Origin of the sequence: Rothia mucilaginosa, assembly GCF_049990865.1 — a bacterium.
In the GTDB taxonomy this organism is placed as follows: domain Bacteria; phylum Actinomycetota; class Actinomycetes; order Actinomycetales; family Micrococcaceae; genus Rothia; species Rothia mucilaginosa_I.
Window position 1 is genome coordinate 1383764 of record NZ_CP188231.1, and the last position, 230686, is coordinate 1614449.

The following is a 230686-nucleotide window of genomic DNA, read 5'->3' on the forward strand; positions in this document are numbered from 1 at the left end:
AGCTCCCGCGCAATCCTGTTCAACAAGGCAGGCGAGAACGTAGCGCACGGTCAGCTCGAGCACGAGCAGATCTTCCCCAAGGCAGGCTGGGTTGAGCACAACGCAACCGAGATTTGGCAGAACGTCCGCAAGGTCGTAGCAACCGCAATGGCAAACGGCGAAGTCAACCACCACGAAATCGCTGCAGTCGGCATCACCAACCAGCGTGAAACCACTGTCGTGTGGGACAAGAACACCGGCGAGCCCGTCTACAACGCAATCGTCTGGCAGGACACCCGCACCCAGGACATCGTTGAAGAGCTCGCAGGCGAAGAGGGCGTTGGCAAGTACCACGACATCGTCGGACTAAACCTCTCCACCTACTTCTCCGGCCCCAAGATCAAGTGGATCCTGGACAACGTTGAAGGCGCACGCGAGCGCGCAGAGCGCGGCGACCTGCTCTTCGGCAACACCGACACCTGGCTGGTCTGGAACCTGACCGGTGGTGTTGACGGCGGCGTTCACGTCACCGACGTCACCAACGCATCCCGTACCCTGCTGATGAACATCCGCACCCTCGAATGGGATCCGCAGATCGCTGCTGATATGGGTATTCCCATGAGCATGCTGCCCGAAATCAAGTCCTCCTCCGAGGTGTACGGCTTCGGCCGCCCAACCGGTCTGCTCGCAGGCACCCCCATCGCGGGTATCCTGGGTGACCAGCAGGCTGCAACCTTCGGCCAGGCTTGCTTCGAGAAGGGCATGGCGAAGAACACCTACGGTACCGGTAACTTCATGCTCATGAACACCGGTAACGAGCCTGTTTTCTCGGATAACGGTCTGCTGACCACCGTTGCCTACAAGATTGGCGATGCGGCACCCGTGTACGCTCTGGAAGGCTCGGTCGCGATGAGTGGCTCCCTGATCCAGTGGCTGCGCGACAACCTGCGCATGATTGAACACGCTGCAGAGTCTGAGGAACTGGCTACCTCCGTTGAGGATTCCGGTGGCTGCTACGTTGTTCCCGCTTTCTCCGGCCTGTTCGCACCTCACTGGCGTTCCGACGCTCGCGGCGTCATCGTTGGTCTGACCCGCTACGTGAACCGTGCACACATCGTGCGTGCGGCATTGGAAGCAACCGCATTCCAGACCCGTGAGGTTCTGGACGCAATGAACGCAGATTCCGGTGTTGAGCTCTCCGAGCTGCGCGTGGACGGCGGCATGACCGCTAACGAGTTCCTCATGCAGTTCCAGGCTGACATCCTCGGCGTTCCCGTGATCCGCCCGAAGGTTGTTGAGACCACCGCACTGGGCGCAGCATACGCTGCAGGTATCGCTGTTGGTTTCTGGACCGGCGAGCAGGACGTTGTGGACAACTGGGCTGAGGACAAGCGCTGGCTGCCCTCCATGGAGCCCGCAGAGGTCGACCGCCAGTACCGCCTGTGGAAGAAGGCTGTCTCCCGCACCCTCGAGTGGGTTGATGAGGACGTTCCGACCGCCTAATCGCCGCATCCGCTGCCTAAGGGTACGGCCCGCGTACTAGCGAAGCCCCGGCTGCTTCTCCCCCACTGTAGGGTTGAGACTGCCGGGGCTTTTCGCCGTTTTATGACGCTTGGTTCAGCGTTTATTGCGGCGTAATTTCTACAAAAATTAGTGCTGGGGGTACCGTTGGTTTTTGTAAATTCGGTATCTTCCGCCGATCACCCGACGCGGTGTTGTTCGTGAGGTGTCAGTACCGCACAGGACGCGTACGCGACATATTCATGCGCTGTCCTGACAGGAGTCGACGGTTCGCGCTGATACTTTATTTACGCTCCCGTCCGCCACGATGCTTCACGTACCGCGGCGGACGGGCTTTTATCTCTTGTTACAGGGTTCTCTGTGTTAGCGACGAGCGTGAGTTCGCTTTTCGTGTTGCAGTTCTCGCTGTAAAAATCATTCGTTTTATGTCTCTTGTTGAGATACCCGTTCACATGTTGTGTGGGGTTGGTCTAACAGCGTTTGTGTACCTTTGATGTCTACTTCACGCGCCGTATCATAGATATATAGGCTTATTGATCCTGTTCAGGCCGCCGAAGATGGCGGTTGGTTACGCATCCGGCACCTTCCGGTGCTCGTGAGAACGGAGAGAGGCTCCGTTGGAAGGAGGGAGCGGGTTTTCCCCGCACCGATTATGGTTGATGTCCGTCGCCGCAAGCTTGCAATTATTGCCATGAACGTTTCGGTTCTTGCAGCTGCTCTCTCCTGGCTGTTGGTGCTCTTCTCCGTCATGTATTCTGCCGCCGCTGTGCCGTGGGCTCTGGGCGTTGCTATCGTGCTGACTGTGATTGGCGCCTACGCACTGTACCGCTACTACTCCAAGTACTCGCATGTGCTCCCGAACGAGGACCCGGATGCGCACGATGTGCTCGGCCACAATCTGCACTCAACCCACCTGCCGCACCTGCACCACACGGAGGGCAACGCTGACCGCGCGTAATTCTGACGGAGCGTAATTCTGGCAGGGCAGCCGCTAAGTAGCGAGCTTCTCTAGTCTTAGACAGCATAAATGTGCCGCCTCACTGATACCGGTGAGGCGGCACATTTACATTAAAATCGTGGTTCAGAGTCCAAACCAACGATTATTTCTCAACGGTTGATTCAGCACTTCGACGCGCTGCTGCTTCGGCCTTGGCTAGTTCTGCCTTTTCGTTCTCTTGAACGATCAGAGCGTTATATTTCCAGCCGGGGATCCGTTCAACAAGCCATCCTATCCAGAGGAGCGCCGCGGTAATGAGAGCGACAGGAATCAGATAGATGAGGATGCTCGGGTTGCGGTTGTGGTCTGAGGTGCTAAGTGCGCTTAACTCCCACAGCAGAAGAACCGGTGCCGCCATGGAAGGCATCACGATAAAAAGGATCAAGGCATAGTAATTGCCCATCTTGCTACCGGGCCTACCTCTATTCATACGAGCTTGGGTGACGGCTCTCTTCAGGCGTTTGTATTCTTCTAAGGTTTCGCCGTCTAGAAGCGAAGCCTCAGGGATCTTGGCCATGACGTACTGTACGGCTTCCAAATCTGAGGGCGAGCAAATATAGATATGCCCCTGGGAAGTAACGGTATATTCTTTCGCGATGTCGAGGCACGCCTGCGCGTAACGGTTATTGAGCTCTCGGCTCTCCGGGTTTTCCTGGAGTTGCCGGCGGATATCTTTCAGGTCTTCCATGTTTCTCCTTGCAATTTCAGTCATCGTTGAACCCATCGGTAAGGCACGAGAAACACAGGTCACCCCACCCGGTGCGAGGTGAAGAAGCCGGAGTATTGAATTGCAGTGTATCGGTGTGTACTTCACAGAATGCCAGCTCTTCGGGCTCAATCAAAATTGCCGGGCATCCTGAGATATTTCAACGGCGGTACAAACGGTGGTGCATACATCTCATATATAGCGGTCAGTTATAGACAAAATCCGGTGCGGGTACGGTACGGAGGCACCCCTCCCCTATGATGGTTGAAAGGGGTATTTGCCCCTCATACCATTTGCAGTACACGCCCACGAGCCAACAAGGAAGAGCATGACCAAAGCGACCAATTCGCCGCAGCCGCCGGAAGCGCTCGCGCGCTGGTACACTCGCTACTCGAGCCCCGTCGGAGTGCTCTACATTGCCGCCCGCGCGGATGCGATTGTCGGCATCTGGTACGAGGATCAGGCGCATTTTCCGCTCCCCCACGAGCTCGGTGAGCTGATCGAAAATCCCGAAACCTATCTGCGGGAGCACGGCACGGCGGAGGAAGAAGAGTCTACCGGCGAGCATGCTGCGGCGCAGTTGCTGTCTCGCGCTGAGGTAGAGCTCTCTGAGTATTTTGAGCGCAAGCGCACTTCTTTTACGTTGCCGTTAGATCCTGAGGGCACCGATTTTCAGCTGATCGTGTGGGAGCATCTGAAGACTGTTCCCGCCGGGTACACCACCACTTACGGCGAGATTTCGCGGGCGGTTGGCCCGGGTGCCCCGGCGCAAGCTGTGGGCCAGGCGGTCGGCCGTAATAAGGTTTCTATCATGATTCCGTGCCACCGCGTTATCGGTGCTGACGGCAGCTTGACCGGCTACGCTGGCGGGGTTGAGCGCAAGCAGTTCCTCCTCGACCTGGAGGAGCCGGAAGAGGTGCGGGAGGCGCGGCTCTTCTAGCGCCTGCCGGCTAGTCTTCAAGGCTTATGACGGGGTGGGGTATGCAGGGGTGGGGTATACACTGGGTGCGTACCCCACCTTTTTTCGTACCTGTTTTCGGGTTCATTGACCCGCAACGCGACATGTAATCGAATATAGTTGCGATTCGCTCTTGCTAGAGCTAATGTTTAAGTAGAACATGCTTCCGAAATACTCGGATCAGCTCAGCAATCTCAGAGAGGAGAGACCGTGACCTCGCAACCCAATATTCCCGCCAAATCCCTCGAAAACACCCCGAGCTACCCCACGTGGGTAACCGACGAACTTCTGCGCGACTACTACGACGCCGAATGGGGCATGCCCATCACCGATGAGCGGGGACTCTTCGAAGCACTGAGCCTGGAGGCTTTTCAGGTAGGGCTCTCCTGGCGCACGATTCTTGCCCGCCGCGAAGCATTTCGCCGCGCCTTCGAGGGTTTCGACCCCGAACGCGTGGCTGCGTTCACCGACCAGGATATTGCGCGACTTCTCCAGGACGAAGACATTATCCGTAACGAGCGGAAGATTCGCGCGGTCATCTCCAATGCGCGGCTGACCATTCGGATGCGTGAGCTTGCCGCCGTGCCGCATGAGACTTACGCGGAGGATATTCGCCTTCCCCTCATCATTCCCACTTCTACCCCAACCACTACGGATAGCCTTGAGGCGGCAAACACCCGCCGTCGTCGAGTTCGTACCCTCAGCAATGAAGACCTGAACCGGATGCGCGAGCGCACCCTACCTGACGGCACGCGGGTACCGGGCGGGCTGCCGGCATGGCTGTGGTCCTTCGCACCGAGCGAGACTATTGCGCCGCATACCCTGGAGGATATCCCTACCGATACGCCCGAGTCCGCGCTTCTTGCCAAGTCTTTTAAGGCACTGGGTGGAGTATTTTTGGGTCCGGTGACCGCTTATGCGCTCATGTGCGCGGTCGGCATGGTGGATGCGCATCTGGTGGGCTCGCATCGGCGAGGCTGTTCGGGTCTTTTCGCCTAAACCCTCGAGCCTCTGCCGCGAAGGCGCGCGCGGGCAGAGAAAAGCCGCGTGTTACTTCGGTGAAGTAAGCACGCGGCTTCTATGCGTTGAGAGCTTCCGCCCTGAGCTAGATTGTCGCAGAATCAAATCGTCGCAGGATTAGAGCATCACGAAGAGGAAGATCAGGGACAGCAGCGGCGGGGTCAGCTGAATCAGTGCTGGCTTGCGCTTATCCGGGGAGGTGAGGAACAGGTAGGCACCGGCAACCGCCATGGAGCCCAGACCTGCGAACATGAGTGCCACGCCCACCTGCGGGGAGCCGAACCAGAAGGCGAGCAGACCGGTTGCTGCAATCCAGGCGAGCATCAGGTTGTACAGGCCCTGGTTTGCCGCCATCTCCTTGGTGGACTCGGCAAATTCTTCGGTCATGCCGAAGGTTTCGCGACCCTTAGGCTTAGTCCAGAGGAATGATTCGATAATCCAGATGTACACGTGAATAGCGATTGCTACGAAGGCAAAGACGGTAGTAATCGTTGCGAGCGTCTGCATTGTTTCTCCTTGAGCAGTAGGTGTTCTATTAGGCACCTGCCCGTTCTTTCTTCTGGAGCACAATCTGTGGTGATGTGCAGAATCATGCAGGAGCAAGCACAAGAAGTAATTCTACGCCTCTTCCCGGCCTGTTGAAACTTCCCTGAATATGCGTGAAACCCCTCGATTCGTCTTCTGCAGAGAAAACTGCAGGGTTCTTATCAAGGGGTTTCTTATGCTGGGTTACGCCGAATCCGGTATCGGCCTTTAGCCCATCATGAGCGACAGGGCGAAGGACCAGACGCAGACCAGGCCCAGCAGAATAGCGCTGTACTTGATAGACATGGAGGTAATCTTCGATTCCTCGCCGGCGCTGTTTACTGCCGCCGCCGCGATCGCGATGGACTGCGGGGAGACGATCTTACCCATCACGCCACCGGCGGTGTTTGCGGCCACGAGCAGGGTCGGGTCAACAGCAATCTGAGCTGCGGTGGTGGACTGCAGGCCCGCGAAGAGCACGTTAGCGTTCGTCACGGAGCCGGTCACGAACACACCAATCCAACCGATAATCGGGGACAGCAGCGGGAAGACCGGGCCTGCTGCCGCGAGCGCCAGAGCGATGGAGGTGGTCATACCGGCGTAGTTCATCACGTTTGCGACGGACATGACCAGGCAGATCATGAGAATCGGCATCTTCAGCTGGTTCCAGGTGCCGCCGAGCTCTTCGAAGGCTTCACCCCAGCTAATCTTCGAGGTCAGGATAGTAATGAGTGCCGCCACCAGAATTGCGGTGCCGGATGCGCCCAGGATGTTCCAGGAGAACATTGCGGTCACGGTCTTGCCGGCGCCGGTGGTGATGGCCTCGTGAATACCGGGGATGGGGAACGCCAGGGTTGCGGCACCGAGCGGACCGGTGGTTGCGAACACGGGCTTGAGCGCGGTGGACCAGAGCAGGATGGTTGCGGAGAGGAAGATGAAGGGGCTCCACGCCTTAACAATCTCAGCGCCGGTGTGCTTGACGCTCTGCTGAGCCTGAGCTTCTTCGAGGCTGGGGGCGGTGGGTTCACGGTAGATGTGCTTGGGCTGCCACTTCTGCATAACCAGTGCCAGGGCAACGAGGGACAGCAGCGGCGGGATGATGTCGACCAGTTCGGGGGAACCGAGCAGCACCAGGATAGCTGCCTGACCGCCGGAGTAGATCACGCCGGTCATGAGCGCTACGAGACCGACTTCACGGATGCCGCGCAGGCCGTCCTGGATGGCGACCATCAGTACCGGCACGATTGCCACGAAAATCTGCAGTACCGGGACCATGCCTGCGGACAGGTGTGCGGTGTCCAGGCCGCCGACCTTAGCTGCGGTGGTGACGGGAATACCAATAGCACCGTAGGCGCCGGATGCGGCGTTGGCTACCAGCGCCAGCATGGACGCCTTGAGGGGGTTGAAGCCCAGGGATACCAGCAGCGCCGCGGAGATAGCAATGGGGATACCGAAACCTGCCGCACCTTCGATGAAACCACCGAAGCAGAAGGCAATCAGCAGCACCTGGATGCGCTGGTCGTTCGAGATGGAGGAGACGGACGAGCGCACGATGTCGAAGTTACCAGCGCGCACGGCGATGCGGTAAAGCCACACCGCCATGAGCACGATCCAGCCGATGGGCCATGCGCCCGAGAGGAAGCCGGAGAGGATGGAGCCGGCACCTGCGGTGATGGGCAGGCCGAAGACGGCGCAACCGATGATGAGGGTGGTGCCGAGGGTCAGCAGTGCTGACTTGAGGCCGCTGAGTTTCAGGACGGTCAGGCCCAGCAGGAAGAGGATGATGGGTACTGCTGCGACCAGCGCAGAGAGCACCGGTAAGTTCAGCGGGTCGTAGGTTTGCTGCCACATGGGGGCGGGTGTTCCTTTCGGTCTGTGCATTGTTGCGGTTGCTTCTTCCGATACGGCTCCTGTGCTGCATGGAAGCGCTAGGCCGCATAAAAACCGATGGGCCCGTCCTGTACGTCGTAGACGGGTCCATCGGTGAAGCATTCTGGTCATCAGCTCCCAGGGACTGAAGTTGTTCCCTGGTTTTAACTGAAAGAAAGCGGGATTGTTCCCGCTAACTAGGTGCTTGTGACTTTATCTGTCTAAGCTATCAGGTCTCCCTCATGAGTTCAGGATAGGATAACCTTAAGTATGCACAAATGATATTTATGTGCACATTTGCACTCCCGGTTATCTGCCCCCTCGCCGCTCCCCATCGAGCCATCAGCCACGCATCCCACCGCACGCCCCTAACAAGCCTAGATAACGTAAAAGCCCCCTCCTACCGAAGTAGAAGGGGGCTTTCACTAAACCGTGTCGCGGTACCTCACCTTTCAGGGAAGGCAGGTTACACGCATCGGAGCTTCACGCTGTTTAGGAAACAACCAGGGACAGAACGTAACCCCAAACACAGGTGATAGCCAGCAGGATTGCGCTGTACTTGATTGCCATGGAGGTAATCTTGGATTCCTCGCCGGCGCTGTTTACTGCAGCAGCTGCAATTGCGATGGACTGCGGGGAAACAATCTTCGCCATCACACCACCGGCGGTGTTAGATGCAATCAGCAGGGTCTGGCTGACGCCGATCTGATGTGCGGTGGTAGCCTGCAGGCCAGCGAAGAGGATGTTGCTGTTCACCACGGAGCCGGTCACGAACACGCCAATCCAACCGATGATCGGGGATAGCAGCGGGAAGATAGCGCCCACAGCGGCAACAGCCAGTGCGATGGAGGTAATCATACCCGCGTAGTTCATGACGTTAGCAACGGACATAACCAGGCAGATCATGATGATCGGGGTCTGCAGCTGCTTCCAGGTTGCACCGAGTTCCTCGATAGCCTCGCCCCAGCTGATGGAGGAGGTCAGGATGGTGATGATGGCAGCCACCAGAATTGCGGTACCGGATGCACCCACAATGTTCCAGGTGTAGGTCACGTCAAATGCCTTGGGGGATGCAACAATCGGTGCTGCCTGCTGGATGCTCTGGTGTAGCCACGGAACAGGGAAGGTAATGTTAGTGAAGCCGAGGGCGCCCTTAGCAGCGAAGAGGGGCTTCAGAGCGGTGGACCAGAGCAGAATCACGACGGACAGGTAGACGAAGGGGCTCCATGCCTTGAGGATTTCGCCACCGGTGTGCTTGGTGCTCTGCTGAGCCTGAACTTCTTCCAGGGAGGGAGCGGTGGGCTCGCGGAAGATGTGCTTGGGCTGCCACTTCTGCATGATGAGTGCCAGAGCAATTAGAGCCAGCAGCGGCGGGATGATGTCGACGAGCTCGGGGTTACCGAGGGCTGCGAGCAGGACGGACTGGCCGCCAGAGTAAATCAGACCAACGATCAGTGCTACCAGACCGACTTCGCGGATACCGCGCAGACCGTCCTGAATAGCAACGAGCAGTACGGGGATGAGAGCCGCCATAATCTGGAGAACCAGGACCATTTCGATGGACAGTGCGTGCAGGTCCACGCCACCGCGGGTTGCTGCGGTGGTCACGGGGATACCGATAGCGCCGTATGCACCGGAGCTCACGTTAGCAATCAGTGCGAACATTGCAGCCTTGAGCGGGTTGAAGCCCAGGGACACGAGCAGTGCAGCACAGATAGCAATCGGGATACCGAAGCCTGCAGCGCCTTCGAGGAAGCCACCGAAGCAGAATGCGATCAGTAGCATCTGGATGCGCTGGTCGGTAGAGATGGAGGAGATGGAGGAGCGGACGATTTCAAAGCCGCCAGAACGCACGGAAATGCGGTAGAGCCACACTGCCATAAGCACGATCCAGCCGATGGGCCACATGCCCGAGAGGAAGCCGTAGAGGATGGAGCCTGCACCTGCGGTGACGGGCATGCCGAAGATGGCGCAACCGATAACCAGTGCAATGACGAGGGAGATAACGGCAGATTTAATACCGCTGAGCTTCAGGACGGTGAGGCCCAGAAGGAAGAAAATAATCGGGACTGCTGCCACGAGTGCGGAGAGTGCGCTCGAGTTCAGCGGGTCGTAGACTTGCTGCCACATGATGTACTGTGTTCCTTTCCAGCCCACGGGGGCGGGATCGAGTTGTGCCGTAAAACCTTCCCAGTGACGCTTGTGGCGGCGTGTGTGCCGTGTGTTGTAGGTGCGTGCACCTAGCTGTTTGATGCGTTAAGGACGCTATCCCTTGGGGATATATGCCTTCACTTGGGTTCGTGTTGGTTTTGCGGCTATGAAATTTAGCGTGTTGAAACGGCGTTTTTGTCACAAAAACCTAAATATTCCTTGATTTGTCAAGGGAATTTCAGGGTCAGGACAATGAATCCTTAATCCCAAAAACGCAATTCCTTGTGTACCCAATGTACCACTTAACACCCACAAAATCGGGCATATTCCAACATTTAAATTCAAGCTCATAATTGCAACCTAACCTAAAGCCCACCCCGGATCCTAACCTAAAGCCCACCCCGGATTAAGAGCCTACCCAGCCCCCTCCCCCGCTATTTCAAGGAAGAAACAGCACCCCGGTACTTTCGGCAGTACACACAGAGCATATCCTGATTACAAACCGCTCAAACTATCAAACCCCGCGAACCCCTAAACGGCATACAAAAAAGCTCCGGAAGGAAAAACCTTCCGGAGCTTTATCTGTCGGGTTGACAGGATTTGAACCTGCGACCCCTTGACCCCCAGTCAAGTGCGCTACCAAGCTGCGCCACAACCCGATTCGTTATTCACGATATTGTTTTCAAGGTTTCCCCTGAACACTCGAATAACTATACCGGGCTTTCAACCCCCACGCAAGCCAGAATCCCCATTTTTAGAAAAAATCTTAAAAATCTTTTTCGCGCAGATTTTCCGTGCAGATTTTCTGCGCAGGATTCAGCGCGTGGGGGCCCGCCCAGAACCACAGCCTAGCAAGGGGCTAAGCCTAGCAAGGGATCAGCCCAGCACCACGACATCGGGCAGACCCCCGCTACTAGCGGCGGCCGCCCTTGCCCTTCTTAGCCTTCGCGCTCTGACGCTCACCCAGGGAGCGGCGCTCACGCACACGCATCGAAATCTCAATCGGAGTACCCGTGAAATCAAAAGTCTCACGCAGACGACGCGTAATGAAGCGGCGGTAGCCCGGATCCAAGAAACCGGTCGTAAACAGCACGAACTTCGGCGGACGCGAAGACACCTGAGTACCGAAGAGAATACGCGGCTGCTTACCGCCACGCAGCGGGTGCGGATGCGCGGCCACAATCTCGCCCAGGAACGCGTTCAGGCGACCGGTCGGAATACGCGAATCCCACGACTCCAGCGAGCGCTCCAGGGCGGGCACCAGCTTGTCCTTGTGCCAGCCGGTCTTCGCCGAAATGTTCACGCGAGGTGCCCACTGCACGTGCGCCAGGTCGCGCTCAATCTCGCGCTCGAGCATGTAGCGGCGATCCTCATCGAGGGTATCCCACTTATTGAATGCCAGAACCATCGCACGGCCCGAATCAATCACAGTCTGCACGATACGCACATCCTGCTCAGAAATCGGCTCGGAAACATCCAGCAGCACCACGGCAACCTCAGAACGCTCCAGAGCAGTCTGAGTACGCAGCGAAGAGTAGAACTCCGCGCCCTTAGCCATGTGCTGGCGACGGCGAATACCCGCAGTGTCCACGAAACGCCAGGGGTAGCCACCCAGCTCAATAATCTCGTCAATCGGGTCACGAGTCGTACCAGCCAGGTCATTCACCACGGCACGCTCAGAACCAGCCAGCTTGTTCAGCAGCGAGGACTTACCCACGTTCGGGCGACCCACCAGAGCCACACGACGCGGGCCGCCCAGCGCCTCCGGCTGAGCGAACTGCGAGTGCTCCGGCATGACCTCAAGGATCTCGTCCAGAGCATCCGCCAGGCCGCGGCCGTGCAGACCCGACACCGGGAACGGCTGACCCATACCCAGCGACCAGAGGTTATAAATCTCCGGCTCCAGGTGGGCGTCGTCAATCTTGTTAGCAATCAGAATGATCGGCTTCTTCACGCGGCGCAGCATACGCACAATCTGCTCGTCCGAAGCGGTCACACCCACGCGGGCGTCCACCACCAGGACCACAACGTCGGCCTGCTCCACAGCGATCTCAGCCTGCTCAGCAACCTGAGCATCAATGCCGCGGGCGTCAGACTCCCAACCACCGGTATCAACCAGGGTGAAGCTCTTACCCAGCCACTCAGCCTTATAAGACACGCGGTCACGAGTCACACCCGGCTTATCCTCAACCACCGCTTCACGGCGGCCCAGAATACGGTTAATGATGGTCGACTTACCCACATTCGGGCGGCCAACAATCGCCACTACCGGATCAGCGAGCTGCTCTTCCTCTTCCTCAATGTCGAAGCCCCAGGCACCCAGCAGGGCGCGGTCCTCTTCATCCAGGTCGTAGTCCTCAAGACCCTCAAGCAGAGCCTGAGCACGCTGGTCAGCGGTCTCATCATCAATCTCAGCGAGGCGCTCGGTAACGTCGTCCTCGCCACCGCCCAGGTACTTCTCTTCGTAATCGTCGCGGATAGCGTCCTCAGCCATGCGCATTCCTTTCTCTACCCGCCCCGCGCCCAACCCGTAGGTCAGCACGCGAGCGCGGCTCAACGTCTTATCGGGAGCGGATGCACCACTCCCCCAGCGTTTCGGCGGGGCCTAACCCGCGCGCTTCGCCTTCAACTGGTCATTCACAGCGTTAATCACTGCAGAGACCGTCGCATTAAAATCAAGATCCGAGCTGTCCACCAGAGCCACGCCCTCGGCAGCTTCCATAAAGTTGTTGACCTTCGAATCCTTCGCATCACGCTCAGCGATCTGCTTGCTCAAGTCACCCGAAGCGCCGGACTTCTCCGCGTTCTCCAGGCCGCGGCGCGCCATGCGCACCTCTTCAGAAGCAGTCAGCAGGATGCGCGCATCAGCGTCAGGAGCAACCACGGTGGTGATGTCGCGGCCCTCAGCGACCATGCCGTTAATAGCGTGGTCAATCATCCAACGCTGCAGGCCAATCAGGTGCTCACGAACCGCCGGAACCGAAGCCACAGCAGACACCGCCGAAGAAATGCGCTCGCTACGAATCTCCTCACGGATATCGGTCGAACCCATCAGAATCTCTTCTTCCTTAATGTTCGTACCGAACACCAGGGGCATCTCCTCGACAGCCTTCGCGATCGCCTCAGCGTCGTTCAGGTCAATGCCAAGTTCCAGCACACGGTAGGTTGCGGCACGGTACATTGCACCGGTGTCCAGGTACGCCAGACCAAAGTGGCGTGCAACTTCCTTAGACACAGACGACTTACCGGAACCGGAGGGACCGTCAATAGCAATCGTCAGTTTAGGGTTCTCGTGCATCAGCACTCCTTAAAATTCGTCTCAAACTTTATGCCGGAAAATACAGCTTTAACTCTACTTCACAACACGCCAACCGCGAGCCGACAAATCGCGGACCAGCGCCTCATGAATAGACGGATTGACCGAGATTTCAGCCATACCCACCGGGGCACCCGTCGAGTGCTCCAGACGCAAATCCTCAAGGTTCGCGCCCAACTCACCAATCTCGGCAAGCAAACGAGCCAGCGTGCCGGGGGTGTCGTCCACCAGCACCGTCATCTTTGCGAACGCGGCGGGTGCCGTGCCGTGTTTACCCGGAATGCGGCTAACGCCCGCGTTGCCTTCGCTCATCAGCTGCGCCAAATCCAGGCGAGCGCCGGATGCCGTCGGGTTCTCCAGCGTTGCGATGAGGCGGTTCAGGTCATCACGCACCCCGTAGAGGGTCTTCACAATCGGGTCAGCGTTCGCCGCAAAAATCTGCACCCACAGCGTCGGGTCCGAAGCCGCAATACGCACCGTATCGCGCAAACCCTGACCCGCCAGGGACAGCGCATACAGCGGAGTGTCCTGCAGACGCGAAGCCAGAAGCGAGCTCATCGCCTGCGGCACATGAGAAATCAGGGCAACCGTCTGATCGTGCTCCTCAACGCTCAAAGAAGTCACGATCGCGCCCAGCTCCACCGCCACAGAACGCACCAGACGCACACACTCGGGGCGAACCGAATCGTGCTCGCAGATAATCCACGGACGCGCCTGGAACAGCTCACCGCGAGCAGCCACCGGGCCCGACTTCTCACGCCCAGCCATCGGATGCGAACCCACGTAACGGGACGCATCCGCGCCCGAGGCAAGCACATCCGCCAGCGGCTGCACCTTCACCGAGGCAACATCCGTCACCACGGCGCCGGGGTAGCCCGCCTCCGGTCGAGGCGCATAGGTGTTCAACGCGCGAGCGCACACGGCACCGGCGCTATCCGGAGGCGCTGCCACCACCACCAGCTGCGGTGCGAGGGTGGCGCGTTCCTCCTCTGACAGGGTGGAGAAGCTTGTACCGGCACCGATATCCTGCGCCACAGCCTCGGCGGTGGGTGAAATATCTTGGACGTACACGTCCTCGCATCCTGCCGCACGCAACCCCAAACCAATGGAGGCGCCCAGCAGACCCGAGCCGATAATGAGTACCGGCCCGGTCAGCGTTGAGTCCATGGGCAGCTCAGATGCGGAAAGCTCAGCGGGCGAGCTCATGACAACTCCTTAGCGTTATTACATGTCCACCGAAGCGAGCAGGTGACCGATCTCGACCTTGGAGAGGTTACGGACGGTACCCTGCTTCTGCGAACCAATACGGATCGGGCCCATCTCGACGCGGACCAGGCGCTCAACCGGGTAGCCGACAGCGTCGAAGAGACGGCGCACGATGCGGTTCTTACCGGAGTGGATGGTCACCTCAACGAGCACGTGGCCGGGGGTGGAGTCCACCAGCTTGAACTCGTCCACGCGGGTCACGCCGTCTTCCAGGCGAATGCCCTTCTTCATGGCTGCGCCGACGCCGGGCTCCATCGGGCCGGGAACCTGCACCAGGTAGGTCTTGGGCACCTCGTAGGAGGGATGGGTGAGGCGGTTCGCCAGTTCACCATCGTTGGTCAGCAGCAGCAGACCCTCGGTTTCGACGTCCAGGCGGCCCACGTGGAACACGCGCTCGCTCATGGAGGAACGCAGGAAGTCAGAGATGCAGGGGCGGCCTTCGGGGTCTTCCATGGTGGAGACCACGCCAGCGGGCTTGTTAAATGCCATGTAGACGAGCTTGTCGTTGGTCTGAACGGTCATACCGTCCACCTGCACGGTCACCTTGGAGGGGTCCACGCGCACGCCCAGCTCGGTCACGACTTCACCGTTGACGGTGACGCGGCCTTCGGTAATCATTTCTTCGCAGACGCGGCGGGATGCCACACCGGCCTGGGCCAGCAGCTTCTGCAGGCGCACGCCGTCGTGGTCGTAGAACTCGTAGTGGTCTACCGGGGCGTTGCGGGGGCGGCGGGGGCGGTGCGGGCCAGCGTAGTTGCTGACACGGTATTCGCCGCGCTCGTTTGCGAAGGCTTCGCCGGAGCGGTAGGGGCGGCCCGGTGCGCGGCGTTCGCGCTTGGGCAGTTCGGTGCCGCGGCCTCGACCGGAGCCTGCGCGGCCTGCGCCGAACTTCTTCTCGCCAAACTTCTTGTCACCGAACTTCTTCTCGCCGAAGCCCTTTGCGCCGCCCTTGCCTGCGCCGGGACGGCCGCCGCGTGCGGATGCGCCCTTAGCGCCGGGCTTGCCGCCCTGACCGGGACGACCGGCGCCGGGACGGCCACCGCGGGAGTTCTGGGGGCGACCGGATGCAGAGCGGCCGCCGCGGGAGGAGTTTCCATATGCCATGGTGTTCTTCTCTTTTCTGTCGTTGTAGTTCTTGTTAGTCTTTGTGTCCCGGCACCGGCTCCGAAGGCGCGGTGTGTGTCAGCGCCAGGAGCGCTTATCCGGGTGGTTCTGCCGCTGGTTTTCAGCAGAACCGTTGAACGTTTCGTTATTGCCGTAACGGCTGGAGCCGGTGGGCTAGTCGTTACCTTCGGCGAGGACCGCCGCCTCCGTGTCATCGGGCAGGAAGGGCGCGAGCGCCGGCAGCTCCTCCAGGGAGTTCAACCCGAGCTTCGCCAGCAGCAGCTCCGTGGTTTCGTAGAGGGTCGCGCCGCTTCCGGCTTCACGACCAGCCTCACGAATCAGCTGCCGTTGGAGCAGCTGACGGATTGCCGCGTCCGCGTTCACGCCTCGAATGGAGGCCACCCTCGCCCTGGTCACCGGCTGCTGGTAGGCAATCACGGCGAGCGTCTCGTAGGCGGGCTTGCTGAGGGTCGCGCTCTTGGAGCGGGTCACGAAGCGTGCCACCCAGGGGGCGAAGTCGTCGCGGGCATAGAGCTTCCAGCCTCCTGCGATGTTCCGCAGCTGGAATCCGCGCGGTTCGGGCGCCACCCGGTTTTCGTCTTCTCCGTAGCCGCTTTCTTCGCCGTTGTACTCGCGGTACAGCTGGTCGAGCGCGTGCTCAATAGCTCGTTCGTTGACGATGAGCGCAGCGGAGAGTTCTTTGACGCTCACGGGCGCTTCGGCAACGGCGAGGATTGCCTCGATGGCGCTTTTAATGCCGCCGGGGATTGCCTCGACCTTGGAGAATTCGGCTTCGGCATCGACCGCCACGCTGGGTGCGGTGGAGGGGCCTCCCGCCGGAATCGTTACCGATTTCGTTGCCGATTTCGCTGCTGGTTCCTTCGACTCGCGGGGTGCAGTTTCCTGCGATTCCTCGGAGCTGTCGGAACTATCGGAGTCCTCTACCGTTTCAGCGTCCTCAGCTTTTTCGGCAACCTCAGTGCCCAGAGGGGCTGCTGCTACCTCGTAATCAGCAGGCTCAGCGTCCGCCTCAGCAGGCTTTGAGCTCTCAGTCTCTACCGTCTCTGCTACCTCTACCGGCGCCGAGTCAGCCTGTTCCGAATCCTCATCCGCGTTCGGATCCCAGTAGCCCATGTTCACGATGGCAAGGTCATCAGGGGTGAATTCACGGTCAAAGCGTGAGCCGTGAATACTCATAATCCTCCTCTACCGGTTCCGTGTTAGCTTCAGATTCGTTCACTTCGGGTGATTCAGACGCTTCACCGATTTCATGCGCATCCTGAGTGTCTGTTGCTTCGCGAATCACGAACTGTGCAGCGCTCGCGCTCGCACGTACCCGAATGGCTCCGAGCGGTGTGTCCTGTTCCACGTGCAGGGCGCCTTCTTTGTAGAGCTCGAGCAGGGCGAGAAAACGAACCACCGCGATTTCTAGTTCGCCGGATCCTTGAACCAGTTCGGCGAAGCTCAGCTCCCGCGCCGCGGTATCGAGCAGGCTGTGCAGAATGTAGTGTTCTTCAGCCGCGATGGTGGTTAGCGGAACGTGCAGGTGCTCGTTGAGTTCTTCAACGATTTCTTCGGGTTCCGGTTCGGGCTCTTTGGGGGTTCGACTCAGCGCTGTTGCGGCGATGCGGGCGAACTCTTCGGCGCCTCCGGTGAAAACCAGCTCGGGTAGCGCCTGGGCGAATCGTTCTTCGAGGGCTACCGCACGGGGAAAACGCTGTGATTCTTGCGCCCAGCGTTCAGCAAAAATATCGGCGACTTCGCGGTAGGCACGGTATTGCAACAGACGGGCGAAGAGCAGATCGCGCGCCTCCAGCAGTGCAACGTCCTCTTCGAGGGGTTCACGATGCTGCGGGAGCAGGCGTGCGGTTTTGAGTTCCAGCAGGGTTGCGGCGGTGACCAGAAATTCACTGGCTTCGTCGAGTGCGCGTTCGGTGCCTTCAGCGTAGAGGGCGTGCAGGTATGCGAGGAACTCGTCGGTAACCTCTGCGAGCGCCACCTCGGTAATGTCGAGTTTGCGGCGCGAAATCAGGGTCAGTAGAAGGTCAAAGGGACCCTCAAAATTACTGAGGGTGAGGGTGAAACCCGGGTTCTGCAGGCCGCGGCCCTCAGTCCGGGCGTTTGCGGCGGTGTCTGCGTTCGGTGTCGGTACCCTCACGGCAGCGACGTTCGTGGTCATAAACGACCTATTCTCCTTAGGTTTATTCTCCCCGGCTGTGCTGGTCCGGCTTTGTTGGTGCCGTCTCAGAAGCGGCTTCTACTTCGCCATCTTTTCGGCGTAAGCAGTGCGCGGGGTCTTTAGAATCCACACAATTATACGCCCTCTGCCGGTGTGACTCAAGGGTGAGAGTCACCTCAGCAGAGGGCGTATAGGTGTGGGGGCTTTAGCGTGCGCCGCCCTTGTAGATCAGTTCGCGTGCCACCTGGCGGTATGCTTCCGCACCGGGGTGACTGGAGGCGTAGCTGAGAATCGGCTCAGCGGACACCGATGCGTCCGGGAACTTCACGGTGCGCTTGATGACGGTATCGAAGACCTTGTCGCCGAATGCGTCCACGATGCGTGCCAGAACTTCCTTGGAGTGGATGGTGCGGGCATCGAACATGGTGGCAAGTACGCCGGAGATTTCGAGGTCGGGGTTCAGTCGGTCCTGAACCTTCTCGATGGAGTCGACCAGCAGCGCGACGGCGCGCAGTGCGAAGAACTCACAAATCAGCGGAATGATGACGCCTTCGGAGGCGGTCAGTGCGTTGACGGTCAGCAGGCCCAGGGAGGGCTGGCAGTCGATGAGGATGACGTCGTATTCGTCGCGGACCTTGCGCAGTGCCGAGGCGAGAACCTGCTCGCGCGCCACTTCGTTGACCAGCTGAACTTCAGCTGCGGAGAGGTCAATGTTGGCGGGCAGCAGGTCGATGTTCTCCACGCCGGTGGGCAGGATGACGTCCTTGATATCAACCTTGCGGTCCATCATGACATTGTAGACGGTCAGGTCCAGTTCGTGCGGGTTCGCGCCGAAACCGGCGGAGAGAGCACCCTGCGGGTCGAAGTCGACCAGCAGTACCTTACGGCCGCATTCTGCCAGTGCCGCGCCCAGGTTAATGGTGGAGGTGGTCTTACCCACGCCGCCCTTCTGATTCACCATAGAGATAATGCGGGCGGGACCGTGGCTGCTCAGCGGAGCCGGGTCGGGGTATACGCGCAGGGGTCGACCGGTGGGGCCGAGTTCTTGAGCCTGAGCTTCAGTCAATGGTTCACCTTCATCAATGAATTCGAAGTTTTAAAGTTTAAGCGTTGTCTATAAGGTTACCTCAAGAGCGGCTGTTCCGCGGTTTGACGGGGTTTATCCCCGTTCGTGGGCACGCGGATGCGCCATGCGGTACACCTCCATGAGCCCCTCGGGCGTGACCTTGGTGTACACCTGCGTGGTGGCGATGGAGGCGTGCCCGAGCAGTTCTTGCACCACGCGAATATCGGCTCCGCCCTGCAGCAGGTGCGTTGCGAAGCTGTGGCGCATGGAGTGCGGCGAGAAGTCGGAGCTGAGCCCGGCGGCTTCGGCGGCTTCCTTGAGGATGAGCCAGGCGCCTTGGCGTCCGAGTCTGCCGCCTCGTCCGTTGACGAAGAGCGCGGCGGTGCCTTTACCGTGCGCTACAAGGGAGGGGCGGGCACGCACCAGGTAGTCTTGGATTGCTTTTTGGGCGTAGCTTCCGATGGGTACGAGCCGTTCTTTGTTTCCTTTGCCGAAGAGTCGAACGTAGCCGGGCAGGGTGATCTGGTTGCCGTCTTCATCGGTGAGGGTTCCCTCGAAGTGCACGTCGTCGATATCGGCGTTGAGCATTTCGCTCACGCGCGCGCCGGTGGCGTAGAGGAATTCGAGTATGGCTCGGTTTCGCAGGCCGATGGGAGTGTCTCGATCCGGCACGGCGAGGAGGCGCTGCATCTGCTCCACGGTAATAGCTTTGGGCAGACGCTTAACGTTCTTGGGCGGGGTAACCGGTGCCGCCGGGTCGGTGGGCACGATGAGCGCAGAGACCCAGAAGGCGTGCGCTCCGCGGACTGCCGCCATAGTGCGGGCGATGGAGTTCGGCCCCAAGGGTAGGGGCAGGCTCGGTGCGCCTTCAGCAGTTGGCGTTTCTTTTTCCAACTCCCCGGCTTTCGACTGCCCGGCACGCCCGTTTCCAACACGCCCTTTTCCAGCGCGCCCGGTTCCAGCACCTCGCCCCGATTCGGAGGCAATCATCAGCGCCAGCGATTCTGCGGCTTCTTCCTGTACTTCCTGGGCTTCCTGCGCGTTCTGGTTGTTCTTCTCCCCCGCGTCAAATCCGGCGACGAATCCAGCTAGGGGCACGGTGGGGGCAGCGAGTTCCCGCATGAAGGAGCGCACCTGCGCGGTGGTGATGCGTTCGGGGTCGATGACGCCGAGGGTCGCCATGTAGGCGCTGTATCGTCGCAGGTCACGTGCGTAGGAGGCGATGGTGTGTTCGCTGCTTCCTCGCTCCACGCGCAGGTGGATGAGGTACTGGTCAATGGCTTTCTGTAGCGGGGTCTGCGCCTCCTGATGGGAAGAGCCCAGCACAGAGGAACCGGCAGAAGAGGGCACACCGAGCAGACCCGCGCCGCGGGGTGTCTTACTCTCCGTGCTTTTTTCCTGCTTCACGCTATCTCCTCTGTCGGTTCTCTTGATATTCGAGCTTGCCGTAGGCAGGGCTACTCCCCCGCCCCTGTGTTCCGTTCTCAGTGGTTGCGGAAGTTCTCCGGCTTTTCGCGGCGCTGGCCCATGTAGGGGTGGAACTCCCAGCCGCCCTCGGCAGGGCGCAGGCCTTCAAAGTTGTTCTGTGCCGCCGCGTAGGTAGCGAGTACCGCCTGGATAGCGAGCGCGTTGTGAACCTTTCCCCCCAGTACCAGCTGTACCGCATCGGCGAGGGGCACCCAGCGGTAGGTCATTTCTGCTTCTTCGTCGGTTCGTTCGCTACGTTCTTCGGCGGGCAGTTCTGAGAGGTTGCGTGCCAGGTAGACGCGGCCTGCTTCGCTGGTTGCGCCGGGGCTGCTGAAGTAGTCGGTCAGAGCGTTCCAGGTGCCTGCCTGCAGGTCTGCTTCTTCGGCGAGTTCGCGCTGCGCGGCGACCAGGGGGTCTTCACCGTCAATATCGAGTAGTCCGGCGGGTACTTCCCAGAGGTTCATGCGCACCGGGTGGCGGTACTGGTTGAGCATCAGCAGTTCGTTGTTGTCGTTGAGGACCGCTACGGCGACGGCGCCGGGCATTTCCACGACGTCGCGGGTCAGCACGGTGTTTTCGTTGAGTTCGTACTCTTCGACGGTCGTTTCGATCACGTAGCCGCTGTACTTCACGGTGCGGGTGCGGATGGTGCGTTCGGAGGGTGCATCAATAATCTGCTGGTTGTTGCTCATTCTTTCATTGTAGGCGGCTTCTTAGCCCCGCCACGTTTGGCGCGTCAGGTACGGGCACGGTTTAAAGCACGTTCGGGTTTAAACGAAAGCATCCCGCTGACCCCTGTGCGGGGTGAGCGGGATGCTGAACGTTGTGCCTAGATGTTAGGCGCCGCGGCGCTCCAGAGCAGCCTTAATCAGGCCGGAGAAGAGCGGGTGCGGGCGGGTCGGACGCGAGCGGTACTCGGGGTGTGCCTGAGTTGCCACGTAGTAGGGGTGTACCTCTGCGGGCAGCTCCACGTACTCGACCAGCGAGGAGTCCGGAGAAGTACCGGAGATGAGCAGGCCTGCTTCTTCAAGCTGCTCGCGGTACTCGTTGTTCACCTCGTAGCGGTGGCGGTGACGCTCTGCAACCTCGGTTGCACCGTATGCCTTAGCAACCTGAGAGCCGGGAACGAGGTTTGCCTTGTACAGGCCCAGGCGCATGGTGCCGCCCAGGTCGCCTGCACCTTCGACGAACTGCTTCTGCTCTTCGATGGTTGCGATGACCGGCACGGAGGTTTCCGGGTCGAACTCGGTGGAGGATGCTTCGCGCAGGCCAAGTACGTTGCGTGCGTACTCGATGACCATGGACTGCAGGCCGAGGCAGATGCCCAGGGTCGGGATCTTGTGCTCGCGTGCGTACTTGAGGGCACCGATCTTGCCGTCTAGACCGCGGATGCCGAAGCCGCCGGGCACGAGGATTGCGTCCATGTTGCGCAGCTGGTGGTCTGCATCTTCGTCGGTTGCGCACAGGTCGGCTGCAACCCACTTGATGTTGACCTTCACGTTGTTTGCGAAGCCGCCGGCACGCAGAGCCTCGGAGACGGACAGGTAGGCGTCGGGCAGGTCGATGTACTTACCAACCAGGCCAACGTTGACCTCTGCTGCGGGGCGGTGCACTGCGTCGAGCAGGCGGTCCCACTGGGTGAAGTCCGGTGCGGGAGCTTCAATGCCGAAGTAGTCGAGGATGTAGTCATCGAGCTTCTGGCTGTGCAGGGTCTTGGGGATGTCGTAGATGCTGGGTGCATCGGCGCAGGAGATGACTGCGTCGCTGTCCACGTCGCATGCGTTACCGATCTTGGTACGGTGCGATACGGGGACCTCACGCTCACAGCGCAGGATCAGACCGTCAGGCTGGATGCCCAGGCCGCGCAGTGCTGCGACGGAGTGCTGGGTCGGCTTGGTCTTGAGCTCGCCGGAGGGGCCGATGAAGGGCACCAGGGAGACGTGCAGGAAGAAGACGTTCTTGCGGCCAACATCGCGGCGTACCTGGCGTGCTGCTTCCATGAAGGGCAGGGACTCGATATCGCCGACGGTACCACCGATTTCGGTGATGATGATGTCGGGTGCGTTGTCAATTTCCGCTGCGTGACGCATGCGGGCCTTGATTTCGTCGGTAATGTGAGGGATGACCTGGACGGTGTCGCCGAGGTATTCGCCGCGGCGTTCCTTTGCGATGACGGAGGAGTAGACCTGACCGGTGGTCACGTTAGCGGACTGGTCGAGGTTTTCGTCCAGGAAGCGCTCGTAGTGTCCGATGTCGAGGTCGGTTTCAGCACCGTCGTCGGTGACAAAGACTTCACCGTGCTGGAAGGGGTTCATCGTACCGGGGTCGACGTTCAGGTAGGGGTCGAACTTCTGCATGGTCACAGAGAGGCCACGTGCGCGAAGAAGCTGACCGAGGGAAGAGGCCGACAGGCCCTTACCGAGAGAAGATGCAACGCCGCCGGTCACGAAAATCTGGCGGGTTACCTTGTCGTTAGAGGACGCGTTCAGAGCGTTATTTTTTTCATTCACCACGGAATTCAAGCCTACCATTTTCTTGTCTGCTATCCAAGCAGAGGGTTTTGCCGCGAGAGGATTCTCGCAGGCAACTCTCCCTCCCCTATTTGTCCTTATCACCACTGTAAACGGAGCAGAGGATTTATTATTCCCGCCGCGCCGTGTAGAAGCAGGTGTAGGAGCATTCTCAGAGTATCTCACATCCTCTGGACTCCATGCGCCGCTATTGGTCACCTGCACGGGCTGTACCGACAGCTTTCTGAGGCACGCTCACGCGCTTCAGACCCCTTATTGGTCTTTGGCGCGAAAGACACTACCTTTCGGAGCTTTTGCCAGCACTTTCCTCATGCTTTTCCCGGCAGAGTTGCCGTCAGCTTCAGCGCCCCTGCGGCACTTCTCGACCGGCAGCCAGCAGCTCGCGGGCATGCTCTCGTGCCGATTCTGATTGATCGTGTCCGGAGAGCATTCGCGCCAGCTCCACCACGCGTTCCTCTTCGGAAAGTACCTTGACCTTTGAGAGGGACGCGTCATCATTTTTCAGCACGAGGATGTGCTGGTCCGCGAAGGCGGCAACCTGCGGCAGGTGGGTGACCACCAAAACCTGCACATGTCGGGCGAGCATGGCGAGGCGGCGACCGATTTCGATAGCGGCCTTACCGCCCACGCCGGAGTCCACCTCATCGAAGATGAAGGTGGGTACGGGGTCCACTTCGGCGAGCACTACCTCCAGGGCGAGCATCACGCGGGAGAGCTCACCGCCGGAGGCGCCCTTACCGAGCGGGCGCGGCACGGCGGTTCGGTGCGGGGCCAGCATGAAGGTCACGGTGTCTCGACCGTGCACCGAGAACTTTTCAGCTTCGGCGACCTCCACAACCAGGGAGGCGTTCGGCATGGCAAGGGCGGTGAGCTCCTCGCTGACGGCATCCGCCAGCTTCTGCGCGGCGGCACGGCGCAGGGCGGTCAGCTCTTCCGCTTGGGCGCCGAGTACCTTGCGTAGCTGTACCAGCTCGGTTTCCAGAGTTTCCTGTCGCTGCGGGTCGTCCACCAGGGTCTCAAGGCGTGCACGGGATTCTTCGGCCCATTCGAGAACCTCGGCAATATCGGCACCGTACTTGCGGGTGAGGGTCGCCAGCTGGGCGCGGCGAGTCTGCACCTGCGCCAGGCGTTCGGGGCCTTCAACGTCCAGAGAGGCCATGTAGGAGGACAGATCCGAGGAGATATCGGTGGCAAGAATCAGCAGTTCGTTGACGCGCGCCGCGAGGGAGGCAAGCTCTTCATCAGCGTCTGCCTGCGCCTGTAGCGCGGAGCGGCTTGCATCGAGCAGGCTCATGACGCTCTGCTCGTCGCCGGTAGAGTATTCGCTACCGCTGAGCGCCGCGGAGGCGGTTGCCGAGGCAATGCGTAGCGCTTCAACATTCATGAGCTTCACCATTTCGGCTTTGAGCTCTTCTTCTTCCCCGGCCTGCGGGTTGACGGCGCTGATTTCTTCGAGGGCGCCCTGCAGGGTCTGCGCTTCAAGGGCGCGTGCGCGAGAGTTTTCGCGTACTTCCTTCAGCTCTGCGGCGGCGGCGCGGTATCGCTCGTAGTTTTCGCGGTACTTCTCAAGCAGGTTGGCAAGTTCTTCACCGGCGTACAGGTCGAGGGAGTGGCGCTGCTCTGCCGCTGATTTGAGGCGCAGCTGATCGGACTGGCCGTGGACTGCAACAAGAGTCTGACCAATCTGAGACAGGGTTCCAATGGGTGCGGAGCAACCGCCAACATGGGCGCGGGAGCGTCCCGAGGCGTTGACGGTGCGCGCCAGAAGCAGCTCGGAGGTCTGTTCGTCGATGTCTTCGGCGGTGCCGCCGGCTTCTTCGGCAAGCTCGAGGGCGCGGTGCCCGTGGGGCAGACGAATCACTGCTTCGGCAAGGGCGCTCTTGGCTCCGTTGCGCACGCTGGATGCGTCGGATCGGGCGCCCAGGAGCATGCCGAGGGCAGTGACGACCATGGTTTTACCTGCGCCGGTTTCGCCGGTCAGCACGGAGAATCCGGGTTCGAGGGGGAGCCTCGCATCGGTGATGATGCCGAGGTCTCGAATATGGATTTCCTCAATCACGAACGTTCATTCCTTTTCTTTAGTGCTTCTCGGTATCCTGCGGGCCGCGCCAGCCACGGATCGGAAGCTCAAATTTACGCACCAGTCGCTCGGAGAAGGGAGCCGGGTGGATACGGGCGAGCAGCACCGACTTTTCGGAGCGTCGCACCTCAATACGGGAGCCGGGGTCCAGCTCTACGGTTCGGCGGCCATCGCACCAGAGCACGCCGGAGGCGCCGTTTCCGGGCATCATTTCTACCGCCAGGGTGGAGGTCGGCGCTGCTACCAGCGGGCGCGCAAAGAGCGCGTGAGCCGAGAGCGGCACCATGAGAATTGCTTCAACTTCGGGCCATACGACCGGGCCACCACCGGAGAAAGCGTAGGCGGTCGAGCCGGTGGGGGTTCCCATAACCACGCCGTCGCAACCGAAGCTACTGAGCGGGCGGCAGTCTACCTCGATAATGACTTCAATCATTTTTTCGCGGTTGCCTTTTTCGACGCTGGCTTCATTCAGTGCCCAGTCGCTGTGCACTCGCTTGCCGTCGTTCCAGACGTCCACGTCGATTGCCATGCGTTCTTCAACGGTGTACTCGTTGTTGACAATGCAGCGAACGGTTTCGGTCAGGTCGCTCTCTTCGGATTCGGCGAGGAAGCCGACGTGTCCCAGGTTCACACCGATGAGCGGAACGCTGGTTCGGCGCACCATTTCGGCGGCGCGAAGAATCGAACCGTCACCACCGAGCACCACGCCGAGCTCAATGTCGATAAGCGCCACGGATTCGTGGACGACCTGCACGGGGACGGGCTCGTCCCAGTTTTCACTCAGGGTTTCCAGATCGGAGCGAGTCATGACGGGCGCAAGTCCTGCTTCGTAGAGCTGGGTGCACGCCTGTCGGGCGGCATCTCGTGCTTCTTTGCGCCCCACGTGGGCGAAGACGAGAATCTTACGGTGACGTTGTTCCACCGAGTCTTCGGAACCATAACGATCAGACTCATGGCGTTCGGAACCATGACGCGCACCTGCGGCAGCTACCTGTGCGGTTGCTCCCTGCGGTGCGTGGCTTTCGTGTTCTGCCATAATGACTCTCTCCCGTCGGGTGTTGAGATGGTGTATCTACACCTATCATACCGAATATGTTCTCGAAGATTTTCTAAATCACCATATTTTTAGAAAATTATTTCGAATAACGTACAGTTGGGGTCTTTCTAAAATACCTGTGGAAAAATACTCCCGACTAAAATACCCCCCAACTAAAATGCCCCTGAATAGCGCGGCAGCCTGAGAAAGCCCCGCCCTCAACGCGTCCTGCGTTACCGAGCGGTTTTTCTCAGACTGCCTTCGCACTATTTATTTTCTGCACAATATTTATTTTTTGCACCAGAGGAAGTACTCTACGTTGCCGTCCTGTCCGGGGAGCGGGCTGGGTTCCATACCCATCACGCGCAATCCGTGGCTTACCGCAGATGCCTGGACTTTTTCCACGGCCTCACGGCGGGCGGATTCTTCGTGCACCACTCCCCCGCGTCCGATGCGGTGCTTGCCGACCTCGAACTGCGGCTTGACCATGAGCACCAGGTCGCCGCCGGTTTCGGTTGCGTTCGCTAGCGCCTCCATAACCAGGGTCAGCGAGATGAACGAGAGGTCAGAAACCGTCAGTTCGACCTGTCCACCAATATCTTCGGGCTTCATGTAGCGAACGTTGAGTCCTTCGTACACGCCGACTCGCGGTTCTTCGCGTAGCGCGTCCACGAGCTGCCCGTGTCCTACGTCAACGGCGGCTACATGGGCGGCTCCTCGACGAAGCAGCACGTCGGTAAAGCCTCCGGTGGATGCTCCCGCATCCAGGCAGCGCTTGCCCTCCACCTCAATATCGGGGAACGCGTCGAGGGCACCGGCGAGTTTGTGGCCTGCGCGGCTGACGTATTCGGTCAGCTCGCTCTGGCGCACGTAGAGGGTGTCCTCGGGACCTACGAGCATGGACGCTTTGCGTGCAACTTTGCCGTTGACTTGCACGTCTCTTGCCGCAATGAGTTTTGCGGCGAGGGTTCGGGAGCTCACGAATCCGGCTTCGACCAGGTATTTATCGAGGCGCACAGTGTCCTTGTCTTCTTTCTGTCCTCTGGTTACGGGTTATCTAGTGCCGGTGAACCCTCAGAGCATTACTGTTCTGAGGGTTCACCGCCGCGAACTAGGAGAGGTTTTCGAGGTCCTTCTCCAGTTGCTCACTCATCGTTTCGAGGCGCTTGACGCGCTCTACGGGGTCCATGGCGAGGGTCGCCGCCAGCTGACGCTCGAATTCTGCGTCAAGCTCAGCGTTTTCCTCTGCCGTGCTGTTAGTGTCCGGTTCTTTAGGCACCGGGAATCCCCTGGATGTTGGGTCGTGCGCCCTGTTCGGGGTTTGCTGCCCACCATGCCGCGCAGGCTACGCGCCATGCTTCGGCTTCGCTCTCGCTACCCGCAAATGCTTCGGCATCTTCAATCTTGGGGCCGGTCAGGCTCAGGTTTTCACCGCGAACTCGTGCCTGCCAGGTGGGGCCGGTTGCGATGACTTCGTACCCTTCGTAGAGCACCTCAATGTCGGGGTAGGGTGCGAAGAAGTCCTCGAGGGTGCGCAGAATATAGGTCGGACGCTGGTTCGGCACGGCTTCGATGACGTCCCGGTAGGTCTGTACGCCGGTGAGGACGAGGGCGCCGTCCATCTTTGCGTTGTTGGCGCCGAGAATATCGGTGTCCAGGCGGTCGCCCACGATGACGGGACGGCTGGAGTTTACAGCCTGCGCTGCGGTGTGGAAGATGGGCGCTTCGGGCTTGCCCGCGACGAGCGGGGTGCGGCGGGTTGCGCTTGCCACGGCTGCTACGAGGGTGCCGTTACCGGGTGCCTGGCCTCGTTCCTTAGGGATGCTCTGATCGGTGTTGGTTGCAATCCACAGTACATCGGGGTTTGCGAGGGTGTAGGCAGCTTCCGCGAGGTCTTCCCAGCCGATCTTAGGGTCGAATCCCTGGATGACGGCTACGGGGCCTTCTTCTTCCTTGCGGACGGTTTCGAGGCCTACTGCACGAACACAGTCGGCAAGTGCTTCGGTGCCGGTGATGAGTACTTTGGAGCCTGCGGGTACATACTGTGCGAGTAGCGCGGCGCCTGCCTGTGCGGAGCTGACGACTCGTTCTGCTCGGGTGTGTACACCCAGTTCACGCAGGTGCTCTGCTACGGATTCTACGGAGCGCGATGCGTTGTTGGTGACGAAGATGACCGGTACGTTGAGTTCTTCTTCGGCGCGGTTGAGCGCTTCGGGTGCACCTTCGATGGCGAAGGGGCCTGCATAGACTACGCCGTCCAGGTCGGAGAGGAGGGCATCGTAGCGGGATAGGAGTGCGTTCGTGGTCATAGAGTGTTCCTCTCGGGGTCTCTGGCGGTTGTCGCTATTAATCGTACCTGTTAGACACTCTAGCGTTGGTGCCTTCGGACGATTATATGGAAAACCGCTGGACGCTCTCCCCTGCTTGGGTGTGGCGTCCAGCGGTTTCACGCTGACACATAGGTCAAGTATTCAGAATTCTTAGATTCTCTGCAGTCTTATTCTGCGGAGGTTTCTTCTGCTTCTTCAGGCTTGGGTGCTTCGGTCTTAGGCGCTTCGGTCTTCTCGTCCTCAGCTGCCTCTTCTTCAGCTTCGTTTGCTTCCTCTTCTGCGGAAGCTTCAGCGGTCTCTTCAGCTTCTTCTGCGGTCTCAGTGAGTTCTACGGACTTCTCTTCCTGTTCGAAGAGGCCTGCTTCACCGAAGATGTCGAAGATTTCGGGTTCTGCGAAGTTGCCCTGGCCCAGTGCTGCTTCTGCCATGAATGCGAGGCGTGCCCAGCGTTCTGCTTCCTGGTTGCGGCCAGCGTTAGCCAGCGCGTCGGAGTATGCGCTGAACAGGCGGGGGCTGTACTCGAAGGCGCGCTTGGGGTTCAGCTGGGGAATCTGCAGTGCTACGACAGCCTCAGACTTCTTGCCCTGATCGCTGAGGATGCCGGATTCAACGATGGCGAGCTCTACGCGCACATTGGCGGGTAGTTCTTCTTTCTTGAATTCTGCAATCATTTCCATTGCCTTGGGCAGGCGGCCGAGCGCACGTTCGCAGTCCACCAGCAGTGCCAGGTGGTCTACGGAGCCGCTGATACGGCGGTGGGTGCGCAGTTCGCGCAGTGCCAGTTCAAAGTCTTCTGCCACATATGCGGCGACGCCAACAGCTTCGCGTACTGCGGCAATACGGCCCGCGCTGCGGGACGCGGCAACGGCGTGTTCCAGCGCGAATTCGGGGTCGATGTCGAGGTAGCGACCTGCCATGGCGAGGTGCTTTGCGACGGTTTCTGCGTTGCGCGGCTCCAGGGCGCGCAGCTGACGGAAGGTTGCACCGTCCAGCTCGCGGCCGGTGATGTCGTCGTCAATTTCCGGTGCCTTGGGCTTTGCGGGGCGGTAGCCTGCACGGCCACCAATGCTGCGTACTTCTTCGCGAGGTGCTTCAGCCTCGGGACCGTTGGAGCGAGGTGCCTTGGAACGGGAGTCGGAGCGACGACCGTCAAACTTCTTGCCTCCGCGGTCGTTACGCTTGAAACCGCCCTTGCCGCCAAAGTTCTTGCCGCCCTTCTTGGAGCGGAAGTCCTTTCCTCCGCTGTTCTTGCGGTGCTGGCGGGGGCCGGAGCCGTTAGACTCGTGACGGGGGGTCTCAGACATGAATCTCCTTGGGAGGTATCCGCCAGTGTGGGCGGGTAGGGTATGCAGTCGATTCGGGCGAACCGCTGCCTGAGGCATCAACTCTATGAGGGGTGCTTTAGATACACCCACTAATGCCTAAACATAAGCCATACTATTCTAGTATAGAGAGCACCTTCCGTGCACCCGTACTGATGGGATGTTAAAGACAAACGGGGAGGCCTAAGGGCCTCCCCAAACAAAAATAGCCCCGGCGAAGCCGGGGCTATTGAATAATAAAGCGGCGATGACCTACTCTCCCACACCCACAAAAGTGCAGTACCATCGGCGCAAAGAGTCTTAGCTTCTGGGTTCGGAATGGAACCAGGCGTTTCCCTCTTGCTATAATCACCGCAAACCTACGGGATTGTTATCCAAAAACCATACAGTGAACGCAAACAACAATTCTCGAAAAAGTAAGCCTTCGGCCTATTAGTACCAGTCAACTCCACGAGTCTTCAGTCCCCGCTTCCATACCCGGCCTATCAACCTCATCATCTATAAGGAGCCTCACACACCAAAGTGCCAGGAAATCTCATCTCGAAACAGGCTTCCCGCTTAGATGCTTTCAGCGGTTATCCCTCCCGAACGTAGCCAATCAGCCATGCACCTGGCGGTACAACTGACATACCAGAGGTTCGTCCGTCCCGGTCCTCTCGTACTAAGGACAGCCTTTCTCAAATTTCCAACGCGCGCAGCGGATAGGGACCGAACTGTCTCACGACGTTCTGAACCCAGCTCGCGTACCGCTTTAATGGGCGAACAGCCCAACCCTTGGGACCGACTCCAGCCCCAGGATGCGACGAGCCGACATCGAGGTGCCAAACCATGCCGTCGATATGGACTCTTGGGCAAGATCAGCCTGTTATCCCCGAGGTACCTTTTATCCGTTGAGCGACGGCCGTTCCACAACGTACCGCCGGATCACTAGTCCCGACTTTCGTCCCTGCTCGACCTGCCAGTCTCACAGTCAAGCTCCCTTGTGCACTTACACTCAACACCTGATTGCCAACCAGGCTGAGGGAACCTTTGGGCGCCTCCGTTACACTTTAGGAGGCAACCGCCCCAGTTAAACTACCCATCAGGCACTGTCCCTGAACCAGATCATGGCCCGAAGTTAGACATCCAGATTGACCAGAGTGGTATTTCAACAACGACTCCACACAAACTAGCGTCCATGCTTCACAGTCTCCCACCTATCCTACACAAGCCAAACCAAACACCAATACCAAACTATAGTAAAGGTCACGGGGTCTTTCCGTCCTGCTGCGCGAAACGAGCATCTTTACTCGTACTGCAATTTCGCCGAGTTCATGGTTGAGACAGTAGGGAAGTCGTTACTCCATTCGTGCAGGTCGGAACTTACCCGACAAGGAATTTCGCTACCTTAGGATGGTTATAGTTACCACCGCCGTTTACTGGGGCTTAAATTCTCAGCTTCGCCCAAAAAGGGCTAACCAATCCTCTTAACCTTCCAGCACCGGGCAGGAGTCAGTCCGTATACATCGTCTTACGACTTCGCACGGACCTGTGTTTTTGATAAACAGTCGCTTCCCCCTGGTCTCTGCGACCCATACACGCTCCAGGCAGCAAGTGCCCATCACGCTCAAGGTCCCCCTTCTCCCGAAGTTACGGGGGCATTTTGCCGAGTTCCTTAACCATGATTCTCTCGATCGCCTTAGTATTCTCTACCTGATCACCTGTGTCGGTTTAGGGTACGGGCGGCTAAAACCTCACGCCGATGCTTTTCTCGGCAGCATAGGATCACCAAATCCCCCAAAAACGGGGTCCCATCACGTCTCAGGCACACAGCCGGCGCATTTAACAACCGACAACCCTACACGCTTAGACCACGACAACCATCGCGTGGCTTGGCTACCTTCCTGCGTCACACCTGTTAACACGTTTACCTCCAAAGATCGGGTCCCACAACCCACACAACACACAAACAAAAGCCTGCACATCATGCTTCGCATGGTTAGCATCACAATATCAGTATGGGCGGTTTTTCACCGGTACGGGAATATCAACCCGTTATCCATCGACTACGCCTGTCGGCCTCGCCTTAGGCCCCGACTAACCCAGGGCAGATTAACTTGACCCTGGAACCCTTGATCATCCGGCGGATGAGTTTCTCACTCATCTTTCGCTACTCATGCCTGCATTCTCACTCGCATAGCCTCCACCACTGGTTTACACCGCAGCTTCACCGGCCACACGACGCTCCCCTACCCAACAATCCAAAAAGATCATTGCCACAACTTCGGCGGTGTACTTGAGCCCCGCTACATTATCGGCGCAGAATCACTTGACCAGTGAGCTGTTACGCACTCTTTCAAGGATGGCTGCTTCTAAGCCAACCTCCTGGTTGTCTAAGCAACTCCACATCCTTTCCCACTTAGCACACGCTTAGGGGCCTTAGTTGGTGGTCTGGGCTGTTTCCCTCTCGACAATGAAGCTTATCCCCCACTGTCTCACTGCTACGCTCTCACTTACCGGCATTCGGAGTTTAGCTGACGTCAGTAACCCGTGAAGGCCCATCGGCCATCCAGTAGCTCTACCTCCGGCAAGAAACACGTAACGCTGCACCTAAATGCATTTCGGGGAGAACCAGCTATCACAGAGTTTGATTGGCCTTTCACCCCTATCCACAGCTCATCCCCTCCATTTTCAACTGAAGTGGGTTCGGTCCTCCACGACGTCTTACCGTCGCTTCAACCTGGCCATGGATAGATCACTCCGCTTCGGGTCTAGGTCATGCCACTCAAACGCCCTATTCAGACTCGCTTTCGCTACGGATACCCCACACGGGTTAACCTCGCGACATAACACTAACTCGCAGGCTCATTCTTCAAAAGGCACGCTGTCACCCCAAAAGGCTCCAACGGCTTGTAAGCACACGGTTTCAGGTACTATTTCACTCCCCTCCCGGGGTACTTTTCACCATTCCCTCACGGTACTGATTCACTATCGGTCATTAAGAAGTATTTAGACTTACCAGGTGGTCCTGGCAGATTCACACGAGATTCCACGAGCCCCGTGCTACTCGGGTGGCCACACCACGGACAGAACAATTTCGATTACGGGACTCTCACCCTCTACGGCCGACCATTCCAAGTCGTTCACCTACCATCCTGAACATCATGCCGGCAGCCAGTTAGAACTGCCACTGTGACTCCCACAACCCCCATGATGCAACGCCTAACCGCTATCACACACCACAGGTTTAGTCTCTTCCGCTTTCGCTCGCCACTACTCACAGAATCATTACTTTATTTTCTCTTCCTGCGGGTACTGAGATGTTTCACTTCCCCGCGTTCCCCCCAACCAGCCTATACATTCAGCTGGCGGTAACTCACCATGAAGATGAGCCAGGTTTCCCCATTCGGAAATCCTCGGATCACAGCCCAGTTATCGGCTCCCCGAGGCTTATCGCAGATTCACACGTCCTTCATCGGCTCTTAATGCCAAGGCATCCACCGTGTGCCCTTAATAACTTACACACAATCAAGAAAAATAAGAATCTAAAATCAACAATCAAACCAACACAAAGTCAGTTCAACGCAAATTCCAGAAGATGCTCGCGTCCACTATATAGTTCTCAAACAACAACCCACAACACAACAACAACACAAAAGAACACTTTTGCATCATCACCATGCCAGGCAAACAAAGGAACAACACATGCGTGTTACCCCAAAACCCAACAATGCGCCTCATCCAACCCAAAACCAACATTCCACCCATGAGCAAAACCACCCACCCGACACTCGCGGGTAGCATGGCCAACTAAATGTGCTCCTTAGAAAGGAGGTGATCCAGCCGCACCTTCCGGTACGGCTACCTTGTTACGACTTAGTCCCAATCGCCAATCCCACCTTAGACGGCTCCCTCCCAAAAGGGTTAGGCCACCGGCTTTGGGTGTTACCAACTTTCGTGACTTGACGGGCGGTGTGTACAAGGCCCGGGAACGTATTCACCGCAGCGTTGCTGATCTGCGATTACTAGCGACTCCGACTTCATGGGGTCGAGTTGCAGACCCCAATCCGAACTGAGACCGGCTTTTAGGGATTAGCTCCACCTCACAGTATCGCAACCCTCTGTACCGGCCATTGTAGCATGCGTGAAGCCCAAGACATAAGGGGCATGATGATTTGACGTCATCCCCACCTTCCTCCGAGTTGACCCCGGCAGTCTCCTATGAGTCCCCACCATAACGTGCTGGCAACATAGAACGAGGGTTGCGCTCGTTGCGGGACTTAACCCAACATCTCACGACACGAGCTGACGACAACCATGCACCACCTGTATACCAGCCCCGAAGGGAAACACCATCTCTGATGCGGTCCAGTATATGTCAAGCCTTGGTAAGGTTCTTCGCGTTGCATCGAATTAATCCGCATGCTCCGCCGCTTGTGCGGGCCCCCGTCAATTTCTTTGAGTTTTAGCCTTGCGGCCGTACTCCCCAGGCGGGGCACTTAATGCGTTAGCTACGGCGCGGAAAACGTGGAATGTCCCCCACACCTAGTGCCCAACGTTTACGGCATGGACTACCAGGGTATCTAATCCTGTTCGCTCCCCATGCTTTCGCTTCTCAGCGTCAGTTACAGCCCAGAGACCTGCCTTCGCCATCGGTGTTCCTCCTGATATCTGCGCATTCCACCGCTACACCAGGAATTCCAGTCTCCCCTACTGCACTCTAGTCTGCCCGTACCCACTGCAATACACGGGGTTAAGCCCCGGCCTTTCACAGCAGACGCGACAAACCGCCTACAAGCTCTTTACGCCCAATAATTCCGGACAACGCTCGCGCCCTACGTATTACCGCGGCTGCTGGCACGTAGTTAGCCGGCGCTTTCTCTGCAGGTACCGTCAATCTCTCTTCTTCCCTGCTAACAGAGGTTTACAACCCGAAGGCCGTCATCCCTCACGCGGCGTCGCTGCATCAGGCTTGCGCCCATTGTGCAATATTCCCCACTGCTGCCTCCCGTAGGAGTCTGGGCCGTGTCTCAGTCCCAGTGTGGCCGGTCACCCTCTCAGGCCGGCTACCCGTCGTCGCCTTGGTGAGCCGTTACCTCACCAACAAGCTGATAGGCCGTGAGCCCATCTATAACCACTACATAACGCTTTCCACCAACACCCCATGCGGAGATTGGTCGTATCCGGTATTAGACCCAGTTTCCCAGGCTTATCCCAGAGTTAAAGGTAGGTTACTCACGTATTACTCACCCGTTCGCCACTAATCCACCTAGCAAGCTAGGCTTCATCGTTCGACTTGCATGTGTTAAGCACGCCGCCAGCGTTCGTCCTGAGCCAGAATCAAACTCTCCGTTGAAAAAATAGAAAAGCTTGATAATCTGATCTCAAACAGCGAATCACACACGGGGGTGCGTGACTCAAGCTGACTAAATTTGAAACCATTTGATGATTATCAAATATCAATAAATATTTGGTATTAGTTTCAGTTTCCATCACCATTCGGTGATTTTATTGAACAAAGCACACTATTGAGTTCTCAAGCAACACACCGATTCAACACCTCAACCCCTTCATTCGAAGAAAGTCTTACCGTTGAACGGTCATTCATGTTATTTCGTTTATTACCGCATTCCCGCGGCAACTCAATCAACTATACCAGCGTTTTGTTTGCCATGCAAATCCGTTTTCCGTGATTCGCACCACAAAGTTTCTTTCCTAAACTCCTCCAACATCACCAACCGGCAACTCGGATTTCCTTCAAGTAAGAAACCAAAACACTATACAATTGAAAGTCATTCAACCGCTTCTGACTAGGAGAAACACCGAAGAATCTCTTCGTTTTTTCCTCCTCGCCGCGGCGACTCATACAACTATACAGATGCCGAAATGGGTCTGCAACCCGAAAATGGGTGAAGTAGACCACAAGCAAGGGGCTGAAAGGGTCTCAAACACCCTCACAGGCACCAAAAAGCCTAGTCAGAGCGTTTTACGGGTGCTAGAAAATCTTCAAAAAACTTCCAAAAAACCTCAAAAATCTGCGAATTTCCCTCCCTGAAGGCCGCTGGAGCCCGAAAACAGAGACGCAAGGTGCCCCAAAGCCCTCGTAAACAAAGGCCCTCGCGAACAAAGACAGGCACAGAACCAGGTGGCAGATGGCAGATGGCAGATGGCAGATGGCAGATGGCAGTAGAACGATACAAGAAGGGCCCCTCCTAACGGAGGGGCCCTGTGTATGTAGGGAATGTATATAGGGAACAGAAAGGAGGGGCACTCCCCCACCAAACATTCAGTACCGAACACTCAGTACTAAACACTCAGCAGAGAAGAACCCCTCCCCATCTATATGTATCGAGAAGACTAGATTAGTGCTGTATTAGATCAGCTCTACAGCACCCTGGTTCTTCTTGCCACGGCGAACCATCGCAAAACGACCGTGCAGCAGATCATCCTTAGAAATAGCTGCGTCCTCGCCCTGAACCTTCACGCCGTTCACCGAAGCGCCGCCCTCCTTCAGAATGCGACGAGCCTCAGAGTTCGACTTCGCAAAGCCCAGCTCAGTCAGAACAGAAATCATGTCCAGACGATCCGCAGGCAGCTTAGCCGAAGGAAGCTCAGCAACCACAGACTCCAAGGTAGCCTCATCCAGAGCAGCGAAATCGCCCTTACCGAACAAAGCCTCCGAAGCAGCCACAGCCTGATCAGTAGCCTCAGTACCGTGAACCAGCGAAGTCACCAGGTACGCCAGAGTCTTCTGAGCCTCACGCTTAAACGGCTCCTTCTCAACCTTCTCCGCAAACTCAGCAATCTCAGCACGAGTCAAGAACGTAAAGACCTTCAGACGATCCACTACATCCGCATCCGCAGTGTTCAACCAGAACTGGTAGAAAGCGTACGGCGAGCACATCTGCGGGTTCAGCCAAATAGCGTTACCCTCGCTCTTACCGAACTTAGTGCCATCAGAGTTAGTAATCAGCGGAGTACCAATAGCGTGAACGCTCTTACCCTCCACCTTACGAATCAGCTCAGTACCGCTCGTCAGGTTACCCCACTGATCAGAACCACCGGTCTGCAGAGTACAACCGAAACGACGGTTCAGCTCCAAGAAGTCCAGGCCCTGCAGAATCTGGTACGAGAACTCGGTGTACGAAATACCCTCATCAGAGTTCAGGCGCTTCGCAACAATCTCCTTCTTCACCATGGTGCCCACGCGGAAATGCTTACCGACATCGCGCAGCAGCTGCAGAGCAGACATCTGACCGCTCCAGTCCAGGTTATTCACCATACGAGCAGCGTTCTCACCCTCGAACGACAGGAAACGCTCAATCTGAGCACGCAGAGACTTAACCCACTCAGCAACAACCTCAGGAGAGTTCAGCACACGCTCAGACGTCTGACGCGGATCACCAATCAAACCGGTGAAACCACCCACCAGACCCAGCGGCTTGTGACCAGCCAGCTGCAGACGACGCATCACCAGCAGCTGAACCAGGTGACCCAGGTGCAAAGAAGCCGCAGTCGGATCATAACCCGTATAGAAAGTCAGGCTCTCCTCGCTCAGCGCCTTCTCCAGAGCAGCCTCATCAGTGCTCACGTGCACCAGGCCACGCCACTTCAGCTCCTGCCAAATATTCTCGAAGGTATCGTCATTATGCTGCGCGTTGAGGATCTCGGCAGACATGCTTCTCCCATTCACAAGGTAACAACGCCCGAAGGCGCTCGAACAAAATATGTAACAAGCCTAGCACCGCACCAGCCCAAACGCTCAGAAAAACCCAAGCGAGCGTCCAAACCGGTGCGGCAACGGCTCACAGAAATAACAGATAGAGGCTACACGAGCCGCAAGGCTACAGACCCGCGGGCATCCGCGAACCCACCATGTGCAGGCGCTGAGTCGGACGAGTCATCGACACGTACAAATCACCCACAGCGCCATCAGCATCATCAATCAGCTGTTGCGGCTCAACAATCACCACAACGTCAAACTCCAGGCCCTTCGCCTCCCACGGAGTCAGAACCAGCACCTGATTCTCCAACGCAGTCTGCGCGGTACCCGTACAATCAGCATGAGCACGAGCCACAGCCTGAGCCGTCTGAACATACAGGCTCGGCGGGCACACCACACCAATCAGAGCGCCACCCGAATGAGCGACCTCCTCGCTGACCACAGACACGGTCTGTTCCACGACAGACTCGGAGGCAACCTCATGAACCAGCGGAGGCCACTGGCCCTCACGCACCGCACGAGGTGCAGACACCTCATAGCCAGCAGCCTGAGCAACCGACACCGCCGCCTCCGCAATCTGAGCCGGAGTACGGTAATTAATCGTCAGCTCCTCCAGCGTGAAACGATCACCCACAAACGGCTCCAACGCCTGCGACCACGACGAAGCTGCCGCAGCAGAAGAAGCCTGAGCAATATCGCCCACAATCGTAAACGACTTCATCGGGCAACGACGCATCAGCAAACGCCACTGCATGGGCGAGAGCTCCTGAGCCTCATCCACCACAATATGGCCATACGCCCACGTACGATCAGCCGACGCCGCAGCCGCAGCAGTCATACGCTCGCCACGAACCTCATTCATCATCGCAATCTGCTCAGGAGTAATCACGCCATCAGCGCCAATATCCTCCAGCGACTGGTGAACATTCTCCAGAGCCTTCGCCGCATTCTCAAGGTTCGCACGATGCTCCGCCGCAGCACGAGCCGCAGCAGCCGCACCGGTCACCTTCGAAAAATCACCCAAAAGCTCAGCAGCCTCATCCAGCAGAGGAACATCAGCCTCCGTAAAGGGGGCATCCGCCGGGCGAGCCAGCAGAGCACGCTCAGCCTTCGACAACTCACGAGTCGCAGACTCCAAATAGTGCGGCTTCGAGAACAGCGAGCGCAACAGGGTCTCAGGCGACAGCGGCATCCACGCCAGGTTCAAGGCACGGCGCACATCCATCGAGGCACGCACATCATCCTGCAGATACGGACGCTCCACCACACGACCCGCCGCACGGTTCAGCTGATCATCCAGCTTCGCGGTCAGCTCCTTCAACAGAATCTTCACGAACGTCTCACGAGCCTCATTATGCGGCTTGCCCGTCGAACGAGCACGAGAACGAGCCGAACGAACCATCTCCGGAGTCAGCTCAACATCAGTACCCTCAACATTCAGACGCTGAACCTGAGCCGGCACCTTCTGACGATCCGCCACCGCACGCTTAATAACCTTCACCATGCGCAAATCGCCCTTCAACGCGGCAACCGCGCGGTCCTTCTCAGGCACAGCACGCAGACCCGGGTACAGGGTCGCCAACGAAGACATCACCACGCCGGTCTCACCCAGCGAAGGAAGCACACGCTCGATATACCACATGAACGAATTCGACGGACCAACCACCAGCACGCCAGCCTTCGACAGGCGCTCACGGTTCGTATACAGCAGGTACGCCGCACGATGCAGCGCCACAGCAGTCTTACCGGTACCCGGGCCACCCTGCACAACACGCACACCCGGCAGCTCCGAGCGGATAATCGCATCCTGCTCAGCCTGAATCGTCGCCACAATATCGCCCATGCGGCCGGTACGCTTCTTATTCAACGCCGCCAACAGAGCGCCCTCACCGTGGAGGGCGTCCTCATCCTGCAGCATCTCCGAATCGAAGACCTCATCCTCAATATTTACGACAGTGCGGCCCTCAAGCATCAGGTGACGGCGGCGGCGTACACCCATCGGGTGGAAAGCAGTCGCCTGATAGAACGTACCCGCCTCCGGGGCACGCCAGTCCATCAGCAGACGCTGCTGATTGCTATCCGTAATACCAATACGACCGATATAACGCACCGCATCGGCGCCATCACGGTCCATATCCAGTCGGCCAAACGTCAGACGAGAATCCACAGCATTCAGCTGCGCCAAACGGTCCTCATAGTGAGTAGCAAAAGAGTCACGCTCCGAACGGTTCTGGTGACCGCCCACCGCCTGATTCTTACGCACAGCAGCCAGCTTCTCAGCCGTCTCCTCACGGAGCTCATCCAGGCGAGCATACACGCGAGCAACATACTCACGCTCCGCAGCCATCTGCTCAGCAAACAGCTTCTCAGCCGCCGAAGAATCAGCAGACTGCTGGGGTAGAGATTCAGATGACACGTAAGCTCCTTAAACCTATGGTGCCTCAAAGACAGGGTGCGACAGACACCCAAAAATACGGGTCACTATTTTACAGGACAGGCTCCGAAGGGCAGAAATATTACCCCGTAGAAAACCCACACAGGCATACACAGCAAAGTGCCCCACCGGTTCAACCGGCGGGGCACCCCTCATCAATATCAGCTGCGCACACCCAAAGGGCGGTCAGCCTCAAACTCTATAAAACTAGTTGGACGGCAGCGGGTACTCAGACACCAAGCTCAGCGTCTCAAGACGGTAACCGTCCAGCGCCTCACGGCCGCCCAGGCCCTCCAGCTCCAGAAGAGCGCCAACGCCGGCAACCTTCAGGTTCGCGCGCTCCACCAGCTTTGCGGCAGCCACCAGAGTACCGCCAGTCGCCAGCAAATCATCCAGCAGAAGAACACGAGTGCCCGGCGCAAAATCATTACAGTGAATCTCAATCGCCGCGCTACCGTACTCCAGCGCATACTCCTCACGGTACGTCTCACGCGGAAGCTTACCCGCCTTACGGACCGTCATAACGCCAGTACCGGTAGCGTACGCGAGCGCAGAAGCCAGCAAGAAACCGCGAGCCTCAACACCAGCCACCACGTCAAACTGACCCTCAAAACGAGCAGCCAGCTCATCAATGCACGCCTTGAACACCTCAGCATTAGCGAAGAGAGTGGTCACATCGTAAAAGAGGATACCCTCGTGCGGGTAATTCGGAATCGTAGCGCAAGCAGCCGGAATCAACTGCTCAATAGGGGTTCGCGAAGCCTCAGAAGCGGGAACGCTCATGCTCTCTCTTTCGTGGATGGTTCAGCCCAGGCATAACAACCGGGAACAATAACGCGGTAGAAGCCGCCTACAAGATTCTACCCTCTTCGCCCGCAGTTGTCCTCAGAACAGCGCCACAAACCACCTGGCGGGTTCAGCCCTGCTGAATCGAAACCCGCAAGTCACGCTTGAGGATCTTACCGGTCGGACCCAGCGGCATACTCTCCACCATCACATAACGGCGAGGGTACTTATACGCCGCCAAACGAGTACGAGCCAAAGCATTCAACTCCGCCTGCAGCACCCCCTCATCCGCACCAGGACGCGGCATCACCACGGCGACAACCTCCTCACCCACGCGCTCATCCGGCACACCCAGCACCGCTACCGACTGCACCTGCTCATGGGTGTAGAGAACATCCTCAATCTCACGCGGATACACCGAATAGCCGTTACGCAGAACCATGTCCTTAATACGGTCCACGATGAAAATATTGCCCTGCTCATCAACACGAGCAACATCACCGGTCGCAAACCACTCGCCGTCAAAAACCTCAGCAGTAGCCGCCGGATTATTCCAGTACCCAGCCATCACGTTCTCGCCGCGAACCCACAGCTGACCGCTCACGCCCGGCGTACACTCGGAACCTTCCGGGCAACGCACCTGCACCTGCACGCTCGGCAGCACACGACCCACCGAGCCGAGCACCATGCCGAACTCCGCCTGATTAAAGGAGACCACCGGCGAGGTCTCACTCAGGCCGTAGCCCTCGTACACCGGGCACTCAATCAGCGTCTTCAACGCAGCATGCACCGGTGCGGGCAGCGGCGAGCCACCCGAAATACCGAAACGGATGCGACCACGCAACGAGCGCGCACGCTCAGGCTCAGCCTCCAGCGCCGCCGCTAACGACACGTACATGCTCGGGACCGCAGCCAGCGCCGACACCCCCGCACGCTCCATCAGATTCAGCGCACCATCAGGGGTAAAACGCGGCAACAAAGCAACCGTAGCCGACGCCGCAAACGCCGCGTTCATCGACACCGTCTGACCAAACGCATGGAACAGCGGAAGACCACCAAAAATGACGTCCTCAGCGGTGAAACCAAAAACGCTCACGCAGCTACGAGCATTCGAGAGGATATTCGCGTGGGTCAGCGTCGCGCCCTTCGGACGGCCAGTCGTACCCGACGTGTACAGAATAATCGCCGGGTCACTCGCCGCCACCGGGACAGGCTCCAGCACCGCAGCCGACGGAACAGCATCCGACAGCGAGCTATCGGCAGGCGCATCAAAAGGAGCCACCGGCGAACCCTCTCCCCCGGTGAAAATCTCACAACGAACCGAACCGTTCTTCACCGGCACCGTCGAGGTCGCCTCCGACGCCAGACGAGTACCCGCAAAAGCAAAAAGCACCTTCGCCCCGCTATCGCGCAGATGATACTCCAGCTCAGCACCCGACAACAGCGGATTCAACGGAACACAAATCGCGCCCGCAGCCACAATGCCGTAATACAACGCCGGCATCAACGCCACATTCGGCATAGACAACGCAACACGGTCGCCACGCTCAACACCGAGCGCCGCCACATGACGCTGAACCTGCGCAGCCGCAGACGCCAACTGCGCGTAGCTCACCACCTGCACATCAGCAGAGTCAGAAGCCGGAATCGCCAAAGCCGCCTTAGCCCCAGAGTCAGAAGCAGAACCGGAACCAGAAGCAGCCTCCGCCAACAGGTAGGCAATATTGTTCGCTGAATCGTGCATTTCAGACATGATAGAAAACTCTCACCACAGAAAAAATCGGTATATCTAGAAAAGGAGAAGCCGAGCCAGATGCCCGGAAAAGAGCCCGAAGACAGCAGAAGGGCGTACCCTCAACCGCTCTCCCGAAACATCAGAAGAACAGCGCAAGATACGCCCCAGCCACTACTGAGCAGCAGACCAATCCAAGAAGCTCTCGGCAAGCGCAGCCCCACCATTGGGGTCACGAGTAACCACAATGACCGTATCGTCACCGGCAATAGTGCCCATAATCGCTTCAAGACCGCCCTGATCAATCGACGACGCCAAGAACTGCGCAGCACCCGGAGGAGTACGCAGAACCGTAATATTTGCCGAACCCTCAGCGGTAATCAGCAGTTCCTTAAACAGGGAAATCATACGGGCATCAGGTGCAGTACCACCGCCACGACGAGCAGGGTAATTCGGCACAGCATAAATCAGGCCGGCGCCTTCATCGCGGATGCGCTCAGCGCCAATTTCAACAAGATCACGGGAAAGGGTCGCCTGAGTAACCTTCATACCATCATCGGTCAGGTACTGCGCCAGTTCAGCCTGGGAGCGGACACGTCGGGTCTGCAGCAATTCAACGATGCGTGCCTGACGCGCGATCTTGGTCGAGGGGAAAGGCATAATATCTCTTCTTCCTACGGTGCCAATCACGAATTCAGAACGGAGCTGCCCAACGGTGGCGCAGCGCAACATTCTTTACTACCCAAGATAATACATATGCACATAAATATGCGCACCAAATACGGATTATTCCAAGATATGGGGGAAATTTCAGGGTTTATCTCACCAGCTGTCACGCAAAACGCCGCGAATGTAACGTGTATCTACACATTCGGGCGCATAACCTCGCAATGAATGCATAGCGTGCAAGAATATTGTGGGCTGGGGCGCCGCGCCAATCAAGAAACCTCTGGCAGGCGAGCACGAAAAAGGAGCCCGCCTCCAGCACACCACGTGCACCAGAAACAGGCTCCCTCAACAAAACGTCAACCGGTGAGTCCTTAGGATTCAGAACGCCTAGCGCTCATCCTCCACCAGACCGTCCAAATCCTCATACTCGACATCGCGCGAACGGCGGTTCAGCCACACAGCAAAACCCAGACCCAGCAGAAGCACCAGTACCGCACCAACAATACTTGCGATACCGGCAAAACGCTCAGCATTCACGCTTGCCTCAGTCACAGGCTTCAACGTGCCCTTCTCAGCGGTGTAGACAACCTCAAGGCTACCGTTCTTCTCCACCAGCAGGCCGTCCACCTCACGCGGGAACTCGGAGGGAACATCACCAGTCTGCGAACCACGGAACTCAATCGGAGCCCCCGAAGTCACCTGATACTTATCCTTCAGGTTCGACACATACGTCTTACCGTTCAGTGCGTCATCAGCTGGCAGGTTGCCCTTATAACGAGCCACATTACCCTTCGTAATCAGGTCAGGAGTCAAATCCTGATAAGTGCCCTGAATAACCCAGCTCTTACCTGCATACTCAGCGTTATTATTCACCGACGCAAAAGCACGAACACCCACAACAGCCAAAACAATGGAAAGAATAACCGCAACAGCAGCAGAAAGAACCGACAGCCAGTTCACGCCCGGACGGTCATCCAGCTCTTCCTCACTCATCGCGAAAAGAGAGGAGTTCTCTTCCTCGTCGTCGTAATCCTCGTACTCGTCGTACTCCTCATACTCAGAATCCTCGTACTGAGAATCACCGTACTCAGAATCCTCATATTCAGAATCTTCAAAGTAGGTTTCTTCGACCTCAGACTGCGACAGCTCATCCTGCTCGCGCGAGTTCTCTCGATTAGCCATTACTCTCTCTCCCTCACATCATCTATCTTCTAGGGTACCCATAACCACATGAGTTCACCAACGAAAGCGCTTATCAACGCTTCATAAACCAACCCCACCGGTAAACTCGCTACACAACACCAAAAGCTACGGGGTGGGAGCCAACAACTCCCACCCCGTCAGCACTAGGCATTACGCCATAGGGTCAGACCCGGTTAGACACGCGGTTCCGCACCCAGCTGCTCAACAGCCGCAGCCACAGCAGCCTCACGAGCAGCCGACGCCTCATCAGCAGTCAGCGTACGATCCGGCGCGCGGAAACGCAGAGCAAACGCCAAAGACTTCTTCGACTCATCAATACCGACACCGCGGTAATCGTCAAAGACGCGGATATCCTCCAGCAGCTCGCCGGCGCCCTCGCGCAGAACACGCTCCACCTCAGAAGCAGGCAGATCGCGGTCCACCAGAAGCGCCACATCCTGAGTAGCAGCCGGGAAAGTCAGCACCGGAGTAGCCTGACGCGCCTCAACACGACCAGCAAACAGCGCCGAGAAATCCAGCTCAAACGCGCAAGTGCGCTCAGGCAGGTTCAGCTCCTGCAGAAGCTTCGGATGCAGCTCACCAGCAAAACCAACACGCTCGCCGGCTGCGTTCAGAACCTCAGCCACACGGCCCGGGTGGAACGCAGTATGCACACCGTTACGCACCTGAATCTCAGCCGAAACAGCGTCAGCCACCAGACGCACAGCGTCCAGAGCATCACGCCAATCGTAAGCGCGCGGAGTAGCGCCCGGCATCACCTCATGCTCAGTACCTGCAAACAGGCCAGCAACGTAAGTGGGCTGCTGCGGAATACCCGCATTCAAATCAGCCAGAACCTCATCCGAAGGACGAGCGCCCAGCGGCGGAATAGACTCCGAACCCAGCTGCTCACCCGGGATGAACACGTGACCCGCCTCAAAAATAGCCAGGTTCTTGAAACCACGAGACAGGTTACGCTTCAGAACCTCAACCAGGCCCGGCAGCAGCGAACGGCGCATCCAGCCCTCAGCCGAAGAAATCGGGTTCTCCAGGCGAACCGAAGGAACCTCAGTCACCGGGTTCTCAGGGGTGCTCACCCACGGAGCCGACCACAGGTTATTCGCATCAGCCGACACGAAGGGGTACGCGAAAACCTCAGTCAGACCCGAAGCCGCCAGCGCATTCAGCGCACGACGCTTACCCGCCTGCTCAGGAGTGTAACCGTGACCCGCAGGAGCCACCGGCAGAGTCGAGGGGATGTTCTCGTAACCGTCAATACGTGCGATTTCCTCAGTCAGGTCTTCCTTTGCACGCAGGTCAGTACGCCACGACGGGACAGTCACCGCGTAACCAGACTCGGTACGCTCCACCGAGCAACCAATCTCACGCAGGCAGGACTCAATCTGCTCCGGCGAGTAATCCACGCCAATACGACCAGCAGTGTAATCAGCCGGCAGGTCAATCACAACCGGCTCGTAGCCGAGAGAGACATCGGTAACGCCCGGCTCAACCTGAGCACCAGCCAGCTCAACCAGCAGCTCAACCGCTCGCTGAGCAGCCGCAGCCTGAATCTGCGGATCCACGCCACGCTCAAAACGCTTCGAGGACTCAGAAATCAGCTTGTGACGGCGAGCAGTACGAGCCACCGACACCTCATCAAAACGAGCAGACTCCACCAGAATGCGGGTGGTCGAATCGGTCACCTCAGTCGAAGCGCCACCCATCACACCGGCAAGACCAATCACGCCGGAATCATCAGCAATGACAATATCCTCGGGATGCAGAGTACGCTCAACACCGTCCAGAGTCACCAGCTTCTCGCCAGCAGCGGCGCGACGCACCACAATCTCACCCTGAACCTTGTCAGCATCGTAGAAGTGCAGAGGCTGACCGGTCTCCAGCATCACGTAGTTCGAAATATCCACCGGCAGCGACAGCGAGCGCACACCCGCCAGACGCAGACGCGAAGACATCCAGGTCGGAACCGGCGCATCCGCCTTCACGCCCGACACCTCACGCATCACGAAACGAGTGCATGCAGGGTTACCGTGAATCGGGGCGTCATCACGCAGAGAAACCGCGTGACCGGACTCGTTCGCCTCCGGGGCGCGCTCGCCGTACGCCAGCACAAAATCCTCAAAGGAAGAACCGGTAGCGTGGCACCACTCGCGAGCAATACCGCGCAGAGAGAACGCGTAACCGCGGTCCGGAGTCACGTTCACCTCAGCAGCCTGATCGTACAGGCCCAGCAGCTCCATCGCATCGGTGCCAATTTCCGGGTCCAGGCCCAGGGTCGAAAGCACCAGAATGCCGCCGTGGTCGTCGCCAATACCCAGCTCACGAGTCGAAGCAATCATGCCAGCCGACTTGTGGCCGTAGGTCTTACGAGCGGTAATCGCGAAACCGCCGGGCAGAACAGCGCCGGGCAGGGTCACAACAACCTTGTCGCCGGGCTTGAAGTTGTGGGCACCACAAATAATGCCCTGCACGCCGGAAGGCTCAATGCCCTTACCGGTCAGAGTCTGCTCCTGACCCTCCGGAACCACACGCACCTGGCACCAGTTCACGGTCTTGCCGTTCGAGTGGGTCTCCGGCTCCATCGAGAGCACCTGACCAACCACAATCGGGCCGGACAGCTCATCAGAGGGGCGGTGAACGTCTTCTTCTTCCAGGCCAACCTTCACCAGGGTTGCCATCAAATCTTCAGCCGAAGCATCCTCAGCTACAGGCACGAACTCGCGCAGCCATGACAGGGGTACACGCATAATTTAGATCTCCATCCCGAACTGCTCAGAGAAACGGATGTCGCCTTCAACCATGTCATGCATGTCAGCGACGTTGTTACGGAACATGAGGGTACGTTCAATACCCATACCGAAAGCGAAGCCCGAGTACTCCTCAGGGTCAATACCCGCAGCACGCAGAACATTCGGGTTCACCATGCCGCAGCCACCCCACTCAATCCACTGCGGGCCGCCCTTAGCGTTCGGGTGCCACAAATCCAACTCAGCGGAAGGCTCAGTGAACGGGAAGAAGTTCGGGCGCAGACGAATCTTAGCGTCCTCACCAAACATGGCGCGTGCCATGTACTCCAGGGTGCCCTTCAGATCAGCCATCGTCAGGCCCTTATCCACGGCAAGGCCCTCAATCTGGTGGAAGACCGGGGTGTGGGTCGCATCCAGCTCATCGGTGCGGTACACCTGGCCCGGGCACACAATGTACAGCGGCAGATCACGCGAAAGCAGCGAACGCATCTGCACCGGCGAAGTGTGAGTGCGCAGCAGCAGGTGAGCGTTCTTCGGCTCAACGTAGAAAGTGTCCTGCATTTCGCGTGCCGGGTGATCGGGCTTAATGTTCAGAGCGTCAAAGTTGTACCACTCAGACTCCAACTCCGGGCCGTCAGCAACTTCCCAACCCATACCGACGAAGATGTCGGTCAGGCGCTCCTGCATCAGAGCAATCGGGTGGCGGCCGCCCAGGGAACGGCGAGGCGAAGCAGCAGAAACGTCTACAGCTTCCTCAGCCAGGATGCGAGCCTCACGCTCAGCCTCCAGCTCAGCGGTACGAGCCTCAATAGCCTCAGTCAGGGCGGCACGAGCCTGACCCATCAGCTTACCCACCGGGCCCTTGTGCTGGTTCTGAAGATCACGCATCTGACGGTTAGCGATGCTCATGATGCCCTTCTCACCGAAAAAGCTCAGGCGCACCTCCTTGAGGCTGTCAAAGTCGGTAGCCTTCTCGCGAATCTCCTGCTTGGCACGCTCACGCTCAGCCTCAAAAGCCTCACGGATAGCGTCCAAACCGTTCTCGGGGTTCTCCTCCAGAACCTGCGCAATGCGGGCGAGAACCTGAGCCGGGCCGTTAAGACCCGCGTGTTCCTGCACGGAATCGGTCATTGTCACTCTTCTCTGCATACCACCGGCACTATGCCGGCTGGCTCGTAATACACCTTAGGCAGCACCGTCTGCTCTCCCCGGCTGCCCGCACAGGATGCGGAACAGGGGTAGGCGACGGGCGCATATCCTATCCATTTTAGACCAGAGAAGGAAGCGTAAACAGCAGAACGCCCGGATAGTCCATCCGGGCGTTCTAGAGCATATCTTTTCAACAACAGGGTTGAAGGGGCGCCTCTACTTCAGAGCCTGCTTCACAGCCGGGTCGAAAGAAGCACGAATCCACAGCACGTTCGCAATGAACCATGCCGCGTACAGGGGTACGAAGCCGTAGCGCTGAGCGTCAATGACATTACCAATCAGAGACAGAATCGCCACGAACGCACCCAGAATTGCAAAAATCAGACCGACAGTCAGGCCCAGACGCTTGCCCTTCTGAATCGTGAAGTACACCCAGAGGTACACAACCGCAGAAACAACCAGCAGGCCGATACCGCCTGCAACGCCGACCTCCGGCAGACCCTTCAGCGGGGACAGGTTATCCGGCGCAAACGAGGAAATAACACCGTGGATAAAGCAGAGCAGCGCGGAGACAATCATAATCTCCTGCAGACGCAGAATCTTCGGGTGCTTGGTCGGCGAATGGAACAGAATTCCGCGCGACTCAGCGCCGCCTTCCTGAATATAAATAGCTTGAGTATCCGAGGGAACCGCGTCGGAGCGGTAGGCACCCGGATCAAACGGGGGTTGAGCAGTCATCATTGTCTCCCAATACGTATGTGATTTCTCCCTCAATACTACCCGCCTACCGATTGGTTTCCAAAGTATGCACCCGTGTCGAACCCATATGTGACAAAATCCCCTCCCCCACAAAAACCCACCAAGAGACAATCCAGACACCCCCAGCACTCGCAAAGCAGCCACGGAACGAGCCTTAACGGAAGAAAGCAGGAGGTGACACCACCTCCTGCTTTCAACAACACAAACACGCCGCTCAGCAAGCCCAAGCAGGCGCTAGTTCCACACACCCACTAGCTGAAAAGACCCGAGCAGATGTAGTCGTTCTCATCCTTCACACCCGGCGGCACCGCAAACAGCGCACTACCGGTATGACGCAGATACTCACTCAAAGCATCCGAAGAAGTCATCGTGCTCAGCATCGGAATAAAATGCGTGCGCGGATCGCACACATACGCGATGAAGAACAAGCCAGCATCCAGACGGCCCAGCTCATCAGCACCATCCGTGTAGTTGTAGCCACGACGCAGAATCTGCACACCATCATTCTGATCAGGATGCATCAGACGCATATGCGAATCTGCCGGAATCAGAGGACCCGAGCGGCCCTTCTCCGAAAAATTAGGAGCCGTGAACTCATCGCCACCAGACAGCGGCGCGCCAGTGACCTTAGTGCGGCCCACAATCTCCTCCTGCTCACGCAGACGAGTGCGGTCCCACGTTTCAATATTCATGCGGATACGACGAGCAGCCAGATAGCTACCGCCCTCCATCCACGCCGGGCTGTTCGCCGAATTCTCAGAAGAAGTCCACACATGCTTCTTCAACAGATTCGGGCTCTCCACCTTCAGGTTATTCGTACCGTCCTTAAAACCGAACAGGTTACGAGCCGTCACCTGGGTCGTCGACGTCGAAGAAGTACGACCAAAGCCCTGCTGATTCCACGCCACCACGGCACGGCCACCAGCAATACGAATCAGGTTACGAATCGCGTGGAACGCCACCTGCGGGTCATCCGCACACGCCTGAATGCAGATATCGCCGTTGCTTCGCTTATCTTCCAGCGCATCACCGGTCATATGAGGGATACGAACCAGCGCCTCCGGGAGCTTAGAGGCAAAGCCGAAGCGATCCTTGCCCTCATCATCAACGAAGAAGCTACGACCCAGACCAAAGGTGAGGGTCAGGTTCGCGGCAGACAGGTCCATCGCCTCGCCGGTGTCCTTGGGAGGCGCCTCATAGGAGCGGTCCTCGCCCACCAGCTCGCCCGCCTGCAACTTCGCGGCAGCGGCACTCCATTCCTTGAACAGGGACTGGATTTCGTCACGGTCGGTCGTCTTCAAGTTCAGGGCCGCAAAGTACATACGGTCCTGAACCTCAGTCGAGATGCCGCTCTGATGCTCACCGTAGAAAGAATGGGAATCCTTCACCGCGGTCGAGGAAGCACTCGCAGAAGTCTGCGCGCTGGAGTTGGAGGAGCAGCCGGCGAGCGCGCCGAGAGCACCCAGAGCACCGGCACCAGCCAGTGCGGCGCCGAGCGCACCGCGACGGGAGGTACCGGCAGGCTTAGCTTCGGCGGCTACTTCCGGGGTGTGGTGATTGGGGTCGGTAGGCATGGGAAGGCCTTTCGTATGGTGTGTGAATGATGAAGAATGTAGCGGCTACATGCGCCCTGCATGAAGAAAGCACCTGTGCCGGGCAGAGACACGAATCAACCGTAGTCCCCACCCGGCATACCCGCGGATATCACATACCGCGGCAGGTGAGCGTCGGCGGGATACTACTTAGTGCCCGCGCCGGTCACAACCTCAGTCATCTTCGAAACCGGCTCGGAGAGCGCCTGCACAGCGTCGGAGAGCTCACGCACCTGTTCCTTGGTCAGCTCATCGTACGAAGCGAAGCCGTCACCCTTCTTGTGCTGGTTCAGCAGCTTCTGCACAGCGTCGAACTTCTTCGCAATGTCCTCAGCCAGCTTCGGGTCCTTCTGCTTCAGAATCGGCAGAACATCCTCGTACGCCACGCGGGCACCATCAATATTGCCCTGGAAGTCGGACAGGTCAGTGTGCGACCAGATCTCTTCCTCACCGCTAATCTTGGTGTTTACCACCTCGTCCAGCAGTTCCTTCGCACCGTTAGAAATCTGGAAAGCCTCAAGCTTGAACTCGGAGGAGTGAACCTCGTCGTAGAGCTTCTGGGTGTCAGCAACAAGCTTCTTCGCCAGCTCGGCGCGCTCCTGCGCGGTCAGCGGAGTGTACTCCTTACCGCCGTTCTTCTCAGCGGTGGGCTGCCACAGATCCTTCTCAATCTTGTGCCAGCCGGTCCACTCCTTGCCCTCTTCCACGTCTGCTTCACGTGCGTCCAGGGCGGGGTCCAGATCGCCGAAGGACTCAGCCACCGGCTCAATGCGTTCGTAGTGCAGGCGTGCGGAGGAGTACAGCGCCTTCGCTTCTTCCACCTTGCCGGCGGTGTACAGCTCAGCGAACTGCTCAGTCTTAGTCTTCAGGGACTCCACCTGGTCCTTGACGTAGGCGGTGTACTGGGTAACCGCGGTGTCTCGCAGAGCCTGCTCATCGGCGGAAATAGTCGCCGCGTTCTCGTTCTTGGTTACGGTGAAATCACCAGTGATACCGTCACCAACCATGCCGGGCTTGCAAGCAGTCTTGTAGCTGCCCTCGCTCAGTTCCACGGTCAGGTCGCGGCTGAGGTTCGGACCGATGTTCTCCACCTCGGAGATAATGCGCAGACCGTCAGATCCAAGCACATAGAACTCGTTGACCTTAGTGCCCTCGTTCTTGACCTTGAAAGTCACCTTGCCAGCCTTGGCGGTGGTCACCGAGAGCTTGCAGGCGGTGTCGGATGCGGTCACATTAATGACGCCGTCGGAAGCCGCAGATCCCGAAGCGGAGGACGAGGACGAAGCCTGGGTATTGGGGGTGCAGCCGGTCAGTGCGAGCGCACCAACCGACAGCAATGCACCAGCGGAAGCGAGAGTCTTACGCATTGGTTCTCCTTATGTATGGTCCCGTGAAGGGTGAATGTATGAGTAGGTAGGGTTCGCGACCAGTCATTGCCGCAAAAGTCTAGTGGTGCCTCCCCTAACAAGGTGGGAGGCTAGGTCGGTTGAGGATGCCGTCTTTAGGATGCAGCCTTTTCGGCTTCCTGCTTCTTAGCCGCTGCCTTCAGACCCGGGCGCTGCGCACGGATAAACAGCGGCATCACGATGCCCACGTACAGAATCCAGGCGCCCGCCTCAAGCCAGGTGGTAGTCGAGGACAGGTTGAATACAGCCTTAAGCAGGGTGCCCACAAAACCGCTCGGATCAATGTAACGGTAGGACTCGAACGCGATGTTGTTCAGACCCGGCAGGATAGCCGCCTCCTGCAGATCGTGAATACCGTACGAGAGCACGCCCGCCGCCACAATGACCAAGAACGCGCCGGTAATCGTGAAGAAGCGGGAGAGGTTGATGCGCATCATGCCGCGCATCATGCCCCACGCCATCACAACGGCAATCGCGATACCGACCAGTGCGCCGAGCATGGGGGTTGCGTTAGCCTCCTGACCGGCGGTGCGGGTAGCCGACCAGATAAACAGGGTGGTTTCCAGGCCTTCACGGCCCACGGAAAGCGCCGCCAGCAGAACCACAGCCCAGGCGCTGGTCTGCACAGCATCCAGTTTGCCCTTGAGCTCAGCCGAAAGCATACGGGCGTTTTCAGCCATCCAGAAAATCATCCAGGTGACAAAGCCAACCGAAATGATAGACAGGGAGCCGCCGATGGCTTCCTGCGCTTCGAAGGTGAGGGTTTGGGGGCCGAAGGTCAGCAGAGCGCCAAAGCCGAGGGACAGCAGGACCGCCACACTGACGCCGGCCCACATGGGTGCCAGCAGGTGGGTGCGCTGCGTTTTGCGGATGTAGGCGAGCAGAATGCCGACAACCAGTGCCGCTTCGAGGCCCTCGCGCAGGCCAATCAAAAAGTTTCCGAGGAAGGCTCCCCAAAAGTTCATCTCAGTATCACCAATTAAATAGTTTTTTCTTACCTAATAAACATACGGTGATTGGTGCAGGATTTCATCCCGGATTTTGGGGCTGCACATACCTAAAATCGCCTATCTCTTTACGGTGCATGTTCTTAGACACGACCTGTAGCCATAACTTTACGCCCTTTGAATAAACACCCCAATAAACTCACAAGTCAGAATCATATGGCGCATAATTCACCCTCAAAACGTGAATAAAGGCGGGACTCCCCACAGGGAATCCCGCCTTCAAAAAGTGTCAAAAAAGATAGAGAAAATTTATCGTGCTACCGCCGCGAATTTGTCACACAACGGCGAATTAGCCTCGCACCGAACTAACACAGAGTCTTAGCGCTACAGCGTTAGGATTACGCCTCGCCAACACCTGCATCCTGCAGCTGCTGAAGAAGAGCCACAACAATCGGCAAATCCGCCGGAATCCACGGCAAACCCAGCAAATCGTCATACGCCTGCGCGTCATCCTTAGACTTCGGTAACGGCATCCACCGCAGAGCGCTGTGATCTTCCAGGGTGTCCGGAGTACCCGAAAGAATCTCGGCGAAGAACACACGCATCGCCAGACGCTCGCTCAGGCGCCAGCCCTGCGGGTACGCGCCGGGCACCTCAGCGCCCAAACGCGCCTGCACGCCCAGCTCCTCCTTTAGCTCACGCACCAGCGCCTGCTCGCAGCTCTCCCCCGGCTCGACCTTACCGCCCGGGAACTCCCACATGCCGGCAACAGTCTGCGGCTCAGAACGCTGAGCCACCAGCATACGGGTCGGAGCCTCCAAAGAATCAACCACGGCGGCACCAACCACCTGAACCTCAAACGAGGGCGACACTTCACTCATCTTTCTCTACTTTCTTCTACGCTTTAGAATCCTTCGACGGATGCGCATCCTCAGCAGCGTGCTCCGCTACTTCCTTCTCAGCATCCTCAGTATCCTCAGGCTCAGGAGCTTCCTCTACGCCTTCCTGCCACTCTTCTTCCGTATTATTCATGTTCGAGGCCTCAGCCACCTCACGACGAATACTAGTGCCGTCATTCAGCAGAATCAGAAGGCGGTTACCGTTCTTGAACTCCATGAAGAAAACATCCTCAAGTTCAACCCCAGCCGCACGCAACTGCAGATACACCCAATCCTCGGTCTTGTGCGCATCCGCGATATCGCGAGTGACCAATTTGCCCTTCACAATCAGAGCAAAGTTCGGCACACCGTCACCCTTACGGATTACACTCAGCGCACCGTTCGGCTCAATCTGAGCAAACTCAATCTCTTCCAGGTCGTAAATACCCTGCGCACGCAGATTAGCAATCAGGCGCATCAGGTCAAGAGCCACATCTTTCTGCTGGAAGCTCTTAATATCGATATCGCCATCCGTAATGACCGGCACGCGCTGCTCACGCACCGCCATATGCAGAAAACGAATCTTCGTGGTCGCCACGTTCAGCAGCTGAATCATGCACAGCGTAAACACCATGTAGATGACAAAGTAGAACAGGCTAATCTGCGTGCTGTACAACACGCCACCGAACACACCACCGATGACAAAGTTACCGATGGTATCAATCGGGGTCTGGGGCCCCGCCTGAGAACCGTGAGTCAGACGCAGGTACACCAAAAGAATGATCAGGCCGAAGAAAATCTTTAGCAAACCATCAACGATCATCTCAACGGTCATAACAAAAATCTCCTAGAACTAAGCCCGGAAAATATCCGGCTCCAAATAAATGATGCGTGCCGCAGGAACAGCCTCGCGAATACGTACCTCAGCCGCGTCAATCTCATCAGCAACCGCGCGACCAGTGTCAGCATCATGAATACGAATCTTCGCCGCCACCAGAATCTCCTCAGGACCCAGGTGCACGGTCTTAATGTGGATAATGCGCTCGCTATCGCCATCCTCAATCGCTGCACGGATCTTCGCCAAATCCTCCGGTGAAGCAGCCTCACCCAAAATCAGCGACTTCATCTCCACCGCAAGGAACACAGCAATAAAGACCAGCAGCACACCAATAGCCAGGGTGCCAAACGCATCCCACAGACCATTACCGGTCAACAGGGTCATACCCACACCAAAGAGCGCAAAAATCAGACCCAGCAGGGCACCCGCATCCTCCAGCAGAAGCACCGGAAGCTCCGGGTTCTTCGAAGTACGCAAGAAACGCATCCAGCTCTGCTTGCCCTTCAGCTCGCGAGACTCCTTCACCGCCACGCGGAACGAATTACCCTCCAGCAGAATCGAACCCACCAGAACAGCCACCGGAACCCACTGCCACTCAGTAATACCGTGCGGGTCATGCAGCTTTTCATAACCCTCATACAGAGCGAACAAGCCACCCAGGGCAAAGATAATAATCGACACAATAAACGCGTAAATATAGCGGTTACGGCCATAACCAAACGGGTGTTCCTCATCAGCCTGCTTCTGCGAAGCGCGACCGCCCAGAAGAAGCAGAAGCTGATTACCCGAGTCAGCCACCGAGTGAATAGCCTCCGCCAGCATCGACGAAGAACGAGTCAGCGCAAAAGCCAAAAACTTCAGCACCGCAATACCCAGGTTCGCACCCAGCGCCGCAATAATCGCGCCCGAACCCGAATGACCAGAAGGAGCAGACATAATTTCCCTTTCTCAGCCCTCAACTAAAACTCTAAAACCTATAAGGCTAAAGCGGCCCACCGCTGTGCCACAGCCGCGAACCGCCCAGAACCTATCGAGAAACGCTGCGCTGAGCCATCGCCGAAGCATACAGACACACAGCAGCAGCCGTACCCACATTCAAAGACTCAGCCGAACCATAGACAGGAACAGCCACGCGCATGGTCGCCGCGGCCTTCTCCTCAACGTTCAAGCCCTGAGCCTCATTACCGAAAAGCCACATGGTCGGCTTCGAAAGATCAAAATTACCCTTCACACCGGACGGGGCACTCGCCTCCACACCGGCACGACGAGCCGCCGTGTACTCACTCAGCTCCTGCAGATTCACCGCACCATAGCCGTCAGCAGCCAACACAGCAGTACCCTGAGACTTCACATCCTCCGCGAAATCCTCCAGCTGCACGCCCTGAATAATCGGCACATGGAACAGCGAACCAGCGGTAGAACGCACCGTCTTCGGGTTATACAAATCCACCGAACCCTTAGTCGTAATCACCAGGTCGGCACCGGCCGCATCAGCCACACGCAGAATAGTGCCTGCATTACCCGGATCCTGCACACGAGACAGCACAGCAATCAGCTTCGGGTTCAACGCGCCCTCACCCCACAGCAGAGAGAACGACGCATCCACCATAAAGGAAACCGCAATAATACCCTGCGGGCTCACCGAATCAGCCATCGCCTCCAGCACCTCATCAGTCACCACGCGCATAAAGACGCGGCGGCCCTCCTCCGGGGTCGGGGTGCCGTACACCTGCTCCAGCAGCTCAGCAATATCCTCATGACGGTCAAAAGCCGCCTCCGTAACGTAGACAGCATCCAGAATCGGCTTCTGCAAATGTGCCTTCAACGCCTCACGCACAGCCTGCGGGCCTTCCACCAGAAACTGGCCCTTCTTCGTGCGGGCAGCGCGGGTACGCAGCTTGGCAATATCGCGCACACGATCTGCCTGCGGATTGGACATCACAACGGGGGTACTAATACGTTCAAAAAAGTTCACCCTTAAAGGGTACAGGCAAAGGCACACCCAAAAACGCAGAACAGCTACAAGCACAACCCCAGATACGCAGAAAGCGGCCGCCCACACTCAAAAGTGCAGACGGCCGCTCACAACGCTTAAGCATCCTACCCCGAACCTAGATCTTCGAGGTAAGAACACAACCTAGGCTCATTAAGCCTTGGGAGCCGAGGTGTCCTCGGGCAGGTTGTTCTTAGCAATCTCAACCAGTGCGTTGAAGGCAGCGGGCTCGTTAACAGCCAGCTCAGCCAGCATACGGCGGTCAACCTCAACACCAGCAGCCTTCAGGCCCTGGATGAAGCGGTTGTAGGTCAGGCCCTGTGCGCGGGAAGCAGCGTTAATACGCTGAATCCACAGGCGACGGAAGTCACCCTTCTTCTTACGACGGTGGTCGTAGCTGTAAACCAGCGAGTGAGTGACCTGCTCCTTAGCCTTACGGTACAGGCGAGAACGCTGACCGCGGTAGCCGGATGCACGATCGAGAATAGTACGGCGCTTCTTGTGCGCGTTAACCGCGCGCTTCACACGTGCCACGTGTGTCTCCTTCGTCTTATGTCCTGAACAGCTCACATATCACGCTGAACAGGAGCGAGTCTTTAATCAGTGCGCACCACTATCGGTGCGCCAGGTGCAGAGAGTAAGCGTTGCTTACTTACCCAGCATCTTCTTGACAACCTTTGCCTGGCCGCCGGTAACGATCTGGTCAGAAGCCAGACGACGGGTCAGACGAGAGGACTTGTGCTCCAGGTAGTGGCGACGGTTCGCCTGCTGGCGCTTAACCTTGCCGCTACCGGTGAGCTTGAAGCGCTTCTTAGCACCAGAGTGGGTCTTCTGCTTCGGCATAGCTGCCGTTCTCCTTACATTCATCCCCCGCCACAACAGCGGGGTAGCTTAGTGGGGTTGAGCGATACACGCATCAGCCCCAAGGACCAAAGGTGAGGCACCCCCAACGAGGTGCCTCGGAACCGGCACCGGGTGAACCCGCAACACCCACCCAACGGTGGAGGCGCGTGCCCATCCTAAAGTGACGACCCGGTTCCCTACTCGGCGGAAGCCTGCGCCTTCAACTCGGCAGGCATAGCGTCTGCCAGAGAATTAGTTACGGGCTTCGCCTTGGTCGTGTCAATACGCTCGCGACCCTTGCGACCGCCGGCGCCCTGCTCACGGCGAGCCTCTGCCTTACCGCGAAGCGGCGCCAGAACCATCACCATGTTGCGGCCATCCTGACGGGGGCGAGACTCAACGGTGCTCACCTCAGCCAGCTCAGCCGCCAGACGCTCCAGCAGACGCACACCCATCTCGGGGCGCTGCTGCTCACGACCACGGAACTGAATCATTGCCTTGACCTTGTCACCACCGGAAAGGAAACGACGAGCGTGTCCAACCTTGGTTTCGTAGTCGTGGGTATCAATCTTCAGGCGGAAACGGATCTCCTTCAGAACGGCATTAGCCTGCTTCTTGCGGGATTCACGAGCCTTGATTGCGGCTTCGTACTTGTACTTACCGTAATCCATGAGCTTGCACACGGGCGGCTTCGCGTTCGGGGCAACCTCGACCAGGTCGAGTTCGGCGTCCTCAGCCAGACGCAGAGCGTCCTTCAGAGGGACAACGCCTACCTGCTCGCCACCGGGACCGACAAGACGGACCTCGGGAACGCGGATACGATCGTTAATGCGTGGTTCGCTAATGACTAGCTCCTGTGCTCTGTGGGTTTCCCCGTGAATACTATCCGTTGCGGGCACTAAAAAAGCCCCCGCAGTTACACAAGCGGAGGCACAAACCAGCGTACGCCGAAAGCGGCGGACGAACCCGTTCACCTCAAAACTCGCAAACTAACGCTTGCGGCGGTCAACCGGGTGGGAGGCATGCTCCACTTGCAAACTGCCTACAACCATACCGCAAAATCCCCGACAGGCGCAAGGAATTAGACGCAAAACACCATAAAAATTGCGGGGATTCCTCCAGAAAGTCCACGGACGCGCCCACTCTTAAGGACGCATTTACCGAAACAAACGAAATATGAGATTCTAGGATTATGAGCACTGAAAACACGAGTTTCCGCTTCACCGCGGAAGAAGAAACCCCCGTACACGGCCATACCGAACTCACCGAAGAGCAGGTCGAAGCCGTCAACGAACAGCTGCGCGACATCGCAGACGTACCCGCCATCGAAATCATCAGCTCCGCAGCCATCCACATGATGAGCGCCGCAGCCGTCAAGTGCGGCCTGGCAGCAGACGAAAACGCCGACGACCTCAAGGACCTCGACGAAGCACGCAAGCTCATCACCGCGCTGGCAGGCCTCGTCACCGCCGCCGCACCCGAAATCGGCTCCCAGCACGCAGCGCCCCTGCGCGACGGCCTGCGCACCCTGCAGCTCGCCTTCCGCGAAGCATCCCCCTTCCCGGACGAACCCGGCAAGGGCCCCGGCGAAAAGCTCACCGGCCCGGTGTACTAAGCCGTATCTGGTGTATGCCAGCACGAAGCCCTGCCTCCCTCAGGCTGAGGAAGGCAGGGCTTCGTCATCTATAAAGCCTGGGTGGATAAGAAATCTACGCGGACTAGAGCGAACCGGCAGCTTTAGCGGGAAGCAGATTGACGCGGAGCGGCAGCTTTAGCGGGAACCAGCAACCTCAAGAGCCTGCTCAAAACTAAAGTTACCCACATACAGCGCCTTGCCAAGCACCACGCCCTCCAAACCAGAAGGCACCATAGAACGCAGCTTCACAAGATCAGCCAGCGACGCAACACCACCGGACGCCACCACCCGACAGGTAGTCTGAGCCAGCACCTCATCCAACAGCTCCGCACCGGGGCCCGCCAGAGAACCATCCTTACTCACATCCGTGACGACATAGCGGCGCACACCCGCGCCCTCCAGCCACGCCAGCGCCTCCGCCACAGCAGGACCCGACCAGTCGGTACCGCGAGCCACCGTCACCCAGCCCCGCTCGGGACTGTACCGGGCATCGAGGCCAAGAGCCAGAAGATCAGAATCGGCATAACGAGCCAGAGTGCCTTCAAGCCAGGAAGAATCCGCCAGAGCCGCACTAGTCACGTTCACGCGGTCCGGATTCAGGCTCAGGGCACGCTCCAGACTCTCAGGATTACGCACACCACCGCTGACCTGAATACGAACCGGAGCGGAGCCGGCCATCCGGGCATTCTCGGCACGGACGGCAGCAACCACCTCAGCCAGAACCTCAGTATTCGTGCCGCGACCAAACGCCAAATCAAGATCAACCAGGTGAATCCAGCGAGCACCAGCCTTCACCCAGGTCAAAGCCGCCTCAACAGGGTCGAGGCGCTGCTCACCGCCGGAGAGAGTGCCCCCCACCGGGCGCACCGCATAGCCCTCAGAAATATCAACAGCGGGCAGAAGTTCAAGAACGGGTACAGACATTAGTTACCTCCCGCAACAGCAGCGGAGCCCTCAGAGGACAGAGATTCAGAGGATAACGAGAGGCGACCAGTCACCGCCAGGGACGCAACCCAGCGGCGCATAAACTCCGCACCCAGCTCACCAGATCCCACCGGGCAGAACTGCACCGCCGTCAGCGGGCCGTTCTCAACCGCCGCGATATAGGCAGGCTCGGTGACAGTCCACGTCACCGCGGGAGGGGCAATATACTCAATGCTCTGATCAAAAGCCCACTCAAAAACGCCGTGCTCAGATTTGAAGTGAGCCTCACCCTCAAGATCCTTGAGCAGCACGCTATCGGAGGAAACACGCAGGGCAGAAGCACCGGGCACCAGGTCACGGGTAGAAAGCTCCACGCTCTCACCGGGCCACTCCCCCATGCACTGCACCTGAATCTGCCCCATCTGCGGATGCTCCACCGTCACCGAGTCGAAGAGGCAGCTCAACGCTGCACCGGCAACCAGCACCGGACGACCACCAGCAACACGGCGACCAATCACGCGCTCAGCGTCCTTAGCTTTCAGATCTTCGTACGCCTCAAGAGAGCTCGCACCGCCAGTCACTACCATGCCGTCAGCCTCACGCAACTGATCGGGCACAGCGGTCACGATAACCGCCGCCCCCGCATCCTGAAGAAGCTTCACCAGGGCACCACGAGTTCCAGGTTCCCCCAAAACGGCAACCACAGGACGAGCGGTCTGTACAGATTCAGTTTCGACGGGTGTGGGTTCAACGGGAACAGGCATCGGTGCGCTCCTAGTTCATAGGCTCAAGAATTCGACTCAAGCGCTCTAGCTTGAGAGATAGAGGATTCGGAGTCAAGACATCAACCTCATGCAGAAGCCAACCACACACGGGTTCGTGCTTAGCGCTGAGGCTGAGGAATTTCCAGACGCTGACCGGCATCAACAGAGGTGCTGGTCAACGAATTCAACTCCATAATACGAACCACAGTATCACGGGTGTCACCTTGCGGATCCACCGCCTGAGCAATATCCCACAGGGTCTCACCGTGCTTGACCACAACGACGGTTCGAGTCACCGAAGCGTTCTCCACGGAAGCAGAAGCCGCCGGACCAAAGAAGCTAATAGCGCCGAGCACAATCAGCGCCGCCAAAGTCAGCAGAGGCAGCCCCTTCAGGAAACCGCGCACAGTACCAAGACGACGAATAGAAGCGGGAACCTCGCGCAGAAGCTCGCCACCCTTAGCCAGAAGAACATTCTTCATGCTAGGAGCCTGCGCATCAGAAGCGGCAGAGCGAACCGGTGCAGGTGCCTGAACAGAAACGGCGGGAGCGTGGGCGGGCTGAGCCACCTGCGCAGGACGGGGCGCATGAGCCGCACGAGAAGAGCGAACAGACTGCGAAGACGCAGGCACATGAGAACGTCCCTGCACGGTACGAACAGCCGTGGTGCGGGCGGGCGCAGTGCGTGCGGGGTGAAGCACCACCAAACCTGCCGGAAGGTGTGCAGAAGTGCCACGAGAAGCAATAGGTGCTGCAGTAGTCATTGTGGTTCCTTTCTCTCAGCTCGCCCCGGGGCTACCCCGCGGGTCTAGCAATGCCGAGCGATACCCGCTCGGAGGTCCTAGTTGAGTGATAACTATGGAGTGGTGATTGTTAGGCGATAACTAGTGGATAGCTATTCTCTAGTTAGGTCAGAGCGTCGGGTGCACCGGGTAGTCCCGGAACCCCATCCCCTGCGCTCTCTCTTCGCCAGATGCTCCCTAGATTCGCCAGAGGCTTTCCAGAGCATCCGGGGTAGATCATGCGAAGAGAGAAGCAGAGGATTCGAATACATTCGAACACTCATTCACTCTCCTCTCCCGAAAGACTCCGGGTCGAATCTTCGAATATTTTTCGAACATTCGCCCGTAAATCCTGAATTTCAGGAGAGATTCAAGAGTATATACGAACTCTTGTTCTAAAGTCTAGCAGAGATGTACTAAAAATTTCTTCGAGTTTCGAAGAAAAAATCTAGAATATTTGTTTGAGTTTTTCGGTGTAGTGTTCTACACTGGTGTCAAGAGACGTTCCACACGCTCCTGATGAGTCCTACTCACAGCAGGTTTCTGTACCCGTTACAGCTTGGTTCTGTATCGAGTGCAGGTGCCGCTGACTGAGTTTTATAGGGCGGAGGCGCATATTCGTTGCCTGCGTATCGCTCCGGTATCGCTCCGGCACGGATAGAATTCCTCCACCCCCTGACGAGATAAGACCCATTTCGGCAGAACCCAAAAAATTTTTAGGACACCATCAGAAAATGTGTGAAGCACCCATCCGTGCCCGACCGGAATACAAAGGCCGGAGTACAGAAATCAGGGCACAGACCGAAGGAAAAGAAATGGCAACAGCACCCCGTCCGGCGCTGACCGCGCGCCAGCAGAAGATTCTTGACGCGATCCGCACCGAGATTGAACAAAAGGGTTACCCGCCGTCCATGCGCCAGATTGGTGACATGGTGGGTCTTGCGTCCCTGTCCTCGGTCACTCACCAGCTCGGTCGCCTCGAGACCATGGGCTACATTCGCCGCGACCCCAAGCTTCCCCGCGCCATTGAGGTGCTGGATGAGAACGGCGTCGGCATGCACGGTAGTTCCTCCTCGTCCCTGCCCGAGCTGCCGAACTTTGAAGTCGGCGATGAAGACCTCGTACCCGTTCCCCTGGTTGGACGAATTGCAGCGGGCGGTCCCATTACCGCCGAGCAGTCCGTGGAGGATGTGCTCGCTCTGCCCCGCCAGCTGGTCGGTAGCGGCAAGCTCTTCATGCTCAAGGTCAAGGGCGATTCCATGATTGACGCCGCAATCTGCGACGGCGATTGGGTGGTTGTCCGCGAGCAGCACACCGCTGACAACGGCGATATTGTTGCTGCGCTGCTCGACGATGAAGCAACCGTGAAGGTGTTCCGTCAGGTCGACGGCCACACCTGGCTCATGCCGCGCAACTCCAACTACGAGCCGATTATGGGCGACCGCGCAACCGTCATGGGTAAGGTCGTCTCCGTGCTGCGTAGTCTTTAGAAGATGCAGTCTCTAGAAAACGGTAGTCCCTAGAAGACGCGGGCTCTGAACAGCGCAGCTTCTTAAAGAAGCTGCTCTAAACAACACAGCTTCTAAAAAGACATAACCGTTAGGGCTTTGAGCTCTACATAGAATCACCCCGGTGATACGTGAAAGTTCACGTATCACCGGGGTGATTCTATATGTCCATATTTATATGTCCAAAGCGGGGCGGCGCAGCCAGGAACGAATCCCGCCCGAGCTAACGCTCAATGCTCGCTGAAAGACGAGCCAGCGCACCAATCACGGCTGCCTTATTCTGCGTCGACCACATCGGCGGCATCGCCTTCATCAAGAAACCGCCGTAACGTTTAGTCGCCACACGAGAATCCAGCACAGCCACCACGCCGCGGTCAGACACCGAACGGATCAGGCGACCCGCGCCCTGCGCCATACGAATCGCCGCGTGGTGAGCAGAAACTGCCATAAAGCCGTTACCGCGGTGACGGTTCACCGCCTCCGTGCGGGCCTGCGCAATCGGGTCATCCGGGCGCGGGAACGGGATGCGGTCCATCACCACTAGGCGGCACGAGTCACCGGGAACATCCACGCCCTGCCATAGGCTCATCGTTCCGAACAGGCATGAGTCAACGTCCTCGCTGAACTCCTCCACCAGAGCCTTGAGCGAAGACTCACCCTGCAGAAGAATGTTCAGGTCGCTATGCTCGCGCATGTACTCGGCGGCACGCTCGGCGGCACGTTTCGAGGAGAACAGGCCCAGGGCGCCGCCCTCCGAGGCCTCGCACAGTTCACGCAGACGCTCCAGCTGCCCCTCGTGCACGCCAAATCCCGGAGGTTTCAAATCCCCGGCAACGTACATGATGCCCTGTTTGCGGTAGTCGAACGGCGAACCCACGTCGATGCTCGTCCAGCGCGGCGCGCCCTCGCCCTGCAGTCCCAGGGCACCGGCGGCAACGTCAAAAGAGTCGCCCACCGTCAGGGTCGCGCTCGTCAAAATCACGGTGCGGTCAGCGAACAGGCCATCACGCAGCTGCAGGCCAACGCTCAACGGAGCGATGTTCAGGGTCGCCGGGTCGGTATCGGAAGCAGCCACGTAGCGGCCGTTCTCCCAACCGCCCTGACGAGAAATCCACAGCACGTCCTGCTCGCCCGAAGCCTCCAAAATACGGCTACTCATATCGTGCACCTCAGAGACACGCGAGCGCGCCATCTGCAGGCCGGCATCAACGTCCTGACCGTCCGGTTTGGTATCGGACAGGGCGGTGCGGGCGGCATCATTGACCGCAGAAATAGCGGTCAAAAGGCGGCCGTCCAGGCCCTTCAGCAGGCCCTCGGCAAGACCCTCGAAAGCGGTCTCCAGGGTGCCGGCGGCCATTTCCAGTGCGCCGGAATCAGCCTTCGAATGCTTCTTCACGCTACGTGCCGCACGGCGAACCATCGCAACCGTCAAAGAACCAGACACGGCACCGGTCACGCGGTCCACCAGCTCATGAGCCTCATCAATAATGACCGTCTCATGTTCGGGCAGAACCTTCATGCCTTCAAAAGCGTTAATCGCCAGCAGGGCGTGGTTCGTGATGACAATGTCAGCCTCAGCGGCACGGCTACGCGCCATCTCGCTAAAGCACTCTTCCACCAGCGGGCAGCGGCGGCCCAGACACTCGGCGGCGCTGACCGACACCTGAGCCCAGGCGCGGTCAGAGACGCCGGGCTTCAACTCGTCGCGGTCGCCGGTCTCCGTGCGGTCCGCCCACTCGCGCAGGCGCACCACTTCCTCACCCACGCGGGAGGTCGAAGAGGGCATGTCAAAGAGAGCATCCGGTTCGTCTTCCGGGTAGCCGCCTTCCAGCTTGTGCAGGCAGAGGTAGTTATTGCGGCCCTTGAGCAGAGCCACCTGCGCCTGCGATTCCGGGCGCGGCTCCAGCGCTTGTAGAAGACGCGGAATATCGCGGTTCACGATCTGCGCCTGCAGGGCGAGGGTCGCCGTCGCAACCACAATCGGCTGGTCCGACTCCCCCACCCGCGCCAGGGCAGGAACCAGGTAGCCCAGGGACTTACCGGTACCGGTACCAGCCTGGACCAGCAGGTGACGCTGCAGTTCAAGAGCCTGCGCCACATGCGCCACCATGGTGCGCTGACCGGCACGGTTCTGACCGCCGGTGGCGGCAACCGCCTCGTCCAGCAGGGTCAGGGCATCCTTTGCACCGGGCAGGGTTTCAAGCTCCTGCCCGGTGAATCGGGTGCCGTCGGTTGCCGATCCGGGTAGGGTTCCCGGGGCGTTTTTGGGCGCGTTGATGCTCTCGGTCACGCTCATACGCTCCTAGAGAGCCTCGGAGGTAGAGGCCTGTTCGGAAACAGAAGCGGTCGCTTCAGCCAGGGCGTGTGCCTCCGCAAGTTCCTCTTCCAGGACCTCCAGCAGGTCGCCCTCCAGCACATACTCGGACAGTTCGGAGGCGACATCCTCACGAACCAGAGCCACCACGAACGTGCCGTCCGATACGAAATCGGTGCTCTTAATTTCGGCGTCCCATTCGTGCAGGCGCGAAATAATCTCACCGTGCGAGTACGGAATCAGAAGCTTCACCTCAATGGAGGGGCGCGGAATGGTGTCCGCAATCTTCTGCTTCAGCTCCTCAATACCCTCACCGGTACGCGCCGAAACGATCACGTGCTCCGGCTCGCGCTGGCGCATACGCTCCAGTACGAACGGGTCGGCGGCATCCGCCTTATTCAGCACAATAATCTCGGGGATATGGCGGGCTTCAACCTCCGCAATGACCTCGCGGACAGCACGAATCTGCCCCTCCGGGTCCGGGTGCGAAGCATCCACCACGTGCAGGATAACGTCAGCGTCAGCGACCTCTTCCAGGGTGGAGCGGAACGCCTCCACCAGCTGGGTCGGCAGCGAACGCACGAAACCCACCGTGTCAGAGAGGGTGTAGCCGATACCGTCCGGGGTCTGCGCCTTACGGACGGTCGGGTCCAGGGTCGCAAACAGGGCGTTCTCCACAAGCACGCCGGCATCGGTCAGGCGGTTCAACAGGGAGGACTTACCCGCGTTCGTGTACCCGGCAATAGCCACCGAAGGCACACGGTTACGGCGACGATTCAGGCGCTTCGTCTCACGCGCCGGCGCCATCGCAGCGATTTCACGCTTAAGCTTTGCCATGCGAGCGCGCAGGCGGCGGCGGTCCATCTCAATCTTGGTTTCACCGGGACCACGCGAACCGATACCCTCACCGGCTGCGGCACGGCCACCCGCCTGACGGGACAGGGATGCACCCCAACCACGCAGACGCGGCAGCATGTACTCCAGCTGAGCCAGCTCAACCTGTGCCTTACCCTCGCGAGACTTGGCGTGCTGAGCGAAAATGTCGAGAATCAGGGCGGTGCGGTCAATGACCTTGACCTTCACAATGTCTTCGAGGGCACGACGCTGAGAGGGAGCCAGTTCGGAGTCGACGATGACGGTGTCGGCGCCGGTCGCCTCCACAATGTCCTTGAGTTCCAGCGCCTTACCGGAGCCGAGGAAGGTGCCGGGGTCCGGCTTGAGGCGGCGCTGAACCAGGCCGTCCAGAACCTCGGAACCTGCAGTTTCAGCCAGTGCCGCGAGCTCACGCAGAGAGTTCTCGGCGTCCTCTACGGTACCTTCAGTCCACAGGCCAGCCAGCACCACGCGCTCCAGGCGCAGCTGGCGGTACTCGACCTCGGTGACGTCTTCAAGTTCGGTGGAGAGGTTCGCGATACGGCGCAGTGCGCGGCGCTCAGCGAGATCTTCCTGGTCACCGTCATATTCGGAATGCTCGCGCTGAACGTCAGAAATTTCGCGCGCGCGAGTGTCCAGCACGCGACGGCTAGTGTGGTTGCCGTGGGCGCTGGAAGAGTTATCACTGTGATGCGCGGTACCGGCGGCATCATAAGTAGTGACGGAGGCGGCGGCCTGGGAACGGCCCAGAACGCGGTCTACGGTGCGGCGCAGCTGCTCATCACTGGGCAGCTTTTCGGTATCAGATACGGGGGTGTTCTTAGAATTCATACGACTCTAATTCTACCGCCGTTGCCCGCATCAGGTAGGGGGTTCGGTCGCCTGTGCGCTCAGGGCGTGCAAGCTACTGCCCCACCCCGCACATACTCTGCCCGTGTGCGGTCGGTTCTTGCCCTACCGGTACACTGGATAGCATGAGCGAGCAGCATTATTTCTCTGAAACCCCCGAGACCGAATTCAAGCCCCGCCCCGTGCAGGTGGAGCTTGCCGGCCGCAAGGTAACCGTCACCACAGCTAACGGCATTTTCAGCCCCTCCGGCATTGATAAGGGCACCGCTATTTTGCTGCAGGAAGCACCCGACCCGCAGGGTACACACATGCTCGACATCGGCTGCGGTTGGGGCCCCATCACCCTGACTTTGGCGATGCTCGCACCACAGGCGCAGGTGCACGCGGTGGACGTGAACTCCCGCTCCATTAGCCTGACCGAACGCAACGCCGCCGCTCTCGGCCTGTCCAACGTCACCGTGGGAACCCCCGAATCGGTTGACCCCGAACTGCGTTTTGACACCATCTGGTCAAACCCGCCGATTCGCGTGGGCAAGGAGGTTCTGCACGAGATCCTGCTGACCTGGTTGCCGCGCCTGGCGCCCGGCGGTGACGCCTACCTGGTGGTTCAGAAGAACCTGGGCTCCGATTCTTTGCAGAAGTGGATGGACGCACAACTTGGACAGCTGCACCCCGGCGAGTTTGAGGTTTCGCGCTATGCGACCTCGAAGGGCTTCCGTATTCTGCAGGTGCACCGCTACGAGGACTAAAACCTCTGGAGCTCATTGCTCTGGTGCTAAATGCTAAAAATATAAAAGCGGCGGGTGTTTTCTGAACGTATTGTCGGAAAACACCCGCCGCTTTTGTCTATAAAATCTCTGTTCTAAGACTGCTCTATCGCTGCAGACTATCGCAGCACGACGGTCGCAACCATCTGCGCCGGACCAGCCAGAACAACATGCTCCAGGTCATCCGGACCCAGCACGAAAGTCACCGCGAGGGTACCGCCGGGCACATGCACCAGCCACTCATCCGGTGCTTCCTCGCCGCCCCAGAAACGAGTCGCCGCAGCCGCCGCACACGCGCCGGTACCGCAGGACAGGGTCTCACCCACGCCGCGTTCGTGCACGCGCATACGGATAGCGCCCACATGCGCGCCGCTCTCAACGTCCAGGTCGACCGGCACCACAAACTCAACGTTCGTGCCGTTGACCGGGGCGGGGTTCACCTGAGGCAGGCTGTGCAAGTCCAGGCCGTCCAGCTTACCGTCGGAGCCGAGCATCACCACGGTGTGCGGGTTACCCATCGAAATGGACAGGCCAGCGCGCGGAGTCTTCAGGCCGCGAGCAGACACCAGGCAGTCCTCGCCACCCTCGCGGGCAGCGTCACCGTGAATGAAGCTCCACGGACCCATATCAATCGCGTAGCCCTCTTCGGTGCGCGCCACAGTCTTCACGCCGGCACGGGTACCAATCTTGACGGTCTCGCCCACCTCAAGCTCAATCAGGCCCTCAGTGCGCAGGTACTCCACGAACGCGCGCACACCGTTGCCGCACATTTCAGCGATAGAGCCATCACCGTTGCGGTAGTCCATGAACCAGACAGCGTCCGGGTGCTCCTCAATCAGCTTCTGACCCGCGCGGGAGGCGGTGCTACGGGCAGCACGAATGAAGCCGTCCGCACCAATGCCGAAGTGGCGGTCGCAGGCGCGGGCTACCAGCTCGGGGGTGAGGGCAATTTCTGCGTTCTCATCCGTCAGAAAGATGAAGTCGTTACCGGTGCCGTGACCCTTGGTGAGGGTCAGGCCTGCCAGCTCGCCCCAGATGGAAGGGTTCTCGCTCATATGCTGTCCTTAAAGTTGGTGACCAGTCCGTCTATGATTTTACCGCGCCGACCGGTTCGAAGGGGTATCTGTTCGGTTGCGGCTCGTTATTGTGGTTTATCGGGTGCTTTCGCGGATGATGGCTTCCGCCTCATCGGCAAGGGTGAGTGAGAGCGCATCCAGCCAGTGCACGCGCGGGTCCGCACGGAACCAGGTCAGCTGCCGGCGCGCAAACTGGCGGGTAGCGATCGTCGTATCCTCAATCGCCTGCTCCACGCTGTAGTCCGCATCCTCAAGGACGCGAGCGAACTGCGCGTAACCAATCGCGCGGGAGGCGGTCTTCCCCTCCTGCAGCCCCTGCGTATTCAGGGTGCGAACCTCATCGAGCAGACCCTGCTCGTGCATCAGCTCCACGCGGCGGTGCAGACGCTCGTGTAGCAGGGCACGATCCATATCCAAACCAAGCTGAATACTCTCGGTCACGTACTCGCGCACCGGCATGAACGCCGAGAACGGACGACCCGTCACCTCGAACACCTCCAGGGCACGAATAATGCGGCGCTCATCCTTCACCCGCGCAGCCGACTCCGGGTCGACCTCCGCCAGGCGGGCGTGCAGAACACCGATGCCCTCGGTACGTGCCTGCTCCTCCAGCCGCTCACGCACCCGCGCATCCGTGCCGGGGAACTCCAACTTATCCAGGGCGGCACGCACATACAGGCCGGAACCACCCACCAGAATCGGGTAGCGGCCACGGGCACGAATCTGCTCAATCAGCTCACGGCTACGCTCCTGAAACTCCGCCACGGACGCCTCATCCCGCACGTCCATAATGTCCAGCAGGTGGTGCGGAACGCCGCGCATCTCCTCCGCGGTGACCTTCGCGGTACCAATATCCATACCCCGGTAAAACTGCATAGAATCAGCGTTAATGCACTCACCGTTCAGGCGCAGAGCCAGCTCAATGGCGAGCGCGCTCTTACCGGTGCCGGTCGGGCCCACAATAGCGATAACGGGCAGAGTTTCGGAGATAGTCATGCGCCCCATTCTACCGGTTCCCTCACCCCCACTTGCGGTGGCGGTGCGAGCCCGAAGAACAGGGCGCATGATTCGTTATAGGTTTTAGGGGCGCAGACCAATGGTCGGCATGCCCAGACCCACCGGCGCACCGGGCACCTGGGTGGTGCCGGTACCGCACGAGTCAGCCTGGGAGCGGTCCCACGCGTCGCCGGCGCGGGTGCGGCGCAGCTGGTACTGCTCGGCGGTCGGGTCAGAAATCAGGTGGAAGGAACCAGCCTCGGTAATGGGCACGGTGACCATGTCGCCGGGGCGGGGAGTCTCGCAACCCTCGGGCACCGAGAAGTGCACGAGGCGCTGGTCCGGGCCACGGCCGGAGAGGCGGTGAGTCTGGTCAGCCTTACGGCCCGCCTCCGCAACGACCATCAGCTCAACGGTCTTACCGAGCTGCTTGCGGTTCTCTTCACCGGCGATACGGTCCTGCAGGGCAATCAGACGCTCGTAGCGTTCCTGCACGACCTCCTTCGGAATCTGGTTCTCCATGGTCGCCGCGGGGGTGCCGGGGCGGATCGAGTACTGGAAGGTGAACGCGGAGGAGAAACGAGCCTGCTCCACAACCTTCAGGGTGTCCTGGAAGTCCTCTTCAGTCTCACCGGGGAAGCCCACAATGATATCGGTGGTAATCACGGCGTTCGGGATGCGCTCGCGCACCTTGTCCAGAATGTTCAGGAACTTCTTGGAACGGTAGGAACGGCGCATATCCTTGAGCACCTTGTCGGAGCCGGACTGCAGCGGCATGTGCAGCACGGGCATGACGTTCGGGGTCTCCGCCATTGCGTCAATCACGTCGTCGGTGAACATTGCCGGGTGCGGGGAGGTGAAGCGTACACGCTCCAGGCCCTCAATCTCACCGCAGGCACGCAACAGCTTGGAGAACGCCTGGCGATCGCCGAACTCCACACCATAGGAGTTCACATTCTGACCGAGCAGGGTCACCTCAATAGCGCCGTCATCGACCAGCGCCTGAACCTCGGCAAGGATGTCGCCGGGGCGGCGGTCCTTCTCCTTACCGCGCAGGGACGGCACGATGCAGAAGGTGCAGGTGTTGTTACAGCCCACGGAGATAGACACCCAGCCGGAGTACACGTGATCGCGCTTCGTGGGCAGGGTGGAGGGGAAAACTTCGAGGGATTCGAGCAGTTCTGCCTGCGCCTCGTGGTTGTGGCGGGCACGCTCCAGTAGCGCCGGCAGGGAGCCAATGTTGTGGGTACCGAACACGACGTCAACCCAGGGTGCCTTCTTGATAATGGCGTCCTGGTCTTTCTGCGCCAGGCAGCCACCCACAGCAATCTGCATGCCCTTGTGGCTGCGCTTGACCGGTGCAAGCTGGCCGAGGTGACCGTACAGGCGGTTGGACGCGTTTTCACGGACCGCGCAGGTGTTGAAAACAACCAGGTCGGGCTGGGTGCCTTCCTCAGCGCGAACGTAGCCGTTAGCCTCCAGCAGGCCGGACATTCGTTCGGAGTCGTGCACGTTCATCTGGCAGCCGAAAGTGCGCACTTCGTAGGTGCGGGGGCTGGTTTCGGGGGTCTGGGCGGAATCGCTGAGGGTCGAAGTCATGCCCTATAGGGTATCCGATGGGGGATAATGGCTCTATGCAGGTTTCCCTTAGTAGTAACTTTCCGGCTCTGTCACCGAACGATTCTTCCGCTCCCGCCCCTGACGGGGAGCATTTGAGCGCCCTCATTGAGGAGGCGATTGCCGCCTACTCCCCCGTGCCGCCTCAGGCGAGCGCTGATTCTGCCTCGATGCGCCAGAATCTGATGCAGATGCTCAGCTGGGCGCATTCTTTGGAGCAGGTGGCTGCCCGCGCGGTTGAGCGCGTGCAGATTCTGGGCACCGGCATGCGTTCGGTTGTGGTGCGTGTGGCGTATGAGCCTACAGCCGAGCCTGCGGAGTCTTTGCCGACCTCGATTATTGTGAAGCGTTACCGCCGTAAGGATTCGACGGTGAACGCGGGCGGTTTCGGGTACCTGCGTGAGCGTTACGGTTTGGAGGCGCTGAACCTGCAGGTTCCGGGCCTGTTCCCGCAGCTCTACGGCGCGGATCCTGAGCTGCGTGTGCTGGCTCTGGAGGATGTGAGCGCCGGAACCGTAGAAGGTGAACAGTATTCGGTCGCCCACGCCCTGCTGGAGGGCACCGACCAGCAGGCACTGGACGCGCTGAACTACTACATTGAGGCGTACCGCTGCCTTGCCGCCAGCGGCATTATGGGTGAGGCGGTGGAGGATTACCGCCTGAACCTGGCGCGTGCCGATCGCAAGGCGCAGTTCCCGGGCGCTATTGCCTCGCCGGGGTTGGCCGAGCGCGGTTTGAAGAAGCTGTACGGTGTGGCTGATGAGGCGCGTTCCCCCGAGCACGATGCTGATAACCCGGCGTCCAGCTCTGCCGCGCATGAGGACGCCCCCGTTCTTCCCGCCGCTGTTGAGGAGCTGTCCTTCCGTTTCCGCCGCGTTCTGCAGCCCTTCTTCACCAAGCGCCCGCCGGTACCCGAGCAGTTCAAGCTCAACCGCGGCAAGGTCTATATGCTCTCTTCGGGCGATTTTTCGCCGCAGAACGTGCTGATCGGTTCGGCAAACGGTGCGCAGGTGCGCATGGTCGATGCGGAGGGCACTTGCCTGCACCACCGCGGCTTCCCCTTCGTTGAGGCGATGTTGGGATTCCCCTCCTCGCCGGAGTACCCGCGCTACCGGGTGGACCGTAAGAAGGCGTTGCCAGCGCTGTACTCTGCGCTGTTCGAGGACGCCCCGCTGGATGAGCACCTGGCGGAGGACTTGGCGGTGTGCACGGCGGTGACCGTGTGCGCTCTACTGGAGCTGTACTCCTCTTCGGCACGTGCCGATTTGTTGCCTCGTATCCGCCGTGAGGGTGCCCAGCTGATGCGCCTGCTGCTGGAGATCGCAGGTTCTCAGGATGCAACCCTCGCCGAGTTCGCGGACCGCCTGGGAGCGGTCGAGTAAACAGCAACGCCAACGGCAGATACAGCCTTCGACAAGGCGTTTTATAAAGATTAAAAACATAAGGGTGAGCCCGCTACAGAGTGTGTCTGTAGCGGGCTCACCCCTTTAGCTTATTGACGGAAGCTCTTTGGCGGAGCGTACCTGCTCGCCCTCTATCGGGGCCGCGAACTACCAGAACACTGAGCTACCAGAGCTCATCCTCCGCACCGTAGGCGGCAAGTTCCTCACGAATCACCGACATCGACACCGAGGAGGAGTACCCGCGGCGAGCCAGCATCCCCAGCAGTCGGCGGGTCACCCTATCCTTTTCGGCGCGGTTGCTGAAGTCCATGCCGGGGCGTAGCTTCTTACGCACCAGCTCGGCGGCATCCTCGCGTTCCTGCTCGTCGGTGCGCTGAGCCAGTGCGTTCTCTGCTTCTTCACCGCGCACCCCGCGTTCAGCGAGTTCACGGCGCAGCGCGGCACGGGAGAGTTTCTTCGTACGGCTCTTCTGCGCCACGAACGTTTGGGCGTATTCGGCGTCGTCAATGAGTTTTGCTGCCTCGAACTTATCGAGTAGCGGCTCAATGAGGTCTGCCTCGAAGCCTTCTGCCTGCAGCTTCTTCCGCAGCTGACCTCGGGTTTTTGCCGAGTACGCCAGCTGGTTGTACACGATGGTTTTAGCGCGCGTATAGGGGTCTGATTCTTCCGCGGCGCGGGCGGCACGCACCTTCTGCTTCCAGGAAGGCATGTTGCCCTCCGGCGGTGAGGAAGCACGTCCCATCCGAGAGGTGCCCGGCTGGGAGCCCCGAGCTCGAGAACCGCCCTTTGGGGAACCATTCGAAGCGGCACGGCGCTTTCCGGTACCGACGTCCTGCGCCTCTTCCTCAGCGATACCGCGGATGAGTGCTTCTTCGGCGGGGGTGAGTTCTTCGTTCAAGCTACTTCCCTCCCTGAATAGCTTGCTCCCCGAGCCGCGGCCCGTGGAACTCTTGCGGGTTTCCTCATCGTCGCTGCGAGCCCCGAAGGCGGGCGCGTAGGGCGAACGGCTCCGCATTTTCTCTTGCTGAACCGCGCTCATGCGACGGAACCCGCGCTTATGGTCGGTGTTCTTGGAAGCACGCGAAGACTTGCGTTTCTTCTGCTTATCCCGCTGAGCTGCTTGCCTTTCGATCTCTTCCTTTTCTTCGGCGGTGAGCCCCGATCCGATGGAGGCGGCACCGGCTCGACTCATACGGCCAGCCGCCATGGGGCGCGGCTCGGCACCGCCGGGGGTAAAGGCACGAACGGGCGCTTCGTCAATGGAGACGGCGGGCAGGTTCGGGTCAACGAGCAGGCTACGGCGCGGCGACTCGCAGTCTTCCCCAGAGCCGGAAAGTACAGCGCCGGAGGGCACAGCTTGCAGGGGCAACTCGGGTACGCGGAACTCCCCCGCGTAATCACCGCCGTTATCGCGAGCGATGCTTTCTTCAACAAAGCCGTGCGCGGCGGGGTGCCAGTCCGGGAACTCCTCAGAGGCTACCGAATCTGCAGCCTTCTCCCGTGCCCACCTCTGAGGTGCATTTTCTGTAGCCGCTGGCTTCTCCGCTATCGCTTCTGTTGCTGCTGCGGGTGCCGCTTCGTCCGAGGGTACCCAATATTCCCCCGCGTACTCTGCTTCAGGGTACAAAGGCTCTGCCGGATACGGAGGTTCATCCTCATAGGGCGGTTCGTCCTCATAAGGAGGCTCGTCAGGGTAGGGGGGCTCCTCCTCATAAAGGGGCTCATCCTCATACGGGGGCTCTTCAACAGCAGGAGGCGCCTCCCAGCTGAGGGTGGGCTCCGCCAGGGGCGCGGGTGCCTCAAAATTGAGCGCCTCGAAGCCGCCTACCTCAACCGGCGGGGCAACAGGCTCAAAAGAAATAGCGGACTCAGAGGAAACATGCCCAAAGGAAACAGGCGCATAGAATACAGAGTCTTGGAAGGCTGAACCTTCCAGAGCTGAGGAACCGAAGTGCGGTTCGGTCGCATCCAGCGCCGCAAAACCGGCGTCGCCATCATGCACACTGTTGTGTTCGTGCTCTTCATGACCGTGCTGTTCCGTCATGTTCAGTTCCTCCTCTCCCCTGTGTTGGATCGCTTGATATGTTGGGCCGCTTGATGAGTTGGGTCCGCCTAATGACCCGTGCGCCGGGCTATACGGCGCTCCCCCATTGTAACGAGGCGTTGTCTCGGCGCTCGCTGGCGTTCCATTTAACGCGCTCTCCGTTAACGACAGATGCCGTGCACCGTGCGGAATGCACAGCACACGGCAATCAGTCGTGGCGTTAGCAAGAAGCTACGTGGGCCGGTTTAGAACTCCTCAGCCAGCTCGTCCAGCGGGTCGTTACCCTCAGACTCAGCAGCTGCCTGCTCGTCAGCTTCTTCCTCAATGATGCCCAGCTTCACCAGAACCTTGTACTGCAGTTCCTCGGTGAGCTCGGGGTTGTCCTTGAGCAGCTTACGAACGTTCTCGCGGCCCTGGCCCAGCTGCTCACCGTCGTAGGTGAACCATGCGCCGGACTTCTTGACGATGTCGTTCTCCACCGCCAGGTCCAGGATGCCGCCCTCAACGGAGATGCCCTCACCGTAGAGGATGTCGAACTCAGCCTGCTTGAAGGGCGGAGCCATCTTGTTCTTCACGATCTTGGCGCGGGTGCGGTTACCAATCGGGTTAGCGCCGTCCTTGAGGGTCTCAATGCGGCGGATATCGATGCGGACCGAAGCGTAGAACTTCAGCGCCTTACCACCGGTGGTGGTTTCGGGAGAGCCGAAGAAGACACCAATCTTCTCTCGCAGCTGGTTGATGAAGATTGCGGTGGTGCCGGTTGCGGAGAGGCGGCCGGTAATCTTACGCAGAGCCTGGCTCATGAGGCGAGCCTGCAGACCCACGTGGGAGTCACCCATGTCGCCTTCAATTTCGGCGCGGGGTACCAGCGCGGCAACGGAGTCGACGACCACGATATCAACGGCGCCGGAACCAACCAGCATGTCCATGATTTCCAGTGCCTGCTCGCCAGTGTCGGGCTGAGAGACCAGCAGCTGGTCGATGTCCACGCCCAGCTTAGCCGCGTAAATCGGGTCCAGCGCGTGCTCGGCGTCGATGAACGCAGCCACGCCGCCTGCCTTCTGAACGTTCGCTACAGCGTGCAGTGCAACGGTGGTCTTACCGGAGGACTCGGGACCGTAAATCTCAATGACGCGGCCGCGGGGCAGACCGCCAATACCCAGAGCGGCATCCAGGGCGATAGCTCCGGTGGAGATAACCTCGGTCTTGGTGATTTCCTTATCACCCAGGCGCATGACCGCACCCTTGCCGTAGTTCTTGTCGATCTGTGCCATCACGGCTTCAAGTGCCTTGGCGCGACCCTCTTCGGGAACGCGAGCTACGCTCTGAGACTTGGTGTTCTTAGCCACGGTAGTACCTCGTTCTTTGTGTTGTCAGCGGTTGACGGGAGTAATGTTTCTTCGGAATCGGTGGGACTCGTAATCGAGACCTTGAAGGTTTTGGCCTACCGGTTCCTTCTGAGACTACTCTAGGGTCACAGCCTGACAGGATAAGGCCATTTTTTAAAATCTGTGGAAAACTTTGAAGATTTTTCCGAAAAATTCCTGATGTGGAAAAGTCTAGCACGAGTCGAACAAAATTACGACCCGGTTTCGAATAAATCGGATAGGGTTTCGGCATATATTTTCGAAAAACCCCGGAATCTTACGCTAATTATTCGAAAATACCGCCCGCACAGGCGCTAGCACTCGAACAGATGCTAGGGAACAAACGCTAGGTCCTGCCCAAACACTAGGCCCCGTCTCCTGCGCTAGAACACGCCAGACTTACCGACTAGCGCAACGGCTCCTTATCGGGACCCAGGCGGCGCTCCTGCGGAATCTCCTGCTCCTCACAGATGGCAAGCCACACATCCTTGGGGTTAACGCCCTGGTCCAGCGCCTCCGCAGCGGTCACATGACCCAGCGAGCCCAGCACCAAGTCACGCGCCAGTACCGGAGCATACCCGGCACCGAACTCATACTCCATGCACGCCCAAAATTCGCTCAGCTTCACAAGCGCTCCTTCCGCTCCACCGCTAGTTTGCTTCATAATTCGTCACATCACCCGAGAATATACCCGGGATAAACCGAGAATAAGCGATGCCGTACACCCCCACCTTACGGGGATGCACGGCATCGCTTCACGTTTTAGTGCGGCATATGCCGCCTCGCGTTACTTCGAGAGAATGTAGTAATCGCTCTTGTACTGCTCAGACATTTCAGCCGGAACAGTATCCGGAATCTGAACGCCCTCGAGAACCGCCATACGATCGGCAACCTCACGCAACATCTGGGACATCGGAATGTCCAGAGCCTGGCAAATCCATGCCAGCAGTTCGGAGGAAGCTTCCTTCTGACCGCGCTCAACTTCGCTCAGATAACCGAGGGAAACACGGGCACGCTGGGAAACCTCGCGCAGGGTGCGGCCCTGACGCTGGCGGACATCGCGAAGAACCTCGCCGATTGCCTGTCGCAGGGGAACAACCTTAGCTTCCTCAACGACCGGGGCGACCTGTCGGGGGGTCTCCTCGATTTCCTTCCACTTAGTAATGCCATTAATCGATACGCGCTGCTTAGCCATGAGCTTCTATATCACTTTCCTGAGTAGGTATTCCCGACCTGCGGGACTGTACATAGTTAAGCCTAACTGATTTTTGGGGCGCGGGCTAGGAGCCTCGCCATTTTCGTTCTCTTCTTACGGCCTGTATCTATTCAAACAGGCGAACCTATGCCTTTATTCCTGCGGAGCTGAAAGAACCCTGTGAATATATTTGAACCGTAAATTTTTCTCAGGTAGGCGCCGCGCAGACGACTACACAGCCGTTCCAGGTGCCACGTAGCCGCTTCAGGCACCGCACAGCACACAGCCCAACCCAGTCCAGTCCAGCCCGACCCGCTACGCCAGCTCGTTCTCCAGAACCCCACCGGCACCGCCACGCACCGCACGCGCCAGCAGAGCAATCGCATCCGCGCTCGCCACCGCACGAATCTGCGCCCGGTCCCCCGAATAGTGGCGTTCAAACACCTCAGAACCACTCGGGGAACACACACCGATATAGACCGTGCCCACCGGCTGGCCGTCCGCAGAATCAGGACCGGCAACGCCCGTGGTCGACACCGCATAATCGGCACCGCACACGCGCGCCGCACCGACCGCCATCTGCACCGCCACCGCAGGATGCACCGCACCCTCACGCGCCAGCAGCTGAGCGTCCACGCCCAACACCTGAGCCTTCACCTCGTAGGCATAGGAAATCACGCCGCCACGGTAATACGCGGATGCGCCCGGCACCGTACAAATCGCGCCGCCCACAGCCCCGCCGGTCAGCGACTCAGCCGTCGCCACCAGCACCGGGCCCTCCTGGGAGGCACGCAACCGCACCGCATCGCGGAGCAGCAACGCCGCCGCCTCCGGGGTGCCGGAGAAAACCTCAGCGGAGGAAAGCGCAGTAGAGGAAAGCTCAGCGGACAGAGCATCTTCACGGATGAGGGGAACCATTATTCTCTCCTTTCAGCGGCGAACCGCCGCCCAAAACATCACGCGGCGCACAACGGGCCGCAGGTACAGCGAAGGGGAGCAGCACACGCCACTCCCCTCGCCTCTACTTACCGCCGCCCTGAGAGGCCTGAGCCTGCAACCAGTTACGACGCAAAATATACGCATCACGCACATACACCAGGCCGGTCCACACGGTAATCGCGGTAACCGCGCCCATCAGAGCCCAACCCGGAATCAGCCAGCCAAGACCCAGCTGACCCAGCGGCAGAAGCATCAGCACCAGCGCCACCGTCTGCAGCACGGTCTTAATCTTGCCGCCCTTACTAGCGGCCATCACACCGTACTTAATGACGAACAGACGCATGATTGTAATGCCCCACTCGCGCAACAGAATCACAATTGTGACCCACCACCACAGCTCACCCAGCGCCGACAGCACAATGAACGCCGCGCCGGTGAGGAACTTATCGGCAATCGGGTCAGCAATCTTACCGAAGCTCGTAATCAGGTTACGCGAGCGCGCCAGGTAGCCGTCCGCCCAGTCCGTGAGCATGGCAAGGATGAAAATAATCCACGCCAGCCAGCGGTGCGTCGGATCAGCGGCGCCAAAAGTACCGCCCGTCACCAGGGCAACAATGAAGAAAGGAACCGCAATAATACGCAGAACCGTCAACACATTCGGCACATTCCAGTTCGAAGGCTTCGCTGTGCTGACCGCACCGGCGGGTGCGGAATTGCGAGCTTCACTCATAACGGCTCCTTACGGGTAGATGGCTTTCGACGGTGAGAGACCGCGTACGCACCGACACCTAAACGTATCGGGGATACGCAAACACCCCGTACCGTCCATTATACGTGTGCCGTAGCAGACATCACAGGGACGATACGGGGTGCATGTCGCGCACTCACTCAGCCGAGTGGACTCAGCCGAATGGATAGGGCGCTGAAGGACTAGCGGCCGGTCAGCTGCCAGGCGTCCTCCGCGCCCTCATCATCGGGCTCGTCGAAATAGTCGGTGACCGGCTCACCCGGGTCCACCGCGTTCGCGTACGGGTCGACAGCCGGAGGCTCCTCACCGCGAATACGCGCCAGGGTCGCCTGCAGGTCATCCGGGCGGATCAGCACCTCACGCGCCTTCGAGCCCTCCGAGGGGCCCACCACGCCCTGCGACTCCAGCAGGTCCATGATGCGGCCAGCCTTCGCGAAGCCCATGCGCAGCTTACGCTGTAGCATCGAGGTCGAACCGAACTGGGTCGTAATCACAATCTCCGCCGCCTGCAGCAGATCATCGAGGTCATCGCCGATTTCCTCATCAATCTGCTTCTTCGCGGCAGACACCATCACGTCCTCACGGTAGATGGTCGGCGCCTGCTTCTTCACGTGCTCAACCACGGCGTGAATCTCAGACTCAGACACCCACGCGCCCTGAACACGCATCGGCTTCGAGGCACCCATCGGCAGGAAGAGCGCGTCACCCTGACCAATCAGCTTCTCAGCGCCGGGCTGATCAAGCACCACGCGAGAGTCAGTGACCGAGGAAGTCGCAAACGCCATACGAGACGGAACGTTCGCCTTAATCAGACCGGTCACCACATCCACCGACGGACGCTGGGTCGCCAGCACCAGGTGAATACCCGCCGCACGCGCCAGCTGCGTAATACGAACAATCGCCTCTTCCACGTCACGCGGAGCGACCATCATCAGGTCGGCGAGCTCGTCAACAATCACCAGCAGGTACGGGTACTCGTGCACCGTACGCTTGCTACCGGGATCAGGCTGAACCTTACCCTCACGCACCGCCTTGTTGAAGTCGTCCACGTGCTTATAGCCGTAATGGGCGAGGTCATCGTAGCGGGCGTCCATCTCACGAACCACCCACTGAAGAGCCTCAGCTGCCTTCTTCGGGTTCGTAATGATGGGCGTAATCAGGTGCGGAATACCCTCGTAGGCGGTGAGCTCCACACGCTTCGGGTCGACCATCACCAGGCGCACCTGGTCGGGGGTTGCGCGCATCAGAATCGAGGTGATCATCGAGTTCACGAACGAAGACTTACCCGCACCGGTCGCACCGGCGACCAGCATATGCGGCATCTTCGCGAGGTTCGCCAGCACGAAGCCGCCCTCAACGTCCTTACCCACACCCATAACCATCGGGTGGTGGTTCGCGTGAGCCTGCGGGGAACGCAGCACATCACCCAGCGCAACGGTCTCACGGTCCGTATTCGGAATCTCAATACCAATCGCAGACTTACCCGGAATCGGGGACAGAATACGAACATCTGGGCTCGCCACAGCGTACGCAATGTTCTTGCTCAGCGCGGTCACACGCTCCACCTTCGTGGCGGGACCCAGCTCAATCTCGTAGCGGGTCACGGTCGGGCCTCGCGAGAAGCCGGTGACCTGCGCATCCACCTTGAACTGCTCCAGCACATTCGTCAGAGCCTCAACCACGTGCTGGTTCACCTCGGAAGATTCCTTGGCGGGAGGGCCGGAAACCAGCATCTCCTCCGAGGGCAGCACATAGGTGCCGCGGGAGGACTGAACAACCTGCTCGCCGCGCGCCCGCTCGGTGGTCGCCACCTGAGTATTGTTCTGCAGCGGGCGGGATGCGCCAGCCTCGGGCGCTCGCGAAGCCGCGGGAGCCGCGTTCTTCGGGTGCGCACCCGGCGAGTGCATGCGGGTCGGAATCGGCGGCTGCGCCGCGGGTGCGGCAGGAGCCTGGGATGCGGAAGCCTGAGCGGTACCCTGCGCAGGGTTAACCGTCTGGTGAGGCTTCGTCTGCGGTGCAGCTTCCTCAGAAGCGCCGAAGCCGTCGTATGCCTCAACATCAAAGAGGGGCTCCTCACCCGGAATACGGTTCACGCGGCCGTTCGCCACGGCGGCGCGCTGCACCTGGTCCAGGCGGGCTGCGGGCGCATCCGACGCCTCAACGTCGAAGAGGTCCGGGCTGCTCGAATACGCACTGTTCTGCGTAAAAGTGCCCTGCGCAGCCGGTGCCTGGTTAAGCCGACCGGGCAGGCGGGACAGGCGGTTCGGCTTAGCCGCCGGGCGCGCCTGCTGAGCGGAGTCCTGTGCCGAATCCTCCGGCTGTACCGGCATCTGCGTAGTCTCCGGGTGAGTCTCATCCACCACGGCGCTCACGAATGCTTCATCACCGGCGTACTCGTCCAGGGAAGAATCGGTCGACTCAGCGGGAGCAAAGCCCAACCAGCCGCGTAGACGAGAGAACAGGCCGCCAGACTTCTGAGCCGTGCGTGCCGGTTTCTCATCCTCGTACAGGTAGCTACGGTCGTGCTCCTCAGCGTTCAAATCCACGGTCTGAGTCGCATCCGAAGGGGTGTCCTTCACGGAGGTTCGAGTCGTGCCGTTGGGCTTCTCACCCAGAGCCAAACCGACCAGGTGCAGGGTACGCGGCACCACCTGACGAATCGGAGTGTTCGTCAGAACCATCAGACCGGCAATACCCAGCAGCAGGTGAATCAGAATCTCAACGAACGCAATACCGCCGCTCACACGCACAATGGGGGTGCCCAGCAGCACGCCAGCCACGCCGCCACCAGCCCAGACGGCGTTAAAACCATCCGCAAAAGTCGGGTGACCCGCATGGCGAGCAAAGAACAGGGAGGTCGCCACCAGCATGATGAAGGAGCCCACCGCCACGCGGTTATTACGTTTAATCAGGTCGGGTCCACGGAAAACGCACCACGCCATGATGAGGCAGAACACCGGAATCAGCAGGGCGCCCTGACCGAAAATACCGCCCAGCATGGTGTGCCAGGCGTCCAGGGGCGCTCGCAACAAACCGAGGGAGGTGTGGGCGCGCCAGTTGTACCACTCCACTCCGGCGCTGATCAGGCCGAACAGCAGGATGGTGAGCGCGCCACCGTCACGGCGGTCTTCGGGCGCAAGGTCGGTGCGCACCGCGCCAATGGAGCGGAAGAGCCCACCGATAGCGTGAGCGATGCTCAGCCAGACGGAGGAGATAGCGCCCGCTATAGGGTTCGCCGCGTTGGCACCGCGCTGGGCACCGCCTCGGGAGGTGGTGCGCTTGCGGGTGGTCTTCTTAGTGTTTGCTTTAGTAGAGGTCGTGTTACGACCCTTCGTGGTCCGTGGAGCCATACCTTTTAGGGTATCAACCTTCCCGTTAATGTACCGATTCTTTCGTTATCAGTGAGCTAAAAAGTGCGCCCCACCGGTGCCTGTGAGGGCATTGATAGGGCGCTAATGAGGGGAACTGCTGAGGCGCTTCTCCCCTGCCGCGTTCGCCTTCGAGCTGCTTCGCTCAGTTTTCGCCCACACGTTCTGCAGATACACGGCAGGCGGGGCCGACACAACGTATCGACCCCGCCTTTTCGCTATGACGGGCAGCTCGCCTCGCGCAGAATGTTAGTTCTTCGTGTTAGTTCTTCGCGGCCTTCGAGGTGTTCTCGACAACCACGGGAACAATCATGGGCTTGCGGCGCAGACGGCGAGAAATCCAGGCACCGATGGTGCGGCGCACAATCTGCTGCAGCTGCTGCACGGTGTGCACCTTCTCGGGCGCACGGTGCAGAGCATCCTCTAGCGCGGCGGTAATCTTCGGAACAATCTCGTCAAAGACCGAGTCGTCCTCAGCGATACCGCGAGCGTGAATATCCGGGCCGGTCACCACGCGCTTAGTTGCGCGGTCCACCACGGTCACGATGGACACGAAGCCCTCTTCACCCAGGATGCGGCGGTCCTTCAGGTCGCTCTCGGTCACCTCACCGACGGAGCGGCCGTCAACGTACAGGTACTCGCAGGGAACCTCGCCCACCACGGACGCCACGCCATCGCGCAGATCCACGACGGTGCCGGACTCGCAGAGCAGCACGTTCTTCTTCGGAACGCCGGTCTCCATCGCCAGGTCACCGCTAGCGATCAGGTGGCGAACCTCGCCGTGAACCGGCATAACGTTCTTCGGCTTGAGAATGTTGTAGCAGTACAGCAGCTCGCCGGCGGCCGCGTGGCCAGACACGTGAACCTTCGCGTTGCCCTTGTGCACCACGTTAGCGCCCAGCTTCATGAGGGCGTTAATGATGCGGAAGACGCTGGTCTCGTTACCGGGAATTAGCGAGGATGCGAGCACCACGGTGTCGCCGGGCTCAATCTGAATCTTGTGGTCACCGTTCGCCATGCGCGACAGTGCCGCCATCGGCTCACCCTGCGAACCGGTGCACATCATCACGATCTGGTCGGGGCGGTAGTCGTCAACCTTCTTCAGGTCCACCAGCACGTTGTCGGGAACCTTCAGGTAGCCCAGCTTCTCAGCGATGGTCATGTTACGCACCATGGAGCGGCCCACGAGCACGACCTTGCGGCCACGCTCAGCGGCTGCGTCCAGTACCTGCTGCACGCGGTGAACGTGCGAGGAGAAGGACGCCACAATGATGCGGCCACTTGCGTCACGGAAAACGTTCGACAGCACCGGACCGATGTTCTTTTCGGTCGGGGTGAAGCCGGGAACCTCAGCGTTGGTGGAGTCCGGCAGGAACAGGTCCACACCTTCCTCGCCCAGGCGGGCGAAGTGGCGCAGGTCGGTCAGGCGGCCGTCCAGCGGCAGCTGGTCCATCTTGAAGTCACCTGTGTGCAGAACATTGCCCGCCTTGGTGCGGATGTAGACAGCCAGCGCATCCGGAATCGAGTGGTTCACCGCAACGAACTCGCACTCGAACGGGCCGAAACGCTCCACCTGGTGCTCCTTCACCGCAAGGGTGTAGGGCTTGATGCGGTGCTCGGCGAGCTTCGCCTCAACCAGTGCCAGGGTCAGTTCGGAACCGACCAGGGGGATGTCGGGGCGGCGGCGCAGCAGGTAGGGCACCGCGCCGATGTGGTCCTCGTGGCCGTGGGTCAGAACCATGGCGACCACGTCGTCCAGACGGTCAACAATGTAGCTGAAGTCGGGCAGGATCAGGTCCACGCCGGGCTGGGACTCTTCGGGGAAGAGCACGCCGCAGTCAACAATCAGCAGCTTGCCGTTGATTTCGTACACGGTCATGTTACGACCGACTTCGCCCAGGCCGCCCAGGGGCACCACGCGCAGGGTGTCCTTCTTCAGGCGGGGAGGGAGGGGAAGATTCGCTTCAAAGACGCTCATCGTGTGTCTCCTCTTTCTTCTATGTTTTCTTGTGATGTCTGTGATTCGTAGGCGACGCTTCGTACCGCAAGCACTCCGGCTGATTCGGCTCTCGTGTGCCGAGGCTGCGGAGGTGCTGCCGGTGCGTCCAAATCACCGAAAGTATTCAAAAGTATTTGGGGCGTAGTGCGCGGGTGTCTCTGCCTCAGTTATGTCCCTGTCTGAGTGGGGGCTAGAGTCGCTTGATTCAACAGGCAACGATAAACCGCGGCAATACGCCAGAGCGGACCCCTCACCTAGTGTTAGGTGTGGAGTCCGCGTCCGTTGGCTATCTCATGCGTCCCGAGGGCGGGGCGTACAGCAAGCCGAAGTCCTCTATATATACGCGCTCTGCACGAATAGTTGTGCAGGTTTTGCGTTAAAGTTTAGGCGTTCTTCAGGGTGTGAGCGATGCTCGAGGAGAGCAGGTCAGCTCGCATCGCCTGGGCAACCTCCGGTTCGGAGAGTACGTGCGGCAGGCGAACGACAGGCTCATCCAGCACACCCTGCCAGGAAAGAATTTCCTTGGCGGCAACGCAACCGGGGGCACGGCCCATGGTTGCTCGGACAATCGGAGTCAGTTCCAGGTGAAGACGCTGCGCCTCCACCAAATCCTGTGCAACGACAGCATCAATCAGGGCACGGAAGAGTGCGGGTGCCACATGTGCGGTCACCGAAACGAGGCCGACGGCGCCCATTGCCATCCAGGGAAGGGTCAGTCCGTCGTCGCCGCTGTAGTAGTGCAGGTCGGTGGTTGCCATGACCTCGGTTGCGGCACCGAAGTCTGCCTTGGCGTCTTTCACCGCTACAATACTATCAATTTCTGCCAGGCGACGGTAGGTTTCGGGTGCGATGGGGATGCCCGCACGGCCCGGAATATCGTAAAGCATGACGGGGGTCTCAGTTGCTTGAGCAACGGTTGCAAAATGGGCGTAGACACCCGGCTGAGTCGGCTTGTTGTAGTAGGGGGTCACAACCAGCAGACCGTCCACACCAATCTTTTCGGCGCGGTGCGCCAGCTCAATAGTATGCGCGGTATCGTTCGAACCAACACCGGCAATAATCTTCGCGCGAGAACCGACGGTATCCTTCACAATCTGGAAGACGCGCTCGTTCTCGTCATCGGTCATGGTGGAGTATTCGCCGGTGGTACCGCAGACCACCAGGCCGTCGTGACCGTTCTCCACAAGGTAATTCGCCAGGTCTGCGACCTGCTTTTCGTCAACGGAGCCGTCCTTCGCGAAGGGGGTCACCATTGCGGTCAGGAGGCGACCGAAGACGGGTTCAACAAAAGTACCGGGGTTCGAAAGGTTCTCAGACATATGTCCAGAGTACGCCCGAACTGCAGATTTTTGCTACAGAACGCATAAGTTTTCATGCGTGTTCTACTATTCGGACTCTTTCAAACCCGCGGTACTTTCGCGGAGATTCCCCCACAGGAACGATGAAACCGGGCGCGAAGCCTCGGCGCTATCTACCGACCGCACACCGAAAATAAATGCGGCATTAAGGATGGGCCACCGCGGCAGCCCCTAGCGCATACCCTTCACCTGGCCGCCCGAACACAACGCCCACGCGTTACGCATCGCCGCGCGAGCACGCTTACGCTCACCGCCCGCATCGTACATGCACGCCAGGTTGAACCACGCCTTCCAGTTATTCGGCTCCTGCTCCACCGCAGCCGCGAAGCTCTCAAACTCCACCGCAGCAGCCTCACGGTCCACACGGCCGGAGGGGGTGCGCGGCAGGGTATCCTCCGCCAGCTCGCCCGAGGCCGCAAGCTCATGAGCCATACGCTGAATACGGGCACCGAAAAGCACCTCACGCACCAGCGCCCATGCGCCCAGAATCGGCAGTAGAATCATGCCCGCGCCAAGCACAATGCCAGCCACAGAACCGGAGGTGAGCATCACGAAGCCCTGCTGCGCAATATGCGCCAGGTACAGGGTCAGCAGGGCGCAGGTCAGCGCCGCGAAGGTCTTCCCCCAACCGCCAGCGTCCACTGTCACAAAGACGGCACTAAAAATCAGCACGCCCAGGATAGAGGCACGCGCCGCCAGAGGCAGCGGCAGAATCAGCACGGTCAGCACCATCAGCACGCAGGCGCAGACAGTCCACAAACGTAGCGAAGTCCACCAGGGGCTACGAGCCTCGGAAGATACCGGCGAGGTGTCGGGTGAAGTCTGTTCAGACAATATTCTCTCCTAGGACAAATCCATGTAGGCGTCCAAGCCCACGCTCAAACCCGGATGCGCCGCCACCTCACGCACACCCAACAGTACGCCGGGCATGAAGGAGGCACGGTCAAAGGAATCGTGACGAATCACGAGCTGCTGACCGGGATCGCCCAGCAGAATCTCCTGATGCGCCACCATGCCGCGCAGACGCACCGCATGTACGTGAATATCGTCGATTACGGCACCACGCGAACCCAAAGGATCGGAGGTGGTGGCATCCGGGCTCGGTCCCACGCCAGCCTCCGCGCGGGCGGCAGCCACCTTGCGGGCAGTGTGCACCGCGGTGCCGGAGGGGGCGTCAACCTTATTCGGGTGGTGAATCTCAATGATCTCTACCGACTCAAAGTAGCGAGCCGCCTTCGCCGCGAACTCGGTGGCGAGGATCGAACCAATCGCGAAGTTCGGGGCGATGAGCACCCCCACCTCTGGGTGCTCAGCCAGCAGCTCGCGCAGGGAGTCCAGGCGTTCGGGGGTCCAACCGGTCGTACCCACCACAGCATGCATACCGTGCTCCACCGCGAAGCGCACATTCGCCTCGCTGGATTCAGGAACGGTCAGGTCAATAACAATCTCTGCGCCGGCATCGACCAGCTCCTGCAGGTCGTCGCCGCGGCCCAGTGCCGCCACCAGGTCCATGTCTGCGGAGGTGTTGACGGCGCGCACCGCCTCGGAACCCATACGGCCAGCGGCACCGAGTACCGCTACCTTCCAGATTTTTTCGTCGCGCTCGTGGGTCATGATTCTCTCCTCCGTAACTTGTTAGCACATAACGTGTTAGCACCCCGACGATGGGGCAGACGCTGTGACGTACAGCCTCTATTATCCCCCGTGTGGGTGCGGTGCACGCCATCGCACACACTGGGTGAGATGCCCCGCGGAACCTCAGCGGGATAAAAAGCGAAATAATCTAACCGTCATATAAGCCGTTTAATACGCTATCTATAGATAGCAACCATATAATTAGGAAGTATTTCTCTATTTTCCATCCTACGGAGTGCTTTCACAGTATGAAGTCCCTCTTTACCTCCTCCGTGCGTCCAGATGAGGCTAACCGGCGTTATATTCTGCCGGGTCTGGACGGCCTGCGAGCAATCGCTGTGCTCCTCGTGATGGTGTACCATTTCTGGCCCACCGTGCTACCGGGCGGCATGATTGGCGTGGATATCTTCTTCGTCATCTCCGGTTTCCTGATTACCTCCCTGCTTCTGCGTGAGGGTGCGCTCACCGGCAAAATTGCCCTGGGCAACTTCTGGATCCGTCGTGCCCGCCGACTGCTTCCCGCTATCGCCCTGCTGATTCTGGTCATGGGACCGGTCAGCCTGCTCATTGGCGGCGATATTCAGGTGAACCTGGGCCGTCAGCTTGCCGGTGCGGCGACCTTCTCGTCCAACTGGATTTCCATTTTTGCCGGTAACGACTACTTCGCGCAGACCTCCCCGGAGCTCTTCACGAACTTCTGGTCCCTGGCGGTGGAAGAACAGTTCTACGTGGTCTGGCCCCTGCTGATTGTTGGCGCCGGGGTGCTGCTACGCCGTTCGTGGCGTCGTTTCAGCGTGGTCATGGTGCTCGGTATTATTGCGTCGCTGAGCACCGCCACCGCACTGCTGATGTCCGGTGCCCCCATTAGCCGCGTCTACTACGGCACCGACACTCACCTGTACGGCCTGCTGCTCGGTGCACTGCTGGCGTTTGCGCGCCCCTGGTCGCTGTACCCGCCGCTTCAGCAGTCCGTGCTGTACCGTGTAGCTCAGCCCTTCGGCCTGGTCGCTTTCGCCCGCGTCATGATCAGCTGGCTGTCTCTGTTCGCGCTGATTCCCTACGCGATTCTGGTTCCCGAATCGGCACCCGGCGCGATTCCCTGGGGCCTGTTCGGCGCCTCCCTGCTGGCACTGGGCGTGATTCAGGGTATGCTGCCCGATATGCTCGCTGGCGCCTCCGAAATGCTGCGCCGCCTGCTGAACTTCGCTCCCCTGCGCTGGGTAGGCGAACGTTCCTACGGCCTGTACCTGTGGCACTGGCCGCTCGCCGTGGTCATGCACTACCTGATGGGTGCGGACCGCTCCCCGCTGGTGAACGTGGGCGTTCTGGTGGCGACCTTCGCTATTGCGGAGATGTCGTACCGCTGGGTTGAGACCCCGATTCGCCGTTACGGTTTCCGCGGTAGCGCGAACCGTGTGGTGGCGGCGTTCCAGTCCTCGCGCACTAAGTTCCTGCCTGTTTCGGTGGCTCTTGCCGTTGTCGTAGCTGCTGCTTCGACCGGTCTGGCGGTGCACACCGCTCCGGCAATGACTACCGCACAGCAGTCCGTTGAGGACGGCAAGCGTGCCGCCGCTGAGCGTCTGAATGCACGTCAGGAAGCGCAGGCTGCGAGCGCCTCTGCAAACCCGAGTGCTTCTGCTGCCGGTAAGGATGCGAAGGCTTCGGCTAGCCCTTCGGCTTCGAAGGCTGCAGCCGGTTCGGTGGATTCTTCGAAGGTGACCATTGTGGGTGACTCCATTGTGGTGGCTGTATCCCCCGAGCTGTACGACAAGATGCCCGAGGCGCAGATTGATGCGGCGGAGGCACGCACCATCGCCAAGGCCCTGCCGATTATTAAATCCATGGGTGCCAACGGTCAGATTCGTAAGACCTTCGTGCTGTCGGTGACCGCTAACTCGACTATTCTGGACGGTCAGCTCGACGAGGTTCTGGCGGCTATGCCCGCCGATTCTAAGCTGGTGCTGGTCACTGGTTACGGCCCGCGTAACCTGACCTGGATTGACTACTCGAACGGTAAGATTCGCGAGTTTGCGGCTCAGCATCCCGACCGTGTGGTCATTGCGGATTGGAACTCTACGATTCGCCAGGCTCTGCAGACTCAGAGCGGTCTGCTGGCCTCTGACGGTGTTCACCCGGAGGCTGCCGGTCAGGAACTCTACGCTCAGGTGCTGATGGAGGCTATCGCCAAGGCACAAAAGTAGCCCTCAAGCCTTTCAGGTTCTGCCGCTCATGCTGAGCGTCAAGAGCATGGGCGGCAGAACACCCGGAAGCACTTCTTGGTAGCGCCTCTCGGAAACTCCTCTGCGTTAGATGCTGATACACACAAAATGCCCGTTCCCTCCCCCGCATTGGGGGTGTGGGAACGGGCATTTTCGTGCCGTAAGCGTTGAGGGTTAGCGCACGATGGTGGTAATCATCTGCTGCTGCCCCAGGTACGCCGCCAGGTCGCGAACCTCCTCCAGGGAGACCGCGCGGATCTTCTCCAGCAGCTCATCGGTACTGGTGAACAGGCCCGAGTCCAGCTCAGCACGGCCCAGGCGGGACATGCGCGAACCCGAATCCTCGCTACCGAGTACGGTGGAGCCTGCCAGCTGGCCGCGGACCTTCGTCAGTTCCTCCTCGGTGATGCCGGCGGCCGCGAGCTTATCGAACTCGTAGCCCATGACCTCGCGCACCTGCTCGGTCTTAGCGGGCAGGCAGCCCGCGTACATGCCGAAGTAGCCGGCGTCCGAGTACGCACCGGAGAACGCGAACGTGCTGTACGCCAGGCCGCGCTTCTCACGAATCTCCTGGAACAGACGCGAGGACATGCCCGCACCGAACGCGCTGGTCAGCACGCTCATCGCGTAGCGGCGGTCATCCCCTGCGATAATGCTCGGGCAGCCCATCACAATGTTGGTCTGTTCGAAGCCCTTCTCCACCTCACGCAGCTCGCTCAGCGGAACAATGCCGCTGTCGGTGCGTACGCGACGCGGTGCCGGTGCCACACCCTCCTGCAGGTTCCAGCCGTAGCGGGTCAGCGCCTCCAGCACGAGGCGGACCATGGTGCTGTGATCCAGCGAACCGGCGGCAGAAATAACCAGGCGGTCCGGGGTGTAGTAGCGCTTGTAGTGCTCCCACACGGCGTCACGCGGCACCTCGGTAATCTCCTGCGGGGTACCGCCAATGGGGCGGCCCAGCGGGTTCTCGCCCATGAGCTGCTCCACGAAGTTCTCGAAAGCAACGTCGGTCGGGTCGTCCTGGTCCATGGCGATCTCTTCGAGGATCACGCCGCGTTCCTGCTCCAGGTGAGCCGGGTCCAGCAGGGCGTTGGTGACCATGTCGGTAATGACATCCACCGCCATGGGCGCGTCATCGTCGAGCACACGCGCGTAGTAGCAGGTGTGCTCCTTAGCGGTCAGCGCGTTGGATTCGCCGCCTACCGCGTCGAAGGAGGATGCAATGTCCAGGGCGGTGCGGGTGCCGGTGCCCTTAAACAGCAGGTGCTCCAGGAAGTGGGTGGAGCCGAGCATGCCGGGGGCTTCGTCGCGGGAGCCGACTCCCACCCAGAATCCGATGGATACGCCGCGGGTACCGGGCATTTTTTCGGTAATCACGCGTACACCACCGGGCAGGATGGAGCGGCGCACCTCGTTACCGCCTACACCCTCGTAGATGAGGCGGCCGTGCTCGTAGTTGAGCTCTTCGGCGATCGCCTCAAGCTCGACGGGCAGGGAAATAGACATAGAGAGAAGAACCTTTCAACAGGTACATCTGAAGGTAAGCTTTCCCGCCCTATTATCTGTAGGTAGTCCCACAGTTGGTGGGGCGGGTGAGCGTCAAAAGATGCGGGGCAAGCACAGCGAAGGGGCGCCCGGTGCATCCGGCGGGGAGTGAACCGCACCGGGTGCGCCGAACGCCCCTCATCACTTAGCGGGGGTTACGACTACTCGTCGTCGCCACCCTCAACAACCGGTGCCAGCGAGAGCTTGCCACGGTCATCAATCTTGGTAATCTCCACCTGGACCTTCTGGCCCACGGAGACAACGTCCTCAGCGTCAACAACGCGCTTGCCGCCGTTGAGCTTACGCATCTCGGAGATGTGCAGCAGGCCATCCTTACCGGGGGTCAGGGAGATGAACGCACCGAAGTCGGTCACCTTCACCACGGTACCCAGGTAGCGTTCGCCAACCTCGGGAACCTGCGGGTTAGCAATAGCGTTCACTGCCGAACGTGCAGCCTCGGCGGAGGGGCCGTCAGCTGCGCCGATGTACACGGTGCCGTCGTCCTCAATGGAGATGTCTGCGCCGGTGTCTTCCTGGATCTGGTTGATCATCTTACCCTTGGGGCCGATGACCTCACCGATCTTGGCGACCGGGATCTTCACGGAAATAATGCGCGGTGCGAACTCGCTCATCTCATCCGGTGCGTCAATCGCGCTGACGAGCACCTCGAGGATGTGCAGGCGAGCCTCACGTGCCTGGGTCAGTGCACCAGCGAGCACGGATGCGGGGATACCGTCGAGCTTGGTGTCCAGCTGGATAGCGGTCACGAACTCGGAGGTACCTGCCACCTTGAAGTCCATATCGCCCAGTGCGTCTTCCGCACCGAGGATGTCGGTCAGGGCTGCGTAGCGGGTCTCGCCGTCAACCTCGTCAGAGACCAGGCCCATTGCGATACCTGCAACGGGTGCGCGCAGCGGCACACCGGCGTTCAGCAGGGACAGGGTCGATGCACAGACCGAACCCATGGAGGTCGAGCCGTTGGAGCCCAGAGCCTCAGAGACCTGACGGATTGCGTAGGGGAACTCTTCGCGGGAGGGCAGCACCGGGGTGATTGCGCGCTCTGCGAGTGCACCGTGGCCGATTTCGCGGCGCTTGGGCGAACCCACGCGGCCGGTCTCACCGGTGGAGTACGGCGGGAAGTTGTAGTGGTGGATGTAGCGCTTGGACTTGACCGGGTGCAGGGAGTCCAGCTGCTGCTCCATCTTGAGCATGTTCAGGGTGGTGATACCCATGATCTGGGTTTCGCCGCGCTCGAAGAGAGCGGAACCGTGAACGCGGGGCAGAATTTCAACCTCAGCGGTGAGCTGGCGGATGTCGGTCAGACCGCGGCCGTCAATACGGACCTGCTCGGTGAGGATGCGCTGGCGCACCACGTGCTTGGTCAGGGCAGCGAATGCTACGGAGACCTCGTTGGAACGCTCTTCGAATTCCTTACCTTCGCCGGTGAGAGCTTCCATGAGCTCTTCCTGCAGCTCGGCTGCTGCTGCTTCGCGTTCCTGCTTGCCAGCGATGGAGTACACCTCTGCCAGGCGGTCTGCTGCGAATGCCTCAACTGCTGCGTCGACGTCCTCGCCGTGGCCGCCGAAGAAGGGCAGTTCCAGGGCGGGCTTGCCTGCGCGAGCGACCAGGTCAGCCTGCGCCTTGCACAGTGCTGCGATGAAGGGCTTGGCTGCTTCCAGGCCCTCTGCGACGATCTCTTCGGTGGGGGCGGTCTGGCCGTCTTCCTTGATGAGCTTCCAGGAGTTGTCGGTTGCTTCTGCCTCAACCATCATGATCGCGACGTCTTCGGTACCGTCAGCCTTGGTGACGATACGGCCTGCAACAGCCATGTCGAAGACAGCGTTTTCCAGCTGGGAGTACTTGGGGAAGCAGACCCACTGGCCGTCAATCAGTGCCATGCGCACGCCACCGATGGGGCCGTTGAACGGCGCACCGGACAGGGAGGTCGATGCGGATGCAGCGTTGATTGCGAAGGTGTTGTAGATTTCGTCCGGCTCGTAGGTCAGGACGGTCACAACGACCTGCACCTCGTTGCGGATGCCCTTGGTGAAGGCGGGGCGCAGCGGGCGGTCAATCAGGCGTGCAGCCAGGATTGCTTCGGTGCTGGGGCGGCCTTCGCGGCGGAAGTACGATGCGGGGATCTTGCCGCCTGCGTACATGCGCTCTTCCACGTCCACGGTCAGCGGGAAGAAGTCGAAGCCCTCACGGGGAGACTTGCCGATTGCGGTTGCGGAGAGCAGGGTGGTCTCGTCATCGATGGTGACGAGGACGGAGCCGTTAGCCTGCTTGGCGAGACGGCCGGTTTCAAAGCGCACGTGGCGCTTACCGTAAATGCCGTTGTCGATTTCGACTTCAGCAAACTTGATTTCGGGACCTTCCACGGTTCCTTCTTTCTTCTTGGCAGGCCGTACGGCGCACGAGTCGGCCTTCGATAGGAAACCACGGCATCTCCCCCCCCTACCTTGTACATCACGTGTGTGCGCGACGTGTGACGGCAAGGTCGTGGGGGTGGTGTTATTCCGTAATTCGCTACCGAGGACCGCGGCGTGTGTGCCGGCACGGCCTTCTGTTCTTTCTTTCAGGTGAGGGAGGCGGCATCTTCCAACGATTTCTCGCTGTGGAATCTAGCGGTGGACTCTAGCGCCGGAATCTCGCTTTGGATTCGAGCGTTAGAATCTCGCGGGATTCTAGCGAGCGGAAGATGCGCCCCTCAACGCGGCAGTACGGACGCGCTGGCGCTACCCGCCTCCGTGATGGAGGCATGGTAGTGCTGACAGCACGTCCGCACACACCGCCTAAAGGCGATTAATCACCACAAAAGCGTCAAGACGCTCCTATTTTATCGGCGCAGACCCAGGCGCTCAATCAGCGAACGGTAACGCTCGATGTCGACGCTCTTCAGGTAGCCGAGCATGTTGCGGCGACGACCAACGAGGATCATCAGGCCACGACGGGAGTGGTGATCGTGCTTGTGGAACTTCAGGTGCTCGGTCAGGTCGGCGATACGACGAGACAGAACTGCAATCTGAACCTCGGGCGAACCGGTGTCGCCCTCGTGGGTTGCGTATTCCTTGATGATTGCCTGCTTGACAGCGGGATCCAGTGCCACTTTTTAACTCCTAGAGTTAGTACCGCATACGTCCCGTACGGACGGTTGCCGCCGGGTGGTGGGCTTACGCCCTGTAATACACGTCGTCTACTGCGGACTGCAGACGCGTTCTTCCCATTCTACGCTACCGGGGCGCTTTCGTGGAAGGGTGAGCAGAAGCCCGGCGACAGGTAGCTCATCACACTACCGGTCGCCGGGCTTCACAGCCGGGTTCTCGCACCGGACTCTCGTACCGGCTCCTACGTTTATTTTGTGTTTATGCTTCAGTGCGAGCGCGGACCACCACGAGGCGGTAGTAGCCCAGCAGGAACAGGCACCAGATTGCGCCCATCACCAGCGCCAGCTGGGTATCGGCAAAGCAGCCGAAGAGCACCACGATAAAGATCATGAACGCCAACGCCAGGTAGCTCAGCCACAGGGGCTGGCGTACCGGCTGCGCCTCGGTATCGGCGCCGCTGCGCTTGAACGCGATGTGCGCCAGCAGAATCATGACCCACACGAATACGGTCGCGAAGGTTGCCAGGGAGGCGACCACCTCGAACGCGTTCTCGAAGAGCACATTCACGATCACGCCGACCGCCATGACCAGCACCATGATGAGGGTGGTCATCCAGGGCGCACCGTTCTTGGTGACCTTCGCGAAGGAGGCCGGCGCCAGGTTCTGCTTCGCCAGGCCGTACATCATGCGGCCGGCACCGTACACGTCCGCGTTCAGCGCAGAGATTGCGGCGGTAATGATGACCACGTTCAGAATCGACGCGGCAGCCGGAATGCCCAGGCCCTCAAAGATCTGCACGAACGGCGAGTTCGCCTTCGTCACCGAGTACCAGGGGTACAGGGACATGATGACAGACAGGGTCAGAATGTAGAAGATGAGGATGCGGAACGGCACCGTGCGAATCGCCTTGGGGATTGAGGTGCGCGGGTCCTTCGCCTCACCGGCGGCAATACCAATATTTTCGATGCCGCCGAAGGCAAACATCACCACGGTAAAGCAAGCGAGGAAGCCGGTAAATCCGTTCGCGAAGAAGCCGCCTTCAAGAGCCCAGAGGTTCGTGACGGAGGGCGCCACGGAGTCGTGTGCCTGCACGCCCACAAAGAGCAGGATCACGCCGCCAACAATCATGGCGATAATGGCGCTGACCTTCACGAGGGTGAACCAGAATTCGGTCTCGCCGAATGCCTTGACCTTCGCTAGGTTAATGGCGAGCAGAATCAGCAGGACGGAGACGATCCAAATCCAGGAGGGGCTGTTCGGGAACCAGAACTTCATGTACACGGCAAAGGCGGTGACGTCCGCGATGGCGACCAGCGCCATTTCTAGGGCGTAGGTCCAGCCGGTCACGAAGCCAGCCCAGCGTCCGAGGTAGCGGGTGGCGTATTCAGAGAATGCACCGGAGACCGGGTGCGCCAGGGCGAGTTCGCCCATTGCGCGCATCACCATGAACACTGCCGCGCCGCCAATAACGTAGGCAAGCAGCACGGAGGGGCCCGCCAGCTGAATGGCGGATGCCGAGCCGTAGAACAGGCCGGTGCCGATGGCGGAGCCGAGGGCGATGAACATGATGTGGCGCAGGGAGAGTCCACGCGCTAGCTGCGGGTTCTCGGAAGTCTCTGCTCCCTGCTGTACCGGGGATGAGCCCGGAGTGGTATTCATCTTCTTCTTTTCCTTTACCTCGTGGGGTGTACCCGCCGGTGGCGGGGAAACGTATCGGGTGGTGCCGCAGCTCAGCAGGTGACTGAGAGCGGTACCGGTTGATTCACTCCCCATCGAGTGATGGGGCGTTGCGCGGAAGGTGTTGCCTTCGCGCATCGCCCCGTCGCATCCCCACCCAACCGGTACGGTGGGTGGGAATGCAAAAGACGGCGGGAAGGCAACGTTGCCTTTCCGCCGTCTTTGTGTCAAAGACTACTTCTGTCGCTTACGTCCAATGACGATGGAGGACAGAGCGGTTACAGCAGTCACGGTGTAGACTGCAGGCCACGCGCCAAGCTTCTTGGCGAGCGGATGAGCGGCGCCGAACGCGCCGAAGTAGAGAGCGGTGAGGAAGGTGGCACGGCCTGCGCCAGCCTTACGCTTCCAATTCTTGTAAGCCACGGCACCGCACAGTGCCAGGACAGCGCCACCGAGCGGGCGGATGCCGGTGCTAGATGCAACCTTGTAGCCACCGAGCAGACCGGTGACGGAGGCGAGGGTCGGACAGAACTTCACGACGTACTCCTCTGTGAGATCGGATAGTTTCTTCAAACATAGTACTCCACAACACACAGAATGTATATTCACCGCGATTAATATTTCTGCATTTCTCACGAGCCGGGTCCATCAAGGTGCCGGGCGGCAGAAAGAGTGGCGTACAAAAACCGGCGTAAAAAGACCGCTACGAAAAAACCGGCTCAAAAACCGGCTCAAAAATGCCGGGGCGCAAACCCATCAGGTTCACGCCCCGGCACTTCTGAATGCGAGCTCACTTCGTGCCGCATGCTCTAGAGATTTAGAGCGCCAGATCTTTAGAGCGCCAGGTCCAGCGCCTCCAGCTGCGCTTCGGTCCATAGCTCAGCAGCCAGCTGCAGAGCGTAACGAGCCGAACGAGGAGCCACCACGTCCACGGAGAGGTGGAAGTCCTGGTCAGCCTCCGGGCCGCACAGATCAGAGACGCAACGCACACCGATAAACGGAATCTCGTAGTTGTGGCAGACCTGCGCAATAGCGGTGGTCTCCATGTCGGTGCTGATGGCGCTCTCGAATGCTTCGCGGGTGTCCTTTACGTTGTGGGCGGTCACGAAGGAGTTACCCGCCAGCATCTGGCCGCGGCGCACCTCCCACGGGCTCTCAGCCTGCTCACGCACCGGCTCCAATGCGGCAAGCGCATGCTCCAGGGCATCCTGCCACTCATCCGCCTGACCGTCATAGCTTTCGGGCATGCCCGGAACCTGGCCGCGTGCGTAACCGAACGCGGTCGCGTCGGCGTCAGTGTAGGTGTAGTTCTCGCCAATCAGCACGTCGCCCACGTTAATGCCGCGAGCCAAACCGCCGGCGGTACCTGCGCTAATGACGCCCAGGCAGTTCGAGGAGTAGCTGATCGCCTCGGTGACGGCGCTCGCCGCGTTCACCAGACCAATCTTGGAGCGAACCAGCAGCAGCGGAACCTGGTCCTCGCCCACCTGCAGGTAGCGCGGGTGGAATACCGCCGCGCCCTCGGTGAAGGAGGGCTGCAGCTCCTCGGTCACCTTCAGGAAGGGTGCGAGCTCCTCATCCATAGCCACCTGAATGATGATGGCGTTGGACATGCCGTCCATCAGCTCAAACATGCTGTTGAATGCCTCAGCCGGGTCGAAAGCGTTCGGGTCAAAGTCCACCGGGTTGAAGGCGGATGCGAAAGCGTCGGGAATCTGTGCGCTCATTACGCCATCACCTGCGCCCACTCATCGCGTGCCGCGAGGAACTCGCGAGCCGCCGCCTGCGCACCCTCGAGGGTGTGGTTGGCGCCCCAACCGCACTGCACCTCGTTCGCTGCTGGAACTTCGGTCGCGTTGAGGATATCGTTGAGGGTTGCTTCCAGGATGGGGAAGAACTCCTCGGGCTCTAGGCCCAGGGTCAGCGCGTAGAAACCGGTCTGGCAACCCATCGGGGAGAAGTCAATCAGACGGTCGGTGTGGTTGCGCATATGCTCGGCGCTCAGGTGCTCGATGGAGTGCACGGTCGGCATTTCCAGGTGCGCGGTGTTCGGCTGGGTGAAGCGGATATCGTACTTGATGAGGGTGTCGCCACCGGGCAGGACCTTGCGGTCTGCGATACGCACGTAGGGTGCTGCTACGGCGCGGTGGTCGAGGTTGAAGGATTCGACGTTCATTTTTTCCATGACTCTATCTTCTCTTAAAACCGGGGCGACTAAAACGGGGACGGCTAAAACACGGGTGCCGCGCGGGTAACGCAGGATGTTTCATGGGCAGCGCATCCGGTCGGGCACACAAAATCCCCGGCGGCAGATCCGAAAATCTTACCGCCGGGGCATCACACGTCATCACCGCAGAAAACGCAGGCTGCGGCTCCCAATAGTGGGGTGAGAGGTGGTGGGGTTAGAAGTGGGGATGCTTCACTTCCGCCTGCACCGGGCACTCCGGCGGGCAGTAGTTCTTCGCGTCCTCAGCCAGCACCTCGCGGGTCTGCACCACGTCATCGCTAATCTGCTCGATTAGCGCCTCAACACCGGTGTACGCCACCATGGGGCGCAGACGCTTCACGAACTCAATCAGCACACGCTGACCGTACAGGTTGAAATCCTCCACGCGCTCTTCCGGGCGGTCAATCACGTGCGCCTCAACCTGGCGGTGCTCAATACCGTCAAAGGTCGGGTTCGTACCCACCGAAATAGCGGCGGGGTGGCGGTTACCGGACTCGTCCACCAGCCAGCCGGCGTACACGCCATCGGCGGGAATCAAGCCGCGCGCCTCAAGCTCAAGGTTCGCGGTCGGGAAGCCCAACTCGCGGCCGCGCGCCAGACCGTGTACGACCTCACCAGCCATCATGTGGTGGCGGCCCAGCAGCTCGGCTGCGGCGGGCATATCACCCTCCAGCAACAGCTGACGGATGCGGGTCGAGGAGCAACGGGTGTTCTCATCCACCATCAGATCCTCAACGACAACCACCTCAAAGCCGTACTTCTCCCCCAGCTCACGCATGGTGTTCAGGTCGCCGGAGTTGTTCTTACCAAAGCGCACGTCGTCACCAATGACCACGAAACGCGCGTTCAGCGCATCCACGAAGGTGGACTTCACGAACTCTTCGGGGGTCTGCGAAGCGAACTCCAGGTTGTAGTTCAGCAGCAGGTAGTCATTCAGACCCAGCAGGCACATGAAGTAGCGGCGTGAGCCTTGACCCATAATGTCGTGATGGGGCACCTCGGGACGATGCACCTGCATCGGGTGCGGGTCAAAAGAGACCGCAATAGAGCTCAAACCGTGCTCTTCAGCAAGGGAGACCACGCGCGAAATCACGCGGGCATGTCCACGGTGCACGCCGTCAAAATTGCCGATGGTCACGACCGAGGGGCCGTAGCCGGCGGGGACCTCGCTCAAAGCGGTGTAGAGGGTCACGGGCTCTCCTGAAAAAGATAAATGTACCTAACCATCCTAGACCACAGGCGGCAGGATGCAGAATTCAAAACGGGAATCAACAGGGAATGGAACGGCGGCCCTGGCAGGCGGTGCCCTCTCCCCTCATTTGGCGGGTGCGGAGGGGTATCTGACGGGCAGCGGCAGAGCCTCACCCGTCAGCAAGCCCCGCCCGCAGAGAACCCAGCCTATAAGAAAGCCCGGTCCATAAAAAAGCCCGGGCAGGCACCCCACCGTACGGCAGGAACCTTCCCGGGCGTTACGACTACTACTTACGAGCCTGGTTACGAGAAGCCTTCAGCATCTCCTCGCGAATCTTATTGGACTTGTTAATCCAGCTGTACCACACCAGCAGGCACGGAGGAATCACAAGCTCAGTCACCATCAGCACAATCAGCGACCAGTGCGGGGTGCCGAAGAACGCCCACGACAGGATACGACCCACGCCGCCCAGGAAAACCACCAGGCAGGAGAACACGAGCATGTTCACCCACTTGAACTTCAGGGCAATGAACACGAAGGACAGGCCCACACCCACATAGGTTGCCGCGAAGAACACGTAGTTCGACTGCACCGAGGGGTTCGCAAAATCCTGCGGCGCATCCGGAATCACGCGGACACCGCCCAGAACCTGCCACACACCGTACGCAATCATGAACAGACCGTACAGCGCCACCGCCGCGCGGAACGCCGCACGGTTCTGAGGCTTAGCCGCCTCCTCAAGGCTCTTCGGGCGGGCAAACGCCTCGCGGGTTGCCTTCTTCTCAGCCTTCTTAGCTGCCTTCTGCGACGCCTTATCGCCGGACGCCGGTGCGGCTACGCGAACACCCTCGGGTGCCTTCGCCGCAGAAATAGGCTCAGCAGTCTTAGCACCGGAAGCCTTCGCGGCACCGCCCTGAGTAGCAGTTCCGGTCGCAGCAGCCCCGGATGCGGTAGCTTCAGCCTGTGCAGACTCCACGCGGGGTACCGGCGCGGTACGAGGCTCACTCGCCTTATTAGCGGAGCTCTGGTTCTCGCTCATCTTCTCTCCTTCAGCAGGGCCGGGCGGCACCCGCACGAGTAGTCATGTGTGTTCAGGGGTTGTATATACGTTAGCGTGTTGAATGAATAGGGGGCACCTTCAACAGGGCGCTGAATCAGATAGATTTGGGCAAATCAGATTTGAGCAGGCGCAAACACCGAACCCTCTTCGCTTATCATAAGCCTTCAACACCTAGTTGAAGGAACGATTCGCCTCAAAAACCAGCACCGGGGCGGCCTGCACCTTCCCGCGCTGCTTCTTATTCTCCAACAGGGCTACCAGGGTACCGTCCGGGGCGAAGCCCGCCACAATACCCTCAACGCTGGCATGCTGCACCGCGCCGGACTCATCCGCGCTCGCGTGCACGGAACGCTTTACCACGGAACCGTCACCGCTGGGGCTAATACGGCGCCCGTAAGAAATATCGCTCGCCTCCGCAGCGGAGAGCTCACGCGCACCAAAGATGCGGCGTGCCGCCTCCTCCAGGGGAAGCAGGGGCAGATCTTCCAGCGGTGCCTCCGACTCCTCACGGCGCTGCTTCAACTGCGCCAAATCGGCGGCATCCTCAAGCACCACCGCGCCCACACGGGTACGACGAAGAGCCGTCAGGTGGCCACCGGTGCCCAGAATCTTACCCAAATCACGCGCCAGGGCACGAATGTAGGTACCCGAAGAGCACGAAACCGTCACATCACAGTCAATCACGGGAACCGAGGTTGCCGCGTGTTCGCCCTCGTTCTCGGGGTCCTCAATCACGTACTCGGCAAAACCGGCAGTCACAGAATGCACCGTGAACTCGCTAATCGTCACCGGACGCGCCGCCAACTCAACCTGCTCACCGCTACGCACACGCGCATACGAACGAACACCGTTGATCTTAATAGCGGATACCGCAGAAGGAACCTGCAGAATATCGCCGCTCAACTGCGCCACAGCCTCCAGGATGCGCGCACGCATCTGCTCAGCGTCCAAACCGGTCAGCGCCTCAACGGCGTCCGGATGCGCGGCGGTGTGCTCGCCCTCGGCGTCCTCAGTCAGCGTCTCAATGCCCAGGCGAATCGTCGCGTCATAGGTTTTATCCTGACCGACCAGGTAGGTCAGCAGCTTGGTCGCCTTATTAATGCCCAAAATCAGCACGCCGGTCGCGGCAGGATCCAGCGTACCGGCATGACCAACCCGCCGGGTGCCAGCAATACGACGCATCTGAGAGACTGCGTCGTGGCTACTCATCCCGGCGGGCTTATCAATGACCATCAGGCCGGACGGGCCCTGAGGTTGCTTCTTCGCCACTTAGGCGTCCTCACCCTCGGCAGGCTCATCCTTCTTGTACGGGTCAGCCTCACCAGCGTACTGTGCGCCCTCAGCTGCAGCAGCCAGGGCGGCGTCGCGCTCGCGAGTTTCACGCAGAAGCGCCTCAATGTGGAAGGCGTTCTCGGGAACCTCGTCAGCGACGAAAGTCAGGGTGGGGGTCAGGCGGGCAGTAATGTTCTTACCCACCTCGGAGCGCAGAATACCCTTAGCGGATTCCAGCGCCTTCTTGGTATTTTCGGCGTCCTCTTCGGAACCGAACACGGTGTAGTAGAGGGTTGCGTGCTGCAGGTCGTTGGTCACGCGGGCATCGGTAATGGTCACAAAACCGAGGCGGGGATCCTTAACACGACGCTCCAGCGCCTTCGCCACAATTACCTTGATGCGGTCGGCAAGTCGTGCCGCGCGGGCTGCATCAGCCATGTGTTTCTCCTTGAAATATCGTGGTGAAATTTCGTAGCGCCTCCGTGGGCACTCGAGGTGCTTCTTTGGAAGCGTTCCAGGTAATGCGGAAGCGCCCGCCCCGCCAGCACCCGCCCCGCCGACTCCAGTTTTAGGAGCCTGCGGGTGCGGGAACACTAGCGGGTGACGGGCGCATCAGCGTGTGAGTCTTAGACACGCGGCTTTTCGCGCATCTCCCAAGTCTCGATAATGTCGCCTTCCTTGATGTCGTTGAAGGAGCCGAGGCCAATACCACACTCGAAGCCTTCGCGAACCTCGGTAGCGTCGTCCTTGAAACGACGCAGCGACTCGATGGTGAGGTTGTCTGCCACCACGGAACCATCGCGCACCAGGCGTGCCTTGGCGTTGCGCTTGATGATGCCGTTCTTGACAATCGAACCTGCGATGTTGCCCCACTTGGAGGAGCGGAAGACCTCGCGGATCTCTGCGGAGCCGAGCTCCACTTCCTCGTACTCGGGCTTGAGCATACCCTTGACGGCCTGCTCAATTTCCTCAATCGCACGGTAGATGACCGAGTAGAACTTCATCTCGACACCTTCGCGGTCGGCAAGTTCTGCAACGCGCTCTGCCGGGCGGACGTTGAAGCCGATGATGACCGCGTTGTCCACGGTAGCCAGGTTCACGTCGTTCTGGGTAATAGCACCCACACCGCGGTGGATGACGCGCAGCTGAACCTCGTCGCCACCGGCGTCGATCTTCATCAGGGACTCTTCCAGTGCTTCCACAGCACCGGAGACGTCACCCTTAATGATCAGGTTCAGGGTGTCCATCTTGCCCTCAGCCACAGCGGCATCGAAGGACTCAAGGGTCACGCGCTTACGACGCTTAGCCAGCTGAGCGTTACGATCAGCAGCCTCACGCTTCTCAGCGATCTGACGAGCGGTACGCTCTTCCTCGGTGGCGAGGAAGGTGTCACCTGCACGAGGAACGGTGGACAGACCCAGCACCTGAACGGGGCGGGACGGGCCAGCTTCCTTCACAGCCTGACCGTTCTCATCGAACATTGCACGAACACGACCGTGAGCAACACCGGCAACGATAGCGTCACCGACGCGCAGGGTACCGGACTGAACCAGGACGGTGGAAACCGCACCGCGGCCCTTATCCAGGTTTGCTTCAATAGCAACGCCGCGTGCTTCCTTGTTCGGGTTAGCGGTCAGTTCGAGCACGTCAGCGGTCAGGGTGACAGCCTCAAGCAGCTCGTCGATGTTGGTGCCGTTGCGAGCGGAGACGTCCACGAACATGGTGTCGCCACCGTACTCTTCGGGGATTAGACCGTACTCGGTGAGCTGGCCACGAATCTTCTCCGGGGACGCGCCTTCCTTATCGATCTTGTTCACAGCAACCACGATCGGCACGTTAGCTGCCTGTGCGTGGTTCAGTGCCTCAACGGTCTGGGGCATAACGCCGTCATCCGCTGCGACCACGAGGATTGCCACGTCGGTGACCTTCGCACCGCGGGCACGCATAGCGGTGAACGCCTCGTGACCGGGGGTATCGATGAAAGTAATCGCGCGGTCTTCACCCTCAACGGTGGTGTGGACCTGGTATGCACCAATGTGCTGGGTAATGCCGCCGGCCTCACCCTCAATGACGTTGGTGTTACGGATAGCGTCCAGCAGGCGGGTCTTACCGTGGTCGACGTGACCCATGACGGTAACGACCGGGGGACGAACCTCCAGAACGTCCTCGCCCTCAGCTTCTGCTTCGGCTTCGAGGTTGATGTCGAAGGACTCGAGCAGCTCGCGCTCCTCATCCTCCGGGGAAACGATCTTGATGACGTAGCCCAGTTCTGCACCCAGCAGCTCGAAGGTCTCCTCGTCCAGGGACTGAGTCTGGGTAGCCATCTCACCCAGGTGGAAGAGAACCGTAATCAGCGATGCCGGGTTTGCGCCAATCTTCTCAGCGAAGTCCATGATGGACGCGCCGCGGCGCAGACGAATCTCGGTCGAGCCGTCGCCGCGAGGAACAACCACGCCACCGGGTGCCGGTGCGTTCAGCTGCTCCTGCTCATTGCGGCGAGCTGCCTTGGACTTGCGGCCCTTACGCTTGGAGCCACCGCGACCGAATGCACCCTGTGCATTGCCGCGACCGCCGGGGCCGGGACGACCCGGACCGCGGTTGAAGCCGCCGGAACCGCCGCCGCGACGTGCGCCGCCGCCACCGTTACCGCCGCCGTTGTTGGAACCGGACGCGCCGCCACCAACGTTGGAAACCTTGGGCATCATCGAGGGGTTCGGGCGTGCGCCGCCGCCACCAGCCGGACGGGGTGCACCGGGACGTGCGCCAGCTGCCGGACGGGGGCCACCGTTACCGCCGGGACGTGCGCCACCTGCGGGGCGGGGACCGCCGTTACCGCCGGGGCGTGCGCCGCCGTTGCCGCCGGGACGACCGTTACGTGCCGGACGGGGACCGCCGGAACGCTGGGAGTCGCCGCCGCCACGCTTCATACCCTGCTGGGACGCGAAGGGGTTGTTACCGGGGCGAGGACCGGGCTTGGGGCCGGGCTTCGGAGCGGCAGGCTTGGGCGCTGCCGGCTTCGGTGCAGCCTCGGGGCGTGCCATGCCCTGCTGGGATGCGAAGGGGTTGTTACCCGGGCGGGGGCCGCCGGGCTTGGGTGCTGCTGCCGGCTTTGCGGCGGGCTTAGCTGCTGCAGGCTTGGGAGCTGCGCTCTCAGCTGCTGCGGGCTTAGCTGCAGGCTTCGGTGCCGGCTTTGCGGCAGGCTTTGCCGCTGCGGGCTTGGGGGTTGCCGCAGGCTTAGCGGCGGGCTTTGCCGCTGCGGGCTTGGGTGCCGGCTTAGCTGCCGACTCCGCGGGTGCTGCCTTTGCGGCAGGCTTAGCGGCTGCGGCGGGGAATTCCGCGCGCAACTTCTTCAGAACCATGGGGTTCAGGGTGGACGAGGAGCTCTTAACGAACTCGCCCATATCCTTGAGCTTGGCGATAACTTCCTTGGAAGGTACGCCTACTTCTTTAGCAAACTCGTGTACTCGAGGCTGAGCCAAATTTTCTCCATTCCCGGTCCGCACCGGGAATGGTGCGGACACTAATGTTTACGGGGTGCACGCCCGAAGGCGCGCCAATTCGTGAAATTGCCGGTGGGTGAGCACGAAAGGGTACTCATTTCGCGGCACTCATTAGATATCCATCAGTTTTCTGACTCGCTTTCAGATAAGAAGTCGTCAAACTCGTTGACTTACAGAGGGCATATGCCCGAAAAGCGTCTACGAGGGGGTCGAGTCCGCAATCACGGCTCGAATCTGCTCGCAGCAGGCCTGCAGCTGGGCTGCAGGGACCGCTTTTTTGAAGGCGCGCGCCAGGCCGTTCTTTTTCTGTAGAGCGGCTACGCACTTTTCGCTCGGATGGATCCAAGCGCCTCGTCCGGGCATAGTTCCCGCCACATCGGGCTGATAGGGCGGGGTGTCCGCCTGCTCGGTAGCAGACGTGACGGGTGTGCGGGCGATGCGCAGCAGGTTGCGCTGTTCATCGCGGGCACGGCATCCGATGCAGGTGCGGACCGGTCCTTCAAACGCTTCGGAGGTTGCGGTGAGGTCGTGATCGCTCATGGTCCTCTCCCCTCTCTAGTGTGTGTAGAACCGCGTTCGCGGTACATTCGTGATGCTCTATCCGGTGTGTGCGAGGGCACGTCAAAGCGCCCGGTTACGCACCGGTACATCTTAATAGTGTATCCCGTTTTTAAGAATCATGGGCAAAACTGTGACGCAGGCGCAAGAACACCGGGCACGTTACTGCCCAATATCTTGCGCCTGCATCAACGTGATATACCACGGGATACGCCCCTCACCGGGGCTAATGCTTATTCAGCGTCCTGTGCGGACTCTTCTACTACTTCTTCAGTTGCTGCTTCTTCAGCCAGGCTACGGGCCACACGAGCTGCAACCTCTTCCTCGGCACGAACCTGAGCGTACTTGGACTCGGAGAGAATATCGATACGCCAGCCGGTCAGCTTCGCAGCCAGACGTGCGTTCTGACCCTCGCGGCCAATCGCCAGGGACAGCTGGTCGTCCGGAACCACGGCACGAGCAGAGTACTCGCGCGGGTTCGCGATAATGACCTCGGTGACCTTCGCCGGGGACAGCGCCGCAGCAATGAAGGTTGCCGGATCGGTCGAGTAGTCGACAATGTCAATCTTCTCGTCGTTCAGCTCGGCAGCAACCGCACGCACGCGAGCACCCATATCGCCAATGCACGCACCCTTAGCGTTAATGGTCGGGTTCTTCGCGGACACAGCAATCTTGGAGCGGTGGCCAGCTTCACGTGCGATGGAGTTAATGGACACCAAGCCCTCAGAGATCTCGGGAACCTCGTGCTCGAACAGGCGCAGAACCAGGTTCGGGTGCGAACGAGAAACCACAATCGAGGGACCCTTGGGGCCGCGGCGAGCCTCAACCAGGTAGGCGCGCAGGCGGGTACCGTGCGGGTACTTCTCGCCCGGAACCTGCTCGTTGCTGGGCAGAACAGCCTCAACGGTGCCCAGGTCAACCTGAACCATACGCGGGTTGTTGCCCTGCTGGATCACGCCGGACACCAGGGTGCCCTCACGGTCCTTGAACTCACCCAGAACGGATGCGTCCTCAGCGTCACGCAGACGCTGCGAGAGCACCTGACGGACGGTTGCGGCAGCGATACGGCCAAAGTTGTTCGGGGTATCGTCGAACTCGTCAATCTTCTGGTTGTCCTCATCAAGCTCAGGAGCCAGAATGACGAACTCGCCGGTGGTGCGGTCGATGACGGCACGAGAGCCCTTAATGGCGCCGGGCTGCTTCATGTACGCAATCAGCAGGGCGTTCTCAACCAGGGTGAAGAGCTCCTCCATGACGAGAGAGCGCTGCTTCGCCAATGCGCGCAGTGCGCCCAGGTCAATAGTTTTAATATCCTCCACGCTTTTCAGCCTTTCCCACTTAGCACGGCGCCGGGACGCTCAATGCGCCCCGGCTCCCGAACGGTATATACCTGGCACGGAGCACCCCGTGCCTGAAGCTTTAATAACTCTATTCTACCGGCTCAGCAGGCGAATTGAAGTCAATCTCGACGTGAGCAGAAGCAATATTTTCCCACGGAAGCAAGCTCGGCTCGTGGTAGGACTCCTTCTGACCCTTCTTCGTGTTCTTCTTACGAGCCAACACCGGACCCTCATCCTGCACCTCGTGCAGACGCGCCAGGTACTCGGTGCCGTCGGGTGCGGTGACCGCAATCAGGCGGGTACGGGCACGCTCCCAGTGGCGACGCTCGGTCAGGGCGCGGGTAGCGCCGGGCGAGGACACCTCCAGCTCGTAGGGGAAGAACTCGTCGTTTTCATCCGCACGGTCCAGGGCGCTCGAAATCGCACCGGAAATCTCCGCGAGAGAATCCAGCGACAGCGAATCGGTACGCTCAGCAGTGTAGTCCACCGTAATCTTCACGGTACGGTTCGCCGCCGGGCCCGAAATCTTCAGGCCCTCCAGCACCAGCGAGAACTCGGAGATCACCGGGGCAATCGCCTCGGCAACCTCCTCCTCACGGATCGCGCGGGTACCCACGCGCACCGGTGCCTCCACCACGGGCTCACTCTCAACACGAGCGCGGGGAGTGTTCACACCATTCGCCACGCGGGATGCGGCACGGCGAGCGCGCGCATTCGGGGCGCTCTTCTTAGAGCCAGAACGCTTCGGCTTATATGCCATAGTTCTCTTCTTTCAGTCTTCCGCCACTTGCCCCGCCCCACCTCTTAGGAGGGGGGCGGGTGGCGGCGGTTTTACGTCTTTGCGGGCTGGTGGCGTGCCTTAGGCGCCGCGCACCTCAGCGATGACCTCAGCCACCGCGTCCTCGACGGACACCTCGCGAGCCTCACCGCTACGGCGGTCCTTCAGCTCCAGCACGCCGTCCTTGAAGCCGCGACCGATCACCAGAATGGTGGGCACACCCAGCAGCTCGGCGTCGCCGAACTTCACGCCGGGGCTGGTCTTCGGGCGGTCGTCCAGCATGACCTGCAGGCCGGCGGATTCCAGGGATGCGCTGAGCTCTTCAGCGTACTCGTGGGATGCTGCGTCCTTACCGGTGATGACAATGTGCACATCCGCCGGTGCCAGGTTACGCGGCCAGATCAGGCCCTTCTCGTCGTGGTTGCCCTCGGCGATAGCGGCCAGTGCGCGGGTCACTCCCACGCCGTAGGAGCCCATGGTCACGGTCTGCAGCTTGCCGTTCTGGTCCAGGACCTTCAGGCCCAGTGCCTCAGCGTACTTGCGGCCCAGGGCGAAGATGTGGCCCATCTCGATGCCGCGGGCTGCCACCAGCTCGCCGGAGCCGTCCGGTGCCGGGTCGCCTTCGCGCACCTCGCACGCCTCGATCACGCCGTCGGCGGTGAAGTCGCGGCCGAAGACCAGGTTCGCTACGTGCTTGCCCTCTTCGTTCGCGCCGGTCACCCAGCGGGTACCGCGCACCACGCGGGGGTCAACGAAGAAGGGAATGCCGGTTGCGGAAGCCACCGCATCCTCGTCCTCGGTGTGTGCGCCGAGCAGGGGCGCATCCAGGCTCAGGCCGGGGCCAATGTAGCCCTTGACCAGCTGCGGGTATGCCTTCAGGTCCTCTTCGCTGGCTGCCTCGACCTCGACCTCGCCGCCGATGCCAAGCAGGGCGCCGATGTTGACCTCAACGCGGCCCAGGTCCACGGCACGGTCGCCGGGAACGCCCACGGCGAAGACCTTACGCTCGCCGGAGGGGGTGATGACGGTACCTACGAAGCACTTGAGGGTCTGCGAAGCCTCCAGGGTGCCGCCGGTGACCTCGGGGTGCAGTTCGTTCATGCGCTCCACCAGGGTCTCAATGGTGGCGGAGTCGGGGGTGTCCAGAACGATTGCCGCGGGGGTGTCCTCGGTGATTTCGATTTCCTCGGGAACCACGGTGGTGACGGCCTCAACGTTTGCCGCGTAGCCGCCCGCGGAACGCACGAAGGTGTCCTCACCGATGGGGGTCGGGTGCAGGAACTCTTCACTGCGGGAGCCGCCCATCGCGCCGGACTGTGCGGTCACAATGACAATCTCCAGACCCAGACGCTCGAAGATGCGCTGGTAGGCGGCGCGGTGCGCCATGTACGCCTCGTTCAGGCCCTCATCGTCAATGTTGAAGGAGTAGGAGTCCTTCATGATGAACTCGCGGCCGCGCAGCAGACCCGCGCGGGGGCGCGCCTCATCGCGGTACTTGGTCTGAATCTGGTACAGGTAAACCGGCAGGTCCTTGTAGGAGGAGTACAGGTCCTTGACCAGCAGGGTGAACATTTCCTCGTGGGTGGGTGCCAGCAGCATGTCGGCACCCTTGCGGTCCTTGAGGCGGAAGAGGTTGTCGCCGTACTCGTCCCAGCGGTTGGTTGCCTCGTAGGGTTCGCGGGGCAGCAGTGCGGGGAAGTGAACTTCCTGCGCGCCGATGGCGTCCATCTCTTCGCGGATAATGTTCTCGACCTTGCGCAGTACCTTCAGGCCCAGGGGCAGCCAGGTGTACACGCCGGGGGCTGCGCGGCGGATGTAACCGGCGCGGACCAGCAGCTTGTGGCTGGCGACCTCAGCATCTACGGGGTCCTCGCGCAGAGTGCGCACGAAGAGGTTGGAAAGGCGAAGTACCACGATTCTCCTTGAAAGGTCGATAGGTTTAGGTAGGGTGCCCGCGGCTCACCGAGTAAGCCGAGAAAAAGGCACAGTCGTCTTTAATTTTATAGCGTTTTAGGGTTCGGCGTGTTTAGCGCTCAAAAATGATGGTCGAGAACTGCCCAATCTGCTCCCAACCGGTCCCCCGGTACATGGCAAGAGCGCGGGCGTTGTAGTCGTTCACGTACAGGCTCAAGTGCGGGTATTGGCGCTGCAGAATCTGCGCGGCTGCGGCAAAGAAGGGCTTAGCCAGCCCGTAGCCGCGGTAGTCCGGGTGTAGCCACACGCCCTGCACCTGCGCGGCGTCCAGGTTCACGATGCCCGCATCCGCCTTGAAGATGACGCGCCCGTTCACGTCGGTGACAATGGCGCTGCGCTGGCCGGCAATGAGCGTGCGCAGGCGCGCCGCGTAGCCCTCACCGTAGCGGGCAATCGGGTCGAAGCCGACCTCCTCGGTGAACATGGCGGCTGCGGCGGGCAGAAGCTCCCCCAGGTCCGCGGAGGTGGCGAGGCGCGCATACCCGGCAGGCTCACCAATCAGAAGGCTCTCCCCCGGCTTGAGGGGCGCGGGCAGGTGCGCCGGCAGCTCAGGAAGCTCCGCAGTGTAGAAGCGGGTCAGGTCCTTCTCCGGCGGCAGATACAGCAGCGGCTGATTGGGGCGTTCCGACAGAACCCGTGCACGGTGATCGCAACCGTCACGCAGGCTCGGCTGCAGCATCTGCAGTAGCGGCACCGGGCTCTTGCCGCCCCGATTCTGCTCGCACAGCTGTTGCATGCGCGTCCACAGGGGCATCACGAAGGCGCTCTCACCGAACATCGAATCCAGGCGAGAACCCACCTGCAGTAGTAGCTGAGCCAGCGCGTCACGATGCGCGAGCGCCGTAGCGTCCAGGTTAGGGGCATCCGGCGCGGTGGCATCCAGTGCTTCAGCGCCGTAAGAATCCGCATCGTGTTCAACGTGTTCAACCGCGGCATGTTCAACAGCGGCACCGCACCATCGCACCGGCACCACATTCGAACCCAACAGCAGCACACAGCACAGCTGCCCGTCGCGCTCACACCCCACAAAACCCTGATAGTAGTGCAGCGGAATACGCGGGGCCCTCACCGGAAGAGGGCACGCCAAATAGTGCTCAATGGGGTACAGATTCGGGACCGGGTCACTGAACAGGACCTCCTCCAGCTCATCGCACCACCGAGCGTCCAGAGCAAAAACGTGTTCCTTCACGCGATCAGGCATAGGGGAAGAATCCATCGTCGAAACAGCAGTCGAAACAGCAGCACGTCGGGCACGATGGGCTTTACGGCGGCGAGAAAAAAGAGTGAACATGACCTGTTGAGTGATAGAGAATGAGCGACAGAATTGAGTGAAAATCCGGGGACATGCGGCCCCGAAAAGGCGCCGAATCATCCGGCAACAACCGGCAGCGGCACGCACCGAGCCTGCCACCACCATAACCGGACATCACCGGAAAAACGCGGAGGCGCCCCCACCAGGGCGCCTCCGCGCACAAAAGCTAACTAGCTCACCGAAACAGCCGGGGAACCCTCGGGAACGTACTCGCCCGAAGCCTCCATCTCAGCAGCAATACGGGTAGCCTCTTCAATCAGAGTCTCAACGATCTGATCCTCAGGCACAGTCTTAATGACCTCACCCTTCACGAAAATCTGGCCCTTACCGTTACCGGACGCCACACCCAGGTCAGCCTCACGAGCCTCACCCGGACCGTTCACCACGCAACCCATCACGGCAACACGCAGCGGAACCTTCATGTGCTCCAGGCCCTTCGTCACGTTCTCAGCAAGCTCCCACACGTTCACCTGCGCACGACCACACGACGGGCACGAAACGATATCCAGCTTGCGGGGGCGAAGGTTCAGCGACTCCAGGATCTTGGTGCCCACCTTCACCTCCTCAACCGGAGGAGCAGACAACGACACGCGAATAGTATCGCCAATACCCTGCGACAGCAGAGTACCGAACGCCACCGAGCTCTTAATAGTGCCCTGGAACGCCGGACCAGCCTCAGTCACACCCAAGTGCAGGGGCCAGTCACCGCGCTCAGCCAGCTGACGGTACGCCTCCACCATCACCACAGGGTCATTGTGCTTCACAGAAATCTTGAAATCACGGAAACCGTGCTCCTCAAAGAGCGACGCCTCCCACACAGCAGACTCAACCAGAGCCTCCGGAGTAGCCTTACCGTACTTCTCCAACAGACGCTTATCCAGCGAACCAGCATTCACACCAATACGCAGAGAAACGCCGTGGTCCGAAGCCATCTGAGCGATTTCCTTCACCTGGTCGTCGAACTTACGGATATTACCCGGGTTCACACGCACAGCACCGCAACCAGCCTGAATAGCCGCATACACGTACTTCGGCTGGAAGTGAATATCAGCAATCACCGGAATACGGGACTGCTTCGCAATAATGGGCAGAGCCTCCGCATCCTTATCAGTCGGGCACGCCACACGCACAATATCGCAACCGGCAGCGGTCAACTCAGCAATCTGCTGCAGAGTCGCACCAATGTCGTGGGTCTTAGTGGTCGTCATCGACTGCACCGAAATCGGAGATTCAGAACCAACACCGACAGAACCCACCTTAAACTGGCGGGTCTTACGACGCGGGGACAGAACCGCGGGAGCGGGCTTCGGCATACCAAGGCTGACCGACAAGGTTTTCCTCCATACATGGGTTATGAAGGACGTACGACGCATCCTTCGTTCAACTTTTTATTGTGCCACTGACGCGAAAGAAACCACTAATACGGGTACCCTTACCGCGCGTGACAACACACTAAAACAGGGTGATGGGCTTAACAATATCCGCCACAATCAGAATGATAGACATCACAATAAACGCGCCCGCCACCACATACGTCAACGGCAACAACTTCACCGGATCAAACGGACCCGGATCCTTACGCCCAGTCAAACGCGCAAAGAAACGACGCACACCCTCCCAAACAGCACCCAACACGTGGCCACCATCCAGAGGCAAAAGCGGAATCAGATTAAACGCAAAAAGCATCAAATTCATATTCGTCACCAGCGAGACCAACATCGCAGCCTTCGCCTTCACATCAATACGGTCAGTAGCCGTCACCTCACCGGCAATACGGCTCACACCAACCACAGACACCGGCGACTCGGCACTACGCTCACCACCAGTCACCAAAGTCACCGTCAACTCCCACACACGCTGCGGCAACGACAACATCGACGAACCCACACGGGAGAGCGTATCGCCCACCATCGCAGGCACCTCAGTAATAGAACCGGGCACCAACTCACTCGACGGCGAAACACCCACAAAACCGCCGCGAGTCGTCGCAATCGAGCCATCCGCAGCACGCGCATACTGGCCCTTACCATCAGAAACCGGGCGAATCATCTCAACCGGAGTCACCGACAAATCCAGACGCTGACCATTACGCTCCACCGTCAAAGTGCTCGGATGAGAACCCGCCGCACGAATCGCCGAAGACACGGCCTCCCACGAACCCGTCGACGCACCATTCACAGCAACCACGCGGTCACCCACCTGCACACCAGCAGCCTTCGCAGGCGACGGAGTGGACTTATCCGTACACCCGCCATAGCTAATCGAATCATGAGTGACATTCACGCTCGGCACGCACTCAGACACCGCCGACACCTTATTCGTCACCTGCGCCGTACCAAAACCACAAATCAGCACAGCAGTACACACCACACCAATCAGCAGGTTCATGGTCGGGCCACCCAGCATAATCACCATGCGCTTGAGCACCGGCAACTTATAGAACAGGCGGTCCTCATCGCCGGGCTTCAGGCGCTCAGCATCCGCCGCACGCGCCTCCTCAGCCAAGGACGCAAACGGGCTGGTACTGCCCGAATGGCCCTCCTCATGGTGCTCCTTCACCTCAGCAGGGCTCGGCGGGTACATGCCAATCATCGAAATGTAACCGCCCAACGGGATCGCCTTGAAACCGTACTCAGTCTCGCCGCGGCGGAAAGAAAACACGGTCTTACCGAAGCCAATCATGTACTGCGGGACGCGCACATTGAACAGCTTCGCGGGCACCAGATGCCCCACCTCGTGCAGGGCAATCGAGACGGCAATAGCGATTGCCATGAGGATAATGCCCACAGCGTACAGCAGGATTTCCACGCTTTTACTCGTTTCGGTTCGGGGATAGGAAGCTTCTAGGATACTCGCTTAGCCTGTGAAGGCGCCCTCCCCCGCTTTCTTTTGGGCTTACGGAGCATGGATGAGGAGGGGCAGTGTTCGTCCTCGTTCCTACAGGGGCACCCGCCCTCGCTGCGCTTCGGGCACCCTGATGTCACTTTCGGACGACACCGCCCCTCCACACGCACGCTAGGCTACCCGAGGTGGCGCGCCGTGTTTTCCGGAAGCGCCCTCAGGGTGTCACACGGACGCTCTCCGCAGCGAAGCAAGGAGAAAGCGGAGCGTCCGGGTGACGGGTGCCCCTGCGTAGGCGCGGAGGAAACATGCGGCGTGCCGTCCCAACCAGCGAAGCCAGGACGAACACCGCCCCTCAACACCTACTCAACGCGACTAGCCTGCCGCCAGGGTCTGCGCCGGATCAATACGCGAAGCCTTCGCCGCCGGGTACAGGCCAGCCAACACGCCAACCAGCGCGCCAGCACCCAAACCCAGCAGAATAGTGTCGGCACTAATAATCGGCGTCCAACGGTTCATCAAAGACACAATCGAGATGCCGTTAACCGCCAGCACAATACCAGCCACAGCGCCCAGGATGCCGGTCAGCAGCGCCTCCGCCGAGAACTGCAGCAGAATACCCGAAGGGCGCATACCAATAGCCAGACGCAAACCAACCTCACGGCGACGCTCCATCACCGCAACCAGGAACGTATTCATGATGCCCATCGCGCCAATCACGAGGGTAATAACGCTCATGGCTATGAGCATGGTGCGTTGCTGCTGGTCGACAGCCTCACGAAGAGTTTTCGGCTCCGGCGGAACGCTCACGCTATACAGGGCGGGACGTTCCGGCGAGAGCGCGTACGGTGCTTCCTCCGCAATCTGGTTTGCGGCACCGGCAACAGTACTCACCACAATCTGAGTGGAACGCTTACCGGTCTGCGCCGCCGCCGCGCCGCCACCGGCAGCGGGCTGCGCTTCTTCCGCATCGGCACCAGGCTTCGCTCCAAGAGGCAGATAGACCGAACCGTACGACAGAGTCAGCGAGGGGTTCTCCCGCACCACACCGATGACGGTGTACGGCTCATCGCGAATATAGACCGTAACTCCGGGGCTGTAGGGCAGCGCGAGCTGGCGCATCACGCTTTCGCTGAGCACCACAACCTTATCGTTCCGCTCCACGTGCCCCTCATCGAAGGTACGACCCCACACCAGCTCGTGACCCTGCACGCTAAAGATGCTGGGGGTTGCCGCAAGGACGGCAGCCGTTACGTTAGCGCCGCGCTCGCCAAAATTGTCTGGGCCGCGCTGAACATCGGCGGATTCATACAGCTGATCCACTAGCGCGGTACCGGTCACTCCGTTCAGCTGGCTAACACGCCGGTAGTTCTCACTTGCCGCCAGGCTCAATAGTTCAGCCCGGCTCATGGGCTCGGTTCGAGTGGAGCTTACCGTCAGGTGCTTAGCCCTAAAAATGTCGAAGCTGTCAGCTAGCTGCCCAGAAATGGTGGCGGTCAGACCAACGGTCAGCACGAGCGAGGCGATACCCAGGACCACGCCAAGCATGGTGAAGATATTGCGCCTCACCCGGTGAACGGTAGCGTCCCAGGCTTCTTTGAGGGAGGCGAGCGCCCAGGGTGCACGACCACTGCCCTGCGGCTTAGATGCTTGTTCCTCAGCAAAGCTAGGCTGATTCAGAGACGCGCGAACGGTCGTTTCTTCCTGACTCGGTGCCTTCTGCTCGATGAGCTGCCCCTCGTGCATACGTAGCACCCGGTCGCAGTGCTCCGCCACGAGCGGGTCGTGGGTAATCACAATCGTGCTTTGCTGTTCCCCTGTACATTCACGAAGCAGGTCAATCACTTCACGGGTGAGCTCTTCATCCAGCGAGCCGGTCGGCTCGTCACAGAGCAGCAAGGCGGGTTCCCCAATGAGCGCACGAGCAATAGCCACACGCTGCTTTTCACCGCCGGAGAGAGTGGTGATGGGTGCATCCGTGCGGTGGCTCAACCCCAGCAGGGCGAGAGTATCTTCAACACGTTGTGCTCGTTCCGCTTTGGGAACACCACGGTAGATGAGTGGTAGCTCAACGTTGCGGTACACGTTCTTATGTTCGATGAGGTGGAACGCCTGGAAGACGAAACCGATGCTGTTCAGGCGCGCTTCAGCTCGCTGTGCCGCGTTGAAGGTTGCGGTGTCTGTACCGTCCAGCAGGTAGCTTCCGGAGGCGGGCGTGCTGAGCAGACCGAGGATGTTCAGCAGGGTTGATTTGCCGCTACCGGACGGTCCCAGGATGGCGACGACTTCTCCGTAGCGGACTTTCAGGTCAATATTTTTGAGCACGTCAATTCGAGTGTCACCCTGCATAAAGTGCTGGGACACTCCCTGAATATCGACGCTATAGGCTGGTGGGTGCGCGTGAGCGGCGCGGGAGTCAGTCATGGCTACTCCCTACTTTTTCTCGCGCATAATTTTGACGCTGTCGCCTTCGTGCAGGTCACCGGTGACGGCGTTCTTGCCGTTGGCGTTGCTGATGACGGTAACGGTTACCTCGCGTTCTTCACGTGCCTTCGATCCGTTGGAGCTTTCGGGGCCGAGTACGATGACTCGGGTCTGTCCGTCACGGGTGTAGAGCGCCGATGAGGGCACGACCAGGTGCGCTTCGGGGGTTTCTTCGAGGGTGAGTTCCGCGTTGACGGCGCCTCGGAGGCTGTCCGCTTTATCCCCTACGTCGAGGGTGAGGATGCGTTCCCCTTCGGTGCTTCCTGCCGCACCGGCTGCGCCGTTGAGGTTGGATCCAGCCGCGCCTTCTGCGCCATTGGCCTGACGACCGGTCTGGCTGTTGCCTGCGGTACCTGCGGCTTCGGAGGTGTTCTTGTATCCGAGGGTTGCAACGTACTCAGTATCACCGAGGGAGGGCACGGTTACCTTCTGGCCGCTACGGGCTTCGGGGGTGAGCCTACCGGTGGTTCCGGTGCAGCTGAGGGTCTTGCTACCTTCTGCGATGGTGGCTACGGGACCATCTGCGATAGCGCCGGTTGCGCGGGGGTTGCCGGTGACGAGTCCGGCACGGTTGATGATGAGGAAGTAGCGGGCGGGAATGGGCTGGTCAGTCTTGACGTGCGCGTAGCCGAGGCTGTCGAGGAGGTTGTTGAGAGCCTCGTAGGTGTCTTCGGTGATGCGCGCGGGCTGCGGGCCCTGACGTCCCATGGCGGTCAGTGCCTCGTTGAGGAGTGCGGCGTCGGGGCCGCTGTCGTCGAGTTTGAGGTCGCGGTAGAGCGCGAAACCGCCGGTGAGGGTGATGAGCGGTTCACCGTTGACTTCTGCGATGAGGGTGCCGTTGCCGACGGTGTCACCGTGTTTGATGGTGATTGCGGTGTACTGCCCTTCACCGCTGTAGCGCAGCGGGGTTGAGGTGGCGTAGTTCGCGGTGCAGGTCAGGGGCACAGTGGTGCGCAGTTTCTCGCGGGTGACCGTGGCGGTGATGGTTGAGGGGTCCGGGGGTGCCGCTTCTGCGTCTTTTTGGGCGGTAGTTTTGATGTTTTGGGCGCTGATGAGCGTACCAACGGTGATGATGAGGAGCAGGGCAATAATGCCGTAGAGCCAGAGGGTTTTCTTCTGGCGGGTGGGGGTGGCGCTCATGGTGTCCCTTCTTTGGGTGCGCGTGTGGGAACGCTATTGTCTGTACCGTTTGGGCTTAGGGGCGGCGATGCCGTGTGGGGTTAGTTTGTGCCCGGCACGGGGATACGTGCCGGGCACAATACGCTGTGACGAGGTGTAGCCGTTGCAGCTACTCTGTAAGCCTGTTCTGGTTAGTCCGGTCTGATTAGCCCGCAGGATTAGCTCAGAATCTTTCGGGCATTCTCTTCAGCAGTTTTCTTGATTGTGGTCACCTGCTCGATGAGACCCTGCTCCTTTTCGAGGAAGGAACTCAGGTAAGCGATAGCCATCTTTCGCTGTTCTGCATCTAGCCCGGTTGCTTCGCGGCAGGTCGCATCGTTGATCGCCAGCTCGTGGGTGTCCTGGTTGTTCTGGCGGTACTGTAGGCGAGCCATATCCGGAGACGTGTAGTCGCCTCCAAAGTGTTCTTTCATGCACTGTGCCCACTTCTCGGTGGCAGGCCCAAGGTCTTTGGTAATCGCGTCGTTGTTAAGATAGTGAACGGCAGTAATGTAGACCTTTCGTATGGTCGCGCGGGATTCCTCTGAACCGAAGACTGCGCGGGTGGCTTCTTGCCGGCAACCGCCCTTTCCTTCGGTACCGTCAAGAGCCTGCTTTTCAGCGTCGCTCATAGTCCGGCTCTGCTCTTCCAGCTCAGCAGTCGCCAAGGATGAGCGCTCTTTGTATCCGCGAGCACGGGCATCAGCGACGGTGAGAGGTTCGAAACCAGTGGTCTGTAGCAGCGGGGGTTCAGTTTCTCCTGCAGGAACCTTGTAGTTCGGGAATCCTCGTTCAGCCATGCACTGGCTCAGGGAACGCTGGTAGGCACGAACAACGTTGTCAGAAAGTGAGGCGAGGTTCTCTACTTTTTCGATAGCTTGACTATCGGGGCTCTTGGAGGCGCTATACGCCTTCTCAGCGTTAGCGGACGCCGAGGAGTCGGCACTGGGCTGCCCGGATGCGCAGGAGCTAAGCAGCAGGGTTAGCGGGAGTAGAGCCCCGGCTAGGGTTCGTAGGGTGTTCTGTCGACGCATAGGTGGGCACTTCCTCGTGAAATATAGCTGCATCTTTGTCCACTCGTTCACAGGGCTCACCATTGTTTGCCCTTGAGAGAAGATGATTTGAACACTAGCCTACTATGCGCCGGGGGGGGGGAGGCAAGAGGGGGCGGTATTCGTCCCCTCGCCTTATGCAGTGTCTGGGAGGGGCTGGCTGGGGACGATACGAGGGGCGGTGTTCGTCCTCGTTCCTACAGGGGCACCCGCCCTCGCTTCGCTTCGGGCACCCTGATGTCACTTTCGGACGACACCGCCCCTCCACACGCACGCTAGGCTACCGGCGGTGGCGCGCCGTGTTTTCCGGAAGCGCCCTCAGGGTGTCACACGGACGCTCTCCGCAGCGAAGCAAGGAGAAAGCGGAGCGTCCGGGTGACGGGTGCCCCTGCGTAGGCGCGGAGGAAACATGCGGCGTGCCTCCCCAACCAGCGGGGCGAGGACGAACACCAGCTCCTCCACGTCCCATTCCGGGACATGCATCCCAAGAACCGGCTAGTTGCCGGTCATACCCAGCAGCTCATTCGCACGAACGCGAGCCCAACGCTCCGCGTTCAGCACAGCCTCCAGCGTCAAATCAGCGTCAGAGACAGCCTCAGCGCTGCCGGTGTGCTCCTCCAGCACGCGCGCCACCGAATCGACAATGTCAGTAAAGCGGATTGCGCCCGCATGGAATGCTGCCACGGCTTCCTCGTTGGCGGCGTTGAACACTGCCGGGTGGGTGCCGCCGACCTTACCGGCGTCTTTGATCATGCGCACGGCGGGGAATGCTTCCTCGTCCAGCGGCTCAAAAGTCCAGGATGCCGCCTTCGACCAGTCACAAGCAGGCACGGCACCGGGGATGCGGTGCGGCCAGGTCAGACCCAGCGCGATGGGCAGCACCATGCTCGGCGGGGACGCCTGCGCAATGGTCGAGCCGTCCACGAACTGCACCATGGAATGCACGATGGACTGCGGGTGAACCGCCACGTCAATACGGTCCAGGTCCACGCCGAACAGGTGGTGTGCCTCAAGCACTTCGAGTGCCTTGTTGACCATGGTTGCCGAGTTGGTGGTGACGACCAGGCCCATGTCCCAGGTGGGGTGTGCGAGCGCCTGCGCGGGGGTCACGTCGTGCAGCTGTTCGCGCTTGTAGCCGCGGAAGGGACCGCCCGATGCGGTGAGAATCAGTCGGTCGATTTCTGCGTCGGTTCCGGAGGCGAGCGCCTGCGCGAGGGCGGAGTGTTCGGAGTCGACGGGCACCATGGGGGTGTTCAGGGGGGATGCATCGACGGCGGCGCGTACGAGCGGGCCGCCTGCGATGAGGGATTCCTTGTTGGCCAGTGCCACGCGGTAGCCGCTGTTGAGGGCGGTGAGGGTCGGTTCCAGGCCGATGGAGCCGGTGATGCCGTTCAGGACGGTGTCTGCCGGGTGTGCCGCCGCCTGTACGGATGCTTCGGCGCCGTGGGCGATCTGCGGGGTGTAGCCGGTAATGCCGGCTTCGGAGGCTGCCGCTTCGATAAGTTCGCGGAGGCGCTGTGCGTCGTCTGCGGTGCCGCTGGTGGCGACCAGTTCGGCGCGCACGTGCACTGCCTGGCGTGCGAGCAATTCGAGGGATCGGGAGCCTGCGGAGAGGGCGACGACCTTCAGCGGTGCATCGTCGGCGGAGGCGCTGGTACCTTTGAGCGCGGCGAGGTGGTCGATGACTTCCATGGCTTGGGTGCCGATGGAGCCGGTTGAGCCGAGGAGGGTGATGCGCTGCGGTGCGCGGGTGAGTTCTGTGAGGGCGTCGGTGAGGCGGTCGCGGCTGCCGCCGACGCGTGCTGAGGATCCAAACTTCATGGTTCTAGTGTCTCATGAGCTCGCGCGTGTATCCGGACGTGTAGCCTCGCCTCAGCATAGAAAGCCTCGGCTCAGAAGCCACTACGTAGAAGACCCCAGCGCAGAAGAATCCCCCACCCTGTCATACGGGGCGGGGGATTCAACGCATAACGTTTTAGAGCAGATCTTGCAGCAGCTCAATGCAGCGGTCCAGGAAAGCATCCACCTGCGATTCCTCGTAGCTGACGGTGCCCGAGGCGGGGCGGAACTTTGCGTGGCGCACCACGGAGGGGTCCAGCGGCTCTTCGCTGTTGAGCTGGGCGTACACGCGGTCGCAGATGGCGTCCACATCGCCGACGAAGTAGCCCATGTGGCGGCGCTTGCTGGGGCGGCGGAAGCGCTCACCAGCGGGGCGTTCCAGGCGGCCAGCGAGCAGCTCGCCGGTCTCTACGAGGGAGCGTTCCCAGTTGTCCAGGCCGTACGCCTCAATGTAGCGGCTGCGCTCGAGCTTGGCGAAGCGTTCCTCAATCTTTTCGAGGGCGCGGTCGACCACATCCAGCTGGTAGCCGCCGGGTTCTTCGCGGAAGACGACCTGGCGGATTCGTCGGGAGGTGTAGAGGTCTTCGGGCAGTTCGGCGGCTCCGCTGAGCTTCTCGTAGTCCTCGGCGAGGCGGGTGAACAGGCGGTCTACTTCACTGCGCTTGTAGCCGGGTTCGGTTTCTGCTGCACGGGCAAATCCGCCTCCGTGGGTGGTGCTTGCCAAGGTGGGCTCCTCTCGACGATTGAACTTTAAGAATACCAATGCGCAGGCTACCCGATGCAAGGTGGGCGGGCGGTGTCTTAGATATAGTCCCTTACACCCCTGATTCACCAGGTACAGCAAGATGGGTACAGCAAACGGGTACAGCAAAGGCGGGGCGCTCCTCCCCCACTCGTGGGAAGAAACGCCCCGCCTTCGTCAGCGATCAAAGCTTCAGGCCTAGAGCGGCATAATAAACCGGAAAATCAGGCAACCAGCCGCCGCAGCGAAAAGAATCGAGTCCAGGCGATCCATCATGCCGCCGTGACCGGGCAGAATATTCGACATGTCCTTCACACCCATACGGCGCTTGAACACGGACTCCACCAGGTCACCGGCAGTCGAAGCGACCACCATGACCGCCGCCAGCGGAATAGCCCAGTACCAGGGCGAACCCATGACCGCCAAGGCGATAGCGCCAACAACCGCCGAGCCGACGAAGGAACCAGCCAGTCCCTCCCAGCTTTTCTTCGGGGAAATCTTCGGCGCCATCGGGTGCTTACCCCAATTCACACCGGCAATAAAGCCGAACGTGTCATTGCAGATGGCCATCAGCAGAATCATGAGGACGCCGCGCTCGCCGTGGTCCGTCTGGAAGTAGACCATGGCGATACCCAGCATCAGCGGCACCCACAGCAGAGCCAGGGCGCTACCGCTCAAAGACTTACCCAGTGAGACCTGACGGTCAGCACGCACAAGAGCAGAAGAGAGCAGCAGCACCAGCAGGCTCACCGCTAGGGCGATGCCCAGCCCGGTAAAACCGAACAGGTAAGACACCACCACAATTGCGCCAGACAGGCCACCCAGCAGGTACTCCGGGATGCCGTAGCCGCGGCGGGTGTTGAGCACGTGTCCAATCTCCCAGGCGCCCAAAGCTGCCGCGCCGGTAGCGATCGCAACAAAAATCGGCTGGTACATCAGACCCAACGCCAGCAGCATGCCGAAACCAACGCCCACACCAATGGCGGCGGGCAGGTTACGGCCAGCTTTGGCGCTGCGCGACTTCACCGGCGTTGCAGCGGTCTGCGGGCTCGGCTGTGGAGCAGGCGGTGCGCTTCTCTCTTCTTTCGCTTCTTTGCGTGCACTCATTAGGGTTTAGACCTCGAGCAGTTCAGCTTCCTTGTGCTTGTACAGTGCGTCGACCTGGTCGATGTGCTTCTTGGTCAGTGCGTCCAGTTCCTTCTCAGCGCGTGCGCCCTCGTCTTCACCGATTTCGCTGTCCTTGACCAGCTTGTCAATAGCGGTCTTAGCGTGGCGGCGGACATTACGGATGGAGATACGAGCCTCTTCAGCCTTGTGGTTGACGAGCTTGGTGTATTCCTTACGGCGCTCAGCGGTCATTTCGGGCATGACAACGCGGATAGCTGCACCGTCGTTGCTGGGGTTAACACCCAGGTCGGAGTCACGCAGCGCCTTCTCGATAGCTGCCAGTGCGGTCACGTCGAAGGGAACGATCTTGACGGTACGTGCGTCCTCAACGTTGAAGGACACCAGCTGCTGCAGCGGGGTCGGTGCACCGTAGTACTCGGCGGTCAAGCCGCTGAAGATTGCGGGGTTCACACGACCGGTGCGGACCTTAGCGAACTCAGTCTTGGTTGCTTCGATGGTCTTTTCCATCTTCTCGCCGGCTTCGGCAAGGATTTCTTCGATCACGAAAGGATCTCCTTTGTCGGTATTCTGGGGTACCAGAATTGTCGGTGGGTGCGCGTTCAGCACTCATGATTTCTCACCGGTTCGCGGCGCATCCGAGGCGAAAACCTTAAGGATACTGCAAAGTTGGCGGGAAAGAGGCAGAACGTCGTATTTGATATAAGTCTAGACGGTACCGGCGGGCATAAGCGAGTTTTAGCGCTTACCCGCGCGGTACCGTCCAGAATAAGTCCGCGCTATCGAGCACGGTCACAGTGTGAGGGGGCGTTCCGCACGCCCCACCCTAAAAATTTAGGGGTTAGCGAGTAACGAGGGTACCCATCTTCTCGCCCAGGATTGCGCGGGTCACGTTACCGTCACCCTGCATGCCGAACACGCGCATGGTCACGTTGTTGTCGCGGCACAGGGAGAACGCGGTCTGATCCAGCACGCGGATGTTACGCTGCATTGCCTCATCGTAGGTGAGGTTGTACAGGCGCTCAGCGTTGGGGTCCTTGTTCGGGTCAGCAGTGTAGATGCCGTCCACGCCGTTCTTAGCGACCAGAACCTCGTCTGCGTGAATTTCCAGGGCGCGCTGAGCAGCCACAGTGTCGGTGGAGAAGTAGGGCAGACCCGCACCTGCACCGAAGATCACGACGCGGTCCTTCTGCATGTGGCGGATCGCGCGGCGAGGAATGTAAGTCTCAGCAACCTGCGGCATGGTGATAGCGGACTGAACGCGGGTGTCAATACCCTCCTGCTCCAGGAAGTCCTGCAGAGCCAGGGAGTTCATCACGGTGCCGAGCATACCCATGTAGTCTGCACGGGAGCGGTCCATGCCCGCTTGAGAGAGTTCAGCGCCACGGAAGAAGTTGCCGCCACCAATCACGATGGAGGTCTCAACTTCGCCAACGGTTGCGGCAATCTGCTTAGCGATGCTGCGCACGACCTCAGTCGAAATGCCAACTTCGCCGCCACCAAAAACCTCACCGGAAAGCTTGAGCAAAACGCGGCGACGGCCGGTCTCATCGTGGTGAATCGGGTGCGAAATAGCTTCAGGCATGGTTCCTCCAGTGGCTTACCTAGGGGTTGTTATAGGTGATCGGGGCGGGCTCCTGCCGCCTAGTCCTTATCAAGGATACAGCAAAGCCGGGTAGCCACCAGTGGTGACTACCCGGCTTCAGGCTATAATCCCAACCTCATACGATTTCCCTTACCGGGAACCCGCACTACGGGAGGGTAGAACTGCAGCGAGTCCTTATGCACCCACGCGGAAACGTGCGAATGCGGTAGCGGTTGCGCCAGCCTCGGACAGAACCTGTGCAACAGACTTCTTGGAGTCCTTTGCGAAGTCCTGATCCAGCAGGGTGTTCTCCTTGAAGAAGCCCTTCAGGCGACCCTCAACGATCTTGTCCAGAATCTTCTCGGGCTTGCCCTCAGCGATTGCGGTCTCGCGAGCAACGCGCTTCTCGGTCTCGATCTGGTCTGCGGGGATGGACTCAGAATCCAGGTACTTGGGGCTCATTGCAGCAATGTGAACTGCAACGTCGTGTGCGATCTCGTCGGTGTTCTCACCGGAGACAGCCAGCAGAACGCCAACCTGTGCGGGCAGGTCCTTGGAGGTCTTGTGCAGGTAAACTGCAACGTTCTCGCCCTCAACGCGTGCAACGCGGCGGACAACGATCTTCTCGCCGAGCAGTGCACCAGCGTCGGTGGTCAGCTCCTCAACGGTCTTGCCCTCGTAGGATGCAGCCTGCAGCTCTTCCAGGGTGGAAGCGTCAGCAGCAATAGCAGCCTCGAGCACGTTCTGGCCGAAAGCGATGAAGGGGTCGGACTTTGCCACGAAGTCGGTCTCAGAGTTGACCTCGATCATGTAGCCAACGCCGTTCTCAACGCGTGCAGCCACCAGGCCCTCAGCGGTTGCGCGACCCTCGCGCTTGGTGATGCCCTTCAGACCCTTAACGCGGATGATCTCGGCAGCCTTCTGCTGGTCGCCGTTAGCCTCGTCCAGAGCCTTCTTGACGTCGAGCATACCTGCGCCGGTCTTCTCGCGCAGTGCCTTGATGTCTGCTGCGGTGTAGTTCGCCATTGTGAACTCCTTGTGTTGCTGTAATAAATCGGGATGACATCCCGGTGGTACATATGGCGGACGGCGCCGCGCCCAGGTCAGGGCGGGCGCCGTCCGAACGTGGTCCCCGCGGGTGGGGGCCACAAAGCATAAAGCTTAGTGGGCTAAGAAAGCTTACTTAGCTGCCTCTTCAGCCTTTGCAGCCTCGTGCTGCTCCAGGAGCTCGCGCTCCCAAGCTGCCAGGGGCTCCTCAGCTGCTTCAGCCTTGCCGTTCTTCTTAGCGTTGCGCTCGATCAGGCCGGCTGCCACTGCGTCAGCAATCACGCGGGTGAGCAGGTTGACGGAGCGGATAGCGTCGTCGTTACCGGGGATCGGGAAAGCAACCTCGTCGGGGTCGCAGTTGGTGTCGAGGATAGCAACAACGGGGATGCCCAGCTTCTGAGCCTCGTTAACTGCCAGGTGCTCCTTCTTGGTGTCAACAACCCACAGGAGGGAGGGAACCTTGGACAGGTTGCGGATACCGCCGAGGGTCTTCTCGAGCTTCTCGAACTCGCGACGCATGAGGAGCAGTTCCTTCTTGGTGTAGCGAGAACCTGCTACATCGTCGAAGTCAATCTGCTCGAGTTCCTTCATACGCTCGATGCTCTTGGAGATGGTGCTGAAGTTGGTCAGCATACCACCGAGCCAGCGGTGGTTCACGTAGGGCATGTTCACGCGGGTTGCCTGCTCAGCGATAACTTCCTGAGCCTGCTTCTTGGTACCCACGAACAGGATGTTGCCACCGTGTGCGACGGTCGACTTAACAGCCTCGTATGCCTTGTCGATGAAGGCGAGGGACTGCTGCAGGTCGATGATGTAGATGCCGTTGCGCTCGGTCAGGATGAAACGCTTCATCTTGGGGTTCCAACGGCGGGTCTGGTGACCGAAGTGAACGCCGGAGTCCAGCATTTCACGCATAGTTACGACGGGCATGTCGTCTCCTTTGTGGTGCCGCGCGGACCTCCCATTCGGGCTAGCCCAACGCGCGCATAGTAGTTATCAGTTTTTCCTGGCGGCGGTTAGCGTTCACGGTTGCCCGTTCAGCTCAGGCCCTAACCACCCCGTGTGGGTGGACCGAAGGTCCCTTATCGGCTCCCCATCTGAGGATGCCGCTCACGCCGCGCGTCGTCAGTGATGCTGTGCGGAGCCTCTCGAAGAGGAAGAATACCCGCGCAGGCACACTGCAATACGACATTGTACCGTATATTCCGCGATTAATCCGCCGGATTGGGGTTAAAACCTGTGCAGGTGCGGCAGGTGTGTGCAGGGGCACTGTGGATAAAGGATTTTAAGCCGGATTCGGCGGGGTTATCCACAATTTTTCCTGAGGCGCTGCGGGGCTAGGCGATTCGTGATGTGCTCAGAAGATGAAGCAGAACATGAAGATATTAGAGGGAACGCTGCGGCGCGCGATGCTGGTGGCGTGCTGCCTGCTGGGTGCACTTGTGAGCGCGGGTGGGCAGGGCTATGTGGGCGAGCAGAGCTACGCGGGTAGTCAGGACTATTCGGGCGGGGCTGGTTTTACAGACGGCACCACCTTAAGTGCGCCAGTTCCCAGCAGTGCGCCAGTTCTTAGCAGTGCATCAGTTCCCAGCACCGTTGAGCTCACCGCAAGCCGACTACGCTACCGCTCCCCCACCGCCGAATCCAAACCGCGGGTGGTCAACCCCTTTGAGAAGCCCGCCCAACGCTGGAGCGCCGGGCACCGCGGCGTGGACCTTGCCGTGCCCGAGAACGACCGGCGCATCTACGCACCGGCGCCGGGAAAAGTGGTTTTCAGCGGCACGGTCGTCAACCGCAAAGTGCTGGTCATTGCGCATCCGGATGGGCGGCGCAGCACCTTCGAACCCATGGACGAAGCACTCCCGGTCGGCACCACGGTTGCAGCCGGTGAGGTCATCGGCACCGTCGCCGCCCCGGATAGTGTAGGCGGCAATGGCGAGCGACCCTACCGGCGGTGCACCACCGCGTGCCTGTACTGGGGTGTACGCCAGGGAGGCGCCCGCGGGGACGGTAGCGGCAAGACCGCCGAGTACATCAACCCCATGAGCCTGCTGGGCTCGAAGGAGCCGAGCATTCTGTTGCCCGTGCCGGGCGGATATTAGGCGCGGGTACTGGTGCCGAGTATGAGCAGAACCGGATACGGCTGTGGCCCGTCACCTCCCGGGAAAGGAGACAACGGGCCACAGGAGCCAGCCTAGGTCGCGTTCTCTAGCGTAGGCGCTAGGGGCAGCTACTTACTGGAGGACGTCACCGTCATCAGCACCGAACTGGTTCGACTGAGTGGACTGAACCGGTTGCTCAGTCGGAGGGATATAGGCCGGCATTGCCTTGGTCGGTTCAGTCTCACCGTAGTTCAAGCCCTGCTGCGGGGTGAACACCTGAGTCGGCGAATCATCACCGACAGTGTAGGCGTTGTTCTGTGCGGGGTAACCGGGCTGAGCAGTGTAACCGCCCTGTGCCGGGTAACCATTCTGAGCCTGGTAGCCGTTCTGTACATCAGCCTGGGTTGCACCGTAACCGGTCGCAACACCCGCAGCTGCACCCAGTGCAGCAGCCGAAGCGGCACGACGCTCACGGACCTTCGCACGAGCCGCCGCGATCTTCTTGCGGAACAGGAAGAGCAGAACCAGGATGAGCAGCAGCAGACCCACGATGATTGCATCCACAATTACGTCGGTCATGCTCAGACCGGAAGCCGGAATAGTCAGCGCGTTACCGCTAAACACACCATTCTCACTCTTGATGCTCAGCTCGCCACCATTAACGGTGAACTGTACACCGGCACGCGCCAAGTCATAGTTGAGGGTGTTCACCTTCTGCTGATCCAGCGAGGAGAAGGTCGGTGCCTTGAAAGTGAGCTCGTAAGGAACACGGTAGTAGTTACCCAGCTTCTGAGCGAGCTTAATATCCGGCTTCAGAGTGTAGTCGGAGCCGAAGGGGTGGTAGCCACCGGGGCGGGTGACGGTCACCTTCGATTCGGGCAGGTACTCGTTCAGTCGCTGGTTGAACTCGGCTTCGTCCTTACCGCGAACCTTCACGCTCACGATGGTGGCATCGCCGTCCTGACGAACCTCGGTCTCGTCATTGCTACCACCGGCAAAAGCGTTCCTCAGAGCCTCTTCTGCACCAGCTACGTCAGAGCTCGGGAAGGAGTAGAGGAAACGTGCCTCAATGGAACCGTCCAGGCCCAGGGAGGTAGCCACCTTCACGCCCTTCATGGTCACCTGCTGCGAAAGGTAACGGTTCAGGTGAAGGACGCTCTTCGAAGAGGAAGAGCCAGAGTTACCGGTGTTATCAACCTGGTAGCTGTGATCGGAGCTGTCCTTCAGGATAACTTCCAGACCGTTGCCTTCCGGAGAGCACAGCAGCGAGCAGTCCAGTACGCCCTTCATGGTCTTGCGCACGTAGAAGGTCTTCGACTCTTCCTTGACTTCTCGGGTGTAGCTCAGATCGGTGGTACCCGCACCCAGCAGCTTCTTCAGCTTAGTGTTCAGGTCGTCCAGGGAGGAAGCGCTAAAGGTCAGGGTACGGCCAACTTCTTCCTTTGCCGCGCTGGTAGAAGCAGAGGGAGCCATATAGGTTGCCTGGGAAGACGTCAGACCCTTCTTCAGCTCGGAGCCCTCAGGCTTGACCTGATTCAGGTATGCGTCAACCGCAGCGGCGGTCTCCGAGTTCATGATGTCCTTCGCTACGAAGGAGGCAGTAGCAGAGTAGCCACCATCCTTTTCCTGAAGCTCAAGAACCATCACCTTGAAGCCACGGTCCTGCACGTCCTTCGCGGAGATGGTGGAGCCGCCGGAGTTCTTCACTTCCTTCTCGCCAAACTTCACAGTGGTTTCGCTGCCGCTACTGTTGAACACACTATTCTTGTTGGAGGATTCAATCACGCCATCAACGACAAGAGCTTCGGGGAGCCAACCCAGCAGTTCCTTCGAGCTGAAGTTTTCCTTCACCTGGATACCCTGTACCAGGCCCTGCTCGGTATTGAGAATAGTGACGGTAGGCTCGGTCTTGGAACCAGCCGCCTTCAAGATAGAAGCAACCTTGGTACGGTACTCATCCACAGAGGAGAAGGGAATGGTGAAGGTCGCACGTGCCTTGTCACCCTCAGACTGAATACCGCCGTATTCCAGCCCCTCGGGCAGGTGCTTACGCACGGACGCATCAAGGGCTTCAACGCCGCCCTTAATCTTGTCCTTGTTGTCCTTCATATTGAAGGAAACCTGCATGGTGCGGGTACCCTTCTCGGCGCTCTCAAGGCCAAGCTGAGTCTCAATCTTCGCACCGCAGGCGCTCAGAATCAGGGCGGCAATGGTCAGCAGAACCGCCAGGAACATCCAGCGCTGGCGGGAGCCACGCTGAACGGAATAAGTCAGAGTCTGCATACGGGTTTCCTTAGTTGAGCATGCGGAAGGTAATGAAGTACACAACCATCACGGCGAGCACCCACGCGGTGCTCAGCAGCGCGTGCATGATGACCGGAGACTTAGCGAAGCGGCCCAGACGGTTCAAGCCCAGGTAGATGAGTGCCTCGCCTGAGAACACTGCGAAGGACATCACCAGGCCCAGCAGCACAAAGATGAACCCGAAGCCCTCGTTGCTGCTGACGCCGCGCATGAAGAGAGCCACCAGGCTCAGAAGAATGTACGTGGGGATTAGGGGCAGGCACGAAACCGCCACTACCTGCATCGAGGACGAGAAGTTCGCCGGAACCTTACCGATGCGAGCGGTCAGCAGAATCTGCACGCCGCGCAGAACCAGCACCACGGCAGAAACCACGAGGAACACCAGGAAGGCAAGGAAGACCTGACCGAAGTTAATCTTGTAAGCCACCAGGCCGTAGGCATCACGCAACGCGAACTTCACGAAGCCCAGCGACAGCTGGGTGAGGAAGAACGCCGAGATAATGGCCTGCAGAAGGCTGGGGATAACCCAACCCCACAGGCCGGAGGCGGCCAGACGGGACTGTGCGGGGCCGGGCTTGCCGGCGAAGACCTCCAGGAACGCATCCCAGGTTGCGCGCAGAGCCGTCACGAAGGGGTTCGGCGCGGCGGGTACGTAGACCGCCTGGCCGGGCTGACCCGGCTGAGCAGCACCGGGCTGGGTTGCATCGAACTGAGGTGCGGCGGCAGGCTGGCCGGGCTGTGCAGGGGCTGCCTGAGCCTCATGCTGCGCATTAGCGTTTACCTGAGCGGGCTGGGGTGCCTGCTGCGGCTGAACCGGCTCAGGCTGAACGGGCTGCTGAGGTGCTACCGGCGCGGCAGGCTGAACGGGCTGCTGCGGCTGAGCTGCGTTACCCGGCTGAATAGGCAGCGAAGCGTCCTGCGCGGGACGCGCGCCGGCATCGTAGCCGTAACCACCGGCTGCAGACGCACCCTGCGACGGGTTGTTGGGAGTGTTCTCCGACATTGAGATCCTCTCGTATGGTGTGTGGAAGCAACACCTACCGGCTGAATCGGCGTCTACCGGCGGCATCACGCTGTCTTTCGTGACAGGACTCTTCAACCCTACCGTACTGAACGCTATGATGCGTCTTCGTTCGTCATTTACTCATTTTCATCACCGTTGATGCATTCCTTGCACGAAAATAAGCCCCCCGAAAGCACGACAAAAGAGCACGAAAAGAGGGCGCGAAAAAGCCCCGCCCGCCGACAAGTGGGTGAAGTCGACGGGCGGGGCCGTAGGGAGTGCGGGGCTCGAACCCGCGACCAAGGGATTATGAGTCCCCTGCTCTAACCGGCTGAGCTAACTCCCCATCCGGTGCAGTGACGGTGCGCAATGGACGCCAGCACCATCCTCTAGAGTACCTGAACGGCGACTGAGAACGAAAAACGCTCTACTACTCAAGGCCACCGCCCAGGGTCTAGAGAAGCTTAGCGGCGCGAATCCAGGTAACGCTGGTACGGAGCGTCGCTCACGTACAGTTCCTCGAAGGTGCGCCAGGTGTTCTCAGCACTGTGGAAGCCCACGATACGGCGGGACTCGCGGCCCATCTGCTCACGCTCAGCGGCGGGCAGGGAGAGCACAGCCTCCAGCTTCTTCGCCAAATCCTGAGCGTTATTGGGTTCGAAGAGGTAGCCGTTCACTCCCTCCTCCACCAGGTGCGGCAGAGCCAGCGCATTCGCGAGTACCACGGGGGTGGAGGCACTCATCGCCTCCAGGGACACCAGGGACTGCAGTTCGGCGGTACCGGGCTGGCAGAACACGTCAGCCATCTGGTACACCTCGGGCAGATGCTCATCCGGAACGAAGCCGCGGAAAATCACGCGGTCGGACACGCCGCAATCGTGCGCCTTCTGCTCGAGAGCCTCACGCAGCTCGCCGCCACCGGCGATATCCAGCACCACGTGCTCGAGGGTATCCGGCAGCAGGGAGAGCGCCTCGATGAGCACGTCCACGTTCTTCTCTTCGGCAAGGCGACCCACGAAAGCAATACGCAGCTCACCGGGAACCTTGCCAGCGTCAGCACCCTCAGCCAGCTCGTAGTCGCTGATCTCAATACCGTTAGACACCGGCATGACGGGGCGGTCAAAATGACCCAGGTCGCGCATCGCATCCGCACCAATCTGGGTGGGGGTGGTAACGACCGCGGTCTTAGAGAAGCAGAAACGCATATCCTTCCAGGTGATCTTCTCAATCACGCGCTTCACTGCGGAGGGGAAGGGCAGGAACGGGTCCAGGTTCGCCGGCATGAAGTGGTTGGTTGCAATCACACGGATACCGCGGCGCTTCGCCTGGAAGATGAGGGCGCGACCAATAATGTAGTGGCACTGCACGTGCACCACATCCGGGCGGACCTCGTCGAGGATCGCGCCAACCTCGGACCAGATCTCCCAGGGCACGCAGATGCGGTTCGTCTCGTGGGTCGGGGGCAGGTGCGAGCGCAGGCGGTGCTCTACGATGCCGCTCTCTACCTCGGTGCGGTAGCTGGGGCCGGGGATGGGGCTGGCTGCGACTACGTGTACGGAGTGGCCGCGCTTGAGCATGGAGGTGGCGAGGCGGTGACCGAATTGTGCTGCACCGTTAATGTCCGGCGGGTAGGTTTCTGCGCCAATCAGAATCGTCTTTGCCTGTTCCATGACGGGGCTCCTCATCGGGGTGTAGTGTGTCGGTGACTTTGGGGTTTCGGGTGCGACGGTGCGCCGCTCTACCTCTGTCTGCCGCGTGCACCGGGTGGGTCCGGTACGTACAGCACTTGTCTATTCTACCTGTGAGCTGCGTCCTTCTCCGACTCGTGGAGGGCGGGTTTTGGCTGGGAGTTACCTCCAAACCTCCCGTTGGGGCAGGAGCCAGCAACCTGCCTGTAGACGCACAAACGCCCCGATACGAGTATCGGGGCGTTTGGATGCTTGGCGTTAAACCTGCGCCGGTTGAGCGGCGAACAGTGCTTAGCGGCGAACCAGGCGGTTCAGGAAGTGCAGGACGGTTGCAATGGATGCGCCCAGTGCTGCGAAGGACTTCCAGCGTGCCTGCAGAACCTCGGGCTTGCGCACGTTCTCTGCCAGGCCGCGGCCGGTAGCTGCTGCACTTGCAGCAACCTCGGAGGGCACTGCCTTGAGAGCGTCCAGAGCCTGCTGGGTGTTGTTCTGAACGTCGCCGGTGTAGGACTGCAGGTCGTCGCGCAGGGCTGCCAGGTGCTGGCGACGCTCTGCGGTGCGCTGCTTGAGCTCTTCGAAGGTCGGCGGCTTGGGCTCTTCCTCACCGCGTGCCTTGCGCTCTTCAGCTTCCTGACGTGCGCGTTCTGCTGCTTCTTCAGCTTCCTTAGCCTTCTGCTCTGCACGCTCTGCCTGTTCCTTCTTCAGGCGCTCAGCGGACATGGCGGTACCTTCCTTGAGTACGCCGAGGTCGAAGAGCAGACCGAAGATTGCGGATTCGGGCTTGAACGGCAGCTGTGCCTTGACCTTCTTCAGACCGACCAGGGCACAGATTGCCAGGACGATGAGGAAGATGAGGGCGAAGATCAGCGCGGATGCCCAGTAGGGCATGACGGTGCCGAGGCCGAGGATTGCTGCGGCGACCAGCGCAATGATCAGGAACAGACCGAAGACTGCTGCGACACCGAAGAAGGCTGCGCCCTTACCAACGGCGATACCCTTGGTCTTCAGCTCGTGCTTTGCAATCTGGATTTCGTCCTTGACCTGGCTGGGTCCGAGGGTCTTGAAGGTTTTGCCAGCGTCGATGATGTTCGCGACGCCGGACTTAATCCCGCTGATGCCAGCAAAGAAACGCTTGGGTGCCTTGGGATTAGTAGTAGTGGTCATGACCACCTCTCCGTGACGTGTTTTTGGAGGCTTCTTTTTCGCACTCCACCTCCTATAGTTTAGCCCCTTATGATACCTCCGCGTGACCGTTTGAACGGGGGTTTGCGCTATCTCTTCAGGTATTTTCGACTTTCTGGAGGCTGCATTGAGCTGCAGGCGTAGCTTTCTGGGTTTGGTTGCGCCTGTGGATTTGCTCTGGAGTAGGCGTAAGAGGATGCCGATGCGCCGTTCCCCCGCTACGCGCCGAGTGGGCGTGTGGCGTGTGTGGGCAGAGAACTTCTCTGTGCGTTAGATTTCACATTTTTGCAGGGTGAAGTATCTTTGCCTCGCCGGGAGTGCAAGCCCGAGGGGTTACTCATTCACGGCTTTGGAGAGAACGTTCCGACTGGACTCGAACTAGCGAGGCGAAGATTTTCCGAGCGCGCGAGGAACCAAAAATCTTTGCCTCGCCGAGGGCGCAAGCCCGAGGGGTTACTGGTTCGAGCCAGAGGAACGTATATAGCAAGAGCCCCGGAACTTCGTTCCGGGGCTCTTGCTATATTTGCTCCCCCGACTGGACTCGAACCAGTAACCCTTCGATTAACAGTCGAATGCTCTGCCAATTGAGCTACGGGGGATTATTTTGTTTTCGTTGCTGGTTTCCCTTGCAACGAGTAATAACTATACCGGGGCTGTTTGGGCTCCGCAACTTGAAATGCTATGAAGTGCATCACTTTTGGGGTGTGTGGTTGGCTGTGTGGCTGGATTGGGTGGTGCAGGCTCCGGCGAACCCGCGGTATTCCCCGGCAACCTGCAGAACACAGGACATTCGGCAGGGTGCCTGGGCGTAGCGGAAGAACCGTACTTAGCCGCGCTGTGCGCTGAGCTGGCGGCGGCGCATTTCCAGTTCGAGGAGCTGACGCTGTACCGCTTCGAACTCTTCGTCGTCGGGGTTTGCACTGAGCTGTTCCAGGCGCATCATCAGGTCAGATTTTTGGCGGGCGATCTGCTGCTCGAACAGAGCATTGAGCGCACCAGTCACAAAACCGGGCAGACGCTCAGCGCTACTGACCGGTAGCGGTGAGACGGCGAGCTCCGCGATGGCAGGGTGCACGCCCTCCACAGCGCCAGAGCGCACGCAGTTGATCCATTCGATGCCGGGGGTGGGCGCCATGACGGTTGCTGCGTGAATAATGCCGGCGGCCACCTCACGGTGGGTGCGGTAGCGGAACTGCACGGTTGCGAGGTTACGCCACTGTTCCACGCTGATGAGCTCGGGGTGCTGCAGGGCAATCTCGAGCGCCGCCTTTTCGAGGCGGGCAACCGGATCGCGCGGGTCGGGGGTGAGGAACTCCTCGACGGCGGGGGCGGTCGCCTCCAGCTGGGGTGCGGTGGGTTGAATGCTGCTCGGCGGGTGCGCGGCAGCGTTCTGCCCGGCGTAGACGCTGGGTGCGGCGTGGTCTTCCGGTGGCGGTGCGTCGTAGGCGGGGTCGTAGGGCGCGTCAGCATGAACTGCACCCTGAGCACCTGCATAACTCGGCGCACCCGGCACGCCCTGCGGCCCCTCGTTCAGACGCTCGTAACGCGGTGCGGCGGCGGTAGCCTCCGCCTGCTGGGAGCGAGAAAGCTTCGGGTGGTTCTGTGCGTACGCCACGGCACGCTGAATCTCGTCGAGCTCCAGCCCGAGCTGACCGGATACCTTACGCATGTAGGCGGGGCGCAGGTCGCGGTCCTTAATGCCGGCGATAATCGGGGCGATAGCGCGCATCGCCAGCACGCGGCCTTCAAGGGTCGCCAAATCATACTTGGCGAGGGTCGAATCAATCGCGAACTCGAACAGCGGGCGGCGCGAAGCAATCAGCGAGCGCACGGCGGCGTCACCCTTGTGCAGGCGCAGGTCGCAGGGGTCCATGCCGTTCTCGGCTACCGCCACGAAGGTCTGCGCGACGAAGCGCTGGTCCTCCTGGAAGGCTGCCATGGCGGCTTTCTGGCCTGCGGCGTCACCGTCGAATGTGAAGATGATTTCGCCGCCGGAGCCGTCGTCGGTAATCATGCGGCGCACCATCTTGATGTGGCCGGGACCGAACGCGGTGCCGCAGGTGGCAACGGCGGTAGTGATGCCGGCGAGGTGTGCCGCCATGACGTCCGTGTAGCCTTCCACGATGACGACCTGCTTAGCCTTGGTCATATCGCGTTTTGCCAGGTCAATGCCGTAGAGCACCTGGGATTTCTTGTACAGCTGCGTCTCGGGGGTGTTCAGGTATTTGGGGCCCTGGTCGTCGTCGAAGAGGCGGCGGGCACCGAAACCGATGGTTTCACCGGCGATGGTGCGGATGGGCCAGATGATGCGGCCGCGGAATCGGTCGTACAGGCCGCGGTTGCCCTCCGAGAACATGCCGGTAGCCTTCAGCTCCTCATCAGTGAAACCCTGGGAGCGAAGGTGCTTGAGCAGGTGGTCCCAGCCGCGCGGGGCGTAGCCGACACCGAACTTGCGGGTTGCGGCGGGATCGAAACCGCGGGCGCCGAGGAAGCGCTGCGCCTCCTGAGCATCAGCGCTGTAGAGGTTGCGTTCAAAGAACTCGGCGGCAATCTTGTGCGCGTCGAGCAGGCGGCGGCGCATACCCGCCTCGTAGCGGTCGCCGGGCTTACCGCCCTCATAGTGCAGGGTGTAACCAATACGGGCGGCTAGACGCTCCACCGTCTCAACGAAGCTGGTGTGTTCCATCGCCATGACGAAGGAGTACACGTCACCGGATTCACCGCAACCGAAACAGTGGTACGAGCCGACCTGCGGGCGCACATTGAAGGAGGGCGTGCGCTCGTCGTGGAACGGGCACAGCCCCTTGAAGGTGCCTATACCGGCGCTTTTGAGGCTCACATAGCCTTCAATGATTTCGCGGATATCGGTACGGGCGCGGACTTCATCAATGTCTTCTTTGCGGATTAATCCAGCCATAAACTCAATTCTACGGTGAGGGTCAACAGGCAGCGCCTACAGGCGTTGCAGGCGCGGGAAATAGCGCGCGAACAGGCTCACAAAAAGGATGCGCCGCGACGCGCAAACAGCACGCCGCGGCACACAAGTACAGGTGTTTAGCCGCCGGAAATATCCAGCTCAGCCTCCGCCAGGCCCAGACGCTCAGCGTCCCCCAGGATGCGCGAATCCAGCCAGCCATCGGGCAGGTGCGGCTGCTTGGGGCTGCCGGCGCGACCGCGCGAACCCTCCACAGCGGCACCCGGGTAACCAATCGAGTGGTCCAGCTGAGCAATCAACTCACGGAACGTCGCCAGGTCAGGCACCTGAGCCATCTTCGCGCGCAGCTCGCCACCGACCGGGTAACCCTTGAAGTACCACGCCACGTGCTTGCGAATCTCACGCAGGCCGCGGGTTTCATCGCCGAAAGTCTCCACCAGCAGTTCTGCGTGGCGGTAAATCATATCCGACACCTCAGTCAGGGTCGGGCGGATACGCTCCGACGAACCCTCAAACGCATTCTGCAGGTCACCAAACAGCCACGGGCGACCCTGGCAACCGCGACCAATCACCACGCCGTCCACGCCGGTCTGCTCAACCATGCGCACCGCATCCTCGGCAGAGAAAATATCGCCATTACCCAGGATCGGCACATCCGGAATCAACTCACGCAGCTGCGCAATAGAATCCCAGTCAGCCTTACCCGAATAATGCTGAGCCGCAGTACGACCGTGCAAGGCAATCGCCGCAACACCGGCATCACGCGCAATCTTGGCGGACTCCAAGAACGTAATGTGGTCATCGTCGATGCCCTTACGCATCTTAATAGTCAGCGGAATATCGTTGCGGGACGCCTCCTTCACCGCGGTCTGCACAATCGCAGTGAACAGGTCAGTCTTCCAGGGCAGAGCGGCACCGCCACCGCGGCGAGTCACCTTAGGAGCCGGGCATCCAAAGTTCAAGTCAATGTGGTCGGCACGGTCCTCTTCAACGACCATGCGCACAGCCTTACCGACGTTGACCGCGTCCACACCGTAAATCTGGATAGAGCGGATCTTCTCGTCCGGGTCATGCTCAATAATGCGCATGGACTCGGGCTTACGCTCCACCAGGGCGCGCGCAGTCACCATTTCGGTAACGTACAGGCCGCCGCCATATTCACTGCAGAGGCGGCGGAAAGCCTTATTGGTCACGCCAGCCATCGGGGCGAGAACCACGGGGGTATCAACGGTCAGATTGCCCAGTTTCAGGGGCGGAAGGGTAAGACGGGGTGCTTCAGAATTCACCCCTATATTGTGGCATACGGGGGCAAATCGAGAACCGGACTCAGCTGAGGGGGTACAGGAGCACAGCAGCACGGCGCAACAAGCACAGTACAGCGGCACGGCGCAGGCTCAGCAACCGTGAGGAGGAGGCGCAAGCACGCACAAGGGGCGAGGAAGCATTCCACTCCCTCGCCCCTTCAGCAAGAGTCAGCCAGCAGGTTCAGTACCGAGAATCTACTTGGCAACCTACGAACCTACTCGAGAATCTACTCTCGAACCTACTCGGTCACGTAAATATAGGTCGGGTCACCCTCCACCGAAGCAGTACCGGCACGCAGCAGCACGTCGGTCACCTGAACCAGCGCCTCCATGGCGTCGTCAACCTCAACCAGCACCGGGTACTTAGCACTCAGCAGGGACAACACCTGCATAATCGCCTCCACGGCGCCCTCATTATCAAAGTCGTAGCCCAGCAGCAGTTCGGTGGCGGTGTTCTCATTCACCAGCGCCGCCTCCGGATCAGTCTCGAAGGGCTGGTAGCTCACCGCAAACGCAACAATCGGGCCCTTCTTGCCCTCGGCGGCAGCCTCACGAATATGGTCGCGCAACACCACGGCGCCAAAAGCACGCACCTCATCCGAAAGGAAGTAGCGGTTCACCGTGCCCAAACCCACCTCGGCGGGAACATCCCACTCGTGGGCGCGGCGGTAGAACTCCCACAGCGCGGCGGTCAGCTCAACCGAACCGGTCGCCAAATCCTCAATAGCCTGAGTCTCGTTGCCGTCAGCGTCCTGGCGCAGCGGCACCGGAGGAATCGCGCCCGGCTCCACACGCACCATACGGGAACGCTGAATCAGCTTAAAACCAGCAGCCTGAGCGAACTCCTCACCATCGCTAAACGGGGCAAGCTTCACACGCAGAGCAGACGTCTGACCGTGCTTCGCCGCAACCTCACGCAACGCATTCAGCAGGGCGGTACCAATACCCTGACGGCGGTGATCAGCAGCCACCTCCACATACGACCACAGACGCGTCGGATGCAGTAGCGAAGCCACCACAGTACCCGCAGCCACCGGCACACCAGAAACAGTCACCACCAGAGTACGGCTGAACGGCGCATCCGTATCCGGGCCGAAAAGGCCACGCTGGCGCTCCTCAACCTCATTGCGGGCAGAGTTCCAAATCTCAAGCAGGGCAAGGTCATCACCCTCCTGCCAAGGGCGAATCTCAAATTTTTCGCTGAGGCGTTCAGCCATATCCGTGCACCTTTCCTTCGCTCGCGTCAATCGTGCCAATCAGTCTAACCAGGGTAGCCTAAATACACGACGGCGGGTAGCCTCTTTCGCTCTAAGAAGCTACCCGCCGACCATGTTATAAATTATTTTTAGCCTGCCAGGCGTGCAGCCAGGTAAGACTTCACCTGATCCAGAGCCACACGCTCCTGGTTCATGGTGTCACGCTCGCGGATGGTCACAGCCTGATCCTCAAGAGTGTCAAAGTCCACGGTGATGCAGAACGGGGTACCGATCTCATCCTGGCGGCGGTAACGGCGACCAATAGCGCCCGCCTCGTCGTAGTCCACGTTCCACAGGCCACGCAGCTCATTCGCCAGCTTAGTTGCCGGCTCAGACAGTTCAGCCTTCTTCGACAGCGGCAGAACAGCAGCCTTCACCGGTGCCAGGCGCGGGTCGAGCTTCAGCACGACGCGCTTATCCACGCCACCCTTAGTGTTCGGTGCCTCATCCTCGACGTATGCGTCAACAAGGAACGCCATCATGGAGCGGGTCAGGCCGAAGGACGGCTCAATCACGTACGGCACGTAACGCTCGCCGGTAGCCTGGTCGAAGTACTCAAGCTTCGCGTTGGAGTGCTCGTTGTGCACACCCAGGTCGTAGTCGGTACGATTCGCGACGCCCATCAGCTCGCCCCACTCGGAGCCCTGGAAGCCGAAGCGGTACTCAACGTCAATAGTGCCAGCCGAGTAGTGTGCACGCTCCTCCTTAGGAACGTCGAAGCGGCGCATGTTATCCGGGTTAATACCCAGGTCAACGAACCAGTTCCAGCAGTCCTCAACCCACTCGTTGAAGTACTTATCAGCGTCGTCCGGGTGCACGAAGTACTCAATTTCCATCTGCTCGAACTCACGAGTACGGAAAATAAAGTTACCGGGAGTGATCTCGTTACGGAACGACTTACCAATCTGGCCAATACCGAACGGCGGGCGCTTACGAGAAGCAGTGACCACATTGTTGAAGTTCACGAAAATACCCTGAGCGGTCTCCGGGCGCAGGAAGTGCAGACCCTCCTCATTATCGACCGGGCCCAGGTAAGTCTTCATCAGACCGGAGAAGTTCTGCGGCTCAGTCCACTCACCACGAGTACCACAGTTCGGGCAAGCAATCTCATCCATGCCCTCAGCCGCGCGGCCCTTCTTCGCCTCAAAGTTCTCCAGCAGGTGATCCTGACGCAGACGCTTGTGGCAGGACAGGCACTCAACCAGCGGGTCGGTGAAGGTCGCCACGTGACCGGACGCCTCCCACACCGCACGAGGCAGAATAACGGAAGAATCCAGGCCAACCATATCCGCACGGGAGCGGACGAAACGCTGCCACCACTGCTGACGGATGTTTTCCTTCAGCTCTGCACCGAGGGGGCCGTAGTCCCATGCGGAGCGGGAACCGCCGTAAATTTCACCGGCCTGGAAAACAAAGCCGCGGCGCTTCGCAAGCGCAATAACGTTATCGAGGGTGGACTTTTCAGCCATAGTTACTCCTTCTGCCCCGCCACCGGCTGTGACGTGCGTGAGTTCGGGTTGATAAGGGACGCCGCCCAGAACGGGGCGCCCGTATTCGCGCTCATCGGCGCAATATGCACACTTTTTGATGCAAGACACTAGGGTACCATCACCACCCCACCCCTGGGTATGCCCACCCGGCTACCCACCGCCCCATTTTCGGGAAGCCAGGACGTACCCGGCGGGATAAACTAGGAAGCATGGAAGAAATTTTTATTCGCGACGACATGATCCGCCTCGGCCAGTTCCTCAAGCTCGCCAACCTCGTAGAGGACGGCGCGCAGGCACGCGAGGTCATTCAGCACGGCCTGGTAAAGGTCAACGGCGACATTGAAGAGGCACGCGGCAAGCAGCTGCACCCCGGCGACACCGTCACCTTCAACGGCGTGACCGTGAAGGTTGCGCACGAGGGCTAGTCCTCTCTCTGCTTGGTTAGTGCTTGGTTAGAGCTACGAGCGAGGGGCAGTGACCGTCCTCGTTCCTACAGGGAACCCGCCCTCGCTTCGCTTCGGGCACCCTGATGTCACTACGGACGACACCGCCCCTCCACGTGACGCGCCAAGCCTAGCCGGAGCGGGGTAGCTATACCCTCCGGAAGCGACATCAGGGTGCCGCCCCGGGCGCTCTCCGCCGCGAAGCAAGGAAGAGCGGAGCGTCCGGGTGCGGCGGGTGCCCCTGCAGGAGCGGAGGAAGGGTATAGCGTACCCACCCACCCAGCCCCTGTAGGAACGAGGACGATAACCACCTTTCCAAGCGGAATCCATGCGCCCCAGCTTTTCCAAGCGGAACTACACGTAAAGCCCCCGAGTTAACGACCCGGGGGCTTTCCATATAGTCGATTTAGGCGTCAGAGCCTTCCGCGGTGCCGGTCGCCTCCGCAACCTTCTGCGCACGAATACGCGGCTCCTTACCCTGTACCTTCACCTCCAGGAACTCGCCCACATGGCGAATCTCCATAGCGCTCACGCCGTGACCCGCACCGGCGTACAGCACCTTGATGCCGTCGGTGTACTTGCGGATCCAGTCGTAGGTGTAGTTCACCATCTCCTGCGGGATGACGGGGTCTTCCTGGTCGCGGCCGAAGAACACCGGCAGTTCGGTCTTCTTCAGTTCCTCGTCCTTGAAGTACGGCGAATCAGAGTCCACCGCGTAGCCGGACAGGCCCACCACCGCGGCGAACTCGCCGGGGGCGTGACGCACCATGGACGTTGCGATGCCCATGCCCTGCGAGAAGCCCAGCAGGGTCACCGAAGCGTAGGGTTCACGGTTCGCGCGCACCCATTCCAGCACGTAGTCGCTCGCCTGCTCGATGGCGCGCTGGTCAGATTCGAGCTGCTGGTTCAGCGGGTACCACTGGTAGCCGATAGCGTCTGCGGCAATGTAGGCGCCGGTCGAGTCCGCGGAGAACTGGGTGCCGACCGGCTGCGGTGCACGCATGGAGGCGTAGGTGAAGCCCTCCTGCGGAAGGTGCGCCGCCAGGGACAGCAAATCATGCTCCTGGGAGCCGTAGCCGTGCAGCATGAGCACCAGGTGGGTGCCTGCGCGTTCGTTCTCGGGGCGGGTGTATTCGACGACGTATTTGTTTTCGCTCATGCACCCATCTTAGCGAGGACTCCCCCGCGAACATGCACCGCAGGTTCCGCCGCTAGCTTGACCCTCACCTAACGTCAGGCTTTAGAGTGAAGCCATGGACGCGAACATGACACCGCCTGACGGGCACCATGAATACACCGTAGGAGAGGCAGCATCATTGCACGGGCTCACAGTCCGCACGCTACACCACTGGGAGCAGCGGGGCTTACTCAACCCGGCACATGATGAGTTCAACGGGTACCGGTACTACACCGATACAGATCTTGAACGGATCACCGTCATCATGGGGTACCGCGCCATCGGCATGAGCCTTGACGCTATTGGCAACATACTGCAGGATCGGGCGAACAGCACCGAGCATCTGCTCGCTCAGCGGGATATGCTTCAACGCAAAATCGCCGCGTATGGGCGCATGCTTGAAACCATCGAACACCTTTTGGAGGACACCATGGCACCTAAAAATGAGCAGCTCAGCGCTGCCGAAAAAGCAGAGATTATGGGTGAAGGGTTCAGCCTCGCCCACCAGCAGGAAGCGCAGGAGCGTTACGTGAAAACTGACGACTGGGCTGAATACCAGCGCCGTACTGCCGCAATGGACCGTGCCGACTGGCAGAACGGCAAACAGCAGATTAACGAGGTCGAACAGGCCCTCGTCGAGGCGTTCAACCGCGGCGTGCAGCCGGGCAGCGAGGAGGCGAATGCGCTCGCCGAGCGGCACCGCGCATCCCTGTTCTTCTTTGAGGTCACCCCCGCTAAGCACGCTATTCTAGCCCGCGGTTACGTTGAGGATGCCCGCTTCAAAGCGTACTACGAGAAGCTCGCGACCGGGCTCGCGGAGTGGTTGCGAGATGTCATCTACGAGAATGCTCGTGCACACGGTGTTGACCCGCAGGAAGCTAACTGGGGTTAAACTACCCGGGGTTAAACCTTTGGGCTGAGAATACCCAGTACCTAGGCCAGTACCTAGGGGTGAGTAGCTGAGTGTGAAAGCTGAGCACGAAAAGACGCCCGGCATTCCCCGTACTCAGGGGAATGCCGGGCGTTACATGCTGTATCTGCATGAAAACTAGATGGCTATCTAGCGGGTGCCGTCGAGGTGACGGCGGTGCTCCTGAATACGGCGATCCAGGTGCTCAAGGTTCTGTTGCAACCCCGCAATCTCATTCTCAATCTTTCGGCGGGCTCGCTCCATCACGTCGATGGAGAGGCCATGATCATCCGGATTGTCCAAGATTGTACGAATGTCGGCAAGACTCATGCCGGCCTGACGGCAGGTAGCAACAAACCGTGCAGCGGAGATAGACTCCGCATCAAAAATACGGGTTCCGTGAGCATCACGGGGCACAGCAATGAGCCCCTCTTTTTCGTAATACCGCAGGGCGTGGGTGCTCACCCCCAACTGCTCCGCTACCTCTTGAATACTTACCACAACTTCAATGCTATGGGGTTAGAGCGGGTCTAAAGCAAACCGAGAACCATTACCTTCCAGCGCAACAGGAGGGTACTTCCGCGGTATCTCGCGGCGGTTTCAAAAGCATCTAAAAACCCGGAAAATATTCCCCGGCTTGGAACAATACCCGTCAGGCGGGCGTAAAGAAACGCCGGGCACTCGCACTATGCGAGTACCCGGCGTCCCATAACCCAACCGTCAAGGTGAACGTTAATTCACAACGGGCGGAAGGACAGCTGAGAATACCCAGCCATTCCCTCACAATCCCACACCCACTGTTTGGATAAAACAACATTCAGCGGGATGCGCATAACGCACCCGGACGCCGGTTGCCTTAGCGAGTAACAGAGCCGTACAGGCGAGTCATCGATTCCAAAGCTTCACGTTCACGCTGCGCCTCACTCTGGGCAGCGGATTCATCTTCAACGCCGAGGGCGCGCGCCAGAATCTTCTCCACCTGCTTCGCCTCAATGAGGAAGCCATCATGGCCGTGGTTCGACTCAATAATATCCACGGGCACCGGGGTGGGCAGCGCCTCCGCCAGGCGGTGCGACTCATGCGGGAAGAACAGGCGGTCCGTGTTCACCGCCGCAATCGTCCACTCACAATCGGTGTGCGCCAGCGCCTGCGCCAGGGTGCCGCGGTCACGCGCCACGTCGTGCGAAATCAGCGCCTCATTCACGGCAAGGTAGCTGTTCGGGTCAAAGCGCTCAACCAGCTTGGCGCCGTGGTGGTCCAGGTAGCTTTCGATGGCGTAGCGGCCACGCGGCTCACCCAGCGAGCCGCCCACGGTGCTTTCGCCACGGTTCTCTTCGCGGCCGAAGCGGTGCTCCAGCTCGGCAGGGCTGCGGTAGGTGGTGTGCGCGATACGGCGTGCCAGGGCAAGACCGTTTACCGGCGCGGGACCGGAATAGTAGTCGCCGCCGGCGAAGTTCGCATCCGAACGAATCGCAATGTTCTGGGTGTGAGCCCACGAAATCTGCTCCGCCGTCGCCGAAGGACCGGAAGCAATCACCGCGCATCCGCGCACCAGCTCGGGGTTAGTTGCCGCCCACTCCAGGGCGCGAGCGCCACCGAGGGAACCACCAATCACGTAGCGGAAGCTGGTCACGCCCAGGGCACGTGCCAGGCGTGCCTCAGCACGCACAGAGTCGCGGATGCTCACCTGAGGGAAACGGGAGCCCCAGTGCTCACCGGCGCCCGGGTAGCCTTCGGGAATGATGCTTGCCGGGCCGGTGGAGCCGTAGCAGCCCCCCAGAATATTGGGGGCAATCACGAAGTAGCGGTTGGTGTCCACGACCGAGCCGGGGCCCACGATACCTTCCCACCAGCCGTCCGATTCGATAGCGCGAATCAGCGGGGCGGGCATATCGGGGGTGGGTACACCGCGGGAGACATGCGTGTCACCGGTGAGCGCATGCAGGATCAGGATGGCGTTATCGCCAGCCTCGTTGAGGGTGCCCCAGGTTTCGTAGCCGATGATGACCTGCGGCAGGGTCACGCCGGATTCGAGCTCCAGGTCGCCGATGTTCAGCTGACGCAGGTAGCCTTGCGCTTCCGGGTGCTCGCGCTGAGTGCCCGCCACGGGGATGGGCGCGGTGACAGGCTGGTTGATAGTGCCGGGCTGGGCGGTACCAGACTGGCTAGTGCCGGACTGGCTAGTGCTCTGGGTGGTCATGGGGGTTCCCTTCACTGGGTTGGCCGGCGAGGTGGTGCCGGGTGTGAGCGGGGTAGGTGTGAGCGGGGTACTCGTCTGCAGGTAGAAGGAGCAACGGGTTGGGCGGCATCAGCGCCGCGCAGTGACAAAATGCTCCATAACGGGGAATCCGCAGGTGGACCGAGAAGCCGTAGCTTACCGGTCCACCTGCGGGTTGCATCACCGTTTAGGAGAGGGTGTCGAAGCCCAGCTGCAGGTCGGCGAGAATATCGTCAATGTTCTCGATACCGACTGCCAGGCGGACGAAGTTCGGGTACACGCCAATCTTCTCCAGCTCCTCAGTGGAAAGCTGAGCGTGGGTGGTGGAGGCGGGGTGAATCACGAGCGAGCGCACGTCACCGATGTTCGCCACGTTGGAGTGCAGCTTCAGTGCGTCCACGAAGTTGCGGGTCTGCTCCAGGGTTGCATCCTTGAGGGTGAAGCCGAGCACCGCGCCGGGGCCCTTGGGCAGGTACTTCTGCGCACGCTCGTACCAGGGGGAGGACTCCACGCCAGCCCAGATGACCTTCTCGACCTGCAGGTTTGCTTCAAGCCAGTGGGCAACCTTGGTGGCGTTCTCAATGTGGCGTTCGATGCGCAGGGAGAGGGTTTCCAGACCGATGCCGATGTTGAAGGCGTTGGTCGGGGAGATAGCGGCGCCGGTGTCACGCAGCAGGGAGACGCGCGCCTTCAGGATGTAGGAGAGGTTCGCGCCGAATGCGGAGTCCTTGCCCAGGTCGCGTGCGTAGACCAGGCCGTGGTAGCCGGGGGCGGGCTGGTTGAACTTGGGGAACTTCTCGGGGTCTGCACCGTAGTCGAAGTTACCGGAGTCAACAATCACGCCGCCGATGGAGGTGCCGTGGCCACCCAGGTACTTGGTGGCGGAGTGGACGACCACATCCGCGCCGTGTTCAATGGGGCGCAGCAGGTAGGGGGTGGGTACGGTGTTGTCCACGATCAGGGGTACGCCGTTTTCGTGCGCGATTGCTGCGATGGGCTCAATGTCGAGCACGTCGTTGCGGGGGTTGGGCACGGACTCGCCGTAGAACAGCTTGGTGTTGGGGCGAACCGCGGCGCGCCACTCGTCCAGGTTATCGGGGTCCTCAACGAAGGTGGTTTCGATGCCCAGGTCGGCGAGGGTGTACTTGAGCAGGTTGTAGGTACCGCCGTACACGGAGGGCGAAGCAACGATGTGGTCGCCCGCACCGGCAATGTTCAGGATTGCGTAGGTGATAGCTGCCTGGCCGGATGCCAGCAGCAGCGCGCCAACGCCGCCTTCCAGGGAGGCGATGCGGTTCTCGATGACTTCCTGGGTGGGGTTGTTGAGGCGAGTGTAAATGGGGCCCAGCTCGGCGAGAGCGAAACGGTTCGCTGCCTGCTCGGCGCTTTCAAAGACGAAGGAAGTGGTCTGGTAGATGGGTAGTGCCCGAGCTCCCGTTGCGGCATCCGGCGCCTGACCTGCGTGAATCTGGCGGGTTTCGAACTTCCAACCGGCGGGGTTGGCGGGAGTCGGGACGGTAGTGTTGTTGCTCATGCGTGGCTCTCCTAAGGGGATAGTTAGGGGGCCGCATGCCGATTGGTACAGGAATCGTCGTCGAATAATCCTGTCACGATTGATGTACCGTTTTCGGTCACATCGGTCCCGCGCTTGCGTCACGCTTTTGCGTGTCGCCCGGTCTTCACCCAGGGCACCCCACCGCGGAGGAGGGTTGCCGGCCAGCTAGCTGGGGCTTATCGCTGGCGCTCTTGACCTGTATCCAGGGTGTCATAGGGCGCGGGGCGGGGTCAAGGATTTTGTGGGTGCGCGGCACTTTAAGACATTTCATTGCAAAGATGACGTTTTTTAACGTCTGTAACAAAACGTTAGTAACGATGCCGGGACGCTCGGGGTGCGAAGGTACCCACCCAAAACCATCCATACGGTAATCCTCATCACTTTTAATCGTGCTTTTCGGTACACTGGGACTACACATACACTCACGCAGGGCGCAGTTCACTACACCGTTTGTTCACTACACCGTTTACCCTGCACAGTATCCCTCCGGTATAGGGGCCAGAGGGTCATACCCGAAGGTTACCTATATGTCTCTTGTACTTGACGCCGCACAACTCAGCCGTGTCTTTGGCAAAGGTGAAAATACTTTTACCGCAGTCGACCGGGTGTCGCTTCGCGTTAGCTCCGGTGAAATTCACGCCCTCCTCGGCCCCAACGGTGCGGGCAAAACAACCACCGTGCAGATGTGCTCAACCCTGCTCACGCCCACCGGCGGTAGCCTCACCGTGAACGGCGTTGATGCCATCGCTCACCCGCAGCGGGCTCGCCGTCACGTGGGCCTCGCGCTGGGCGGGGATAACGGCTTCTACCCGCGCGCCAGTGCACGCGATAATCTGCTGTTCTTCGCCGACGTTGCGGGGGTTTCCGGGCGGGCTCGACGGCACGAGATGGAGCATGCCCTAGCCCGCGTGGAACTCACCGATGCGGCAACGCGGCCCGTTCAGGAGTTTTCCCGCGGCATGAAGCAGCGCCTGCACATCGCCCGTGCCCTGCTCGGATCCCCCGCTCTACTCCTGCTGGATGAGCCGACCAACGGGCTCGACCCCGATATCGCCCTAACCGTACGAACCCTTATCCGTTCCCTCGCGGAAGACGGTGCCGCCGTTCTGCTGACGAGCCACCTACTCGGCGAAATCGAGGATCTGGCGCACACCATCACCGTTTTGGGTGCCGGTTCCGTTGCTGTCAGCGGCACCCTCGAGGATGTTGCCGCACACGCCGGCATTGCCGCCACGACCGTGGTTCAGGTTGGCGCCAACGCGACCGAGGGTCTTGATACGCTGCGCGGATTCCTCGGCAATCAGGCGGCGGTACTTTTTGCCCCGCGCGGTTCCGGCTGGGAGCTGACCCTCTACTGGCACGGCGAGCGCTCCACGTTCGAGGCGAGAGAGGCGCACCGCATCCTGGCGGAGGGGCTCGCCGCCGCACGCATCGGGGCACGGACCGAGCCGTACACGCGCCCGGCAACCTTGGAAGAGGCATACCTGGCGATGGCGGAGGGGCTCAAGCGATGAACGCACACAGCGCGCACGGTAGTAAAGGTGTGAAAGAGCCCCGGCAGCAGAGCCGGAGGTACGACCTGCGGCAGGAGTGCGCCCGCCAGCTGCGACTTATGGGCTTTAGCCTACGGCAGTTTCTGACGGTCCCCTACTTCATTCAGCTGCTCATCAGTACGGTGCTCGGGTCGGTTATTCTTCAGGCTCTTGCGGTGCACGCGGCGGCGCAAAGCTCCGAGGGCCACTCCGTTGACCCGACCCTGGCGTGGACTCGCGCCGGTATTGTGGGCATGTGGTCGGTCTGTATTGTGTCTGCGGGCATCATTAATTTTGAGCGTTTCCGCGGGACTCTCGTGTACCTGTGTTCGGGGTCGATTTCTCCGGTGCGGGTGCTGGCGGCTATCGTTTCGAGCGCCTCCATTGTGGGTCTGGCGGCTTTGCCCCTGTCGTGGCTCATCTGGGCTCTTGTGACGCTCAATCCGCAGGTCACTGACTTTTCGGCACTCTGGCCCCGCTACGTTCTGGGCGTTCCCCTGCTGTGGCTTGCGTGCCTATCGGTCACGTTCATGATTGCGGTGTTTTTCGTGGCGACGCCGAACGCTATCGCCTACGAGGAGCTTCTGCTCGTGCCGGTGTTTATTCTCTCCGGGGTTCTCTTCACGACCGTTGAGGCGCCCGCCTGGCTGAATACTGCGGGTGTGCTCATTCCCCTGCAGGCACCGGTGCACCTGCTTCTTGGGCGTACCGCCATCACTACCCCGGCGGATGCGCTCCTGCCCGTCGCGCAGACTCTATTCGTGAGCTTCATCTGGGCGGCGTGTGCCTTCCTTTTTGCTCGGAAGGCTCTCGCCTCCGCCCGTCATCACGGCACCCTGGGGGCGATGTAACATGCGGGCTCTCTCCTCTGCGACCCTCTCCTCTACAACCCTGCCTGGCGTGGTACGTCGGGCTCTGTCTACCGCCTCTATTGGCTGGTCATCCTCGATTACCTTCGCGACCCTCGGAACGGCTATCACGACCCTGGTGCTCGTGCCGGGCCTCAACGTGCTTTTCACGGTGCTCCTGGGCGCCGACCTCGCCGCAAACGATACGGTACGCATCGGCTGTGCAACCGCCCTGATTGCCACCCTCAGCTCGGTGGCAGCCGGTATTGTCGCGCGCGTCGCCACTGACCGTTGGATTGGTGTCTTCGAGTACGTGTGCACGGCACGCCCCGTGGATGCGGGCTACTGGCTGGGTGCGGCGGCGGTGCCGGCCCTGTTGGCGTCCGTGACGGGTCTGAGCAATGTGGGCATCGTGTGGTTACTGTCCCTCACTGCGCCCTCTACCGGAGCGGGTTCGGGGCTTCTGCTTGGCGCCCTTGCGCTGATGCCGGTTGCGGTTCTGGGCGGGGTCTGCCTGGGCATTTTTGCCGCCGGCCTGGGGCTATACCTGTCAGACCCGTACACGGGGTCCAATTTTCTGGCGGTTATTCTGCCGGTCAGCGCGGGTGTGATCGTTCCGGTGAGCACATACCCCGCGTGGCTTGCGTGGGTGTGTTCGTGGGTTCCAGGGTCCCGGCTGGTGCAGGCTTTAGATACCTCTGGCGGTACTGCGAGCAGCACCACCCCGGATCTCTTCGCGCTCTTGGCTGCAGATACAGCCCTGGGGATGCTCTACGCCGCTATCGGGTTGGGGCTGACGTATCTTGCTGCCCGCCGCATCCGTGCCGGTGCCCGCGCCTCACTGCTATAGGGCGTGAAACCCAAAAAGAACGAACCTTTTAAGTGCCCGCTACCTGGCGCATTATCCGGGTGTCATATTCAACCGGGCACCACGACCAAGAAAGAACATCCTGTGCCCACCCCTCCCACCGCGTACACGCTAGAGACCCTCGGTTTCGACCCCTCCTGGCAGGGCGCGGCAATCCGCGCCGCGTTCGTCCTCAACGGCGTCCTCGAAGATTTCACCCTCGTCCGTGTGAGCGCCGTGCACCGCACCCGCTGCGAGCTACTGACCTGCGAGCGGGGCGAGCTCGTGAAACTTTCCGCTCCCCTGCGCCCGGTCGAGAACGACTACGGTGAAGAAGAGTACCCCGTTGTCGGCGACTGGGTGCTCACCCAGCCCATCCCGGGAACCGGCGATGATACCCAGCCAGCGGAGCATAAACCCCTCGCGATTCTGCCCCGCCGTAGCTACCTCACCCGTCCCAGCGCCACCCGGGAATCTGCGGATCAGCCCGTCGCGGCCAACGTGGATATGCTCTGCGTCGTCGAGCCGTGCTTCCCTGAGCCGTCCATCGGGCGAATCGAACGCTACACCGCCCTCGCGCACGCTTCCGGGGTGCAGGTCGCGCTAATTCTTACTAAGGGTGACCTGGTCACTGCGGAACAGCTTGCCGGGTATCGGGATTCTCTGGGTAGCGGTATGGATGCGGTGCTCACCGTCTGCACGGATCACGGCTACGACCCCGCCCCGGTGGCTGGGCTCGTCGCCGGACGTACTGCCGTATTCCTGGGCCGCAGCGGCGCCGGTAAATCCACCCTCGTCAACGCCCTGCTTAACCCAGGGGTTGACCCCCGCGAAGACAGCGCAGAGAACCGGGTACAAGCCACCTCCTCGGTTCGTGATGCTGACGGCAAGGGACGCCACACCACCACCAGCCGCCAAATGATTGTTCTGCCCGGCACTGAAGGATCAGGTGCTGAGAGCTCAGTCGGTACGGTGCTGATTGACACCCCGGGCGTGCGAGCCCTCGCCGCCACAAGCGATAGCTCCGCGATTGACGAAACCTTCGACGACGTCTCCAGCTACGCCGCCGCCTGCCGGTACAGCGACTGCTCCCACGGTTCCGAACCCGGATGCGCGGTGCAGCAGGCTCTCGCTGACGGCGCCCTCGACCCCGAACGCTTCGAACGCTACCGCAGGATGATGGCAGAATCCGCGCGCCTGCGCCTGCGGTCTCAGGAGCGCGAATACCGGCAGAGCAACCGCGCCTTCACGAAGGCGAATAAGGCGGGTCGCCGCACCCTCATGTCTCTTAAGGGGCGCGCCAACTAGCCGCTGAACGCACATGTCCCGGCGAGGCTTCCACAGGCTGAGCCGGGCAATCCCGCACAGACAGCAATATAGTAGCCTGCCTCACTCTTCGATACACTAGAACTAGGCGTGCCCACAGTCCCCCGCGCATCCTCACCGCCACCCCGGCGGCACAGGAACGCGGGCACAGACGGCACACACCATTCACAAACCCATAACCCAATGAAAGAGGTGGCAGCATGGCTGAACAGAACCTCACCCCGCCCGTACCGAAGAAGGTCGAGCACCGCCGCGAACACCACGGCGACGTCTTCATCGACCCCTACGAATGGCTCCGCGACAAGGAAAGCGAAGAGGTCCTCAACTACCTCAAGGCAGAAGCCGAATACACCGAAGCTGTCACCGCAGACCAGCAGCCCCTCCGCGAATCCATCTTCAACGAAATCAAGGACCGCACCCTGCTGTCGGATCTGACCGTCCCGAACCGTATCGGTGACTGGTGGTACTACAGCCGCATGGTGCCCGGCGGCCAGTACCCCGTCTTCTACCGCTACCCCGCCCTGCACGAAGGCGACGAGGTGGTGCGCTACACCCCGCCGACCGTCACCCCCGGCGAGGTCCTTGAAGGTGAAGTCGTCATCCTCGACTGCAACGAATACGCCAAGGACATGGAGTTCTTCTCCCTCGGCAGCTTCCAGCCTGCACGTAACGGCAAGCTGCTGAGCATCTCCGTGGACGAGAAGGGCGACGAACGCTACGAGCAGCGCTTCCTCAACATGGAAACCGGCACCTTCCTCGAAGACACCATCCCCAACATTGCGGCGGGCTCCTTCTTCATCAACCACGCCGAGCAGCTCATCTACCTCGTCCCCGACGAATCGTGGCGCCCCTGGCGTGTCTACGTGCACGACGTCGGACAGGACACCGAAGACCACCTGATCTACGAGGAACCGGACAACACCATGTGGCTCAGCGCCGCCATGAGCTCCGACCGTTCCTCCGTAGTCATTACCAGCTCCAACTCCGAATACACGGAAGTGCGCCTCATCCCCACCCGCGAACCCAAGGGCGAGCCGACCCTGCTCATCCCCAAGAGCGCGGGCATCGAATACTACGCCGAGCCGCTCAACATTGCCGGCGAGCAGCACCTGCTGATTCAGCACGACTACAATGCGCTGAACTCTGAGCTGGTCCTCGCAGACATGCCGCGCGAAGGCGAAAGCCTCGACGAGTACGCGCAGCGTTGGGTGCCGGTCATCCGCCACAGCGAACACGTGCGTCTGGAGGGCTTCACCTTCACCGCAACGCACCTGGTCGTCACCGCCCGCGCGGACACCACCACCCGCATCTTCCTCGCGCCGCGTGAGCAGCTGCCCATCCAGTGGCGCCGCCGCCGCCCCGCCGGCGTGACCTTCATGGAACCTGCCGGTTTCGACGAGGAACTGTACACCGCCTCGGTTCTGCGTGCCGAGAACTACTCCCCCGTGCTGCGCATCGCCTACACCTCGTTCCTGACGCCGCGCCGCGTCTACGACTACTTCCCCATGTCGCAGACCCTGCTGCTGCGCCGTGAAACCCCGGTACTCGGCGGCTACAACCGCGAGGACTACCGCGCCTACCGCGACTGGGCGCCGGCGGCGGACGGCACGCTCATCCCGATCTCGGTGATTCACCGCGCCGACCTGGACATGAGCAAGCCGCACCCGGTCATCCAGTACGGTTACGGCTCCTACGAGTCGTCCATGGACCCGATGTTCTCCATCCCGATGCTGTCGATTCTGGACCGCGGCGTCATCTACGTCATCGCGCATATTCGCGGCGGCGGCGAGATGGGCCGCTCCTGGTACCAGAACGGCAAGAAGCTCGCGAAGAAGAACACCTTCACCGACTTCGTGGACGTCACCAGCTACATTGCGGCGAAGCCGTGGGCTGATGAGGCGCGTATCGGCTGCTACGGCGGTAGCGCCGGCGGCCTGCTCATGGGTGCCGTGCTGAACCTCGCCCCCGAAAAGTACGCCGCCTGCCTGGCAGCCGTACCGTTCGTGGACGCGCTGACCACCATCCTCGACCCGGAGCTGCCGCTGTCGGCAATGGAGTGGGAAGAGTGGGGCAACCCCATTGAGGACCCGGAAGTGTACGCCTACATGAAGTCGTACACCCCGTACGAGAACATCCGCCCGGTCCGCTACCCGGCGATTGCTGCGGTGACGAGCCTGCACGACACCCGCGTGCTCTACGTGGAGCCCGCGAAGTGGATTGCGGCGCTGCGTGAACAGATTGACCCGTCATCGCCGGTGCCGCTGCTGAAGATTGATATGTCGGGCGGTCACGGTGGCGGATCGGGCCGGTATACGCGTTGGCGTGAGATTGCGTGGGATTACGCGTTCCTGCTGAGCAACCTCGGCGTTACTGAGTAGGCTGTAGACACGCCAAGCGCACATTAAATAGAACGCTCCGTCTGTATCTTTAGGGATACGGACGGAGCGTTCTTCGTTTAAGTACGTTGCTCTGCTCGAGGGACGGCGTACGTCCTCGTTCCTCCCCACATGGGAGGGGCGGGGCGCCGCATATTTCCTCCGCGCCTACGCAGGGGCACCCGTCACCCGGACGCTCCGCCCTCTCCTCGCTCCGCATCGGAGAGCGTCCGGGCTGACACCCTGAGGGCGCATCCGGAAAACGCGGCCGCACCCGCTCGGTAACCTGCTACGCCCAGCGAGGAAAGGCGGTATCGTCCGAACGTGACATCAGGGTGCCCGAAGCGAAGCAAGGGCGGGTCCCCTGTAGGAACGAGGACGAATACCGCTTTCCGTGCGGAATCCATGCGACCCAGCTTTTCCAAGCGGAACCGTACATCCCGCGTAGAACAAGAGAGCACGAAAGAGGCGCCGCCTCCCACCTCGGGAGACAGCGCCTCTTTCGTTAGAGCCAGGTCAGCGGAAAAGCTTAGCCTTCCACGCCGCACTCAGCCAGAATCAGCTCACGCACGCGAGCGGCATCAGCCTGACCGCGGGTAGCCTTCATGACCTGACCGACGATAGCGCCAGCAGCCTGAACCTTACCGGCACGGATCTTGTCGGCAACGTCGGGCATTGCTGCCAGTGCTTCCTGGACAGCTGCGGTGAGCGCGCCGTCGTCGGAGACCACGGCGAGGCCGCGTGCCTCAACGATTTCGGCGGGGGTGCCTTCACCGGCGAGGACGAACTCGAGCACCTGGCGGGCAATCTTGTCGTTGATCTTGCCTTCGGAGATGAGCGCTTCGAGGGCGACCACGGTTGCGGGCTCCACGCCGAGGGCGGTGAGCTCAACCTCAGCCTGCTTTGCGCGGCGGGCGATTTCGCCCATCCACCACTTGCGGGCTGCTGCTGCGGTTGCGCCTGCGGCTACGGTCTCTTCGATGACGTCGAGTGCACCAGCGTTGACGACGTCGCGGAACTCTTCGTCGGAGTAGCCCCATTCGCCCTTGAGGCGGCGGCGGCGTTCTGCCGGGGGTTCGGGCAGTTCAGCGCGCAGACGCTCAATCCACTCGCTGTTGGTGACGACCGGGACCAGATCCGGCTCCGGGAAGTAGCGATAGTCGTCGGCGTCGGACTTGGGGCGACCCGAGGAGGTTTCGCGGGTGTCTTCGTGCCAGTGGCGGGTCTCCTGGGTGACCTTCTCGCCGCGCTCGAGGATTGCGGCGTGGCGGCGAATCTCGTAGCGGACGGCGCGTTCAACCGAGCGCAGGGAGTTCACGTTCTTGGTCTCGGAGCGGGTGCCGAACTTCTCTGCGCCCTTGGGCATGAGGGAGACGTTGGCGTCGCAGCGGACGTTACCGCGTTCCATGCGGGCGTCGGAGATGCCGAGGGAGCGCACGATGTCGCGGATAGCGGCAACGTAGGCGCGGGCCAGCTCGGGTGCTCGCTCGCCGGCACCTACGATGGGTCGGGTCACGATTTCGATGAGCGGCACGCCGGCGCGGTTGTAGTCGACCAGGGAGAAGGTTGCACCCTGGATGCGGCCGTCGGCACCACCGACGTGGGTGAGCTTACCGGCGTCCTCCTCCATGTGGGCGCGCTCAATTTCGACGGTGAAGATGGTACCGTCGTCGAGCTCGACGTCCAGGGAGCCGTTTTCGGCGATGGGGCCGTCGGCCTGGGAGGTCTGGAAGTTCTTCGGCAAGTCCGGGTAGAAGTAGTTCTTACGGGCGAAGTAGGACTTATCCGCGATATCGCAGCCCAGCGCCAGGCCGAGCTTGATGGCGGACTCGACGGCGGTCTTGTTCACCACGGGCAGCGCGCCGGGCAGGCCGAGCGAGACGGGGGTGATGTTGGTGTTGGGCGTATCGCCGAACTCGTTGGGTGCGGAGTCGAACATCTTGGTGTTGGTGTTCAGCTCGACGTGCACCTCGAAGCCGAGGACGGGGTCGTACTTTTCGATGGCTTCTTCGAAGCTGAGGACTTCTTCACTCATTACTTGGTTCCCCCAAAGTCAAAGTCGCGGATCAGGGTTTCGGTATCGGGCAGGCTCTTGTAGAGCGGTGCGCCCCACTTTGCGGTCAGCAGTTCTTCCAGGGCTGCACCGACGCGGTAGAGGCGTGCATCCTCGCGGGCGGGTGCGGTGAACTGGATACCGACGGGCAGGTTGTTCTCCTCGGAGAGGCCGCCGGGCAGGGAGAGCGCCGGGACGCCCGCCAGGTTGACGGGCACGGTTGCGACGTCGCCCAGGTACATGGCCATGGGGTCGCCTTCGGTCTTCTCACCGAGCTTGAACGCGGTGGAGGGCGCGGTCGGGGAGATCAGCACGTCGCACTTTTCGAAGGCTGCTGCGTAGTCGCGCTGGATGAGGGTGCGCACGCGCAGTGCGGCGCCGTAGTAGGCGTCGTAGTTACCTGCGGACAGCGCGTAGGTGCCGAGGATGATACGGCGCTTAACCTCGTGGCCGAAGCCGGCGGCGCGGGTAGCGGCCATGACTCGCTCGATGGTGACGGGGCCGTCCTCGGGCACGACGCGCAGGCCGTAGCGCACGCCGTCGTAGCGTGCCAGGTTGGAGGACACCTCGGAGGACATGATCATGTAGTAGGCGCTGATTGCCTCGGTGACGGAAGGCAGAGAGACCTCAACGATCTCGGCACCCGCGGCTCGCAGAGCCTCGACGGATTCGCGGAAGCGCGCGAGCACGCCGGCCTCGAAGCCTTCGCCGTCGCCGCCGCCGAGCTCCTTGATGACGCCGACGCGCAGGCCGGAGAGGTCACCCTTGCGGGCGGCTTCGGCACCTGCCTTGGCTTCTTCGGCGAAGTTGCCGGGCGTATCGGGCAGGGAGGTGGAGTCGAGCGGGTCGTGGCCTGCGATGGCCTCGTGCAGCATGGCGGTGTCGAGCACGGTGCGTGCGACGGGACCGACCTGGTCGAGAGAGGAAGCCATGGCGATGACGCCGTATCGGGAGACGGAGCCGTAGGTGGGCTTGACGCCGACGCTACCGGTCAGCGCTGCGGGCTGGCGGATGGAGCCACCGGTGTCGGTACCCAGGGCCAGGGGCGCCTGGAATGCGGTAACGGCTGCTGCGGAGCCGCCGCCGGAGCCGCCGGGGGCGCGGTCGAGTGCCCAGGGGTTGCGGACCACGCCGAACGCGGAGTGCTCGTTGGAGGAGCCCATGGCGAATTCGTCGAGGTTGGTCTTGCCGAGGATCGGCATGCGTGCTTCGCGAACCTTGCGGGTGACGGTGCCGTCGTAGGGGCTCATCCAGCCTTCGAGCATGCGGGATGCTGCGGTGGTGGGCTGGCCCTTGGTGACGATGAGGTCCTTGACGGCGATGGGCACGCCTGCGAGCGGGGGCAGTTCCTTGCCCGCCGCGCGGTCTGCGTCCACTGCTGCCGCGGTGGCGAGTGCTTCTTCGGCGTTGACGTGCAGGAAGGCGTTGAGGCCGCTCTTGCCGTCTGCGCGGTTATCGCTCAGGGGTGCGCCATCGGTGGCGGCGATGCGGTCCAGGTGCGCCTGGGTGAGTTCGACGGAGGTAATCTCGCCGGCGGCCAGCTTGGCGGCGGCTTCGGCGGCGGTGAGCTGAATCAGTTCGTTCACTTGGTGTGTCTCCTCTTAGTCTTCGTCGAGGATTGCCGGCACGCGGAACTTGCCGTCCTGTGCGTCGGGGGCGCCGGAGAGCGCCTCTTCCTGGGTGAGGGTCGGGACGGGTACGTCTTCGCGGAAGACGTTCTCGAGGGGGATCGGGTGGCTGGTCGCGGGGATGTCGGCAGTTGCTTTCTGCGACATGGTCTCAACGGATGCGACGATGACGTCCAGCTCAGACGCCATCGCGGTGAGTTCTTCATCGGTCATCTCAATGAGTGCCAGCGATGCCAGGTGCTTGACCTGTTCAAAGGTGATGGCAGACATGGTTCTCCCGTAGTTTGTTTTCTTGTCTCTTCTCTAGTGTAGTGGAGGTTGCGTGTTCCGTCTCATTGGGGGTTGGAGGGTTTACCTGCTGGTTTGTGTGTTCAGGAGGTGGTCCTCTCCCCTGAACGGGGTTAAATGCTCAACGCCCCGCTCCTCGTGTGAGGTGCGGGGCGTTGGGCTACAACGTTTCCACGTTACGCTTGAGGGTTAATCCTTAGGCGGGGATGGTCAGAACCTGGCCGGGGAAGATCAGGTCAACGTTGTAGATGATGTCGGTGTTCGCAGCTGCGATTGCCTGGTAGCCGCCTGCAACGCCGAGCTTTGCAGCGATCAGAGAGAGGGAGTCACCGGGAACCACGGTGTAGGTGCCTGCTGCAGCCTTGGGAGCTGCAACGGGTGCTGCTGCGGGAGCCTCAACTGCCGGTGCAGCGGGTGCTGCGGCGGGTGCCTCAACTGCTGCGGGAGCTGCCTGAGCTGCCGGTGCAGCGGGTGCCTCAACTGCTGCGGGTGCAGCCTGAGCTGCAGGAGCTGCGGGTGCAGCCTGTGCCGCGGGAGCGGTGTAGGTCTGCTGGGTCTGCGACTGTGCAGCCACGGTGGTGGTGGGCTCGGTGTAGGTGGGAGCTGCGCCGGTCTTGCCGTAGAGGCCAAGCTTAGCGGAGCATGCGGGCCATGCGCCCCAGCCCTGGATAGCGAGCAGACGCTCGCCAGCCTCGATCTGCTGTGCACGGGTAGCGGTTGCGGGGGAGCCGGACATGCCGACACCGTTCCAGGACTGCTGGGTGAACTGCAGACCGCCGTAGAAGCCGTTACCGGTGTTGATGGACCAGTTACCACCGGACTCGCACTGTGCCAGTGCGTCCCAGGTAGCACCGTCTACTGCGTTTGCAGCGGGCATCGACATGGTAGCTGCTGCAACGCCACCGATGGCGAGAGCTGCTGCGGTACGACGAATGGAAGTGTTCTTCATAATGCTCCTTGGGGCCGTCCCCGCTCGTTCCGTCCCCGGAACTCTAGCGCGCCGCCGCTCACCCTTTGATAACGAAGTAGGTTACTCATTTTCTGGCTCTACCATGTGAGCGGCTCTCCACCGATTTCATGTCACCGTGAGCGATTCTGCACTTGTGTGCGGAATCCGGGTGGCACTTCCTCGATGGGGACGTGCGGTAGAACCGGGCATCGTTTCAAGCATTCCAAGCTTGAAACCACACAGGCGATTCCCTTGCGAGAATCTATCTGGTCTCAAAGATAGCCGAGGTTTTTTACGATTCCAACCCAGTTTCAAGTTCACAGCGAACGTCCCGGGTTCTCCCAGGGTTCTTTCAGGTAAAAAGTGCAGGAAACATTAATTAAGACCTCGAGCCCCGCGTTCCTTAGGGGTTTTCCCCCGAAATTTCGGGGTTTTCTAGGGGTTTAACTCGGATGCACTCCCCCACCAAGCTTTCCGGTTCGGAGTTGCTGAGCGCCACCTTTAAGGGTTTTGAACGGCGTGTAAATATTTTTTAAATATTTCTTCGCTTTGGGAGTGTTTTAAGGCGCTTCCACCTTAAAAGCTGTGGTAATTATAAATGCCAAAAATTGGCATTCAGGCTCTGGAGCACGCACTCCAGAGCCTGAATGCTCTACATATTGCAGGTCAGATTCGATTGACCCCGCTACCGGGCCTACTCGGCGGTAGCCTCAACCGCCTCCGGACCGCCCTCGAGCAGGGCGGTGAAGCCCTCCTCATCCAGCACCTTCAGACCCAGCTGCTGAGCTTTATCCAGCTTCGAGCCGGCGTTCGCGCCTGCGACCACAAAATGGGTCTTCTTAGACACCGAACCGGATGCCTTACCGCCGCGAGAAATAATGGCTTCCTTTGCGCCGTCACGGGTGTAACCGTTCAGCGTGCCGGTCACAACCACGGTCAGCCCCTCCAGGGTGCGCTCCACGGACTCGTCGCGAGTATCTTCCATACGCACGCCGGCGGCAGCCCAGGAGTCCACAACCTCGGCGTGCCAGTCCTCAGCGAACCACTCAATAATCGAGTCGGCAATCGTGGTGCCCACACCGTCCACAGCGGCAAGGCGTTCACGGTCAGCCTCGCGGATCGCCTGCATCGAACCGAACTCCGCGGCGAGCGCGCGGGCAGCGGTCGGGCCCACGTGGCGAATCGAGAGGGCAACCAGCACGCGCCACAGCGGCTGCTGTTTTGCTTTCTCCAACTCGGCGAAGAGGTTCAGCGTATTCTTCGTGGGCTTCGGCTCGGGGCGTGCCTTGGTCGGCTTGGTGTAGAAGTAGGGCACGCGCTCCATCTTTCCGGTGCCCACGCCTTTAACCTTCTTCTCACGCTCGATGGTGACCTCGCGCAGGTCCTCGATATTGAGGCTGAACAGGTGTGCCTCGGTCGTGAGCGGAGGGGTGTCCGGGGTTGCGGGGCTGGTGAGTGCCTTTGCTGCTTCGTAGCCGAGTGCCTCAATGTCGAAGGCGCCGCGGCTTGCCGCATAGTACACGCGCTCGGTCAGCTGCGCCGGGCAGGAGCGGGGGTTCGTGCAGCGCAGGTCCACGTCGCCTTCCTTGCCGGGGGCAAGGGGCGAGCCGCAGGAGGGGCATTCGCTGGGCATGACGAACTCGCGTTCGGTGCCGTCACGTAGGGCGACCACGGGGGCAACGATCTCGGGGATTACGTCGCCTGCCTTGCGTAGCACCACGGTGTCGCCGATGAGCACGCCCTTAGCCTTGACCACGTCCTGGTTGTGCAGGGTGGCACGTTCCACGGTCGAGCCGGAGACGAACACGGGCTCCATGACGCCGTAGGGGGTCACGCGGCCGGTGCGTCCCACGTCCACGCGGATGTCCAGCAGCTTGGTGTGCACCTCCTCGGGCGGGTATTTATACGCCACTGCCCAGCGCGGCACGCGGGAGGTATAGCCCAGCTGAGCCTGGGTCGCGAAGTCGTTGACCTTAATGACGATGCCGTCGATTTCGTGCACTAGGGAGTGGCGTTGCTCGCCGTACTTGTTAATGAAGTCGAACACCGCCTCGGTGTTATCGGCGATTTCGCTGTAGGGGCTCACGGGCAGGCCCCAGGAGGCGAGCAGGTCGTAGGTCTCGTACTGGGTGGCAATATCCAGGCCGGTGCGCGACCCGATGCCGTGCACGTACATGCTCAGCGGGCGCGATGCGGTCACCGCCGCGTCCTTCTGGCGCAGCGAGCCTGCCGCGGCGTTACGCGGGTTCGCGAAGGGGTTCTTGCCGGCGGCAATCATGGACTCGTTGAGCTTCTCAAAATCGGCGGAGGAGATGAACACTTCGCCGCGGATTTCAATCTCCTCGGGGTGGTTCTCGCCGGTCAGCTGCTGCGGGATGCTCGCAATGGTGCGCACATTGTGGGTGACGTCTTCGCCGGTGGTGCCGTCGCCGCGGGTTGCCGCGCGCACGAGGATGCCGTTGCGGTAAAGCAGGTTCACCGCGAGGCCGTCAATCTTCAGCTCGGTCAGCCACTGCGGTGCACTACCGGTGAGGTTGCGGACGCTCTCCTCGGTCTTGGTCAGCCAGGCGCGCAGCTCCTCGAAGGAGAAGACATCCTCGAGGGAGTACATGCGCTGCAGGTGGGTGACGGGCGCGAAAGCTTCGATGGCTTCGCCGCCGACTTCCTGGGTGGGCGAGTCGTTGGCGATTAGGTGCGGGTGCTCCGCCTCAATGATTTCGAGGCGGCGGTAGAGCGCATCGTACTCGGCGTCGGAGAGGAAGGGTGCGTCCTCGTTGTAGTAGGCGCGGCGGGCGGCACGAATCTTATCGGTCAGTTCCGCGTACTCGGCACGCAGGGCCTCGGTAATCTCCACGGTATTTTCTGCGGTGTTTTCCACAGAGTTTTCTGCGGGGCTCTCTGCTCGAGTCTCGGCGGGGGCAGTCTGCTGGGTGGTGTTGTTCTCAGTCACCCGTCCAGTCTAGCGTTTTTGCTACGCCTCTCCCCTATCTCTCGTCATATTGCCGGTTTCCGCAGGCGCATATTCACTGCCTCTACGCCCAGCCTCTACACTCAGTCTCTACGCTCAGTAATACTGGCTTCGGGTACAGTTCACCCCCGCCTCCTGCAGGCGCTCAATCGAGCACCCGAGAAAACGGGGGTGAATCATAGGGTATGAAGTTTAGGCTTCGACAGCGTCGGCAACAATCACGGTAATGTTGTCGCGGCCGCCCGATCGGAGCGCCTCGTGCTGGAGCACGTCAGCGGCGTCCTGCGGGTGGCGGATCGAGGTGAGCACGCGCGCCATGTACTCGTGCGAAAGCTCACCGGAAAGGCCGTCGGAGCAGAGCATCAGGCGGTCACCGGCGCGGGCGGGCAGAACCCAGAAGTCCGGTTCCCAGTAGTTGCCGGTACCCAGCGCGCGGGTAATCACGTTGCGGCGCGGGTGGGTCAGCGCCTCCAGGGCTGTAATCTGACCCTCGTCAACCAGGTACTGCACCTCGGAGTGGTCAGTGGTGACCTGCTCCAGCGAGGCGGAGCCCTCAGCGCCGGGCAGCTTCTCCATGGCGGAGTGGTGAATACCCTCGTCCTCACGCAACAGGCGATAGGTGCGGGAGTCACCCACGTTGAAAATAACCCACAGGTTACGGTCACCGATGCTGGTCAGCCAGGCGCCGGTGACGGTCGTGCCGCCAGCGCGGGAGAGCGCCTGCTTAATTTCTTCGTTGGTTTCGCCCAGGATATCGTGCAGGCGGTTCAGGGCGCCCACGATTTCATTGTTAAGCAGGGTGTTTGCGCGGCGGCGGCGCTTGGCGGGGTCTTCCTCGTCAATAGCTGCGAGGCGCTCAAGGTAGGTCTGCTGTTCCTCTTCGCTACGGCCACCGGGCATCGTGAAGAACGGCGAGTAGGCGAGCTGACGCACGCACAGGCGCGAAGCAACCTCGCCCGCCTCGTGGCCTCCCATGCCGTCCGCGACCACGCAAAGGGAACCGGCGACGACCATCGAATCTTCGTTATTTTCTCGATGTGCGCCGCGGTGCGTTGCACCACCGGTACGTAGTTTCAGTTCAGTCATGAGAGGTCTATCTCCATTGTGTAGTTCACGCGACGAGTCACCGCCACGGGGTCTACGTTACCAAAGCTTCTAACGTTTCGCGTTCCTTGAGAGGTGAGAGTATAGCGATTTCCCACCTGTCGGAGCGTGTTTGCTGTCTCATTATCGGTCAGCACGGTACCCGGTTCAGCCAGGGAGACCAGGCGCGCAGCCAGATTCACGCTGGAGCCGTACACGTCGCCGCGGTTAGCCAGAACCTCGCCCCAAATGAAGGCGACGCGTGCATCCGGCAACTGCGGGTCGGCACCGATCTTTTCGGAGAGCTGCAGGCTAATTTCTGCGATAGCGTCCGGGGTTTCGGTGAGGAAGAAAACTTCGTCACCGAGAGTCTTAATAATGCGACCGCCCAGGGGCGCGATAACGTCCAGGCAGCTCTGCTCGAAGTGGTTGATGAGCTGAGAGAGAGCTGCGGCGTCCAGGTTACGTACCAGGGAGGTGTAGGAAACCAGGTCCACGAACCCTACGCCGCGTACCAGGGGCAGGCGGGAAAGTCCGGAGGTGGTCACATTGTTTTCGCGCAATCCCAAGCGCAGGATTCCGGCGTACATCTGGCGACGGTATGCGTACAGCGCCAGGCGCTCGAGAACCTCGAGGTAGCGCGGGAAGTCTTTAAGGAGCTTGCGGCGGGCATCATTATCGCTGAGGTTTTCGGTGACCATAATGTTGTGCACGAGCGCTTCAATCTGCCAGGCGACGGTACGGTCGGTCAGCTGGCCTTCGGCGCGCACGAGGGATGCCACATATTCCATGCGGATATCGCCTTCTGCGTCCAGCTTCTGCAGGTCGGCGAGCATCTGCACATCTGTTTCGGTGAAGTAGGGCGCGTGGTCGGCGATGGTCGGGAAGCCCATGTTGTGCCAGATGCGCTGGGCAGTTTCGAGGGGAAGTCCGGCGCATTCTGCGGCTTCTATGGGGGTGTAGCGGCGGCCCTGTCCCAGGAGCGACTTTTCGAGGGCTCGGATTCCTGCCTTGGATTCCTCGTCTCGGTAGATATTGTTCTGGGCGAGGTTCTGCAGGATTCTGAGGTTGAGCATTTGGGTTTCGGGACCCATGGTGGCGCCGGTGTCCTGCGGAGAGTGCGCAGGTTCGTGGCGGTCTGCCGTGCTCATTGCCGCTGCCGTTCCTTTCATCTCTGCCGGAAATTACTGCCTGGTTTACACCGTGGTGGCGCCAGGTTGGTGACGCTAGGTTACGTGGTACCTCGTTGTGCTCTGCGGGTTTCGCATTGCGTCGCTGCGATGATGCTCACCGTGTAGCGCCTTGTTAATATACCCCTCCACAGTGGTGTTTGGGTCACAAAAGCGCCCGCACCCTAGGATAGTTTAGTGGAGTAATTCACATTTAAGAATACTCTAGTCCGCATTTTTTCGGCAGATTAACCGGGGGGTTTAGGCTCTGAGCCAATCCGACAGTACCCGCCCGAGCCGGCGGCAAGGGGCGAAGAAGCCCTAAATATAGCGAGCACGCAGGGCGTAGTAGTCGCGTCGGGCGGCCTTAATTTCTTTTTCAAAACGCTTGGGCTCGGGCACGTAGGTTAGGCGGTGGTGCACCCCGCGGCAGACCACGTACACCGAGCCGTAGCCCAGCCACGCCCCCGGGCCGCGCTGTTTTGCCCAGCGCTCCCCCATGGAATCCAGGTAGAGGGATTCGTCGCCGCTGCGGGTCATCATGCCGCGGCGCACCACGAGCCGGTGGGTGGTCAGCAGGTAGTAGGTGGTTGCCCAACGCCAGCCGGTGCGCACGGCACTAATCAGGGCACCTACCGCACAAATCATGCCGAGAGTCCACAGAATCGGTGAGGACCGCGCCGTGGAGGCGAAGGTTGAGGCGGCGATAGCAACCAGCAGGTAGGCAAGCGTGGGCAGCAGGGCACCGTAGTGCTGTCGGGTCGCAATGATGACATGCTCACCGGGGTTGAGTTTTCCGCGCAAACGCATGGTGTTCCTTAGCTGTGCTGGTTGTTATGTTCCGGCTGGAGGCGCCGGTTGAGGTGGTGTGGGTTGATGGAGTTGCCGTGCCGGGCAGAAGTTTTATGGGCTGAAATTCTAGGGGCAGAAATTTTATAGGTTGGTTCTAGTGTGCCTGCTGAAAATCTCCGTAGCTACCGTTGGCGGGGCGAAGGTGCTCAATATCGCCCACCGCGTAGGGCTCAAGGGTTCCGTCCTCGCGGCGAATGAGGATGCGCCCCTGCGCGTCAAGGTCTTCGGCGGTGCCTTCTACGGTGCTTCCGTCGGGCAGGCTCATGCGCACGCTGGCTCCGAGGGTTGCGGTGGCGGCGCGTGCCTGGTCGAGCAGGCTGGTGCTCTGCGGGTTGAGGGGGTCGGGGCGTTCGGGGTCGCCGCCGGCGCGCACGAAGGCACGGTAGCGGCGGGCGAAGATGCTCAGCAGTCGGGTGAGCACCTCGGAGGAGTCGATGACCTGCCCGGTGCACAGGCTCAGGCTGGTTGCGGTGGGCACAGGCAGCTGTTCGGCGGACATGTTCGTGTTCTGGCCGATGCCCACAATAATGCTGCGCCGCCCCTCGGTGGAGCCGCTTTCGGGAACAAGCTGGGCGAGGATTCCGCAGCCCTTAGCGCCCTGTGCGATGACGTCGTTGGGCCATTTGAGGGCGGCGTCTACCCCGTAGCTGCGCCAAATATCGACCACGCTGAGCCCGGCGATGAGGGTCAGCCAGTGGTAGCTGTCTTCGGGTAGTTCTCGGGCGAGCGGGTCTGCGGAGGCGTGCGGGCGCACCACGATACTTGCGGCGAGGCAGGCTCCGGGCGGGGCGGTCCAGGCTCGGGCGAGGCGGCCGCGTCCGGCGCTTTGGTAGAGGCTGGCGTAGACGGACAGCTCGCCGAGCTGTTCGCGTTCGGGGTCCGTGCCGTCCATGAGTAGTTCGCGGGCGCGGGTGGTGGTGGAGTCGACTTCATCGTAGAGGTTTACGCTGGAGTACCCGGTTTCCATTGCGATGGTGCGGATGCGCGGCGCATCCAAAACCGAATGACCGCTCTCGGTGTGCATGTTCTTCTCCATAGCTTGCGCCTTTCTATCCTGTCCAAAACTACTCTGGAGCATGCCGACCCGCTTTCAGCTCACCGCCGAAACCTGCCAGCTTCTACCGAGTCGCACTGGTTTCTCACCATACCAATTTCTTGCCGCCGGTGATGCCCACCGGCGCCCGAGACGGTACATTAGACAGTGAGGGTGCATCAAGCACCGACCGGCTGCGGAGGTTCCTCCGCCCTGCTCGAAAGAAGACCGTTATGGCTTATTACGCAATTACTTACGTTTACGCAGCTCCCGAGGAGCAGGCGAAGTACCGCCCGGCTCACCGCGAGTACCTTGGTTCGCAGATTGAGGCGGGCAACCTGATCGTTTCGGGTCCTCTGCTGGACGGCGAGACCCCCGCTGGCGCTCTGCTGATTGCAAAGGTTGACTCCGTTGAGGCAGCTGAGAAGCTGGTTGCTGGCGACCCCATGAACATTGGTGGCGCGGTTCTGTCTCACACCATCACCGAGTGGAACCCGGTCCTGGGCACCATCTAAGCGTCATTTCACGCTGAAAGTTTGAACGCAAACCCCCTTTCCGTCGACAAGGATTGCCGAAGCGAAAAGGGGGTTTTCTGCGCTCTTTTGAGCCGCGCTTTCGCACTTTTCGTTTACTATATGCACCTTCTTGGGTACTGAGTGCATAAAAGTGTATCTAGTGTTGATATTCTGGCTTCTCACCTGGCATATGTGCCCTAGTTCGCACTATAGTTGAAAGATATGCACATTGTTCAAGAGTGCTCTTCGGGGCACCTGAGCACCTTATCACCGCAACCACTGGCTCCCGACGATCGGGTGGAGCAGGAACGAGGAATAATGTCCGAGAACCTCCAGCAGGAATTTGATTTGAGCACCACCGCCGGTAAGCTCGCTGATTTTTATGCACGTCGAGAGCGCAGCTTCGCGCCCAGCGGTGAGGCAGCTATCGAGAAGCAGCACGCACGCGGCAAGCACACCGCCCGCGAGCGCATCGATATGCTTCTGGACGAGGGTTCTTTCGTAGAGTTTGATGCCCTCGCCCGCCACCGCACCACCGCATTCGGCATGGAGGCGAAGAAGCCTCTGGGTGACGGCCTGGTCTCCGGTTACGGCACCGTGGATGGTCGCCTGGTTGCCGTGTATTCGCAGGATTTCACCGTCTACGGTGGTTCTCTCTCGCAGGTGAACGGCGAGAAGATTGTGAAGGTGCAGAAGTTCGCTCTGAAGAACGGTTGCCCGGTCATCGGCATTAACGATGGTGGTGGCGCCCGCATTCAGGAGGGCGTGGCTTCCCTGGCGATGTTTGCCGACATTTTCCGTATGAACGTGCGTGCGTCCGGCGTGGTTCCGCAGATTTCTGTCATTATGGGCCCCTGCGCTGGCGGTGCCGCGTACTCCCCAGCGCTGACTGACTACATCATCATGGTGGATAAGACTTCGCACATGTTCATTACCGGCCCGGACGTCATTAAGACCGTGACCGGCGAGGATGTGGACATGGAAACCCTCGGCGGTGCGCGTCAGCACAACTCCGTGACCGGTACCAGCACCTACCTGGCTGAGGATGAAGAAGACGCGTTCGATTTTGTGCGTGAGCTCCTCGAGTTCCTGCCCTCGAATAACCTTGCAGAGTCCCTGCCCCTGGAGCACGACCAGGAGCCCGTGGTGACGGTAGACGATCTGGACCTGGACACCCTGATCCCGGATTCGGCGAACCAGCCTTACGATATGCGTGCGGTCATTGAGTCCGTGGTCGATGACGGCCACTTCCTGGAGATGCAGGCGCTGTACGCCCCGAACGTGATGATTGGTTACGCCCGCGTTGAGGGCCGCACGGTCGGTATTGTGGCGAACCAGCCGATGCAGTTCGCCGGCTGCCTGGACATTTCTGCGTCTGAGAAGGCTGCCCGTTTTGTGCGTCATTGCGATGCGTTCAACATTCCGATTCTGACTTTTGTGGATGTTCCCGGCTTCCTGCCCGGTACCGATCAGGAGTTCAACGGCATTATTCGCCGCGGCGCTAAGCTGCTCTACGCTTACGCGGAGGCGACCGTTCCGCTGGTCACGGTCATTACCCGTAAGGCGTACGGTGGCGCGTACATTGTGATGGGTTCGAAGAAGCTGGGCGCCGATATTAACCTGGCGTGGCCCACCGCGCAGATTGGCGTGATGGGTGCGCAGGGTGCGGTGAACATTCTGTACCGTCGCGAGCTGGCTGCGCTGGCAGCCGAGGGCGGCGACGTTGAGGCTCGCCGCGCTGAGCTGATCGCCAAGTACGAGGAAGAGCTGCTGAACCCGTACCAGGCTGCCGAGCTGGGTTACATTGACGAAGTTATCGCCCCGAGCGAGACTCGCGTGCGCATTATTTCTTCGCTGCGTGCCCTGCACGATAAGCGTGCGTCTACCCCGGCAAAGAAGCACGGCAACATCCCGCTGTAGGCTTCCCTTGTGCCCGCACCATTTGTGGCGCGGGCATTCCCAGGATTTTAGGTTTTCTAAGGAGGCGTGCCTTTGGCAGGCTACAACCCGCTGAGTTATTTCTCATTCGGTAAGAAGAAGGATAGTTCGGAGGCTACTGAGAGCGCCGAGCAGCTTGAGCGTAGCTCCGCACATTCTTCTGCGCACGCAGATACCGCATCCAGCGCCCCGCCGAAGGATTCTGCTCAGCCTTCGGTAGATACTGACGCTGAGCAGGAGCCTCTACTGAAGGTGGTTAAGGGCTCCCCCACTGAGGAGGAGATTGCCGCCCTCACCGCTGTGGTTGCGATGATGCAGGCGAATGCCGCGCAGCAGGAACAGAATTTGCTGGTGGGTGCCGCTTCGCGCATCCTGAACCGCGGTCAGCGCCTGGGTGTTTCGTTGCGTCCCGGCCCCGGTTCGTGGAGGCGCGCTCGCCCCATGTAATGCGGGCTGCTAACTATGCTTCTTATATTCCCGTCACGCCAGCCGGTGTGACGGGAATATATTGTTTTGCCCCAAATTTAAGATTTATATTGCGCTATTGAACATCTAATGCGCTGGTTCTTGCGGTTTTGTCATATTAGAAACGATAAAGCGATGATGATACGCCCTGATGCTACGATGTATATACCATCACAATAGTGTTAGTAAATTGGCAGGGACCATGGCAAAGATGCTGAATAAAAACCATAGGCCCCCACCGGATGTCTATATCACGCTTCTGTTGCCGACGCTACGGCGCTTGTCGAAGACTGTGCCCCGCACCGCCGCCTATGTTAGTGAGCAGTTGCGGCAGCAGACTAAGGCGTTGGGGTCGAAGAAGAACCTACCGGATCTTGAATCCACCGATTTTGCGGTGGCTGTGCGCACCACCTTGAAAATCTTGGTGGCGCTTCGTTATGCCCAGCTTATGCCTCGTTTGACCCCGTGGGAGAAGAGGAAGTACCTGCTCACTCCCCTGGGCGCCGAGCTGACCTGCACCCCGCATCTGCACGGTTCGGTGCCGCCGCGTGTGGTGAAGCAGGTGCAGGCGTTGTGCTCTCAGAGTTTGACGGCAAAAAGCGTGAAGAAGCTGAAGAAGCAGGCGAACGCGCTACTGGAGAATGCGCAGGAGGAGCATCGCCTTATTTTTGGCGCTTCCGATGGTGATGCGGTCACCGGTATGGAACCGTTCCTCCCTGCTGCCGATGCCGGGGAAGCTACTGCTGCCCACAAAGCAACCGGCGCGGCGCATCTTGCGCATGCTTTGAATTCTGCGGAGGCTGCGGGGTCCTGGCCCGCCGGTCAGTCACCTCTGGATATTATTTTGCGTGCCAGCGATTCGCCGGTGATTCACGCTCAGGCTGAGTTCGCGGAGCATTTTACGCAGGATTTGATTCAGCATATTCACGCGGTGACGCCAGAATATTTTGAGCAGATTGTTGCCGATATTTTTACGGCTCTTGGTTTTAACACCGAGGTAACCGGCGGCGCCGACGATAAGGGTGTTGACGTTATTGCCCGCTACTCTGACGGTCTGGATTTCGCGCCAATCTATATTCAGGTGAAGCACTATTGCGGAACCATGAAGGTCACCCCCAATGAGATTCAGAAGCTTGCCGGTGCGGTACTTTTACACGGCGGTTTGCAGGGTGTTTTGGTGACCTGCGGTGCTTTTGCGCATCCGGTGCCTGAGTATTTGCAGGGCTTGCCGGGCGCACGCAATATTGCTCTGGTTGATCAGCACCACTTGGTGGAGCTGATGATTCGCCATCGTGTGGGTGTGCTTGATGGTGAGGGCGAGTGCGGTTATCGCATTGATGAGGAGTATTTTGCTCGCGGCATGGAGTAGCCGGGGGTATTTTGCGGTGAGTATTTCTCACTGAACGTCTCTGGTCTTCGCGCATTTCCTGCGTTATTTCACTTAATGTATTTTCACTTTTCCTTGAGGATATTTTTCATATATCGGCTGGTTTTAGAAATCTAGGTTATTTCTTGAACCAGCCGATACAATGGGAGGGTAATGCGTTATATATACTCGCATTATTTCACGAAGTGTATATACCCGTGACGGTATCAGCGCTTCACCATAATTTATAGCGTTCTTTCTGAAGTGTTCGTCATAGAAGACGGTACGTGAGCGGGAGGGTCTGAGTAATCTGCCTTTCCCGCTTCTCTTCACGAGGGATTACCAAAGTGTCGACCCAAAAATAAAGATGGTGTCGCCCAATATTGTGTGAATATTTTCCCTCTCGAATGACTGCACTTTATGAAGAACGCCTGCACGATAAATAACACTAGATAAGGAGCCCGGCGTGGCTTTTGTGAATAAAACAATGCTCCATATCGATCATTCCGAATTGCACTCTTTGCAGCAGGAAACCTCGTGGGAGGCTCTACCCGAGGAAGCACGCACTCTCAGCATTGCGGCGGCTTTCTCTCTGCTCCGCCATTTTGAGCGCGCGCAGGATCGTGGCGAGAAGGTTTTCTTCCCCGATATGTACACCCCGGTTGGCGTGGACCTGGGTTTCAACATGACTCAGCGTTTCATTGCGGTCGGTGACAATGTCCTCTTCCGTGAGGCACTCAATAAGCTGATTGCGGCGCTGGTCAATGCTGATTATCTTGAGGTGTCCCTCAGCCAGTTGCATCCGGGCAACCTGCACTACACCCTCAGCGAGGCTGGCCGTGAGCTTTTGGGTACCCCGAAGGAACAGCAGGCGCAGGCTCTTCTGCCGGTTCTGCCTCTGCAGAGCGGCGTGTACCTGCACTATCTGAAGCAGTTCTACCCGGTTCTGCTCTCGCACATTACGGTGCGTGAGCTTCTGCCCATTGTCCTGAGCGTTACCCCGTCCTACCCTGCGGCGGCGCCCGTGAAGATTCGCGAGCTGGTGCTGCGTGAGTGCGGTTTCGTGCAGGGTTGGTACGGTCTGTCGTATCTGGAGCAGCGCATCGTGGAGCCGGTGATTGCTCAGGCGTTGAGCCTGCTGACCCGTGAGGGCTACCTGCGCACCAAGACCATTCACGAGCACACGGATTCTCCGCTGACTCTGTACTCGCTGTCGCCTTCGGCGAAGGAGCTCGTGGCACGATACGAGGAGACCGGCGTGCCGGCGAGCGAGCTGAGCTCCGTGCTGACGCTGGTGAAGGATGAGGGCGCATCCATTAAGGCTGAGGATATTGCCGCAACCGATGCCCTGCTGACCCATATGGGCGTTCTTCTGCTCGACACCCTCAACGACCATGGCGCCGATGTGGAGCTGAGCCTTCCGAGCCTGGAGCAGGTCTTTGACCGCGACGAGCGCATTCAGCAGGCGTCCTCGAACCCGTACTTTGTGCAGATTGACGCACAGGATTACCTCTACGATGTGCTGACCGCCCACCACTATCTCTCTGAGCGCGAGACCGTCTACTCGCTGGGTCCTGCTTTCGCGCCGGCTCTGGCGCAGATGGTTGAGCCGAGCGTTCAGAAGCTGGTGGCTTCGGCTCTGCTGGATCCTGCAGCGGTGGATGCTCTGCCGTACCCGCATCAGTTGCTGTACCCGATTCTGAAGCTCGTGGAGGAGAACCCGCGTATCTCCTACTACGACATCTACGATGAGTTGAAGCTCGCCCTGGATATCCCGTACCTGCAGGGTGAGATTGCTCCGCACCGTTATAAGCTGACCCCGCGTCTGCGTAACCGCTATTCGGTGGCGATGCACGTGCTGAAGGGCGAGCGCTACCTGAATGCTCTGCGTGAGGGTACCGGTCGTACTTCCCGCAAGAACCCGGAGCGTTACGAGCTGAGCGAGGCGGGTAAGGAGCTGCTCAAGCGATTCCCGGAGGGTGCTCCGGAGGCGGTGACCGCCCGCATGGCGCCGCTACCGCCGCAGTCGCTCAAGCACAAGCTGCCTCAGGATATTGCCGCTGAACTGCAGGCTCGTGAGGAGGCTCTTCAGGCTGCTAAGGAGGCGCGCGCGACGGAGCGTCAGGCTCGTCTGGCGGCTCGTGAGGGTGCTTCGCGTGAGCCGTTGGCTCCGGTGCCGGGTGCTTCTCCGGCGCTGTTGGCGCGTCCGGCTGGTTCGCCGGTAGCGGCTCCTACCCAGGCGACTACTGCCCAGGCACCCGCTGAGGTTCCGGCGGCACCGGTCGCTGCGGCTACCGCCCAGCCTGCCGTGCCCGCTCCTGCTGTTTCTGCGCCCGCTGTTTCTACACCCGCCGCGGCTCCTGCCCAGCCGGTTGTTTCCGCTCCGGCTGTTTCGGCTGCTGAGTCCTCGACCGCGCTGCAGGTGGCTGCCGCGCAGGTGCGTGAGGCTCTGAAGCGTTACCGTCAGGTCTTCCGCCGCGAGGCGCTGGCTCCGGCGCTGGCTCAGGTGTCTGAGGAGCGTTTCCGCAGCATTGGTTTCGATCTGTTCCTGATGCGCGGCTACACGGTGGAGGCTCTGGAGGCTCAGGGCGTAGATGGTGTGGCAACTCCCGCCACCGGTGAAAAAGAACGCGCATTCTACGTGCGTACTCTGCGCCCGGTAGCGAACGGTGTGCTGTCCGCGAGCGTTCAGCCGCAGGATATTACCGCGTTCTTCCTGGCGATTCACGCCCGCGGCGGTCAGCTCGGCACCTTCATCACGAACGCGGCGTTCAGCGATGAGGCGTACGACGAGTTCATCCGCTGCTCGACCAAGTACCCGAACATTCTGGTGGATTTGGTGTCCGGCGATGAGCTGCAGGACCGCCTCATTGCGCACCGCCTCGGCGTGGTCGAGAGCGCAAACGGTCTGCTGGAGCTGAACGGTGAATACTTCGCCGGCTAAGTCACCAGCTAGCAGCTTTTAGCCCATCTTGGGTATGCCCCGGTTTTCTCTCTCCTGCACGTTCAGGTGGGAGAAAGCCGGGGCATTTTCGCGCCTGCGCCCCGGTGAGTTGTCCACAGGTGAGCCCTTTTCCTCGTGTTCGGTGCCGCTCAGCCCGTAATATTGCCGGTTTAAGCGAGCTAAATCACCGAAAATCGTGGTTGGAGGCACACCCCTGCGTTAGGATATGAACATGAGCACTTACCAGGAACTTCCCAGCATCTACCGATTGAAGCGCTCGCTGACCGACGTCGATCAGATTGCTAACGAATACTTTGAAAAGGTCCTCGACCTGAACCCCGTCCATGCAACCGAGCTTGGTCGTAAGGGCGTAGAGACCCTGTACCCCGATTACTCGCCCGCCGGCGAGAAGGCTTTTGCGCGCCTTGCGAAGAAGACTTTGAAGAAGGTCGATAACGTCCTGCCTATTGATGACGTTGACCTGGTCACCCTGGATGCTCTGCAGGAGCGTCTGAGCCTGTACCGCAAGCAGTACAAGGCTGGTTTTGGCGGCTGGCAGCTGAACAATATTGCGTCCGTCCCGCAGGAAGTGCGCTCGGTCTTCGACCTGATGAAGCGCAACACCCAGCAGGATTGGGAGCATATTGTTGGGCGTATGCACCGCGTCACCGAGGCACTGGAGGGATACATCCAGACTCTTGAGGCGGCTCGTGAAGAGGGTAAGGTTGCCCCGCGCCGCCAGGTGGATATTGTCATTGAGCAGACCGCCGCGTACTACGCTCCCGGTGGTTTCTTTGATGATTTGGCGGCTGAGGTCGCCGAGGCTGTCCCCGCCCTGAAGGATGAGGCTGCCGCCGGTGCCGAGGCTGCGAAGGAAGGCTACCGCCGCCTCAACAGCTACCTGGTGGAGAAGCTGCAGCCGGTCGCTCCCTCCCGCGACGCTGTGGGCCGTAAGGCGTACAGCCTGCACTCCCGTTCGTTCCTGGGCACCACCATTGACCTGGACGAGACCTACGCCTGGGGCGTGAAGGAGCTGGAGAGCATTATTGCTCGTCAGCGTGAGGTTGCCGAGGAGATTGAGCCGGGCGCAAGCATTGAGCGTGCGAAGCAGCTGCTCGATGAGGATCCGGCACGTCAGCTGCACGGCACCGATGAGCTGAAGGCGTGGATGCAGAAGCTCGCCGACGCCGCGGTGGAGAACCTGGCGGATACTCACTTTGAAATTGGCGGCCCCATGCGCCGCATTGAGTGTTGCATTGCGCCCACGAACGAGGGTGGTATTTACTACACCGGCCCCTCCCCCGATTTCTCGCGTCCGGGCCGCATGTGGTGGTCGGTTCCCGAGGGTGAGGACACGTTCACTACCTGGCGTGAAACCTCCACCGTGTACCACGAGGGCGTTCCGGGTCACCACCTGCAGATTGCGATTGCTACGGCTCTGCAGGGCACCATGAACTCTTGGCGCACGAACATGCTGTGGGTGTCCGGTCACGGTGAGGGCTGGGCGCTGTACGCCGAGCGCCTCATGGAGGAGCTGGGCTACCTGAAGGATCCGGGTGACCGCATGGGCATGCTGAATGCTCAGCGTATGCGCGCCGCCCGCGTGGTCTTCGATATTGGTGTTCACTGCGAGATGCCGATTCCGGACGAGTGGGCTGAGCAGCTGGGCGTTGAGCCGGGCACCATCTGGACTTCTGAGCTGGGTTACGAGTTCTTGAAGCTGAACCTGGACGAGTCCGAGGGCCACCTGCGTTTCGAGTTCCTGCGTTACCTGGGTTGGCCGGGTCAGGCGCCGAGCTACAAGATTGGCGAGCGCCTCTGGCTGGAGCTGCGCGATCAGGCTGTGCGCCGCGGCGATGACATGCGTGCATTCCACACGCGTGCGCTTCTGCTCGGTTCGGTGGGTCTGGACACTCTGCGCCGCGCTCTGACCGATGAGATGATGCTCCCTCTGGACACTGAGGATGACGACGATGAGGACGATGACGAGTAGCCTCTAGTCTGCTCGCTCCTCGTCGAGTGGTTTTCTAGAGTCTCTGAACTGGAGTCCCTGAACTAGAGCCTTGAGATTAGGAACTCTATAGATGAAGCCCCCGCTTCAGCTTTATAGCTGAGGCGGGGGCTTCGCTGTGTTTTCGTGTCTTCTGAAGGCTATGTCTTCTGAAGTCCATGTCTTCTGGGGACTATATCTTCTGGGGGGCTATCCGAAGTTTGCGGCGCCGGGGTCGGTGGTGCCGAATCCCATGCCGGTGGAGTCGTTCAGGTCCACCAGGTGCGGGGCAAAGCGGCACCAGTAGTCGGTGAGCGCGCCATTCGATTCGCGGATGCCCACGCCTACGGTGCGTCCGTCGACCACCCACACGCCGAGGATGGGGTGGCTGACCGGGTTGATAATGCCTTCGTAGCGCGGTGCCGGAATGTACTCCTGGTAGATGAATTCGCTTTCGGGGGCGTTAGCGAAGAAGTCGTCGTCTTCGGGCTTGATGAAGACATCGTAGTCGGGCGCGTAGATTTCTACGCCGTCGCCTTCACGTCCGAAGAGGGGCTTGCGGACCCAGTTGCGCATGCCGCCGCGGTGACCCGCGTAGGTGGGTACGAGGTTCGGGTGGCCGGGGTACTTATCCCAGAGCGCGGCAAGCAGCAGCTTATTGGAGAGGAACATCTTCCACGCCGGCTCAATCCAGCGGTCCATGGCGCCGTGGTAGGCGAAGAGGAGCTTGTCGTAGCCTGCTTCGCTGTCGGTGACCAGGTCTTCCCAGGGGTAGAGCTTGAAGAGGTTGGTGATGGCGCGGCCGCGGGCGTCTTCCCAGCTCTTGGTCTCATCGTTGAAGATGACTTCGTCGATGGGAATCATATGGGTTTTGATGCCCGCCTGCTGTGCCGCGTAGGCGATGAGCCAGAGGTTGTTGTAGTCCTCGTTGTTCTCATCGATATCGGAGGGCACGTGTGCCAGGTGCAGTACAGGCTGCACGCCCGCGGTGATTTCGGGGGCGAAAATGTGGCGCCAACGGTTGGTGAAGGCTTCACCGATTTCACCCCAGTGGGCGTAGCCGCGGGTGTCGAGGCGCTGGTCTTTCGCCCAGGTTTTCTGGCTGACTGCCGCCTCCACAATGCCGGTGGGGGTGTCGGCGTTGTATTCGAGCAGCTTCATCGGGTCGCCGGGCACACCCGAGTAGGTGAAGTCGAAGCGGCCGTAGAAGTCGGCGTCGCGACGGTTCCAGGATTCTACGGCGAGGTTGAACGCCGCCTGGGGCAGACCGAGGGTGCCGAACGCACCGGAGGCGATGTACTCGACGGTTTCCAGGCACATGCGGTGCATTTCTTCCGCCTGGGCTCGCACAGAGTCCATTTCTTGCGGGCTAAAAATGTAGGCGGCGTATTCGTTCCAGTAGTGGTCGGTGTCGTGGGGGCCGTCCACGCTGTAGGTGAGGCCTTCCTCAATGATGACGTTCTCCCAGTCGGGTCGGCCGACGGGAAATTCTTCGCGGCGCATGAGGGGCTAGGCTCCTTCGAAGTAGTGAATGGAAAATAGTGAGGAAAATGCGGGCGGGACCGTTCAGTCCCTGCCCGCATTCAGTGTCATGGCTGATGGCTTAGCCGCCGGAGCGGCCGCCACCGGACTTCGAGCCGCCACCGAAACCGCCCTTGCTACCGGACTTCGAGGAAGAGCCAGACTTGGACGAGGAACCAGACTTCGAGGACGAACCCGACTTGGAGGTGTTCGACTTGCTGTAGGAGCCAGTGCTACCGCTATTGCTGGTGCCCTGCTTACCGCTGGAGACCGAGCCGGTGGTCTTGTTACGCACCGTGGAGGTCTTACCGGAGTTATTGGTGCTGGTCACCTTGCCGGAGGAGACGGTGGAGGACTTCTTCGCGGTGCGGTAGGAGTCTTCGAAGCCGCCACCCTTGGAAGACACGCCGCTGTAGACGGTGCCGTTGCTGGGGCGGGTGGTGCTGCCTCCGGAGAGCTTAGAGCCCACGGGGGGAATGTAGTGGGATCCGGAAGAATTCGCGGCGCTCTGGCGGCCCAGGTAGTACCAGAGGAACGCATTCGAATTACTGTGGGTGGTGGTCGACCCAGATGAGGTAGAACCGGAAGATCCGGAGGAACTAGAGGAACCCGAGGAGTTCGACGAGCCCGAGGAATCGCTACTGGACGAGTCGGTCGGCTCCTGAACGCCTGCCTTCTCACATTCGCTATCTTCCACGCGCAGGCCGGTCTTCGCGTCCTGGCAGACGCGGGCGTACTCTTCGCCCTGCGACAAGAACGCGTTCTCTTCCTGGTGCATGGAGTTGTAGGCGAAGATGCCACCGCCAACCAGCAGCACGCCAGCGCCAGCTACGGCAATCATCTTAGCGATGCCGGGGCGGGTTGCGCCCAGGTTCAGGGTCTGCTGGGCAGAAGTCTGTGCGGCGCGGGCAGCGAAGTTGGCGACTGCTTCCATGCGGTTGCCGGGCTTCTTCGGGCCGTTGGGGGTGGTGGTTCCGCCGGGGTATTGGGGAGCAGAACTCATGCATCTCTCCTTGAAAGGTGGTGCGTGGCGTATTGCTCAACGCGTACATGAAGCTGAGTGGGTACAGCATCATCCGGCGACTTTCGCCGGATTATCGGTGTAGTTCCAGCATATCAAGCCCTGGCTTTTGGATTATTAGCTGACGGCAAAATCTCAGCAAGCTTCGCCGCATGTTGCGCCGTTGTTTCCTTTCTGTTTGCTTTTGCGGTGACTGCCGGTTAACTATCAGCCGATTTAACCGCCATGGGGGGGGGACAGCTGCGGCACTGGTGGATGTGCTGGCAGATGCACTGTTGGCTGCGCTTGTTGGTTGTACCGCCGAAAGGTGCCGCCGGAAGATGCTGCTAAAGGTACCGCCAGAAGGTCACGATTCGTCACACATCCCCTACACTGCACCGGATTGAAACACTTCTTCACACAAACTCGCGCCGGAGTGCGCAAAAGTTTTAGAGTATGCCACATGTCTACACCGCATGCATCATCTCGTTCACGTCTGCCCAAGTGGGCTACTTCTTTTGGCAACCAAATCATTGCCTCCCTCATTCTGGGTATTGTTCTCGGCGCGCTCGCCCTCGCACTGGGCGGGGACGCGAAGAGCAACCCCAACTGGCTCATGGTGACTTTAGATACCATCGGCTCCTCCTACGTCACTCTGCTGAAGGCGGCTGTTGTTCCGCTGATTTTCACCGCCGTGGTCGCCTCCATCTCTAACCTGTCGCAGGTGACGAACGCGGCGCGTCTGGCAGTTAACACGCTCATCTGGTTTGCGATTACCGCATTCTTCGCGGTGCTCATTGGTATTGCAATGGGCCTCATTGTTCAGCCGGGCGTGGGCGCGCAGGTGCAGGGCAAGGCGTACACCGGCTCGACCGGTTCGTGGACTGCGTTCCTGACCGGTCTGATTCCGGTGAATTTCCTGGGTCTGGGCGTCAGCGCTAAGTCCGGTGATTCCGGTATCACCGCCTCGGCATCCTTCAACGTGCTGCAGATCCTGGTCATTTCCGGTGCGGTCGGCATTGCCGCCCTGAAGGTCGGCGAGGCCGCCAAGCCGTTCATTGACGTGGTCAAGAGCGCCCTGGCGATTATTCAGAAGATTCTGTGGTGGATCATTCGCCTGGCACCGCTGGGTACCGTGGGTCTGATTGCTAAGGCGGTGTTCGCGTACGGTTGGGCGTCGATGGGTTCGCTGGTCGCGTTCGTTATCGCCCTCTACATTGGCCTGCTGCTGGTCTTCCTCGTGGTCTACCCGATTATTGTTCGCGCGAACGGCCTGTCGGTCCGCCAGTACTTCTCGGGCGTGTGGCCGGCGCTCCAGCTGGGCTTCGTGTCCCGCTCTTCGATGGGTTCGATGCCGATGACCCAGACCGTTGCCGAACGCAACCTGGGTGTTCCCCGCGCCTACGCATCCTTCGCCGTTCCGCTGGGTGCGACCACTAAGATGGACGGCTGCGCTTCGGTTTACCCGGCTCTTGCCGCAATCTTCGTGGCTCAGTTCTACGGTATTCAGCTGGACTTCACCCAGTACCTGCTGATTGTGATGGTGTCCGTGCTCGGTTCGGCTGCGACCGCCGGTACGACCGGCGCTATCGTGATGCTGACCCTGACCCTGTCCACTCTGGGTCTGCCGCTGGACGGCGTGGGTCTGCTCCTGGCGATTGACCCGATCGTTGACATGGGTCGTACCGCTCTGAACGTTGCCGGTCAGGCGCTGGTTCCCGCGATTGTTGCTCGCCGCGAGGGCATCTTGGATGAGGAGCTCTACAACGCTCCCCGTTCGGAGGGCGGCTTCGTGGCTCAGGAATTCTACGATGAGCGCATTGCCGGTGAGGCGCAGCGACTTCACGAGGTGGAGGACAACACCGCCGCGGCACACCGCTAATCTGACGAAGGCTCACACACGCGGCGCTAGGCGGTACTGCCTAGCGCCGTGTAGCTTCTCCGCCACCCATGCCCCCAGCATGGGCGCACAGCACGGGCAAAATACATTTGTCAAACGTCATAAAAACGTCACGATTGATTCTTCTTTTCTTTAATTCTTGAGAAGAGTTATGATTTTGAACGGCGTGTTCCATCTCCTACGTGGTTGAGGGGGATGGGACACGCTCTTTTTATGCCTCCTAACCTTCCCACCCCAGCTTCCCATCAACCCTTAATCTGCACCCGAAGGTAAAACCCTGCCGCAACGTTCTAAAATAGAACCCATGACTACCAGCGCTTCACCGACCCGACTGATTCTTGCCTCCGCCTCCCCGGCGCGCCGCAAGCTCCTGGAAGACTCCCGCATCGCGTTCACGGTGCGCGTCTCCTCCGTAGATGAGGACGCCGCGCTCACCGCCGCCAACGAACAGGCGCGAGCGCAGGGACGTGCCGGGCTCACCCCGGCTGAGACCGCCTCCCTGCTGGCGCAGTTGAAAGCGCAGGCTGTTGCCGTCGAACTTGCCGCCGAGGGTGTGCGCGATGCGCTGGTTCTGGGGTGCGATTCGGTCTTCGAGTTTGAGGGTGTTGCCTACGGCAAGCCGCACACCGCCGAGACGGCGCGCGAGCGCATCAGCGCTATGAGCGGCAACTACGGTGTGTTGCATACCGGTCACGCGCTCGTGGATTTGCGTGGCATTGAGCCGGATGCCGAGCTGCCCGCTGCTTCTGAGCTACCCACTGTTTCTGAGCTACGCAGCGCTACCGTCCACTTTGATGAGCTCAGCCCCGAAGAGATTGAGGCGTACATTGCCACCGGCGAACCGCTCTGGGTAGCCGGTTCCTTTACCCTGGACGGCTACGGTTCGGCGTTTATTCGCGGTATTGAGGGTGAGTTCCACACGGTGGTGGGCCTGTCCATCCACGCGCTACGCGATATGTTGCGCCGCCGCGAGGTTGCGGTAACCGAGTTGTGGCTAGCGCCCCACAACGAGGATTAGATTCAGCGTAATCGTATAAATCTGTCTCAAAGCGCGCCCTGGAATACACATTATTGAACACCAATCGATAAGATAGAACAGTATGATGCGCGTTATATTCGCCAATCCTGCCGATGTATCCTTGGAGCAGGAGATTAAAGGAGAGCTTTAAGTGACTCAGCACCAGGCAGAAGCCGCCAAGAAATTTACTGCAGTCCCCGGCCGTCACACCGGCCCGGTCAGCAAGATTCTGATCGCTAACCGCGGTGAAATTGCTGTCCGCGTGATTCGTGCAGCCCGCGATGAGGGCCTGCAGACCGTCGCCGTCTACGCTGACCCCGACCGCGATTCCCAGCACGTGAAGCTTGCCGATGAAGCCTACGCTCTCGGCGGCGCCACCGCGGCACAGTCCTACCTGGTCATGGACAAGCTCATTGAGATTGCTCTCCGCTCCGGTGCTGACGCCGTGCATCCCGGCTACGGTTTCCTTTCTGAGAACGCGCAGTTCGCGCAGAAGTGCATTGACGCGGGTCTGACCTGGATTGGCCCCTCCCCCGAGTCCATTACCCAGCTGGGCGATAAGGTGGCAGCCCGCCACATCGCGCAGAAGGTGGGCGCTCCCCTGGTGCCCGGCACCAAGGACCCGGTCAAGTCCGCCGATGAGGTTGTTGCCTTCGCGGATGAGCACGGTCTGCCCATTGCGGTGAAGGCCGCATTTGGTGGCGGTGGCCGCGGCATTAAGGTGGCACGCGACCGCGAGAGCATTGTTGAGATGTACGAGTCCGCTGTTCGCGAGGCTACCGCGGCGTTCGGTCGCGGTGAGTGCTTCATCGAGCGTTTCTTGGATTCGCCCCGCCACGTTGAGACCCAGTGCCTGGCGGATGCACACGGCAATGTCGTGGTGGTTTCCACCCGTGACTGCTCCCTGCAGCGCCGCAACCAGAAGCTCGTTGAGGAGGCGCCCGCCCCCTACCTGAGCGATGAGCAGAACGAGCGTCTGTACGAGGCATCCCGCGCGATTCTGCGTGAGGCTGGCTACCAGGGTGCCGGCACCTGTGAGTTCCTGGTCGGCACCGACGGCACCATTTCCTTCCTTGAGGTGAATACTCGACTGCAGGTGGAGCACCCGGTCTCCGAGGAGATTTCCGGTCTGGACCTGGTACGCGAGCAGTTCCGTATTGCCCGCGGCGAGAAGATTGAGGAGAAGGACCCGGTTCTGCGCGGTCACTCCTTCGAGTTCCGTATTAATGGAGAGGATGCTGGCCGTTCCTTCATGCCCGCCCCCGGCACCATCGAGAAGATGACCGTGCCCACCGGCCCCGGTGTTCGCTGGGATTCCGGTTTCGTAGCTGGCGATGTTATCGGCGGTAACTTCGACTCCATGCTGGCTAAGCTCATTGTCACCGGCGCGAATCGTGAGCAGGCTCTACAGCGTGCCCGCCGTGCCCTGGCTGAGCTGACCATTGAGGGTATGCCCACCGTCATTCCGTTCCACCGCGTCGTGCTGGATGATCCCGCTTTCGCGCCGGCTGAGGGCGGCGAGTTCAAGGTGCACACCCGCTGGATTGAGACCGAGTTCAACAACACCATCCCCATGTACTCCGGCGCACCCGGTAGCGTGGGCTCCGATGAGGATGAGCGCACCACCGTGGTTGTCGAGGTCAACGGTAAGCGTATGGAGGTGTCCCTGCCTGATTTGGGTGGCGGCACTAAGCCTGCGGCTAAGCCCGCCTCCAAGACCCGCAAGTCTCGTTCGGCACGCGGCGCGGCAAAGGGTGGCGGCGACGAGCTGACCAGCCCCATGCAGGGCACCATCGTGAAGGTTGCGGCTTCTGACGGCGACACCGTTGCCGAGGGCGACCTGATTCTGGTGCTGGAGGCGATGAAGATGGAGCAGCCCATTACCGCGCACAAGGCGGGTAAGGTTTCGGGTCTGTCCGCTAAGGCCGGCGATACCGTCACCTCCGGTGCGGTGCTGGCGACCATCAAGTAACGCTTCGCCGCGATACCGCGGTCTCGCGAGCGCTATAGGCTACACAGATCCCCCGGAAGGGCACGAGGTCCCCTCTCGTATCTTTCCGGGGGATTTTCTGTGTCCGCCCTGTCTGTTTCTGCGCTCTTGCCTGTTTCTGTGGGGTTTTGAGCAACTACCTATTGCGATTACGTCCAAATAGTGGCTGTATTTGTTGGGTCTCTTCTGAACAGAGTTATAATGTTGCACTTTAGAGGGGCCTTTCAGATTCCTACGCCCACCGCACCCCACCCGGTGCGGTCGCGGCACCCGGCACGCGCCTACGGCACACCCGCCTCCCGCGCCAACCGGTGATGGAACACCTACCTCGGGCTCCATCTGTACACACAGTTCACCTTTTCGGGAGTTTTCCTCATGAGCACCTCTGCACCCGACACGAAAGCGTCCGCTGCATCGGTGAAGAATACGACTCCTCGCAGTCGAGTTATTCTTGCCTCGCTCGTTGGTACCACCATCGAGTTCTACGATTTCTACATTTACGCCACCGCAGCAGTGGCAGTGTTCCCCGTGCTGTTCTTCCCCTCGAAGGACGCAACCACCGAGCTTCTGGCATCCTTCGCAACCTTCGGCGTCGCCTTCATCGCGCGCCCCCTCGGTTCCGTGATCTTCGGTCACTTCGGCGACAAGATCGGCCGTAAGGCAACCCTCGTCGGTGCACTGCTCACTATGGGTCTGGCAACCTTCATCATCGGTCTGCTGCCCACCTACCACCAGATTGGTCTGTGGGCACCGGCCATGCTGACCATTATGCGTTTCTGCCAGGGCCTGGGCCTGGGCGGCGAATGGTCCGGTGCGGCACTGCTCGCCAGCGAATACGCTGAGGACGGCAAGCGTGCCCGCGCCGCCATGTGGCCGCAGCTCGGTGCCCCCATCGGCTTCGTGCTAGCCAACGGCTTCATGCTGCTGCTGACCAGCTGGATTTCCTTCAACTCCGCAACCGACGCTAAGAACTTTGATCACCCCTTCCTCATCTGGGGTTGGCGTATTCCGTTCCTGATGTCCATCGTGATGGTCGCTGTCGGCCTGTACGTGCGTTTCAAGCTGGAGGAGACCCCCGTCTTCGCCAAGGCTGCCGCTAACAACGAGAAGGTTAAGACCCCGCTCGTTGAGGCGTTCAAGGTTGCCTGGTGGCCCATGATTCAGGGTACCTTCATCATGGTGGCATGCTACGTACTGTTCTACCTGATGACCGCATGGGTTCTCTCTTACGGTATCGGCAAGGCGGATAAGGGCGGTCTGGCTATCCCCTACCGCGAGTTCCTCGTGATTCAGCTGATCTCTATTATCGGCTTCGCAATCTTCATCCCGATCTCGGGTTGGCTGGCTGATAAGTACGGCCGCCGCACCCAGCAGCTGTGGACCACCATCGCGATGGCAGTCTTCGGTCTGTGCTTCGGCCTGCTCATCTCCCCCTCCGTCGTTGGTACCGGCGCGAACGCGAATGTCGCAGTGGTCACCCTCTTCATCTTCATCGGTATGTGCCTGATGGGTCTGTCCTTCGGTTCCATGTCCGCATACTTGCCGGAGCTGTACCCCACCAACGTGCGTTACACCGCCAGCGGTATCGCCTACAACGTGGCGTCCATCCTCGGTGCGGCGCTGACCCCGTTCGTGGCAGTGTGGCTGAACTCCTCCTACGGTGTGGGCGCTGTGGGCGGCTACCTGGCATTCGCCTCGATCCTGAGCGTTATCTTCATCCTGCTCACTCACGAAACCCGTGACGTGGACATGAACGCTGTCAGCACCACGAAGTAAAACTTCGAACAGCTAACGTCTCTGACGGCAAAGCGGTGGGGGTCGCCTCCTGAATTCCTTAGATTCAGGAGGCGACCCCCACCGCTTTATTGTTTTCCGGGATACTGCGCCAGGCGTGCAACGCCCAGCTCAGCACCTCGTGTGCGCGGATTACAGGCCGCGAGTGTGCAGCTTGCGAGCCGCCTCAGCAATAGAGCCGGAGAGCGAGGGGTAAACAGTGAAGGTATCCGCCAGGTCATCCACCGCAAGCTTCTTCTCCACCGCCAGGGCAATGGGGTAAATCAGCTCAGAAGCACGCTGACCAACCACCACGCCACCAATAACGGTGCCGGAGTGGCGGCGAGCAAAAATCTTCACGAAGCCATCGCGCATCGCCATCATCTTCGCGCGCGGGTTCGTACCCAGCTGCAGGGTCACCGCGTCGCCACGGTAGGAGCCCTCGGCAAGGTCCTTCTCACTCACACCCACGGTCGCAATCTCCGGGGAGGTGAAGATATTCGCGGCAACCTTATCGGTACGCAACGGACGCACCGCATCACCGAGGATGTGAGCCATAGCAATACGGCCCTGCATCGCAGCCACGGAAGCCAACGGGTACACGCCCGTGCAGTCACCAGCGGCGTAAATGCTGTTCACGCTCGTGCGGGACACACCGTCCACCTTGATGTGGCCGCTCGAGGTCTGCTCCACACCGGCAGCTTCCAGGCCCAAATCCTCAGTGTTCGGAATCGAACCAATAGCAACCAGGCAGTGAGTGCCGGAGACCTTACGGCCGTCCGACAGGGTCACGATGACGCCGGTACCATCCTCAGTGCGCTCAACAGCAGCGGCACGAGAACGCGGCATCACTCGCACGCCGCGACGCTCAAAGACGTCCTCCAGCACGCGGGCTGCGTCCTCGTCCTCGCCGGGAAGCACACGGTCACGCGAAGACACCAAGGTCACCTTCGAACCCAGGCCGTTATACGCCGAGGCGAACTCCGCACCGGTCACACCCGAACCAATCACAATCAGTTCCTCGGGAACCTCGCAAAGGTTGTACAGCTGAGTCCAGGTCAGAATGCGCTCACCGTCAGGCATACCGGTCGCCATTTCACGCGGATGCGTACCCACCGACAGCAGCACAAAGTCCGCCTGCAGGGGGTAGACCAGACCAGCCTCATCAGTCACCTGAACGGTGTGGCGGTCCAGGAGCTTACCGGTACCGTGAATAATCTTCACACCCGCAGAAGCCAGGGCGCGCTTAATGTCGGCGGACTGCTGCTGAGCCAGGTCGCGGACTCGGCGGTTCACGCGGTCCATATCAACACGCAGCTGAGGTGCCTTGCCCTTCGTGTTCTCAATGCCCAGGCTACCCGCCTCGGAGAAGCGGGTCATCATATCCGCCGTAGCGATCAGGGTCTTAGAGGGCACAACGTCGGTCAGAACGGCGGAGCCACCAATGGCATTGCGCTCAATCAGAGTCACGTCCGCGTTGGATGCGGCAGCCACCATCGCTGCCTCGTAGCCACCGGGGCCGCCACCAATAATTACAATTCGCTGAGATGCATAGTTCACCTTTGAAGTCATGCCTTAATTGTGAGCTATGCCGCCGCTACGGGGCAAACGCACTCGCCGTGCAGATATGCCATATTGTGGCAACCTGCACGGCGAGCATTTGCTTGGGGCATGCCGGTTAGACGGGGCACTCCCCTACTCTTCGAGAGCCTGCGGTTTCTCGGCATAAATCGAGTTGATGAACTTCTCGGCCCACTGCAGCATCGCGCCGTCCACCAGGTCCTTGCCGCCAACCGGCATGGTCTTCGGGCGCGGCACCAGAGTCAGCCAAGTGTCCATACCCTTCGGCTGGGCGTACGTGGACCCCGGGTACACGCGCTTCAGGCGCATCTGGCGGGACTCCGGTAACGGCGTAGCGGTCACCACGCGCACCTTCGGACCCAACACCACCAGCTCGTGAATACCGGCGGCACGGGCGTGCATACGCACCGTCGCCACGGCAAGCAGGTTCTCTACCGCCTCCGGCAGTTCGCCGTAACGGTCGACCAGTTCCTCGCGTGCCTCCGCGATCTTCTCTTCGGTATCGGCGGCAGCGATCTGGCGGTACGCCTGCAAGCGCAGACGCTCAGAATCAATGTAGGTGTGAGGAATATGCGCGTTGACGGGCAGGTCAATCTTCGTTTCGACCTCTCGCTCTTCCTTCTCGCCGCGGTAGTTCGCCACCGCCTCACCGACCAGGCGCAGGTACAGGTCAAAACCAACGCCGGCAATATGACCAGACTGTTCGCCGCCCAGCAGGTTGCCGGCACCGCGAATCTCCAGGTCCTTCATGGCGAGCTGCAGGCCCGCACCCAGCTCGTTGTGGGTCGCCACAGCCTTCAGACGCTCATGCGCAATCTCGCCGAGGGTCTTATCCACCGGGTACAGGAAGTAGGCGTAGGCGCGCTCGCGGCCACGACCCACGCGTCCACGCAGCTGATGCAGCTGGCTCAGACCGTAGTTCTGGGCGTGATCAACAATGAGGGTGTTCGCGTTCGAAATATCCAGGCCGGTCTCCACGATGGTGGTGCAGACCAGCACATCAAAGCGACGCTCCCAGAAGTCCACAATAATCTGCTCCAGACGCGATTCACTCATGCGGCCGTGGGCGGTGGCGATACGCGCCTCCGGCACGAGCTTGCCAATTTCCGCGGCAACATCGTCGATGTCAGCCACGCGGTTGTGCACGAAGAACACCTGTCCTTCACGCATGAGCTCGCGGCGGATTGCGGCGGTAATCTGGCTGTCGGTTCGCGGACCCACGAAGGTGAGCACGGGGTGGCGTTCCTCCGGCGCGGTGGCAAGGGTGGAAGTCTCGCGAATACCGGTGAGCGACATTTCCAGAGTGCGCGGAATGGGGGTTGCACTCATGGCGAGCACGTCCACATTCGTGCGCATCTGCTTGAGCTTTTCCTTATGCTCCACGCCGAAACGCTGCTCCTCGTCAATGATGACCAGGCCCAGGTCCTTAAACACCACGCTGTCCGAGAGGATGCGGTGGGTACCAATCACCACGTCCACCGCGCCGGAGGCGATTTCTTCGGTAATCTGGCGGGTTTCTTTCGCCTTCTGGAAGCGGGAAAGCACGCGAATCTTCACGGGGAAGCCCGAGAAGCGCTCGCTAAACGTCTCGTAATGCTGCTGGGCGAGCAGGGTCGTCGGTACGAGTACGGCAACCTGTTTGCCGTCCTGTACCGCCTTGAATGCGGCACGTACGGCGACCTCGGTTTTGCCGAAGCCCACGTCGCCGGAGATGAGGCGGTCCATGGGGATTTCTTTCTCCATGTCTTCCTTCACCTCGTGGATGGCGGTGAGCTGGTCGGGGGTCTCGTTGTAGGGGAAGGACTCTTCCAGCTCTCGCTGCCAGGGGGTGTCAGGGGCGAAGGCGTGGCCACGCGATGCCTGGCGTGCCGAATAGAGTTTCACCAGGTCGGCGGCGATTTCCTTGACTGCCTTGCGAGCGCGGGACTTGGTCTTAGCCCAGTCGCTACCGCCCATCTTGGACAGGCTCGGGTTCTCGCCGCCCACGTAGTTGGAGATGAGGTCCAGCTGGTCGGAGGGCACAAAGAGGCGATCGGGTGCGCCGCCGCGCTTGGCGGGGGCGTACTCGATGACCAGGTATTCCTTCATGGGCTGCACGCCATTGACCGGGGATGCACCAGCCACCGGGCGGGAGGTCATCTCGACGAACCTGCCGATGCCGTGACGTTCGTGCACCACGTAGTCGCCGGGGTTCAGCGCGAGCGGGTCGACGGCGTTGCGGCGGCGGCGTGTCTTGAATTTCTGTCCGGCGGCACCTCGGGGTGCGTAGGTTCCGCGGCGGCCGAGCAGTTCGGCTTCGGTGAAGACGGCGAGCTTCGCCTCCTCGATGAGGAAGCCTGCGGAGGCGGGCGCCTCGCACACCTCGACGATGCCGTGGTCGAGCTTGCCGGCGGGGTCGGCTTCGAGGCTGGTTCGGCGGGCTGCGGGTACGGCGGGTGCCCCTTCGCCGGAGTGGAAGAGGTCGATGAGGCGGTCGGTGGAGCCGCGGCCGTTGGTGAGGGCGAGGACGGTCCACTGCTTCTGGATGAGGTCGCCAACCTGACTGAGCATGCGTTCGACGGAGCCGTTGAATGCGGTTGCGGGGGTGGCGTTGACGGTGTAGGTGTCGATTCCGTCTTCGATGGCGTCGGCGATGCTCTGGTTTTCGAGCGCGCCTGCGGCGGCGTCTTCGAGTAGGTCTGCGTCGGTGACGAGTTCGGTGATTTCCCACCAGCTGAGCTTGGCTTCGAGTGCCTGGGCGGTGGTTTGGTCGATGGTGCGGAATCCGCTGTCGCTCATGCGTAGCTGGCCGAGGTCGATGGGTGCTACTGCATCGGCTTCTGCGGAGGTGTCCCATGCGGCGGCGAGGAATTCTTCGTTGGTGGCGACGAGGTCTTCGGCGCGGGCGCGCACGCGCTCGGGTTCGACGTTAATGATCATGGACCCTGCCGGCAGCAGCTCGGTGAGGGTGGTCATGGATTCGATGAGCAGCGGGGTGAGCGATTCCATGCCTTCGACGTAGATTCCGCCGGCGATCTTTTCGAGCATGGTTGCGGCTGCCGGGTAGTCGGCTTTCAGGCGTGCGGCGCGGCTCATGACCTCGGGGGTGATGAGCAGTTCGCGGCAGGGTAGCAGGGTGAGTTCGGTGAGTTCTTCTCCCCCGCTGAGGGTGCGCTGGTCGGCGACGGAGAAGTGGCGCATTTCGTCGAGTTCGTCACCGAAGAATTCGAGGCGGACGGGGGTGGTTGCGGTGGGCGGGAAGACGTCGATAATGCCGCCGCGTACGGCGTATTCGCCGCGTTTGGCGACGAGGTCTACGCGGGAGTATGCAGCGTCGTTGAGGCCTCGTACTACGTCTTTGAAGGGGTATTCTTCACCGCGAACCAGGTGTACGGGTTCAAGTTTTTCGATGCCGGTGACGATGGGCTGGATGACGGCGCGTACGGGCGCGATAACGACCTGGGGGCGCTTGGTCGCTTCCCCGGTCATGGCGCGCAGTACCTGCAGACGGCGGCCTACGGTGTCCGAACGCGGTGAGAGGCGTTCGTGGGGCAGGGTTTCCCAGGCGGGGAAGAGCGCGATGTCGGCGGCGGGCAGGTAGGCGCGCAGGGCTGCGGCGAGGTCTTCTGCTTGGCGGTCGGTGGGGGCGATGATGAGGCTGAGCGCTTCGGGGGTGGTTGCGCGTACGGCAGCGGAGATGTCGGCAATGAGCGCGGCGTGGGTTCCGGCGACGGCGCCGATGAGGGTGCGTGCGCTACGTTCAGCGGGCTTCGCGGAGGCGGCGGTGCGGATCGCGGCCCAGCTGCTGAGTTGATTGAGGGTTTTCAGGAGGGGGTGCAGGGGTGCTTCGGGGGGCTGTGCGGTAGCTTTTCGGGTGGTGCTCACGGGTTCTCCTGAATCTGCGGTCCTCGGTTCCGGCGGTTTGGCTGGTGGAGGGTGCCGACGGGTGGTCGGTGTGAGGTGGTGTCGGGTGGGGTGCCCGAGTGTTTTATTTTGAGGAATTTTATGTGCACTTTTTGGTGATGTGCGCGGCTTTTCTATTGTAGGTCTACTCTGCTTTTTATGGCATTTTTCTTTCGTGGGCTTCTTTGGCTGTAGATATAGCTTTTTGCACCCGATTGTCGCTTTCATTGGCGATATATGAGTATGGTTTTATTCTGTGTCATTTCTTGTGCCACAACGCCGATTTTATAGGGCGTAAATCACACTCTCCCCCACATTTTTGCACTTTGTGCACCATTATTTTCACAGCTTAATCCTGTACCCTAATCATTAACACTTACAGAAAAACCACACAGTATATCTCCTTCCGGATTCTGATCACCTCTTCCAACCAACCTCAGGTTTTCAGTATTTACTGCGGTTTTTCTAGTGCAATAATTCACCGTTTCTTTCGATGTTTCTTCCGGAACGTCGCATCAGAAAGACACAAATGACAACCACATACACGAACAATCCCGCTGAAAAGCCCCATGCCCATTCATGGTCTGCTAAGAAGTGGGCTGCTTGCGCACTCGCTTTTGGTACTGCTTTCACTGCGGCACCGCTTACTCCTATTACTCCCGCCTCGGCTGCTACCGGCACCCATGATGGTTCCAGCAGCGATAAGGCGGCTGCTTCCTGCTACGAGGTCAAGCAGGTTAATCCTTCTGCCTCTTCTGGCGCTTACTGGCTGTACACCCCGCAGATGAGCGGCCCGGCACAGTTCTACTGCGATCAGGAAACTGATGGCGGCGGCTGGGTCATGATTGGCCGCGGTCGTGAGGGTTGGACCGAGTCCTACAATGGCACCGGCGACCCGAATCAGCTGCATCAGAATCCCACCGGTCCTGCCGCTTTTACGCCGGTCCAGCTTCCCGCAAACACTGTCGATGCGCTGCTGAACGGCATTAAGCCTCAGGATCTTCCCGACGGCATGCGCCTGCACCGCGCCCACAATGCGAGGGGCACCCAGTGGCAGAACGTTTATGTTCAGCGTCCTCAGACTGAGCAGTGGACCTGGGCGATGAGCTACGGTCAGCGTTGGGGCAACGTAAAGTTCACCGGCGCAGGCATCAACCGCACCGCTCATATGGGCGGTTACCCCTCGGAAATGGCTCCGGGCATCACCACCAGCTCGGTGCGTTTCTTCGCTAACCCGAACCAGGGCTACCAGATTGGTTTTGCGTACGGCGCACTGGTGAACTTCGGTAATGAGAATTCTGATTCGTATATTTACCACAAGCGCGGTTCCTTCGGTTACTCTATCCCCTTCACTCAGGTGTTCCTGCGCCCGAAGCTGACTCAGCGTGACTTGAACTTCTCGCAGATTGGTTCTGGCTCTGCCGCCAGCAACCGTCGTGCTCTGCCCAATAGCTACACGATGCCCGTTCGCTGGCGCACCAGTGAGCAGACTGGCACCGGCAAGAAGAACGAGATGAACACCTACGTTCAGGCTATTACTCAGGTGGGCGATACCGTCTTCACCGGTGGTGACTTCAAGTATGTGGAGTCGGCTGGCGGCGAGCGCGTAGATCAGTCGTACCTGGCTGGCTACAACGTGGATTCGGGTGAGCTGGTTCGTTCCTTCCGCCCGACTTTCAACGGTCAGATTAAGGCTCTTGAGGCTCTGCCGAATAACCGCCTGGCGGTTGGTGGCGAATTTACCGAGGTGAATGGAGAGAAGGTTAACCACTTCGTCATTCTGGACGCGACCACCGGTCAGATTGACCGCACGTGGGACCTTCAGATTCAGCGCCGTAATGGTGCTGCCGCGCAGGTGAAGACCCTACTGGTTCAGGACGGTTACCTGTACATTGGCGGTAACTTCACCCATGTGAAGGGCAATACTTCTAAGGCGTACGCTTACTCGCGTGGTGCCGCTCGTATTAACCTTTCGAACGGTGCGGTGGATTGGAATTGGCGCCCGAACTTCAACGGCACGGTCAACGGTATTACCGCTGCATCCGATAACTCGACTGTTCACGCTGCGGGTTACTTTACCGAGCTGAATAACCAGCGTGCGTTCCGTCTGGCTGCTTTGAATGGTTCTAACGCTTCGAACATTAAGTGGGAGTGGGAGCCGTCGCTGAAGCTGAACATTACTGACCGTATTGTGTACGCGTTCCAGTTCGATGTTCAGGATGCTGGCTCGACCGTGTGGACTGGCGGTGCTGACCACCTGATTGCGAACTACTCGAAGAATGGTTACGGCCGTATTTCTTCGTCGATTTCTAAGTACGGTGGCGACTGGCAGGATCTGCACCTGAGCGGTAACACCATTTACGGTGCGTGCCACTGCGGTGACGTGCTCTTTGAGGGCTCTACCGGCTACCACACCTACTGGAAGGAGTCGAAGGCAGTTCACCGTATGCGCCTGGTCGCAGCGTTCGATAAGGACAGCGGCGAGGTTATTGGTGAGTTCAGCCCGGTTCTGAAGGGCGCTAGCGGCTACGGTGTGTGGGAGTCCTTCGTGGATTCGCGCGGCAACCTGTGGGTCGGTGGCGACATTAACCGTTCGCTGGGTGCTAATGGTGAGCAGCGCACTGTCGGTTTCGCTCGCTTTGCTCCTCGCGATGTGACCGCCCCGTCGACTCCGTCGAACCTGTCGGTTCAGCGTGATGGTTCGACTGACAAGCTGTCCTGGTCTGGCGTTCGTGAGAGCGGCGCTCGCTACCAGGTTCTGCGTGATGACCGCGTGATTGCTACGGTCTCGGGTACCAGCTACGAGGTTGAGCACACCGATGGCGCTCGCTACTACGTGCGTTCCATCGATGCATCTGAGAATTTCTCGGCTTCTACGGGAGCTGCTCAGGCTTAGGTCAGGTTGTTGATCTAGTTTCTTTGAGCCGCCGCCTGATGTGGGCTCTGCAGGGTTTTGCGGGGTTCGGATCAGGCGGTGGCGCACCCGGGGTGTATACCCCCCTATAGTTTTGGTTTGGCCCGAGTTGCCCAGTTTGCTATCGCTTCGCCTCTGCGGCGGCTATGATGGGTTGGGATTCATTGCGTCGGATGGGTTGCTTCCGTCCTTTCCGATGATGGGCTGAATCTTGGTCTGTGGTGTTTTTTCACTGTTGGTACGACAGTGGAAACTTCACAGATTTTTAGCGTTCTGCTTCTTACGGGTGCGGTGCCGTTGTTGGCTTCGTGCGTGAGGGGCGGGGCGTATTCATTCAATTTCCGATAACTACACTCACTGATTCCGGCAGCAGACTCTCTGTTAGTGCAGTTCATAACGCTTCTTCCCTCCCCGATGCATGGTTACTATGCTGTGCCCTGTGTTGGGTGGGTGTTGCTGTGTGAATTGCATTTTTCTGTTGTGTACCGGTTGAGGTCTCTAGGAGAGACAAATGAATTTTCTTCCGTTCACGCGTGGAGGGCGCTCACAGGGCGTTGCTTCCTCCGCTTCTGAGGGCTCTCGCGTAGCTTCTCGTTCTGGGTCCCGCGCTTTGGGTGCGGCGGCTGCTTCTATTGCGATGGTTGCGGCGTCTTTGGGTCCGATTGCTTCGGGCGCTCAGGCTGCTGACGCACGCTATTATGATGGTTCGTCGAGCGAGCGCGCTGCGGCGAGCTGCTGGGAGGCTAAGCAGAATAATCCGCGTGGCAAGAGCGGCGCGTACTGGCTGTACACCCCCGCGATGAGTGCTCCCGAGCAGTTCTATTGCGATCAGGAAACTGATGGTGGCGGCTGGGTTATGATTGGCCGCGGTCGTGAGAGCTGGACCGAGAACTACAACGGTCGCGGCGATACCAAACAGCTGCACCAGAACCCCACCGGTTTTGACGCGGTGCAGTTGCCGGGTCAGACGGTGAACGCGCTGCTGAACGGTACCCGTCCGCAGGATTTGCCCGACGGTGTGCGCTTCCACCGCGCCATGAACGTGAACGGTACCGCGTGGCAGGATTTCAAGGCGACGCGTGCCGCAAGCACCGAGTGGTCCTGGACCTTCCGCGCAACGATGTACTGGTCGAACATTTCGATTACTCATCCGCGACAGTACCGTGGCTACAACTACTACAGTCAGGATAAGACTGAGGGCAATATCTTCCGTTACGGCTATTCGAACGATTACCGTTCCCTGTACTTCGTGGAGAAGCCCTCGCAGGGTTACAAGCTGGGCTTTACCTACGGCCCGAACGCTAGGATTACGGGTTGGTTCCAGAATTACCTGCTGAACAGGACTTCTTCGTATATCTACCGTCCGGCGAATGATTCGACCACTCCCCTGGTCTTTACCCAGATTTTCCTGCGCCCGAAGCTGACGCAGAACGATCTGGCGGCTAAGGGTCTGCACGACTACGGCCAGCAGGGTGCCGAGGCAAGCAACCGCCGCGCACTGCCCAATAGCTACTCCGAGAAGTGGAAGTGGCGTACGAGTAAGACGACCGGTACCGGCAAGAACGGTGAGATGAACACCCAGGTTGAGGCCATTACCGAGGTGGGCGGCGCGGTCTTCACCGGCGGCGACTTTGCCTACGTCGAATCGGCCAGCGGTGAGAAGGTCGACCAGGCTTTCCTCGCGGCTTACGAGGTGGGTACCGGCGAGTTGCGCCGTTCCTTCCGTCCGAAGATTAACGGTCAGGTGAAGTCGGTTGAGGCTCTGCCGAACGGTCTGTTGGCTGTGGGTGGCACCTTCGACACGGTGAACGGTGAGAACCACAACGGCTTCGTGCTGCTGGATCCGAAGACCGGTCAGGTGGCGAAGCAGTGGGATATTCACGTTCAGAGCCGCATCTCTTCCCTGCCGGTGCAGGTGAAGACCCTGCACGTCCGCGACGGGTACCTGTACCTCGGTGGCTCCTTCACGCACCTGAAGGGTAACACCTCCCCCACGTATGCCTACTCGAGGAACCTGGCCCGCATCAAACTGAGCAACGGTGAGGTGGATTGGAACTGGCGTCCGGTCTTCAACGGCACGGTGAACGGTGTGAACGCTTCCGAGGGCAACAGCCATGTGTACGTGGCCGGCTACTTCACGCAGCTTAACGGCGGTGAGGCGTTCCGCATCGCCAACATCACCAATCCCCGCCAGAGCGGCGGCGACTGGACCCAAGAGCCCTCGTACGTTCCTTCCAGCGCCCAGACCTGGGATCTGAAGAACGAGCGTAAGATGTGGGGCTTCCAGTTCGACGTTCAGGACGCCGGCACCTCCGTCTGGCTGGGCGGTACCGAGCACATGATTAGCCGCTACGATAAGTCGAGCATGCAGCGTACCTACAGCGCGATTACTCGCGAGGGCGGCGACTTCCAGGATCTGCATCTGAGCGGTAAGACTATCTACGGTGCCTGCCACTGCGGTGACTTCATCTACCAGGGCGCAACCAAGATTGATGCGGAGTGGAAGAACGCTACGGATGCCCAGACGATTCGTTTGGTCGCGGCCTTCGATAAGGACACCGGCCAGGTGCTGCCGGAGTGGGCCCCGATTATGAACGGCGCGCACGGCTACGGCGTGTGGGAGTCCTTCGTGGATTCGACCGGTACCCTGTGGGTCGGCGGCGACATCAGCAAGTCTCTGGGTGCTAACGGCGTGCAGGACACCGTGGGCTTCGCTCGCTACGCTGCTCGCGACGTGACTCCCCCGGAGACCCCGCAGAACCTGCAGGTGAAGCATAACGGTGCGAAGGATCAGCTGAGCTGGTCCGCTGTGCCGGAGAAGCGAGTGACCTACCAGGTGTTGCGCGATGACCGTCCGATTGCGACGGTTACGGGCACGAGCTACTCGGTGGATCACCGCGACGGCGCCCGCTACTATGTACGTGCGGTAGATACTGCGGATAACTATTCGGCAAGTACCGAGGCCGTTCAGGCGGCATAACCCCTCATCAGGGCAATATCCACTTTTATGACAAATAATTTTAGTGATGTTCGCCCTATTGTCCCGGGCTGGTTTTAAACCAGCCCGGGACTTTTTTGCACATAGTGAATCTATTTCATTCATTTACATGAAGGTTTTTTCATGTAGAGATATATATTTACCTCGAATCAAGTAAAAATAGAGTATTAGTTAGGGCTTATTCTCATCATTTATAAAAACGTTATTTTTGTGAGTCTAAGTATTTTCCCAGCTTTGCGTGTTAGCCTTTAGGTGCTTAGCCATTGTGCGAGGTATTATCTTCCGGAATATAGTCATTCTCACTCCAACCACTAAAGAGGCTTCCCATGTCAGTGTTCTTCAAGCACCCCTCCCGGTCCCGCCTTCTGGGCACTTTGGGTACCGTTGCGGTATCCGCCCTGGTTCTGAGCGCTTGCGCTACTGAAAACCCAAGCTCCGATAGCTCTTCGTCTGCCTCTGCGTCCGCAAGCGTTTCCGCGTCGGCGCATGCTTCCTCAAACAAGTCTTCGACTGCTTCCCCCCAGGTTTCCGAGCAGGGCACCGCAGAAGCATCCGCTAACGCTTCGGCTGAAGCAAAGGATGGGGCAAAGAGCGAGGCGACCTCTTCCGACGGCCAGAAGCTTGAAGAGATTTACACTGGTGCTGAGGAGATGAAGAAAGCTTCTTCCGTACCTGTTGACGCTGAAGAAGTTAAGAAGACTACCGAGCTGGTCAACTCTTTTGAAACCATTCTGACCAAGGTTAAGGCAGCCCCCTCTGCTGAGGCTTCGCCCGAGCGCACCGCTGATCCGAGTAGCGATGAAGAGGCTGAGCAGCAGAACGTTGAGCGGGCCCGCGCTGTTCTCGATGATGAGACGATCCGCTCCATCGAGGCCGTGGCTGTTGATTCCGCTGCGGCTGAGTTTGCTGTGCAGGCTTCCGAATACGCACTGGCTGGCTGGCACTATGAAGGTTCTTCCACTGTCGTGGGCACTCCCCGCATGGCTGAAACTCAGTACAAGGGTCAGCCCGCGCGCATGCTGGAAGTATGCATGGATTCTTCCTCTGTGAAGATCTATGACGAGAATAATCAGCCCGTTAAGGATGACAATTCTCCCAAGCGTTCACTCAATATTTACACCCTCGTTCAGGTCGATGGTCAGTGGAAGATTGCGACCCATGATTTCCCGAACAATCCTGATTGCTAGGGTCTAATTAAAGATGCCGGTTTCCAACTAAGAGGTTTCCAACTAAGATTCGCTGGAAACCGCGCATTATCATCCATAGCGCATTAATGTTGATGCGCACTCGATAACATTTCTTGGCATTCATTGGAGATATTATGAAAGCCCACTTTGGCATGACGAGCTCAGGCTTTTCTCGTTCTGCTATAACCCGCTCAACTCTTTGCTTGAGCATTGCTACGGCTTTGGCTTTGCCCGTAGCTATCCCCGCTATTACGCCGAGTACCGCTGTCGAACAGACTGCGGCAAAAAGGGACTCTGCTTTCTACAATGGCACGACCTCCGAGCGTGCTGCCGCTAGCTGTTGGGAAGCCAAGCAGGCTAACCCCGAGGCAAAGAGCGGTGCCTACTGGCTGTACACTCCCGCGATGAGCCAGCCGGCACAGTTCTACTGCGATCAGGAAACTGATGGCGGCGGCTGGGTCAAGATTGGTGAGGGCCGCGACGGCTGGACCGAAAACTACGAGGGTCAGGGCGACGCCTCCCAGCTCTACAGCGATGCCGCGCCCGCGTCATCCGGTTTGACTCTCGAGCAGGGCAAGGCTCTACGCTCGGTGCCCGCCGCGAAGACCCCTATTCAGCTTTCGGGCACCACTATTTCTCAGCTGCTCAACGGCACCCGCCCCGATCAGTTGCCTGATGGTTATCGTTTCCGCCGTGCCCTGAACACCTCGGGCACCAAGTGGCAGGAGGCGACGGTTGATCGCCGCCAGACTTCTGAGTGGACCTGGGCCCTGCGTTCGAACGCTATATGGTCAAATGCGACAGTCACCAACCCTGACGAGTTCTCTTCCTATAACGAAGAGGGCCGCAAGAACTGGACTGACGGTACCTGGGAAGACCACATTCTGGGTGGTCAGAATAATGGCTTCAAGACGTTGAAGTTCGATGAGATGGCTTCCCAGGATTACCGTATGGGTTTCCGTTACGGTGCAAACTCCCCCATTCCGCAGGATGGTTCTGAGCCGGCAATGACCGACGCGCAGAACTCCTACATTTACGGTAAGGACGGTAAGGGTGAAACCTCCTTCGGTTACACCCAGATGTTCCTGCGCCCTAAGCTAACCCAGAATGATTTGAACCTGGGCGCTATCCCGGATTCCGGTACCCCGGCAAGCACTCGTCGTGCCCTGCCCAATAGCCGTTCGGCGGATTGGCGCTGGCGAACCAGCACCAAGACCTTCACCGGTGAATCCAACGAAATGAACACCTACGTTGAGGCCATCACCGAGGTCAATCACGGCAACGGCACCTCTAGCGTGTTTATTGGTGGTGACTTCATGTACCTTGAGTCCTCTTCCGGCGAGGTGGTGAAGCAGTCTAATATTGCTGCCTTTGACCCGGTGACCGGCGATTTGCGCCGCGACTTCAAGCTGACTGTTAATGGTCAGGTGAAGGCTGTTGAGGCTCTGCCGAATAACCGCTTGGCTGTTGGTGGTAACTTCAAGCTCGTTAACGGTGAAAAGCATGAGAACTTCGTCGTTGTTGATGCCACGACCGGTGAAGTTGCCCCGGAATGGGCCCAGGTTAGCGTCGAAGATCGTATTCTTACTGAGCCCATGACGGTGAAGACCATCCACCGTCAGGGTGACTACGTGTACATCGGTGGCACCTTTACCCACGTTCATGAAAGTGAAAAGGCGGGTGCTGCGTATTCGCGCAATATTGCCCGTTTTAAGCTGGGCGAGCCTTCTGACGGCGTGCCCGGTATCGTGAGCGTGGATCGCGATTGGCGTCAGGTGTTCAATGGCACCGTCAACGGTATTAGCGCTTCCGCTGATAACTCTCATGTTTACGTTGCCGGCTACTTCACCTGGCTCAACGGCGGCCTTGCCTACCGCGTGGCTGATATTACTCAGCATATGCAGAAGGGCAGCCCGTGGGCATACCAGCATTCTGAGATTCCGGCCGGCGCTAAGGTCTCTGACCTGCGTAGTGAAACCAAAATTTGGGGTTTCCAGTTCGACGTCCAGGATGCCGGTACCGGCGTCTGGGTGGGCGGTACTGAGCACCTCATCTCTCGTTACGATAAGGCGTCCTTGACCCCCACCTACACCGCGATTACCCGCGATGGTGGAGACTTCCAGGATCTGCATCTGAACGGTAACACCATCTATGGCGCCTGCCACTGTGGTGACTTCCTCTACCAGGATTCTCGTAATAAGCGGCACCCTGTGGGCGGTTCGAGCGTGATTCACTCGATCAAGCTGGTCGCTGCATTCGATAAGGACAGCGGCAAGATGCTGCCGGAGTTCTCCCCTGCTATTAAGGGTGACCACGGCTTCGGTATCTGGGAGTCTTTCGTGGATTCGACCGGTACCCTGTGGGTTGGCGGCGATATTCACCGTTCGCTGGGTGTTCACGGCACTCAGGATACCGTCGGTTTTGCGCGCTTTGAGGCTCGCGATGTGACTCCTCCGGCTACCCCGCAGAACCTGAAGGTAGAGCTAAAGGACGATAAGGACGTTCTGACGTGGGATTCTGTGCAGGATACCGGTAGTGTTCGCTACCAGATTCTGCGTGATGACCGAGTCATCGCTAGCACTTCGGATACGAAGTTCGAGATTGACCACACCGACAACGCACGTTACTTTGTGCGTGCTGTGGACAGCTCGGATAACTACTCTGCGTCCACTCCGGTCCAGGTAGCTCCGGTTCGCCCGACTCCTACCCCCACGGAGACCGCGACCGAGACTCCTACCGCTGATCCTACTGCGAGCGCTACCCCGAGTGCAGAAGCGACTACTGAGGTACCGAAGGAAGAGGACCCGAAGCCTGCCGATCCCAAGCCTGAGGATCCGAAGGACGAGGCTGCTAAGGATCAGATTGTTCTGCCCTACGCGTCCGAGTGGAAGTACATGGTCTCCAGCAAGGCTCCTAACCGTAAGTACGGTTGGAAGTACAACTTCCACTTCACCTTGGAAGATATCGCGCAGGAAGCATGGCAGACCGGCAAGACCCCGATTGGTGTCGGTACCGGTAACCTCAACACCTCCGTTAACGTTCCGCTTGTGCGTACCCGCCCCAATATCTACGCCTACACCACCATCCAGCTCACTCGTGAGCAGGCGAGCCGCGACCTGGTGCTGACCACCTACGCGGATGACGCTATTGCGGTGGGTGTTAACGGTGAAGAGGTTGGTCGTTCCAACTTTGACACTCGTGGAAAGCTGTGGAATAGCGCGATTGCATCGAGCTCGATTGATACCGCTAAGGCTCAGAAGACTCCGGTGACTTTCACCGTTCCGGCTTCTCAGCTGAAGGCTGGTGAGAACCTCATCGCTGTTGAGGTTCACCCGGGCATTAGCCGACGTAACGTTCGCCCGAATGTGAGCTTCGATTTGCAGGCTACCTCCAAGGCACCGGTTGCTGAGCAGCCCGCTGAGAAGGAAGCCGACAAGGAGGCGGAAGCTCCCGCCGCACACGAGGCTGAGCAGCCCGTGGTCGACAACGCGAACAACGCGGCAGCCGCCCAGGGCGAGCGACGCATTGTCAATAACGGAGTCGGAACCCGCGTTCCGATGTGGTCCCGAAGGAACTAATACCTTCTAGATAATCTCAGCTAAATGGGGTTTGATTTTCTGAATGATTCAGGAAATCAAACCCCATTTGCGTGTGTTCCCCACTTTTCTGTGTTTTTTGCATCATTAATTCCGGTTATTTGCAGTTCTGTTATGTGCATCTCTGCACAATGTTCAGAAATGTTTTCTAAATCCAGAATTCACAGGAACAAAGCGTCGATAACTCCCATCTAGCAGCACGCCGAACCTGCCCAAAGGATCCCGCAAACCTGCACCAAAGCGCATTGTCAGAGGCTTTTTACGACACAATTGTTGACCCTGACCACACGCACCCTGTTGCACTTTATCTCGTTGTAAAATATCTATATAGTGGTGTATGTGAAAAAGGGACCAACCACCTCTTTTTGCGTGCGAGACTTCCGGACTTTCTCGCAGCCACCCCGAAAGGGAGTAATTCACTCTCCTTCACTCCTCTCACCGATTCAAAAGGAATGTGCATGTCCACCTCTGAGGCACCTCACGCCCCGAACTCCGCACCCGCATCGGGATTTTCTGCGAAGTTTTCCCACACCCTGCGCTCCCTTGAGGCAGCGCAGAAGCCCGGCATTGGCGTTCCCGCCTACACCCGCTGGGTTAACCGCCGAGTAGCACGCTACTTCGCCGCGGCAGCTGTCGCTCTGGGCATCACCCCCAACGGCGTCACCGCAATTTCCGCTGCATGTTCCGCGGCAGGCCTCATCGTTCTGATTACCTGCCCGCCCAGCGTCGGTGTAGGTATCTGCGTTGCCCTGCTTTTCGCTCTCGGTTACGGCCTGGACTCCGCTGACGGCCAGGTTGCTCGCGTGACCGGCGCATCCTCCCCTGCCGGTGAGTGGCTCGACCACGTGGTCGACTCCATCCGTGTGCCCTCTGTGCACATGGCAACCCTACTCTCCTTCCTGCTGTACCCGGCACACTACTCTTTCACCGGCTCCAACGCATTCAACGGCTGGATTATTGCCATGCCGATGATTTTCACCGCACTGACCGCAGGTCACTTCATGAGTCAGATTCTTGCTGAGCAGCTGCGCAACAACCGCAAGACCGCCGCTCCCCCGACCGGTGGCCCCCTGCGCTCCTTCATCAACCTGCACATGGACGCTGGCACCCTCTGCTGGATTTACATTTTCCTTGGCTTCGGCCCCGTATTCGTCATCGTCTACGCGCTGCTTCTGCTGGCTAATGCCGCAACCGTCCTGCTGTCCATGCGTCGCAAGTACGTTAGCCTCGCGACCCCCGCTGAGTAAGGAGAATCCCAATGATGCACTTCACCTCTCGCAACCCTGCTGTTTCCGCCGTTATCGCAACCAACGGCAAGCGCCCCGAATTGCTTCGCGTGGCGGTCCGTTCCATCCTTGAGCAGAGCTACCGCGGCTTCGTTGAAGTCGTTGTCGTCTTTGACCGTGTTGAGCCCGACCGCCTCGAGGACATTGAGGTCGGCGAAAACCGTGCCCTGAAGATTGTCTCCAACACCCGCTCCGGCGGTCTGGCTGGTGGCCGCAACAGCGGTATCATCGCCTCCAGCGGTGAGATGATTGGCTTCTGCGATGACGACGACTACTGGATGCCCTCCAAGCTCACCCAGCAGGTCGCTCTCTGGCGTGAAAACCCCGAAGCAGCCGCTATCTCTTCGGGTATTACCGTCCGCTCCGGCGGTCAGGACATCGTGCGCCTGGCGCCCGAGCGCGCAACCTTCGCAGACTTCCTGCGTTCGCGCATTACCGAAATTCACCCCTCCGCCATGCTGTACTCCCGCGAGGACCTGCTCGGCGTTGACGGTAAGCCCGCCCGCATCGGCCTGGTCGATGAGGAGCTGCCCGCCGCCTACGGTGAAGACTACGACCTGCTGCTGCGCGCAACCCGCCACGGCGATGTGCTGAGCGTACCCGAGCCGCTGATTCTGGTGCTCTGGGACCGCCCCTCCTTCTTCTCCGGCAAGTGGCAGTCCATGGTTGACGGCCTCAGCTACATTCTGCGTAAGTTCCCCGAATTTGAGCAGGACCCCAAGGGCCTGGCTCGTATCGCCGGTCAGATTGCGTACGCGCAGGCGTCCCTGGGCAACAACAAGGAGGCGCGTGCCTACGCTCGCGCTGCTCTGCGCCGCGACCCCAAGCAGCTTCGTGCTTGGGCGGCGTATGTTGTGTCCACCGGCGTTATTAAGCCCGCTACTCTTCTTGATCTCGTCCAGAAGACCGGTCGAGGTCTCTAACCAGATATCGCACAGACATGGTTTCCTCTTCCGTTCTTTCTCCTCCGGGCACTTCGCCTGTGGCACTAAAGGATTCCGCCGGATCGGATAGTACTCCGCCCAGCGGTATTCTGCGTGCCCGCGCGCGCATCCGCCCGTTGTCTACGGCGCAGAAGAAGCTCCCCGCCTGGCCTCTGCTGGCATTGCTGTACGGCTTCCCGGTGCTGTGGGCTTTGGGTGTGCTTCAGATTGCACCGCTGGTACTGGCAGCAATCATGCTTTTTTACCTCATTATTCGAGGTAATGTACGTGTGCCCAGTTCCCTGTGGGTGTGGGGCGCATTTTGCGTGTGGGTTGTTGTTGCGGCGCTTGCCCTGACCCGTTCCACCGACATTATTGGTTGGGGTCTGCGCTTTGTAAATATTCTCAGTGCCGGTATTTACGCCCTGTACTACTACAACGCGCGAGCCTCTATTAGCCTCAATAGGGTGCTGGGCGGTCTGGCTACTCTGTGGGTGACCCTGATTGTTCTGGGTTACGGCGGTGTTCTTTTCCCCGAGTTCCGTCTGCGTACTCCGATGAGCTTCATCATGCCGGCTGGTTTTATGCAGAACCCTCTGGTGCGCGACTACATGCTTCCTCCCCTGGCTGAGGTTCAGCGTCCTTGGGGTGCTCCCGAGGCGTATATTCGCCCCTCCGCGCCGTTCCCCTACGCGAATAGTTGGGGTCTGGCGTACACCCTGCTCACCCCGGTGATGCTGGCGTGCTTGCTTCGACTGCGTTCCATCTGGCTGCGTATTGCGTTACTAATCGGTATGGCGCTTTCTACTGTGCCTGCGATTGCGACCAGTAACCGCGGCATGTTCATTGGTCTAGGTATCAGCGCAGCGTACGTACTGTTGCGTCAGTTCCTCGCGGCTAATTGGCGTGCTGTGGGTATGGGTGTTGCAGCGATTGCGGCTGTGGTTGTGGCGCTCTTTGCGTCGGGCACCGTGGATAATATTCTGGGTCGTCAGGACTACTCTGACTCCACCGGTGGTCGTGCGGCGCTCTACCGCGCCACCTGGAAGGCAACCTTGGAGTCCCCGATTATTGGTTATGGCACTCCGCGTATGGAACCGAGCATTGGCGTGTCAATGGGTACCCAGGGGTACCTGTGGACTCTGATGTTCTGCTTCGGCTTCGTGGGTCTGGCACTGTTCGCACTCTTCATGGTGTGCACTGTAGCAGGCGGCGCGCGTGTGAAGACCACCTCCGGGTACTGGCTGCATAGCGTGCCGGTCGCGTGTTGCGTCGTCTTCATCTTCTACAGCTTCGATATTGCTCAGTTGACCATTCTGATGCTCGCGTCGATGGCGTGTATCCGTTCCATTCGGGATGGTGAGGGGCTATGACAAAGAACCAGTCCCCTCGCGGTTTAGAGACCACTGCGGTTTCGTCTTTCGATGATGCGTATTCGATGACCGGTCACCCTAGCCGCCGTGCACGCCTGCGTGAGAGCAGCGAGTACATGGATCCTGTAGTAGAGCAGGCTGACTCACAAGCTGAGTCTTCTGCCGATGAGTTTGCTCCGACGGTGGATGATATCCGTTCCGGTCGTTTTCCTGCGACCACGGCACTGTCGATTGTTCCTCCGGCTCGAGGCTTTGCTTCCGAGGAATCGTTGCCCGATTCTTTGGAAGCGGGGTCTTCGGAGTCAGGTTCTTTGGCTGCAGGTTCCTCAGCGGCGAACGCTAGCGCTGTGGCGGGTGCTCATCTGCCCGGTTCCCGGCGGATAGCCCCGTCTGCTGCAGAGTCTGTAGAAAAGGTGCAGGAAGAAAAGACTCCGAATGAGAAGGCTAAGCCTTCCGCATCAGGTGCTCAGGCCGATAGCGCATCCGCGAAGAGCGCGCCGGTTAAGAAAGCTCCCGGAAAGGGTAAGCAGCCCAGCCTCGCGAAGAGCGGCTCTCTTGCTTCTCTGTGCGTGATGTACGGTGCGGGTATCGCGTTCGTGACCACGATGGTGGTGTCGAACGGTATTGGTGCTGAGGGTTCGGGCGAGTTTTTCCGTCTGATGGCGTTGTTCGCGATTGCGATTTCATTGGTGACCTTCGGCGCGGATACGGGCTTGGTTCGTACGATGAGTGCTCAGCGTGCGCTGGGTCGTTACGGTGTGCTTCCGCAGCTAATCCGTTACGGTCTGATTCCTTCGCTGGTGACTTCGGTGCTTCTGGTGGTGGGTGTGTACATCTACACCGAGATTGTGCCGATGGCTCCCGAGTATCAGGCGGCAATGCGTGTCAGTTCGGCTTTCGTGCTGATAGCGGCGCTGATGACGGTGTTCTTCGGCGCTCTGCGTGGCCTGCATCGTGTGGTGACTTTTACGGTTCTGCAGAATGTTCTGCTTCCTACTCTGCGTTTTGCGGCGGTGGGTTTGGTGGTTCTTTTCTCGGGTCAGCTCATGGATTTGGTGTACGCCTGGACCGTCCCGGTGGCGATTACTGCGGTGGTTGCCCTGTGGCTTTTGGAGCGGGCGTTCCCTTCCGAGGAGCATGTGGCGGTTCTTCCTTCTGAGGATTCTCCGGCTGAGACGTTCCGTTCGTTCTGGGGTTTCAGCTCTGCACGCGGTGTCGCTACCATTGTGGAAACCATCCTGGAGTGGATTGACGTGCTGGTGGTGACGGCGTTCTTGGGTGCCGCTGCTGGTGGTATCTATGGTGCTGTGAACCGTTGTGTTCGTGTGGGCACCATGATTGAACACACCGGCCGCGTGGTGACCGGCCCGTCGATTAGTGCGGCGCTGGCGACTCGTCAGCTGGATCGTGCTCGAGATATTTTCCTTTCGACCACTCGCGTGTTGACTGCGTTGTCTTGGCCGTTCTACCTCTCCCTCGCGTTCTTTGGTCCGACTCTTTTGGGCTTCTTTGGTAAGGGCTTTGAGGCTGGCGCCGGTATTCTCTGGGTGATTTGCCCGGCGGCGATGCTGTCGATGAGTGCCGGTGGCGTGCAGTCTGTTCTGCTGATGAGCGGTAAGAGCCGCTGGCAACTGTTGAACAAGCTCTCCTCCCTGGTGGTGGCTGTGACTTTGAACTTCACCTTGGTTCCGGTATGGGGCCTGTACGGTGCGGTGACGGCTTGGGCTTCTGCTCTGCTGATTGACACCTTTCTTGCGAGCTACCAGGTGTTCCGCCTCGTCGGTATTCGCGCTTCGGCCCGTGAGATGGCTCCTTCGCTCTTCTTGGGCGCGGCTGTTCCGACAGCGTGTGCTCTGGTGTCTTTGACTTTCTTGGGTCAGAGCGTTCTGGGCGTTATCGTGTACGTGGTGCTACTCGTTCCGGTGTATGGTGCGGTACTGTACCGCTTCCGCAAGGCGCTGGGTATTGAGCGTTTCCTCTCCGCCCGCCGCGCGAAGACTTAAAAGCCTTCCGCTTCTTCTACGTTTTCTCCGATATTTAGTGTCCGTTTCTCTTCCTCTAGGATGTCCTCATGGATAACACCTCTCATACTTCCTCGGTTACCCTTGGCAGCCAGGTACGTCGCATTTTCCGACACCGTCTGCTAATTCTGCTGTCGGTCGTGGTTTTCGCTGTGGCGGGTGCCGCTTACGGCTACATGACCAATAGCAAGTACACTTCTAAGGCTTCGCTGGTTGTTTACCCGCTGGTGGTTGATCCCGCCGGTACCGGTAGCGCTAACTCCGCGAAGGTGGATATTGCTACCGAGTCTCGCGTTGCTTCCTCTCGTGAGGTTGCGCAGAACGCGGCTAAGGCTCTGATTGCTAATGGCGATACCCTCTCTGAGGCTCAGCTGACCAGCCGTCTGATGAACTCCGTCAAGGTGACCGGCACCTCCCAGACTGCTGTTCTGGATATTGAGGTGACCCGCCCCAACGGCACGGAGGCTGCACGTTACGCTAACGCTATGGCAAACGCGTACCTGCAGGTTCGTTCCGAGGCTCTGAAGAGTAGCGTTGATTCTGCTCTGCACCAGATTGATGAGCAGATTTCTGCCCTCGAGGGTGATAACAACCGTGCGGCTCTGCTTTCTCAGCTACAGGAGCGTCGCGCCCAGATTCAGCTGACTTCCACCACCGGTGGCCGCGTGATGAGCGAGGCTCAGGTTCCGGCTTCTTCCTCGGCGCTTGGCCCGGTGAAGATGGCTATTGTTGGTGCTGTTGCCGGTCTGCTGATTGGTGCTGTACTGGCTTACGGTCGTGACCGCACCATGCGTCACGTTGGTTACGCTGACCGTCTGGAAGATGCTGGTATCCCGGTTCACGAGCTGGGTTCCTCGTCTGAGGCGAATGACGCCTTCATGCTGCTGCGCACCATTGGCGCTCCCGATGGCGATGTGAAGAGTGCTGGCGCATCCGGTATTGTCATTCTGCCCGGTACTGACCGCGGCGTTGAGCACCTGTACCAGATGTTGCAGCGCGTTCTGCCCACCGAGTACGCACGTTTCACCGACTACGCTTCGGTCCGTGACGCTCTGACCCGCCACACTCCCGAGTCGCTGGTTGAGAAGAGCGAGACTCCTCTGGTGATTAGCCTGAGCACCGCTACTCCCCTGTCGACCCAGCTGCGTTTCGTTCAGGCTGGCGGCGTGGCTCTGGTTCCGGTGACTGCGGCTACTTCTCTGCAGCAGGTTCGTGAGCTTTTCGCTCAGCTGAATCAGCTTGAGGGTGTGAACGCTCTGGCTGTTTTCCTGGACCGCGAGTAGCTAGACCGGGGATATCTAGACCGGCAGTAACTGGACCGCGCGTCATCGGGTCTATTGATGGATGCCTCGCCTCTGTGCGGGTTCATCCTTTGTCCTTGAGCGTAGGGTCGGTAACGCCTGTTGAGGCGGATCTGTTGTAACAGGTCTGTTGATGCAGGCGTTGCCGGACCCGCCAGCTCACCTTTATCTTCTCTTCTTATTTTTCTCTTGTATTGGGGCTTTAGGAGAACACTATGACTGAGGCAACTTCCTCTCAGGCACCGAAGAAGAAGCTTCTGCTGGTTTCTAGCAGTGGCGGACACTTGAAGCATCTGACGGCTACTTCTGCTGCGTGGCAGGATTATGACCGGGTGTGGGTTAGCTTTAAGCAGCCCGATGTTGAATCTTCTCTGGCTGATGAGAAGACCTATTGGGCTTATTACCCGACCACTCGAAATATTAAGAACGCTATTCGTAATCTGTTCTTGGCATTTCGTATTTTTCCGAAGGAACGTCCGGATGCGGTTGTTTCTGCCGGTGCCGGTGTTGCTGTTCCTTTCTTTGTGGCGGCTAAACTCTTAGGCGTAAAGACTCTTTATATTGAGTGTTTTGACCGCCCGACTCTGCCGACGATGACCGGCAAGATGCTGTACACCTTTGCTGATCGAATTATTGTTCAGAGCGAGGAACAGCAGGAGAATTTCCCTGATTCTCGTGTGATTCATCCCATTTTCTAAGAGTGATGAATTTATCCTGAAAATAGCGTCCTCGCGTGTGCTGAGGACATTATTTTCAGGGTATAGTATTTATTAAACATACAGATACGCGTAAGTCGTGCGCTCCACTGTGGACTCACCATCCAAGCGAACTAACCACTCGCCAGAGAAGCGTATGCGGAGATTACTCACCATTTTCTCCGGCACGACGCCGCCGCGTATGCCAATTGATGCCCTCCGGATTTTTGCATCAGGTATACGGGGTTACTACCGATAAATACATAGAGAGGAATAGGCTATGTCTATTCAGAACTTCCCCCGCGTCAGCGTTGATACTTCCAAGTTCGACCTGCCCGTATTTACCCCTGCCGTCGCGCCCGTTCGTATTCCTACCAAGACTTACGATTTGGTGGTGTCCCTCGGCACCGACGTTCACACTTTTGATCGTCTCCTGCGTTGGGTTGAGGCTTATCTTGAGGCTCACCCCGAGGTCACCTGCCTCGTGCAGCATGGCCACACTGCGCCCATTAAGCACGCAGACAACCTTAAGCTTCTTCCCGCCTCCGAGCTGCTGGACTACTACGCAACCGCACGCGTAGTACTGGTTCAGGGCGGCCCCGGTTCCATCCAGGATGCACGCCGTACCGGCGCCCTGCCCCTGGCTGTTCCGCGCCGCGCAGAGTTCGACGAGGTCGTTGACAACCACCAGGTCCCCTTCACCGCTCTGATGGAGAAGCGCGGTCACGCTGTTGTCGTTGAAAGCCGCGAAGACCTCTTCGACAAGCTGGATCTTGCTCTGGCGAACCCCTCCCTGTTCCGCACCGCTGAGCCCTACATCTCCACCCCGGAGATTTCTGCAGCGCAGCTGGGCGAGGAACTGCGGGATCTGCTCGCTGGCAAGACCCACCGCAAGGATTCCTTCTGGGGTCGTCTGAAGCAGGCCGCTCGCGCACACCGTGCGGGTAAGGCTGAGATGGCTCGCATCGACGCAATGGCTCCTAGCGCCTAACCAGCGCCTAAAAGCTTTAGCTTTCTAAGCCCAGCATCCTTAGTGATGCGATGCGGGAGCCCCCCGGAGGTGTGTCCCACTTTTAGACCGGCATGCGAATCCTCCACCCACCCTGTGAGAGGATGCGAACGTTTTCCCTTGTTCACGGCATATTCTCAGGTGGATTCGCGTCTTTACATTGGTTGCGAAACCCCGCGCACCGTATCCTTAGAAGGGATAATGCGCGGGGTTTTCGCGCACTACGAAAGGAACAATTATGGCAGTTCAGGAATCGACCGTTATCAACGCAAGCGTTGAGCAGGTTATCGAGGCGTTCTCTAGCGAGGATTTCGCACGCTTCGTATGCTCCGAGGTTGGCGTGGAGTTCGGTAGCTTCTCCGTTTCCGGTGACACCTCCGCTGAGTTCACCGCAACCACCGAGCGTACCGTGCCCGCTGAGCGTGTGCCGGACATCGCTCGTAAGTTCGTCGGCAACGGCGTTGCTATGACCCAGGTGGACACCGTAAGCGCACCGGCTGCTGACGGCTCCCGCACCGTTTCTACCGAGGTCAAGGTCAGCGGCGTTCCCGTGTCCGCTCAGGCTACTCAGAAGCTGACTCCCGAGGGTGAGCAGACCCGCCTGGACGTTAACGGTGAGGTCTCCTGCTCCATCCCGCTGGTGGGCAAGAAGATTGCAGCCGCTGCTGAGCCTCAGGTTGGCCGCGTGCTGAAGGTTCTGGGTTCCTCCGCTGAGAAGTGGCTGGCACAGCGCTAAAGCTTATGAGACGCTCACCTTTGAGGTGCAGCTGATATACCGCCAATATGCAGAGGATCCCCGCCGTAAGTACTTACGGCGGGGATCCTTTTGTGTCTTAATGAGTCTCTATGGGCTCTAGCGCCCCCACGAGGGCGTAGGGGCGTTAGGAGGCGACGATTGCCTCGGAGTATTCGCGCTCGCCGAGCAGCTCAGCGAAGCGGCGCATCTCTACGCGCAGGTCGTGCTCTGCTTCGAGCAGGTCAACGACCTTGCGCAGCTTGGTGCTGGAGGTGTGCTCGGTGTAGGGGAAGTAGTGTACTTCCACACCGACCTCTGCGAAGCGTGCTTCCAGGGCGTTGCCCTTTTCGGTGTCCTTCCAGTCGTCGCCCTTGAAGAAGACGTTGAAGGGCTTCTGCTTCCAGGTTTCGAGCTTGTCGGGGGTGGTTTCGACGTGCACTTCGTCCACGTAGTCGATGTGGCTGACGATAGCAGCACGCTCTTCGATGGGGATAACGGGGCGGCGGCCCTTGGTCACTTCCAGAACGTCATCGTGCACGACGCCTGCAATGAGGTAGTCGCAGTTTTCCTTAGCCTTGCGGAGAATCTCGAGGTGGCCGTAGTGGAAAAGGTCGTAGGCGCCTGCGGCGTAGCCAATAATCATGGGGCTTCCTTGTGGTTGGTAGCGGCGATGGTTATTCCGGTGTGGTTGAAATACCGGAAGGGGTGAGAAACATAACCGTTATCTGTAGTGATGGCAGGAGAATTAGCGAAGATTGTTCAGCACTGAGAAAGTATTCTCTCTACGCTGTTTTTCTTCTCGCTATCACGTGAGAATATGCGGGTCCGAAAAGAGTTTCTCGAGGGTGCTGGTTGGGCGCCCTTGGTCCTTTTATTTTACCAGTCACCTTTTTGGAGGAAAAAGGCAAAGATATAAATATGAGGCGGATACAGTGTAGTATCCGCCTCATATTTTCATCCTATTGATTTAAATCAAAGAAATCTTATATCAAGAAAGAGTAGGGGTAGATTCTCAGCTTGAATCCCGTTCGGTGCTCACCGCTCAAAGTTCATCGAAAAGCATTACACATCCATGCAATATATTGTTGACGGCTCCATTCGATATTTTCGATTGGCGTTCAAATATTGGCTACCTACCGAACAAACCAACCTACCCCCTCGGCAAAGAATTAGTTCTTCGCAGCGGCTTCCTTAGTAGCTTCCTCAACCGCAACCCACGAAAGCATCGCACACTTCACGCGCGCCATGAACTTCGAAACGCCGGAGAAGGCCGCCATATCGCCGTACTCCTCTTCGTCCAGGGTCACCTTACCGCGCGAGCGCAACATCTCGCGGAACGCATCCACGTGGCTCTGCAGCTCGGAGACGGTCATGCCCGGAGCCATTTCAGAGAGCACGGAGGCGGCAGCCATGGAGATGGAGCAACCGTCGCCTTCCCAGGAGATCGAGTCGATGGTCTTCTCGCCGTCCTTCAGCTCGTCAGAGAGCACCACGCGCAGGTTGATTTCGTCGCCGCAGGTGGGGTTGTACTGGTGGTTATCGGCGCTTGCATGACCGGCGGGTACCTCTACGAGGTGCTCGCCGCTGCGCTGCTTAGAATGCTCCAGAATAATTTCCTGGTACAGGGATTCAAGAGACACGATGATCTTCTTCCGTCAGTTGGTATGTCTGAAAAATTGGGGCGTTAGCTTCTAACGCGCCTGCTTTTAGAAGCCGAAGTAGGGGCGCACCTCGGCGAGTGCCTTCAGGAAAGCGTCCACATCTTCGGTGGTGTTGTAGATGTAGGTGGAGGCGCGGGTCGAGGCGGTCACACCGGCGCAGCGGTGCAGCGGCTGGGCGCAGTGGTGGCCCACGCGCACGGCGATGCCCTGGGTGTCGAGCAGCTGGCCCCCGTCGTGCGGGTGCACGCCCTCGATGGCGAGAGCAACCAGGCCGGCACGCTTAGTGGGGTCGGTGGGGCCGAGCAGGCGCACACCGTCAATCTTCTGAACGCCCTCAACGAGGCGGGCGCCCAGTTCGTGTTCCCAGGCCTCAACGTTCTCCATGCCCAGGTGCTGCAGGTAGCGCACAGCGGCGGCGAAAGCAACTGCCTGCGAGACACGCTGGGTACCTGCCTCAAACTTGATGGGGGCGGGCATGTACTCGGCATCCTGCAGACCCACGCGGGTAATCATGGAGCCACCGGTCAGGAAAGGCGGCAGAGCTTCGAGCAGTTCAGCACGACCGTAGAGGGCGCCGATGCCGGTGGGTGCCAGCATCTTGTGGCCGGAGAACGCCGCGAAGTCGACGTCCAGGGCGTGGAAGTCTACGGGCATGTGCGGTACAGACTGGCAGGCGTCCAGCACGACGAGCGCGCCGTGCTTGCGCGCCATGGCGACCATACAGGGCACATCGGTAATCGCGCCGGTCACGTTTGAGACGTGGGTGAACGCCACGATGCGGGTCTTCTCGTTGATGATGCCCTCGGCTGCCGCGTAGTCGAGCTGACCGTCCTCGGTAGAAGGGATGTGGCGCAGAGTCGCGCCAGTACGCTGAGCAAGAATCTGCCAGGGAATGAGGTTCGCGTGGTGCTCAATCTCCGTGGTGACGATTTCATCGCCGGGCTTCAACGCGAAACGCTCAGCGGCGGGACCGCCGATGCCCTGGGAGGCGTTGCCGATGGAGTAGGCAACCAGGTTCAGCGCCTCGGTTGCGTTGGAGGTCCACACGATTTCTTCGTCAGTGGCACCAACGAAGTTCGCGACGGTGGTGCGCGCATCCTCAAACAGGTCGGTTGCTTCGACCGCGAGGGTGTGGGCGCCGCGGTGTACAGCAGAGTTAGCGTGCAGGTAGAAGTCGCGTTCTGCGTCGAGAACCTGAAGGGGTTTCTGGCTGGTCGCCCCCGAATCCAGGTAGACCAAGGGATGCCCGTTGACCTCAGTGTTGAGGATCGGGAAGTCCTGGCGAAGCTGGCGTACGATGTCGTCGCTCAGCGGGGTGTTGGCGGGGGTGGAGTATTCAGCCACGGGTACCTTCTTCTCTCGCTCATACGCTCCACGGTCGGGTATTTTCCCGTCGTGGAGCGTATAACGTCATTCTTTTCTAGCTTATTCCCTCACCGGGCTCTTGCATAGTTAGGTAGAGCCTAGTTCACACATCGGCCTATATCATGCGTTGACCCAGTTCAGTGCTTACCCGGCACGGGTTATACGGCTAGGAACCTGCGCCGTGGTAGCGCTGCTGGGTTGCCAGCAGGCCTTCCTTTACGAGCATCATGGTTGCATCCGCTGCGTTTGAGATGAGGAAGGGCAGGTCCTTCGCTTCGGTGCTGCTGAAGGGCTTGAGCACGAAATCTGCGGTGTCCATGCGTCCGGGAGGTCGACCGATGCCGGTGCGCACACGGTAGTAGTCCTTGGTGCCCAGCGCCTTGGTGATATCGCGCAGACCGTTATGGCCACCCTCTCCCCCACCAATCTTGAGCTTAATGGTGTCGAAGGGGATATCGAGTTCATCGTGCACAACGATGATGTGGTCGGGGTTAATATCGTAGAACTGGGCTAGAGCCGATACCGGGCCGCCCGAGGTGTTCATATAGGTCAGGGGCTTGGCCAGCACTACCTTGGGTCCGCCTATACCCAAACGTCCTTCCAGCACCTGGGCGCGCGCGCGTCCGTGCTTCTTGAAGCCACCGCCTACTTCACGCGCCAGTTCATCAACCACCATCTGGCCGATGTTATGGCGGGTTTTCTCGTACTCCGGGCCCGGGTTCCCCAGACCAACAATGAGCCACGCATCAGACATATCTTCGCCCTTTCCACGGCGCTGTAAAAGGTTTTTAGAAAATTCATGGACTACACCATTCTATGAGTATGGCCCGCTACCACCTCAGAAGAGAGGTAGCGGCGGGCCATCCACAAATCATTGTTGCGCTAGGCGCAGGGCGCGGTCTAGTGCTTTGAGTTATCTGAGTCGTGAGCTTCGCCAGCCTGATCTGATTCCTCGGAAGCTTCAACGATGTCACCCTCGGGTGCGTTTTCGCCTTCTTCACCGGGCTCGGGAACGTCGAGTTCCTCGGGCTCAGAAACGTTAACGATCAGCAGTTCAGCGTCTGCAACCAGGGTTACGCCTGAGGGCAGTTCAACGTCTGATGCCAGAACGTGAGCGCCAGCTTCGCGGCCTTCGATGCTCACGGTCAAAGCTTCGGGTGCCTTCAGTGCGTCAGCTTCAACCAGAAGAACGGTTTCTTCCTGGTTAGCAACGGCGCCAACAGCAGGCTCGCCTTCAACGTGTACAGGAACCTCAATCTCAACGCGCTCGCCGCGCTTAACGGTCAGCAGGTCGATGTGCTGCAGTTCAGGGCGGATTGCGTGACGCTGGATGTCCTTGATCATTGCGAGGTGTGATTCACCTTCGATGTCGAGGTCGAGGATAGCGTTGGGGACGCGGGCAGCCAGGGTGGTTGCGTGGCCGGGGAGTACTACGTGCTTGGGCTCTTCGCCGTGGCCGTAGATGACGGCGGGGATGTCGCCTGCCATGCGGATGCGGCGCGCGTAGCCCTTGCCGAAGTCGCTACGTACGGTAGCTGAAATTTTGATGGTATCTGACATGAGTTGTCCACCCTTTCTTGGTTAGAAGTTATGCGCCAAGTGGAATAGGGACTGGCGCCAGAAATCTCTTTCCAACCAGCCACCGTCAGTTACGGACCTACACGTTTCGTGTATTCCACCGCCTTGGCCAAGACAATATTGTACAGGTTCCCGGCTCTTCTTCAAGGGCCGGGAACCTGTGATATGGCGCTTTTCACGCCTTTTATGCTGAATCGCATCAACATGAGCACCCAAGAGAGCAGCGGACGTCCACTCCCCCTCGCGGCGACACTAACCATAGAGTACGAACCTTGGACCGCTGACTCTAGGAGGCGTTCGCTTTCAGAATCGATACAAGGTGATCAATCCTTCGAGCAAGTACCCGGGAATACAAATTCTCAGTCATAAATCTACGAGCCCGCGCTGAGGCAGCCGCCAATTCACCAGGAGCGCGAAGAATCCCATCAATCTTCCGGGCTAGTTGCTGAACATCGCCCTGAGGAACAGACCAAGCCATTTTTTGAGAGACCAGAAAGTCTAGCGTTTCATTCGAGAATCCAATAATGGGAACTCCCTGTCCAAGGGTTTCATAATATGTCATCGAGGGGTCACCCTGCAGATGAGGCATAACCATCAAATCAATATTCTCTCGAACAAAAGGCTCCCATTCATCCTTATAGGACATAAAACCTTTATACACAATATTAGGAGCTCCCTTTTCAAGAATATCCTGTCTATCCACCCCATCTCCAATGAGATAGAAAATAATTTCAGGATTAAGGTTATATACAGCCCATGATATATCGGCTATATACTTCGACCCCTTCAATGGAGATATATTCCCCGAAAATGCAATTGACTTCGGAAGTTTATTAAAATCTTTCTTTTTAGCAACGGTTTCAACTCGATGATCAAAATACAAGAATGAGTTCCTGGAAAGGTTGCCATATGATTCAAATGCCGCAGGACCATTGCACTGAATCCCCGCAGATTTACGCATCATTTTTCGGGTCGCAAGTTCTCCCTTCCAGAAACCAAGGTATGCCCGAAGAGTACCCACCACTCCAATCTTTCCATTTCGCGATGATTCCGCATGGAAGATAGCGTAACGAATCCGTCGCGTGACTTCGGCGATATAGACAACCTTACAAGGCATGGACAGGAAACGCTCTGCACCCTTTTTACCAAGAACTAGGGCGACAACATTACCCTTGACGTTCTGCAGATACTCATCTGCAGATTCCTTTCTAAGATTGATCTCATCCTTTGAGATTCTCCTACAGGTCGAAGGATTTGGGCATTTTTTAAAATCAATAACACCTCCTTCAGTAACCACGCTACACTTTACCTCAGGATAGTTTTTTTCAAGAAAATCCTTATACGCTTTATATCCCAAGAAGCTACGTTCATAGATATAAAAACCAGCAGAATCTTCAAAAGCATTTCCGGGATCGACAAAAACAATCTCGCCCAGACTATCAACAGCCATAGTCTCCTCCACCATGATTGAATACACTTGTACAGGTATTAGATCACTTTAAATCAACAATTTATGTATTTTGCGAACTTTTATCTACATAAATCAATATTCATACACTCTATTACTTAAACCCTCTTAAATTCAGAGCGTATCGCTTACCGAGTCCACAAGACATAACTAATACTCTTGAATTTGAGGGGATAATCAGTGAGCATTCTGTATTTACTGCTTCAGATAGCTCTCCAATGCGACGCGGTGATCGCGCGGGGTGAAGCCTGCAGCAATCAGCTTGGACAGGTCCATTGCCGAGTTCGTCGGACGGTGAGCGAAGAGCTCAGCGTTGGCGAAGTATTCCTCGGTGGTGGTGTCGCTGACTCGTGCCGGGTCATGGCCGGTGCCCTCGTACACTGCACGAGCGAACTGCGCCCAGTTGATGACCTCACCGGTGTTCGACACGTTGTAGGTGCCGTATTCAGCGCCAGAGAAGAGCAGGTGCAGGGCAGCTGCCGCCAGGTCCTGGGTGAAGGTCGGGCGGCCCCACTGATCGGCGACCACGGACGGGTCGATACCACGCTCAGCCAGGGACGCCATGGTGCCCACAAAGTTCTTGCCGGCGCCAACAACCCAGCTGGTACGCAGGGTGTAGTGCTTACGCCATGCGGCAGCGGCAACCTCACCGGCAGCCTTGGACGCGCCGTAAACGCTCAGCGGTGCCAGGGGGTAATCCTCCGGGTATTCCTCACCCAGGGGCAGGGAGCCGTCAAAGACGTAGTCGGTGGATACGTGAACCAGCGGCAGGTTAGCTTCTTCACAGATAGAGGCAAGAGCGCTCACACCCAGGGCATTAGCTGCCCAGGCTTCACGGCGACCCTCGGGGGTTTCTGCCTGATCCACTGCGGTGTACGCTGCAGCGTTGATAACCGCACGGAAGGAGCGCCAGCGGAATGCATCGCGCCACTGCTCGGGCTTGCCCAAATCGAGGCGGTCGCGATCCACAGCCAGGAAGGGCACGTTCTGCTCGGTGAGCTGGCGAACCAGCTCGGTACCGAGCTGACCGCCCGCGCCAATAATCAGAATCGGGTCGGCTTCCAGGGGCTTGATCTCGTTCAGACGCGGGTGGTTACGGTCCTTCTCGGAGAGCTCTGCCTTCGCCAGGTCGATGGGCCAGTCGATTGCAACGGTTTCATCGGCGAGGTTCAGGAAGCTGTAGCCGGACACTGCGTCCGCCGACCAGTGATCATTCACCAGGTAGGTGTAGGCGGTGTTCTCTTCCAGAGTCTGGAAGGAGTTACCCACGCCGCGGGGCACGAAGATTGCGGTGTCCGGGCCCAGCTCCACGGTGACGACCTTGCCGAAGGACTCGCCGGCACGCAGGTCAACCCACGCGCCGAAGATACGACCGGTCGCAACAGATACGTACTTATCCCACGGCTCGGCGTGGATACCGCGGGTGGTACCTACCGAAGCGTTGAACGAGATGTTGTTCTGGACGGGGTTGAAGTCGGGCAGACCGGCTGCGACCATCTTCTCGCGCTGCCAGTTTTCCTTGAACCAGCCGCGGTTATCGCCGTGAACCGGCAGGTCGATAATGAGCAGGCCGGGAATCTCGGTTTCAGTAACCTTCAATTCCTTGGTCATTACTGGCCAGCCTTTGCGTACTTAGCCTCAACCTCAGCCTTCAGGGGCTCCCACCAGCCGCGGTTGTCGGTGTACCACTTAATGGTGTCGGCAAGACCGGACTCGAAGTCGGTGAACTTCGGCTCCCAGCCGAGCTCTGCACGCAGGCGGCTACCGTCGATTGCGTAGCGCAGGTCGTGACCGGGGCGGTCAACCACGTGCTCGAAGTCGTTCTCATCCTTACCCATCAGGCGCAGGATGGTGCGCAGAACCGTGATGTTGTTCTCTTCGCCGTCTGCACCGATGAGGTAGGTTTCGCCAATCTTGCCCTGCTCCAGGATGCGCAGCACAGCAGAAGAGTGGTCGGATGCGTGAATCCAGTCACGGACGTTCAGGCCCTCGCCGTACAGCTTCGGGGTCAGACCCGAGAGGATGTTAGTAATCTGGCGGGGGATGAACTTCTCGATGTGCTGGTAGGGGCCGTAGTTGTTGGAGCAGTTAGAGATGGTTGCTTCAATACCGAAGGAGCGGACCCATGCGCGCACGAGCAGGTCGGAACCTGCCTTAGTGGAGGAGTAGGGGGAAGAGGGGTTGTAGGGGGTGGTTTCGGTAAACTTTGCCGGATCGTCCAGCTCGAGGTCGCCGAAGACCTCGTCGGTGGAGATGTGGTGGTAGCGGGTGCCGTGCTTACGGACTGCTTCCAGGAGGCTGAAAGTACCGATGAGGTTAGTGTGAATAAACGGTTCGGGGTTGGACAGGGAGTTGTCGTTGTGCGATTCCGCAGCATAGTGAACAACAGCGTCTGCCTTGCCGACCAGTTCGTCAGCCAGCTCGCGGTCGGCGATGTCGCCTACGACGAGCTTGAAGCGGGATTCAGGAAGACCCTCCAAAGACGCAGCGTTTGCGGCGTAGGTCATCTTATCCAGCACAGTAATAGTGTGATCAGTGTTATCGATGAGGTGGTGAACAAAGTTCGAACCAATAAAACCGGCACCGCCGGTAACAAGAATGTGAGCCATACGGTATATTTTACCCACCTAAATGGTGATTTTTATGCCTCGACAACGAGATAAACATGACACAATAAGATGTTATGAAGGGAATTATTCTTGCCGGCGGTACCGGAAGCCGTTTGCACCCTATCACTCAGGGTATTAGCAAGCAGCTCACTCCGGTCTATGACAAGCCGATGATTTACTACCCGCTGTCCACTCTCATGCTGGCGGGTATCCGCGATATTTTGATTATTACCACTCCTACCGATCAGGAGCAGTTCCAGCGGCTGCTCGGTGACGGTTCCCGTTTCGGTATTAATCTCGAATACAAGGTGCAGCCTTCTCCGGATGGCCTGGCACAGGCATTCATTCTGGGCGCAGACTTTATTGGCAACGACCCCGTGGCACTCGTGCTCGGCGACAATATCTTCTACGGTCCTGGTCTGGGTACTCAGCTTGCCACCTACGAGCAGAAGGACGGCGCAACCGTCTTCGCTTACCGGGTTGCTGACCCTCGCGCCTACGGTGTGGTGGACTTCGACGAGGACTTCAACGCGCTGTCCATCGAAGAGAAGCCTGAAAACCCCAAGAGCGACTACGCTATTCCGGGTCTGTACTTCTACGACTCGAAGGTTGTAGAGTATGCACGCCAGATCAAGCCCTCCCCGCGCGGTGAGTTGGAAATCACTGACCTCAACCGCGTCTACCTGGAACAGGGTAAACTGAAGGTTGAGGTTCTGCCTCGCGGTACCGCGTGGCTCGACACCGGAACCTTTGATTCACTCGCTGATGCCACTAACTTCATCCGCACTGTTCAGAACCGTCAGGGCCTGTCAGTTGGTTGCCCGGAGGAAATTGCGTGGCGCCACGGTTGGCTCTCCGATGAGCAGTTGCGCGACATCGCTACCCCCCTCGTTAAGAGCGGTTACGGTAGCTACCTGCTCGGATTGCTCCGCTAATAAACACCGGGGGATCTTCGTATCCCTTCACCGCCTGCAACAACACTCCACGTTGCAGGTACACTAACTCAAACTTTCTGGAGTATTCTCACTACCATGACCATTTTGGAATTTTTCCGCACTACGAGGGCTAACCTCTGGCTGCTGATCATTGGCATCGTTGTCGGTGCCGCAGCGGGCTTCGGCTATGCCTCTCTCCAGCCGAAGGTCTACGCTGCTTCGTCCTCGGGCTACGTGACCGTGGGCGAGTCCGGTACGGTGGATGTTCTCTCGGGTTCTTCGGCTGCTAAGGAGCGCGCTCGCTCCTACGCTGCTATCGTCTCCTCTGAGGCCGTGGCACAGAAGATTAAGCAGAACAACCCCGAGCTGTCCCTGAGCACCGGTCAGATTCGCGCGAGCCTCACCGCAACCGCTGGTGACAACGCTGCACTGATTACCGTGAGCGCGCAGGCTTCTTCCCCGAAGAACGCACAGTTGCTCGCTAACGGTGCGTTGCAGGCTACCGCCGACTACATCAAGGAAATTGAGCAGAACCCCGGTAACGCTCAGGCACTGGTGAACGGCGAAAACACCGCCGCATCCCCGACCACCAACAACACCGTTCGCGTGATTCCGCTGAACAACGCAAGCGTGAACCCCCCGCTGGTAGCTCCGAATTACCAGCAGAACGTGCTCATCGGTGCTGTTGCTGGCCTTGGTCTGGTGTACCTGGCGATCTTCCTGCGCCGCGCACTGGATCAGCGCATCCGCACTCGTGACGATGCTACCAAGGCAACCGGCGCGAGCATCCTGGGTGTTCTGCCCGTCAGTGACGACCTAAACGAAGAAAACATCGTTAACGGCAACACCGACGACCACATCGCGCAGGAATCCATTCGTCAGTTGCGCACCAACCTGCGCTTCGTGAACGTTGACACTCCCCCGCGTTCGTTCATCGTCACCTCCGCAGTGCCCGGTGAAGGTAAGTCGACCGTGTCGCTGGCGCTGGCTCGCGCAATGGCTGATGCAGGTTCGCCCGTCATCCTCATTGACGCCGACCTCCGCCGCCCGACCGTGGCTAAAAAGCTGAAACTCGACGCTAAGGTCGGTCTGACCCAGGTTCTGGCTGGCCAGGTCGAGATTGCTAACGCTGTGCACCAGCTGGGCGATTCGAACCTCTTCGTCCTGCCTGCAGGCCGTATCCCCCCGAACCCCTCCGAGCTTCTGGGCTCCGATAAGATGCGTCAGCTGATTAACGAGCTCTCCGAAGAGTTCATCGTGGTCGTCGACGTTCCGCCGCTGCTGCCCGTGACCGACGCTTCGCTGCTCTCACACTCCGTGGATGGCGTGATTCTCGTTGGTTCTATCGGCCGAAGCCACCGTGAACAGATGACTGAGGCTGCAAGCATCCTGAAGAAGGTCAACGCGAAACTCCTCGGTATGGTTCTGAACCGTGCACCCCGTAAGGGTCTGGGTAACTCCTACTACGGCTTCGGTTACGCAAGCGCCTACGTTGGTTATGCAACCTACTACGGTTACAGCAAGGACGGCGATAAGAAGTCCTCAAAGAAGTCCTCGACCAAGAAGTAATAACGTAATAAGCGCCCTAAATCATAGGGAGCAACTTAGGGCGGGATGGGCAGTATTTTCTGTCCATCCCGCCTTATACTTATCTGGTATACATGTGCACCGAAAGGCTATTGTGACCACTCACTCACCCAATACCCCGGAGCCGCAGACTACTCCGCTCGCGGCACGGATTCGGCTTGCGCACGCCTACTTCCAGCGGATTGCCGACATGCACTCCATCGATATTCTGCATGTCAAAGGCTACGCTTTCTCCCAGGAAATTTACCGCAAGGGCAGGTACAGCTCCGACGCTGACCTACTCGTCCGTCCCTCTCACGTGGACCGCTTTGTAGAGATCCTTCTGGCAGATGGATGGCGTATCCAAGCCCACTTCGAAACAGGTTCCGTGTTCGAGCACGCGATGACGCTCTACCACGCTTCATGGGGCCTGACCGATATTCATCGTTTCTTCCCCGGTCTGGGACGCCACGGCGACTACGAGAAGGCTTTCGACCGTATCTGGGCGGCGCGCAAGACCCGTATGATTGCTCACCGTCCCTGCACTGTCCCCAGTGACCTGGATGCGCGTCTTCTCGTAGTGCTTCACCGCGCTCGCGCTGCCTCCCGTTACAGCGCAGATATTAACTACCTGGTCTCCCTGCTCTCGTACAGCGATTGGCAGCGCCTGCGAGCCCGTGCGGAGGAGCTTGACTCCTCCCTGGCATATAGCGCGGCTATGGGCGGTCTGGAGCAGTACCGTGACGACCGCGACTACCTGCTGTGGCTGTCGGTCTCACAGGACGTCCCCCACTATATTCAGTGGATTGGGCGCCTGCAGTCGGCGACCACCCTGCACGATAAGCTACGCACTCTCAAGAACATTTTCCTCGTGAATAAGGACCACTTGGCGATGCAGCTGGGACGTACCCCCACCAAGGCAGAGATACGTGCCAAGTTCTTTGAGCGTTTCGGAATCAAGGTGAAAAAATGAGCAATCCGGTAGATTCCCGTCAGACCGTCTACGGTATCCCCGAGAACATCGCGTACGTTCATTCTGAAGAGTTCGCTAAGTACTCCCCCACGGCAACGTATCTTGCGAATCTTGCCAACGGTGAGCTGTCTGTCCTTCAGGATTCAGCCTCCATTATTTGGAGTATTTTTGAAGACCCAATGTCTCTACAGGACGCTATCGACGTACTCTGCGAAATGTATGAACAGCCCATAGAAACTATGGGGCCGCAGATTGAGGGTTTTATTCCCGAGCTGCTCTCCAAGGGGCTCCTAGAAGCCCGCTAAGGCTCTCAGAAGACACAAAGAAGGCGGGGCGGTAGAAACTTTTATAGTTCTACCGCCCCGCCTTCTTCTATGAGTCGTCTAGCTCTTTTAGTCTTCAGGCAGAGCCTGCACGTACGTCCTCAGACGGCTGATGAAACGAGCCTCCGAGAAACCGTCAACGTGCTCACGGATATACTCAGCATCCCAGTCATCCGGGTTGAAAGCCTTGAGGGCCTCCACCAACTGCTCCACGGTCGGCTGATTGATGAACATACCGGTCTTGCCTTCCTGAATGGTATCCAGGAAGCCACCCGCACGGTAGGCGATCACGGCCTTGCCGCTAGCACCCGCCTCCAGCGGAGTAATACCGAAGTCCTCATAAGAGATAGCCAGCAGCGCCAAGCAGTGACGGTACGCGTAACGAAGCTGCGCATCCGAGACACCCGAAGCGATACGAACAGTCGGGCCAGCAAGGGCCTCCAGGCGTTCCTTCTCCGGGCCGCGACCGATCACCAGCAGCTTCTTACCCAACTCATTACACGCCTCAACAGCCTTATCAACATTCTTGTAGGGCAGCAGACGCGAAACAATCAGGAAGTAATCGTCCGATTCGGTGAACTCTTCCAGACCCGGAATAGGCTCAACCGGTGCGGTGGTATCTACCGAGTGCGGCGGGAAGAAAATCGGAACGTCCTTCTTTCCGTAGACATTCTCGATGCGCTTCTTAATCACGCTCGCATTCGCTACGTACACCGCCGAACGGTGAGCCGCCCAGTGATCCCACAGCATCAGTGCAGGACGCAGAGTCTTCAGCAGCAGCGGCACGGGACCGGTGCTCTTCTCACCCAGGTACTGATCGCTCAGGTACAGCCAACGCGCCGGCGAATGGCAGTAAATGAACTTACGGCCAGCAAAGTTGAAGCCGTGCGCCCAACCAGTCGTCGACACCACAGCACGCTCAGCCGGTACCTTCAAGAAAGAAGAAGCAAACGGCAAAATCGGCAACGCCATACGGTGGTTACGACGCAGGTAACCAATCTTGTTCAAAGGACTCGTTATAATCTTCGCGTCCTTGAACTCGGGGAAGGTACCCTCCGGATCGTACAGAGTCGTGTAAATCGGTGCGTCCGGGAACGCACGGTGCATCGCCAGAACAACACGCTCCGCGCCGCCGCGCTGAGTCAGATAGTCGTGGGCAATCGCAATCTCTTCAGTCGCCTCAGGCTTAATCAGCGGCACGTAACGGCGCGCCAGGCTGCCAAGCTTCTTGAGGCTCTTCGGGATATCAGCAAGCACCGCGTCAGGATTCTTCGGCCCGGTAAACGGAGCGGAGGTCAAGAGCTGAGTGAGTGACATTTTCTTTTCCTCCTAGAAAACTTTCTGAGCGCGCTCAGGATAGTGAATACCAGCGTAGGATGCAGCCTCAACCTGCAGCGCCACAAGCTTCTCAGCAGCCTTAGCGGGCAGCTTCAGCAGAATCTTATCGCTCGCATCGCCAAGAGCCTTAATGGTCTTCTCGGTGGTGAAACGAGCGAGGATCTTGACCAGCAAACCCCACGCACCCGTCGGGTTCGGGGCGGGGTGTGCTTCCTCACCGTGCTTACGCACGAAGATGGTACGGGCAGAGCCCGAGTGCAGGGCACGCAGGGCACGCACAGCAGTGGTGGTAGCAGCTACGTAGTGCTTAGTTGCCAGTTCAGGGGCAATATGGATTTCGCCACCGTGCTGAGCAACCTCGTAACCCATGTCTACGTCTTCCCACCCGTAGAGACGGTACGCGGGATCATAGCCACCAATCTCATCGAAGAGCTTCTTCGACATAGACACGTTACCAGCCCAGTAAATCCAGCGCTTATCAGGCGCAACCTGGTACGCAGCTTCACGGAACTTCTGGTCGCGGTAGTTACCGTACACACGAGAGTAAGGAGTGTCCGGGAACTGGTTCAGGTAAATACCAATCACGCCGTGCTCACCAGGAGCCTCATGGTACTTGAGGTGGTTCGCAACGTAGTTGGGGTCAGGTTGCAGGTCGTCATCGCAACGGATGAGAATATCCGCATCAGCGGCACGGTGGCCAGCGTTCAGCGCTGCCACGCGACCGCGGTTCTCCTCAAAAACAATCTTGGTCAGGTTCAGCTTGCCTTCTGCAATGTAGCGGTCAAGCACAGCTTCACTGTTATCAATATCGCCGTCGAGGACCACGATAACCTGGAAGTCCTTCTCGGTCTGGGCGGTAAGCGCATCCAGCGGGTAGTGCAGAATATCTGCACCACCGCGAGAGGGGATGATAACCGCAGCCTTGTAGCGGTGGGTAGTCGTCATAATTTTCCTTCGGGGTTTGAGCGAGAGGATATCCGCTGGGAATGATCTATAAGTTTAGAAGCACCCTAGCGGATAAAACGTTCCAGAATCTCACCGACACGGACCTTACCTGCTTCAGGTGAGTAGTTCTCCTGCCAACGCCAGAACAGCTCGGAGGTTCGCTCTGCCAGTGCTTCCGTGTCTTCTCGAAGCTCAGTACCCAGGCTCTTAATAGCCTGTGCAAGAGCTACCGGCTGGTCAGCAGGCACAACGTACGGGTACGATGCACCGCCCAGCACCTCCGATAGCGCACCAGCATCACTGACGATTACAGGGACGCGTGCACTCATCGCTTCAGCGACCACCAGACCGAATGACTCAGGGGCAATCGAAGGTACAACGAGCATGTCGATGTCACCGAAAAGACGATCCGGGGTAGTCCAGCCCAAGCGAGTGCTGAACGCAGCAACACGGGCTAGCGCGTCCTCAACCTCGGCGCGTTCTTCGTCAGATGCGAAGACAGGCTCGCCGCCAATCACCAGGTCATATTCAATGCTGTTAGAGTTCAAGGAGCTCATCGCCTGGCACAGGGTCGCGATACCCTTAGACGGAGTCAAACGCCCCAGGTAACCGACGCGGAGTCGGCGCTCCCCCACGCGGTGATCCAGCTCGGTGGATACGCCGTTGACCCAGTTCGCAAACAGCTCGCTGCCGGGGCAGGCGCGAGCCACATAGCGGCTCGGGACCAGGGTGACAGACGCCTTATGGCGGGCAAAGGGTACGAGCTTTGCGTTCACACCGGTAGGAAGCTGGTGCAAGTGCACGATACGGTTCTTACGACCGCCCGTTGCCGCTGCCGGGACCAGACCGTTACACCACAGTAGAACGTCCTTGTGACGAGCGTGCCAGCTACGCAGAGCAACCATGTACTGTGCGCGGTTCTTAGCCGGCAAGACAATGCGGGGGAACCCCTCATCCGCAGCGGCTTCTACAAGCTGCTTCGGCTCGGAAGGACCCACGATAGTGACCTTGTAGCCAAGGCTACGGGCTGCACGAGCAATGTTCAGGAGCATGACCTCGCCGCCACCCATGTCACCGTTATTGGTGGCGATGTAGAGTTCTTTCTCCATCCTTCTACTCCTTCACCAGCTTACGGGCAGGTACATAATTCTTACCGGAATATTTGATACTTCCGCGGATACGTCCCAACGAAGCAACCCAGTTGGCAACATCACGACGAACAACTTTACGTTGGGTCACAGCCTGACGCAGAATATTCAGCAACTGCTGAACACTACCAGTCACAGTAGACTTCAACGAATACGTTGCAGAATCGTACTTGGGAAAACGACGGGCCATCAGCACACGTCCCACACCCAGCTCATACTTCTTACGGATAGAGCTCTTCCCCTCCGAGAGAGTAAAACGAATCTCTGCTTCAGGGATAAAGCGCATCACGCCGTCAGCTTCCTGGTGGCGCCACGAAATATCCACATCCTCATAGCCGTAGCGAGGAAGGGACTCATCATAGCCGCCTATTTCGAAAAAGCGTGCACGGGTAATAGCACAGTTACAGTTGCCTACGTGCGGCAGATAAGGAGTAGCAATCAAACCCTTGCCAAAGGCGTCAGGGCGGGGGGTGCCGTTAGCGTCAAAAGCGCGGATCCAGCCACCTGCCAGTTCCTTATCCTGCACATCTGAAAACGCCTGAACCCACTGGGGAGATACTTCATCATCAGCATCACAGAATGCTAAGACCCTACCGGATGCGGCACGTGCACCAGCGTTACGGGCCGCGGGAATACCCGGAGTTGCGGAGGCGTCCACGACCTTGACCGTGAACTTATTCTCTCGGGGTTCCTGAGCCCACGCTTCCATAACGGCGCGGGTGCCATCATCTGAACCGTTGTCTACCAGAATCACTTCGTACGGAAGCTCAGTTTCCTGGTTCTCCAAAGCCTTAAGCTGGCGGGGAAGAGTTGACACTGCATTCAGTGCACAAATAATGACGCTAACTTCAGGAGTTCGATTAATCTTAGACATTTTCTTCCTTCCACACCGGCGCAACGTGCTGCAACTTCTCTTCCGCCTCACGAATTTCAATTCGCTCGTCGAAGCCTTCGATACTCGCCTCATCGTGGCCAGTACCCAAACGCTGTTCGCGTTCAATCAACAACACGCGCAAAGCCAAACCACAGACGACGGCCCACGGCCAGGTGTAGAACACCTCACCCAGACGAGAAGCACAAATCATGATGGCGACGCCAGCACCCTGCACGACGTAGAACTTTGGCGGCAGAGTCTTCTTGCCGCTAAACACGTTCACGATAAAGAGCAGAGTGATGGCGACGACCAGAATCATCCATGGCCAGCCACCCTCAATCAGAGCAGACCAGTACGAGTTATGGAGGAACCAGGTCTTCGATCCAGTATGAACCAGATACACGTATGCCTCGCCCAACCCCTGGCCGAAGAAGCCAGAAGCCTGAACCTTAATCTCAGATGCCTGGTCAATCAGCGAACGAAGCGCATCCGTACCGGTACGATCTGCGAAGACACCGGAGCGTGCGTAGTCACTGGTCAAAATATCAATCAGCCAGTACAGGGCCACACCCAAGGCAATGCGACCGAAAGTCTTCAGACGGTTCGCGATGACAATCCAAATCAAGCCTGCAACATACGCCGCAATAGAGGTACGAGAACCTGTAGCCCACAGCAAAGCAGAGAAAACCACAACGGTAAGAATGACTTCAATCTTGTTACGGGCGAAGCTCAGAAGCAGCAAACCAAAGAGGCAGTACACCAGACCCGAGAAGTTCTTATCACCCAGCCAACCAGTCAGGTAACCGTAGTATCCCGTTACTGGAGCAAAACCAGCAAAGTAAGCTACCGCGTTGAAAAGAATCGCCGTCGAGTATCCAAGAACAATAGAACGAATATGCAGACGCCCAGCAGCAATAGTCCAAATCAACACTGTCGCAGCAACTAGACGAATCAGACGACGAGTCCAGTCGGAGGCGTCCTCAGAGTGCACACCGTTAATTGAAACGATTGCGAGATAACCCATCGCGATAAACATGATGGCGCGCAGACCCGAAAAATGGCTTACGTCAAAAGTCGATTTACGAGTCAGACCATACACAGCCAGCACTATAACGACCACCTGGTTGAAGGGCAGACCAAGACCCGGTACCGCATCACCAAAAAGCAAGAGGAATGCCATGATGAACTCAGGCATACGGATCTGGCTGGTCTGATGGCGAATGTATTCGCTACCGTGAGACACGGTTTCAGAGAAACGCGAAACCGCAGGCTTCTCAACAGGCTCATTCAAGTGCGCGTAAACCTGCGAAGTCTGGCTCATCATCGGCCTCCTCGAAGTACACGTGCGTAAATATCAACTGTCTGAGCAGCCATCTGCTCATTCGAAATCCAGGTGAAAGGCTCAGACTCGCTCTTCTGCAGCTGCTGGCGCATAGCCTGCAGAACATCCTGAGTCAGGGTTGCGCTCTGGCGGTCCACCAGCTCGTCGGCACCCAGAATCTCCGGATTGCCGCCCACAGCGGTAGCGACCGTCTTCAGGCCGGCTGCCTTAGCATCCAGCAGAGTGTAGGAGCAGTTCTCCCACACCGACAGCTGAACAATCATGTCGCTACGGCCCATCGCCTCAATCGAGTTAACAAAGCCGCTGAAGGTCACCGAATCGCCCAGGTTCAGACGCTGCGCCTGAGCCTGCAACTCGGACGCCAAATCGCCAGAGCCCGCAATCTCAAGATGAGCCTGCGGGTAATCAGCACGAAGCTGCGCAAAAGCGTCCAGCAACACGTCAATACCCTTCTCAGGGGACAGACGAGACAGCGAAAGAATACGCGGACCGCCCTCAGCGGGTACACGCTGCTGCTCAACAGCCGCGTGCACTTCGGGGATGTCCACGCCGTTGTACACCAGCTCCACGCCGCGAGCGCCCCACTTGGCACGCATCTGATCAGCAGTGGAACGGGAAACAGCAATCGCCTGGTCAGTGCCCCACAGGCGCACACGGTGTACGGTCTCCATGAGCTTAGAACGCCAGGAGCTACCGTGGTACACCGAGTCATTACCGGCGATACCGTGTTCAGTGGTCAGAAGCTTCGGCACGCAGGTGCCGCGCTTAATCACGCTACGGATACGCAGAGCATTCACCACGGCGGTCGCTACAACGTCCGCATACGCCAGGTGGCTGTGCACAATATCCGGGTGGAGCTGCTCAATAGCCTTCTGCAGAGAGGTAAAGGAAGTCTTAAAACCGTAGTCGGGGCCAAATTCAGCCTTGATGACGGTGACGCCCAGTTCCTCAAGGCGGCTCGTGAGCTTACCTTCGGGTGCGAGAACCACCAGGTTAAAGCCGGGGAGCCCGGCACGTGCCATATCGACAACGTGCCGAGCTACTCCACCAAAATCGGGAACCGGAACGACCCACAGGGCAGTGGGAAATCCGTTTGAATTCATGAGTGAGTGTCTACTTTCTACAGCCACTTCTCGAGGCGGTCCAGCGCGGTGAAGAAGCCCTCACCGTTATTGATGTGGCCCTGCCAGATTTCGGGAATGAAGGATGCCTTCGGTGCCAGCTCACGCAGCTGCTTACCCAGGGATGCCCAGTCGACATCGCCTTCGCCAACCTGAACACCCTCACCGTCAACGCCGGTGCCGTCCACCAGGTGCAGGTGGATGGACAGCGGTGCCAGCTGCTCAACAGCCTCCGACAGCGGAATGTTCAGGAAGTTACATGCCAGCATGGTGTGAGAGATGTCCAGGCAGAGGGCGGTGTCAAATGCACGCGAGAACTCTGCGGTGTCCTTCGGATCCAGGAACAGGTTGTGGTACTGCTGACCACCCATCAGCCAGGGGTACGGGGGCAGAGTCTGAGCCGCCAAGCGAACGCCGGATGCGTCCAGACGCTTCAGCGCCTCACCGATACGCTCGTACTTCTCAGCACGTGCAGCAGCGGGGATGTGCTTGTCCTTGGTGAAGCCGCCCATGGTCACGACCATGACCGGGTCCTCGTCTACGGTGAAGTAGCGGGTCAGGTCACGGGTAATGTCGATGGTGCGCTGGACCTCAGCGATGGAGCGCTCCCACACCTCGGGATCCTTCGACGCGAGGTCCACCAGGAAGTCGCCTGCGAACAGGTCGGGCAGGTGGGTGGTGAAGCCCATGTCCAGCTTGGAGTCAAAGACATCGTCGATGTTAATCTCGAGGTCCTTGTAGGAGAAGTGGAACTCCAGGAAGTCCGGCTTCGCCTCTTCAATCAGCGGCTTGTAGTCGTGGTAACGAACCGGCAGACCCCAGGGACGGTCGAACTTGAAGTCGCGGCGGGTCACCAGGTCATCCTTCAGGTCGCCCTCGAAGAAGAACGAGCCTTCTTCAACGTCGCGCTGCATGGTACGGCCCAGCAGCTGGGGCAGGTAGTTCGGCTGCAGACCGCGGCCGGGGGACTTCACAGCAACGTCAGCCTCGGTCACGACCTCGCCCTTAGCGATGTGGCGGGTAGCGACCAGGGACTTTGCCAGGTTCACGCGGTTCATCAGCTCACCGGTGGACACCTCGCGAGGAGCAGCGGAACCGATAGCGGCCTCAACCTCACGGATCTGCTGAACCATTGCCTTGAATTCCTCAGGCAGCAGGGAGACGGTGTGGTCGTTACCCTCGAGGGTCTTGTCGGTGGTGAAGTGCTTCTCAATAATCTTCGCACCGCGAGCAACAGCAGCGATCGGCACGTGGTAGCCACGCTCGTGGCCGGAGTAACCGACCAGGCACTGACCAATCTCAGCCAGGCGGTCCATGTACGCCAGGTTGACGTCCTTGAAGGGTGCCGGGTATGCGGACTGGCACTGCAGCAGAGCGTAGGATGCGCCAGCGTTACGCAGCAGAGCCACGGACTCGCGGATTTCCTCTTCGCGGCTCATACCGGTGGAAACCAGCATGGGCAGACCGCGGGAAGCCACGTCGCGCAGCAGCTCGTGGTTGGTCAGGTCAGCAGAAGCAATCTTCATGCCCTGGATGCCGTAGTCAACCAGCGCCTGAACGGAGGGTGCGTCCCAGGGGGTGCACATGATGTCCATGTCGTGCTGCTTGACGTGGTCGAAGACCTCGTACATCTGGTCAACGGTCAGGGAGAAGCGGGACAGCAGGTCCAGGGTGTACTGAACGCCCAGGTCCTCACCTGCGGTTGCTGCACCGCGCTGGCGGTACAGAGCGTCCATGTCGCGCAGCTGGAACTTCACAGCGTCCGCGCCGGACTCAACAGCCAGATCCACCAGTTCCTTAGCGAAGTCAACGCTACCCTGGTGGTTGTTACCAATCTCAGCAATGATGAAGGAGGGGGAATCCTCGCTGATGGTGTGCTTACCGATGCGCAGAACGTCCTGCTCATCCATTGCCAGCGCCACGAGGTGACCGCGCTCGTCGGTCAGCGGCACGTGGTTGATACCCTTCGCGAAGTATGCGCGCAGAGTCTCGGGATCAGCGTCAGCCGGTGCGGTCTGCGGGTTGGTGTTTGCAGCGTCCAGGGCGCTGGTCTCCAGGGATGCAGTGGGGTTAGCAATCAGCCAACGACGGAAGTCGCCATCAGAG

General features: G+C 59.6%; 170 protein-coding genes, 3 tRNA genes, 3 rRNA genes, 1 pseudogene and 1 riboswitch (2 of these 178 cut by a window edge). Of the genes and pseudogenes, 44 read left to right on the forward strand and 133 right to left on the reverse strand.

Features of this window, described 5'->3' with window-relative positions; all coding sequences use genetic code 11:
• On the forward strand, positions 1 to 1482 hold the 3' portion of the coding sequence (glpK, locus tag ACP3RB_RS05385; RefSeq protein ID WP_426698732.1) for a glycerol kinase GlpK. 75 nt of this gene lie to the left of the window's left edge; the window shows 1482 of its 1557 coding nt (coding positions 76-1557); its start codon lies beyond the left edge, outside the window; its stop codon occupies positions 1480 to 1482.
• 670 nt (positions 1483 to 2152) lie between these two features.
• The gene (locus ACP3RB_RS05390) at positions 2153 to 2458 is read left to right on the forward strand and encodes an N-acyl-D-glutamate deacylase (protein ID WP_311452587.1); all 306 of its coding nucleotides are present in this window, start codon (positions 2153 to 2155) and stop codon (positions 2456 to 2458) included.
• Positions 2459 to 2600: 142 nt separating this feature from the next.
• Here ACP3RB_RS05390 and ACP3RB_RS05395 read toward each other — a convergent pair whose 3' ends face one another.
• On the reverse strand, positions 2601 to 3209 hold the full coding sequence (locus tag ACP3RB_RS05395) for a hypothetical protein (RefSeq protein WP_426698733.1): 609 nt from the start codon (positions 3207 to 3209) through the stop codon (positions 2601 to 2603).
• Between the two features lie 322 nt (positions 3210 to 3531).
• Here ACP3RB_RS05395 and ACP3RB_RS05400 point away from each other — a divergent pair, with 322 nt between their 5' ends.
• Both ACP3RB_RS05400 and ACP3RB_RS05405 read left to right on the forward strand, forming a co-directional pair.
• Positions 3532 to 4143, forward strand: a complete 612-nt coding sequence (locus ACP3RB_RS05400) for a methylated-DNA--[protein]-cysteine S-methyltransferase (protein WP_426698734.1) — start codon at positions 3532 to 3534, stop codon at positions 4141 to 4143.
• A gap of 228 nt (positions 4144 to 4371) precedes the next feature.
• Complete coding sequence (locus ACP3RB_RS05405; protein ID WP_426698735.1) at positions 4372 to 5160, forward strand: DNA-3-methyladenine glycosylase I; 789 nt, start codon at positions 4372 to 4374, stop codon at positions 5158 to 5160.
• A 138-nt stretch (positions 5161 to 5298) separates the two neighbouring features.
• Here ACP3RB_RS05405 and ACP3RB_RS05410 read toward each other — a convergent pair whose 3' ends face one another.
• The 42 genes from ACP3RB_RS05410 to infC all read right to left on the reverse strand — a co-directional run bounded on the left by ACP3RB_RS05410 (position 5299) and on the right by infC (position 57997).
• Positions 5299 to 5688 carry a DUF1304 domain-containing protein gene (locus tag ACP3RB_RS05410; protein WP_060823698.1) on the reverse strand — a complete coding sequence of 130 codons (390 nt, stop codon included), beginning with the start codon at positions 5686 to 5688 and terminating at the stop codon, positions 5299 to 5301.
• 246 nt (positions 5689 to 5934) lie between these two features.
• Entirely contained in the window at positions 5935 to 7557 is a 1623-nt protein-coding gene (locus ACP3RB_RS05415) for an L-lactate permease (protein ID WP_426698736.1), read from the reverse strand.
• Positions 7558 to 8067: 510 nt separating this feature from the next.
• Positions 8068 to 9705 (reverse strand): L-lactate permease, encoded by a 1638-nt coding sequence (locus tag ACP3RB_RS05420; RefSeq protein WP_426698737.1) that lies wholly within the window; start codon positions 9703 to 9705, stop codon positions 8068 to 8070.
• A 606-nt stretch (positions 9706 to 10311) separates the two neighbouring features.
• Positions 10312 to 10385, reverse strand: a tRNA-Pro gene (locus ACP3RB_RS05425).
• Positions 10386 to 10639: 254 nt separating this feature from the next.
• The gene (gene der, locus ACP3RB_RS05430; RefSeq protein ID WP_314935428.1) at positions 10640 to 12220 is read right to left on the reverse strand and encodes a ribosome biogenesis GTPase Der; all 1581 of its coding nucleotides are present in this window, start codon (positions 12218 to 12220) and stop codon (positions 10640 to 10642) included.
• A 111-nt stretch (positions 12221 to 12331) separates the two neighbouring features.
• Positions 12332 to 13024, reverse strand: a complete 693-nt coding sequence (gene cmk / locus ACP3RB_RS05435; protein ID WP_294631479.1) for a (d)CMP kinase — start codon at positions 13022 to 13024, stop codon at positions 12332 to 12334.
• A gap of 54 nt (positions 13025 to 13078) precedes the next feature.
• A complete protein-coding gene (locus ACP3RB_RS05440) occupies positions 13079 to 14248 on the reverse strand; it encodes a prephenate dehydrogenase (RefSeq protein WP_426698738.1) in 1170 nt (389 codons plus the stop codon).
• Positions 14249 to 14266: 18 nt separating this feature from the next.
• The gene (locus ACP3RB_RS05445; RefSeq protein ID WP_426698739.1) at positions 14267 to 15412 is read right to left on the reverse strand and encodes a pseudouridine synthase; all 1146 of its coding nucleotides are present in this window, start codon (positions 15410 to 15412) and stop codon (positions 14267 to 14269) included.
• Positions 15413 to 15586: 174 nt separating this feature from the next.
• On the reverse strand, positions 15587 to 16609 hold the full coding sequence (gene scpB, locus ACP3RB_RS05450) for an SMC-Scp complex subunit ScpB (protein WP_426698740.1): 1023 nt from the start codon (positions 16607 to 16609) through the stop codon (positions 15587 to 15589).
• The gene (locus tag ACP3RB_RS05455) at positions 16584 to 17591 is read right to left on the reverse strand and encodes a segregation and condensation protein A (RefSeq protein WP_070592936.1); all 1008 of its coding nucleotides are present in this window, start codon (positions 17589 to 17591) and stop codon (positions 16584 to 16586) included. The genes scpB and ACP3RB_RS05455 overlap by 26 nt, the downstream gene beginning before the upstream one ends.
• A gap of 205 nt (positions 17592 to 17796) precedes the next feature.
• Positions 17797 to 18657 carry a ParA family protein gene (locus tag ACP3RB_RS05460; protein WP_005506637.1) on the reverse strand — a complete coding sequence of 287 codons (861 nt, stop codon included), beginning with the start codon at positions 18655 to 18657 and terminating at the stop codon, positions 17797 to 17799.
• A gap of 93 nt (positions 18658 to 18750) precedes the next feature.
• A complete protein-coding gene (locus tag ACP3RB_RS05465; protein WP_426698741.1) occupies positions 18751 to 20064 on the reverse strand; it encodes a tyrosine recombinase in 1314 nt (437 codons plus the stop codon).
• Positions 20065 to 20141: 77 nt separating this feature from the next.
• Positions 20142 to 20816, reverse strand: coding sequence for an NUDIX domain-containing protein (locus ACP3RB_RS05470; RefSeq protein WP_303979356.1), 675 nt, complete (start codon positions 20814 to 20816; stop codon positions 20142 to 20144).
• A 144-nt stretch (positions 20817 to 20960) separates the two neighbouring features.
• Positions 20961 to 22655, reverse strand: a complete 1695-nt coding sequence (locus tag ACP3RB_RS05475) for a CTP synthase (RefSeq protein WP_298592844.1) — start codon at positions 22653 to 22655, stop codon at positions 20961 to 20963.
• Positions 22656 to 22995: 340 nt separating this feature from the next.
• Positions 22996 to 24714, reverse strand: a complete 1719-nt coding sequence (recN, locus tag ACP3RB_RS05480) for a DNA repair protein RecN (protein ID WP_012903863.1) — start codon at positions 24712 to 24714, stop codon at positions 22996 to 22998.
• Between the two features lie 19 nt (positions 24715 to 24733).
• Complete coding sequence (locus ACP3RB_RS05485; protein WP_426698742.1) at positions 24734 to 25771, reverse strand: NAD kinase; 1038 nt, start codon at positions 25769 to 25771, stop codon at positions 24734 to 24736.
• A gap of 288 nt (positions 25772 to 26059) precedes the next feature.
• The gene (locus tag ACP3RB_RS05490) at positions 26060 to 26788 is read right to left on the reverse strand and encodes a TlyA family RNA methyltransferase (protein ID WP_049360431.1); all 729 of its coding nucleotides are present in this window, start codon (positions 26786 to 26788) and stop codon (positions 26060 to 26062) included.
• A 94-nt stretch (positions 26789 to 26882) separates the two neighbouring features.
• Complete coding sequence (locus ACP3RB_RS05495) at positions 26883 to 27050, reverse strand: GTPase (RefSeq protein ID WP_296704540.1); 168 nt, start codon at positions 27048 to 27050, stop codon at positions 26883 to 26885.
• Entirely contained in the window at positions 27043 to 28080 is a 1038-nt protein-coding gene (locus tag ACP3RB_RS05500; RefSeq protein WP_426698743.1) for an HAD-IIA family hydrolase, read from the reverse strand. The genes ACP3RB_RS05495 and ACP3RB_RS05500 overlap by 8 nt, the downstream gene beginning before the upstream one ends.
• 188 nt (positions 28081 to 28268) lie before the next feature.
• Positions 28269 to 29405, reverse strand: coding sequence for a hypothetical protein (locus tag ACP3RB_RS05505; RefSeq protein ID WP_426698744.1), 1137 nt, complete (start codon positions 29403 to 29405; stop codon positions 28269 to 28271).
• Between the two features lie 257 nt (positions 29406 to 29662).
• A 5S ribosomal RNA gene (gene rrf / locus ACP3RB_RS05510) occupies positions 29663 to 29779 on the reverse strand.
• 56 nt (positions 29780 to 29835) lie between these two features.
• A 23S ribosomal RNA gene (locus ACP3RB_RS05515) occupies positions 29836 to 32926 on the reverse strand.
• A 303-nt stretch (positions 32927 to 33229) separates the two neighbouring features.
• Positions 33230 to 34758: ribosomal RNA gene (locus tag ACP3RB_RS05520) — 16S ribosomal RNA — on the reverse strand.
• Together the 16S, 23S and 5S rRNA genes form the textbook arrangement of a ribosomal RNA operon.
• Positions 34759 to 35775: 1017 nt before the next feature.
• The gene (gene tyrS / locus ACP3RB_RS05525; RefSeq protein ID WP_311447032.1) at positions 35776 to 37080 is read right to left on the reverse strand and encodes a tyrosine--tRNA ligase; all 1305 of its coding nucleotides are present in this window, start codon (positions 37078 to 37080) and stop codon (positions 35776 to 35778) included.
• A gap of 166 nt (positions 37081 to 37246) precedes the next feature.
• Entirely contained in the window at positions 37247 to 39541 is a 2295-nt protein-coding gene (locus ACP3RB_RS05530; protein WP_426698745.1) for a HelD family protein, read from the reverse strand.
• A 225-nt stretch (positions 39542 to 39766) separates the two neighbouring features.
• Entirely contained in the window at positions 39767 to 40342 is a 576-nt protein-coding gene (locus ACP3RB_RS05535; protein ID WP_426698746.1) for an adenine phosphoribosyltransferase, read from the reverse strand.
• Positions 40343 to 40475: 133 nt separating this feature from the next.
• Positions 40476 to 42098 (reverse strand): AMP-binding protein, encoded by a 1623-nt coding sequence (locus ACP3RB_RS05540; protein WP_426698747.1) that lies wholly within the window; start codon positions 42096 to 42098, stop codon positions 40476 to 40478.
• 153 nt (positions 42099 to 42251) lie between these two features.
• Positions 42252 to 42737, reverse strand: a complete 486-nt coding sequence (locus ACP3RB_RS05545; RefSeq protein ID WP_044150633.1) for an arginine repressor — start codon at positions 42735 to 42737, stop codon at positions 42252 to 42254.
• A 396-nt stretch (positions 42738 to 43133) separates the two neighbouring features.
• Positions 43134 to 43928, reverse strand: a complete 795-nt coding sequence (locus ACP3RB_RS05550; protein ID WP_426698748.1) for a hypothetical protein — start codon at positions 43926 to 43928, stop codon at positions 43134 to 43136.
• A gap of 194 nt (positions 43929 to 44122) precedes the next feature.
• Entirely contained in the window at positions 44123 to 46693 is a 2571-nt protein-coding gene (gene pheT / locus ACP3RB_RS05555) for a phenylalanine--tRNA ligase subunit beta (protein ID WP_426698749.1), read from the reverse strand.
• Positions 46694 to 46696: 3 nt separating this feature from the next.
• A complete protein-coding gene (gene pheS / locus ACP3RB_RS05560) occupies positions 46697 to 47824 on the reverse strand; it encodes a phenylalanine--tRNA ligase subunit alpha (protein ID WP_426698750.1) in 1128 nt (375 codons plus the stop codon).
• 234 nt (positions 47825 to 48058) lie between these two features.
• Complete coding sequence (locus ACP3RB_RS05565) at positions 48059 to 48580, reverse strand: ABC transporter ATPase (RefSeq protein ID WP_314644247.1); 522 nt, start codon at positions 48578 to 48580, stop codon at positions 48059 to 48061.
• Positions 48581 to 48852: 272 nt separating this feature from the next.
• Complete coding sequence (gene efeB / locus ACP3RB_RS05570; protein ID WP_426698751.1) at positions 48853 to 50175, reverse strand: iron uptake transporter deferrochelatase/peroxidase subunit; 1323 nt, start codon at positions 50173 to 50175, stop codon at positions 48853 to 48855.
• A 164-nt stretch (positions 50176 to 50339) separates the two neighbouring features.
• Positions 50340 to 51560, reverse strand: a complete 1221-nt coding sequence (gene efeO, locus ACP3RB_RS05575) for an iron uptake system protein EfeO (protein WP_426698752.1) — start codon at positions 51558 to 51560, stop codon at positions 50340 to 50342.
• 134 nt (positions 51561 to 51694) lie between these two features.
• Positions 51695 to 52564 (reverse strand): iron uptake transporter permease EfeU, encoded by an 870-nt coding sequence (gene efeU / locus ACP3RB_RS05580; protein WP_426698753.1) that lies wholly within the window; start codon positions 52562 to 52564, stop codon positions 51695 to 51697.
• Positions 52565 to 52944: 380 nt separating this feature from the next.
• Entirely contained in the window at positions 52945 to 53427 is a 483-nt protein-coding gene (locus tag ACP3RB_RS05585) for a (deoxy)nucleoside triphosphate pyrophosphohydrolase (RefSeq protein ID WP_060823721.1), read from the reverse strand.
• Between the two features lie 16 nt (positions 53428 to 53443).
• Positions 53444 to 54259: a DUF421 domain-containing protein gene (locus ACP3RB_RS05590; protein ID WP_426698754.1), complete on the reverse strand. Its 816-nt coding sequence runs from the start codon at positions 54257 to 54259 to the stop codon at positions 53444 to 53446.
• 18 nt (positions 54260 to 54277) lie between these two features.
• Complete coding sequence (locus ACP3RB_RS05595; protein WP_060823723.1) at positions 54278 to 55198, reverse strand: cation diffusion facilitator family transporter; 921 nt, start codon at positions 55196 to 55198, stop codon at positions 54278 to 54280.
• A gap of 91 nt (positions 55199 to 55289) precedes the next feature.
• Positions 55290 to 56291 carry a TrmH family RNA methyltransferase gene (locus tag ACP3RB_RS05600; RefSeq protein ID WP_426698755.1) on the reverse strand — a complete coding sequence of 334 codons (1002 nt, stop codon included), beginning with the start codon at positions 56289 to 56291 and terminating at the stop codon, positions 55290 to 55292.
• Between the two features lie 117 nt (positions 56292 to 56408).
• Positions 56409 to 56789, reverse strand: coding sequence for a 50S ribosomal protein L20 (rplT, locus tag ACP3RB_RS05605; RefSeq protein WP_005507127.1), 381 nt, complete (start codon positions 56787 to 56789; stop codon positions 56409 to 56411).
• A gap of 114 nt (positions 56790 to 56903) precedes the next feature.
• A complete protein-coding gene (rpmI, locus tag ACP3RB_RS05610) occupies positions 56904 to 57098 on the reverse strand; it encodes a 50S ribosomal protein L35 (protein WP_004006287.1) in 195 nt (64 codons plus the stop codon).
• A gap of 197 nt (positions 57099 to 57295) precedes the next feature.
• Positions 57296 to 57997 carry a translation initiation factor IF-3 gene (infC, locus tag ACP3RB_RS05615; RefSeq protein ID WP_005507875.1) on the reverse strand — a complete coding sequence of 234 codons (702 nt, stop codon included), beginning with the start codon at positions 57995 to 57997 and terminating at the stop codon, positions 57296 to 57298.
• Positions 57998 to 58290: 293 nt separating this feature from the next.
• Here infC and ACP3RB_RS05620 point away from each other — a divergent pair, with 293 nt between their 5' ends.
• On the forward strand, positions 58291 to 58713 hold the full coding sequence (locus ACP3RB_RS05620; RefSeq protein ID WP_012903892.1) for a DUF1844 domain-containing protein: 423 nt from the start codon (positions 58291 to 58293) through the stop codon (positions 58711 to 58713).
• A 156-nt stretch (positions 58714 to 58869) separates the two neighbouring features.
• On the opposite strand, the gene ACP3RB_RS05625 is transcribed toward ACP3RB_RS05620, so the two are convergent.
• The 3 genes from ACP3RB_RS05625 to ACP3RB_RS05635 all read right to left on the reverse strand — a co-directional run bounded on the left by ACP3RB_RS05625 (position 58870) and on the right by ACP3RB_RS05635 (position 61186).
• Positions 58870 to 59658 carry a HisA/HisF-related TIM barrel protein gene (locus ACP3RB_RS05625; RefSeq protein ID WP_426698756.1) on the reverse strand — a complete coding sequence of 263 codons (789 nt, stop codon included), beginning with the start codon at positions 59656 to 59658 and terminating at the stop codon, positions 58870 to 58872.
• The gene (locus ACP3RB_RS05630; protein WP_426698757.1) at positions 59658 to 60422 is read right to left on the reverse strand and encodes an imidazole glycerol phosphate synthase; all 765 of its coding nucleotides are present in this window, start codon (positions 60420 to 60422) and stop codon (positions 59658 to 59660) included. Before ACP3RB_RS05630 ends, ACP3RB_RS05625 begins: the two co-directional genes overlap by 1 nt.
• A gap of 119 nt (positions 60423 to 60541) precedes the next feature.
• On the reverse strand, positions 60542 to 61186 hold the full coding sequence (locus ACP3RB_RS05635; protein ID WP_426698758.1) for a LysM peptidoglycan-binding domain-containing protein: 645 nt from the start codon (positions 61184 to 61186) through the stop codon (positions 60542 to 60544).
• 833 nt (positions 61187 to 62019) lie between these two features.
• Between ACP3RB_RS05635 and lexA the strand changes: the two genes are divergently transcribed.
• On the forward strand, positions 62020 to 62694 hold the full coding sequence (gene lexA / locus ACP3RB_RS05640; RefSeq protein WP_070737306.1) for a transcriptional repressor LexA: 675 nt from the start codon (positions 62020 to 62022) through the stop codon (positions 62692 to 62694).
• A 241-nt stretch (positions 62695 to 62935) separates the two neighbouring features.
• Here lexA and ACP3RB_RS05645 read toward each other — a convergent pair whose 3' ends face one another.
• Together ACP3RB_RS05645 and hflX are read right to left on the reverse strand one after the other, a co-directional pair.
• The gene (locus tag ACP3RB_RS05645; RefSeq protein ID WP_426698759.1) at positions 62936 to 65008 is read right to left on the reverse strand and encodes an ATP-dependent DNA helicase; all 2073 of its coding nucleotides are present in this window, start codon (positions 65006 to 65008) and stop codon (positions 62936 to 62938) included.
• Between the two features lie 6 nt (positions 65009 to 65014).
• Positions 65015 to 66730, reverse strand: a complete 1716-nt coding sequence (gene hflX, locus ACP3RB_RS05650; protein ID WP_426698760.1) for a GTPase HflX — start codon at positions 66728 to 66730, stop codon at positions 65015 to 65017.
• Between the two features lie 143 nt (positions 66731 to 66873).
• Between hflX and ACP3RB_RS05655 the strand changes: the two genes are divergently transcribed.
• Positions 66874 to 67497, forward strand: coding sequence for a class I SAM-dependent methyltransferase (locus tag ACP3RB_RS05655; RefSeq protein WP_426698761.1), 624 nt, complete (start codon positions 66874 to 66876; stop codon positions 67495 to 67497).
• Positions 67498 to 67634: 137 nt separating this feature from the next.
• Here ACP3RB_RS05655 and dapF read toward each other — a convergent pair whose 3' ends face one another.
• The 3 genes from dapF to miaB all read right to left on the reverse strand — a co-directional run bounded on the left by dapF (position 67635) and on the right by miaB (position 71186).
• Entirely contained in the window at positions 67635 to 68570 is a 936-nt protein-coding gene (gene dapF, locus ACP3RB_RS05660; protein ID WP_294631507.1) for a diaminopimelate epimerase, read from the reverse strand.
• Positions 68571 to 68666: 96 nt separating this feature from the next.
• A complete protein-coding gene (gene miaA / locus ACP3RB_RS05665) occupies positions 68667 to 69587 on the reverse strand; it encodes a tRNA (adenosine(37)-N6)-dimethylallyltransferase MiaA (protein ID WP_426698762.1) in 921 nt (306 codons plus the stop codon).
• Between the two features lie 84 nt (positions 69588 to 69671).
• On the reverse strand, positions 69672 to 71186 hold the full coding sequence (miaB, locus tag ACP3RB_RS05670; protein WP_426698763.1) for a tRNA (N6-isopentenyl adenosine(37)-C2)-methylthiotransferase MiaB: 1515 nt from the start codon (positions 71184 to 71186) through the stop codon (positions 69672 to 69674).
• A 35-nt stretch (positions 71187 to 71221) separates the two neighbouring features.
• Between miaB and ACP3RB_RS05675 the strand changes: the two genes are divergently transcribed.
• Entirely contained in the window at positions 71222 to 72586 is a 1365-nt protein-coding gene (locus ACP3RB_RS05675; protein ID WP_426698764.1) for a hemin ABC transporter substrate-binding protein, read from the forward strand.
• 184 nt (positions 72587 to 72770) lie between these two features.
• Here the strand turns inward: ACP3RB_RS05675 and ACP3RB_RS05680 are convergent, their stop codons facing one another.
• The 11 genes from ACP3RB_RS05680 to dapB all read right to left on the reverse strand — a co-directional run bounded on the left by ACP3RB_RS05680 (position 72771) and on the right by dapB (position 87239).
• The gene (locus ACP3RB_RS05680) at positions 72771 to 74651 is read right to left on the reverse strand and encodes a regulatory protein RecX (RefSeq protein WP_426698765.1); all 1881 of its coding nucleotides are present in this window, start codon (positions 74649 to 74651) and stop codon (positions 72771 to 72773) included.
• A gap of 245 nt (positions 74652 to 74896) precedes the next feature.
• Positions 74897 to 76000, reverse strand: a complete 1104-nt coding sequence (gene recA / locus ACP3RB_RS05685; protein WP_005507111.1) for a recombinase RecA — start codon at positions 75998 to 76000, stop codon at positions 74897 to 74899.
• A gap of 424 nt (positions 76001 to 76424) precedes the next feature.
• Positions 76425 to 76646, reverse strand: coding sequence for a DUF3046 domain-containing protein (locus ACP3RB_RS05690; RefSeq protein ID WP_005507110.1), 222 nt, complete (start codon positions 76644 to 76646; stop codon positions 76425 to 76427).
• A gap of 159 nt (positions 76647 to 76805) precedes the next feature.
• Positions 76806 to 77213 carry a helix-turn-helix domain-containing protein gene (locus ACP3RB_RS05695; RefSeq protein WP_005507109.1) on the reverse strand — a complete coding sequence of 136 codons (408 nt, stop codon included), beginning with the start codon at positions 77211 to 77213 and terminating at the stop codon, positions 76806 to 76808.
• A 315-nt stretch (positions 77214 to 77528) separates the two neighbouring features.
• The gene (locus tag ACP3RB_RS05700; RefSeq protein ID WP_426699567.1) at positions 77529 to 78134 is read right to left on the reverse strand and encodes a CinA family protein; all 606 of its coding nucleotides are present in this window, start codon (positions 78132 to 78134) and stop codon (positions 77529 to 77531) included.
• Positions 78135 to 78234: 100 nt separating this feature from the next.
• The gene (gene pgsA, locus ACP3RB_RS05705; protein WP_426698766.1) at positions 78235 to 78882 is read right to left on the reverse strand and encodes a CDP-diacylglycerol--glycerol-3-phosphate 3-phosphatidyltransferase; all 648 of its coding nucleotides are present in this window, start codon (positions 78880 to 78882) and stop codon (positions 78235 to 78237) included.
• Positions 78883 to 79082: 200 nt separating this feature from the next.
• Positions 79083 to 82250, reverse strand: a complete 3168-nt coding sequence (locus ACP3RB_RS05710) for a DNA translocase FtsK 4TM domain-containing protein (RefSeq protein WP_426698767.1) — start codon at positions 82248 to 82250, stop codon at positions 79083 to 79085.
• 280 nt (positions 82251 to 82530) lie between these two features.
• Positions 82531 to 84246: a ribonuclease J gene (locus ACP3RB_RS05715; RefSeq protein ID WP_426698768.1), complete on the reverse strand. Its 1716-nt coding sequence runs from the start codon at positions 84244 to 84246 to the stop codon at positions 82531 to 82533.
• A 404-nt stretch (positions 84247 to 84650) separates the two neighbouring features.
• Positions 84651 to 85586 (reverse strand): 4-hydroxy-tetrahydrodipicolinate synthase, encoded by a 936-nt coding sequence (gene dapA / locus ACP3RB_RS05720; protein WP_005507104.1) that lies wholly within the window; start codon positions 85584 to 85586, stop codon positions 84651 to 84653.
• Between the two features lie 210 nt (positions 85587 to 85796).
• On the reverse strand, positions 85797 to 86459 hold the full coding sequence (locus ACP3RB_RS05725) for a tetratricopeptide repeat protein (protein ID WP_426698769.1): 663 nt from the start codon (positions 86457 to 86459) through the stop codon (positions 85797 to 85799).
• Between the two features lie 9 nt (positions 86460 to 86468).
• Positions 86469 to 87239, reverse strand: coding sequence for a 4-hydroxy-tetrahydrodipicolinate reductase (dapB, locus tag ACP3RB_RS05730; RefSeq protein ID WP_304193692.1), 771 nt, complete (start codon positions 87237 to 87239; stop codon positions 86469 to 86471).
• A 269-nt stretch (positions 87240 to 87508) separates the two neighbouring features.
• Here dapB and ACP3RB_RS05735 point away from each other — a divergent pair, with 269 nt between their 5' ends.
• Entirely contained in the window at positions 87509 to 89461 is a 1953-nt protein-coding gene (locus ACP3RB_RS05735; RefSeq protein WP_426698770.1) for an acyltransferase family protein, read from the forward strand.
• Positions 89462 to 89653: 192 nt separating this feature from the next.
• On the opposite strand, the gene ACP3RB_RS05740 is transcribed toward ACP3RB_RS05735, so the two are convergent.
• From ACP3RB_RS05740 to rpsB, 29 genes are all read right to left on the reverse strand, one after another.
• Positions 89654 to 90985, reverse strand: coding sequence for a M16 family metallopeptidase (locus ACP3RB_RS05740; RefSeq protein WP_426698771.1), 1332 nt, complete (start codon positions 90983 to 90985; stop codon positions 89654 to 89656).
• A gap of 200 nt (positions 90986 to 91185) precedes the next feature.
• Positions 91186 to 93405, reverse strand: coding sequence for a polyribonucleotide nucleotidyltransferase (locus ACP3RB_RS05745; RefSeq protein ID WP_426698772.1), 2220 nt, complete (start codon positions 93403 to 93405; stop codon positions 91186 to 91188).
• A 458-nt stretch (positions 93406 to 93863) separates the two neighbouring features.
• Positions 93864 to 94133, reverse strand: a complete 270-nt coding sequence (gene rpsO, locus ACP3RB_RS05750; protein ID WP_005507098.1) for a 30S ribosomal protein S15 — start codon at positions 94131 to 94133, stop codon at positions 93864 to 93866.
• A gap of 256 nt (positions 94134 to 94389) precedes the next feature.
• Positions 94390 to 95790, reverse strand: coding sequence for an amino acid permease (locus ACP3RB_RS05755; RefSeq protein ID WP_426698773.1), 1401 nt, complete (start codon positions 95788 to 95790; stop codon positions 94390 to 94392).
• Between the two features lie 252 nt (positions 95791 to 96042).
• Entirely contained in the window at positions 96043 to 96345 is a 303-nt protein-coding gene (locus ACP3RB_RS05760; protein WP_060823745.1) for a hypothetical protein, read from the reverse strand.
• A gap of 296 nt (positions 96346 to 96641) precedes the next feature.
• Positions 96642 to 97535 (reverse strand): 5'-methylthioadenosine/S-adenosylhomocysteine nucleosidase, encoded by an 894-nt coding sequence (mtnN, locus tag ACP3RB_RS05765; RefSeq protein WP_426698774.1) that lies wholly within the window; start codon positions 97533 to 97535, stop codon positions 96642 to 96644.
• Positions 97535 to 97993, reverse strand: a complete 459-nt coding sequence (locus ACP3RB_RS05770) for an S-ribosylhomocysteine lyase (protein ID WP_005507094.1) — start codon at positions 97991 to 97993, stop codon at positions 97535 to 97537. The genes mtnN and ACP3RB_RS05770 overlap by 1 nt, the downstream gene beginning before the upstream one ends.
• A gap of 217 nt (positions 97994 to 98210) precedes the next feature.
• Positions 98211 to 99227: a bifunctional riboflavin kinase/FAD synthetase gene (locus ACP3RB_RS05775; RefSeq protein ID WP_294631521.1), complete on the reverse strand. Its 1017-nt coding sequence runs from the start codon at positions 99225 to 99227 to the stop codon at positions 98211 to 98213.
• Positions 99228 to 99513: 286 nt separating this feature from the next.
• Positions 99514 to 100266: a DUF4345 domain-containing protein gene (locus ACP3RB_RS05780; protein ID WP_426698775.1), complete on the reverse strand. Its 753-nt coding sequence runs from the start codon at positions 100264 to 100266 to the stop codon at positions 99514 to 99516.
• A gap of 192 nt (positions 100267 to 100458) precedes the next feature.
• Complete coding sequence (gene truB, locus ACP3RB_RS05785) at positions 100459 to 101556, reverse strand: tRNA pseudouridine(55) synthase TruB (protein WP_426698776.1); 1098 nt, start codon at positions 101554 to 101556, stop codon at positions 100459 to 100461.
• Entirely contained in the window at positions 101557 to 101997 is a 441-nt protein-coding gene (gene rbfA / locus ACP3RB_RS05790) for a 30S ribosome-binding factor RbfA (protein ID WP_279754375.1), read from the reverse strand. It lies immediately after the preceding gene.
• 188 nt (positions 101998 to 102185) lie between these two features.
• Positions 102186 to 105038, reverse strand: a complete 2853-nt coding sequence (gene infB, locus ACP3RB_RS05795; RefSeq protein ID WP_426698777.1) for a translation initiation factor IF-2 — start codon at positions 105036 to 105038, stop codon at positions 102186 to 102188.
• Positions 105039 to 105257: 219 nt separating this feature from the next.
• Positions 105258 to 105599: a YlxR family protein gene (locus tag ACP3RB_RS05800; protein ID WP_049360583.1), complete on the reverse strand. Its 342-nt coding sequence runs from the start codon at positions 105597 to 105599 to the stop codon at positions 105258 to 105260.
• 251 nt (positions 105600 to 105850) lie between these two features.
• Positions 105851 to 106936 carry a transcription termination factor NusA gene (gene nusA / locus ACP3RB_RS05805; RefSeq protein WP_426698778.1) on the reverse strand — a complete coding sequence of 362 codons (1086 nt, stop codon included), beginning with the start codon at positions 106934 to 106936 and terminating at the stop codon, positions 105851 to 105853.
• A gap of 109 nt (positions 106937 to 107045) precedes the next feature.
• Complete coding sequence (rimP, locus tag ACP3RB_RS05810) at positions 107046 to 107717, reverse strand: ribosome maturation factor RimP (RefSeq protein ID WP_315294399.1); 672 nt, start codon at positions 107715 to 107717, stop codon at positions 107046 to 107048.
• A 99-nt stretch (positions 107718 to 107816) separates the two neighbouring features.
• Complete coding sequence (locus ACP3RB_RS05815; RefSeq protein WP_426698779.1) at positions 107817 to 109649, reverse strand: proline--tRNA ligase; 1833 nt, start codon at positions 109647 to 109649, stop codon at positions 107817 to 107819.
• A 112-nt stretch (positions 109650 to 109761) separates the two neighbouring features.
• Positions 109762 to 110910 carry a GNAT family N-acetyltransferase gene (locus tag ACP3RB_RS05820; protein WP_426698780.1) on the reverse strand — a complete coding sequence of 383 codons (1149 nt, stop codon included), beginning with the start codon at positions 110908 to 110910 and terminating at the stop codon, positions 109762 to 109764.
• A gap of 281 nt (positions 110911 to 111191) precedes the next feature.
• A complete protein-coding gene (gene ispG, locus ACP3RB_RS05825; RefSeq protein ID WP_044142245.1) occupies positions 111192 to 112334 on the reverse strand; it encodes a flavodoxin-dependent (E)-4-hydroxy-3-methylbut-2-enyl-diphosphate synthase in 1143 nt (380 codons plus the stop codon).
• A gap of 139 nt (positions 112335 to 112473) precedes the next feature.
• On the reverse strand, positions 112474 to 113829 hold the full coding sequence (locus tag ACP3RB_RS05830; RefSeq protein ID WP_426698781.1) for a M50 family metallopeptidase: 1356 nt from the start codon (positions 113827 to 113829) through the stop codon (positions 112474 to 112476).
• A gap of 408 nt (positions 113830 to 114237) precedes the next feature.
• A complete protein-coding gene (locus ACP3RB_RS05835) occupies positions 114238 to 116286 on the reverse strand; it encodes an ATP-binding cassette domain-containing protein (RefSeq protein ID WP_426698782.1) in 2049 nt (682 codons plus the stop codon).
• 9 nt (positions 116287 to 116295) lie between these two features.
• Entirely contained in the window at positions 116296 to 117486 is a 1191-nt protein-coding gene (locus tag ACP3RB_RS05840; protein WP_426698783.1) for a secretion protein HlyD, read from the reverse strand.
• A 197-nt stretch (positions 117487 to 117683) separates the two neighbouring features.
• Positions 117684 to 118538 (reverse strand): chromosome partitioning protein ParA, encoded by an 855-nt coding sequence (locus ACP3RB_RS05845; protein WP_426698784.1) that lies wholly within the window; start codon positions 118536 to 118538, stop codon positions 117684 to 117686.
• 513 nt (positions 118539 to 119051) lie between these two features.
• Positions 119052 to 120248, reverse strand: coding sequence for a 1-deoxy-D-xylulose-5-phosphate reductoisomerase (gene dxr / locus ACP3RB_RS05850; RefSeq protein ID WP_426699568.1), 1197 nt, complete (start codon positions 120246 to 120248; stop codon positions 119052 to 119054).
• 283 nt (positions 120249 to 120531) lie between these two features.
• Complete coding sequence (locus tag ACP3RB_RS05855) at positions 120532 to 121119, reverse strand: cell division protein DivIVA (protein ID WP_012903944.1); 588 nt, start codon at positions 121117 to 121119, stop codon at positions 120532 to 120534.
• Positions 121120 to 121335: 216 nt separating this feature from the next.
• A complete protein-coding gene (locus ACP3RB_RS05860; RefSeq protein WP_304193881.1) occupies positions 121336 to 122163 on the reverse strand; it encodes a phosphatidate cytidylyltransferase in 828 nt (275 codons plus the stop codon).
• Between the two features lie 87 nt (positions 122164 to 122250).
• Positions 122251 to 122808 (reverse strand): ribosome recycling factor, encoded by a 558-nt coding sequence (frr, locus tag ACP3RB_RS05865; RefSeq protein ID WP_294646009.1) that lies wholly within the window; start codon positions 122806 to 122808, stop codon positions 122251 to 122253.
• A gap of 295 nt (positions 122809 to 123103) precedes the next feature.
• Complete coding sequence (gene pyrH, locus ACP3RB_RS05870) at positions 123104 to 123847, reverse strand: UMP kinase (protein ID WP_049350194.1); 744 nt, start codon at positions 123845 to 123847, stop codon at positions 123104 to 123106.
• 195 nt (positions 123848 to 124042) lie between these two features.
• On the reverse strand, positions 124043 to 124873 hold the full coding sequence (tsf, locus tag ACP3RB_RS05875) for a translation elongation factor Ts (protein WP_005507065.1): 831 nt from the start codon (positions 124871 to 124873) through the stop codon (positions 124043 to 124045).
• Positions 124874 to 125026: 153 nt separating this feature from the next.
• On the reverse strand, positions 125027 to 125824 hold the full coding sequence (rpsB, locus tag ACP3RB_RS05880) for a 30S ribosomal protein S2 (RefSeq protein WP_304193884.1): 798 nt from the start codon (positions 125822 to 125824) through the stop codon (positions 125027 to 125029).
• Positions 125825 to 126336: 512 nt separating this feature from the next.
• On the opposite strand from rpsB, the gene ACP3RB_RS05885 reads away from it, so the two are divergent.
• A complete protein-coding gene (locus ACP3RB_RS05885; protein ID WP_426698785.1) occupies positions 126337 to 126996 on the forward strand; it encodes a M23 family metallopeptidase in 660 nt (219 codons plus the stop codon).
• Positions 126997 to 127128: 132 nt separating this feature from the next.
• Here the strand turns inward: ACP3RB_RS05885 and ACP3RB_RS05890 are convergent, their stop codons facing one another.
• The 10 genes from ACP3RB_RS05890 to ACP3RB_RS05935 form a co-directional block, all read right to left on the reverse strand.
• Positions 127129 to 129279 (reverse strand): flagellar motor protein, encoded by a 2151-nt coding sequence (locus ACP3RB_RS05890; RefSeq protein ID WP_426698786.1) that lies wholly within the window; start codon positions 129277 to 129279, stop codon positions 127129 to 127131.
• Between the two features lie 10 nt (positions 129280 to 129289).
• Positions 129290 to 130303: a hypothetical protein gene (locus ACP3RB_RS05895; protein ID WP_426698787.1), complete on the reverse strand. Its 1014-nt coding sequence runs from the start codon at positions 130301 to 130303 to the stop codon at positions 129290 to 129292.
• Positions 130304 to 130575: 272 nt separating this feature from the next.
• Positions 130576 to 130649: transfer RNA gene (locus ACP3RB_RS05900), tRNA-Ile, on the reverse strand.
• A 118-nt stretch (positions 130650 to 130767) separates the two neighbouring features.
• Positions 130768 to 131973, reverse strand: a complete 1206-nt coding sequence (locus ACP3RB_RS05905; protein WP_426698788.1) for a glycosyltransferase — start codon at positions 131971 to 131973, stop codon at positions 130768 to 130770.
• A gap of 309 nt (positions 131974 to 132282) precedes the next feature.
• Positions 132283 to 133155, reverse strand: a complete 873-nt coding sequence (locus tag ACP3RB_RS05910; RefSeq protein WP_426698789.1) for a phage holin family protein — start codon at positions 133153 to 133155, stop codon at positions 132283 to 132285.
• 544 nt (positions 133156 to 133699) lie between these two features.
• Positions 133700 to 133772 (reverse strand) — tRNA-Asn (locus ACP3RB_RS05915).
• Between the two features lie 227 nt (positions 133773 to 133999).
• Positions 134000 to 136090 carry a DNA primase gene (gene dnaG, locus ACP3RB_RS05920; RefSeq protein ID WP_426698790.1) on the reverse strand — a complete coding sequence of 697 codons (2091 nt, stop codon included), beginning with the start codon at positions 136088 to 136090 and terminating at the stop codon, positions 134000 to 134002.
• Between the two features lie 137 nt (positions 136091 to 136227).
• Complete coding sequence (gene dusB, locus ACP3RB_RS05925) at positions 136228 to 137394, reverse strand: tRNA dihydrouridine synthase DusB (protein WP_049355088.1); 1167 nt, start codon at positions 137392 to 137394, stop codon at positions 136228 to 136230.
• A 257-nt stretch (positions 137395 to 137651) separates the two neighbouring features.
• Positions 137652 to 138629 carry a GNAT family N-acetyltransferase gene (locus tag ACP3RB_RS05930; RefSeq protein WP_426698791.1) on the reverse strand — a complete coding sequence of 326 codons (978 nt, stop codon included), beginning with the start codon at positions 138627 to 138629 and terminating at the stop codon, positions 137652 to 137654.
• Between the two features lie 128 nt (positions 138630 to 138757).
• Positions 138758 to 140137 carry a glycine--tRNA ligase gene (locus ACP3RB_RS05935; RefSeq protein ID WP_296702645.1) on the reverse strand — a complete coding sequence of 460 codons (1380 nt, stop codon included), beginning with the start codon at positions 140135 to 140137 and terminating at the stop codon, positions 138758 to 138760.
• A gap of 230 nt (positions 140138 to 140367) precedes the next feature.
• Here ACP3RB_RS05935 and ACP3RB_RS05940 point away from each other — a divergent pair, with 230 nt between their 5' ends.
• Positions 140368 to 140583, forward strand: coding sequence for an RNA-binding S4 domain-containing protein (locus tag ACP3RB_RS05940; RefSeq protein WP_070832751.1), 216 nt, complete (start codon positions 140368 to 140370; stop codon positions 140581 to 140583).
• A 424-nt stretch (positions 140584 to 141007) separates the two neighbouring features.
• Here the strand turns inward: ACP3RB_RS05940 and ACP3RB_RS05945 are convergent, their stop codons facing one another.
• Positions 141008 to 141760, reverse strand: a complete 753-nt coding sequence (locus tag ACP3RB_RS05945; protein ID WP_070507766.1) for an alpha/beta hydrolase — start codon at positions 141758 to 141760, stop codon at positions 141008 to 141010.
• Between the two features lie 106 nt (positions 141761 to 141866).
• Here ACP3RB_RS05945 and ACP3RB_RS05950 point away from each other — a divergent pair.
• Together ACP3RB_RS05950 and ACP3RB_RS05955 are read left to right on the forward strand one after the other, a co-directional pair.
• A pseudogene (locus ACP3RB_RS05950) lies at positions 141867 to 142136 on the forward strand (MerR family transcriptional regulator); the annotation flags it as partial.
• 72 nt (positions 142137 to 142208) lie between these two features.
• Complete coding sequence (locus ACP3RB_RS05955; RefSeq protein ID WP_426699569.1) at positions 142209 to 142670, forward strand: TipAS antibiotic-recognition domain-containing protein; 462 nt, start codon at positions 142209 to 142211, stop codon at positions 142668 to 142670.
• A gap of 168 nt (positions 142671 to 142838) precedes the next feature.
• Here the strand turns inward: ACP3RB_RS05955 and ACP3RB_RS05960 are convergent, their stop codons facing one another.
• The 3 genes from ACP3RB_RS05960 to ACP3RB_RS05970 form a co-directional block, all read right to left on the reverse strand.
• A complete protein-coding gene (locus tag ACP3RB_RS05960; protein ID WP_426698792.1) occupies positions 142839 to 143189 on the reverse strand; it encodes a MerR family transcriptional regulator in 351 nt (116 codons plus the stop codon).
• A gap of 355 nt (positions 143190 to 143544) precedes the next feature.
• Positions 143545 to 144888 carry a homoserine O-acetyltransferase MetX gene (gene metX / locus ACP3RB_RS05965; protein WP_426698793.1) on the reverse strand — a complete coding sequence of 448 codons (1344 nt, stop codon included), beginning with the start codon at positions 144886 to 144888 and terminating at the stop codon, positions 143545 to 143547.
• Positions 144889 to 145093: 205 nt separating this feature from the next.
• The gene (locus ACP3RB_RS05970) at positions 145094 to 146440 is read right to left on the reverse strand and encodes a bifunctional o-acetylhomoserine/o-acetylserine sulfhydrylase (RefSeq protein ID WP_426698794.1); all 1347 of its coding nucleotides are present in this window, start codon (positions 146438 to 146440) and stop codon (positions 145094 to 145096) included.
• 105 nt (positions 146441 to 146545) lie between these two features.
• Positions 146546 to 146658, reverse strand: a riboswitch (SAM riboswitch).
• Positions 146659 to 146988: 330 nt separating this feature from the next.
• Here ACP3RB_RS05970 and ACP3RB_RS05975 point away from each other — a divergent pair.
• The 5 genes from ACP3RB_RS05975 (at position 146989) to ACP3RB_RS05995 (ending at position 153392) form a co-directional block, all read left to right on the forward strand.
• Entirely contained in the window at positions 146989 to 147975 is a 987-nt protein-coding gene (locus ACP3RB_RS05975) for an ABC transporter ATP-binding protein (RefSeq protein ID WP_426698795.1), read from the forward strand.
• A gap of 29 nt (positions 147976 to 148004) precedes the next feature.
• A complete protein-coding gene (locus ACP3RB_RS05980) occupies positions 148005 to 148844 on the forward strand; it encodes an ABC transporter permease (RefSeq protein ID WP_426698796.1) in 840 nt (279 codons plus the stop codon).
• Position 148845: 1 nt separating this feature from the next.
• Positions 148846 to 149691, forward strand: coding sequence for an ABC transporter (locus ACP3RB_RS05985; protein WP_426698797.1), 846 nt, complete (start codon positions 148846 to 148848; stop codon positions 149689 to 149691).
• A 102-nt stretch (positions 149692 to 149793) separates the two neighbouring features.
• Positions 149794 to 150996: a ribosome small subunit-dependent GTPase A gene (gene rsgA / locus ACP3RB_RS05990; RefSeq protein ID WP_426698798.1), complete on the forward strand. Its 1203-nt coding sequence runs from the start codon at positions 149794 to 149796 to the stop codon at positions 150994 to 150996.
• A 218-nt stretch (positions 150997 to 151214) separates the two neighbouring features.
• Positions 151215 to 153392 (forward strand): S9 family peptidase, encoded by a 2178-nt coding sequence (locus ACP3RB_RS05995; RefSeq protein ID WP_426698799.1) that lies wholly within the window; start codon positions 151215 to 151217, stop codon positions 153390 to 153392.
• 526 nt (positions 153393 to 153918) lie between these two features.
• On the opposite strand, the gene gatB is transcribed toward ACP3RB_RS05995, so the two are convergent.
• The 9 genes from gatB to ACP3RB_RS06040 form a co-directional block, all read right to left on the reverse strand.
• Positions 153919 to 155424, reverse strand: coding sequence for an Asp-tRNA(Asn)/Glu-tRNA(Gln) amidotransferase subunit GatB (gene gatB / locus ACP3RB_RS06000; protein WP_426698800.1), 1506 nt, complete (start codon positions 155422 to 155424; stop codon positions 153919 to 153921).
• Positions 155424 to 157028 carry an Asp-tRNA(Asn)/Glu-tRNA(Gln) amidotransferase subunit GatA gene (gene gatA / locus ACP3RB_RS06005; RefSeq protein WP_070483073.1) on the reverse strand — a complete coding sequence of 535 codons (1605 nt, stop codon included), beginning with the start codon at positions 157026 to 157028 and terminating at the stop codon, positions 155424 to 155426. Before gatA ends, gatB begins: the two co-directional genes overlap by 1 nt.
• Positions 157029 to 157043: 15 nt before the next feature.
• Positions 157044 to 157340 carry an Asp-tRNA(Asn)/Glu-tRNA(Gln) amidotransferase subunit GatC gene (gene gatC, locus ACP3RB_RS06010; RefSeq protein ID WP_426698801.1) on the reverse strand — a complete coding sequence of 99 codons (297 nt, stop codon included), beginning with the start codon at positions 157338 to 157340 and terminating at the stop codon, positions 157044 to 157046.
• 214 nt (positions 157341 to 157554) lie between these two features.
• Positions 157555 to 158307 carry a transglycosylase family protein gene (locus tag ACP3RB_RS06015; RefSeq protein ID WP_311448560.1) on the reverse strand — a complete coding sequence of 251 codons (753 nt, stop codon included), beginning with the start codon at positions 158305 to 158307 and terminating at the stop codon, positions 157555 to 157557.
• 694 nt (positions 158308 to 159001) lie between these two features.
• Positions 159002 to 161257, reverse strand: coding sequence for an NAD-dependent DNA ligase LigA (ligA, locus tag ACP3RB_RS06020; protein ID WP_426698802.1), 2256 nt, complete (start codon positions 161255 to 161257; stop codon positions 159002 to 159004).
• A 210-nt stretch (positions 161258 to 161467) separates the two neighbouring features.
• Positions 161468 to 162361, reverse strand: a complete 894-nt coding sequence (locus ACP3RB_RS06025) for a PP2C family protein-serine/threonine phosphatase (protein WP_311452741.1) — start codon at positions 162359 to 162361, stop codon at positions 161468 to 161470.
• Positions 162358 to 163509 (reverse strand): adenylate/guanylate cyclase domain-containing protein, encoded by a 1152-nt coding sequence (locus tag ACP3RB_RS06030; protein WP_426698803.1) that lies wholly within the window; start codon positions 163507 to 163509, stop codon positions 162358 to 162360. The genes ACP3RB_RS06025 and ACP3RB_RS06030 overlap by 4 nt, the downstream gene beginning before the upstream one ends.
• Before the next feature lie 339 nt (positions 163510 to 163848).
• The gene (locus ACP3RB_RS06035) at positions 163849 to 164337 is read right to left on the reverse strand and encodes a glucose ABC transporter permease (RefSeq protein WP_311452739.1); all 489 of its coding nucleotides are present in this window, start codon (positions 164335 to 164337) and stop codon (positions 163849 to 163851) included.
• A 136-nt stretch (positions 164338 to 164473) separates the two neighbouring features.
• A complete protein-coding gene (locus ACP3RB_RS06040) occupies positions 164474 to 165415 on the reverse strand; it encodes a biotin--[acetyl-CoA-carboxylase] ligase (protein WP_426698804.1) in 942 nt (313 codons plus the stop codon).
• Positions 165416 to 165645: 230 nt separating this feature from the next.
• Here ACP3RB_RS06040 and ACP3RB_RS06045 point away from each other — a divergent pair, with 230 nt between their 5' ends.
• The 6 genes from ACP3RB_RS06045 to ACP3RB_RS06070 all read left to right on the forward strand — a co-directional run bounded on the left by ACP3RB_RS06045 (position 165646) and on the right by ACP3RB_RS06070 (position 174633).
• Positions 165646 to 165927: a YciI family protein gene (locus ACP3RB_RS06045; RefSeq protein ID WP_049341641.1), complete on the forward strand. Its 282-nt coding sequence runs from the start codon at positions 165646 to 165648 to the stop codon at positions 165925 to 165927.
• A gap of 318 nt (positions 165928 to 166245) precedes the next feature.
• Positions 166246 to 167847, forward strand: coding sequence for an acyl-CoA carboxylase subunit beta (locus ACP3RB_RS06050; RefSeq protein ID WP_049341639.1), 1602 nt, complete (start codon positions 166246 to 166248; stop codon positions 167845 to 167847).
• 66 nt (positions 167848 to 167913) lie between these two features.
• Entirely contained in the window at positions 167914 to 168312 is a 399-nt protein-coding gene (locus ACP3RB_RS06055) for an acyl-CoA carboxylase subunit epsilon (protein WP_239662238.1), read from the forward strand.
• A 298-nt stretch (positions 168313 to 168610) separates the two neighbouring features.
• On the forward strand, positions 168611 to 169699 hold the full coding sequence (locus ACP3RB_RS06060) for a restriction endonuclease (protein ID WP_239662237.1): 1089 nt from the start codon (positions 168611 to 168613) through the stop codon (positions 169697 to 169699).
• A 517-nt stretch (positions 169700 to 170216) separates the two neighbouring features.
• Complete coding sequence (locus tag ACP3RB_RS06065) at positions 170217 to 172640, forward strand: restriction endonuclease (RefSeq protein ID WP_426698805.1); 2424 nt, start codon at positions 170217 to 170219, stop codon at positions 172638 to 172640.
• A 232-nt stretch (positions 172641 to 172872) separates the two neighbouring features.
• Entirely contained in the window at positions 172873 to 174633 is a 1761-nt protein-coding gene (locus ACP3RB_RS06070) for a DUF885 domain-containing protein (protein WP_049349990.1), read from the forward strand.
• A 207-nt stretch (positions 174634 to 174840) separates the two neighbouring features.
• Here the strand turns inward: ACP3RB_RS06070 and ACP3RB_RS06075 are convergent, their stop codons facing one another.
• A complete protein-coding gene (locus ACP3RB_RS06075; protein WP_426698806.1) occupies positions 174841 to 176133 on the reverse strand; it encodes a glutathionylspermidine synthase family protein in 1293 nt (430 codons plus the stop codon).
• 100 nt (positions 176134 to 176233) lie between these two features.
• Positions 176234 to 177154, reverse strand: a complete 921-nt coding sequence (locus ACP3RB_RS06080; RefSeq protein ID WP_426698807.1) for a hypothetical protein — start codon at positions 177152 to 177154, stop codon at positions 176234 to 176236.
• Positions 177155 to 177614: 460 nt separating this feature from the next.
• On the opposite strand from ACP3RB_RS06080, the gene ACP3RB_RS06085 reads away from it, so the two are divergent.
• From ACP3RB_RS06085 to ACP3RB_RS06100, 4 genes are all read left to right on the forward strand, one after another.
• A complete protein-coding gene (locus ACP3RB_RS06085; protein ID WP_070644064.1) occupies positions 177615 to 179033 on the forward strand; it encodes a dicarboxylate/amino acid:cation symporter in 1419 nt (472 codons plus the stop codon).
• Positions 179034 to 179355: 322 nt separating this feature from the next.
• The gene (locus ACP3RB_RS06090; RefSeq protein ID WP_426698808.1) at positions 179356 to 180069 is read left to right on the forward strand and encodes a Maf family protein; all 714 of its coding nucleotides are present in this window, start codon (positions 179356 to 179358) and stop codon (positions 180067 to 180069) included.
• Between the two features lie 151 nt (positions 180070 to 180220).
• Positions 180221 to 182041, forward strand: a complete 1821-nt coding sequence (locus tag ACP3RB_RS06095) for an acetyl/propionyl/methylcrotonyl-CoA carboxylase subunit alpha (RefSeq protein ID WP_314683748.1) — start codon at positions 180221 to 180223, stop codon at positions 182039 to 182041.
• 393 nt (positions 182042 to 182434) lie between these two features.
• Entirely contained in the window at positions 182435 to 183835 is a 1401-nt protein-coding gene (locus tag ACP3RB_RS06100; RefSeq protein ID WP_426698809.1) for an MFS transporter, read from the forward strand.
• A gap of 150 nt (positions 183836 to 183985) precedes the next feature.
• On the opposite strand, the gene ACP3RB_RS06105 is transcribed toward ACP3RB_RS06100, so the two are convergent.
• On the reverse strand, positions 183986 to 185404 hold the full coding sequence (locus tag ACP3RB_RS06105) for an NAD(P)H-quinone dehydrogenase (RefSeq protein WP_311452726.1): 1419 nt from the start codon (positions 185402 to 185404) through the stop codon (positions 183986 to 183988).
• A 123-nt stretch (positions 185405 to 185527) separates the two neighbouring features.
• Positions 185528 to 189277: a transcription-repair coupling factor gene (gene mfd, locus ACP3RB_RS06110; RefSeq protein WP_426698810.1), complete on the reverse strand. Its 3750-nt coding sequence runs from the start codon at positions 189275 to 189277 to the stop codon at positions 185528 to 185530.
• 547 nt (positions 189278 to 189824) lie between these two features.
• Here mfd and ACP3RB_RS06115 point away from each other — a divergent pair.
• From ACP3RB_RS06115 to ACP3RB_RS06170, 12 genes are all read left to right on the forward strand, one after another.
• Positions 189825 to 192191 (forward strand): fibrinogen-like YCDxxxxGGGW domain-containing protein, encoded by a 2367-nt coding sequence (locus ACP3RB_RS06115; RefSeq protein ID WP_426698811.1) that lies wholly within the window; start codon positions 189825 to 189827, stop codon positions 192189 to 192191.
• A gap of 529 nt (positions 192192 to 192720) precedes the next feature.
• Positions 192721 to 195189: a fibrinogen-like YCDxxxxGGGW domain-containing protein gene (locus ACP3RB_RS06120; protein ID WP_426698812.1), complete on the forward strand. Its 2469-nt coding sequence runs from the start codon at positions 192721 to 192723 to the stop codon at positions 195187 to 195189.
• Positions 195190 to 195533: 344 nt separating this feature from the next.
• Positions 195534 to 196394, forward strand: coding sequence for a hypothetical protein (locus tag ACP3RB_RS06125; RefSeq protein WP_424826704.1), 861 nt, complete (start codon positions 195534 to 195536; stop codon positions 196392 to 196394).
• Positions 196395 to 196621: 227 nt separating this feature from the next.
• Positions 196622 to 199972 carry a fibrinogen-like YCDxxxxGGGW domain-containing protein gene (locus tag ACP3RB_RS06130; protein WP_426698813.1) on the forward strand — a complete coding sequence of 1117 codons (3351 nt, stop codon included), beginning with the start codon at positions 196622 to 196624 and terminating at the stop codon, positions 199970 to 199972.
• A gap of 476 nt (positions 199973 to 200448) precedes the next feature.
• Positions 200449 to 201237, forward strand: coding sequence for a CDP-alcohol phosphatidyltransferase family protein (locus tag ACP3RB_RS06135; protein WP_304191439.1), 789 nt, complete (start codon positions 200449 to 200451; stop codon positions 201235 to 201237).
• 11 nt (positions 201238 to 201248) lie between these two features.
• The gene (locus ACP3RB_RS06140; protein WP_070542646.1) at positions 201249 to 202199 is read left to right on the forward strand and encodes a glycosyltransferase family 2 protein; all 951 of its coding nucleotides are present in this window, start codon (positions 201249 to 201251) and stop codon (positions 202197 to 202199) included.
• Positions 202200 to 202258: 59 nt separating this feature from the next.
• Positions 202259 to 203572, forward strand: a complete 1314-nt coding sequence (locus tag ACP3RB_RS06145; protein ID WP_426698814.1) for an O-antigen ligase family protein — start codon at positions 202259 to 202261, stop codon at positions 203570 to 203572.
• On the forward strand, positions 203569 to 205575 hold the full coding sequence (locus ACP3RB_RS06150; protein ID WP_426698815.1) for an oligosaccharide flippase family protein: 2007 nt from the start codon (positions 203569 to 203571) through the stop codon (positions 205573 to 205575). Before ACP3RB_RS06145 ends, ACP3RB_RS06150 begins: the two co-directional genes overlap by 4 nt.
• Positions 205576 to 205643: 68 nt before the next feature.
• Positions 205644 to 206876: a Wzz/FepE/Etk N-terminal domain-containing protein gene (locus tag ACP3RB_RS06155; protein ID WP_426698816.1), complete on the forward strand. Its 1233-nt coding sequence runs from the start codon at positions 205644 to 205646 to the stop codon at positions 206874 to 206876.
• A 233-nt stretch (positions 206877 to 207109) separates the two neighbouring features.
• The gene (pssD, locus tag ACP3RB_RS06160; RefSeq protein ID WP_049338802.1) at positions 207110 to 207592 is read left to right on the forward strand and encodes a PssD/Cps14F family polysaccharide biosynthesis glycosyltransferase; all 483 of its coding nucleotides are present in this window, start codon (positions 207110 to 207112) and stop codon (positions 207590 to 207592) included.
• 277 nt (positions 207593 to 207869) lie between these two features.
• Entirely contained in the window at positions 207870 to 208580 is a 711-nt protein-coding gene (locus ACP3RB_RS06165; RefSeq protein ID WP_426698817.1) for a glycosyltransferase, read from the forward strand.
• A gap of 256 nt (positions 208581 to 208836) precedes the next feature.
• On the forward strand, positions 208837 to 209334 hold the full coding sequence (locus ACP3RB_RS06170; protein ID WP_060823806.1) for a DUF2505 domain-containing protein: 498 nt from the start codon (positions 208837 to 208839) through the stop codon (positions 209332 to 209334).
• A gap of 145 nt (positions 209335 to 209479) precedes the next feature.
• Here the strand turns inward: ACP3RB_RS06170 and ACP3RB_RS06175 are convergent, their stop codons facing one another.
• The 8 genes from ACP3RB_RS06175 to rfbB all read right to left on the reverse strand — a co-directional run bounded on the left by ACP3RB_RS06175 (position 209480) and on the right by rfbB (position 218015).
• Positions 209480 to 209977: an adenylyltransferase/cytidyltransferase family protein gene (locus ACP3RB_RS06175; RefSeq protein WP_060823807.1), complete on the reverse strand. Its 498-nt coding sequence runs from the start codon at positions 209975 to 209977 to the stop codon at positions 209480 to 209482.
• A gap of 526 nt (positions 209978 to 210503) precedes the next feature.
• On the reverse strand, positions 210504 to 210974 hold the full coding sequence (gene sufU / locus ACP3RB_RS06180) for a Fe-S cluster assembly sulfur transfer protein SufU (protein ID WP_070600637.1): 471 nt from the start codon (positions 210972 to 210974) through the stop codon (positions 210504 to 210506).
• A 66-nt stretch (positions 210975 to 211040) separates the two neighbouring features.
• On the reverse strand, positions 211041 to 212339 hold the full coding sequence (locus tag ACP3RB_RS06185; protein ID WP_426698818.1) for an aminotransferase class V-fold PLP-dependent enzyme: 1299 nt from the start codon (positions 212337 to 212339) through the stop codon (positions 211041 to 211043).
• A gap of 187 nt (positions 212340 to 212526) precedes the next feature.
• Positions 212527 to 213114, reverse strand: a complete 588-nt coding sequence (pth, locus tag ACP3RB_RS06190; protein WP_070688333.1) for an aminoacyl-tRNA hydrolase — start codon at positions 213112 to 213114, stop codon at positions 212527 to 212529.
• A gap of 146 nt (positions 213115 to 213260) precedes the next feature.
• Positions 213261 to 213920: a 50S ribosomal protein L25/general stress protein Ctc gene (locus tag ACP3RB_RS06195; RefSeq protein ID WP_012904012.1), complete on the reverse strand. Its 660-nt coding sequence runs from the start codon at positions 213918 to 213920 to the stop codon at positions 213261 to 213263.
• Positions 213921 to 214224: 304 nt separating this feature from the next.
• Entirely contained in the window at positions 214225 to 215388 is a 1164-nt protein-coding gene (locus tag ACP3RB_RS06200; protein WP_311452448.1) for a glycosyltransferase, read from the reverse strand.
• A gap of 213 nt (positions 215389 to 215601) precedes the next feature.
• On the reverse strand, positions 215602 to 217017 hold the full coding sequence (locus tag ACP3RB_RS06205) for a sugar nucleotide-binding protein (protein ID WP_311452449.1): 1416 nt from the start codon (positions 217015 to 217017) through the stop codon (positions 215602 to 215604).
• A complete protein-coding gene (gene rfbB, locus ACP3RB_RS06210) occupies positions 217017 to 218015 on the reverse strand; it encodes a dTDP-glucose 4,6-dehydratase (RefSeq protein ID WP_044142793.1) in 999 nt (332 codons plus the stop codon). Before rfbB ends, ACP3RB_RS06205 begins: the two co-directional genes overlap by 1 nt.
• Before the next feature lie 74 nt (positions 218016 to 218089).
• Here rfbB and rfbA point away from each other — a divergent pair, with 74 nt between their 5' ends.
• From rfbA to ACP3RB_RS06230, 4 genes are all read left to right on the forward strand, one after another.
• Positions 218090 to 218950 (forward strand): glucose-1-phosphate thymidylyltransferase RfbA, encoded by an 861-nt coding sequence (gene rfbA / locus ACP3RB_RS06215; protein WP_311452450.1) that lies wholly within the window; start codon positions 218090 to 218092, stop codon positions 218948 to 218950.
• 96 nt (positions 218951 to 219046) lie between these two features.
• Positions 219047 to 220519 carry a polysaccharide biosynthesis tyrosine autokinase gene (locus tag ACP3RB_RS06220; RefSeq protein WP_311452451.1) on the forward strand — a complete coding sequence of 491 codons (1473 nt, stop codon included), beginning with the start codon at positions 219047 to 219049 and terminating at the stop codon, positions 220517 to 220519.
• Positions 220520 to 220631: 112 nt separating this feature from the next.
• Positions 220632 to 221489 carry a nucleotidyltransferase family protein gene (locus ACP3RB_RS06225; protein ID WP_060824873.1) on the forward strand — a complete coding sequence of 286 codons (858 nt, stop codon included), beginning with the start codon at positions 220632 to 220634 and terminating at the stop codon, positions 221487 to 221489.
• Positions 221486 to 221794 carry a PqqD family protein gene (locus ACP3RB_RS06230; protein ID WP_005506945.1) on the forward strand — a complete coding sequence of 103 codons (309 nt, stop codon included), beginning with the start codon at positions 221486 to 221488 and terminating at the stop codon, positions 221792 to 221794. The genes ACP3RB_RS06225 and ACP3RB_RS06230 overlap by 4 nt, the downstream gene beginning before the upstream one ends.
• An 87-nt stretch (positions 221795 to 221881) precedes the next feature.
• On the opposite strand, the gene ACP3RB_RS06235 is transcribed toward ACP3RB_RS06230, so the two are convergent.
• The 7 genes from ACP3RB_RS06235 to ACP3RB_RS06265 all read right to left on the reverse strand — a co-directional run.
• Entirely contained in the window at positions 221882 to 223129 is a 1248-nt protein-coding gene (locus ACP3RB_RS06235; protein ID WP_314728792.1) for a glycosyltransferase, read from the reverse strand.
• Positions 223130 to 223141: 12 nt separating this feature from the next.
• Positions 223142 to 224095, reverse strand: a complete 954-nt coding sequence (locus ACP3RB_RS06240) for a glycosyltransferase family 2 protein (RefSeq protein WP_311452454.1) — start codon at positions 224093 to 224095, stop codon at positions 223142 to 223144.
• A 65-nt stretch (positions 224096 to 224160) separates the two neighbouring features.
• The gene (locus ACP3RB_RS06245; protein ID WP_311452455.1) at positions 224161 to 225204 is read right to left on the reverse strand and encodes a glycosyltransferase family 4 protein; all 1044 of its coding nucleotides are present in this window, start codon (positions 225202 to 225204) and stop codon (positions 224161 to 224163) included.
• A gap of 4 nt (positions 225205 to 225208) precedes the next feature.
• Entirely contained in the window at positions 225209 to 226117 is a 909-nt protein-coding gene (locus ACP3RB_RS06250; RefSeq protein WP_311452456.1) for a glycosyltransferase family 2 protein, read from the reverse strand.
• Positions 226110 to 227441, reverse strand: a complete 1332-nt coding sequence (locus tag ACP3RB_RS06255) for an O-antigen ligase family protein (RefSeq protein WP_311452457.1) — start codon at positions 227439 to 227441, stop codon at positions 226110 to 226112. Before ACP3RB_RS06255 ends, ACP3RB_RS06250 begins: the two co-directional genes overlap by 8 nt.
• Complete coding sequence (locus ACP3RB_RS06260; protein WP_426698819.1) at positions 227438 to 228562, reverse strand: glycosyltransferase family 4 protein; 1125 nt, start codon at positions 228560 to 228562, stop codon at positions 227438 to 227440. Before ACP3RB_RS06260 ends, ACP3RB_RS06255 begins: the two co-directional genes overlap by 4 nt.
• A 17-nt stretch (positions 228563 to 228579) precedes the next feature.
• A protein-coding gene (locus ACP3RB_RS06265) for an N-acetylneuraminate synthase family protein (RefSeq protein ID WP_070600621.1) crosses the window boundary here: on the reverse strand, positions 228580 to 230686 show its 3' portion. The gene runs 137 nt beyond the window's last position; the window shows 2107 of its 2244 coding nt (coding positions 138-2244); its start codon lies off the right edge, out of view; the stop codon is at positions 228580 to 228582.

Coding starts and splice junctions, on each gene's coding strand:
- lexA (WP_070737306.1), top strand. CDS start 62,020: ATGGCAACAGCACCCCGTCCGGCGCTGACCGCGCGCCAGCAGAAGATT.
- ACP3RB_RS05595 (WP_060823723.1), bottom strand. CDS start 55,198: ATGTCTGCTCCTTCTGGTCATTCGGGTTCGGGCGCGATTATTGCGGCG.
- pgsA (WP_426698766.1), bottom strand. CDS start 78,882: ATGAGTGAAGCTCGCAATTCCGCACCCGCCGGTGCGGTCAGCACAGCG.
- ACP3RB_RS06080 (WP_426698807.1), bottom strand. CDS start 177,154: ATGAGTTCTGCTCCCCAATACCCCGGCGGAACCACCACCCCCAACGGC.
- ACP3RB_RS05715 (WP_426698768.1), bottom strand. CDS start 84,246: ATGAGCGTCTTTGAAGCGAATCTTCCCCTCCCTCCCCGCCTGAAGAAG.
- ACP3RB_RS06230 (WP_005506945.1), top strand. CDS start 221,486: ATGAGCAATCCGGTAGATTCCCGTCAGACCGTCTACGGTATCCCCGAG.
- ACP3RB_RS05655 (WP_426698761.1), top strand. CDS start 66,874: ATGAGCGAGCAGCATTATTTCTCTGAAACCCCCGAGACCGAATTCAAG.
- ACP3RB_RS05535 (WP_426698746.1), bottom strand. CDS start 40,342: ATGAGCGTTCCCGCTTCTGAGGCTTCGCGAACCCCTATTGAGCAGTTG.
- ACP3RB_RS05645 (WP_426698759.1), bottom strand. CDS start 65,008: ATGAGCGTGACCGAGAGCATCAACGCGCCCAAAAACGCCCCGGGAACC.
- ACP3RB_RS05945 (WP_070507766.1), bottom strand. CDS start 141,760: ATGAGCGAAAACAAATACGTCGTCGAATACACCCGCCCCGAGAACGAA.
- efeO (WP_426698752.1), bottom strand. CDS start 51,560: ATGCGTAAGACTCTCGCTTCCGCTGGTGCATTGCTGTCGGTTGGTGCG.
- ACP3RB_RS05455 (WP_070592936.1), bottom strand. CDS start 17,591: ATGACCACGAACGTCGCTGCCGTGAGGGTACCGACACCGAACGCAGAC.
- ACP3RB_RS05955 (WP_426699569.1), top strand. CDS start 142,209: ATGGCACCTAAAAATGAGCAGCTCAGCGCTGCCGAAAAAGCAGAGATT.
- rfbA (WP_311452450.1), top strand. CDS start 218,090: ATGAAGGGAATTATTCTTGCCGGCGGTACCGGAAGCCGTTTGCACCCT.
- ACP3RB_RS05410 (WP_060823698.1), bottom strand. CDS start 5,688: ATGCAGACGCTCGCAACGATTACTACCGTCTTTGCCTTCGTAGCAATC.
- ACP3RB_RS06090 (WP_426698808.1), top strand. CDS start 179,356: ATGACTACCAGCGCTTCACCGACCCGACTGATTCTTGCCTCCGCCTCC.
- ACP3RB_RS06170 (WP_060823806.1), top strand. CDS start 208,837: ATGGCAGTTCAGGAATCGACCGTTATCAACGCAAGCGTTGAGCAGGTT.
- ACP3RB_RS05890 (WP_426698786.1), bottom strand. CDS start 129,279: ATGCAGACTCTGACTTATTCCGTTCAGCGTGGCTCCCGCCAGCGCTGG.
- pssD (WP_049338802.1), top strand. CDS start 207,110: ATGACTGAGGCAACTTCCTCTCAGGCACCGAAGAAGAAGCTTCTGCTG.
- ACP3RB_RS06040 (WP_426698804.1), bottom strand. CDS start 165,415: ATGGAGAAGAACATGCACACCGAGAGCGGTCATTCGGTTTTGGATGCG.
- rbfA (WP_279754375.1), bottom strand. CDS start 101,997: ATGGCTGATGCAGCCCGCGCGGCACGACTTGCCGACCGCATCAAGGTA.
- ACP3RB_RS05565 (WP_314644247.1), bottom strand. CDS start 48,580: ATGACTGCTCAACCCCCGTTTGATCCGGGTGCCTACCGCTCCGACGCG.
- ACP3RB_RS05500 (WP_426698743.1), bottom strand. CDS start 28,080: ATGACCACGAACGCACTCCTATCCCGCTACGATGCCCTCCTCTCCGAC.
- ACP3RB_RS06200 (WP_311452448.1), bottom strand. CDS start 215,388: ATGGCTGTTGATAGTCTGGGCGAGATTGTTTTTGTCGATCCCGGAAAT.
- ACP3RB_RS06125 (WP_424826704.1), top strand. CDS start 195,534: ATGTCAGTGTTCTTCAAGCACCCCTCCCGGTCCCGCCTTCTGGGCACT.
- ACP3RB_RS06070 (WP_049349990.1), top strand. CDS start 172,873: ATGAGCACTTACCAGGAACTTCCCAGCATCTACCGATTGAAGCGCTCG.
- ACP3RB_RS06135 (WP_304191439.1), top strand. CDS start 200,449: ATGTCCACCTCTGAGGCACCTCACGCCCCGAACTCCGCACCCGCATCG.
- ACP3RB_RS06235 (WP_314728792.1), bottom strand. CDS start 223,129: ATGTCACTCACTCAGCTCTTGACCTCCGCTCCGTTTACCGGGCCGAAG.
- ACP3RB_RS05400 (WP_426698734.1), top strand. CDS start 3,532: ATGACCAAAGCGACCAATTCGCCGCAGCCGCCGGAAGCGCTCGCGCGC.
- ACP3RB_RS06150 (WP_426698815.1), top strand. CDS start 203,569: ATGACAAAGAACCAGTCCCCTCGCGGTTTAGAGACCACTGCGGTTTCG.
- ACP3RB_RS05770 (WP_005507094.1), bottom strand. CDS start 97,993: ATGGAAAAAATGAACGTCGAATCCTTCAACCTCGACCACCGCGCCGTA.
- hflX (WP_426698760.1), bottom strand. CDS start 66,730: ATGAATTCTAAGAACACCCCCGTATCTGATACCGAAAAGCTGCCCAGT.
- ACP3RB_RS05970 (WP_426698794.1), bottom strand. CDS start 146,440: ATGAGCAACAACACTACCGTCCCGACTCCCGCCAACCCCGCCGGTTGG.
- ACP3RB_RS05740 (WP_426698771.1), bottom strand. CDS start 90,985: ATGTCTATTTCCCTGCCCGTCGAGCTTGAGGCGATCGCCGAAGAGCTC.
- ACP3RB_RS05485 (WP_426698742.1), bottom strand. CDS start 25,771: ATGGCAGAACACGAAAGCCACGCACCGCAGGGAGCAACCGCACAGGTA.
- ACP3RB_RS05440 (WP_426698738.1), bottom strand. CDS start 14,248: ATGAGCTCGCCCGCTGAGCTTTCCGCATCTGAGCTGCCCATGGACTCA.
- ACP3RB_RS05835 (WP_426698782.1), bottom strand. CDS start 116,286: ATGACTGACTCCCGCGCCGCTCACGCGCACCCACCAGCCTATAGCGTC.
- ACP3RB_RS06100 (WP_426698809.1), top strand. CDS start 182,435: ATGAGCACCTCTGCACCCGACACGAAAGCGTCCGCTGCATCGGTGAAG.
- ACP3RB_RS06240 (WP_311452454.1), bottom strand. CDS start 224,095: ATGACGACTACCCACCGCTACAAGGCTGCGGTTATCATCCCCTCTCGC.
- ACP3RB_RS05545 (WP_044150633.1), bottom strand. CDS start 42,737: ATGCCTTTCCCCTCGACCAAGATCGCGCGTCAGGCACGCATCGTTGAA.
- ACP3RB_RS05420 (WP_426698737.1), bottom strand. CDS start 9,705: ATGTGGCAGCAAGTCTACGACCCGCTGAACTCGAGCGCACTCTCCGCA.
- dapA (WP_005507104.1), bottom strand. CDS start 85,586: ATGTCTGAGAACCTTTCGAACCCCGGTACTTTTGTTGAACCCGTCTTC.
- ACP3RB_RS05505 (WP_426698744.1), bottom strand. CDS start 29,405: ATGTCTGAGACCCCCCGTCACGAGTCTAACGGCTCCGGCCCCCGCCAG.
- cmk (WP_294631479.1), bottom strand. CDS start 13,024: ATGCACGAGAACCCTAAACTGACGATTGCTATTGACGGTCCCTCCGGT.
- ACP3RB_RS06250 (WP_311452456.1), bottom strand. CDS start 226,117: ATGTCTAAGATTAATCGAACTCCTGAAGTTAGCGTCATTATTTGTGCA.
- ACP3RB_RS05845 (WP_426698784.1), bottom strand. CDS start 118,538: ATGCGTCGACAGAACACCCTACGAACCCTAGCCGGGGCTCTACTCCCG.
- efeB (WP_426698751.1), bottom strand. CDS start 50,175: ATGCCTACCGACCCCAATCACCACACCCCGGAAGTAGCCGCCGAAGCT.
- ACP3RB_RS06245 (WP_311452455.1), bottom strand. CDS start 225,204: ATGGAGAAAGAACTCTACATCGCCACCAATAACGGTGACATGGGTGGC.
- ACP3RB_RS06140 (WP_070542646.1), top strand. CDS start 201,249: ATGATGCACTTCACCTCTCGCAACCCTGCTGTTTCCGCCGTTATCGCA.
- rimP (WP_315294399.1), bottom strand. CDS start 107,717: ATGGCATATAAGCCGAAGCGTTCTGGCTCTAAGAAGAGCGCCCCGAAT.
- ACP3RB_RS06205 (WP_311452449.1), bottom strand. CDS start 217,017: ATGACCAAGGAATTGAAGGTTACTGAAACCGAGATTCCCGGCCTGCTC.
- ACP3RB_RS05940 (WP_070832751.1), top strand. CDS start 140,368: ATGGAAGAAATTTTTATTCGCGACGACATGATCCGCCTCGGCCAGTTC.
- ACP3RB_RS06085 (WP_070644064.1), top strand. CDS start 177,615: ATGTCTACACCGCATGCATCATCTCGTTCACGTCTGCCCAAGTGGGCT.
- metX (WP_426698793.1), bottom strand. CDS start 144,888: ATGACCACCCAGAGCACTAGCCAGTCCGGCACTAGCCAGTCTGGTACC.
- ACP3RB_RS06165 (WP_426698817.1), top strand. CDS start 207,870: ATGTCTATTCAGAACTTCCCCCGCGTCAGCGTTGATACTTCCAAGTTC.
- ACP3RB_RS05840 (WP_426698783.1), bottom strand. CDS start 117,486: ATGAGCGCCACCCCCACCCGCCAGAAGAAAACCCTCTGGCTCTACGGC.
- ACP3RB_RS06050 (WP_049341639.1), top strand. CDS start 166,246: ATGTCCGAGAACCTCCAGCAGGAATTTGATTTGAGCACCACCGCCGGT.
- pth (WP_070688333.1), bottom strand. CDS start 213,114: ATGTCTGATGCGTGGCTCATTGTTGGTCTGGGGAACCCGGGCCCGGAG.
- mtnN (WP_426698774.1), bottom strand. CDS start 97,535: ATGAGCGCACAGATTCCCGACGCTTTCGCATCCGCCTTCAACCCGGTG.
- ACP3RB_RS05695 (WP_005507109.1), bottom strand. CDS start 77,213: ATGGCTAAGCAGCGCGTATCGATTAATGGCATTACTAAGTGGAAGGAA.
- efeU (WP_426698753.1), bottom strand. CDS start 52,564: ATGAACTTTTGGGGAGCCTTCCTCGGAAACTTTTTGATTGGCCTGCGC.
- rpsB (WP_304193884.1), bottom strand. CDS start 125,824: ATGCCCGTCGTAACTATGCGTGAAATGCTGGACTCCGGCGTTCACTTC.
- ACP3RB_RS05675 (WP_426698764.1), top strand. CDS start 71,222: ATGCAGGTTTCCCTTAGTAGTAACTTTCCGGCTCTGTCACCGAACGAT.
- ACP3RB_RS05780 (WP_426698775.1), bottom strand. CDS start 100,266: ATGAGCGAGAACCAGAGCTCCGCTAATAAGGCGAGTGAGCCTCGTACC.
- ACP3RB_RS05395 (WP_426698733.1), bottom strand. CDS start 3,209: ATGACTGAAATTGCAAGGAGAAACATGGAAGACCTGAAAGATATCCGC.
- ACP3RB_RS06030 (WP_426698803.1), bottom strand. CDS start 163,509: ATGAGCACGGCAGACCGCCACGAACCTGCGCACTCTCCGCAGGACACC.
- ACP3RB_RS05910 (WP_426698789.1), bottom strand. CDS start 133,155: ATGACCACTACTACTAATCCCAAGGCACCCAAGCGTTTCTTTGCTGGC.
- ACP3RB_RS05625 (WP_426698756.1), bottom strand. CDS start 59,658: ATGTCTGTACCCGTTCTTGAACTTCTGCCCGCTGTTGATATTTCTGAG.
- ACP3RB_RS06260 (WP_426698819.1), bottom strand. CDS start 228,562: ATGAATTCAAACGGATTTCCCACTGCCCTGTGGGTCGTTCCGGTTCCC.
- tsf (WP_005507065.1), bottom strand. CDS start 124,873: ATGGCGAACTACACCGCAGCAGACATCAAGGCACTGCGCGAGAAGACC.
- ACP3RB_RS05995 (WP_426698799.1), top strand. CDS start 151,215: ATGGCTGAACAGAACCTCACCCCGCCCGTACCGAAGAAGGTCGAGCAC.
- ACP3RB_RS06255 (WP_311452457.1), bottom strand. CDS start 227,441: ATGATGAGCCAGACTTCGCAGGTTTACGCGCACTTGAATGAGCCTGTT.
- ACP3RB_RS06015 (WP_311448560.1), bottom strand. CDS start 158,307: ATGAAGAACACTTCCATTCGTCGTACCGCAGCAGCTCTCGCCATCGGT.
- dapB (WP_304193692.1), bottom strand. CDS start 87,239: ATGACCCACGAGCGCGACGAAAAAATCTGGAAGGTAGCGGTACTCGGT.
- tyrS (WP_311447032.1), bottom strand. CDS start 37,080: ATGTCTGCCGAGATCCTCAACGCGCAGCATAATGACGATACCTTCGAG.
- der (WP_314935428.1), bottom strand. CDS start 12,220: ATGGCTGAGGACGCTATCCGCGACGATTACGAAGAGAAGTACCTGGGC.
- ACP3RB_RS05415 (WP_426698736.1), bottom strand. CDS start 7,557: ATGTGGCAGCAAACCTACGACCCGCTGAACTTACCGGTGCTCTCTGCG.
- ACP3RB_RS06025 (WP_311452741.1), bottom strand. CDS start 162,361: ATGACTGAACTGAAACTACGTACCGGTGGTGCAACGCACCGCGGCGCA.
- ACP3RB_RS05935 (WP_296702645.1), bottom strand. CDS start 140,137: ATGGCTGAAAAGTCCACCCTCGATAACGTTATTGCGCTTGCGAAGCGC.
- ACP3RB_RS06115 (WP_426698811.1), top strand. CDS start 189,825: ATGACAACCACATACACGAACAATCCCGCTGAAAAGCCCCATGCCCAT.
- dapF (WP_294631507.1), bottom strand. CDS start 68,570: ATGAGCGAGAACCCTTCCATCTGGGGCGAGCTGGCAGGCCTGACCCTC.
- dxr (WP_426699568.1), bottom strand. CDS start 120,248: ATGGAAGTCATCGACCACCTCGCCGCGCTCAAAGGTACCAGCGCCTCC.
- ACP3RB_RS05895 (WP_426698787.1), bottom strand. CDS start 130,303: ATGTCGGAGAACACTCCCAACAACCCGTCGCAGGGTGCGTCTGCAGCC.
- dnaG (WP_426698790.1), bottom strand. CDS start 136,090: ATGGCTGGATTAATCCGCAAAGAAGACATTGATGAAGTCCGCGCCCGT.
- gatB (WP_426698800.1), bottom strand. CDS start 155,424: ATGAGTGAAGAAGTCCTCAGCTTCGAAGAAGCCATCGAAAAGTACGAC.
- ACP3RB_RS06045 (WP_049341641.1), top strand. CDS start 165,646: ATGGCTTATTACGCAATTACTTACGTTTACGCAGCTCCCGAGGAGCAG.
- ACP3RB_RS05620 (WP_012903892.1), top strand. CDS start 58,291: ATGAGCACTGAAAACACGAGTTTCCGCTTCACCGCGGAAGAAGAAACC.
- ACP3RB_RS05550 (WP_426698748.1), bottom strand. CDS start 43,928: ATGGCTAATCGAGAGAACTCGCGCGAGCAGGATGAGCTGTCGCAGTCT.
- ACP3RB_RS05680 (WP_426698765.1), bottom strand. CDS start 74,651: ATGACGGAACAGCACGGTCATGAAGAGCACGAACACAACAGTGTGCAT.
- ACP3RB_RS05820 (WP_426698780.1), bottom strand. CDS start 110,910: ATGCCTGATCGCGTGAAGGAACACGTTTTTGCTCTGGACGCTCGGTGG.
- ACP3RB_RS05475 (WP_298592844.1), bottom strand. CDS start 22,655: ATGGTAGGCTTGAATTCCGTGGTGAATGAAAAAAATAACGCTCTGAAC.
- ACP3RB_RS05390 (WP_311452587.1), top strand. CDS start 2,153: ATGGTTGATGTCCGTCGCCGCAAGCTTGCAATTATTGCCATGAACGTT.
- ACP3RB_RS05445 (WP_426698739.1), bottom strand. CDS start 15,412: ATGGCATATGGAAACTCCTCCCGCGGCGGCCGCTCTGCATCCGGTCGC.
- ACP3RB_RS05975 (WP_426698795.1), top strand. CDS start 146,989: ATGTCTCTTGTACTTGACGCCGCACAACTCAGCCGTGTCTTTGGCAAA.
- ACP3RB_RS06120 (WP_426698812.1), top strand. CDS start 192,721: ATGAATTTTCTTCCGTTCACGCGTGGAGGGCGCTCACAGGGCGTTGCT.
- ACP3RB_RS05470 (WP_303979356.1), bottom strand. CDS start 20,816: ATGAGCAACAACCAGCAGATTATTGATGCACCCTCCGAACGCACCATC.
- pheS (WP_426698750.1), bottom strand. CDS start 47,824: ATGACCGATTCCGTGCAGGAACACGCGGGTCTTAACGGCCCGGCTCAG.
- ACP3RB_RS05735 (WP_426698770.1), top strand. CDS start 87,509: ATGAAGTCCCTCTTTACCTCCTCCGTGCGTCCAGATGAGGCTAACCGG.
- rpmI (WP_004006287.1), bottom strand. CDS start 57,098: ATGCCGAAGCAGAAGACCCACTCTGGTGCTAAGAAGCGCTTCAAGCTC.
- ACP3RB_RS06155 (WP_426698816.1), top strand. CDS start 205,644: ATGGATAACACCTCTCATACTTCCTCGGTTACCCTTGGCAGCCAGGTA.
- ACP3RB_RS05930 (WP_426698791.1), bottom strand. CDS start 138,629: ATGGCTGAACGCCTCAGCGAAAAATTTGAGATTCGCCCTTGGCAGGAG.
- ACP3RB_RS05710 (WP_426698767.1), bottom strand. CDS start 82,250: ATGGCTCCACGGACCACGAAGGGTCGTAACACGACCTCTACTAAAGCA.
- miaA (WP_426698762.1), bottom strand. CDS start 69,587: ATGACTATCTCCGAAACTCTGCCCGTTATCGCTATTGTGGGCCCGACC.
- ACP3RB_RS05985 (WP_426698797.1), top strand. CDS start 148,846: ATGCGGGCTCTCTCCTCTGCGACCCTCTCCTCTACAACCCTGCCTGGC.
- ACP3RB_RS06105 (WP_311452726.1), bottom strand. CDS start 185,404: ATGACTTCAAAGGTGAACTATGCATCTCAGCGAATTGTAATTATTGGT.
- ACP3RB_RS06035 (WP_311452739.1), bottom strand. CDS start 164,337: ATGCGTTTGCGCGGAAAACTCAACCCCGGTGAGCATGTCATCATTGCG.
- scpB (WP_426698740.1), bottom strand. CDS start 16,609: ATGAGTATTCACGGCTCACGCTTTGACCGTGAATTCACCCCTGATGAC.
- gatC (WP_426698801.1), bottom strand. CDS start 157,340: ATGTCTGCCATCACCTTTGAACAGGTCAAGCACCTGGCATCGCTGGCA.
- ACP3RB_RS06220 (WP_311452451.1), top strand. CDS start 219,047: ATGACCATTTTGGAATTTTTCCGCACTACGAGGGCTAACCTCTGGCTG.
- rfbB (WP_044142793.1), bottom strand. CDS start 218,015: ATGGCTCACATTCTTGTTACCGGCGGTGCCGGTTTTATTGGTTCGAAC.
- ACP3RB_RS05630 (WP_426698757.1), bottom strand. CDS start 60,422: ATGCCTGTTCCCGTTGAACCCACACCCGTCGAAACTGAATCTGTACAG.
- ACP3RB_RS05905 (WP_426698788.1), bottom strand. CDS start 131,973: ATGGAACAGGCAAAGACGATTCTGATTGGCGCAGAAACCTACCCGCCG.
- miaB (WP_426698763.1), bottom strand. CDS start 71,186: ATGACTTCGACCCTCAGCGATTCCGCCCAGACCCCCGAAACCAGCCCC.
- ispG (WP_044142245.1), bottom strand. CDS start 112,334: ATGCCGAAGCCCGCTCCCGCGGTTCTGTCCCCGCGTCGTAAGACCCGC.
- ACP3RB_RS05800 (WP_049360583.1), bottom strand. CDS start 105,599: ATGAGCGATCACGACCTCACCGCAACCTCCGAAGCGTTTGAAGGACCG.
- ACP3RB_RS05540 (WP_426698747.1), bottom strand. CDS start 42,098: ATGTCTGAAATGCACGATTCAGCGAACAATATTGCCTACCTGTTGGCG.
- ACP3RB_RS06195 (WP_012904012.1), bottom strand. CDS start 213,920: ATGTCAGATACCATCAAAATTTCAGCTACCGTACGTAGCGACTTCGGC.
- ACP3RB_RS05635 (WP_426698758.1), bottom strand. CDS start 61,186: ATGACTACTGCAGCACCTATTGCTTCTCGTGGCACTTCTGCACACCTT.
- ACP3RB_RS05590 (WP_426698754.1), bottom strand. CDS start 54,259: ATGACCGTTGAGATGATCGTTGATGGTTTGCTAAAGATTTTCTTCGGC.
- ACP3RB_RS06175 (WP_060823807.1), bottom strand. CDS start 209,977: ATGATTATTGGCTACGCCGCAGGCGCCTACGACCTTTTCCACTACGGC.
- ACP3RB_RS06075 (WP_426698806.1), bottom strand. CDS start 176,133: ATGCGCCGCGAAGAATTTCCCGTCGGCCGACCCGACTGGGAGAACGTC.
- ACP3RB_RS05585 (WP_060823721.1), bottom strand. CDS start 53,427: ATGAGTGAAGTGTCGCCCTCGTTTGAGGTTCAGGTGGTTGGTGCCGCC.
- ACP3RB_RS05755 (WP_426698773.1), bottom strand. CDS start 95,790: ATGAATACCACTCCGGGCTCATCCCCGGTACAGCAGGGAGCAGAGACT.
- pheT (WP_426698749.1), bottom strand. CDS start 46,693: ATGCGTGTACCCCTGTCATGGCTGCGCGAGTTCGTGCCTGTAGCTGAG.
- pyrH (WP_049350194.1), bottom strand. CDS start 123,847: ATGCCTGAAGCTATTTCGCACCCGATTCACCACGATGAGACCGGCCGT.